The sequence below is a fragment of the Bacillus sp. VA15 genome (assembly GCF_055721145.1).
The window spans coordinates 1-230,686 of the sequence record NZ_JBVQPQ010000004.1; the positions used below are offsets into that span (position 1 = coordinate 1).

218 protein-coding genes, 8 pseudogenes, 4 riboswitches and 3 other annotated features (1 of these 233 cut by a window edge) are annotated in these 230,686 nt (G+C 45.0%); of the genes and pseudogenes, 64 read left to right on the plus strand and 162 right to left on the minus strand.

Annotation, left to right across the window (positions count from 1 at the left end):
• Positions 1-144: 144 nt before the first annotated feature.
• Together speB and speE are read right to left on the minus strand one after the other, a co-directional pair.
• A complete protein-coding gene (gene speB, locus AC0DBE_RS11790) occupies positions 145-1,017 on the minus strand; it encodes an agmatinase (RefSeq protein ID WP_014115562.1) in 873 nt (290 codons plus the stop codon).
• A 60-nt stretch (positions 1,018-1,077) separates the two neighbouring features.
• Entirely contained in the window at positions 1,078-1,908 is an 831-nt protein-coding gene (speE, locus tag AC0DBE_RS11795; protein ID WP_003222027.1) for a spermidine synthase, read from the minus strand.
• A 201-nt stretch (positions 1,909-2,109) separates the two neighbouring features.
• On the opposite strand from speE, the gene AC0DBE_RS11800 reads away from it, so the two are divergent.
• Positions 2,110-4,185 carry a transglycosylase domain-containing protein gene (locus AC0DBE_RS11800; protein ID WP_072182347.1) on the plus strand — a complete coding sequence of 692 codons (2,076 nt, stop codon included), beginning with the start codon at positions 2,110-2,112 and terminating at the stop codon, positions 4,183-4,185.
• A 320-nt stretch (positions 4,186-4,505) separates the two neighbouring features.
• Here the strand turns inward: AC0DBE_RS11800 and AC0DBE_RS11805 are convergent, their stop codons facing one another.
• A complete protein-coding gene (locus tag AC0DBE_RS11805) occupies positions 4,506-5,024 on the minus strand; it encodes a YwhD family protein (RefSeq protein WP_003222033.1) in 519 nt (172 codons plus the stop codon).
• A 12-nt stretch (positions 5,025-5,036) separates the two neighbouring features.
• Positions 5,037-5,696, minus strand: a complete 660-nt coding sequence (locus AC0DBE_RS11810) for a site-2 protease family protein (RefSeq protein WP_061186518.1) — start codon at positions 5,694-5,696, stop codon at positions 5,037-5,039.
• 108 nt (positions 5,697-5,804) lie between these two features.
• On the opposite strand from AC0DBE_RS11810, the gene AC0DBE_RS11815 reads away from it, so the two are divergent.
• Positions 5,805-5,993, plus strand: coding sequence for a 2-hydroxymuconate tautomerase (locus AC0DBE_RS11815; protein WP_003222038.1), 189 nt, complete (start codon positions 5,805-5,807; stop codon positions 5,991-5,993).
• A gap of 42 nt (positions 5,994-6,035) precedes the next feature.
• On the opposite strand, the gene AC0DBE_RS11820 is transcribed toward AC0DBE_RS11815, so the two are convergent.
• The 6 genes from AC0DBE_RS11820 to AC0DBE_RS11845 form a co-directional block, all read right to left on the minus strand.
• Entirely contained in the window at positions 6,036-6,455 is a 420-nt protein-coding gene (locus AC0DBE_RS11820; RefSeq protein WP_014115567.1) for a MarR family transcriptional regulator, read from the minus strand.
• A 119-nt stretch (positions 6,456-6,574) separates the two neighbouring features.
• On the minus strand, positions 6,575-8,491 hold the full coding sequence (gene thrS / locus AC0DBE_RS11825; protein WP_472962249.1) for a threonine--tRNA ligase: 1,917 nt from the start codon (positions 8,489-8,491) through the stop codon (positions 6,575-6,577).
• Positions 8,492-8,544: 53 nt separating this feature from the next.
• Positions 8,545-8,766, minus strand: a binding site (T-box leader).
• A 31-nt stretch (positions 8,767-8,797) separates the two neighbouring features.
• Positions 8,798-9,020 (minus strand) — a binding site (T-box leader).
• A gap of 79 nt (positions 9,021-9,099) precedes the next feature.
• Complete coding sequence (locus AC0DBE_RS11830) at positions 9,100-9,255, minus strand: hypothetical protein (RefSeq protein ID WP_133063232.1); 156 nt, start codon at positions 9,253-9,255, stop codon at positions 9,100-9,102.
• Positions 9,256-9,391: 136 nt separating this feature from the next.
• Positions 9,392-9,892, minus strand: coding sequence for a YwgA family protein (locus AC0DBE_RS11835; protein WP_003222046.1), 501 nt, complete (start codon positions 9,890-9,892; stop codon positions 9,392-9,394).
• Positions 9,893-9,927: 35 nt separating this feature from the next.
• Positions 9,928-11,229, minus strand: a complete 1,302-nt coding sequence (locus tag AC0DBE_RS11840) for an HD domain-containing protein (protein WP_014115571.1) — start codon at positions 11,227-11,229, stop codon at positions 9,928-9,930.
• A gap of 160 nt (positions 11,230-11,389) precedes the next feature.
• A complete protein-coding gene (locus tag AC0DBE_RS11845; RefSeq protein WP_003222050.1) occupies positions 11,390-11,614 on the minus strand; it encodes a YuzB family protein in 225 nt (74 codons plus the stop codon).
• Between the two features lie 214 nt (positions 11,615-11,828).
• Here AC0DBE_RS11845 and rsfA point away from each other — a divergent pair, with 214 nt between their 5' ends.
• Positions 11,829-12,608, plus strand: coding sequence for a prespore-specific transcription regulator RsfA (gene rsfA / locus AC0DBE_RS11850; RefSeq protein ID WP_014115572.1), 780 nt, complete (start codon positions 11,829-11,831; stop codon positions 12,606-12,608).
• 143 nt (positions 12,609-12,751) lie between these two features.
• Here the strand turns inward: rsfA and AC0DBE_RS11855 are convergent, their stop codons facing one another.
• The 4 genes from AC0DBE_RS11855 to pta all read right to left on the minus strand — a co-directional run bounded on the left by AC0DBE_RS11855 (position 12,752) and on the right by pta (position 16,722).
• The gene (locus AC0DBE_RS11855; RefSeq protein WP_114151111.1) at positions 12,752-13,642 is read right to left on the minus strand and encodes a carboxylate/amino acid/amine transporter; all 891 of its coding nucleotides are present in this window, start codon (positions 13,640-13,642) and stop codon (positions 12,752-12,754) included.
• Positions 13,643-13,811: 169 nt separating this feature from the next.
• On the minus strand, positions 13,812-14,657 hold the full coding sequence (ywfL, locus tag AC0DBE_RS11860) for an octanoyl-[GcvH]:protein N-octanoyltransferase (protein WP_114151110.1): 846 nt from the start codon (positions 14,655-14,657) through the stop codon (positions 13,812-13,814).
• 47 nt (positions 14,658-14,704) lie between these two features.
• Complete coding sequence (cysL, locus tag AC0DBE_RS11865) at positions 14,705-15,604, minus strand: cysJI operon transcriptional regulator CysL (protein WP_114151109.1); 900 nt, start codon at positions 15,602-15,604, stop codon at positions 14,705-14,707.
• Positions 15,605-15,750: 146 nt separating this feature from the next.
• Complete coding sequence (gene pta, locus AC0DBE_RS11870; RefSeq protein WP_014115576.1) at positions 15,751-16,722, minus strand: phosphate acetyltransferase; 972 nt, start codon at positions 16,720-16,722, stop codon at positions 15,751-15,753.
• A 269-nt stretch (positions 16,723-16,991) separates the two neighbouring features.
• Here pta and hemQ point away from each other — a divergent pair, with 269 nt between their 5' ends.
• Together hemQ and bacG are read left to right on the plus strand one after the other, a co-directional pair.
• Entirely contained in the window at positions 16,992-17,756 is a 765-nt protein-coding gene (gene hemQ, locus AC0DBE_RS11875) for a hydrogen peroxide-dependent heme synthase (RefSeq protein WP_014115577.1), read from the plus strand.
• A gap of 131 nt (positions 17,757-17,887) precedes the next feature.
• On the plus strand, positions 17,888-18,667 hold the full coding sequence (gene bacG, locus AC0DBE_RS11880; RefSeq protein WP_014115578.1) for an NADPH-dependent reductase BacG: 780 nt from the start codon (positions 17,888-17,890) through the stop codon (positions 18,665-18,667).
• 14 nt (positions 18,668-18,681) lie between these two features.
• Here bacG and bacF read toward each other — a convergent pair whose 3' ends face one another.
• The 23 genes from bacF to spsA all read right to left on the minus strand — a co-directional run bounded on the left by bacF (position 18,682) and on the right by spsA (position 43,536).
• Positions 18,682-19,881 (minus strand): transaminase BacF, encoded by a 1,200-nt coding sequence (gene bacF, locus AC0DBE_RS11885; RefSeq protein ID WP_061186524.1) that lies wholly within the window; start codon positions 19,879-19,881, stop codon positions 18,682-18,684.
• Positions 19,882-21,066, minus strand: coding sequence for a bacilysin exporter BacE (gene bacE / locus AC0DBE_RS11890; protein WP_061186525.1), 1,185 nt, complete (start codon positions 21,064-21,066; stop codon positions 19,882-19,884).
• A complete protein-coding gene (bacD, locus tag AC0DBE_RS11895; protein WP_061186526.1) occupies positions 21,063-22,481 on the minus strand; it encodes an alanine--anticapsin ligase in 1,419 nt (472 codons plus the stop codon). Before bacD ends, bacE begins: the two co-directional genes overlap by 4 nt.
• 18 nt (positions 22,482-22,499) lie before the next feature.
• Positions 22,500-23,261 (minus strand): dihydroanticapsin 7-dehydrogenase, encoded by a 762-nt coding sequence (gene bacC, locus AC0DBE_RS11900; protein WP_072565444.1) that lies wholly within the window; start codon positions 23,259-23,261, stop codon positions 22,500-22,502.
• 2 nt (positions 23,262-23,263) lie between these two features.
• A complete protein-coding gene (gene bacB, locus AC0DBE_RS11905; protein WP_003222084.1) occupies positions 23,264-23,971 on the minus strand; it encodes a 3-((4R)-4-hydroxycyclohexa-1,5-dien-1-yl)-2-oxopropanoate isomerase in 708 nt (235 codons plus the stop codon).
• Complete coding sequence (gene bacA, locus AC0DBE_RS11910; RefSeq protein WP_072182885.1) at positions 23,961-24,575, minus strand: prephenate decarboxylase; 615 nt, start codon at positions 24,573-24,575, stop codon at positions 23,961-23,963. The genes bacB and bacA overlap by 11 nt, the downstream gene beginning before the upstream one ends.
• A gap of 151 nt (positions 24,576-24,726) precedes the next feature.
• Positions 24,727-25,965 carry an MFS transporter gene (locus AC0DBE_RS11915; protein ID WP_090556963.1) on the minus strand — a complete coding sequence of 413 codons (1,239 nt, stop codon included), beginning with the start codon at positions 25,963-25,965 and terminating at the stop codon, positions 24,727-24,729.
• 214 nt (positions 25,966-26,179) lie between these two features.
• Positions 26,180-27,592 carry an amino acid permease gene (locus AC0DBE_RS11920; RefSeq protein WP_372402811.1) on the minus strand — a complete coding sequence of 471 codons (1,413 nt, stop codon included), beginning with the start codon at positions 27,590-27,592 and terminating at the stop codon, positions 26,180-26,182.
• Entirely contained in the window at positions 27,592-29,292 is a 1,701-nt protein-coding gene (locus tag AC0DBE_RS11925) for a M20 family metallopeptidase (protein ID WP_472962261.1), read from the minus strand. The genes AC0DBE_RS11920 and AC0DBE_RS11925 overlap by 1 nt, the downstream gene beginning before the upstream one ends.
• Positions 29,293-29,364: 72 nt before the next feature.
• Positions 29,365-30,912 carry an L-glutamate gamma-semialdehyde dehydrogenase gene (gene pruA, locus AC0DBE_RS11930; protein WP_472962263.1) on the minus strand — a complete coding sequence of 516 codons (1,548 nt, stop codon included), beginning with the start codon at positions 30,910-30,912 and terminating at the stop codon, positions 29,365-29,367.
• Positions 30,913-31,151: 239 nt separating this feature from the next.
• Positions 31,152-32,426, minus strand: a complete 1,275-nt coding sequence (gene rocG, locus AC0DBE_RS11935; protein ID WP_014115588.1) for a glutamate dehydrogenase — start codon at positions 32,424-32,426, stop codon at positions 31,152-31,154.
• 177 nt (positions 32,427-32,603) lie between these two features.
• Positions 32,604-33,068, minus strand: a complete 465-nt coding sequence (gene bslB, locus AC0DBE_RS11940) for a biofilm surface layer hydrophobin BslB (RefSeq protein ID WP_061186532.1) — start codon at positions 33,066-33,068, stop codon at positions 32,604-32,606.
• A 323-nt stretch (positions 33,069-33,391) separates the two neighbouring features.
• A complete protein-coding gene (locus tag AC0DBE_RS11945; protein WP_003222100.1) occupies positions 33,392-33,847 on the minus strand; it encodes a dTDP-4-dehydrorhamnose 3,5-epimerase family protein in 456 nt (151 codons plus the stop codon).
• Positions 33,840-34,691 (minus strand): dTDP-4-dehydrorhamnose reductase, encoded by an 852-nt coding sequence (gene rfbD / locus AC0DBE_RS11950; RefSeq protein WP_041521097.1) that lies wholly within the window; start codon positions 34,689-34,691, stop codon positions 33,840-33,842. The genes AC0DBE_RS11945 and rfbD overlap by 8 nt, the downstream gene beginning before the upstream one ends.
• Before the next feature lie 13 nt (positions 34,692-34,704).
• Positions 34,705-35,652 (minus strand): dTDP-glucose 4,6-dehydratase, encoded by a 948-nt coding sequence (rfbB, locus tag AC0DBE_RS11955; protein ID WP_041906295.1) that lies wholly within the window; start codon positions 35,650-35,652, stop codon positions 34,705-34,707.
• Entirely contained in the window at positions 35,652-36,392 is a 741-nt protein-coding gene (locus AC0DBE_RS11960) for a sugar phosphate nucleotidyltransferase (RefSeq protein WP_014115590.1), read from the minus strand. The genes rfbB and AC0DBE_RS11960 overlap by 1 nt, the downstream gene beginning before the upstream one ends.
• A gap of 24 nt (positions 36,393-36,416) precedes the next feature.
• Complete coding sequence (locus AC0DBE_RS11965) at positions 36,417-37,436, minus strand: PseG/SpsG family protein (protein WP_472962266.1); 1,020 nt, start codon at positions 37,434-37,436, stop codon at positions 36,417-36,419.
• Between the two features lie 2 nt (positions 37,437-37,438).
• Positions 37,439-38,161 carry a glycosyltransferase family protein gene (locus AC0DBE_RS11970; RefSeq protein WP_472962268.1) on the minus strand — a complete coding sequence of 241 codons (723 nt, stop codon included), beginning with the start codon at positions 38,159-38,161 and terminating at the stop codon, positions 37,439-37,441.
• Entirely contained in the window at positions 38,154-39,275 is a 1,122-nt protein-coding gene (locus AC0DBE_RS11975; protein ID WP_014115592.1) for an N-acetylneuraminate synthase family protein, read from the minus strand. Before AC0DBE_RS11975 ends, AC0DBE_RS11970 begins: the two co-directional genes overlap by 8 nt.
• Positions 39,275-40,144, minus strand: a complete 870-nt coding sequence (locus AC0DBE_RS11980) for a GNAT family N-acetyltransferase (RefSeq protein WP_061186535.1) — start codon at positions 40,142-40,144, stop codon at positions 39,275-39,277. Before AC0DBE_RS11980 ends, AC0DBE_RS11975 begins: the two co-directional genes overlap by 1 nt.
• A 1-nt stretch (position 40,145) precedes the next feature.
• Positions 40,146-41,315, minus strand: coding sequence for a DegT/DnrJ/EryC1/StrS family aminotransferase (locus AC0DBE_RS11985; protein WP_326197750.1), 1,170 nt, complete (start codon positions 41,313-41,315; stop codon positions 40,146-40,148).
• Positions 41,316-41,336: 21 nt separating this feature from the next.
• Complete coding sequence (locus AC0DBE_RS11990) at positions 41,337-42,761, minus strand: CDP-glycerol glycerophosphotransferase family protein (RefSeq protein ID WP_087987334.1); 1,425 nt, start codon at positions 42,759-42,761, stop codon at positions 41,337-41,339.
• 4 nt (positions 42,762-42,765) lie between these two features.
• A complete protein-coding gene (gene spsA / locus AC0DBE_RS11995; RefSeq protein ID WP_014115596.1) occupies positions 42,766-43,536 on the minus strand; it encodes a spore coat dTDP-glycosyltransferase SpsA in 771 nt (256 codons plus the stop codon).
• 319 nt (positions 43,537-43,855) lie between these two features.
• Here spsA and gerQ point away from each other — a divergent pair, with 319 nt between their 5' ends.
• Positions 43,856-44,392 carry a spore coat protein GerQ gene (gerQ, locus tag AC0DBE_RS12000; protein WP_014115597.1) on the plus strand — a complete coding sequence of 179 codons (537 nt, stop codon included), beginning with the start codon at positions 43,856-43,858 and terminating at the stop codon, positions 44,390-44,392.
• Between the two features lie 43 nt (positions 44,393-44,435).
• On the opposite strand, the gene AC0DBE_RS12005 is transcribed toward gerQ, so the two are convergent.
• From AC0DBE_RS12005 to AC0DBE_RS12015, 3 genes are all read right to left on the minus strand, one after another.
• Entirely contained in the window at positions 44,436-44,807 is a 372-nt protein-coding gene (locus tag AC0DBE_RS12005) for a DUF423 domain-containing protein (RefSeq protein ID WP_003222123.1), read from the minus strand.
• Positions 44,808-44,868: 61 nt separating this feature from the next.
• Positions 44,869-46,191: a purine/pyrimidine permease gene (locus tag AC0DBE_RS12010; RefSeq protein WP_472962273.1), complete on the minus strand. Its 1,323-nt coding sequence runs from the start codon at positions 46,189-46,191 to the stop codon at positions 44,869-44,871.
• 18 nt (positions 46,192-46,209) lie between these two features.
• Complete coding sequence (locus AC0DBE_RS12015; protein ID WP_072183239.1) at positions 46,210-46,527, minus strand: YwdI family protein; 318 nt, start codon at positions 46,525-46,527, stop codon at positions 46,210-46,212.
• A 167-nt stretch (positions 46,528-46,694) separates the two neighbouring features.
• On the opposite strand from AC0DBE_RS12015, the gene AC0DBE_RS12020 reads away from it, so the two are divergent.
• Positions 46,695-48,065, plus strand: coding sequence for an aldehyde dehydrogenase (locus tag AC0DBE_RS12020; protein ID WP_472962274.1), 1,371 nt, complete (start codon positions 46,695-46,697; stop codon positions 48,063-48,065).
• A 27-nt stretch (positions 48,066-48,092) separates the two neighbouring features.
• Here AC0DBE_RS12020 and AC0DBE_RS12025 read toward each other — a convergent pair whose 3' ends face one another.
• The 5 genes from AC0DBE_RS12025 to AC0DBE_RS12045 all read right to left on the minus strand — a co-directional run bounded on the left by AC0DBE_RS12025 (position 48,093) and on the right by AC0DBE_RS12045 (position 51,228).
• Positions 48,093-48,770 (minus strand): uracil-DNA glycosylase, encoded by a 678-nt coding sequence (locus tag AC0DBE_RS12025; RefSeq protein ID WP_014115602.1) that lies wholly within the window; start codon positions 48,768-48,770, stop codon positions 48,093-48,095.
• Positions 48,771-48,784: 14 nt separating this feature from the next.
• Positions 48,785-49,591, minus strand: coding sequence for a glycosyltransferase family 2 protein (locus AC0DBE_RS12030; protein ID WP_014115603.1), 807 nt, complete (start codon positions 49,589-49,591; stop codon positions 48,785-48,787).
• Between the two features lie 89 nt (positions 49,592-49,680).
• On the minus strand, positions 49,681-50,214 hold the full coding sequence (locus AC0DBE_RS12035) for a hypothetical protein (RefSeq protein WP_041521100.1): 534 nt from the start codon (positions 50,212-50,214) through the stop codon (positions 49,681-49,683).
• A 47-nt stretch (positions 50,215-50,261) separates the two neighbouring features.
• Positions 50,262-50,897 (minus strand): permease prefix domain 1-containing protein, encoded by a 636-nt coding sequence (locus AC0DBE_RS12040; RefSeq protein WP_472962277.1) that lies wholly within the window; start codon positions 50,895-50,897, stop codon positions 50,262-50,264.
• On the minus strand, positions 50,890-51,228 hold the full coding sequence (locus AC0DBE_RS12045) for a PadR family transcriptional regulator (protein ID WP_014115606.1): 339 nt from the start codon (positions 51,226-51,228) through the stop codon (positions 50,890-50,892). The genes AC0DBE_RS12040 and AC0DBE_RS12045 overlap by 8 nt, the downstream gene beginning before the upstream one ends.
• Positions 51,229-51,371: 143 nt before the next feature.
• Here AC0DBE_RS12045 and AC0DBE_RS12050 point away from each other — a divergent pair, with 143 nt between their 5' ends.
• The gene (locus AC0DBE_RS12050; RefSeq protein WP_472962279.1) at positions 51,372-52,187 is read left to right on the plus strand and encodes a bifunctional hydroxymethylpyrimidine kinase/phosphomethylpyrimidine kinase; all 816 of its coding nucleotides are present in this window, start codon (positions 51,372-51,374) and stop codon (positions 52,185-52,187) included.
• Between the two features lie 90 nt (positions 52,188-52,277).
• On the opposite strand, the gene AC0DBE_RS12055 is transcribed toward AC0DBE_RS12050, so the two are convergent.
• The 3 genes from AC0DBE_RS12055 to scrA all read right to left on the minus strand — a co-directional run bounded on the left by AC0DBE_RS12055 (position 52,278) and on the right by scrA (position 55,441).
• Positions 52,278-52,526 carry a hypothetical protein gene (locus AC0DBE_RS12055; RefSeq protein ID WP_003243437.1) on the minus strand — a complete coding sequence of 83 codons (249 nt, stop codon included), beginning with the start codon at positions 52,524-52,526 and terminating at the stop codon, positions 52,278-52,280.
• Between the two features lie 93 nt (positions 52,527-52,619).
• Entirely contained in the window at positions 52,620-54,059 is a 1,440-nt protein-coding gene (gene sacA, locus AC0DBE_RS12060; RefSeq protein WP_472962281.1) for a sucrose-6-phosphate hydrolase, read from the minus strand.
• Entirely contained in the window at positions 54,056-55,441 is a 1,386-nt protein-coding gene (gene scrA / locus AC0DBE_RS12065; RefSeq protein WP_014115610.1) for a PTS system sucrose transporter subunit IIBC, read from the minus strand. The genes sacA and scrA overlap by 4 nt, the downstream gene beginning before the upstream one ends.
• A 302-nt stretch (positions 55,442-55,743) precedes the next feature.
• On the opposite strand from scrA, the gene AC0DBE_RS12070 reads away from it, so the two are divergent.
• The gene (locus tag AC0DBE_RS12070) at positions 55,744-56,514 is read left to right on the plus strand and encodes a formate/nitrite transporter family protein (protein ID WP_087987339.1); all 771 of its coding nucleotides are present in this window, start codon (positions 55,744-55,746) and stop codon (positions 56,512-56,514) included.
• A gap of 38 nt (positions 56,515-56,552) precedes the next feature.
• Here the strand turns inward: AC0DBE_RS12070 and sacT are convergent, their stop codons facing one another.
• Complete coding sequence (sacT, locus tag AC0DBE_RS12075; RefSeq protein WP_014115612.1) at positions 56,553-57,383, minus strand: sac operon transcriptional antiterminator SacT; 831 nt, start codon at positions 57,381-57,383, stop codon at positions 56,553-56,555.
• Positions 57,384-57,422: 39 nt separating this feature from the next.
• Positions 57,423-57,725, minus strand: a complete 303-nt coding sequence (locus AC0DBE_RS12080; RefSeq protein ID WP_003222155.1) for a hypothetical protein — start codon at positions 57,723-57,725, stop codon at positions 57,423-57,425.
• Between the two features lie 528 nt (positions 57,726-58,253).
• On the opposite strand from AC0DBE_RS12080, the gene vpr reads away from it, so the two are divergent.
• Positions 58,254-60,674, plus strand: coding sequence for a serine protease Vpr (gene vpr / locus AC0DBE_RS12085; protein WP_072183247.1), 2,421 nt, complete (start codon positions 58,254-58,256; stop codon positions 60,672-60,674).
• A 57-nt stretch (positions 60,675-60,731) separates the two neighbouring features.
• Here vpr and AC0DBE_RS12090 read toward each other — a convergent pair whose 3' ends face one another.
• The 6 genes from AC0DBE_RS12090 to AC0DBE_RS12115 form a co-directional block, all read right to left on the minus strand.
• On the minus strand, positions 60,732-61,619 hold the full coding sequence (locus AC0DBE_RS12090) for an IS3 family transposase (protein WP_472962285.1): 888 nt from the start codon (positions 61,617-61,619) through the stop codon (positions 60,732-60,734).
• On the minus strand, positions 61,616-61,912 hold the full coding sequence (locus AC0DBE_RS12095) for a transposase (protein ID WP_472962287.1): 297 nt from the start codon (positions 61,910-61,912) through the stop codon (positions 61,616-61,618). The genes AC0DBE_RS12090 and AC0DBE_RS12095 overlap by 4 nt, the downstream gene beginning before the upstream one ends.
• 94 nt (positions 61,913-62,006) lie before the next feature.
• A complete protein-coding gene (locus AC0DBE_RS12100; protein WP_061186546.1) occupies positions 62,007-63,008 on the minus strand; it encodes an LLM class flavin-dependent oxidoreductase in 1,002 nt (333 codons plus the stop codon).
• A gap of 175 nt (positions 63,009-63,183) precedes the next feature.
• Complete coding sequence (gene nfsA, locus AC0DBE_RS12105) at positions 63,184-63,933, minus strand: oxygen-insensitive NADPH nitroreductase (RefSeq protein WP_472962290.1); 750 nt, start codon at positions 63,931-63,933, stop codon at positions 63,184-63,186.
• A gap of 105 nt (positions 63,934-64,038) precedes the next feature.
• The gene (gene rodA / locus AC0DBE_RS12110) at positions 64,039-65,220 is read right to left on the minus strand and encodes a cell shape-determining peptidoglycan glycosyltransferase RodA (RefSeq protein ID WP_061186547.1); all 1,182 of its coding nucleotides are present in this window, start codon (positions 65,218-65,220) and stop codon (positions 64,039-64,041) included.
• 210 nt (positions 65,221-65,430) lie between these two features.
• The gene (locus tag AC0DBE_RS12115; protein ID WP_472962292.1) at positions 65,431-66,576 is read right to left on the minus strand and encodes a GNAT family N-acetyltransferase; all 1,146 of its coding nucleotides are present in this window, start codon (positions 66,574-66,576) and stop codon (positions 65,431-65,433) included.
• A 228-nt stretch (positions 66,577-66,804) separates the two neighbouring features.
• Between AC0DBE_RS12115 and ywcE the strand changes: the two genes are divergently transcribed.
• Positions 66,805-67,068 carry a spore morphogenesis/germination protein YwcE gene (ywcE, locus tag AC0DBE_RS12120; protein ID WP_472962294.1) on the plus strand — a complete coding sequence of 88 codons (264 nt, stop codon included), beginning with the start codon at positions 66,805-66,807 and terminating at the stop codon, positions 67,066-67,068.
• Positions 67,069-67,109: 41 nt separating this feature from the next.
• Here ywcE and qoxD read toward each other — a convergent pair whose 3' ends face one another.
• The 4 genes from qoxD to qoxA are packed head-to-tail and all read right to left on the minus strand — an operon-like array spanning position 67,110 to position 71,056.
• The gene (qoxD, locus tag AC0DBE_RS12125; protein WP_003222169.1) at positions 67,110-67,484 is read right to left on the minus strand and encodes a cytochrome aa3 quinol oxidase subunit IV; all 375 of its coding nucleotides are present in this window, start codon (positions 67,482-67,484) and stop codon (positions 67,110-67,112) included.
• A 1-nt stretch (position 67,485) separates the two neighbouring features.
• The gene (qoxC, locus tag AC0DBE_RS12130; protein WP_003236031.1) at positions 67,486-68,100 is read right to left on the minus strand and encodes a cytochrome aa3 quinol oxidase subunit III; all 615 of its coding nucleotides are present in this window, start codon (positions 68,098-68,100) and stop codon (positions 67,486-67,488) included.
• A gap of 13 nt (positions 68,101-68,113) precedes the next feature.
• Positions 68,114-70,063, minus strand: a complete 1,950-nt coding sequence (qoxB, locus tag AC0DBE_RS12135; protein WP_061186549.1) for a cytochrome aa3 quinol oxidase subunit I — start codon at positions 70,061-70,063, stop codon at positions 68,114-68,116.
• Between the two features lie 27 nt (positions 70,064-70,090).
• Positions 70,091-71,056 (minus strand): cytochrome aa3 quinol oxidase subunit II, encoded by a 966-nt coding sequence (gene qoxA, locus AC0DBE_RS12140; RefSeq protein ID WP_079287695.1) that lies wholly within the window; start codon positions 71,054-71,056, stop codon positions 70,091-70,093.
• A gap of 513 nt (positions 71,057-71,569) precedes the next feature.
• Here qoxA and AC0DBE_RS12145 point away from each other — a divergent pair.
• Complete coding sequence (locus tag AC0DBE_RS12145; protein WP_003222176.1) at positions 71,570-71,815, plus strand: GlsB/YeaQ/YmgE family stress response membrane protein; 246 nt, start codon at positions 71,570-71,572, stop codon at positions 71,813-71,815.
• A gap of 69 nt (positions 71,816-71,884) precedes the next feature.
• Here the strand turns inward: AC0DBE_RS12145 and galT are convergent, their stop codons facing one another.
• The 4 genes from galT to AC0DBE_RS12165 form a co-directional block, all read right to left on the minus strand.
• Positions 71,885-73,426, minus strand: coding sequence for a UDP-glucose--hexose-1-phosphate uridylyltransferase (gene galT, locus AC0DBE_RS12150; protein ID WP_472962298.1), 1,542 nt, complete (start codon positions 73,424-73,426; stop codon positions 71,885-71,887).
• A gap of 3 nt (positions 73,427-73,429) precedes the next feature.
• The gene (locus AC0DBE_RS12155; protein WP_472962300.1) at positions 73,430-74,602 is read right to left on the minus strand and encodes a galactokinase; all 1,173 of its coding nucleotides are present in this window, start codon (positions 74,600-74,602) and stop codon (positions 73,430-73,432) included.
• An 84-nt stretch (positions 74,603-74,686) separates the two neighbouring features.
• Positions 74,687-75,070: a GtrA family protein gene (locus AC0DBE_RS12160; RefSeq protein WP_014115623.1), complete on the minus strand. Its 384-nt coding sequence runs from the start codon at positions 75,068-75,070 to the stop codon at positions 74,687-74,689.
• 17 nt (positions 75,071-75,087) lie between these two features.
• Positions 75,088-75,759: a TetR/AcrR family transcriptional regulator gene (locus AC0DBE_RS12165; protein ID WP_072565468.1), complete on the minus strand. Its 672-nt coding sequence runs from the start codon at positions 75,757-75,759 to the stop codon at positions 75,088-75,090.
• Positions 75,760-76,111: 352 nt separating this feature from the next.
• On the opposite strand from AC0DBE_RS12165, the gene slrA reads away from it, so the two are divergent.
• The 3 genes from slrA to AC0DBE_RS12180 all read left to right on the plus strand — a co-directional run bounded on the left by slrA (position 76,112) and on the right by AC0DBE_RS12180 (position 78,559).
• Positions 76,112-76,270, plus strand: coding sequence for a transcriptional regulator SlrA (gene slrA / locus AC0DBE_RS12170; RefSeq protein WP_014115625.1), 159 nt, complete (start codon positions 76,112-76,114; stop codon positions 76,268-76,270).
• 442 nt (positions 76,271-76,712) lie between these two features.
• The gene (locus AC0DBE_RS12175) at positions 76,713-77,021 is read left to right on the plus strand and encodes a DUF485 domain-containing protein (RefSeq protein ID WP_003222190.1); all 309 of its coding nucleotides are present in this window, start codon (positions 76,713-76,715) and stop codon (positions 77,019-77,021) included.
• A complete protein-coding gene (locus tag AC0DBE_RS12180) occupies positions 77,018-78,559 on the plus strand; it encodes a solute symporter family protein (protein WP_079287567.1) in 1,542 nt (513 codons plus the stop codon). The genes AC0DBE_RS12175 and AC0DBE_RS12180 overlap by 4 nt, the downstream gene beginning before the upstream one ends.
• A gap of 34 nt (positions 78,560-78,593) precedes the next feature.
• Here AC0DBE_RS12180 and AC0DBE_RS12185 read toward each other — a convergent pair whose 3' ends face one another.
• From AC0DBE_RS12185 to cidR, 7 genes are all read right to left on the minus strand, one after another.
• Positions 78,594-79,196: a DsbA family oxidoreductase gene (locus tag AC0DBE_RS12185; protein ID WP_088680045.1), complete on the minus strand. Its 603-nt coding sequence runs from the start codon at positions 79,194-79,196 to the stop codon at positions 78,594-78,596.
• Positions 79,197-79,284: 88 nt separating this feature from the next.
• Entirely contained in the window at positions 79,285-80,535 is a 1,251-nt protein-coding gene (gene efeB / locus AC0DBE_RS12190) for an iron uptake transporter deferrochelatase/peroxidase subunit (RefSeq protein WP_472962304.1), read from the minus strand.
• Between the two features lie 18 nt (positions 80,536-80,553).
• Positions 80,554-81,711, minus strand: a complete 1,158-nt coding sequence (efeM, locus tag AC0DBE_RS12195) for an iron uptake system lipoprotein EfeM (protein WP_088680046.1) — start codon at positions 81,709-81,711, stop codon at positions 80,554-80,556.
• On the minus strand, positions 81,708-83,153 hold the full coding sequence (gene efeU, locus AC0DBE_RS12200; protein WP_472962306.1) for a ferrous ion permease EfeU: 1,446 nt from the start codon (positions 83,151-83,153) through the stop codon (positions 81,708-81,710). The genes efeM and efeU overlap by 4 nt, the downstream gene beginning before the upstream one ends.
• Positions 83,154-83,308: 155 nt before the next feature.
• The gene (gene thiE, locus AC0DBE_RS12205; protein WP_472962308.1) at positions 83,309-83,977 is read right to left on the minus strand and encodes a thiamine phosphate synthase; all 669 of its coding nucleotides are present in this window, start codon (positions 83,975-83,977) and stop codon (positions 83,309-83,311) included.
• Entirely contained in the window at positions 83,974-84,792 is an 819-nt protein-coding gene (thiM, locus tag AC0DBE_RS12210) for a hydroxyethylthiazole kinase (RefSeq protein ID WP_087987346.1), read from the minus strand. The genes thiE and thiM overlap by 4 nt, the downstream gene beginning before the upstream one ends.
• A gap of 7 nt (positions 84,793-84,799) precedes the next feature.
• Positions 84,800-85,705 (minus strand): cidABC operon transcriptional activator CidR, encoded by a 906-nt coding sequence (gene cidR / locus AC0DBE_RS12215; RefSeq protein WP_003222204.1) that lies wholly within the window; start codon positions 85,703-85,705, stop codon positions 84,800-84,802.
• Positions 85,706-85,810: 105 nt separating this feature from the next.
• Here cidR and AC0DBE_RS12220 point away from each other — a divergent pair, with 105 nt between their 5' ends.
• The 4 genes from AC0DBE_RS12220 (at position 85,811) to AC0DBE_RS12235 (ending at position 88,395) form a co-directional block, all read left to right on the plus strand.
• Positions 85,811-86,197 (plus strand): CidA/LrgA family holin-like protein, encoded by a 387-nt coding sequence (locus tag AC0DBE_RS12220; protein ID WP_003222205.1) that lies wholly within the window; start codon positions 85,811-85,813, stop codon positions 86,195-86,197.
• Positions 86,179-86,856, plus strand: coding sequence for a CidB/LrgB family autolysis modulator (locus AC0DBE_RS12225; RefSeq protein ID WP_014478359.1), 678 nt, complete (start codon positions 86,179-86,181; stop codon positions 86,854-86,856). Before AC0DBE_RS12220 ends, AC0DBE_RS12225 begins: the two co-directional genes overlap by 19 nt.
• Positions 86,857-86,962: 106 nt before the next feature.
• Positions 86,963-88,165 (plus strand): MFS transporter, encoded by a 1,203-nt coding sequence (locus tag AC0DBE_RS12230; RefSeq protein WP_061186558.1) that lies wholly within the window; start codon positions 86,963-86,965, stop codon positions 88,163-88,165.
• Between the two features lie 32 nt (positions 88,166-88,197).
• Positions 88,198-88,395: a YwbE family protein gene (locus tag AC0DBE_RS12235; protein ID WP_003222222.1), complete on the plus strand. Its 198-nt coding sequence runs from the start codon at positions 88,198-88,200 to the stop codon at positions 88,393-88,395.
• A gap of 28 nt (positions 88,396-88,423) precedes the next feature.
• Here the strand turns inward: AC0DBE_RS12235 and AC0DBE_RS12240 are convergent, their stop codons facing one another.
• The gene (locus AC0DBE_RS12240; protein ID WP_014115636.1) at positions 88,424-89,611 is read right to left on the minus strand and encodes a class I SAM-dependent rRNA methyltransferase; all 1,188 of its coding nucleotides are present in this window, start codon (positions 89,609-89,611) and stop codon (positions 88,424-88,426) included.
• Positions 89,612-89,733: 122 nt separating this feature from the next.
• On the opposite strand from AC0DBE_RS12240, the gene glxA reads away from it, so the two are divergent.
• Entirely contained in the window at positions 89,734-90,114 is a 381-nt protein-coding gene (gene glxA, locus AC0DBE_RS12245) for a glyoxalase GlxA (RefSeq protein WP_003236077.1), read from the plus strand.
• A gap of 37 nt (positions 90,115-90,151) precedes the next feature.
• Here the strand turns inward: glxA and AC0DBE_RS12250 are convergent, their stop codons facing one another.
• Together AC0DBE_RS12250 and celB are read right to left on the minus strand one after the other, a co-directional pair.
• Positions 90,152-90,829: a DUF2711 family protein gene (locus AC0DBE_RS12250; RefSeq protein ID WP_072565477.1), complete on the minus strand. Its 678-nt coding sequence runs from the start codon at positions 90,827-90,829 to the stop codon at positions 90,152-90,154.
• Positions 90,830-90,927: 98 nt separating this feature from the next.
• Positions 90,928-92,244, minus strand: coding sequence for a PTS cellobiose transporter subunit IIC (celB, locus tag AC0DBE_RS12255; RefSeq protein ID WP_072565478.1), 1,317 nt, complete (start codon positions 92,242-92,244; stop codon positions 90,928-90,930).
• 227 nt (positions 92,245-92,471) lie between these two features.
• Between celB and epr the strand changes: the two genes are divergently transcribed.
• The 3 genes from epr to sacY all read left to right on the plus strand — a co-directional run bounded on the left by epr (position 92,472) and on the right by sacY (position 97,132).
• Positions 92,472-94,409 carry a minor protease Epr gene (gene epr / locus AC0DBE_RS12260; protein ID WP_472962315.1) on the plus strand — a complete coding sequence of 646 codons (1,938 nt, stop codon included), beginning with the start codon at positions 92,472-92,474 and terminating at the stop codon, positions 94,407-94,409.
• A 447-nt stretch (positions 94,410-94,856) separates the two neighbouring features.
• Positions 94,857-96,236, plus strand: coding sequence for a SacY negative regulator SacX (gene sacX / locus AC0DBE_RS12265; RefSeq protein WP_061186565.1), 1,380 nt, complete (start codon positions 94,857-94,859; stop codon positions 96,234-96,236).
• A 53-nt stretch (positions 96,237-96,289) separates the two neighbouring features.
• A complete protein-coding gene (gene sacY / locus AC0DBE_RS12270) occupies positions 96,290-97,132 on the plus strand; it encodes a transcription antiterminator SacY (RefSeq protein WP_014115642.1) in 843 nt (280 codons plus the stop codon).
• Positions 97,133-97,184: 52 nt separating this feature from the next.
• On the opposite strand, the gene AC0DBE_RS12275 is transcribed toward sacY, so the two are convergent.
• From AC0DBE_RS12275 to AC0DBE_RS12285, 3 genes are all read right to left on the minus strand, one after another.
• Positions 97,185-98,045, minus strand: coding sequence for a glycosyltransferase family 8 protein (locus AC0DBE_RS12275; RefSeq protein ID WP_014115643.1), 861 nt, complete (start codon positions 98,043-98,045; stop codon positions 97,185-97,187).
• 110 nt (positions 98,046-98,155) lie between these two features.
• The gene (locus tag AC0DBE_RS12280; RefSeq protein WP_472962319.1) at positions 98,156-98,869 is read right to left on the minus strand and encodes a YwaF family protein; all 714 of its coding nucleotides are present in this window, start codon (positions 98,867-98,869) and stop codon (positions 98,156-98,158) included.
• 103 nt (positions 98,870-98,972) lie between these two features.
• Positions 98,973-100,724, minus strand: coding sequence for a sigma-54-dependent Fis family transcriptional regulator (locus AC0DBE_RS12285; RefSeq protein WP_472962321.1), 1,752 nt, complete (start codon positions 100,722-100,724; stop codon positions 98,973-98,975).
• Positions 100,725-100,940: 216 nt separating this feature from the next.
• On the opposite strand from AC0DBE_RS12285, the gene AC0DBE_RS12290 reads away from it, so the two are divergent.
• The 3 genes from AC0DBE_RS12290 (at position 100,941) to AC0DBE_RS12300 (ending at position 105,242) form a co-directional block, all read left to right on the plus strand.
• A complete protein-coding gene (locus AC0DBE_RS12290; protein ID WP_072182109.1) occupies positions 100,941-102,416 on the plus strand; it encodes an aldehyde dehydrogenase family protein in 1,476 nt (491 codons plus the stop codon).
• 23 nt (positions 102,417-102,439) lie between these two features.
• Entirely contained in the window at positions 102,440-103,819 is a 1,380-nt protein-coding gene (locus AC0DBE_RS12295; RefSeq protein ID WP_472962323.1) for an aminotransferase family protein, read from the plus strand.
• Positions 103,820-103,883: 64 nt separating this feature from the next.
• Complete coding sequence (locus AC0DBE_RS12300; protein ID WP_072182107.1) at positions 103,884-105,242, plus strand: APC family permease; 1,359 nt, start codon at positions 103,884-103,886, stop codon at positions 105,240-105,242.
• Between the two features lie 117 nt (positions 105,243-105,359).
• On the opposite strand, the gene AC0DBE_RS12305 is transcribed toward AC0DBE_RS12300, so the two are convergent.
• The 10 genes from AC0DBE_RS12305 to hpaI all read right to left on the minus strand — a co-directional run bounded on the left by AC0DBE_RS12305 (position 105,360) and on the right by hpaI (position 115,430).
• Positions 105,360-105,998, minus strand: a complete 639-nt coding sequence (locus AC0DBE_RS12305; protein ID WP_072182106.1) for a nitroreductase family protein — start codon at positions 105,996-105,998, stop codon at positions 105,360-105,362.
• Between the two features lie 82 nt (positions 105,999-106,080).
• Entirely contained in the window at positions 106,081-106,473 is a 393-nt protein-coding gene (locus AC0DBE_RS12310) for a 5-carboxymethyl-2-hydroxymuconate Delta-isomerase (protein WP_072182105.1), read from the minus strand.
• 14 nt (positions 106,474-106,487) lie between these two features.
• Positions 106,488-107,282 (minus strand): fumarylacetoacetate hydrolase family protein, encoded by a 795-nt coding sequence (locus AC0DBE_RS12315; protein ID WP_072182104.1) that lies wholly within the window; start codon positions 107,280-107,282, stop codon positions 106,488-106,490.
• Complete coding sequence (locus tag AC0DBE_RS12320) at positions 107,279-108,058, minus strand: fumarylacetoacetate hydrolase family protein (RefSeq protein ID WP_077670917.1); 780 nt, start codon at positions 108,056-108,058, stop codon at positions 107,279-107,281. Before AC0DBE_RS12320 ends, AC0DBE_RS12315 begins: the two co-directional genes overlap by 4 nt.
• Positions 108,055-108,912, minus strand: coding sequence for a hypothetical protein (locus AC0DBE_RS12325; protein ID WP_472962328.1), 858 nt, complete (start codon positions 108,910-108,912; stop codon positions 108,055-108,057). The genes AC0DBE_RS12320 and AC0DBE_RS12325 overlap by 4 nt, the downstream gene beginning before the upstream one ends.
• Positions 108,913-108,971: 59 nt before the next feature.
• Entirely contained in the window at positions 108,972-110,411 is a 1,440-nt protein-coding gene (locus tag AC0DBE_RS12330) for an aldehyde dehydrogenase family protein (RefSeq protein WP_472962330.1), read from the minus strand.
• A 59-nt stretch (positions 110,412-110,470) separates the two neighbouring features.
• Complete coding sequence (hpaD, locus tag AC0DBE_RS12335; protein WP_072182100.1) at positions 110,471-111,454, minus strand: 3,4-dihydroxyphenylacetate 2,3-dioxygenase; 984 nt, start codon at positions 111,452-111,454, stop codon at positions 110,471-110,473.
• Positions 111,455-111,465: 11 nt separating this feature from the next.
• Positions 111,466-112,941, minus strand: coding sequence for a 4-hydroxyphenylacetate 3-monooxygenase, oxygenase component (gene hpaB, locus AC0DBE_RS12340; protein ID WP_472962332.1), 1,476 nt, complete (start codon positions 112,939-112,941; stop codon positions 111,466-111,468).
• Positions 112,942-112,954: 13 nt separating this feature from the next.
• Complete coding sequence (hpaE, locus tag AC0DBE_RS12345) at positions 112,955-114,481, minus strand: 5-carboxymethyl-2-hydroxymuconate semialdehyde dehydrogenase (RefSeq protein WP_472962334.1); 1,527 nt, start codon at positions 114,479-114,481, stop codon at positions 112,955-112,957.
• Between the two features lie 22 nt (positions 114,482-114,503).
• Positions 114,504-115,430, minus strand: a complete 927-nt coding sequence (hpaI, locus tag AC0DBE_RS12350; protein WP_063093909.1) for a 2,4-dihydroxyhept-2-ene-1,7-dioic acid aldolase — start codon at positions 115,428-115,430, stop codon at positions 114,504-114,506.
• Positions 115,431-115,600: 170 nt separating this feature from the next.
• Here hpaI and AC0DBE_RS12355 point away from each other — a divergent pair, with 170 nt between their 5' ends.
• A complete protein-coding gene (locus AC0DBE_RS12355; protein WP_072182097.1) occupies positions 115,601-116,497 on the plus strand; it encodes a LysR family transcriptional regulator in 897 nt (298 codons plus the stop codon).
• Here AC0DBE_RS12355 and AC0DBE_RS12360 read toward each other — a convergent pair.
• The 3 genes from AC0DBE_RS12360 to AC0DBE_RS12370 are packed head-to-tail and all read right to left on the minus strand — an operon-like array spanning position 116,494 to position 119,490.
• A complete protein-coding gene (locus AC0DBE_RS12360) occupies positions 116,494-117,642 on the minus strand; it encodes an iron-containing alcohol dehydrogenase (protein WP_472962336.1) in 1,149 nt (382 codons plus the stop codon). The two genes, AC0DBE_RS12355 and AC0DBE_RS12360, sit on opposite strands and share 4 nt — an antisense overlap.
• Positions 117,629-119,203: a solute symporter family protein gene (locus tag AC0DBE_RS12365; protein WP_472962337.1), complete on the minus strand. Its 1,575-nt coding sequence runs from the start codon at positions 119,201-119,203 to the stop codon at positions 117,629-117,631. Before AC0DBE_RS12365 ends, AC0DBE_RS12360 begins: the two co-directional genes overlap by 14 nt.
• Positions 119,200-119,490: a DUF485 domain-containing protein gene (locus AC0DBE_RS12370; RefSeq protein WP_077670910.1), complete on the minus strand. Its 291-nt coding sequence runs from the start codon at positions 119,488-119,490 to the stop codon at positions 119,200-119,202. The genes AC0DBE_RS12365 and AC0DBE_RS12370 overlap by 4 nt, the downstream gene beginning before the upstream one ends.
• Before the next feature lie 274 nt (positions 119,491-119,764).
• Here AC0DBE_RS12370 and AC0DBE_RS12375 point away from each other — a divergent pair, with 274 nt between their 5' ends.
• The 5 genes from AC0DBE_RS12375 to AC0DBE_RS12395 all read left to right on the plus strand — a co-directional run bounded on the left by AC0DBE_RS12375 (position 119,765) and on the right by AC0DBE_RS12395 (position 125,253).
• Positions 119,765-120,148: a cupin domain-containing protein gene (locus AC0DBE_RS12375; RefSeq protein WP_072182093.1), complete on the plus strand. Its 384-nt coding sequence runs from the start codon at positions 119,765-119,767 to the stop codon at positions 120,146-120,148.
• Positions 120,149-120,180: 32 nt separating this feature from the next.
• Positions 120,181-121,515, plus strand: a complete 1,335-nt coding sequence (locus AC0DBE_RS12380) for a flavin monoamine oxidase family protein (RefSeq protein ID WP_472962339.1) — start codon at positions 120,181-120,183, stop codon at positions 121,513-121,515.
• A 209-nt stretch (positions 121,516-121,724) separates the two neighbouring features.
• Positions 121,725-122,240 carry a MarR family transcriptional regulator gene (locus tag AC0DBE_RS12385; protein ID WP_072182091.1) on the plus strand — a complete coding sequence of 172 codons (516 nt, stop codon included), beginning with the start codon at positions 121,725-121,727 and terminating at the stop codon, positions 122,238-122,240.
• Positions 122,235-122,447: a binding site (T-box leader), on the plus strand. It overlaps the preceding gene by 6 nt.
• 44 nt (positions 122,448-122,491) lie before the next feature.
• On the plus strand, positions 122,492-123,730 hold the full coding sequence (gene tyrS / locus AC0DBE_RS12390) for a tyrosine--tRNA ligase (RefSeq protein ID WP_472962341.1): 1,239 nt from the start codon (positions 122,492-122,494) through the stop codon (positions 123,728-123,730).
• Between the two features lie 155 nt (positions 123,731-123,885).
• Entirely contained in the window at positions 123,886-125,253 is a 1,368-nt protein-coding gene (locus AC0DBE_RS12395; protein ID WP_472962342.1) for a M28 family metallopeptidase, read from the plus strand.
• 29 nt (positions 125,254-125,282) lie between these two features.
• Here AC0DBE_RS12395 and ywaC read toward each other — a convergent pair whose 3' ends face one another.
• Together ywaC and AC0DBE_RS12405 are read right to left on the minus strand one after the other, a co-directional pair.
• On the minus strand, positions 125,283-125,915 hold the full coding sequence (gene ywaC, locus AC0DBE_RS12400) for a GTP pyrophosphokinase YwaC (RefSeq protein ID WP_003222250.1): 633 nt from the start codon (positions 125,913-125,915) through the stop codon (positions 125,283-125,285).
• 141 nt (positions 125,916-126,056) lie between these two features.
• Positions 126,057-126,992 (minus strand): 1,4-dihydroxy-2-naphthoate polyprenyltransferase, encoded by a 936-nt coding sequence (locus AC0DBE_RS12405; protein WP_061186572.1) that lies wholly within the window; start codon positions 126,990-126,992, stop codon positions 126,057-126,059.
• A 432-nt stretch (positions 126,993-127,424) separates the two neighbouring features.
• Here AC0DBE_RS12405 and AC0DBE_RS12410 point away from each other — a divergent pair, with 432 nt between their 5' ends.
• The 7 genes from AC0DBE_RS12410 (at position 127,425) to AC0DBE_RS12440 (ending at position 133,797) form a co-directional block, all read left to right on the plus strand.
• Positions 127,425-127,574, plus strand: a complete 150-nt coding sequence (locus tag AC0DBE_RS12410; RefSeq protein ID WP_003227330.1) for a teichoic acid D-Ala incorporation-associated protein DltX — start codon at positions 127,425-127,427, stop codon at positions 127,572-127,574.
• A gap of 17 nt (positions 127,575-127,591) precedes the next feature.
• Positions 127,592-129,103, plus strand: a complete 1,512-nt coding sequence (dltA, locus tag AC0DBE_RS12415) for a D-alanine--poly(phosphoribitol) ligase subunit DltA (protein ID WP_472962518.1) — start codon at positions 127,592-127,594, stop codon at positions 129,101-129,103.
• Complete coding sequence (gene dltB, locus AC0DBE_RS12420; protein ID WP_061186573.1) at positions 129,100-130,287, plus strand: D-alanyl-lipoteichoic acid biosynthesis protein DltB; 1,188 nt, start codon at positions 129,100-129,102, stop codon at positions 130,285-130,287. Before dltA ends, dltB begins: the two co-directional genes overlap by 4 nt.
• Before the next feature lie 16 nt (positions 130,288-130,303).
• Positions 130,304-130,540 (plus strand): D-alanine--poly(phosphoribitol) ligase subunit DltC, encoded by a 237-nt coding sequence (gene dltC, locus AC0DBE_RS12425; protein WP_003227325.1) that lies wholly within the window; start codon positions 130,304-130,306, stop codon positions 130,538-130,540.
• On the plus strand, positions 130,540-131,718 hold the full coding sequence (gene dltD / locus AC0DBE_RS12430) for a D-alanyl-lipoteichoic acid biosynthesis protein DltD (protein WP_326246863.1): 1,179 nt from the start codon (positions 130,540-130,542) through the stop codon (positions 131,716-131,718). The genes dltC and dltD overlap by 1 nt, the downstream gene beginning before the upstream one ends.
• Before the next feature lie 87 nt (positions 131,719-131,805).
• A complete protein-coding gene (locus tag AC0DBE_RS12435; protein ID WP_072182085.1) occupies positions 131,806-132,564 on the plus strand; it encodes an SDR family oxidoreductase in 759 nt (252 codons plus the stop codon).
• A 141-nt stretch (positions 132,565-132,705) separates the two neighbouring features.
• Complete coding sequence (locus tag AC0DBE_RS12440; protein WP_014115655.1) at positions 132,706-133,797, plus strand: branched-chain amino acid aminotransferase; 1,092 nt, start codon at positions 132,706-132,708, stop codon at positions 133,795-133,797.
• A 36-nt stretch (positions 133,798-133,833) separates the two neighbouring features.
• On the opposite strand, the gene licH is transcribed toward AC0DBE_RS12440, so the two are convergent.
• The 7 genes from licH to AC0DBE_RS12475 all read right to left on the minus strand — a co-directional run bounded on the left by licH (position 133,834) and on the right by AC0DBE_RS12475 (position 140,184).
• Positions 133,834-135,162, minus strand: a complete 1,329-nt coding sequence (gene licH / locus AC0DBE_RS12445; RefSeq protein WP_014115656.1) for a 6-phospho-beta-glucosidase LicH — start codon at positions 135,160-135,162, stop codon at positions 133,834-133,836.
• Complete coding sequence (gene licA / locus AC0DBE_RS12450) at positions 135,159-135,491, minus strand: PTS lichenan transporter subunit IIA (protein ID WP_003218748.1); 333 nt, start codon at positions 135,489-135,491, stop codon at positions 135,159-135,161. The genes licH and licA overlap by 4 nt, the downstream gene beginning before the upstream one ends.
• A gap of 18 nt (positions 135,492-135,509) precedes the next feature.
• Complete coding sequence (gene licC, locus AC0DBE_RS12455; RefSeq protein WP_014115657.1) at positions 135,510-136,868, minus strand: PTS lichenan transporter subunit IIC; 1,359 nt, start codon at positions 136,866-136,868, stop codon at positions 135,510-135,512.
• A 15-nt stretch (positions 136,869-136,883) separates the two neighbouring features.
• Positions 136,884-137,192, minus strand: coding sequence for a PTS lichenan transporter subunit IIB (gene licB, locus AC0DBE_RS12460; RefSeq protein ID WP_014115658.1), 309 nt, complete (start codon positions 137,190-137,192; stop codon positions 136,884-136,886).
• A gap of 128 nt (positions 137,193-137,320) precedes the next feature.
• Positions 137,321-139,246: a transcriptional regulator LicR gene (gene licR, locus AC0DBE_RS12465; protein WP_472962351.1), complete on the minus strand. Its 1,926-nt coding sequence runs from the start codon at positions 139,244-139,246 to the stop codon at positions 137,321-137,323.
• Between the two features lie 160 nt (positions 139,247-139,406).
• Positions 139,407-139,565 carry a hypothetical protein gene (locus AC0DBE_RS12470; RefSeq protein ID WP_061186616.1) on the minus strand — a complete coding sequence of 53 codons (159 nt, stop codon included), beginning with the start codon at positions 139,563-139,565 and terminating at the stop codon, positions 139,407-139,409.
• Between the two features lie 28 nt (positions 139,566-139,593).
• Positions 139,594-140,184, minus strand: a complete 591-nt coding sequence (locus AC0DBE_RS12475) for a DNA-3-methyladenine glycosylase (protein ID WP_072182082.1) — start codon at positions 140,182-140,184, stop codon at positions 139,594-139,596.
• Between the two features lie 128 nt (positions 140,185-140,312).
• Between AC0DBE_RS12475 and katX the strand changes: the two genes are divergently transcribed.
• Together katX and AC0DBE_RS12485 are read left to right on the plus strand one after the other, a co-directional pair.
• Entirely contained in the window at positions 140,313-141,956 is a 1,644-nt protein-coding gene (katX, locus tag AC0DBE_RS12480; protein ID WP_072182081.1) for a catalase KatX, read from the plus strand.
• A gap of 101 nt (positions 141,957-142,057) precedes the next feature.
• Entirely contained in the window at positions 142,058-143,260 is a 1,203-nt protein-coding gene (locus AC0DBE_RS12485; protein WP_072565488.1) for an MFS transporter, read from the plus strand.
• Here AC0DBE_RS12485 and AC0DBE_RS12490 read toward each other — a convergent pair.
• From AC0DBE_RS12490 to sigY, 6 genes are read right to left on the minus strand one after another with little or no spacing between them, the layout of a single operon-like run.
• The gene (locus AC0DBE_RS12490) at positions 143,257-144,033 is read right to left on the minus strand and encodes an ABC transporter permease (RefSeq protein ID WP_014115664.1); all 777 of its coding nucleotides are present in this window, start codon (positions 144,031-144,033) and stop codon (positions 143,257-143,259) included. The two genes, AC0DBE_RS12485 and AC0DBE_RS12490, sit on opposite strands and share 4 nt — an antisense overlap.
• Entirely contained in the window at positions 144,030-144,917 is an 888-nt protein-coding gene (locus AC0DBE_RS12495) for an ABC transporter ATP-binding protein (RefSeq protein WP_061186579.1), read from the minus strand. The genes AC0DBE_RS12490 and AC0DBE_RS12495 overlap by 4 nt, the downstream gene beginning before the upstream one ends.
• 6 nt (positions 144,918-144,923) lie before the next feature.
• Entirely contained in the window at positions 144,924-145,112 is a 189-nt protein-coding gene (gene yxlE / locus AC0DBE_RS12500) for a sigma Y negative regulator YxlE (RefSeq protein WP_003218770.1), read from the minus strand.
• Positions 145,109-145,315: a sigma Y negative regulator YxlD gene (gene yxlD / locus AC0DBE_RS12505; protein WP_072565489.1), complete on the minus strand. Its 207-nt coding sequence runs from the start codon at positions 145,313-145,315 to the stop codon at positions 145,109-145,111. Before yxlD ends, yxlE begins: the two co-directional genes overlap by 4 nt.
• On the minus strand, positions 145,312-145,632 hold the full coding sequence (locus AC0DBE_RS12510) for a YxlC family protein (protein ID WP_072565490.1): 321 nt from the start codon (positions 145,630-145,632) through the stop codon (positions 145,312-145,314). Before AC0DBE_RS12510 ends, yxlD begins: the two co-directional genes overlap by 4 nt.
• Positions 145,625-146,161: an RNA polymerase sigma factor SigY gene (gene sigY / locus AC0DBE_RS12515; protein WP_472962356.1), complete on the minus strand. Its 537-nt coding sequence runs from the start codon at positions 146,159-146,161 to the stop codon at positions 145,625-145,627. Before sigY ends, AC0DBE_RS12510 begins: the two co-directional genes overlap by 8 nt.
• A gap of 211 nt (positions 146,162-146,372) precedes the next feature.
• Here sigY and AC0DBE_RS12520 point away from each other — a divergent pair, with 211 nt between their 5' ends.
• Positions 146,373-147,743 (plus strand): cytosine permease, encoded by a 1,371-nt coding sequence (locus AC0DBE_RS12520; RefSeq protein WP_061186580.1) that lies wholly within the window; start codon positions 146,373-146,375, stop codon positions 147,741-147,743.
• Between the two features lie 13 nt (positions 147,744-147,756).
• Here AC0DBE_RS12520 and AC0DBE_RS12525 read toward each other — a convergent pair whose 3' ends face one another.
• The 5 genes from AC0DBE_RS12525 to cydA form a co-directional block, all read right to left on the minus strand.
• Complete coding sequence (locus tag AC0DBE_RS12525; protein WP_072565493.1) at positions 147,757-148,587, minus strand: NAD(P)H-hydrate dehydratase; 831 nt, start codon at positions 148,585-148,587, stop codon at positions 147,757-147,759.
• Between the two features lie 85 nt (positions 148,588-148,672).
• Positions 148,673-150,400, minus strand: a complete 1,728-nt coding sequence (gene cydC / locus AC0DBE_RS12530) for a thiol reductant ABC exporter subunit CydC (protein ID WP_472962358.1) — start codon at positions 150,398-150,400, stop codon at positions 148,673-148,675.
• A complete protein-coding gene (cydD, locus tag AC0DBE_RS12535) occupies positions 150,397-152,100 on the minus strand; it encodes a thiol reductant ABC exporter subunit CydD (RefSeq protein ID WP_472962360.1) in 1,704 nt (567 codons plus the stop codon). Before cydD ends, cydC begins: the two co-directional genes overlap by 4 nt.
• The gene (gene cydB, locus AC0DBE_RS12540) at positions 152,100-153,116 is read right to left on the minus strand and encodes a cytochrome d ubiquinol oxidase subunit II (protein WP_014115673.1); all 1,017 of its coding nucleotides are present in this window, start codon (positions 153,114-153,116) and stop codon (positions 152,100-152,102) included. The genes cydD and cydB overlap by 1 nt, the downstream gene beginning before the upstream one ends.
• Complete coding sequence (gene cydA, locus AC0DBE_RS12545; protein WP_014115674.1) at positions 153,100-154,506, minus strand: cytochrome ubiquinol oxidase subunit I; 1,407 nt, start codon at positions 154,504-154,506, stop codon at positions 153,100-153,102. Before cydA ends, cydB begins: the two co-directional genes overlap by 17 nt.
• Before the next feature lie 556 nt (positions 154,507-155,062).
• On the opposite strand from cydA, the gene cimH reads away from it, so the two are divergent.
• From cimH to AC0DBE_RS12560, 3 genes are all read left to right on the plus strand, one after another.
• On the plus strand, positions 155,063-156,415 hold the full coding sequence (gene cimH / locus AC0DBE_RS12550) for a citrate/malate transporter CimH (RefSeq protein WP_472962363.1): 1,353 nt from the start codon (positions 155,063-155,065) through the stop codon (positions 156,413-156,415).
• Positions 156,416-156,537: 122 nt separating this feature from the next.
• Positions 156,538-158,226, plus strand: a complete 1,689-nt coding sequence (locus AC0DBE_RS12555; RefSeq protein WP_472962364.1) for a M56 family metallopeptidase — start codon at positions 156,538-156,540, stop codon at positions 158,224-158,226.
• 57 nt (positions 158,227-158,283) lie between these two features.
• Positions 158,284-158,484, plus strand: a complete 201-nt coding sequence (locus AC0DBE_RS12560) for a hypothetical protein (protein WP_061186585.1) — start codon at positions 158,284-158,286, stop codon at positions 158,482-158,484.
• Positions 158,485-158,497: 13 nt separating this feature from the next.
• On the opposite strand, the gene AC0DBE_RS12565 is transcribed toward AC0DBE_RS12560, so the two are convergent.
• A complete protein-coding gene (locus tag AC0DBE_RS12565; protein WP_041521103.1) occupies positions 158,498-159,337 on the minus strand; it encodes a polysaccharide deacetylase family protein in 840 nt (279 codons plus the stop codon).
• Between the two features lie 179 nt (positions 159,338-159,516).
• On the opposite strand from AC0DBE_RS12565, the gene AC0DBE_RS12570 reads away from it, so the two are divergent.
• Positions 159,517-159,882, plus strand: coding sequence for a hypothetical protein (locus tag AC0DBE_RS12570; protein ID WP_014115680.1), 366 nt, complete (start codon positions 159,517-159,519; stop codon positions 159,880-159,882).
• A 59-nt stretch (positions 159,883-159,941) separates the two neighbouring features.
• On the opposite strand, the gene AC0DBE_RS12575 is transcribed toward AC0DBE_RS12570, so the two are convergent.
• The 3 genes from AC0DBE_RS12575 to AC0DBE_RS12585 form a co-directional block, all read right to left on the minus strand.
• Entirely contained in the window at positions 159,942-160,670 is a 729-nt protein-coding gene (locus AC0DBE_RS12575) for a ZIP family metal transporter (RefSeq protein ID WP_072565499.1), read from the minus strand.
• Between the two features lie 105 nt (positions 160,671-160,775).
• A complete protein-coding gene (gene msmX, locus AC0DBE_RS12580; protein WP_014115682.1) occupies positions 160,776-161,873 on the minus strand; it encodes a maltodextrin ABC transporter ATP-binding protein MsmX in 1,098 nt (365 codons plus the stop codon).
• Positions 161,874-161,992: 119 nt separating this feature from the next.
• Entirely contained in the window at positions 161,993-162,886 is an 894-nt protein-coding gene (locus AC0DBE_RS12585; protein WP_061186586.1) for a PucR family transcriptional regulator, read from the minus strand.
• 185 nt (positions 162,887-163,071) lie between these two features.
• Between AC0DBE_RS12585 and AC0DBE_RS12590 the strand changes: the two genes are divergently transcribed.
• Entirely contained in the window at positions 163,072-164,529 is a 1,458-nt protein-coding gene (locus tag AC0DBE_RS12590; protein WP_472962367.1) for an aldehyde dehydrogenase family protein, read from the plus strand.
• A 40-nt stretch (positions 164,530-164,569) separates the two neighbouring features.
• Here the strand turns inward: AC0DBE_RS12590 and AC0DBE_RS12595 are convergent, their stop codons facing one another.
• Positions 164,570-165,406 (minus strand): YitT family protein, encoded by an 837-nt coding sequence (locus AC0DBE_RS12595; RefSeq protein WP_072565500.1) that lies wholly within the window; start codon positions 165,404-165,406, stop codon positions 164,570-164,572.
• Positions 165,407-165,475: 69 nt separating this feature from the next.
• Positions 165,476-165,578: riboswitch (guanidine-I (ykkC/yxkD leader) on the minus strand.
• Between the two features lie 277 nt (positions 165,579-165,855).
• Between AC0DBE_RS12595 and AC0DBE_RS12600 the strand changes: the two genes are divergently transcribed.
• On the plus strand, positions 165,856-166,785 hold the full coding sequence (locus AC0DBE_RS12600) for a zinc ribbon domain-containing protein (protein ID WP_061186589.1): 930 nt from the start codon (positions 165,856-165,858) through the stop codon (positions 166,783-166,785).
• A 35-nt stretch (positions 166,786-166,820) separates the two neighbouring features.
• Here the strand turns inward: AC0DBE_RS12600 and galE are convergent, their stop codons facing one another.
• A complete protein-coding gene (gene galE, locus AC0DBE_RS12605) occupies positions 166,821-167,843 on the minus strand; it encodes a UDP-glucose 4-epimerase GalE (protein ID WP_061186590.1) in 1,023 nt (340 codons plus the stop codon).
• Between the two features lie 262 nt (positions 167,844-168,105).
• Between galE and AC0DBE_RS12610 the strand changes: the two genes are divergently transcribed.
• The 9 genes from AC0DBE_RS12610 to AC0DBE_RS12650 all read left to right on the plus strand — a co-directional run bounded on the left by AC0DBE_RS12610 (position 168,106) and on the right by AC0DBE_RS12650 (position 175,975).
• On the plus strand, positions 168,106-168,579 hold the full coding sequence (locus AC0DBE_RS12610) for a DUF1453 family protein (RefSeq protein WP_090556898.1): 474 nt from the start codon (positions 168,106-168,108) through the stop codon (positions 168,577-168,579).
• Between the two features lie 17 nt (positions 168,580-168,596).
• Positions 168,597-169,817 (plus strand): sensor histidine kinase, encoded by a 1,221-nt coding sequence (locus AC0DBE_RS12615; protein ID WP_079287593.1) that lies wholly within the window; start codon positions 168,597-168,599, stop codon positions 169,815-169,817.
• Positions 169,804-170,460: a two-component system response regulator YxJL gene (yxjL, locus tag AC0DBE_RS12620; protein ID WP_072565504.1), complete on the plus strand. Its 657-nt coding sequence runs from the start codon at positions 169,804-169,806 to the stop codon at positions 170,458-170,460. Before AC0DBE_RS12615 ends, yxjL begins: the two co-directional genes overlap by 14 nt.
• Before the next feature lie 49 nt (positions 170,461-170,509).
• On the plus strand, positions 170,510-171,742 hold the full coding sequence (pepT, locus tag AC0DBE_RS12625; RefSeq protein WP_014115692.1) for a peptidase T: 1,233 nt from the start codon (positions 170,510-170,512) through the stop codon (positions 171,740-171,742).
• 105 nt (positions 171,743-171,847) lie between these two features.
• Positions 171,848-171,976 carry a hypothetical protein gene (locus AC0DBE_RS12630; protein WP_014115693.1) on the plus strand — a complete coding sequence of 43 codons (129 nt, stop codon included), beginning with the start codon at positions 171,848-171,850 and terminating at the stop codon, positions 171,974-171,976.
• A gap of 299 nt (positions 171,977-172,275) precedes the next feature.
• Positions 172,276-172,530 carry a hypothetical protein gene (locus AC0DBE_RS12635; protein WP_072181679.1) on the plus strand — a complete coding sequence of 85 codons (255 nt, stop codon included), beginning with the start codon at positions 172,276-172,278 and terminating at the stop codon, positions 172,528-172,530.
• 176 nt (positions 172,531-172,706) lie between these two features.
• Positions 172,707-173,195, plus strand: coding sequence for an LURP-one-related/scramblase family protein (locus tag AC0DBE_RS12640; protein ID WP_079287594.1), 489 nt, complete (start codon positions 172,707-172,709; stop codon positions 173,193-173,195).
• A gap of 66 nt (positions 173,196-173,261) precedes the next feature.
• Positions 173,262-173,368, plus strand: a riboswitch (SAM riboswitch).
• 84 nt (positions 173,369-173,452) lie between these two features.
• Complete coding sequence (locus tag AC0DBE_RS12645) at positions 173,453-174,586, plus strand: 5-methyltetrahydropteroyltriglutamate--homocysteine S-methyltransferase (RefSeq protein ID WP_326229426.1); 1,134 nt, start codon at positions 173,453-173,455, stop codon at positions 174,584-174,586.
• Between the two features lie 68 nt (positions 174,587-174,654).
• Positions 174,655-174,761, plus strand: a riboswitch (SAM riboswitch).
• Between the two features lie 77 nt (positions 174,762-174,838).
• Positions 174,839-175,975, plus strand: coding sequence for a 5-methyltetrahydropteroyltriglutamate--homocysteine S-methyltransferase (locus AC0DBE_RS12650; protein WP_472962372.1), 1,137 nt, complete (start codon positions 174,839-174,841; stop codon positions 175,973-175,975).
• 51 nt (positions 175,976-176,026) lie between these two features.
• On the opposite strand, the gene AC0DBE_RS12655 is transcribed toward AC0DBE_RS12650, so the two are convergent.
• The 5 genes and pseudogenes from AC0DBE_RS12655 to AC0DBE_RS12675 all read right to left on the minus strand — a co-directional run bounded on the left by AC0DBE_RS12655 (position 176,027) and on the right by AC0DBE_RS12675 (position 180,639).
• Positions 176,027-176,800, minus strand: a complete 774-nt coding sequence (locus tag AC0DBE_RS12655; RefSeq protein WP_472962374.1) for a 3-hydroxybutyrate dehydrogenase — start codon at positions 176,798-176,800, stop codon at positions 176,027-176,029.
• A gap of 16 nt (positions 176,801-176,816) precedes the next feature.
• Positions 176,817-177,473, minus strand: a complete 657-nt coding sequence (locus AC0DBE_RS12660; protein ID WP_372402291.1) for a CoA transferase subunit B — start codon at positions 177,471-177,473, stop codon at positions 176,817-176,819.
• Positions 177,470-178,186: a CoA transferase subunit A gene (locus AC0DBE_RS12665; protein WP_014115701.1), complete on the minus strand. Its 717-nt coding sequence runs from the start codon at positions 178,184-178,186 to the stop codon at positions 177,470-177,472. The genes AC0DBE_RS12660 and AC0DBE_RS12665 overlap by 4 nt, the downstream gene beginning before the upstream one ends.
• A gap of 23 nt (positions 178,187-178,209) precedes the next feature.
• Positions 178,210-179,628, minus strand: a pseudogene (locus tag AC0DBE_RS12670) (GntP family permease).
• Between the two features lie 150 nt (positions 179,629-179,778).
• Positions 179,779-180,639 (minus strand): putative RNA methyltransferase, encoded by an 861-nt coding sequence (locus AC0DBE_RS12675; RefSeq protein WP_472962377.1) that lies wholly within the window; start codon positions 180,637-180,639, stop codon positions 179,779-179,781.
• Between the two features lie 389 nt (positions 180,640-181,028).
• Positions 181,029-181,130, plus strand: a riboswitch (purine riboswitch).
• 127 nt (positions 181,131-181,257) lie between these two features.
• Between AC0DBE_RS12675 and AC0DBE_RS12680 the strand changes: the two genes are divergently transcribed.
• Positions 181,258-182,451: a NupC/NupG family nucleoside CNT transporter gene (locus AC0DBE_RS12680; RefSeq protein ID WP_014115704.1), complete on the plus strand. Its 1,194-nt coding sequence runs from the start codon at positions 181,258-181,260 to the stop codon at positions 182,449-182,451.
• 41 nt (positions 182,452-182,492) lie between these two features.
• Here AC0DBE_RS12680 and AC0DBE_RS12685 read toward each other — a convergent pair whose 3' ends face one another.
• The 3 genes from AC0DBE_RS12685 to AC0DBE_RS12695 form a co-directional block, all read right to left on the minus strand.
• Positions 182,493-183,164 (minus strand): DUF3298 and DUF4163 domain-containing protein, encoded by a 672-nt coding sequence (locus AC0DBE_RS12685; protein WP_014115705.1) that lies wholly within the window; start codon positions 183,162-183,164, stop codon positions 182,493-182,495.
• A gap of 143 nt (positions 183,165-183,307) precedes the next feature.
• Positions 183,308-183,598, minus strand: coding sequence for a hypothetical protein (locus tag AC0DBE_RS12690; RefSeq protein WP_079287598.1), 291 nt, complete (start codon positions 183,596-183,598; stop codon positions 183,308-183,310).
• A gap of 49 nt (positions 183,599-183,647) precedes the next feature.
• Positions 183,648-185,708 (minus strand): catalase, encoded by a 2,061-nt coding sequence (locus AC0DBE_RS12695; RefSeq protein WP_472962380.1) that lies wholly within the window; start codon positions 185,706-185,708, stop codon positions 183,648-183,650.
• A 202-nt stretch (positions 185,709-185,910) separates the two neighbouring features.
• Between AC0DBE_RS12695 and citH the strand changes: the two genes are divergently transcribed.
• Together citH and AC0DBE_RS12705 are read left to right on the plus strand one after the other, a co-directional pair.
• Positions 185,911-187,191, plus strand: coding sequence for a citrate transporter CitH (gene citH / locus AC0DBE_RS12700; RefSeq protein WP_087987369.1), 1,281 nt, complete (start codon positions 185,911-185,913; stop codon positions 187,189-187,191).
• Between the two features lie 96 nt (positions 187,192-187,287).
• Positions 187,288-187,866, plus strand: coding sequence for a DUF421 domain-containing protein (locus AC0DBE_RS12705; protein ID WP_472962382.1), 579 nt, complete (start codon positions 187,288-187,290; stop codon positions 187,864-187,866).
• Positions 187,867-187,902: 36 nt separating this feature from the next.
• Here AC0DBE_RS12705 and AC0DBE_RS12710 read toward each other — a convergent pair whose 3' ends face one another.
• The 5 genes from AC0DBE_RS12710 to AC0DBE_RS12730 all read right to left on the minus strand — a co-directional run bounded on the left by AC0DBE_RS12710 (position 187,903) and on the right by AC0DBE_RS12730 (position 194,303).
• Positions 187,903-189,009 (minus strand): hypothetical protein, encoded by a 1,107-nt coding sequence (locus AC0DBE_RS12710; RefSeq protein ID WP_061186601.1) that lies wholly within the window; start codon positions 189,007-189,009, stop codon positions 187,903-187,905.
• A gap of 97 nt (positions 189,010-189,106) precedes the next feature.
• Positions 189,107-190,528 (minus strand): glycoside hydrolase family 1 protein, encoded by a 1,422-nt coding sequence (locus AC0DBE_RS12715; protein WP_072181671.1) that lies wholly within the window; start codon positions 190,526-190,528, stop codon positions 189,107-189,109.
• 20 nt (positions 190,529-190,548) lie between these two features.
• Entirely contained in the window at positions 190,549-192,381 is a 1,833-nt protein-coding gene (locus tag AC0DBE_RS12720; RefSeq protein WP_472962385.1) for a beta-glucoside-specific PTS transporter subunit IIABC, read from the minus strand.
• A gap of 313 nt (positions 192,382-192,694) precedes the next feature.
• A complete protein-coding gene (gene licT / locus AC0DBE_RS12725; protein ID WP_014115714.1) occupies positions 192,695-193,528 on the minus strand; it encodes a transcriptional antiterminator LicT in 834 nt (277 codons plus the stop codon).
• A gap of 94 nt (positions 193,529-193,622) precedes the next feature.
• A complete protein-coding gene (locus AC0DBE_RS12730; protein WP_072565516.1) occupies positions 193,623-194,303 on the minus strand; it encodes a hypothetical protein in 681 nt (226 codons plus the stop codon).
• Positions 194,304-194,509: 206 nt separating this feature from the next.
• On the opposite strand from AC0DBE_RS12730, the gene AC0DBE_RS12735 reads away from it, so the two are divergent.
• Complete coding sequence (locus AC0DBE_RS12735; protein ID WP_472962388.1) at positions 194,510-195,796, plus strand: MFS transporter; 1,287 nt, start codon at positions 194,510-194,512, stop codon at positions 195,794-195,796.
• A 17-nt stretch (positions 195,797-195,813) separates the two neighbouring features.
• Here the strand turns inward: AC0DBE_RS12735 and dbpA are convergent, their stop codons facing one another.
• The 33 genes and pseudogenes from dbpA to AC0DBE_RS12900 all read right to left on the minus strand — a co-directional run bounded on the left by dbpA (position 195,814) and on the right by AC0DBE_RS12900 (position 227,844).
• Positions 195,814-197,253 (minus strand): ATP-dependent RNA helicase DbpA, encoded by a 1,440-nt coding sequence (gene dbpA, locus AC0DBE_RS12740; protein WP_326200088.1) that lies wholly within the window; start codon positions 197,251-197,253, stop codon positions 195,814-195,816.
• Between the two features lie 81 nt (positions 197,254-197,334).
• Complete coding sequence (locus tag AC0DBE_RS12745; protein ID WP_472962390.1) at positions 197,335-198,483, minus strand: rhamnogalacturonan acetylesterase; 1,149 nt, start codon at positions 198,481-198,483, stop codon at positions 197,335-197,337.
• A 370-nt stretch (positions 198,484-198,853) separates the two neighbouring features.
• Positions 198,854-198,982 (minus strand): annotated as a pseudogene (locus AC0DBE_RS12750) (hypothetical protein); the annotation flags it as partial.
• Positions 198,983-198,999: 17 nt separating this feature from the next.
• Positions 199,000-199,455, minus strand: coding sequence for a hypothetical protein (locus AC0DBE_RS12755; protein ID WP_072181665.1), 456 nt, complete (start codon positions 199,453-199,455; stop codon positions 199,000-199,002).
• Positions 199,437-199,766, minus strand: coding sequence for a YxiJ family protein (locus AC0DBE_RS12760; RefSeq protein ID WP_072181664.1), 330 nt, complete (start codon positions 199,764-199,766; stop codon positions 199,437-199,439). The genes AC0DBE_RS12755 and AC0DBE_RS12760 overlap by 19 nt, the downstream gene beginning before the upstream one ends.
• Before the next feature lie 18 nt (positions 199,767-199,784).
• Positions 199,785-200,069: a hypothetical protein gene (locus AC0DBE_RS12765; protein WP_072181663.1), complete on the minus strand. Its 285-nt coding sequence runs from the start codon at positions 200,067-200,069 to the stop codon at positions 199,785-199,787.
• A 115-nt stretch (positions 200,070-200,184) separates the two neighbouring features.
• A pseudogene (locus tag AC0DBE_RS12770) lies at positions 200,185-200,661 on the minus strand (DUF2716 domain-containing protein); the annotation flags it as partial.
• 27 nt (positions 200,662-200,688) lie between these two features.
• Positions 200,689-201,174, minus strand: a complete 486-nt coding sequence (locus tag AC0DBE_RS12775) for a hypothetical protein (RefSeq protein WP_242733835.1) — start codon at positions 201,172-201,174, stop codon at positions 200,689-200,691.
• Between the two features lie 39 nt (positions 201,175-201,213).
• A pseudogene (locus AC0DBE_RS12780) lies at positions 201,214-201,540 on the minus strand (DNA-binding protein); the annotation flags it as partial.
• Positions 201,541-201,604: 64 nt separating this feature from the next.
• Positions 201,605-202,477 carry a hypothetical protein gene (locus AC0DBE_RS12785; protein ID WP_242733560.1) on the minus strand — a complete coding sequence of 291 codons (873 nt, stop codon included), beginning with the start codon at positions 202,475-202,477 and terminating at the stop codon, positions 201,605-201,607.
• Positions 202,478-202,600: 123 nt separating this feature from the next.
• On the minus strand, positions 202,601-202,978 hold the full coding sequence (locus tag AC0DBE_RS12790; RefSeq protein WP_242733559.1) for a DUF2750 domain-containing protein: 378 nt from the start codon (positions 202,976-202,978) through the stop codon (positions 202,601-202,603).
• 57 nt (positions 202,979-203,035) lie between these two features.
• The gene (locus AC0DBE_RS12795; protein ID WP_390894820.1) at positions 203,036-203,506 is read right to left on the minus strand and encodes a WapI family immunity protein; all 471 of its coding nucleotides are present in this window, start codon (positions 203,504-203,506) and stop codon (positions 203,036-203,038) included.
• 122 nt (positions 203,507-203,628) lie between these two features.
• Positions 203,629-204,057, minus strand: a pseudogene (locus AC0DBE_RS12800) (YxiG family protein).
• A gap of 52 nt (positions 204,058-204,109) precedes the next feature.
• Entirely contained in the window at positions 204,110-204,478 is a 369-nt protein-coding gene (locus AC0DBE_RS12805) for a hypothetical protein (protein WP_072565522.1), read from the minus strand.
• Positions 204,472-204,942, minus strand: a complete 471-nt coding sequence (locus AC0DBE_RS12810) for a YxiF family protein (RefSeq protein ID WP_242733558.1) — start codon at positions 204,940-204,942, stop codon at positions 204,472-204,474. The genes AC0DBE_RS12805 and AC0DBE_RS12810 overlap by 7 nt, the downstream gene beginning before the upstream one ends.
• Positions 204,943-205,082: 140 nt before the next feature.
• The gene (locus tag AC0DBE_RS12815) at positions 205,083-205,625 is read right to left on the minus strand and encodes a DUF4240 domain-containing protein (RefSeq protein WP_242733557.1); all 543 of its coding nucleotides are present in this window, start codon (positions 205,623-205,625) and stop codon (positions 205,083-205,085) included.
• Between the two features lie 512 nt (positions 205,626-206,137).
• Positions 206,138-206,464: pseudogene (locus AC0DBE_RS12820) on the minus strand (DNA-binding protein); the annotation flags it as partial.
• Positions 206,465-206,504: 40 nt separating this feature from the next.
• Positions 206,505-206,912, minus strand: coding sequence for a YxiG family protein (locus AC0DBE_RS12825; RefSeq protein ID WP_088884222.1), 408 nt, complete (start codon positions 206,910-206,912; stop codon positions 206,505-206,507).
• Positions 206,913-206,945: 33 nt separating this feature from the next.
• Positions 206,946-207,776 (minus strand): hypothetical protein, encoded by an 831-nt coding sequence (locus AC0DBE_RS12830; RefSeq protein ID WP_472962396.1) that lies wholly within the window; start codon positions 207,774-207,776, stop codon positions 206,946-206,948.
• Positions 207,777-207,810: 34 nt separating this feature from the next.
• On the minus strand, positions 207,811-214,845 hold the full coding sequence (gene wapA / locus AC0DBE_RS12835) for a tRNA nuclease WapA (RefSeq protein ID WP_472962398.1): 7,035 nt from the start codon (positions 214,843-214,845) through the stop codon (positions 207,811-207,813).
• Positions 214,846-215,013: 168 nt separating this feature from the next.
• Positions 215,014-215,949: a DMT family transporter gene (locus AC0DBE_RS12840; RefSeq protein WP_072566794.1), complete on the minus strand. Its 936-nt coding sequence runs from the start codon at positions 215,947-215,949 to the stop codon at positions 215,014-215,016.
• A 145-nt stretch (positions 215,950-216,094) separates the two neighbouring features.
• Positions 216,095-216,541 carry a universal stress protein gene (locus tag AC0DBE_RS12845; protein WP_472962400.1) on the minus strand — a complete coding sequence of 149 codons (447 nt, stop codon included), beginning with the start codon at positions 216,539-216,541 and terminating at the stop codon, positions 216,095-216,097.
• A 102-nt stretch (positions 216,542-216,643) separates the two neighbouring features.
• Positions 216,644-218,053: an aryl-phospho-beta-d-glucosidase gene (gene bglH / locus AC0DBE_RS12850; RefSeq protein ID WP_472962402.1), complete on the minus strand. Its 1,410-nt coding sequence runs from the start codon at positions 218,051-218,053 to the stop codon at positions 216,644-216,646.
• Positions 218,054-218,074: 21 nt separating this feature from the next.
• Complete coding sequence (gene bglP / locus AC0DBE_RS12855) at positions 218,075-219,913, minus strand: PTS beta-glucoside transporter subunit IIABC (protein ID WP_109491768.1); 1,839 nt, start codon at positions 219,911-219,913, stop codon at positions 218,075-218,077.
• 302 nt (positions 219,914-220,215) lie between these two features.
• Positions 220,216-220,665, minus strand: a pseudogene (locus AC0DBE_RS12860) (DUF2247 family protein); the annotation flags it as partial.
• 517 nt (positions 220,666-221,182) lie between these two features.
• Positions 221,183-221,686 (minus strand): hypothetical protein, encoded by a 504-nt coding sequence (locus tag AC0DBE_RS12865; RefSeq protein WP_165762153.1) that lies wholly within the window; start codon positions 221,684-221,686, stop codon positions 221,183-221,185.
• Positions 221,687-222,107: 421 nt separating this feature from the next.
• Positions 222,108-222,373: pseudogene (locus AC0DBE_RS12870) on the minus strand (hypothetical protein).
• Between the two features lie 83 nt (positions 222,374-222,456).
• Positions 222,457-222,708, minus strand: coding sequence for a hypothetical protein (locus AC0DBE_RS12875; RefSeq protein ID WP_060399853.1), 252 nt, complete (start codon positions 222,706-222,708; stop codon positions 222,457-222,459).
• A gap of 3 nt (positions 222,709-222,711) precedes the next feature.
• The gene (locus tag AC0DBE_RS12880) at positions 222,712-224,391 is read right to left on the minus strand and encodes a ribonuclease YeeF family protein (protein WP_240508162.1); all 1,680 of its coding nucleotides are present in this window, start codon (positions 224,389-224,391) and stop codon (positions 222,712-222,714) included.
• 19 nt (positions 224,392-224,410) lie between these two features.
• The gene (locus AC0DBE_RS12885; protein WP_014115733.1) at positions 224,411-224,680 is read right to left on the minus strand and encodes a YwqI/YxiC family protein; all 270 of its coding nucleotides are present in this window, start codon (positions 224,678-224,680) and stop codon (positions 224,411-224,413) included.
• Between the two features lie 11 nt (positions 224,681-224,691).
• Positions 224,692-225,057 (minus strand): YwqH-like family protein, encoded by a 366-nt coding sequence (locus AC0DBE_RS12890; RefSeq protein WP_014115734.1) that lies wholly within the window; start codon positions 225,055-225,057, stop codon positions 224,692-224,694.
• Positions 225,058-225,363: 306 nt separating this feature from the next.
• Positions 225,364-226,782 (minus strand): arabinan endo-1,5-alpha-L-arabinosidase AbnB, encoded by a 1,419-nt coding sequence (gene abnB, locus AC0DBE_RS12895; protein WP_087987381.1) that lies wholly within the window; start codon positions 226,780-226,782, stop codon positions 225,364-225,366.
• Positions 226,783-226,854: 72 nt separating this feature from the next.
• Complete coding sequence (locus AC0DBE_RS12900; protein ID WP_014115736.1) at positions 226,855-227,844, minus strand: Gfo/Idh/MocA family protein; 990 nt, start codon at positions 227,842-227,844, stop codon at positions 226,855-226,857.
• 243 nt (positions 227,845-228,087) lie between these two features.
• Between AC0DBE_RS12900 and hutP the strand changes: the two genes are divergently transcribed.
• The 3 genes from hutP to hutU all read left to right on the plus strand — a co-directional run.
• On the plus strand, positions 228,088-228,534 hold the full coding sequence (gene hutP / locus AC0DBE_RS12905) for a hut operon transcriptional regulator HutP (protein WP_003243875.1): 447 nt from the start codon (positions 228,088-228,090) through the stop codon (positions 228,532-228,534).
• A 112-nt stretch (positions 228,535-228,646) separates the two neighbouring features.
• A complete protein-coding gene (hutH, locus tag AC0DBE_RS12910) occupies positions 228,647-230,173 on the plus strand; it encodes a histidine ammonia-lyase (RefSeq protein WP_014115737.1) in 1,527 nt (508 codons plus the stop codon).
• Positions 230,170-230,686, plus strand: partial view of a urocanate hydratase gene (hutU, locus tag AC0DBE_RS12915; RefSeq protein WP_087987382.1) — the start only. 1,142 nt of this gene lie beyond the right edge of the window; 517 of the gene's 1,659 nt are visible here — the first part of the coding sequence; it begins with the start codon at positions 230,170-230,172; the stop codon falls past the right edge of the window. Before hutH ends, hutU begins: the two co-directional genes overlap by 4 nt.

The window sequence follows — 230,686 nt, forward strand, 5'->3', positions numbered from 1 at the left end:
CACTTCAACCGGATAACTCACTCTTGTCCCCATAGAAAAAACACCTCCAAGTCTAATTTCGGATAACAATCATCCGTTTTCAAACTTGAAGGTGTTTTTATTTGTCTCATCTTATGGGGTCAGTCCCAAGGTCTGGATGTTTTCTTATTTCACAAACCCAAGCAGCATTTCACGAATGATTTTGCTGGCTGTGTTTGCCGTTTGTTCTGAGTGGTCATATACCGGTGCGACTTCCACTAAATCAGCGCCCTTCACGTTTACCTCTGAACGCGCGATTTCATGAACGGACGCAAGCAGTTCTTTAGACGTGATGCCCCCGGCGTCAACGGTGCCCGTTCCCGGTGCGTGTGCAGGGTCTAATACGTCAATGTCGATTGTGACATATACCGGACGGCCCGCAAGCTTCGGAAGCACTTCTTTCAGCGGTTCAAGCACTTCAAATTTTGAGATGTGCATGCCGTTTTCCTTCGCCCATTCAAACTCTTCTTTCATGCCGGAACGGATTCCGAATGAATACACATTTTGCGGTCCGATCAATTCTGCCGCTTTGCGGATCGGCGTGGAGTGAGAAAGCGGTTCTCCCTCATAGTCAACGCGAAGATCTGTATGTGCATCAAAATGGATAATCGCAAGGTCTGGGTATTTCTTGTGCATTGCTTTAATGACAGGCCATGACACAAGGTGCTCCCCGCCCATGCCCATTGGGAACTTCCCTTTTTCTAAAATACTGTCCACATATTCCTCAATCATATCAAGGCTTCGCTGCGGATTTCCGAACGGCAGCGGAATGTCGCCGGCATCAAAGAAGTTCAGATCGGCCAGATCACGGTCTAAATACGGGCTGTACTCTTCAAGGCCGATTGACACCTCGCGGATTCTGCTTGGGCCAAAGCGTGAGCCCGGGCGATAGCTGACCGTCCAGTCCATCGGCATGCCGTAAAGGATGGCGTCCGCCTCCTCCCACTCGGGACGGCTCGCAATAAATACTTTTCCTGAATAAGCTTCATCAAATCTCATCTATAATACCCTCGCTTTCCTATAAAAAAGCGCAAGATTCGCTCCTGCGCCATACCAACATTATTTAATCAGGTCACTCACAAATTTCGGCAGAACAAAGGCCGCTTTATGAATATCTTTTGTGTAATATTTCGTATCAATTTCAAAGAAACGGCTATCTTCTACTGCAAGTGGATCATATTTTTTCGAACCGATCGTAAATGTCCACAAACCGCTTGGGTATGTCGGAATGTTCGCCGTATACAGCTTCGTAATCGGGAAGATTTCCTTCACGTCTCGCTGTACATTTGTGATTAATTCCGGTGTAAACCATGGGTTGTCCGTCTGAGCGACGAAAATACCGTCTTCTTTCAGCGCCTTCGCGATTCCCGCGTAGAATCCTTTTGTAAACAGATTTACAGCTGGTCCGACAGGTTCAGTTGAATCTACCATGATCACGTCATATTGATTTTCAGATTTCGCAATGTGCATAAATCCGTCATCCACCTGCACGTCAACGCGCGGATCATCCAGTTTTCCTGCGATAGAAGGAAGGAACTTTTTAGAGTATTCGATGACCTTGCCGTCAATATCAACTAGTGTCGCTTTTTTCACGCTCGGATGCTTCAGGATTTCTCTGATGACGCCGCCGTCACCGCCGCCGACTACAAGAACGTGCTCCGGATTAGGATGCGTAAATAATGGGACATGCGCCACCATTTCGTGATAAACGAATTCGTCTTTTTCAGATGTCATCACCATGCCGTCCAAAAACAGCATGTTGCCGAACTCTTCTGTTTCCACCATTTCTAAATGCTGAAACTCCGTTTGTTCTGTATGTAACGTTTTGTTAACCTTCATTGTAATGCCAAAGTTTTTCGTCTGCTTTTCTGTGTACCAAAGTTCGCTCAATTGTCATCTCCCTTTCAAGGCTGTATTTATTTATTGTAAGCGTCTTATCAGCTTTTATTCTCGGTTGAAATCTCATTTTCACCTAAGGAAAAAGTATAGAGGATGGCGGGGAAAAAGTAAAGATACGTCCTGTTCTGCGATGTTTAAAAATGATCTTTTTTTCTCATAATAGTAGAAACATAAAAAAAGGGGGAACCCGTTGTGGATGCAATGACAAATAAACGGCTGAGACTGACGCTGAAAACCGTTCGCGCCTTTATCTTTTTAGGGGCTTTGGCGGCCTTAGCGGCAGCTGCTGTGTTTATGACTGTCATTTTGATAGCCAAATACCAGGGTGCTCCCTCCGTGCAAGTGCCGCAATCCACGATTTTGTATGCGAGTGACGGCTCAAAGCTCGGGGAAACGAATTACGGTGAAAAGCGCTATTGGGTCCCCTTAAAGGACATGAATCCGACGATTGTAAAAGCGACAGTGGCGGTTGAAGACCAGAATTTCTACGATCATCACGGCTTTGATTATAAACGCATGGCCGGTGCGGCGCTTGCTGACCTGAAAGCATTTGCCAAGGTTCAAGGCGCAAGCACCATCACCCAGCAATATGCGAGAAACTTATATCTTGAACACGATAAAACGTGGAAACGAAAATGGAATGAAGCGTTCTACACGATCCGTCTGGAACAAAACTATTCTAAGGACGAGATATTGGAAGGCTATTTAAATACGATTTACTACGGCCATGGCGCCTACGGCATTGAAGCCGCTTCCCGCCTGTATTTCGGCAAGCATGCGAAAAACCTGACAGATGCGGAGGCGGCGCTTTTGGCGGGTATCCCAAAAGGCCCTTCCGGCTATTCGCCGTATGTCAATGAAACAAAGGCCAAGGAGCGCCAGAAAACGATTGTGCGGATGATGGAAAAGCAGCGGATGATCAGCCATAGGAAAGCGGATGAACTGATGAAAGAACCTCTTTCCTATCAGCCTTTGAATAAACAAGTTTCCAAGAGAAAGGCCCCTTATTTCTATGACAATGCGATGAGAGAGCTGGAGAAAAAGCTCGGCCTGACGCGGGAGCAAATTGAAACAAGCGGGTTAAACGTCTATACAACAGTAGATAAACGGATGCAGCGCATCGCCGAGGAGACCATTACCGAAACGGTTAACGCCGGCTCTGACATTCAAGTCGGATTTTCAGCTATTGATCCCCGCACAGGAAACGTTCTCGCTCTTGTCGGCGGCAGGGATTATCAAAAAAGCCCGTTTGACCGGACGACACAGGCGAAGCGCCAGCCTGCTTCGACGATCAAGCCGTTACTGTACTATAAAGCGATCCAGAGCGGATTTACGCCAGTCACCTTGATGAAAAGCGAAGAAACCGAGTTTCAAATTGATGCAAAGGGAGAAACCTATTCTCCAAGCAACTATAACGGATACTACGCCAACAAGCCGATTACGCTTCTGCAGGCGCTGGCGCTTTCCGACAACATTTACGCTGTGAAAACACATCTCTTTCTTGGCATGAACAAGCTCGTACAGGCGGCAAAGGAATTCGGCATCACTGCGCAGCTTCAAGCACTGCCGTCCCTGGCGCTCGGCACCGAACCCGTGCGCCCGATTGAGATGGTCAATGCCTATGCCATGCTCGCAAATGGCGGGAAGCAAATCGAACCGACCTTTATTTCGAGGGTCACGGACGCAGCGGGACATGTGCTGTATGAAAGCCCTAATCAGCATAAACAAGTGCTCGATGAAAAAGCCGCTTTTGTCACGGCGAGTATGATGACAGGCATGTTTGATACGGATTTAAACGGCTATACGTCGGTAACCGGACGGACGATCGCCAACCGCCTGACAAGAACGTATGCGGGAAAATCAGGAACCACAAGCGCAGACAGCTGGATGATCGGCTTCAATCCAAAGCTGGCCGCAGGTGTTTGGACGGGCTATGACAAAAACAGCACCATCGACTCGGTCGAAGAAAAAAGCTATGCCAAAACGATTTGGGCTGACTTCATGGAGAATGCGCTCAAAGGAGAACCGGAAACTGCATTCAAACCGCCAAAAGGCGTAACTGGCGTGTACATTGATCCGGCAACGGGCTACACGTCCGGCCCCGGCTGCACAGCCAAGCACTACACGTATTTTGTGAAAGGCACTGAGCCATCAAACGTATGCTATGGGGCCGAACCAGCAAAACAAACAAAAGACCTGCATCCAGTCAAAGAGAAGCCTGCTTCACCGAAAAAGTGGTGGGACAAATGGCTGGGGCGAAATCATTGAAAATAACCCGTCTCCTCGGAGGCGGGTTATTCGTATGGTTCCTTCATAATGGATGGAAGCAATGTTACGCAATCGAGCTAAACAATCAGTTCCGGGAATCCTTCGAGGATAAGTGGTAATTTCTCATTTCTTTGGCGTCGGCTTTAATCTCCCAGTCACCGACTCGAATGGTTTCGTACATCATCTTACACTTGAAAATGAAAAACCCCGAGTCTTGTTTCGGCTCGGGATTTTCCATGTCCTATTTCTGTATCACCAGTTTACTCAATGTTTACGAAAAATAGTTCAAATTTTCTAAAAGTTCACAGAAAGTTCACAAATTAATTGTCTTCCGGAAGCAGGCCTGTTTTTAATTCATCTGAGGACCGGTCCCATAGGCCCTGATCATGATTTTTCAGAAACTCGCCGAGCACACGCTTCGAGCTGTCGTCCATTTTATCAATGATAATTTTCCGTTTCATTGATTTATCCATTAGATTCACATGCTCAGGCAGCGATTTGTAGCCTCTTCTGATGCTTCTGTCGACCGTCAGTTCACAAGCTGTCACCCCTGCGTAATAAGGCCCCTCTTCTCTTCTGTCAATCGTCACCCACACAAGCCAGTATGGTTTGCCGTTTGGAACTTCTTCTTTATTCGGCAGAAATTTAATTCCTTTTTCAACGGTGCTGCGGGCGTGCATGGCACCGATGTCAACGAACGCTTCTTTTTCCTCTACATCGACGAATACAGGGGAAATGTTATCGAGGCTGAGTGCCCCTACACCGAAACCGCCGTGTCCGTCTGTCGGATCACTTTTGATAATATTAAACCCGATTGATTTTTTCTTTTTTTCTTCCATGAGTTCTACCTCCTACAAAAGCGGTTGAAATATCGCTGAAAACAGCTCTAAAATCGAATCTCTTCCGGCATTGAGCATCGGCCAAAGCACGTAAGATCCGAGCGGTGTCACAAACAGAACCAAAAAGACGATAAAGCCGTAGCTCTCCGCCTGCGTCATCTTGGCACGCACCCCCGGCGGAACGAGATCTTCAATAATCCGATAGCCATCGAGCGGAGGAAGCGGCAGCAGATTAAATAAAAACAAAACAAGATTCAGCTGTATCCAAATGGAAAAGAACTGATCAAGTCCAGTGCTAAATGCCGCAAGCATTTCCATTCCGTACGCATGCATCAACACTAACAAAAAGAAACCGATAAACGCAAGAATCAGGTTACTGACGGGTCCGGCGATAGATACGAGCACACCGGCAAGCCGCGGTTTCTTAAAGAAGCGGCGATTAACGGGAATAGGGCGCGCCCACCCGAAGCCGGCCACCAAAATCAAAATGGTTCCGAACGGATCAAGATGTTTAATCGGATTCAGCGTCAGTCTTCCTTGTCTTTTCGCCGTATCGTCACCGAATTTGTATGCAACATAAGCATGGGCAAGCTCATGTATCGTAAACGACACAATTAACGTGATGACGAGGTATGGCATTAAAGATAACGGATAATATAAAAAACGGTCCAAGTGAGATATCCCTCTTTCTAAAAATGCAAGAATTTACTTTATTCAGTATACTATAAGAAGCCTCTTTTTCTAAAGAGAGGAAACGAGATAAAGGAGGATTCAGCACCCATGCCATACGTAACCGTCAAAATGCTCGAAGGCCGTACAGACGAGCAAAAACGCAATCTTGTCGAGAAAGTAACAGAAGCCGTAAAGGAAACAACCGGTGCTTCTGAAGAAAAAATTGTTGTATTTATAGAAGAAATGAGAAAAGACCATTATGCCGTCGCAGGCAAACGCCTGAGCGATATGGAATAATCTCTATAAAGCCGGCGCTTCGCGCACCGGCTCTTTCTATCCTTATTGGGCCAGCTTCCCAATAATCGCTAGGAACGTCTTTTTCTCTTCGATTGTTAAACGTTCAAACATGCTGTCAATCAGCTGCTGGCGGTTTTCGATCATTTGCTCAGCTGTTCCCCGGCCCGATTCAGAAAGCGTAATCCATACAGTACGGCGATCATTGTTATTTCTGGATCTCTTAATAAACCCCTCCTGTTCTAAATGATTCAGGGCGGTGGTTGTAGCAGAGGGAGACAGTGTGACCTCCTTCAGAATATCCTTTATGGTGCAGCTCCCATGTCTGTATATAATCCGCAGAATAAATCCTCTTACATTATTCACGTGTTTCGGAACAGTGGCTTCATCTAATTGCTTCGTGCTTTTCAAGTATTTTGTAAGTGCGTGATCCAGCAAATTTGCTTCCAGTTTGTCATGGTCCATGTAGATTTCCCCATTTCGAGATGCATTCATAACATACGAACGATATGATTTACTTATTATTTTACTGATTCCGGATAGGGAAAGTCAAAAAAGCAAAATGAGAATTCACAGCTTTTCTCCTAGATACTGCGATTTTTCACCTGTTTGACCAGTTTATCTTTAAACGACTGAAAAGGAACGTGTTCATTCTGCTGATCTCCGAATTGGCGGACGTTTACCGCACCTTCCTGCTCTTCATGATCCCCAAGCACCAGCACGTACGGGATTTTCTGCACCTGCGACTCTCTGATTTTGTAGCCCAGCTTCTCATTGCGCTCATCTATGCGGGCTCTTATCCCCAGCTGCTTCAGCTCTGCCTGCACCTTTCTGCAATAGTCCAAATGAACGTGCGAAACCGGTATGATTTGAACCTGGATCGGTGCAAGCCAGACTGGGAATGCCCCGCCGAAATGCTCGATCAAAATGCCGAAGAACCGGTCGATCGAGCCGAATATCGCTCTGTGTATGACAACAGGACGAACTTTTTCATTGTGTTCATTGATATATGATAAATCAAATTTTTCCGGCATTTGAAAATCAAGCTGTATTGTCGCGCATTGGTGGCTTCGTTTCAGGGCATCTTTTATGTGAAAATCAATTTTCGGCCCGTAAAACGCCCCGTCGCCTTCATTAACCTCATAAGACAGGCCAAGCTCCTCAAGGACGTATGCTAAGGCACGTTCCGACGCTTCCCAAAGGCTGTCATCGCCTAATGAATCCTCCGGGCGAGTCGAGAGTTCGACCGAATACTCGAAGCCAAAAGTACGATATACCTCATCAATCAGCCGAATCGCTTCTTTGATCTCACTCTCAATCTGATCCTCTCGAACGAAGATATGGGCATCATCCTGGCAGAACGTCCGGACGCGAAGCATTCCGTTTAAAGCACCGCTGTATTCATGGCGATGCACCTGGCCGAATTCCGCCATTCGAATCGGCAGATCCCGATACGAATACAGGCTGTTTTTAAAGATGAGCATATGGCCGGGACAATTCATCGGCTTCATTGCGAATCTTGTATCATCCACTTCTGAAAAATACATATTGTCGCGATAATGATCCCAGTGGCCTGACTGCTCCCATAACCGCTGATTCATCATAAACGGCGTACGGACCTCCTCGTAGCCAGCCTTTGTTTGCAGCTCACGCGAGAAGCATTCCAGCTCATTGCGGATAATCTGCCCTTTCGGCAAATAAAACGGCATTCCCGGCGCTTCTGCAGAAAACATAAACAGCTCTAATTGTTTGCCCAGCTTGCGATGGTCTCGTTTTGCCGCTTCTTCCAGCATATGAAGATGTGCATCGAGATCTTTTTTCTTATGAAACGCAACCCCGTACACCCGCTGCAGGACTTCATTTTCGCTGTCTCCGCGCCAATAAGCGCCCGATACTCTTGTCAGTTTGAACGCCTTGATCATTCCTGTAGAAGGAAGATGCGGCCCGCGGCACAGGTCAACGAATTCTCCCTGCTGATACAGCGTGATATCCTCTCCGCGCGGAATATCCTTCAAAATCTCCAGCTTAAACGGCTCGCCTTTTTTGGCAAACAGCTCTTCAGCCTCTTCGTAAGAAACCTCAATTCGTTTGATTTCAAGGTTCTCATTTATAATATTCTTCATTTCTTTTTCGATGGCCTCTAAGTCTCCTGATGTCAAGCTTTGCTCCAGCTTCATGTCATAGTAGAAGCCGTCTTCAATCACTGGACCTATCCCCAATGACACTTCTCCGTACAGACGTTTCACTGCTTGAGCCAGTACGTGCGCTGATGTGTGGCGAAGCACCTGCAAGCCTTCTTGGGAATCAAGTGTGACAATCGAAAGCTCAGCATCCTCCTCCAGCTTAAAGCTGAGATCAACGAGCTTGCCGTTGACCCGGCCCGCAGCCGCCTTCTTTTGCAGACTGGAACTGATAGAACCAGCCGCTTCTTTGATTGTGATGCCTTTCCGATATTCCTTGATCTGTCCGTCCGGAAGCTGAATGTGCACTTGTTTACTCATTTTTAAACACTCCTTCATAATTGTTGGATATAAAAAAACACACCCGTCCCGCTGTAAGGGACGAGTGTGTGATGTACCCGTGGTTCCACCCAAATTCCCGACAAACGCTATGTTGTCGGCTTGGTGCTGTAACGCAGCATAGACGGCATTGGATACTTCAGTTCCCCAATGCTGCTCCAAGGCGGTAAATGATCATCCTAAGCTGGGAAGCTCCCACCTTTCCTTCCCTCTCTGAAAACCGTAACGATCATTCATGTCCTTTTCATCGCATGTATTCAATTCATAAAAAAACACACCCATCCCTCTAAAAGGGACGAGTGTGTGATGTACCCGTGGTTCCACCCAAATTCCCGACAAACGCTATGTTTATCGGCTCGGTGCTGTAACGCAGCATAGACGGCATTGGATACTTCAGTTCCCCAATGCTGCTCCAAGGCGGTAAATGATCATCCTAAGCTGGGAAGCTCCCACCTTTCCTTCCCTCTCTGAAAACCGTAATGATCATTCATGTCCTTTTCATCGCATGTATTTAGTTCATAAAAAAACACACCCATCCCTCTAAAAGGGACGAATGTGTTTATCATCCGTGGTTCCACCCAAATTCCCGATCAACACACATGGTGTATCGGCTTTAAGGTGCTGTAACGCAGCATGACGGTATCAGATACTGGATTTCCCCGATACGGCTCAAAGGCGGTAAGCTGCTTCCCCTGCGTTAGGAAGATCTCAGCTGTCCTTCCCTCTCTGGAAACCGTAAAAAGCATCTCATGTCCTTATCAGTGCCTGTATACATTACTGATTGTTTATGATTTCATATATTTTACAATACATTTTCTGAAACCGCAATCTGTTTTGTAAAAAAAAGCAAAAGAAACGGGTCATTTCTTTTGCTTGGTATGGTTAACAAATCTGCTTCAGTTCTTCTATGTATTGAAGCGCTTCGTCATATTCTTCATTTGTATATTTTTGCTTGCTTTTGATTGTAAAGACTTTTTCTTTCTTTTCCTCAGCCTCAAGCCCGTCAAAGTAAAGGATCGTGGAAACCAGCTCTAAAAACCGTGATGAACGGCTGTTTACACTGTCGATATAGCCTTTGATATCCGGCATATCCAGATCAGCATGGTCTAAAAATGCAGAGCCTGTCTCAGTCAGCGAATAACGGTATTGAAAGTAGCCGCCCTTTTTTTCCTTCACCTCATGCAGAAATCCAAGGTTGCACAGCTCTTCAATCTGGAGCGTCAGTTCCTCTGAATACGGTCCATAAAAGTGAAAATCATATTTCTCATAGAAAGGAAACTGCATTTTCTTTGCGATATAAATCATTTTCTGCAGCTTCTTCCGCCCGATGATTTCTCCAGAATCCGAGAACACCTTCATCAGTTTTGCATGTTCTTTCAACAAATTCCCGACATCTCCTTTTTCCTTCTTTCCAATTTCTATGTCAGTCCCAGCAGCTGCCGGATTTTCATTTTCGTTTCCGGATGTTCAGAGCCGTCACAAATCAGGTCCTTCGGATAGTACAGCTTGTGGTCCGTCCGACGTTTCCCGGAGATGGATTCCACAATAGCCGACTGTCTGGACAGCTCTTTAATTTGGCCGTTTTGCGTCAAGAGATGGATCGGCAGACGCTCCTCTTCCTCTCCAGGACGGTAAAAATCGTATGGCAGATCTGAAGAAGAATCGACGACCAAATAGTAACTCGGATCGATTCCCGCCTCTTTGAACAATGAAGTCAGCTCAAAATAAGCCGACATTTCTTCATTCGGATTGAATTCAACGTATTGGAACAGCTGGCGGTTAATGAATCTTCGGCACAAATCAGATAAAATCGCGTCTTCTTCATCCTCCCAGGCCTGGAAGTAATACAAAATAATAGATTCATCAAGCTTCAAATAATCCTCCAGCGTCAATTTCCCTTCAAAAATAGAATAGAAATGAACCGGAGCGTGAGTGAAGACATAGCCTTCATCGTGCAGCTGCTTCGCCCTGTGAAGAATCTTCGTTAAAATAACCTCTGCGCTTCTTGTCACAGGATGGAAATACACCTGCCAGTACATTTGGTAGCGGCTCATGATATAGTCTTCGACAGCGTGCATCCCGCTTTCTTTAATGACGATCTGATCCTCGCGCGGTCGCATCACCCGAAGAATCCGCTCCATATCAAAATGGCCGTAGCTGACGCCCGTATAATATGCGTCGCGCTGCAGGTAATCCATGCGGTCTGCGTCTATCTGACTTGAAATCAGGCTGACCACTTGCTTGTTTTTATATGTTTTGGCAATGACTTCAGCAACATCCTGCGGGAAACGCGGGCTCACCTTTCTGAGCACCTGATTGACCTCTGTGTCCCCCAAAATGATATCTCTTGTAAAATCTTCGTGGTCAAGGTGAAAGACTTTTTCAAATGAATGCGAGAACGGCCCGTGCCCGAGATCATGAAGCAGCGCCGCGGCCAAACAGAGTTCGCGCTCACTGTCATCCCATTCAGGGCGGCCTTTAAAGACGTCATCAACCATTCTCCTGACAATTTCATAGACACCGAGAGAATGGTTGAACCGGCTATGCTCAGCGCCGTGGAACGTCAAATACGTCGTGCCGAGCTGCTTAATTCTGCGGAGACGCTGAAATTCGCGGGTTCCGATCAAATCCCATATCAGCTTGTCCCGAACATGAACATAGCGGTGCACCGGATCTTTAAACACTTTTTCTTCTGATAATTTTCCATTTGGATACGCCATCGTCATTCCCTCTTTTTTTTAGCCGTGTTTCTATTATATCGACTCTATTCTTTGAAAACATCCTTGAATTTGCCCGGCGATTTGTTCCATCTTTACGAAAAACACGTTATGTGAAGCAAAAAAGCCTGACCTGAGGGCCGAGGCTATAAAAAATATGTTTTTACTTTTTTATTTTCTTTTTTACTTTGTCAATCAGCTCATCCTCTGTCGGAGCTGACAGCGGGCGATTGTTCACAAAAGCAAATGATTTTTTCCGTCCGGGTCCGCAATAAGATTGGCATCCTACCTCAACTTTTGCGTCCGGGTCCACTTCTTTTAAACGCGGCAGCAATGTTTTGATATTAGTGGCTTGGCAATCATCACACACTCGAAATTCATTAGCCATGACGTACGCTTCCCTTCATTTCTATGTTCATCTATGTGAATAACCTAAAATCGCTTTTCAAAAAAAATCACATCACTCTTCATTTTACAAGGATTCGACTGTTCCTGCAAGCCGCTCCATCCTTCGTATCTCCTATTCTTTCAGCCAACTTGTATAAATATTTTCCAAACTGGACATTCTAATACCATGAAAAGAAAAATGGGAGTTGAGATAAATGACAAAACAGCGACAAGACGCTTGGTCAGAAGAAAATGATCTGCTTTTAGCCGAAACAGTGCTTCGGCATGTGAGGGAGGGCAGCACTCAGCTGAACGCCTTTGAAGAAGTCGGTGATAAATTAAACCGGACATCTGCAGCCTGCGGATTCAGATGGAACGCGGTAGTCCGCCATCAATATGAAAAAGCGCTTCAGCTTGCGAAAAAACAGCGAAAACAGCGGATGAGAGCGCTCGGAAACGGGCAGCCTGCGAAAAAAAGGCTATTATATCAGCCTCCTGCGGTTGATCCTGAAATCGTTCAAGAAACCGCTGCAGAGGAGCCGGTTAAAACAGACGCCCCATCAGCTGAAAATGAGCAGCAGCCTTTCATGTCAGGCGAACACATGCCTTTTGTGGATGAAAGCTTTAAGGAAGAGTTAGCTAGTCTATCACACTTATTGTCTCCCCAAACACCTGCAGCCGCGCCAGAGATGACGATGAATGATGTGATCCGCTTCCTGCAGAATTACGAAGGCAATAACGAGCAATCATCGGCATTAAAAATGGAAAATGAGCGTTTAAAGAAAGAAAATCAGGAATTGCAAAGCAAAACGGAACAGCTTGAGGCAGAAGTACAAAAGCTTGAAAAAGACCAAAAAACGATCCAAGAAGATTATGAAACCTTGGTGAAAATTATGAATAGAGCCAGAAAGCTAGTTTTATTTGAAGAAGATGAACATGCCTCTCCGTCCTTCAAAATGGACCGAAACGGCAATTTAGAAAAAATGGCAGAGTAAGTTAGAAAAATCCCAAAACAGCTGTTGGTTTTGGGATTTTCACCATGTACAAAATCCCCTTTTCCATTGAGAAAAGAGGATTTTATTATTTTGCAGCCGGCTCCGCTATTCTTGTAAAATGAGGCCAAGCTTATGTGAATCTATCAAGACATGTGAGCTGCCCCGGCCGTTTTTTGTTTCCGAGGCGCAGCGGAAATGACCAGAAGCCCTAGCATCATCAGTGCAATGCCGAGCCACGAGGAAAGTGAAAGCATTTCCCCTATGAAAAACACGCCCAGCAATGAGGCCGTCAGCGGTTCAGCTAAAGACAGCGTGACCGCCGCCGAGGCCGGAACCCCGGTAAGCCCTTTCGCAAACAAAAAGTATGCGGCGCATGTTGCAATTAACCCGATGTAAAGGCTCGTTCCCAATCCTCTCGGTGTCAATATCCACGAGATATCTGACTGCCATAAAAGCGGCGTCAGCAGGATGGCACTGATCATAAAGACAACGGCTGAAGTCGCTCGCGGAGGCTGGGTTTTCATCATCGCTTTACTGATGAGCGTATAGCCTGCAAAAGAAGCACCCGCTCCGAGCGCCATAAGAACGCCAGCCACATCAATCCGAACATTCGAACTGTCGGAAAACAGGAGCCAGCAACCGGCTAAAGCCAGTACAGTCGCGATCCACCAAGAGTTTCGCGGACGTTTTTTCAATACGGCCCACTCCATGCTTCCGGCAATGATAGGTGCACTGCCGATCGCAATCACTGTCCCCACTGCGATTCCGGTTTCTTTAACGGCTGTGAAAAACAGCGGCTGGTAACACGCCATACAAACTGCAGCTGATAATACGAGCGGCCATGACCAATTTTTCACGTGAAGCTCCCGGCTGATCCAAACCGCAAGCAGCATGGCGCTTCCTCCTATTAATAATCTGAACGCTCCGAATGCCAGCGGTGTGGAGCTTTCTGGAGCCATCGCCTGAACGGTTCCCGTGGTTCCCCAGAAGAAAGCCGCGATCAGCACAAACAGGCTGTAAAAATTCCCTTTCATCTGCCTCTCCCCTTTGTATATGGATGCTGATGTCATTTTATCGTTTTTCTTTTTGTCAGGGTTATCTGAATGTAAGAAGGATTTATCTGAAAATAAGATTGTTGGGGATAAAATACCGCTTGAAATAAAAATTGCATGCCGGCCGATACAGCTGGCATGCGAAGAACGTTCATCCAAATACCTTTGCATTCCGCTCAGCCATCCGGACGAGGTTTTTCTCAAATTCCATTTCCTCATCAATGGACAGTCCGGCTGAGTATAGATGGGTGCTTAACGCTTTTAATTCTGTCAGTAAAGCGAACATTAAGTCTTGTACGGAGATGTCTGTTTGCAGTAGCTCGCTTAAGGACGCCATCGTTTCGGGACGTATCTCAGGATAGACACCTTTTTTATCGTTTCGTTTGTCCTTCAGCGCCGCTTGGTAGAATCGTCTGATCAAATCGGCTCTTTCACTGCCGCTTTTATCCGCGCAGAGATAAATTTGAACAGCAACTCCGCCGCGAACGCGTCTTTGAGAAATGCCGGCGAATTTTTTTCCATTTATGCTAAGGTCATAGCTGCCGGGACAATAAGATCCTTCAATTTCATAGGCTTCGATCTTTGCATTGTACGGTTTTAGCATCCGTCTCATCAGCTCAACCATCGCTTCATATCCTTTGTCTATATCGATGCCTTTCTTTTCGTCTTCGAATATGAGAGAAATATTTAAAACGCCTTCATCCAAAACGACGGCAAGACCGCCGGAATTGCGTACAATCACACGGTATCCTTCGTTTTCCAGCAAGGAGATTCCATCCTGCAAAAACGGGAGACGCGTATCCTGTATTCCAAGGACAATTGTATTGTGATGAACCCATGAGCGCGCTGTCGCCGGCGACACGCCTTTTCCGACGGACATGCACAGCGTATCATCCATTGCGAAGGATTGCTTCGCATCAAATAAAGGGCCGAGACTGGATTGGTCAATGACTCTCCATGTCGGCTGCATCAGTAAATCAATCGGTTGGTTTGCCATCTATGTAAAACCCTTTCATGTTAGGCTTATAAACGAATACTATTATATCATTTCAGCCGCTGTGATTGATAATTGCTTTTCAGCATCGTAATGAAAATTTCTTTGTTTTTTGTATTCTCCATGAGAGGAGAATGAATGTAAGACAGCTTGCGCTTTAACGAGAAATCTTTTATATGGAGAATTGAAATTTCACGGTGGATCAAATCCTTATGCAGCACGCTTCTGGATAAAACCGACAGTCCCATGCCGTTGATCACCGCTTCTTTTACACCTTGATTGCTGCTGATGGTGAACATCGACTTTGGCCGCAGCCCGTTTGAGCTGAGAACATGATCGAGATATTCTCTCGTCCCGGAGCCTTTCTCTCTTGTCACCCATGCTTCGTTTTGCAAATGGCTTATCGAGATATCTCTCCGTCCGGCCAGCGGATGCTGATTCGGCGCGGCAATGCACATTTCATCTTCCATGAACGGTTCAATTTCCAGTTCATTCTCGTTTGTATGTCCTTCAATCAGTCCGATATCAGCCTGAAGCATCCGCACACGCTCGCTAACCTCCTCCGTATTTCCAATCATGACATCGAGATTCAACTCTGGATACAGCTTTTGCAGCTGGGCCAAGAGCGGCGGAAGAATATACTCTCCGATCGTAAAGCTGGCAGCAATTTTCAATTCGCCTTTCACATAGTGATGATGCGCATAGATTTCAGCCTTTGCTTGCTCGTAGAGAAATACCATTTGCTTTGCTCTTTGATACAAAATGTCTCCTGTCGGCGTTGTCGTAAAGTGTTTTGGCGACCGGTTCAGGAGAGCCGTTTGAAATTCTTTCTCAAGATTTTTGATATGCAGACTGACGCTGGGCTGGGAGATCATCAGCTTTTCCGCCGCTTTTGTGAAGTTTTTTTCTTCTACTACCGCTATAAACGTTTTCAGCACGTCGTAATACAAAAACCCCACCCCTGTCATTAATGAAATATATGGTTATGATCAGTTTTCTTTATTGTACTCATATCATCTGTCTTGGTAAAGAAGGCTATACGGAGACGCAAAAAAGACAGCCCTCCGGAAGAGAGCTGCCATCGTCTTCATTTTTCTTACAGTGCTTGCGCCGCTGTAATTAATGCGAGATTGTAAACATCTTCAGCGTTACATCCTCTTGAAAGGTCGTTTACAGGCATATTTAAACCTTGCAGGATTGGTCCTACCGCTTCAAAGTTGCCCAAACGCTGAGCGATTTTATAGCCGATGTTTCCTGCTTCAAGGCTTGGGAATACGAATACGTTAGCATCCCCTTTGATCTCGGAATCCGGCGCTTTTTTCTCAGCTACAGATGGAACAAATGCAGCATCGAATTGGAATTCGCCGTCAAGTGTCAGTTCAGGCGCTTTTTCTTTCGCGATTTTCACCGCATCCGCTACTTTTTCTGTTTCATCAGATTTTGCTGAGCCTTTTGTAGAGAAGCTGAGCATTGCCACGCGAGGCTCAATGTCGAACATTTTTGCCGTATTGGCACTTTCGATCGCAATCTCGGCAAGATCTTGGCTGTCAGGCGCAATGTTGATCGCGCAATCTGCGAATACGTATTGCTCTTCTCCGCGAGCCATGATGAAGACGCCGGAAGTCTTTTTCACGCCTTCTTTTGTTTTGATGATTTGAAGAGCCGGGCGGACAGTGTCGGCTGTTGAATGAGCCGCTCCGCTTACAAGTCCTTGTGCAAGGCCTTTGTACACCAGCATTGTACCGAAGTAGTTCTCATCTAATAATGCTTTACGAGCCTGTTCTTCTGTTGCTTTGCCTTTACGGCGTTCTACGAATGCTTGTACAAGGTCTTCCATGCCTTCATATGTATGAGGATCATAAATCTCAACGCCATCTAGCGTCAGGTTCAGTTCTTTTGCTTTTGTTTGGATCTCATTTTCATTGCCGATCACAATCGGATTCAGCACTTTGTTTCCTGCAAGCTTGCTGACCGCTTCTAAAATACGCTCGTCTAAGCCTTCAGGAAATACAATTTTAACGTCTTTTCCAGCTACTTTTTCTTGCACTGTTGAAAATAAATCTGCCACAATAAAACCTCCTCAAAAAGTTACAAAAACGCTTTCTTTTACTAGCATACTCTTCTTCCAATCAAATTCAAACAGCCAACTTTCATTATAGCGCTTTCATAAAAAAATCTTATTTTTCTAATTAATTTAAGTGACTCATTCTTTCCTTATAGCTTCTCTTATTTTTATGGAGTTATACGAAAGGGATGTTCAAGGTTTCTCCACAGTAGAATCGGATAAACTATGGTATAGTGAAGGCAACAATGAAAAGATAATAGGAGTGAAGATAAATGAGTGAACAGCAAATGACCAATGAAGCGGCGAAAACGCTTGACGGCTGGTATGCGCTTCATGATTTCCGCACAATGGACTGGACTTCCTGGAAGCTGCTGTCCAGTGATGAGCGCCAATCTATCATACATGAATTCACAGGATTGCTTGAAAAATGGGGCGTTGCCCAAAAAGAAGGAAAAGGATCGCAGACCCTTTACAGCATCGTCGGCCAAAAAGCTGATTTTATGCTGATGATTCTTCGCCCTACAATGGAAGAATTAAATCAAATTGAGCTCGAATTCAACAAATCAAGACTTGCTGAGTTCACCATTCCGGCTTACTCCTACGTATCAGTGGTAGAGCTGAGCAACTACTTGGCAAGCGGCGACGGCGACCCTTACGAAAATCCGCATGTGCGTGCGCGCCTTTACCCTGAATTGCCTGAGTCAAAATATGTATGCTTCTATCCAATGGATAAAAGAAGATCCGGCAATGACAACTGGTACATGCTTTCAATGGAAGAACGCAGAAACTTGATGAGAAGCCACGGCTTAATCGGCCGCAGCTATGCGGGCAAAGTCAAACAGATCATCACCGGCTCCGTCGGTTTTGACGATTACGAGTGGGGCGTTACATTGTTCAGTGATGATGTGCTCCAATTCAAAAAGCTTGTGTATGAAATGCGTTTTGACGAAGTCAGCGCTCGCTACGGCGAATTCGGTTCATTCTTTGTCGGCAACCGCCTTTCTCTTGATACACTTCCTCAATTCCTATATGTATAATATCTCTCCCGCCCAAGCCGGCGGGAGTTTTTCGATCCTCCTTTATCAGAATTTAAATAAAATTTGCTATTTTCTCTGTTTTTTCTTACGATGTAGTTAATAATCCATTTTTTTCAAAGGGGTGCTGTTATTTGTCAAAACGAACCGCATTTATTATGGGAGCCAGTCAAGGGATTGGAAAAGCAATTGCTCTGAAGCTAGCAGACCAGCATTTTTCCGTCGTCATTAATTCGCGAAACTTGGACAATATTGAATCTGTCAAAAAAGACATTTTGGCCAAGCATCCTGAAGCGAGTGTCATTGTCCTTGAGGGTGATATGTCTGACCAGCATACGAGAGCCGATATTTTTCAAAAAATCGAATCTCAATGCGGACGGCTTGATGTTCTGATTAATAATATCCCGGGCGGCGCGCCTGACACATTTGATAATTGTAATATAGAGGATATGACGGCCACGTTTACACAGAAAACCGTCGCCTATATTGACGCTATCAAGCGTGCCGCTTCACTGATGAAACAAAACGAGTTTGGCAGAATCATCAACATTGTCGGAAACCTGTGGAAAGAACCCGGCGCCAATATGTTCACAAACAGTATGATGAATGCTGCTTTAATTAACGCCAGTAAAAATATTTCCATCCAGCTTGCTCCTCACAACATTACTGTCAACTGCCTGAATCCTGGTTTTATCGCTACAGACCGTTACCATCAATTTGTGGAAAATGTGATGAAAAAGAACAGCATATCCAAACGGGAAGCAGAAGAACAGATTGCTTCCGGGATTCCGATGAAGCGTGTCGGATCAGCTGAAGAAACCGCAGCGCTCGCCGCGTTTCTCGCCTCTGAGGAGGCCTCCTATATCACCGGACAGCAAATTTCCGCTGATGGCGGCAGCATGAAAAGCATATAAAAACATCCCGCTTTTTAGCGGGATGCTTCTTGTAATGATGCAAACGGCAGGTTCAGCTTTTGAATCCGCATGACAAACTCCCGCAAATCCTCCTGCTTCGACACCATCGATATTCTGACATGCCTTTTTCCGTTGCTTCCGAATATTTCGCCAGGTGTGACAACGACATGGGCATGCTCCAGCAAGTAATCGGAGAATTGGTGAGATGTCTCAAACGTTGTCGGAATTTCAGCCCATACGTAAAACGTTCCTTTTGGCTTTTCCATCTTCCAGCCCAGTTCCTTTTCACACAGCTCCGTAAAAAAGTCAATTCGTTCCTCGTAGATTCGTTTTAAGGATTCCGTTTGCTCCGGATCTCCTGAAAGCGCGGCACTTGCCGCCTGCTGCAATCCGCCGAACATGCCGACAAATACATGATCCTGAAATTCATTGACGGCCTGAATGATCTTCTCATTCCCGACGGCAAACGCCATTCTCCAGCCGGCCATGTTAAATGTTTTTGAAAATGAATAAAGTTCTGCCCCGACAGCTTTGGCATCCTCTGCCACAAGAAAGCTGGCCGGCTTTTTATCGAATTCAAACGCGCCGTACGCAAAATCATGAATCAAGTGGATGTTGTGCTCTTTCGCAAAAGCAGCCGCTTTTGCATAAAAAGCCGCATCGGCCACAGCTCCCGTCGGGTTATTCGGATAATTCAAAAACATGAGCTTTGCTTTTTCCAGCACAGCGGGATCGATCTTTTCAAAATCCGGCAGATAGCCATTTTCTTCATACAGTGGCATTTCGTGCAGCTCAGCTCGCGCCATCGTAATTCCTGACAGGTATTCAGGGTAGCCTGGATTCGGGACCAAAGCGATGTCTCCCGGATTAAGCAGGCATTGTGTCAGCACATATAAGCCGGCTTTTCCGCCGCCGAAGAGCGCAACTTCCGTTTCAGGATTGATTGACACCCCGTATTCTCTTTTATAGAAAGCAGCGATCGCTTCCTTCAAAAAAGGATAGCCTCTGAATGGGCCGTATCCATGAAATGAAGGATTCAGGGACGCCTCCCGCAAAGCCTCCACAATATGCGGCGGAGTCGGAAGGTCAGGGTTTCCCTGTCCGAGATTAATGATATGGGCCCCCGTTTTTTCCAATTCCTTCACCTTTTGAAAAACGAGAGAAAACTCTTGCTTTGGAAGTGTCTTGATGACGTCGGACGGTGTTATTTCCATCTAAAAGACTCCTTTTTGCTCCGTTTTGTTATCCCGTTCCAAAAACGATTTGTTGACGAGCTTCGTATGCAGAAACAATCCGCTTACGATCACAACAATCAGCCCCATAATGACTGGAGCGTTAAAGACGTTGATTAACATCGAACCAACAGAAATGCATAATCCGATCGACGCTTCCGCCACCGAAAAAATGCGCCCTTGAATCTGGTTCGCCGCGTTCTCCTGAACCTTCACCTTTGCAAGCACTTCCCCGTATTCCATCGCGATGAAAAAGAGGATTGCGGCGATGACAGAGACAGCGAAGATCGGCGTGAATAAAAACAGTGCCAGCGAGACAATGGATAAAACGGTAAAGTACGTCAGGCCTCTATTGTTGTTAAAGCCCCATTTGCTGACAAGCGCTGCCCCAATGAAGCCGCCGAAGCCGATGCAGAATGTGAGAATAAAGTTGCCGATTTCCCCGTCACCCAAAAAGCGGCTGACAATCGGAAAATAGCTGTACACAATTCCCCACAGCAAAGCCATCGTAATCATCGTAAACATGGCGTTTAATACGAAAGCATTGGTTTTGATTTCCTTGAGTCCTTCTTTAAAAGACTGAAAGGCCTCTTTTATGTTTTCAGATTGAATCGGCACGAATTGCAGCTTAATGCGGCTGATAAAAATGGCCGAAATCAAGTATGTCACACCGTTAAAAGCAACAGCCAGCTCTACAGAACCGCCTAACAGAAAAAGCCCTCCGGCAGCTGCCCCGACGATGATGGAGATGGTCGTCGCTTTTGCAAATAACGTGTTGATGCTTTTAATATCTGATTCCAATGATGACATGACAGCGAGACGGGCCGGGTTAAAAAACACGCCGCTTCCATAAGAAATAAACAGCAAGGCCAGAAAAATCAGCGGATACTCGCCTTTTGGAAGAAATGTGAGCCCCAAAAAGATGATGCCCCTGATGATATCCGTCCACAGCATGATCTTAATTCTGTCTAACCGGTCGACCAGAACCCCCAAAAATGGCTGGAACACCATCGGAATGCTTCTGACCACGATGACCCCCGACGTCACCCAATAATCGTGATAATATGTAGACAAAATGAGCAGGGCAGGGAGAACACAATAGTCTCCCATAAACGATAGCGCCTGCCCGTAAAGCAAGTATTTAGAGTTGGGTTTTAACTGTTTCATACTGGCAGCACATACTTTGCCGTCAGCTTCGCATGCTGCTGAATTTGTCTGATTGATTCAGCCACATCCTGTGAATTGCTGCCTTTCAGTTCAAATGCAGCAATGGAGTTGAAGGCTTCAAACAGCGTCAAATCAACTGATGTGCCTGGTGCCGCAGCCGAAAAAGAAACGATTTCTGTATCACCCTTCAATAGCCCGTCCGGAATATCGATCGCTTCGATCACCAAATCCTCAGCAGTTTCAGGGATCTGGCCATTTTGTTTGAAATGCTGAGGGTACAGATGGCAGTCAGCGACATAGTAAGGCTCTTGATCCAATAACCCGTCCGGCAGATCAGCATCTTTTCCGAAACAGAGAACATCTAATAATAATTGCGCCATATCAAGGCCGAAAACCTTTTTAATGTTAGGAATCATATTCCAGCCGGCGAATCTGGCTGCCGACTCTATTAAACCCGGTTCTCTGTTTTTCATTAGCTTGATTTCTGTATGTGTTGCGCAATTTTGCAGTCCAAGCCCTTCATTTGCCTTTTTAGCCGCTTCGACAATTTTCTTTTTCGCCTTTTCATCCAAAATGGACGGCGTAATATGTGATGTTTCTGTAAATCCAATTTGCGGCGTTTTGTCATGAATGGCGATCGGAAAATACTCACCATCAGCCATAATGCCTTCTATGCTGATATAGTCGGAGTACCCTTCTGTTTGATACCAGTCTCCGTACTCACCCTGTAAAAATTCTTCAGCAATAAACGGCGCTTCAAATGTGACCGCCTTCGGCACGTTAATCGATTTGAGATAGTCATTGACTCTGTTAAATTCATCTTCTGCCGTCTCCGTGTCGGTTATCAGCGTTACGCCGATTGAACTCGCTAAGTATGTAGGCTTCAAAATAAGAGGTGTGCCGATCTCTTCAAGTGCAGCACGAAAATCCTCAAGAGTTGTGACTCGTTTGTTTTTGATCGATTTGACTCCGGCCTTATTAAAAGCGTCCCTCATTTTATTTTTATCTCTGGCATTTTCGGCTGCCTGCACGCCGGCGCCCCTCAGGCCCAGGCGTTCACAGGCTTTCGCCATCGGAGCAATGAATAATTCATTGTTTGTTGTGATGGCGTCCGCCTCAAACATTTCGGCAACCTTGACGATTTGCTCGACAACCTCTTCTTCAGGCTTGTCATGATCCTCATGTGCCCAATAAATTGAATCGGGATGCTCAAAATCAGCTAAGCTCTGAAAATAGTCTTTATCTTTTATGACCGCGACCGAGTATTTTTCAATCAGTGCTGCATGGGAGGCTGTAATTGCAAAAGGTCTTGGAATAAAGCTAACCAGGTTATATTTTTCAGCAGCGCTTTTATAAAACATGTGTGGCGGGCAGCCTCCAAGATCAGCGATGACCAATACTGTTTTTCTCTCCATATGTAAAACACTCCTTCTTTATTGTGCGGTGTATCCTCCGTCTGCGGTGATGGCGCTTCCGGTCATATAGCTTGATAAATCTGAGGCTAAAAACAGCATCACGTTTGCAATTTCTTCGGGTTTCCCGAGCCTCAGCAGCGGATTTACCTTTGCCTTTTCTTTTTTGATCTCTTCAAGTGTGCCTTCATTATTTTCAAGGAATGATTTTTCATTTAGCGGTGTGTCGATAATTCCCGGGCATACGCAGTTGACACGAATTTGATGTTTCGCATAATCAACGGCCATTGACCGCGTCAGCTGCAAAACGCCTCCTTTGCTGGCGTTATAAGCAGGAATATCAGGCCATGCCACGAGTCCGCCGACTGAGCACGTATTAATGATGTTGCCCTTGCCGGCAGCGAGCATATGCTTGAGTGCGTGCTTGCTCATTAAAAACATGCCGGTCAAATTGACTTGCAGCACCTTGTTCCAATCGCTGAGCTCCATCTCGTGAATGGGAGCCACGATTTCAATGCCCGCATTATTAATCAATACATCCAGCCCTCCAAATGTATCGACCGCCGATTGAACAGCGTGCTGACAGGCAGCTTCGTCTGTGATGTCTGTTTGCACAAAGTGCAGCCTGTCATTATTTTCTTTCCGGATCATTGCTTCTCCCTGCGCCTCGTCAATATCCGCCACAACCACGTTGGCCTGCTGGTTCAAAAAAGCTTGAACCGCCGCATAACCAATTCCTGATGCGCCTCCTGTTATGAGGACAGTTTTATCGATAAGGTTCATGATCACTCATCCGCCTTTATTTTTTTTGCTTTTGCTCTGTTGTAGCGCGGCGGGAAGAAGATGTTAATTGATTTTGATTCTTTTTCGGAACGGTTGATGGCGCCGTGATCCTCCCGAGGCTCGCAGAAATAGGCTGTTCCGAATTTCATTTCCACCGTGCAGCCTTCGACCGTCATGTCGTAACCTCCGCCGATGCAGATGCCGATTTGTTCATTCCGATGTTTATGGAAAGGCATCTCTCCGCCGTTTCCAGGGATTTTGGCCAGCATGATTTCCACCCAGTCCTCAACAAAGAACGTGACTTCCATGCCAGGCAATAGGTCTCTTGTTTTAAAAATATTCAAAAAATAGTCCTCAGGACTTGTATATGTTTCATCAGCTTTCAGCCGCTTGATATCGATCGCAATGACTTCTTGGTCTGTATCGTTTCTTGCCCCGTGAGGCACATGAGGCGGCGCAATATAGGCAGATTCCAAGGCCGTCATTTTTCTCGTCACATCTCCGACAGTCATCATCAGCTCGCCAGAAATGACCATGCCGATTTGGACTTCTTTATGCTGATGGGGCTCAACGTTGGTATGCGGCGGAACGTAAGACATTAATACCTCAGTGTCGCCGCGCACGGTTGAATACTGTCTCACTCCATTTTCCCATTCTATTAATTTCGGTGTCGGGAAATAAAGCTCCTGCATATCTTCTTTAGTTTTCATCATCAACGTCTCCTTTTCCGAATAATGACCAGCTCATAGGAATGCTTTTAAATGTTTTCACAAATGTAAGCCCGTACTTTTGCCGTGCAAGTTCATTGGTTAAGGCAATGTCATATAAGCCTTCTTTTACTTTTCTTGCAGCTTGACTGGTCGAATTGACCAGTTTGAAACGTACATCTTTGCGGGTAAAATATTTGATTAAATTAATGGGTGAAGGATGTGAAACGATAACAGATGAATCAAGCATATCGTCGCTGAATTCAAAATCAGGACGAACAGCCAGGCCGTACATCGGTGTATCGCACCTGAAGATCTGCAAAAGCTGCAAATCCGGCCTCATGTAGAAATGCTTAATGCCGTCATAAGCGTGTGGGACGATGGTATATTCCAGCGGGCTTTGAAGCGTCCTTTCGATACATGATTCAAAAGTATCATGCAAGGACAATTTACTGTTCAGCCCCTGAAGAAGAGTAAAATTGGAAATGAAATGTTTTGCTGCGTACTCACTGCTTGTCCCCTCAGGGCCGAGCGTGTTGACTGTAATGAGTTTGGATATTGAATCAGTTCTTTTTTTTGTCTGAATGCTATTATCCAATATAATCATGAGCACCAACCAATCTTTTAAATTTTAAGTAAATTTTATCCAGCGACAATTGAACTGTCAACATTTTTTGAAAATATTGATAATTATTCCTATACAAACAAAAAAAACCCTCAAGGAAGGGTTTTTTATTATAGGAATTTAGAAACTTTGTTTATTGGGATAAGGAATGATCAGCTTTCTGCTCATACTTGCCGTACTTTTTATATGCGAATACACTGAGCACAAATCCGAGCACTGTGATGGCGGCGCAAATCAATCCGACGGCTGCATACCCGTACCCTACATATACAGGCCCCATCAAAGCAGATCCTAATGTCACAGCCAGATTCGAGGCGAGGCTGTAAAACACCATGATTTTCCCACGATGATGCTCTGAGCAGTCACTCAAAATGGTGCTAAGCAGTGTCACCGTCAAGCTTTGCATTAATCCCCAAATAAACAGGCTGACAATTAATAGAATCATTGAAGCCGGCGCATAGGCTAAACATGCCAGCAGCACGCTGATGACCCCCAGTGCAATCAAAAGGGAGCGCATTTTTCCGATGCGGTCGGCAATCTTTCCTGTAATGACACTCATGGAAAATCCGATGCCATAAATCATGATAAATAAGCCCGCAGCTGTATTTCCTCCGGTAAAAACGTCCTGAAGATAGGAGCCTAAAAATGAATACATACCGTAAAAACCAATCATATTACAAAAGGTTATCGTGATATAAACGGGTACGCGCGGGACTTTCAGCGCATCCCGGAATGTTCCAGCCGGCTCTTCTTTTTCTTCCTTGCCGCTGTTTTTATGTTCGGCATGACGACGCATTTCAAACAGGATCAGCAGAACAACCAAAACGCCCATAAAGGCGAAGATCCAAAATGTCCATCTCCAATGCAGGACGCCGCCGATAAATGATCCGATCGGCACACCGAAGATCAGTGCCAGCGACCAGCTTGAAACAATCAGTCCCATCACCTTACCCCGGTATGTATAAGGAACACGGTCTCCTACAACTGCATAAGCGGTCGGCACAAACGCTCCCGCAGCCAACCCCGACAGCGCACGGCCTAAAAAGAAGAAAAAGATATTTTGAGCCAAAGCGCATATCACTGTTCCTATGATAAAGATCATAAGCCCCGCCATTAAACTTAGTTCTCTGGAGTATTTATCACCTAAAGGAACCAGTAGCGGCGCACCGATAAAAATCATAACGCCGTAAATACTGATAGATAACGCAAGGACACTGACATCTGAATTGAAGGCTTTTGCCAAATCCGGCAGCAGCGGTGAGATGACAAGTTCTTCAGATCCGGCAGCAAATACCCCCATCGTTAAAGCCAGTGCTAACAATAGCGGAAAATGATGTTTTGTTTTGATGTCATTGTTTTGTTTGCTGTTCATTCTTTATCAAACACCTCTTCCATAATCTTCTTATCATAAAGTTGAATTATAGTTTAGCATTGTTTTTTCACAATTCACAATACGAACGAAATCTTTATCATTTTTATTATTTTCATTTAAATATCAATATAGATTTATATATTTCATTTTAAAAAACTGTTTTCTTGTCAGACGCAACACGTAAAAAAGCTCTCCAGTTTTCCGGAGAGCTTTTTTATTGGACCTCTGCATGCTCTTTTTCAATCGGTTCATGATTTATGCGTTTTTTGATGCTCAGATGGTAGTACGCATAGCAAAAAATAATGATCGGCACGCCGCAGTACAAGCCGATTCTTTGATCCGGAATGAAAATGAGGCTAATCAACACGCATCCGTATAAACAAAATCCGAGAATCGGGACTAGCGGATAAAGCGGCGTTCTGAACTCCAGGTCATTCACATTTCCGCCTTCAGCGAGGAAACGTCTGCGAAAGAAAAATTGCGACGCACAAATGGACATCCATGCGACAACTGTCACCATACCGGAGATTGAGATACACCATAAATACACCGTTTCTGCAGCCATGACACTTGTCAGCAGCGAACATCCGGAAATGCCAAGTGTAATCAGCAAGGCATTCATCGGCACGCCTTTTTTTGTCAGCCTGGTAAGAAAGGAAGGGCCCATTTTATTTGATGAAAGTGACCACATCATGCGCGACGCCGCATACAATCCTGAATTGGCAACAGACAAAATCGCCGTTAAGATAACAAAGTTCATAATATCAGCTGCAAATGGGATGCCGATTTGATCGAGCACCACTACAAACGGGCTTTCAATAACCCCCGCCGTTTTGTAGGGAAGAATGGCAACCAGGACGAACATCGCGAGCACAAAGAAAAACAGTGTGCGCCAAATGACATTTCGAATGGACTTTGGCAGTGTTTTTTCCGGATTTTCACTTTCCCCTGCCGCAATGCCGACAAGCTCCGTCCCCTGAAAGGAGAAATTCACCATGACCAGCGTAAACATAACGGCCAGCACCCCATTAGGGAAAAGCCCTCTATCAGTCATAAAGTTAGACAAAAATGGCGTTTCCTGTCCGCCTTTAAAGTCAATCAAGCCAAACACAGCGGCTCCGCCGATCACGATAAATAATACGATCGCTGCCACTTTGATGCTTGAAAACCAAAACTCCATTTCGGCAAAGCTTCTGACAGACAGCGCATTAATCATAAAGATGACGATGCCAAACAAAAGACACCATATCCAAATAGGAACGGAGGGCAGCCACCTTTGCATCAAAATGCCTGCTGACGTCAGCTCCAAGCCTACTGTATTCGCCCAGCTGAACCAATACAGCCACCCGATCATAAAGCCTGTCGACGGTCCCAGAAATTTAGTGGCGTAGGCCTGAAACGATCCGGCCACAGGCATGGCAACAGCCAGTTCTCCTAAACAAAGCATGACAAGATACATTAAAAATCCGCCGATGATATACGCGGCAATGGCACCGAGCGGTCCCGCCTGGCTGATGGTAAAGCCGGAGCCTAAAAACAGCCCGGTTCCAATCACCCCTCCTAATGCAATCATAAACAAATGCCTGCTTTTCATGCTGCGCTGCAATTCATTATGATGATCCTGCATCATCCTTCCCCCTTTGGTTCTTTTGCCGTGATGGTCATCCGGTAGCTCTGCAAAAGATGAACAGTGGTCTGCTGTATGAGGTGAGGCAAAACGTGAAATGTGTACGGTTTATAGACTCGTTCCGTCCACTTATGGCCGTCTTTTCCGTAGACGCCCATGTTAATGGATGGAATATTCAGCTTGCGTATGTCTTTGAACGGAATGGTTCCAATCATATTCCACCCAGGGAAGTTTCTGATAAAGGAATCAATTTCGCCATCGGTTTCGTGCAGCGATAAGAAACTGCCGTCTGCCAAGTAGGGGAAAAACTTTTTGAAGACAAATGTTTCGCCTGTCGATTCAGCGGTTTTGTCAGCCGCTTCTTTAATCACATGCTCCAAAAGCTGATCTCTTGTGCTATCTTCTTTTAAATAGTTATGCGGCAGGTAAGGAGGTGCGTAAAATAGAATGACTTTTGCGCCTTGATCGGGGTCAAGCTTTTGAAGCTCTTCGATTGCCTGAAAGCATCTCATACGAAGTTCGAGGTGCTCATTGGCTTTGAATGCCTGCTCGATACACTGCTCGGGATCTACGCCGCGGCTTCTCAGCTTTTCTAAGTATTGCTCCAGACTGTACACTTGAATGTCCCATGTTAAGTGTTTCTTCGGCAGATTGGTTCTCTTTACATATTCTTCATAATAATCTGATAATTTTTGTTCTGTGTCCCGGCATGCTTCCTCAGTAACTTCGATAAGCAAATCCATAATTTCCTTTGCTGTTCTTTCATAAATAAAATAATTGAAATACAAGCAGCTGCTGACAGCCGTTTGCACATTATAGGATTCCTTATTATCGCGCTGATACAAACAGGATGGGGGCAGTACCAACTCTCCTTCGATCTTTTCTGCCAGCTGAATGTTATTGTGGAGACGGCGTGTGATTTCTGATGAAATCAAATTTGGATCAATGCCTGCCAGCGTATCGCCAACATGTACTTCTCGCCCGTAGATGTAAAAGCAAGGCAGCAGTTTCCCCGCGGCTCCGGTGTAGATATACCTTGTCTTATCACCATCGTAAAGCGGCGTAATAAAATCCGTATTAATGGCAGCCAGATAATGAAGCTGTTTTTCTTTTTTTAGCCGGTTCAGCTCTGAAATGCTGGCGAGAACGCCGGAATGCTGACTCTCCTCATCCGGATTTGCCATAAACAATAGGTTTCCCGACAGTGTATGGAGGTTCTCTGAAAAATGCAGAAGGTTGGCTAAATGAACAGCGATGCCGCTTTGCATATCGACAGATCCTCTTCCAAACATCCACTCACCTGATTCGGCATCCCGCTGAACATCTTGATCGAATTCATAACGGCTGAAGTACTCGGCCAATTTCTCGCAATCAAAAGCAATATCCTTTAAAGGGCCGAAATCTTCTATTCCGACTGTATCCAGATGGGCATGGTAAATGACAGTATTTCGGCTTTCTCCATGTCCTTCAATAAATGCAAAAATATTTTTACGATTGTATGGGTCGTTAGGAATAGCCTGTTCCCACACATGTTCAGGATTTTCCTGAAAATAAGGATAGCTCATGATCACTTCTTTGATAAAATTTGCCTTTGTCCCCTCTCCGACAGTGCCGTTCACACTGCTGAGACTGACCAGAGACGTTGTCAGCGCCTCCACTCTTTCAGCCGGCTTCATGTGACTGATTTTTGTATATAGCATAAATTGTCCTCCTGATCAAAAGTTGAAATCGTGCGATCCGCTCAAGAATCGCACGATTTTATTTCTCTCAAATCAAAAAGCTTCTGACGTTGTTTTGGCCTGCATGTGAAGAATTAAATAATCCGGGCCGCCTGCTTTTGAGTCTGTTCCAGACATATTAAAACCGCCGAACGGCTGATAGCCGACAATCGCCCCGGTACAGCCTCTGTTGAAGTATAGGTTTCCGACATGGAAATCCTCACGCGCCCGTTCAATGTGTGCGCGATTTTTCGTCAGCAGAGCGCCTGTTAATCCGTATTCCGTGTTATTTGCAATCTCCAGCATATGATCGAAATCACGCGCTTTGCAGATCGCAACAACCGGGCCAAAAATTTCTTCTTGCATCAGGCGCGCGTTTTCATCAACATCTGCAAAGATCGTCGGCTGAATAAAGTAGCCTTTTGAATCATTGCCTTCACCGCCGGTCAACAGCTTGCCTTCAGATTTGCCGATTTCAATATATGACATGACTTTATTGTAGGACGCTTCATGGATCACGGGACCCATATACGTATCAGGATCTTCCGGATTGCCTACAGCCAGCGTTTTCGTCAGCGCTACAGCTTTTTCCACCACTTCATCATAAACATCCTGATGGATGACCGCGCGGGAGCCTGCTGAACACTTCTGTCCTGAATATCCGAATGCTGAATACACGATAGAAGAGGCAGCAAGGTCAAGATCAGCGTCCTTGTCGACAAGCACCGTGTCTTTTCCGCCCATCTCAGCAATCACCCGCTTCAGCCATTTTTGGCCAGGCTGCACTTTGGCGGCACGCTCATAAATCCGGCAGCCGACTGCACGGGAACCTGTAAATGAGACAAACCGCGTTTTCGGATGCTCCACTAAGAAATCACCGATCTCCGCTCCATCTCCCGGGATGTAATTCAGAACGCCGTTTGGCAAGCCCGCTTCCTCCATGACCTCGACAAATTTTGCAGCTACTACTGGGGCTGCGTCAGCCGGTTTTAAGAGAATCGTATTCCCTGTCACAATTGCAGCCGCCGCTGTACCTGCCATAATCGCAAGCGGGAAATTAAATGGAGAAATGACGATGCCGACGCCAAGCGCTTCGTAATGGTATTGATTGAACTCGCCTGCACGGCTCTTCACCGGAGACCCTTCCTTGAGGCTTAACATTTGCCGCGCGTAGAACTCTAAAAAGTCTATCGCTTCAGCCGTATCCGCATCAGCTTCCTTCCACGGTTTTCCTGCTTCCTTTACAAGATAGCTTGAAAATTCATGCTTTCTTTTGCGCAAAATAGCCGCTGCTTTAAAGAGGATATTCGCGCGGTGCTCCGGTCTTTGTTTTTTCCAAGATTCAAATGCCTGCAGTGCAGCTTGCATCGCTTTTTCAGCAAGCTCTTGATCCGCTGTAGACGCGTACCCAATGATCTCTTCTTTATTTGCCGGATTAATGGAAACAATTTTGCGGTCCGTTTCTATTTTTTCTCCATTTATGACAAGCGGATAATGCTTGCCGAGCTGAGTGTTTACAAATGCCAATGACTCTTGAAATGATGTTTTATTCTTTGCTTCCGTAAAATCAGTAAATGGTTCGTGTGCGTATGAAACTGTCATATGTAGTCCCCCTCATGTCATGAAATATGTTTTCGTATGAATAAAAATCCAAGAACCATGCCATTTTTTTGTCTTTTGCTGAAAAAACTTGTTGAATCAAACGGAAATTTGTCTATTAGCCGACACCTTTCTCTTTCTCCGACCATGAAACGCAAATTTTATTTGCAGGTCTCACTCTTCCTGCAAAGGATAAACGCAAAATTTCTTTGCATCAGAAGAGGATATCTCCCCTTCCGAATTTATACCCACCCGCGGAATCGCGATGCCTCTGCCGATTTTCTGATGCCTGTCATGTAAGCCGCCAAGCGCATATCGACTTTATGTGTTGCCGCTGTCTGATAAATTGTTTCGAACGAATTGACCATGACGTTTCTCAGTTTTTCTGCGACCTCTTCTTCTGGCCAATAATATCCTTGGTTGTTTTGCACCCATTCAAAATAAGAAACCGTGACGCCGCCGGCACTCGCCAGGATATCAGGCACGAGGAGCACGCCTCTTTCATTCAGGATCTTCGTGGCATCAATGGTTGTCGGACCATTTGCCGCTTCGACGACGATTGACGCCTGAATGTTATGTGCGTTTTTGGCTGTGATTTGATTGGCGATTGCCGCAGGCACTAAGATATCGCAATCCTTTTCAAGCAGTTCCTCATTTGTGATGACGTCTGTAAATAAGTTGGTGACCATGCCGAAGCTGTCCCGCTTATCGAGCAAATAAGGGATATCAAGACCATCTGGGTTGTAGAGACCGCCATGGGCATCCGAGATCCCGATCACCTTCGCGCCCGCATCATGCATGAATTTGGCCAGAAAGCTTCCCGCATTTCCAAAGCCCTGTATGATGATCCGCGCGTTTTGCAGCTTAATCCCTTTTTTCTTCACCGCCTCTTCAATACAAATCGTGACCCCCTGTGCCGTTGCTGTTTCCCGGCCTTGCGATCCGCCTAAAACGAGCGGTTTTCCTGTGATAAAGCCCGGAGAATCGAATTCCCGCAGCCGGCTGTACTCATCCATCATCCACGCCATAATTTGCGAGTTGGTGTACACATCGGGAGCCGGAATATCCTTTGTCGGGCCGACGATCTGGCTGATGGCACGGACATATCCTCTGCTCAGCCTTTCCAATTCTCCAAAAGACATTGTCCGCGGATCACAAATAATACCGCCCTTTCCGCCGCCGTAAGGAAGATTAGCAATCCCGCACTTGAGCGTCATCCATATGGATAATGCCTTGACTTCCTCTTCATTGACTTCAGGATGGAAACGCACGCCTCCCTTTGTCGGACCGACCGCATCATTGTGCTGCGACCGGTAGCCTGTGAACACTTTGACGCTGCCGTTATCCATTTTTACCGGGATGCGGACAGTGAGCATTCTCTGCGGCTCTTTCATAAGTTCATACATATCGCCCGGATAGCCCAGCTTTCGAAGGGCTTCCTTAATGATCGTTTGGGTAGACAGAAATAAATTAAGAGCTTCTTTTTCCTTATCTTTCGAGACTTGCTTTGCTGACATCTTTTTTCACCTCATTGTTTTTTGACCAGCCAGAAATGTAAGCGCTTTAAAAATTCAACCGGCCAATTCCTTTCTACATTGGATTCACCCTTATTATCATGCAAGATCCGTACCAGTTTTTTTAATCAACAAAAAAAAGAGACTGAAAACATCTCAGTCTCTGATCACATCTATTTATTAACGAGGGTCAATCACCAGCTGCGTTTCAGCATTAAAACTGCCGATTCCCAAACCGTTTACAACATCGCCTTTAATTGTATAAGTGCCTGCGCGCGGAAGGGTTTTACGCACCATGACGAGGTCAAATTCAGTTGCGCCTAACAAATCAAGCGTAAGCGGGAGTCTGACTGTTTTTCCATCGTTTAATATCTGTGTTTCTTTCAGTGTTCTTCCATTCACTGAATCTCTTGTCGTTGCATGAAACCCGTCAGGAAAACGAAATTCTACCGCTCCGAGAGAAAGCACCGCATTTGGTTTATATGTTACCTCAATATCAGAAGTGGTCCACTCTTTTGTGCTGTTGATCGTTTTAGCCTCAATTGATGCAGACTGCGCATGAGCTTGGCCTGAAGGAAGCAAGATTGATAGTAAGACAGCTGAACTGATGAATAATGAAGATACAAATGAAGTTCTTTTTAACATGACATTTCCCCCTCAATTAGTTGTCGGAATTGGCCAGAGCGTCCTCTGCAGAAAAAGTGTTTTGCCATAATTCGCGAATTATCTTACTTTTTCTTAAAAATTAATCTATCATCATTTTCCATGGAAGTAAATGCTTTTTTAGGAATATTAACACTTAGGATTCTTTGAGAATTTCATCCTGGATATACAAGGTTCGAATGGACGATTTACTCTCTTTTTCTAGTCACATCCACCTGTTGATTTCTACCTTTTATCCTATTTTGAAAAAAGGACAAAAAAAAGGCGAAGATACCTCCGCTCTTCGATTGATCACGTTCCTATCTTTATCTAAATTCGGTATTCCAGTTAAAACCGATCGTCTCATCATTCCACGGAATTCTTTTTTCATCAGGCTGATCCGGATTATACGACATGGTGGTGAAGTAGATAATCGTCAGCGGCGTTTCTCCCAGCACTCTGTACCCGTGAGCGACCCCTTTTGGGATCAATAACAGCATCGGGTTGTCTTCGCCCATATAATAGACGTCAGTTTCTCCTTTTGTCTTTGAGTCCTCGCGCAGATCGTAAAGGACAACCTGAGCGTGGCCGGTTGGGAAGAACCAGAGATCATCCTGCTTCTCATGATAATGAAATGCTTTAATCACACCCGGATAGCTTTTCGACCAAGAGGCCTGCCCGAAATGCTCAAGAAGGTTCTCATCATCCCGAACCAGCTCAGCAAAAAAGCCCCTGTCGTCACTATGCTTCGTCAATTTTTTCACCTTGACTCCATCAATCACGCGCACTGCTCCTCTCCTGCAAATACTCCCGTAGCGCTTCCCGCCAATGGCGAGGGCGAATACCGGCTTCTTCAATGGCCCGATGGCTCAGCACAGAGTAAGCCGGACGGGGCGTTTTGTTTCCATATTCTTCAGTCGTGACAGGCAAAATGACTGTGGCCAGTCCGCTTTCTTCCATAATGGCCTTCGCGAATTCATACCAGCTGCATATGCCTGAATTGCTGACATGATAGATGCCCGGCGGATGGCTGAACAGCTTGATAACCGCTTCTGCTAAATCCTTCGTATAGGTCGGCGAACCCATTTGATCGCTTACAACCCGCAGCTCTTGTTTCGTTTCAGCAAGCCTCAGCATGGTATGAACGAAATTGCTGCCGCCATGTCCGTACACCCACGACGTTCTGATAATCGTGCTGTCTTTTGTTGCTAATCGAATCAGTTCTTCTCCGAGCTTTTTGCTTTTGCCGTAGATGGTGTTCGGATCGAGGGGATCGTCTTCCCTGTATGGCTGGGTTCCTTTCCCGTCAAATACATAGTCCGTGCTGATATGAATATATTGAGCGCCGATGCGGGTTGCCTCCAGCGCTGTATAATAAGCGCCGATTCCGTTAATCGAGTACGCTTTATCAAGTTCTGTCTCGCATTTATCAACCGATGTAAACGCGGCCGTATTGACCACGATATCCGGCTGATAATGGCCAAACGAATGCCGTACTGAGCGCTGGTCAGCAATGTTCATCATCTTCTTTGTTAACGCAATGACCTCATACCCGGCTTGCTTCAGCTGGCGGCACAGTTCCAGGCCAAGCTGTCCTCCCGCACCAGTCACCAATACCTTTGTCAATCGGATCACCTTCTCATCGGTCATTGTCTGTATACCAGCGAATCGTACGCGCAATGCCTTCTTCAAACGGCACTTCCTGCCGCCAGCCCAGTTCGTTTTTCAGCTTTGAAGCATTGATCGCATAGCGCCGGTCATGCCCTTTTCGGTCTTCCACGTGGGCGAACAATTCCTCACAGCCCAGATGCTTCATGATGATGCTCGCCAGCTCTTTATTTGTGCGTTCATTTCCGCCGCCGATGTTATACACCTCGCCGTCGGTTCCTTTTTCTAAAATCAGCTTGATGGCGCGGCAATGGTCCTCCGCAAACAGCCAGTCTCGGATCTGGAGCCCATCGCCGTACAGCGGAACCGGTAGGCCTTGCTTCGCATGTCGGATAATCGTCGGAATCATTTTTTCGCTGTGCTGGTAGGGGCCGTAATTGTTGCTGCATCGTGTAATAATGGCTGGTAGCTTGTGGGTTTTTACGTACGATAACACGAGCAAATCAGAGCTTGCTTTGCTGGCTGAGTATGGGTTATTAGGGGAAAGCGGCGTCGTTTCAGTAAATGCGGGATCATCCGCTTCTAAATCCCCGTACACCTCATCTGTTGAAATATGAATCAGCTTCTTGGCTTTTCCCTGCAAGACCGCTTCCGCCAATCGGTATGTCCCCATGACATTCGTGGTGATAAACGGCTCCGCTTGGGAAATGCTTCTGTCCACATGCGATTCCGCAGCAAAATGAATCACACCGTCATAGGTCTCATCAAACGCCCGGTCGATATCCTCCTGAACGCTGATATCCCCTTTTACAAAGCGAAAACGGCTGTTTTCCTTTAGTTTTTCCATTTCCTCCGGGTGGCTGGCGTACGTTAGTTTATCTAAAACGGTAATGCGTGCATCCGTTTCCTTCAGCATGAGCTTTGTAAACGTGAGCCCGATGAAGCCGGCTCCGCCCGTAATTAAATATGATTTTGCCATCACTTTTCGTCCTGTCCTTTCTGTAAAGCCTGATGTACAAGCTGAGAGGCGAGATGAAGCGATTCGTGAGTTCCGGCATCGACCCACCAGCCTGATAACACATCATACGTAAGCTGGCTGTTTTCGATGTATAGATTATTCACATCGGTAATTTCCAGCTCGCCGCGCTTCGACGGTGATATTTGTTCAATATACGAAAACACCTCCGCATCATACATATAAATGCCGGTTACACAAAGGTTGGTCGGCGGATGTGCGGGCTTCTCGATAATGGAACGAATCCGCTTGTTTTTCTCATCAATCTCAGCAATCCCGAAGCGTTCCGGATCATCAACTTCTTTCAGCAGCACCTTTGCTCCTTTTCCCTGCTGTTCAAAACGCTCCGTAAAAGGCTTTAATGAATCTTCGAATATATTATCACCTAATAATAAAATGAAAGGCTCTTTTTTCGTAAAGCGTTTTGCATAAGACAGACCATCCGAAATGCCCGATGCGGCAGGCTGGACCTGATAAGTGATTGTGACGCCAAGCTCTTCCCCGTTCCCAAGCAGTTTGAAAAATTGCGGCATATGCTCTTTTTGGCTGATGAGTAAAATGTCTTTTATTCCGGCTTCCTCCAGCTTCATAATCGACCAGTAAATCATCGGATACGGGCCTACAGGAAGCAAATGCTTGTTGACGGCTTTCGTTAAGGGCATAAGGCGTGAGCCGTTTCCTCCGGCTAAAATAACACCTTTCACATTAACACTTCCTTACATGCATTTTTATACCTTTTGTTCATACAAATCTAAAAGAATAGCTGATACCCGTTTGATGCCTTTGCCATCTACGAGCAGCCTTCCTCCTTTGTGCAATGAAAGGCGAAGAGGATAGCTGCTGATGATTCGTGACATCTGATAGATAAGCGTTTCATCCGATACAAGCTCTCCCAAGCCAAGATCAAGAGCGGCGCCTAGCTCAGCGAATGTTTTGGCTGTTGCCGTTTGGTGCTCAACCTGAGAAAGGACGAGGCACGGCACGCCGATGCAAATGGCTTCGTACAGGGAGATGCCGCCGGCGACAATGGCTGCATCCGCTTGTTTCATCATACCCGCCATATCATTTGTTTGCCCGATCACCGTGTACTGCGGCTTCTTTTGAATCTGCCTTCGGACCGCCTCTTGGTGCGGTGAAGCGCTCCCCATCACAAACATCATGTTTTTGTCTTTCATGGCGGGGACTTCGTCGGCTGCAGCCAGCACTTTAAAAACAAGCTGCTTCGGATCACTTCCTCCTAATGCAACAACGATATTGCGGCATTTTTTCTTAAGTGTGTAATCATTTCTTGCGGCTCGGAAGGCGGGGTGAAGAATAAGATAATCCGGCCCTTCATAGATGCGGGTGTTTCCCTGATCGTACACCCTGCTTTTGATATCGCCGTAAATTCCGTTGATGACTGCGTCACTTTGATGAATCGCTTTGGCGTTTTTCTCTTCAAAAAGTACAATTTTTGCATCTGTTTCCGCCTTTATTTTCTTTAACAGCTCAACAGGTGCGCCGAGAATATCAAACAAAACCAGATCAAGTTTCTTGCTTTTTATTTCCCGGAGAATAAATTCGTGCTGCTGCAGCTCCGGCTTTACGATGACATGCCAATGCTCTTCATGAAGAAATGGTTCAGACTCCTGATTCGTATAAAACGTAATCAAGCAGCACTGTTTGAGTTCATCCGCAAGTCTCTTCATCCGGACAACATGGCCCATTCCCTTTTCATAACCCCCGTCTGCGACAATCCCAATATGCATGGCTATTCAGCCTCTCGTTCGTTTGCCGCACCAAGGTTCCGGTTCAGCAGGCTTATGAGCTCTGAGGCGGATATATCTGGGCGCTCGCCTGCTTTTTGATAAAGAGCCTTTATCGATTCATAGTCTTCCTTTGTGTCAATGGTCAGCCGGTATTGAGGGCCGCGAAATTGTTCCGGCGCCTCTAAAAATTGAACGTGATAAAGATCTGGATGATCCCTTACATATAACGTGACATGCTCCTGATATTGATCCCCCAACGCCTGAATGCGGCTGATGTCTGTTAACAGCTTGGCGCTGACCGCTTCGCCGCAAATCCCTAACGGGGTATTCAGGATATACGTATAATCCGCTCCTTGATCAAGATGCGCCTTAATCATCATATCGAGCAGCTCTGGATCAACAAACGGATTTTCACCTGTTAACCGGATGACAACTGTCGGTTTGACAGCCTCAATGACCTTCACAAACCTGTCGAGAACACGTTCCTCACTGCCGCGAAAAACGCGAAAGCTATGTTTAACACAGTGCGCCTCTAATATGTCGTCAGTTTCTTTATCAGACGTGGCGATGACAAGATTATCCCGATCCTTTTGATAAAAGGCGCTTTGCCGGACGCGGTGAACGATCATATCGAGTAAGCGATTGGATCCGAGCCGACGCAGCACTTTTCCCGGAAGCCGTGTTGACCCCATTCTGGCTTGAATGATAAAGAGAATGTCATTCATGAAACGGGCTGTCCTTCACTAAAATGTCATCCCAGACAATGCCTGTGTCGGCCGGAATGTCTCTTACAGCCCGAACGCCGCAAGTCAGCAGCTCAAAAAATCTCGGGTGCATCCCCTGCGGCTTTTGCCCGGGGCGAAGCACTGCGATATTGTCTTCACTAAAAGCTTCACCTTTTTGAATCGGAGCCGTTGTAAAAATCCCTCTGTATGCAAAATTTCGGATTTCTCCTTCGATGGCGGTCGTTGTTTTGTATGAACTGCCAAGCAGTTTTTCAGAGACCGGCTTCCTGATTCCTTGTTTCATCTCAGCCTCGGTTTTCCTGATGCTTTCGACCATTTCTTTCAATTCGTCCGGATTTAACGCAAACGAGTGGTCGGCGCCCGGCAGGTTTTTATCGATCGTAAAATGTTTTTCTATCAGTCTTGCTCCGAGCTGAACCGCGGCACACGGCGCTTCTGTCGGATGCTCGCTATGATCGGAGAAGCCGATCACCGCATCAGGAAAAGCGGCGGCAAGCATCGGAATGACGCTGAGGTTGCTGTACTCCGGCGGCGCAGGGTATTTCGCCACACAATGCATAATGGCAATTTGATCGTTGCCTTCTGTCCTGATGGTGCTCCAAGCTTCGTGAATATCAGAAATTTCCGCTCCGGCTGTTGAAAATATCATCGGCCTGTTCATACGGGCGACATATTTGAGCAGCGGAAGATGGTTAATTTCATAGGATGCGATTTTAAAAGCGCTCGGCGAGGTGGAATGAAGCAGGTCGGCTGACCCTTCGTCACATACTGTGCTTAAAAAGATCACCTGCTTTTCTCGGCAGTAATCCAATAGCGGAGAAATCCAATCAGCTGGCATTTCCATTGATTGAACCAAAGAAAAAATAGAGACGTCCTTACCCGCCGCTGTTTTGTACAAACCAGGATCTTTCTGGTACATCTTATCAGCCTGGAACATTTGAAATTTCACGGCATCCGCTCCAGCTTCCGCCGCTGCATCAATCAGCGCAAAGGCCTGATCAAGCTTTCCATCATGATTAATTCCTGCCTCGGCGATAATAAATACAGGCGCGTCTTTGCCTACAGTTTTATTCGCGATCTGAAACTCTGCCATTATTTCGCCTCCTTGCCCGGCCAAATATGATAATAATAGTATGATTGTTCAGCGGTGAAGCCCATTCTTTCATAAAGGCGAATCGCCCTTACATTGTGAAGCTGCGTCCCCGCTGTTACCGTTTTATGCTTCTGTGTCTCCGGTTGTTCTATGAGATTCGCCAATAAATGAAACGCGATACGTTTTCCTTCAAACCCCGGCTTTACAGCCATCAAATCGAGAATACATTCATCGTCTCTTGATAAGCCCTGAAGATAGCCGATGACCTCGCCATTATGCTTAGCGGCAATATTTATAGCCGCCCTTCCATTCAGATTGTTTCGTGTCCACTCCTGAAAAATTTTGTTTGCTGCTTCACGGCTGAGATGAGGATCTTGAAAATATCTGCTTTTTGTAAACGAGTCTCGGGCCAGCTCACATATCGCTTCTGTGTCTCCAGGCTCAGGCGGGCCCAGTTCAAAAAACGGCGCTGTTTTGTCATAAAAAGACGGGGGCTTCGCCAGCTTCAGCAAACTGCCGACAAAGTAAGAGGATGGCTGCTGCTGTATCACATGCGCCGCTCCGATATCTTCAGCCGGAACACGAACAAAGATAAAATCCGTTTCATCCATTTGGCGTACAGAATAAAAAGCTTCAAACAGCCTCTTCAACTGCCCGGCGCTGTTTGCCGCAAGAAGTTTGACGTTCATGACTTTCTTCTGAAGCATCTGGCTTTCCCACAGAGAATCTTCGTAAAGCAAGACGCCTTGGAGCCTGCTGTTTTCAAAAAGGCCGAGGGAGAATTGATACGGAACGTCCAATGTAAGCTGCCTGCTTTGGAGAAAACTCTCAATCGCTTCTTTGGAGACATTTTCTTTTACCGTGTACACTTTAACCAGCCCCTTTTACGATATCCCGCACAGCGTCAATGACATCATGTACATCCTCGTCAGACATTGATGGATAGAGCGGGAGTGACAGGGTTCGTTTATAGTAATTCATGGCGATCGGGAAGTCCGCTTCCTTAAACCCGAATTGCTTTTGATAATACGGATGGGTGTGTACCGGGATAAAATGAACGCTTGTGCCGATATTGTATTCATCCTTTAAAGCCGTAATCATTTCGCCGCGCGTGACACCGGCCTGTTTTTCATCAACTTGCAAAACATATAAATGCCAGGCGTGCCTTCCGTCATCATGAACAAACGGCGTGATCAGCCCCGGAATCTGCTGAAAAGCGGCTTGATAGCGGCCGGCAATCTCTTCTCTCCGTTTCTGCATATCATCTAACCGTTTCAGCTGATGAAGACCGAGAGCCGCCTGCAAATCAAACATGTTCATCTTATAGCCGGGCGATTCGACTTCATAATACCAGCTGCCATTTGAAGAATAACGGTTCCATGCGGCTTTGCTCATGCCGTGAAGGCTCAGCACCCGGATGTTATCGGCAAGCTCCTCATCGTCTGTCGTCAGCATGCCGCCTTCGCCTGTCGCCAGGTTTTTAGTGGCATAAAAGCTGAATGCCGTCGCGTCCCCGATAGAACCGATCATTCTTTGCTTATAAGTCGTATACACCGCATGTGCTGCATCCTCCAGCACGAATAAGCCATGCTTTTGGGCAATTGCCAATATCGCATCCATATCACAGGACTGCCCGCCGAAGTGGACGGGTACAACTGCTTTCGTTTGCGGTGTGACGGCCGCCTCAAGCTTTGCCGGGTCAATATTGAGCGTGTTTTCGTCAATGTCCGCAAACACAGGGGTCGCTCCTGTATGAATAATCGTATTGGCGGTCGAGCTGAACGTAAGCGGAGAGGTAATGACCTCGTCACCCGGCCCGATCCCTTTTGCTTTCAAAGCCAAAAATAAAGCAGCGGTACATGAATTCAGCGCCACGGCGTGCTTTGCCCCGACAAACGCAGCAAACTCTTTTTCAAACTGCTGAACCTTCGGGCCTTTGGAGAGCCATCCCGATTCAAGCGTATCTGTAACCTCCTGAATTTCTTCCTTGCCGATTAACGGCAATGAGTAAGGAAGAAAATGATTTCTCTTTTGCACCATTTTCTTTGCGCTCCTATCATTTTATTCAGTATCTTCCCGCCTGTAATCAACCCCTGTTTTGGCTTTCAGTACCGAAAATAAAGCGTTTGTTGATTCTGCCACCGGATAATTAGCAGCTGTGAATGCCATACGCGCCTCTTCTGCTTTTTGATGCACGGCGGGACTTCGAAGAACCTCAATCAAGGTGCGCGCCAGTTCATCCGGCTGATCAAACATAAAATCGCCAAGAGACTCATAATACGGATACGAGCGGTTTCCGGATGATTTCCCGATCAGCACAGGCTTTTGAAACAGCATGGCTTCAAGTCCGACTGTTGAGGTTTGCGTCACTGCCGCGTCAGCATACGGCAGCAAATCATACAGATCCAGCTCCTTTTTGATGACTCTGCATGCGTTATGTTTTTTCGCCGCAGCGTGATATAGATCCAGCTTGTTTTTTCCGATTTCCCAAGGATGAGGTTTAATGATAATTTGCAGCTGTTTCTGATCAGAAAGCCCTTCTAGCACACCTGAATAAAAATCTTCTGAAAAGGGCTGGGTCGCAATGAGCACGATTTTTTTAGATGGATGAAAAGCAAGTTTTCGATAGAATGTGGACATGTCCATAGGGGTTCTGTTAAAAATCTGATCGAAGCGGGGATGTCCCGTTACGAGAATCTGCTCAGGTTTACAGCCTTTTCGTTTGAACCACTCCGCTTCATACGCACCAAAAACAGCTTGATAGGTTGTAAAAACAGGAATGAAGGCTTCATCTCCCATCAATGCGCCATGCTGAAGGCAAATGCTGACGGCCCCTCTCCTTTGACACATGAGAGCGAGCACCCTGCTGTAAATATCTTCTGCCGTTCCGACGACAACGGCCGAAATCTTCTCCTGCTCAAACAGCGTATCAACCGTATCAATGGCTTCCATAAATAAAGGAATATCTTTATAAAGCCGGTCGCGAAATGCTTGATCACCGAATGCCGGGTGGTCTTCAAAAGGGGCGAGAATCGAACAGGCTGTTTCGAGATACGGCTTCGGATCGCCTTTTTGGCATGATTCGGCAATCTCACGCTTGCTAATCACAGGCAGATCACAATAATGCGGCAAACTCCATCTGGCCAAAACAGCCGTTTTTTCAGGGTCAAATTGATAGTAATTTTCGTTTGAAAAACGCAGGTAATCAAAGTGCAAAATGACTTTCCCCTTAACAGGTTCATCGTTTGTTTTGACTATATTTTGAATTTTTTCTTCAAAAAACGGCTGAATCTGCCCTTCATCGATATGCTGATCCGCCGGTCCGAATAACTCCGGTTCTTCTTCCATCATCACCCTTAGCTCAGGGCTGATATATTGATAAAAATTACTGATAAGCCCAAGCGGAATCCCCTTGTAGCGAAGTCTGTCAAAAAGCTCCACATACTTCCGGTACAGCACCCAATAGTTGCTTAAATAGGCCGACAAGCTCTCACCCCATTCCAAGCTTTTTTAATGATTCCCGCAGCTCGCGGCAATTGCGTTGCGGAGGAAGGTTCCTGACAAATTCATTTTTTTCTGATTCAAACAGCTGAAAGTGAATCGATTGGTCGGTAATATAATTCAGATCCAGCTCCTCAGCCAGCGGGTAAAACGGATAAAAATGATTGACTCTCCAAAAGAACCGGGCATCCCCGATCCGGTAAAACGCCGGGCTTTCATCCCAATAGGAGCCAAACTCCTCCTTTACCTTCTCAAGCACTGAATACCTGTGCATCACCGAACAATGGTCGATGGCGCACGGCGCGTTCCACGTCACTTGGGCGGCAGGCCTGACAGTTTCTTTTATGATGTCGCGATGCTCGTTTAAATGATAGGTTTTGGATGCTGAGTAAATCACAGCCTTTTCAGGATGAGCATCGAGCTCCTGCACCATTTTCAGGAGCCGGTCCGGCATATAGATGTTATCATCCGTTGCATAGGTGATATATTCACCCTCCGCCATCTCTATCGCCTGATTGATCAGCGCCGCGTACCTCGTTTTTTCCGTTCTTTCCTTTACTCCAGATACATCACTTTGATAAAAACGCACTCGGTTATCATTCAAAAAAGGACGGATTACATTCAGCGTCTCTTCATTGGAGTTGTCATCCATAATAAACAATTCAAAATCTGAAAACGTTTGTGAGAGTATGCTAGAAATGGACTTTGCCACATAATCGCTTTTGTTATAGCTCGTCATAATGACTGATACTTTCGGCAAATCCTACACCTCCTTCTTGAAACTTCACACCTGAAACTAACGTTATCTTATGTTGCTTATGCGCAAGTTGCGCTAGGGATACAAACCAATATGCGAAAAGTTTGTGTATGTCTACGAAAAACAGCAGCTGCCCAGATCAAAATCTGTGCCGTCTGCTGCTCTTTTTCCGCATATTCCAAGCATCAGCCTCATAAGGTGAAAGAGATAAAAATCGCACCAGCGACTAAGATCGTTTTCCATCGGAGGTGAGTCATCGCGGAGCGTTCATCTATACATCCGGAACATGTTTTGATTGGTTTTCATAAAAAGGAGGAACGATATGAAACCGAAAAAAAATCAATATCAGCAAATGCAGGGATTTGATAATATGCAGGGGTATCAGCCTCAGTACGGTGCCAATCCGTACCCGCAGCAAGGCCAAGGCGGACAAATGCAGATGATGGGGATGCAGCCAATGATGCCAATGCAGCAGGGGCAGCAAGGACAGCAAGGCTTCGGCTTCCCGGGCCAGCAGCAGGGCGGCGGGTTTCAAATCCCATCGGGGCCGACACCGTCAGCGCCGGGCCAAAGCGTTCCCGGCATGCTGCCTGTTGAGGAATCTTACATTGAGAATATTTTGCGCCTGAACCGGGGAAAAACGGCTACCATTTATATGACATTTGAAAACAGCAAGGAATGGGGCTCGAAGATCTTTCGCGGCGTCATCGAGGCTGCGGGCCGGGATCACATTATCCTCAGCGACCCGAAATCAGGAACACGCTACCTGCTCCTGACAATCTACCTCGATTACATTACATTTGATGAAGAAATTGCGTATACGTATCCATACTCCATGTCGTCCTATTCGCCAAGATAAAGAAAAAGCCAATCACTCATATCATGAGGATTGGCTTTTTTGTTTATAGATATTTGACGGCTGCGACAACGATCATAATCCAAGAAATAATAAACGCCACACCGCCGAGCGGGGTAATCGCCCCAAGAATGGAGACTTGCGTCACACTGAGAATATATAAGCTTCCGGAAAACAGCACAATTCCCGCGAACATCAGCCAGCCGGCTGTCGTGACACTGCCGATGCCGGATAATTTATCGGCGAGAAACGCGACAACGAAAAGCCCAAGGGCGTGATACATATGATACTGGACGCCTGTGTGCCACACCTGAAGATATTTATCAGGAATTTTCCCTTCTAATCCGTGAGCGCCAAATGCCCCAAGTCCCACGGCAAGCAGAGCGTTAATAGCCCCTAATATGATAAAAACTTTCATCTATCTCTCCCGCCTTTTCGTTAAACTCATATCATTTATCTTATCGCACCTGAACCAAAATTCAACGTTTGTTCTCCGATGACACGAGATTGTCGGATTTTCTCCTGCGCCAAAGCTGAAACTGGTCTGCCGCTATTGCAGCAAGTGTCCCTAATACGAGCCCGTTGCTTAACAGAGAAATCAATACCGGATGCAATCCCTTTAATGCAGTTTCAGGAACAAACATGATACCGACCCCTGTCAGCAGCGAGATGCCGATGACAGACCGCACCCTTTTTAATTCTGCTTTCTCATATGAATCAAATTCTGCAAAGGCCAGACCTCCCATTGCGGAGAACACAACAAAGTTTACCGCAAATCCAACGGGTGATGGCAGGCTCGCAAACGCATTCATAAAAAACGGGATCACGCTGATCACGACAACCAAAATACTGCCGATCATAAACGGTTTTTTAGAAGACATTTTCGTCGTCTCAATAAAACCTGCGGCTCCCGAAATCGGAACCGGAGCAATGGCTCCTGTCAAACCGCTCAGCAGATGGCTGAATGAGGCGGCAAAACCGGCATGTCGTTCATGATGCTGTTCATCCGGCTGTTTGCCGAATTTCTTCACAGCGATGTCCACAACCTTCATGCTCGCCAGCATATTTACGATCAGCAAGATGGTAATAAAAATTGAGGTGATGATCAGGCCGCTGTTAAATAACGGGGCGCCAAAAGGAAACAAGGAAGGCAGCTGAAACAGCCGATCCGGCATTTCAATCGGCTTTGCCGCTCCAGCAGCCGCAAACAGCACCCACCCGCCGAACAGGGCCAATAAAATAGAATATTGCTTGAAAAACATGCTGTTCGAATTTGTCATCATAAAGGCGGCAGCGATCACAACAAGTGCCAGGCCAAATACAAGACCGTCCACCCCGTCCTTACGATAGCCGATTCCGAGAATTCCTTTTATAATGGGCTGACTCAGCTGCATCACCAGCAGCAATAAATAGACACCCGTGACAACCGGAGTAAACAATTTTGCAAGCCGGTCAATGACCTTGAAAACACTTAACAAAAAGAAACATACAGCGCTTACAAGAAGAGCTCCCTGCAAACCGCGCAGTGTGTCCCCATATGTCGCAAACACAGTTCCCGTCAGCCCGGCGTAGATTGTATACACTCCCCACCACAAGCCCGCGGGGCTTTCATTGATCGGCAGTCTGTGGCCTTTCAAACACTGAATGACGGCGGCAATTCCCAGCACAAAAAAGGTGCTTTGGATCAATCTCGCAGAATCTGAGTGATCCAAATGAAACGACTGGGCAACCGCCACCGGAACAACAATCGCCGCAGCAATGATAAACGCTGTCCATTGCAGCGCACCAAGAACCAATTTCACGTAGCTCAACCTTTCTCATTAAAAATCAAATAAAGACTCTCCGTTTCCGTCCTCTTCCTGCTTCTCTTTTTCCTGCTTTCGATATTTGTTTAATCCCGTGCTTCCCATCATTTTTTCCATCATCAGCTGGTCTGTCGATGGCGGTGCGGCAGGAATCGGCGTGCTGCTCGGCTGTATGCGGGGCGCGCTCGCGGTCTCCGGCTGATCCAGCACGACGTCACACAACGAACGGACAACTGCTACGTAACGCTTCAGCTCCTCATCCCGTTCAGCTGTCTTTGCCTTTTTCAGCTCCTCTTCCATCTTTTGAATCAAAGCAGATATATGAATGTTCATCAAGAACCCTCCAAAAAATAAATGTCGTCTTCCTGCATTTTATCAAATTCCTGCCGCGAACGCAGATATGAGTTTGTTATTTTTTCTGACAAACCTTGCGCATTTGACAAGCAGAAGAGATTTTTCACATAATAAATCACCATACCTTACAAAAAAGGAGCGACGGAATGAACAGCATCCCCTCTATCGTCAGCAAGCATAAAGCCTATTTTGCGGCGGGGCATACGAGACCGCTAGAATCGAGACTGGACATTTTGCAGAAGCTGAAACAAGCCATCAAAATACATGAAGCCGATTTAACAGCCGCTCTCTATCAGGATCTCCACAAATCTGAACAGGAGGCGTACACGACAGAAATCGGAATTGTGTTGGAGGAAATCAGCTTTGTGATGAAACGGCTGAGGAGATGGATCAAGCCAAAACGAGTCAAAACGCCGCTGACTCATCTAGGCTCCAAGAGCATCATCATCCCTGAGCCGTATGGAACCGTTTTGGTGATTGCGCCTTGGAATTATCCCCTGCAACTGGCGCTTTCTCCCTTGATTGGAGCTATTGCCGCCGGAAACACGGTCGTTCTCAAACCGTCAGAATATACGCCGGCTGTTTCCGCTGTTCTTTCCAAACTCATCAGCAGCGTTTTTCCGAATGATTATGTCGCTATGGCGGAAGGCGGGCCCGATGTCAGCACAGCATTATTACAGCAGCCCTTTGACTACATTTTCTTTACCGGCAGCGTTGCCGTGGGAAAAATCGTCATGGAGGCTGCCGCCAAACAATTAATTCCCGTTACCTTGGAGCTCGGTGGCAAAAGCCCTTGCATTGTCCATAAGGATGCTGACATACAGCTTGCCGCCAAACGCATTGTCTTCGGGAAATTTACAAATGCGGGACAAACCTGCATCGCACCAGATTATTTATTTGTCCACGAAGACGTCAAAATGAAGCTCATAGAAGAAATGAAGCGTGCAATCATTAAATTTTACGGCCCTCAGCCCGAACGTAATCCGCAGTACGGCAAAATCGTCAGCGAACGCCACTATCAGCGGCTGCTCAGCTTTCTGAATGATGGCGTTCCGCTCACAGGCGGACAGTCTGATCCTGATCACCACAAAATAGCCCCGACGATTCTTGAGCAAGTGAAAGATGACTCTCCAGTGATGCAGGAGGAGATTTTCGGGCCGATTCTTCCACTCTTTACATACGGCGATATCGGCGAAGTCATTGAGAAAGTCCAATCGCGCCCAAAGCCGCTCGCTCTGTATGTCTTCACCATAAATAAAGAAATCGAGCGGGCAGTTTTAGAAAACCTGTCGTTTGGCGGAGGCTGTGTCAATGATACATTAATGCACGTCGCGACACCGTATTTGCCATTCGGCGGCGTCGGAGAAAGCGGCATCGGCAGCTATCACGGATTTGACAGCTTCAACACATTTACGCACAAAAAAAGCGTCGTCAAACAAACGAACCGCTTCGACTTCGCATTTCGTTATCCTTCCTCCAAAAACGGACTGCAAATAATTCGGAAAATACTTAAATAAAAAGCGCAGAATATCTGCGCTTCTTTTTTACAAATCCGGTATACACCAATCAATCGGGGCCTCTCCCATTTTCTCCAAGCACGCATTCGCCCGGGAAAACGGCCTGCTCCCGAAAAATCCGTTTCTTGCAGAGAACGGGCTGGGATGCGTGGATTCAATGATAAAATGCTTGGACGTGTCGATCCGTTCTTTTTTCATTTGAGCATGCCGCCCCCACAAAATAAAGACAATCGGCCGCTCTCTTTCATTCAGCACGTCAATAACCCGATCCGTCAGACGCTCCCAGCCTTTTCCCTTATGAGAATTCGCCTGTCCGCGCCTTACTGTCAGCACAGTATTCAGCAAAAGAACCCCTTGCTTTGCCCAACTCACAAGCGACCCGTGATTCGGGATGCTGCACCCGATGTCCTGCTGCAGCTCAAGAAAGATATTTTTTAATGAAGGCGGCTGCTTCACACCTGGCTTTACGGAGAAGCTTAAGCCTTGGGCCTGTCCTGGCCCGTGATACGGATCTTGGCCGAGTATGACGACCTTGACATCATCGTATGGGGTATAATGCAGCGCATTAAAAATATCCCGGCTGTCCGGATAAACCGTTTGCTCCGCGTATTCACGCTTCAGCATTTCTCTGAGCTCTTGATAATATGGTTTCTCAAACTCTTCCTTCAGCTGATTCCACCAGCTGTCTTGTAAAAGCTGTTTCAAGATTCAGGCCTCCCTTACGAACGATGAAGTCTGGAATAGACAGGTTTGCCATCCCAAACGATCTCACTTTGTGCTTCCCGTCTTTTCATCTCAGGCTCTTCAAGCAGGACGGCAAAGTTCTTCGTCGGCAGTTCCCCGAGTCCGTGCTTTTCACTTAAACGATCCAAATATTGTTTCCGCTTGGCGCCAAGGTCCGCGGACTGATTGTCTCCCGCGTCACTGAAGGCATAAATCACACTCGCACAAGGGACACGCTTCACCCGGTACTCCTTCGCCGCACGCAAATAAAAATCCCAGTCCCAATAATTGTGCACATCAGCATCGAAATACCCGATTTCATCATGCAGAAAACGTCTGTACATGCTGCCCGACGGCACGTATGTAGAGAACACTCTCATATCCTCGTAGTCAGCGGTATAAGCAAATAGCTTCCGCGAAACTGGATATCTTGTTCCGTTTTTCTCTTCAAACGAGACGATTTCCGCATCAGCATGAACAAAATCTGCCGTTTCTATTTCCTTCGCCATTCTCTCCACATGACCCGGCGTAAAGAAATCATCGTCATCACAAAGCATAATGCAATCGCCGGACGCCTCTTTTACACCGGCATTTCTCGCAGCCACATGCCCCGAGTTCTTTTCTAAATTGATGACAGCAATCGGCAGCTCCGGATACAGTGCTTTGACCGGCACGACCGATTCCCCGGCATCATTCACAATAATAATTTCATACGGCTTCAAGGTCTGCTGCGAAATCGACTCCAGAAGCTCACACAAAGCCGGAATCCGATTATAGGTCACAATTACGATAGAAATCTTCATGATGCTCTCCTTCTCATTTTCATAGTCATGTACTATTAAAACATATATTGGACAGGAGATCAGTGGGAATATCCTACTGAAACGGGATACTAGAATGATAGAAACAGTAATGTGGCTCCGATCAGAAGCACCATGATCAGTATCAGATCTCCAAAGACAGGAAAAAGATCTTTCAGGCGGACGCCATTCGGAAGGATGAGATGCCACAGCTTAGATTGATAGACCGGAAGCAGCACCAGCGCATAAGAAAGACACAAAAAAGTAAAAGCCGGCGGAACAAAAGCACAGCCTGCATCGTCCCAATTCATCACGATGTCTTTCATACTAGATCCATCCAATAAAAACAAAGATATCATGAAGGCAAGCAACACAAAGGACCCCAATTGAACCTCGAACAGGCGCATTTTCTGGTTATATGCAAATCGGACCGCCCAAAACCAGACATAAGCATATGAACATAACAGCATAAGAATGGCACCGGCTGTAAAGACGACATCAGGCAGCCAATCAAGCAGAAAAACAAAAGGCAAGCTGGCTAACATAGCCAAGAGCATGCAGCCACCAGTAAACAAAAATACTGCCCCATGAGCGACAAAGCCATATAAACAAGAGCTAATCCTCACGACATACACCTCCCTTACATAGAAATTCTATGTATATACCTAAAAAATCAGGCAAGCTGACGCCTGCCAATATAACAGCCCATTCGGCCGAATAACGGAAATAACAGCGTTGCACAAGCACAAGTTCCGACAAACCAAGGTGTCAGCAAGGATTGAAACAGCGTAGCAGGAATTACATTGAACAGAAAAACAAGCATAAAAATGACGTTTGGCACCATTGAGATCAGAATCGTATGTAAAACAAGCTTTTCTCCGCGTTTTCCAAACTCCCTCACCCCTTGATACCCAATCAGGACCCAGTAGATCATATATGCAGCTAAGATCAGCCACACAGAAACAGAAATGCCTTTCCATATAGCATGAACAATGGGTGATTCAAGCCAGGCATACATCATCGTAATGGCGATGCCGACAGCGAATAGTGAGCTGTTACAGAAAAGATGGAACATCAAAAACGCACGGAACGTTACAGGCTGTTCTTTTTTAAACGAAGAAACAATGTCAGCAGGCGTCCCGAATGCCAGTAATAAAGTCTGCATAGCTTCCGCCTCACTCTTCCCTTCTTGAAGAGAGTGAAGCAGATGATGTTCAATATGGCTCTCAATCTCTTCTATCACTGCCTCGCCTTCAGGAAGCTCCTTAAGCCCGTTTTTGATTTCAGATAAATACGTTTCTTTATCCATTCTGCCCGCTCCGTTTCAGCAATCGGTCCATCATAGCGGAAAATACGCTCCATTCCTTCGTACGTTCCGCCAGCACCTCTTTTCCTTCATCTGTAATCCGGTAATATTTGCGGTCCGGCCCTTTCTCCTGCTTTTCCCAATATGAAGAAATAAACCCTTGGCGTTCAAGCTTGTGAAGAGAAGGATACAAGGTCCCTTCTTTCATCTGCAGTTCATTTCCGCTGCGGCTTCCCATTTCTTTTACAAGCTCATAACCGTACATCGGCCGCTCGTTCAGAAGCGTCAATACCAATATAACAGTGCTGCCCTTCACCAGCTCACGATTTAACATCACAAAACCCCTACCTAGTATTCTTATGTAGCATTTTACGAAAGCCTCTTGATATTGTCAAATGATTCCTATCGTTCTTCTATATTGTGATACAGAGAAAATCTAACTATAATGAAAGACAAAACATGATGGAGGTTCAAGACATGTCTATGCATAAAGCACTCACCATTGCCGGCTCAGATTCCAGCGGCGGTGCTGGGATTCAAGCTGATTTAAAAACATTTCAAGAAAAAAACGTATACGGGATGACCGCCTTAACGGTGATCGTTGCGATGGACCCGAATAACAGCTGGGACCATCAAGTGTTTCCGATCGATACTGATACAATTCGTGCCCAGCTTGCAACGATTACGGACGGCATCGGTGTGGACGCCATGAAAACAGGAATGCTGCCAACCGTTGACATTATCGAGCTTGCAGCAAAAACGATCAAAGAAAAACAATTAAAAAATGTGGTGATTGACCCGGTCATGGTTTGCAAAGGAGCTAATGAAGTCCTTTATCCGGAGCACGCCCAAGCCCTGCGTGAACAATTAGCGCCGCTAGCCACTGTCATTACGCCGAATCTGTTTGAAGCCAGCCAGCTCAGCGGCATGGATGAATTAAAAACAGTTGACGATATGATCGAAGCCGCGAAAAAAATACACGCACTCGGCGCCCAATATGTTGTCATTACAGGCGGAGGCAAACTCAAACACGAAAAAGCCGTTGATGTTCTCTACGACGGAGAAACAGCGGAAGTCCTTGAAAGCGAAATGATCAATACGCCTTATACACACGGCGCAGGCTGTACCTTCTCAGCAGCCGTGACAGCGGAGCTCGCCAAAGGTGCAGAAGTCAAAGAAGCCATTTACGCAGCGAAAGAATTCATTACCGCTGCTATTAAAGAATCCTTCCCGCTCAACCAATATGTTGGTCCTACGAAGCATTCTGCACTTCGCCTGAATCAACAATCATAAACAAAAAGGGCTGCCTTACAGAGAGGCAGCCCTTTTTAAATCACCGAAGACTTTTCACAGAAAAAACTGCCGATCCCATCGGCAGCCTGTTTATTTGATTTTTAAATTGTTTGCAGATTTCCTCAAAAATGTTTCTATCGACTGAACAAAAAGTGCATATTCCTTCATTTGTTCATATGCCCGCGTAAGAATTTCCGCCGTTTCACTGTGCGGCGTTGTTCCGCCAAGCATTTTTTTCAGCTGAAGCAGCACATCCTTATATTCTTCCCGCTTATCTTCAACTTGGTTAGCAGCCTTTTCCAAACATTCCGGTGTTATCTTCTGTTCATGTATATTCAAGAAAACAACTCCTTTTACAGAAAAAAATAGTAGGTTATCGTTGAAGAATAGCACAGATGGCTCAGATTTCACATAAGAAAATAGAAGGATTTTCTACATAAGTATCCAAATTCCGACGTTCATTTTAGATTTTCCGGTCGAGCTGGCTGTGACTTCATGATTTCCCGGGAAAGGAAAATATCTTGCACTAAAGACCTCTTCTCCATTATTGATAAAGATTTCTATAGATGACGCGTCGATAAACATATGCACGGTATGCAAATCCTTGATGCGGCAATGTCTCGCTTCTGTTCGTTTTCCGTCGAAGCTCGTTCGCTCCAGCGTAACAATTCCCTCCTCCTTTTTAAAGGAAAACGCAGCCGTACCACGGATACTGATTGAAAATCCGAACTGTGTATCAATGTCTTCGATCAAGATCTCAGTTCTTTCAGGGTTTTCAACTGGAAGCGTACCAGATGATCCATGCATGTTGATTTGTATGTTCTTCTCATTCCTGCGCATGGCTTTCAGCTCAGGCAGCGGCTGCTGAATCAGCTTCTGCCCTGATAGCGTCAGCTGTCTCGGCAGCGTCATACAGTGGATCCAGTGATAGTCAATCGTCGGATGAGACCTTTCATCCTGATCAGGCACAGCCATCCATGCAAACAAAATCCGCCTTCCCTGATCATCTTCAAGTGTTTGCGGCGCGTAAAAATCAAAGCCTTGATCAAGCTCCGTAAAATCACCATGCTTCAGTTCAGGCTTGTTATAATCGAGACGTCCGACAAAATAACCTGATTGATACACGTTCTGATAACGAAAACCATCAGCCTCAAGCCCTTGAGGCGAGACTATCAGCACGTCGGACCCCTGAAGGGAAAACAAGTCAGGGCATTCCCACATGTACCCAAAATGTTCCAACCCGTTGAAGCCCGCGCCGGTTATCGAGCCGAGAAATCTCCACTCTGCCAGGTTATCAGAAGCAAACAACACAGCGTGTCCTTGCATATTCTCCGTTTGCGCACCGATCACCATATACCATGTGCCTTCATGCTCCCATACCTTCGGATCGCGAAAATGCGCCGTGTATCCCTCTGGGAGGCGGGCGACGACACCTTTTTTCTCAAAGGACAATCCGTCGTCAGATACAGCAAGGCACTGATACGTTTCCCGATTCCCATCCTGATCCCTGACATTGCCTGTGTAAAACAGATAGAGCTGATCGTCTTTCGTGACAGCGCTGCCCGAGTAGCAGCCGTTTTTATCGAACCAATCACTCGGAGCGAGCGCAATCTCTTCCCGCTTCCAATTCACAACATCCTGACTCGTATAATGTCCCCAGAATTTCGCGCCGTGCCCCGTCTGAAACGGCTGCCACTGGAAAAACACATGATAGCTGCCCTTCCAATATATCACGCCATTCGGGTCATTCAGCAGACCAACCGGCGGCATAATGTGAAAATGCTGGCGGTGCGGATCGCTATTAGCAATAGGTTCATTTTTCTCCACTTCTTCATAAGCCCGGCGACGAAGCTCCTGATCATGTGCTGTCATTTTTTTCTCCCCTCATCCTCATTAATTTTCATGATAAACGCTGCAATGAACGCTGACACTGCCGCAATCGCCATTCCAATCAGATAGTTGATCAAGTTGCCAAAGCCAAACGGCGCCGCAATAGCGATCATCGGAATACCCGTTAACCCGTAAGCGTTTGCAGCAACATGTGTAAAGACGACATATGCACCGCCCAATGCGCCTCCGATCATCGCGGCGATAAATGGTTTTCGGTAGCGAAGATTGACTCCGAATATAACTGGCTCAGTAATGCCGAGAAAAGCGGAAAATGCAGCCGGAAGCGCGATTTCTTTTGTCTTTGCCTTTTTCGCCATAAAGAAAACGGCAAGGCCCGCCCCGCCCTGTGCGACATTCGCCATTGACCAGATCGGCAGCAAGTAGTTTTTGCCTATATCTGCAATAAGCCCTGCCTCAATCGCATGGAAGCTGTGATGAACACCTGTCAAAACGATGAGTGAATACGTGCCCCCGAAAATCAGACCCGCAACAAAACCGGCATGGTCATATACATAAGTTAAAGCAACCGTAATGCCGGAGCCAAGTGCTCTGCCCAAAGGACCAATCGCGATAAAAGCGACAAACCCGGTGACAATCACTGTAACAAAAGGTGTAACAAGCAAATCTACCGCATGCGGAACCACTTTTCTTGTCCATTTCTCTACCTTGCTCATCACATAAACCGCCAACAGGACAGGGATAACAGTTCCCTGGTAGCCGAGAAGCGCGATATCAAATCCGAAAAGATGCATATAATCAGGTGTTGCTTCCGCCAAACCCCATGGATTCAAAAGCGTCGGATGAATCATGATACCCCCGATGACCGCTCCCAAGTAAGGGTTGCTGCCAAACTCTTTTGAAGCACTGACCCCGATTAAAATCGGCAAGAAAATAAATGCCGCACTTGAGAACATATCGAGCAGCTGCAGCAGTGCAGAATCCTTGCTCATCCAATGAAACGCATTGATCATACCCAGTAATCCCATTAATAGGCCGCTGGCCACAATAGCCGGGATGATTGGAACGAAAATATTAGAAAGCGTTTTCGCAAATCTCGCAGCGGGATTCAGTTTTTCTTTTGCTGCATCCTGATGATTTACGTGTTCTTCACGCTCAGTATCGGCTTCCTTAGAAAAAGCATCGTACACCTTATTGACAAGGCCTGTTCCGAAAATGATCTGGTACTGGCCAGAGCTGCTGAAAGCGCCTTTTACGCCATCAAGCTCTTCTACTTGTGCTTGATCTATCTTTGATTCATCTTTCATCACTAAACGCAGTCTTGTTGCACAATGAGCCGCGCTGATAATGTTATCTTTCCCCCCGAGAAGTTCAATGAGGCGTTTGGCAGTCTCTTTGTAATCCATCTGTTTCTCCCCCTTTTATTTAAACAAAAAAGACCTAAAATTCGCCAACGAATAAAGGACACAGCGATCCTTTTTCATTTACGCAAATTTTAGGTCTTGCCTGCTTTACCAGTCACAATCCCGCTTATTTAGATTGAGAATACGCTTTCATCATAAATCATGACAGCGTTTTCGTCAACTATTTTTTTAGTTAAAAAGTTTGATAAAACATTTAGACAAAAATTCGTAAAAAATATTTGTGAAACATTTCACAATATCGTGTTATACTATGCTCAACCATCAGAGAAAGCAGGAAAAAGACAATGGAAACTCAAGCATTGCAAAAGGTTGAACAGTACGCTTTGAACAAACAAAACATATTTGTTTCTAGCAAAATCCGTTATGTGCTCAGATCCATTTTGGCCAGCATGTTTATCGGATTCGGCATTACAGCCGCAAGCAAAACAGGCAGCTATTTCTTTATGGCGGATTCTCCGTTTGCTTTTCCGGCAGCCGCCGTCACATTCGGGGCCGCTATTCTGCTGATTGCTTACGGGGGCGGAGATTTATTTACCGGCAACACCTTTTATTTCACATATACCGCGCTCCGAAAAAAAATCCGCTGGCGCGACACTCTGTACCTATGGATGTCAAGCTATGCCGGCAATTTGATCGGCGCCATTCTATTTGCCATTCTGATCAGCGCGACAGGACTTTTTGAGGAGGCTTCTGTTCATTCCTTTTTGATTCATCTGGCAGAGCACAAAATGGAGCCGCCCGCTTCCGAACTGTTTTTCAGAGGAATGCTGTGCAATTGGCTTGTGTGCCTCGCCTTTTTCATTCCGATGTCTCTCAAAGGGGAAGGAGCAAAGCTGTTTGCCATGATGCTTTTCGTTTTCTGCTTCTTTATTTCCGGCTTTGAACACAGCATTGCCAATATGTGCACATTCGCCATCTCACTTTTGATCGAGCACCCTGATACAGTGACAGTAATGGGAGCAGTCAGAAACTTAATTCCCGTTACGCTCGGCAATCTGACCGCGGGAATGGTAATGATGGGCTGGATGTACTACACGCTCAATCCCGATAAATAAAAAAACTTCCAGAGATCACTCCCTGCAAGTCAAAGCGGTTATTCCGAGAGATCTTGAAGACGCTGGACATGCAGCGTGATATAACCGGCCTCGGAGTCCGGCAAATGTAATTGATATTCACTTTTCAAAAACTCCGCCAGCTCCAGCGCACATTGATAGGCAAATGAATACTTTTTTTGGATGAAATAAAGCATCTCCTCGTCCATACGATGGAGCGCTTCATTTGATTCCAACCGGCTGACCGCGTATCGCAAATGCGTGACAAGGCGTTGATAGGAAATGCTGTTTTCATCCACCTTTCGATTAAAGTATTGTTCTATTTTCTCTATCATTTCTTTGATCATGGTCGTATGCTTCAGCGCTGAATACATGCTCTCCGCATCCATTTTCGCCGTATGGATGTGAAGGGCAATATAACCCGCTTCATCTTCAGGAAGAGACACGCCCAATGTCTCTTTTACATGTCCGATCGCCCACAGGCCGATCTCGTATTCTTTTTTATAGAGCGCTTTTATCTCATGCAGCAATTTATTCTGCACAAGCAGCCCATTTTGAATCCTTTCGATCGCAAAGGACAAATGGTCAGAAAGCGCGATATGAATGTGGTCGCTCAGCGGCGCCACGAGCTCTCCTTCCGCATGGCTGATGATATCCTCAGCTATTTCAATATGCTCCTCCGGCAGCGTTTGCAGAATTTGTTTAAACTTTTCATTCTCGTCGTGCACGACAAAGATCTTTTCCACTTTATTCATAGGGATGAGGTCATTTTTCTTTTTTTGAAAAGCGATCCCTGGCCCCATCACGATTTTTTCCTGATCATCCTCTTTTATCAAAGCCGCATTGTTGTTTAGTACTTTATAGATTTTCAAGAGGCTATCTCTCCCGCCAATTAGCTTTTGACTGGGATTTTACCTCCTTTTGACCGCCATGTAAAGATGCGGGCCAGCTCTCTCCTGCTTTGGCGATTCCTTGAAGGCTTGCAAACATCTTCTTTTATAAAGCGCGGCGGCTTTCGCTTTCTGCTTTTCTTCCTCATTCACAGCCATCCGCCACTCATAAAACGAAACAAGTCCCGCGGCCTGCACCGCCGCTTTTCTTTGGTATGTACGCTGAGCCGAATAGACTGCGGCAGCCGCAGTTTTTCTGTCCGGCGTCACCCAGTTCATCAAAAAGACCATCCACACCCGTAAAGATACAAGCAAACGTTTCATAGAAAAACATCCCTCCGCTTCTTTTTGGCAGGCAGCCTTTTAGCAGCCCGTTTTCTCAGCCGCAGCCCACGGGAAAAGACGGCCGATTTCTTTTCTCGCAAACTAGCGGCTCTAGCAAAACTCATGACTCTATAATAGACTGCGGAAAGAGAATTCTTTGTCACAATATGAGTGAAAAAACCAACTAGTTTTTAGAAGTTTTGTTGAAAGCTGAAAGAAATGAAATGAAAATTGGAGAACTGCTTTAAAAACTTTATACACAAGTTATCCCAAAGATAAGAACAACTTAATCACAATAGATATCCACATGTCCACAAACCCTATCTATATTTTGTATAAGAACATATATTCCCAACTATATATATACACAGGTTTATTCACTTATACACAGGGTTCTGTGTATAACTCCTTCCTTATACACAAACAAAATCCAATAAATGGTCCAAATGACACAAGGATTTTTTTGAATTTTCAAGAAATATATACTAGATCTATAACATTTTTTCTAAACACAAAGGGGGAAACACATTGAAAAAGGGGATCATTCGCTTTCTGCTTCTAAGTTTTGTTGTATTTTTTGCGTTATCCACAGGTATGACAGGAGTACAGGCAGCTCCGGCTTCTTCAAAAACGTCGGCTGACCTGGAAAAAGCCGAGGTATTCGGTGATATCGACACGACAACAAGCAAAAAAACAACCGTTATCGTGGAATTAAAAGAAAAATCCTTGGCAGAGGCGAAGGAAGCGGGAGAAAGCCAAACGAAAAGCAAGCTAAAAACCGCTCGCACCACAGCAAAAAACAAAGCCCTCAAAGCGGTGAAAAACGGGAAAGTTAACCGGGAATATGAGCAGGTATTCTCAGGCTTTTCTATGAAGCTCCCAGCTAATGAGATTCCAAAACTTCTCGCGGTAAAAGACGTTAAGGCAGTATACCCGAACGTCACATACAAAACAGACAATATAAAGGATAAAGACGTCACGATCTCCGAGGACGCCGTATCTCCGCAAATGGATGACAGCGCGCCGTATATCGGAGCAAACGATGCATGGGATTTAGGCTACACAGGAAAAGGCGTCAAGGTGGCCATTATTGATACCGGGGTTGAATACAATCACCCTGATCTGAAGAAAAACTTCGGACAATATAAAGGATACGATTTTGTAGACAATGATTACGATCCAAAAGAAACACCAACAGGTGATCCGAGAGGCGGAGCAACTGACCACGGAACACACGTAGCCGGAACTGTGGCCGCAAACGGAACGATTAAAGGGGTTGCGCCTGATGCCACACTTCTCGCTTACCGCGTGTTAGGTCCTGGCGGAAGCGGCACAACAGAAAACGTCATTGCCGGCGTGGAACGTGCTGTACAGGACGGAGCAGATGTGATGAACCTGTCTCTCGGAAACTCATTAAACAACCCGGACTGGGCGACAAGCACAGCGCTTGACTGGGCCATGTCAGAAGGCGTTGTCGCTGTTACGTCAAACGGCAACAGCGGACCGAACGGCTGGACAGTCGGATCACCTGGCACATCAAGAGAAGCGATTTCTGTCGGTGCGACCCAGCTGCCGCTCAACGAATATGCCGTCACTTTCGGCTCCTACTCTTCAGCAAAAGTGATGGGCTATAACAAAGAGGACGATGTCAAGGCGCTCAATAACAAAGAAATTGAGCTTGTTGAAGCGGGAATCGGCGAAGCAAAGGACTTTGAAGGAAAAGATCTGACAGGAAAAGTCGCCGTTGTCAAACGAGGCAGCATTGCATTTGTGGATAAAGCGGATCATGCTAAAAAAGCCGGCGCCATCGGCATGGTTGTGTATAACAACCTCACTGGAGAAATTGAATCCAATGTGCCAGGCATGTCTGTGCCAACGATTAAGCTTTCATTAGAAGACGGTGAGAAACTCGTCAGCGCCATAAAAGCTGGTGAGACAAAAACAACATTCAAGTTGACGGTCTCAAAATCGCTCGGTGAGCAAGTGGCTGATTTCTCATCACGCGGCCCTGTTATGGATACGTGGATGATTAAACCTGATATTTCCGCACCAGGCGTCAATATCGTCAGCACCATCCCGACACACGATCCTAACAACCCATACGGGTACGGATCAAAACAAGGAACCAGCATGGCATCGCCTCATATTGCCGGAGCGGTTGCCGTTATCAAACAAGCCAAACCAAAGTGGAGCGTTGAACAGATCAAAGCCGCCATCATGAATACCGCTGTCACCTTAAAGGATGGCGACGGAGAAGTGTATCCTCATAACGCCCAAGGTGCAGGCAGCGCGAGAATCATGAACGCGATCAAAGCCGACTCGCTCGTCTCACCTGGAAGCTATTCATACGGTACATTCTTGAAGGAAAGCGGAAACGAAACGAAAAAAGAAACGTTTACGATTGAAAACCAATCTTCCATTAGAAAGTCATACACACTTGAATACTCATTTAACGGCAGCGGCATCTCCACATCCGGCACAAGCCGTGTTGTGATTCCGGCACATAAAACCGGAAAAGCCACTGCAAAAGTAAAAGTCAATACTAAGAAAACAAAAGCTGGCACCTATGAAGGAACGGTTATCGTCAGAGAAGGCGGAAAAACCGTCGCTAAGGTACCTACATTGCTAATTGTTAAAGAGCCGGATTATCCGAGAGTAACATCTGTCTCCGTCAGCGAAGGGTCTGTACAAGGCACCTATCAAATTGAAACCTACCTTCCTTCAGGAGCAGAAGAGCTGGCATTCCTCGTCTATGACAGCAACCTTGATTTTGCAGGCCAAGCCGGCATTTATAAAAATCAAGATAAGGGCTATCAATACTTTGACTGGGACGGCACGATCAATGGCGGAACCAAGCTTCCTGCCGGAGAATATTACTTGCTCGCCTATGCCGCAAACAAAGGCAAATCAAGCCAGGTTCTGACTGAAGAGCCTTTTACAGTTGAATAATAAGAAGCCCTGCCGAATTGAAGTGACCCCTGTCAAGTAGACAGTTTTAAAAAGGCACTAAGCAGCCTGAGTCCTGTATTGATATGGGCTCAGGTTGTTTAACTTCTTTTGGAACCGTTGATGGTTGTAAAAACGAATATATTTACATACTGCGTCTTGAACTGCTTCAACTGTTTTGAATGAATATAAGTACATACATTCCGTTTTAAAATGGCTAAAGAAACTTTCCATGCAAGCATTATCCCAACAGTTTCCTTTTCTCGACATACTGGCTTTCATCTGATATTTTTTGAGTAGGTTGTGGTAGAGGCGGGATGTATATTGGAAACCCTGGTCGCTATGCAGGAGTACTCCTTTTACATTCCGTTTTTTCTTTGCTTTTTTAAGAGTGTCTACTACAAGTTTCAGGTCATTCCTGCGACTGATCTGGTAAGCAACGATTTCATTATTATACAAGTCTTTCATCACAGACATGTACAGTTTTTGGCCGTTGAACATTAAATAGGTAATATCCGTTACCCATTTTTCATTAGGTTTAGAAGCTGTAAAATCTCTGTTTAGATGGTTGTCAGAAGTGACGTAAGTTTCTTTCTTGCCATAATAGGGTTTCTTTTTTCGGATGACTGCCCGGATCCCCAATTCATTCATAAGGCGTTGAACACGCTTGTGGTTGATATGTAATCGATATATTTTTTTCAACCATACCTGTATTCTCCGATAACCATAAATTCCTCTAAGTTTTTGATGACAATCCATGATTTTTTTCTTTACACTCTCATCCGCCTTCTGTTTTTCAGAAGGCGATTTTTGTTTTCTCAGCCATTTATAATAACCACTTTTCGAGACTCCGGCTACCTGACATAACAATTGGAGAGAATAGGTCCCTGCGGACATTTCTTTGACCACTTCAAACTTCCTTTGTGTTGGTACAATTCCTCCTTTCACATGTCCAAAAACTTTTTTAGCATTTTATTTTCAGCTTCCAGCCGTTTCATTTTAGATTCAGGATCTTCAGGCCGAATTCTTGGCCTGCCTATACCAGTGCCTTTTGCCTTGCCTCGTTTCTCTTCGAGTCCTTTCATTCCCTCTTCCTGAAAATGGTTAACCCATCTCCTTACTTGGTTTTTATCAATGTCCATTTCTCTGGCTATTGTCTGATAACCCATCCCATCATTGAGATGAAGATCAACAACTTTTTTCTTAAAGTGAATGTCATAAGTTTTACGTGTTTTCCCCATAAAAAAATCCCCTCCATAGTAGCCAGATTAGTATGCTTTCTTTTTTCTGTCTACTATGAGGGGATCATATCAAATCGGCAGGGCTTTTTTCAGATTAATTCGCAAATGCTTCCTGCAACAAGCGGTAAGAACGGAGCTTATCTTCAAAATGATGCGTAATGGTCACCGCCATGATTTCCTCAGTTCCATACGCCTTACTCAAAGCTAACAGCTGCTCCTTAACCTGTTCTTTCGTGCCGACAATCATTCGATTTCGGTTATCCGCAATTCGTCTCTGTTCATAAGGGGAGTACGTATTTTCCCGAACAGCTTCATACGAAGGAACTCCTTCTAAAGGAATGCCCTGCTCCCCTGCCAAAAGCGTAAAATCAAGCACTGCTGCAAGCTCCTCTGCCTTCTCCTCCGTGTCAGCACAAAGAACAAAAACAGCGACTGCCGCTCGGGCTGTGTCTCCTAACACAGACGGTTTAAATCGTCTCTTATACTGTCTAACCGTATCCTCTCCGCCCTCTCCATTGATAAAGTGGGCAAACATATAGCCAGCGCCTGAATCAGCGGCGAGCAGTGCGCTTTCTCCAGATGAGCCGAGCAGCCACACATCCGGCGCGGTGGAAATATGCGGCGCAGCCGTCAGATTCGGAAAACGGTGTTTGTCATCCGCCAAATCATGTAAATACATAGTCAGTTCCTTGATTTGCTGCGGATACTGATCAGCATTGCGTTTTCCTCCGTCATTCAGCGCCCATGATGCAATCGGCATTCCCCCCGGTGCTCTGCCAACCCCAAGATCAATTCTTCCCGGTGTCAGCCCCTCCAGCACACGGAAATTCTCAGCTACTTTATAAGCGCTGTAATGCGGCAGCATGACTCCGCCTGATCCAACACGGATTCGCTTCGTTTTCGCTGCTATATGACTGATTAGCACCTCAGGGCTTGACCCTGCCAGCCGCCTTGAAAAGTGATGCTCAGAAACCCAAAATCTCTTATATCCAAGGTCCTCAGCAGCCTGTGCAAGTGCAACGGTTTGCTGTAAGGCTGTTTCTGCACTGCTGCCCTCTGATACTGGAGATTGATCTAATATACTCAATGAAATCATCCCTACCACCTCATCCTCATCGTATCACTGATCCCTTATTTTTTCTCCAAAGCCGCTCACACTGCTTATCAGTGTTTCCCGATCATTCGCCATTTATTTGTGATAACATGTCTCTATTTGTCGGAATATGTTACACGTGAAACATAAAAACCCCTCCGAAGCGGAGAGGTTTGCTTTAGTTTTTATTAAAGCCTTTTTCTTTCACATAGTCATTTAAATAAGTACGCGGCTTCTGCTTCATAAAGTTCAGAATCTGATCAGACCACGTTTCTTTACGCTTTCCGTTTGTTCTTTCTCTATAATAATCAGAAATGGTTTGGTCATACGCATTCATGGTTTCGCGGAAATCATCTGTGTTTACATTATACGTATTCTCATGATAGACAGCCTGCTTTGGCAATCTCGGTTTTTTGCCGGATAGGTTTGCAGGATGGCCTACTGCCAGACCGAAAAGCGGAAGCACATGGTCAGGCGTTTGCAACACCTCTGTCACCTTGTCCAGTTCATTCCGAATGCCGCCGATATAGCAAATGCCAAGCCCCATAGATTCAGCGGCAATGCTCATATTTTGCGCTGCCAGCGCTGCATCAATCAAGCTGACCATAAACATTTCCGTATTCTCGAGCAGCTCAGAAATATTTTCGCCTTTTTCCTCAGCCAGTTTTTGGTGGCGGTGTAAGTCCGCGCAAAATACAAAAAAGTGCCCGTTGTTCTCAACGTAAGGCTGATTTCCGGCAAGCACAGACAGCTCACGTTTTTTCTCAGGATCGGAAACCCCGATAATCGAATACGCCTGGACATAGCTGGACGTAGACGCAGCCTGCGCACTTTTCACTAATATATCAATTTCTTCAGCAGTCAAAAGCTGATCAGTAAAAGACCGGATCGACCGATGATTTAAAATGGTTTCGATTGTGTTATTCATCACAAGAACCTCCTTATCTCTATTTATCATATCCGAAAAAAAGTGATCTCAAAAGTGAAATGCTCTGCACAAAAAAAGACAGCCTCTGTAAAGGCTGTCTTCATCTTAAGAATTAAAGAGATAACTTCTGTATTTCGTCAGCTGCACACTTGCGTTATACACAATCCCGAAGCCGATTAGCGTGGAAAGCGTCGAGCTTCCCCCGTAGCTGACAAACAGCAGCGGAATCCCGGTAACAGGCATAATACCGATGTTCATTCCGATATTCTGGAATGTATGGATCACTATTAACGCCGTAAAACCAACGCAAAAGAAAGATGCGAAACGGTTATACGGATGTATTTTGTCAATCAGAACGACAAGCCTGTAGATTAAGAAGAAGAACATAATGACGACAATCGCACAGCCTAAAAAGCCAAATGACTCACCTATTATAGAAAAGATAAAGTCAGTTGTACTTTCTGGAACATAAACCTTTAAATTAGAAATACCATTTCCTATAATGCCGCCAGATCCTATTGCCATAATGGCTTGATCAACTTGCCAGCTGTCATTTGAATCTTCCTGCGTCTCATTAGAAGCTGAAACCCAAGAAGTGACCCGCTTAATTTGATAATCCTGTATCCCAACTGATTTAGCAACGTCAGGAAAGTTTATTATGACTAATAAAATAAGTGAAATGAATAAGATACCTGAACCAGCAATGATCGTTATCAGTTTCCAATTTATACCCGACATGAAAATCATGACAAGAACGATAAACATACATATTCCTGCTGTCCCCGCATCTTGCATCAGGATAAGGCCAACAGGGATAACTGCGACACCCGCAATCTTTAATAAGAGATGAATATCATCCCTAAGCGTCCGAACTCCTTTAGGATTGGCTTTTCCGATGACTGAAGCAAGCATCATAATCAAACCGACCTTCATGAACTCTGAGGGCTGTATTGTTATTCTCCCAATCCTAAACCAACTTTTTGCTCCTTTAATGACCGGTGCAATGGACTCAGGACTGATCTTAAGAATAATCAAAGATAAAATACCTATGATAAAAATATATAAACTTAACTTTTCAAGTTGCTCTAAATCAAAGTACAACAGAACTGTAATCGCAATAGCTCCCAAAAGATAAAAGACAATTTGCTGTATCCAATCCGTGTTCCCATACTGCCCAAATTGACCGGCAGCATAAATTGATACTACGCTTATAATAAAAAACACACCAAATATAAAAATCAAATCCCCCTGATAAAAGGGGTTTTGCTGCTTCTTATATCGACTCATTCTATCCCGCCTTACATTTTCATCGGAAAATCACTAATGTTTATTATACATGAACCAAGTTCAAGATGACACGTGAAGCTCGCTTCCTTTTCTGTTTTTTGCGCATTTGCGGCGCTTTTTCAGCTACACGAAATATGACGTATCATAAACCGAAATGTTTCGATTGACACAAAACTTTTCAAATGAAAAAAACCCCTTTTAAATAAGGGGTTAAAAGAAATCCATAAGAAATGGAGGTTTTGACTGAAAAACATCATCAAGCCGTTTGATTTCCGATACCGGCCCATTTATCATGCCTGTTTCATAAAGGAAACGGGCATTTCTGGCGCCTAGAAAGAAAGCGGTTAAAGAAGATATGCTGCATTCTATTAGATGGTCTGATGACTCTTCTGGAATGATCTGCACTTGCTCCGAGTCGACGCGGAAAGTCTGTTGATTCCATGGGGCCCATTGATCCGTAACCTTAAAGTCAAAGGGTGCTGTCATGCGAGATTTTGGATATTCCCGAAAAAAACCTTCAACGTCAACAATGCGCGCCATACTATAAGGATATATGTCTTGTTTGACTCGGGGTTCGACAGTTAAAAAATCAAGATCTTCCTCCATCCGTACAGTCAGTTCCACTTCATTCAGCATCGAATCATGCTGGCAAATAAAATTCCACAAGCCTCTCTGTGCCTCTCTGTTCAAATAAACAAATTCCTTAACTCGCATCGTTTTATTTTTGATGTCATACACAAGATATCCACAGGGCACCCCATCTTCAGAGATATACATCGCTTTCATCCCATGGACCTTCTCTGTCCAATGCTCCTTTGAACGTTTCATCAGCCCATTATGCTTCGTTCTGTACTGATTATAGATAGCATTCACTGCATCTGTTTCATCTTTTTGAAGCCTCTTCACGTACCCAGAGACATCGCCTAGCTTTTGAAACTGTTCTTTAAGGTAGCTCAGGCGTTTTTGATAGAAACAGAGCTCCCAGCCAAATTTACGGTAAAAGGAGATCAGGAACGGATGCAAAAAGCTGATGATTTGGTTTTCTTTCTTCATGACCGTTAAAGCGTTTCGAATAAGCTCCTTTACTGTACCTTTTCTTCTGTATTCAGGCCAGGTTGCCACCCCGGCAATACCGCCCATCTTCATCTCCTGTTCCTCCAACATCACAGAAAAGGGAATGATGTGAAGCTTAGAGAGGAGTTTCTCTTGTTCTTTGATTCCGATGATGTAATGGTTCTCTAAAGCATTTACTTTCTCTTCTCGTTCCTCATCACTGAGTTCTTTCTGAAAAGCATATTCAGACATGCGGATCACTTCTCGCCAGTCTTCTTTTTCAAGCTTGACTACCTGATACATCAGCATCCCCCCTGTTTTTTTAAAAAAGCTCCGTACATTCTCCTAGCGAATTGAACTTAAAAATAAGACGATAGGTCCAGACCAATTCCACAAAAACCTGTATCAATTTCTGGAAAACATGGTATAATAATTGTAACAGAATGTTCAAAAAACAATCACAAAAAAGACACAACTCAGTTCCTCTATTTCATTTTTGTAAACGTTATCACAAAATGAAAGGAGACGGGTATGATGGACATGTTTTTTGCTTATTTATTGGTTGCCAGCGCAACACCTCTCTTTATATGGCTTGATAACAAAAAAGTCGCACTCTCAGCTATTCCGCCAATCATCTTAATGTGGGTATTCTTCTTCTTTTACGCAACAGAAAGCCTTTCTCCACTCGGACACACTCTCATGATTATCTTGTTTGCCGTCAACGTCATTGTCGCTCATATCGCCGCGTTTCTCATTTACGGTCTTCCGTATCTTCGCAGAAAGCGAAGCAGCTGAGGACAGCAAAAAACCCTCTTCTAACGAAGAGGGTTTTTGTATTATTCGTTGTGGCCTGAATGCTCTGAGTGTTCAGCGCCTCCAGGAGGATTTCCGTCCATATGGTCACCATGGTGATAGTGAGCTGCGAAAATCCAGATGGAACCAAGTACGATAACGATCGCGCCGAAGAATCCGAACAGCGTGTTTCCGACTTGGATACCGCCGTTTTCGCTCTCTGTCATGTGCATGAACATGAGAAGCTGCAGCGCCGCCTGGATGAAGGCGAAGCCGAAAATGATCCAAAGTTTTGCTGATGAGCTCAGGTCAGTATACACTGCAACCCATAGAGCCAGCAGGGTCAAAACGATAGACAGTGCAAAACCTACAATGTGCTTCCATGGAAAGTGACTGTGTTCAGCAGATTTGTTTGCCATTTTACAGACCCCCCAATCCCATGAGATAGACACCTGTAAAGATGAAAATCCATACAACATCTAAGAAGTGCCAGTACAAGCTTGAGATAAAGATTTTAGATGAAGTTTGCGGAGTTAAGCCGCGTTTCTTCAACTGAATCAGAATTCCTGTAATCCAGAAAATACCGATTGTTACGTGAGTTCCGTGAGTTCCAAGTAAAACAAAGAATCCAGACCAGAACGCACTTGTACCGAGAGATGCTCCTTCATGTACATAGTGGACAAACTCGTTGATCTCGCATCCGACGAAGCCGGCGCCGAGAAGAAGAGTGATAATTGTCCAAATGACTACGCCTTTTAAACTTCCGCGGCGCATTTCATGAACAGCGATCCCGCAGGTAAAGCTGCTGATAAGCAGCAAGAACGTCATAATCATTACCAGATTCACTTCAAACAGTTCGTCCGGTAAGACACCTCCTGCTGTTCTGTTTTGAAGAACGAAGAAGGTTGCAAATAGTGTTGAGAACAACACAATTTCTGCCCCTAAAAAGATCCAAAACCCGAGAATATTAAGTCTGCCGGTTTCAGATTGATATTCCATAGGCGCGTTAGAATTGCCGTGTTCTGCATGTTCCATAACTCACGCCTCCTTATTCGGAAATCTTTCTTTCCGTCTCTTTTATTTCATCAACACTAATGTAGTAGCCGTTGTCGTATTCGAATGAACGCAGAACCATGCAGAGCAGGACTCCGATCAATCCGACTACGCCCATCCAGTACCATTCAAAGACAAGTCCAAAGCCGGCGATACCGAAGGCAACAGACATAAAGAACGGTCTGCCTGAGTTGCTTGGCATATGGATTTTCTTGAATTTGCTTTCAGGGTATAACTCGGTTTTTTCTTCTTTCATATGATGGAATGCATCCTTAGATTTGACTTCAGGAAGCACCGCAAAGTTGTAATGCGGCGGAATCGCAGAAGAAGTCGCCCAATCAAGACTGCGTCCCACACCCCATGAATCTCCGCTGATTTCACGAGTTGAGTAGCGGAAGCTGTAGTAGATGTTATAGCAAAGGATTAAGAATCCTACACCCATCATGAAAGCTCCGACAGTTGAAATAAAGTTCAATGTTGTCCAGCCGTCATTCGGTCCGTATGTGTAAATACGGCGAGGCATGCCTTGAAGCCCCAAGAAATATTGCGGGAAGAAACAAATATTGAACCCGATCATAAAGATCCAGAAGAACCATTTTCCGATTCTTTCGTTCAGCTTGTGGCCGAACATTTTTGGATACCAGAAAATAAATCCGGCGAAACAAGCAAATACAGTACCTGCGATCAGCACATAGTGGAAGTGAGATACAAGGAAGTACGTATTATGGTATTGATAATCCGCTGCTGCCATCGCAAGCATAACCCCTGTAACTCCGCCGATTACGAAGTTAGGAATGAACGCAAGCGCCCACAGCATAGGCGTTGTAAAGCTGATTCGGCCTTTATACATGGTAAAGAGCCAGTTAAAGATTTTAACCCCGGTCGGAATCGAGATAGCCATTGTCGTAATTGAGAAGAAAGAGTTAACGGACGCACTGTTCCCCATTGTGAAAAAGTGGTGAGTCCAAACTAGGAAACTCAATACGGAGATGGCGATAATAGAACCAACCATCGCTGTGTAACCAAACAATTGTTTTCTTGCAAAGCTAGAGATAATCTCAGAGAAAATACCGAATGCCGGAAGAATAACGATATATACTTCAGGATGTCCCCAAATCCAGAACAAGTTTGCCCAAAGCATCGGCATACCGCCTGCTTCCAATGTGAAAAAGTGAGCACCGAACAAACGATCAAATGATAAAAGTGCTAAAGCTACTGTAAGTACAGGGAACGCAAACACGATAATAACCATTGTGATCAGTGTTGTCCATGTAAACATCGGCATACGCATCAGTGTCATGCCTTTTGTTCTCATTTTTAAGATTGTTACCATAAAGTTGATCCCTGTCATCAGCGTACCGATACCGGCAATCTGAAGTCCGAGGAGATAGTAGTTCTCACCCGGTCCAGGGCTCATGTCATTACTTGCAAGCGGCATGTAACTTGTCCAGCCTGCGTTCGGAGAACCTCCGATTACGAAAGAAATATTGAAAAGCATCGCCCCTACGAAGAACGTCCAGAAGCTCAGGTTGTTCAAGTAAGGAAATGCAACGTCGCGAGCACCGATTTGAAGAGGTACAACAACGTTAATAAGACCGATCAAAAACGGCATCGCCATGAAGATGATCATGATCGTACCGTGAGTCGTAAAAATTTCATTATAGTGGTTTGAGTCTAAAAAACTGTTATTCGGAAGCGCTAGCTGGGCACGCATCATCAGACCGTCGACACCGCCGCGGAATAGCATAATTACAGCAGATATAATATACATGATTCCGAGTTTTTTATGGTCAACAGTTGTTATCCATTCAGACCAGAGCCATTTCCATTTCTTGAAGTAGGTAAGAACAACAATGATGGCAATGGTAGATAGTGCAATGGAAACTTGTGCGCCCAGAATTAATGGGTCACCAGTTACAAAAAATTCATCCCATTTAAATTTCATGCGGGCTTCCTCCTTTCCTGATCAATATCATTCTTCTGTATCATCAGACTTCTTAAATTCATTTTCTTTTACGTTTTCAAACGGATCTGTTTTAGAGTGAGGTGAAACGGCTTGGTAGCCAAGGCGTTTGCGGGCCTCCATCGCGTATTCTGCATCTTGTCCGTGATCAACGTATTTTAAGTGGGTAGAAGAGAACGTTAATTCGTCCACATTTTCAGGAAGCATTAATTGATCATACTTCTCTTTTGTCAGCTTAGGAGCCTCATTTTGAGTCTTTTTCACCCAGCTGTTAAAGTCTTTTTCTGTTACAGCATTCACATCAAACTCTTGGTCGGCAAAATGTTCGCCTGTGAAGTTCGCGTTGCGGCCTTCATAAGTTCCCACTTCATCAGCCTGTAAGTATTGATCCATCAGCATTCCTGCCATCGCGTATTTTTGTCCTCCAAGCTGAGGAATCCAAAGCGAAGCCATTGAATCTGCAGATGAAATTTTGAACAAGATCGGGCGGTCGACAGGAATGTTTAAGTAGTTGACCGTTTCAATATCCTGTTCAGGGTAGCTGAATACCCATTTCCAGTCTACCGAAGTAGCATAAACAACAAGAGGTTCTTTGTCTTTTGTTGCTTCAGGAGCTTTTTCTAACGAATATATCGTCTGTACGGTTGGCACAGAAAGTGCAATGACGATTAAAATTGGGATCACTGTCCAGACTACTTCTAAGAACGTGTTTCCGTGAATTTTTGGGTTATAAGATCCATTATCTTTGCCTTTACGGTCGCGGTATTTTACTAAAATAATGGTAAATAGAACAAAGACAACCCCGACGATAAACAGCATAAATCCGATAGATAACAGGATTAAATCACTTTGCTGTTCAGCTACAGGCCCTTTCGGATCTAGTACTGAAGCATTGCTGCATCCCCCAAGGACGAAAACCACAGTTAACAGCGCTAATACAAGTAACGGTTTTAATGCTCTGAACAAGAAGATCACCATCCTTCCTATTGATGTAATAAATCTGAAGTGCATACTTCCTCAAAATCTTTTCTCTACTTTGTTATGCTATCAAAAACTTCACTTATTAGCTTTATTTTTTTATAAACTTCATCCCATTTTCGCTTAAATGTCATAAAATCGACAAAAATTGCTCCAACTTTATTCACATCTATCGCTTAAGATGAAAAGTTTCTAGTTATTTCCGCATATAAGTAAAGAAAGATGATGAAGAACTAATTCTGACAAATAAAGGTTTACCACAATAAAAAACTTAGGTCAATCAAAAGTTTCATTTTGTTAAACTTTCTAGAAAGGAATTATTTTTTCCTTGTCTAGCATCTTTTCACACGGCTACCATTTTAACGCAACCAATTTTGAAAGAAAAGGCTTATTAAAGCGGCGATATGTTCTGAACTGTTCCCATTTTTTATGAGAGCATCCAATTGTTTATCTTATACAAAAAAGAGGAATGATATAAGCAAATAAATATAAAATAGGATGTGTTGTATGATGAGTTTTATTATTTCCCTTATCGTCGCAATTATTATCGGATGGCTTGGCAGCCTGTTTGTTAAAGGAGATATGCCGGGCGGAATTATCGGGTCTATGATCGCGGGTCTTATCGGTGCGTGGATCGGACACGGGCTGCTGGGTACATGGGGCCCGAACCTAGCCGGATTTGCCATTATTCCAGCGGTGATCGGCGCAGCCATTGTTGTATTTCTAGTAAGCCTGTTAGCCAGAAAAAGAGGATAAAAGTAACAGTGCCCAAAGCATCAGCGCTTTGGGCATTTGTTTTGCGAAAAAATCGGAAAAGCCTCAACCCTAACGGTTGAGGCTTTTGACTGGTTTGACGCCTAAATGATCGATAAACCTTCTGAAGGCCTGTTTTCCTTCCGTTGTCTGTTTAAATACACCGGCGTGTTCAAGAATGCGCGCGAATACATGTCCAAGCTCTTCCTTTATGACTAGATCCACATTCTCTTTTGTTATCGTTCTTTTTTCCATCATCCGAAGAGCCCACTCCTTATGCTTTGCTGTGAGCGGATTTTGTTCTAAAGCGGATTTCGGATCAGCAGAGCATAGCGCCGCTGCCGTTTCTTTCATTTCTTTCTGTAAACGGCCCGGCAATATCGCCAATCCCATGACCTCAATCAGGCCGATATTTTCTTTTTTGATATGGTGAACTTCCTGATGAGGATGAAATATTCCTAATGGATGCTCCTCATCCGTCCGATTGTTTCTCAGCACGATATCGAGTTCATACAAGTCTCCCCTGCGTCGCGCAATCGGAGTGACCGTATTATGGGGCGTATCGCCTGTATAGGCGGCTATGCCGGCTTTTTCATCGGAATACGTTTGCCACGTGCGGAATAGATGATCAGCAGCTTCGGCGACATGATCCGGTTTGTCTCCTTGGAGCCTGAGCACGGACATTGGCCACTTCACTAAGCCCAGCGACACGCCGGGATAATCATTTAATTCATAAACGTCTTCCGCTTCTGCACGCGCCATCGGAAAATCGTGTGCCCCGCCTTGGAAATGATCATGGCTTAGGATGCTGCCGCCGACAATCGGCAGGTCCGCGTTTGAACCAATAAAGTAATGCGGATATTGTCCGAGAAATGACAGCAGCCTTTCAAATGTTTTTCTGCTGATCTCCATCGGTTCATGCTCACCCTTTAAGACAATGCAATGCTCCGGATAATAGACGTATGGCGAAAACTGCAAGTACCATTGTTCGTCTTTAAGGATGACCGGAATGATTCTGTGGTTTTGGCGGGCTGGATGATTCACGCTTCCCTCAAACCCAACATTTTCTTTACAAAGCAAACACATTGGGTAATTTGTCTGCGCCTGTTCTTTTGCAGCTGCAATCGCTTTCGGGTCTTTTTCGGGCTTTGATAGATTAATAGTCATTTCCAACTCGCCATATTCGGTCGGCACCGTCCAATGAACATTTTTGGCGATCCTGTCAGACCGGATATAATAGACATCCTCTGAATATTGATAGAATTCCTTTGTGGCCTGTTTTGGGCCGTATAATGCTTTTGTCTCTTCAAACTTGCGTATGACCTCAGACGGAGCAGGTACGAAACATCCCATCAGCTTTGCGCTGAGCAAGTCACGGTATGTGTCTGTATCCGCTTCCATCCGACCGGTTTCCGCAGCCCATTTGTAAATAGGAGCAAGCAAATCCGGCAGGCTTTGTGCCTGCTTGATGCAAGTGTGGGAGACCGGCTCGGGGTGTTTGATGTCCAACACTTCATAAAGGCGGTTTCTCGTATATTCCCGATCCCAGATCGAAATGAGTTTTCGTTCCAGTCCATACTCCAGCAGCTGTTCCAGGTGTTCAATGATACTCATTTGTCATTCCCCCTTTAGCTCTCTCGCTCCCTCTCCGATATCAGCGACATAAAAATCCGCTTTGAGCCCTGTTTTTTCTTGATATCTGTCTCCTACCTTTTGGATAAAATCATCAACAAACGCATCTTTTACAATGCTGATGGTGCAGCCGCCGAAGCCCGCTCCCGTCATTCTTGAGCCAATCACACCTTCGTGTTCCCACGCCGCAAACACAAGCTCATCAAGTTCAAGGCATGTCACTTCATAATCATCCTTCAGTGAAAGGTGGGATTCCTTCATTAACCGCCCGATTTCATCTACATTATTTTCCTTGAACATATGAGCCGTCTTGATAGCACGGTGATTTTCGTATACGGCGTGCTTTGCCCGGCGTCTGTTCGTTTCATTTTGGATCAAGCTGGAATGCGCGTCGAAATCAGAGGGCTTGATGTCGCCCAGCGAGGCAATATCAAGTGCTTTTTGCAGATCAAGCAAGGCGTCATGGCACTCTTGGCGTCTCGTATTATAGCTTGAGTCTGCCAATGTCCTTTTTTTGTTCGTGTTCGCGATGACCAGCGCGAGGCCTGAGACATCGAGTTTGCTATATTCATAGTCCAGCGTGTCGCAGTTCAGCAGCATCGCATGGTGTTTTTTCCCCATTCCGATTGCAAATTGGTCCATAATCCCGCAATTAACACCGATAAATGTGTTTTCCGCATGCTGCGCCATTTTCACAAGCTCAAGCGCATCCACTTCAGGATGAAAATAGCTTTGGAGCACAACTCCCATCAGCAATTCAATAGAAGCGGAGGACGACAGTCCCGCTCCGTTTGGAATATTCCCTGAAAACACAATGTCAAAGCCATGAGGAATTGAATAGCCCCTTTGCTGAAATTCATAAATGACGCCTTTCGGATAGTTCGCCCAGTCGTCTTCTTTTTGATAGCGGATGTCGTCAAGGCAGCATTCCTTGATCCCTGCGTCTTTAAAGTTGTCTGAATACATCCGGACAACCCCGTCGTTTCTTTCTGCAACAGCAGCATATGTACCCATTGTCAGCGCGCACGGAAACACATGCCCGCCGTTATAATCTGTATGTTCCCCAATCAGATTCACTCTTCCAGGTGCGAAAAAAAACCGTAACCCCTCTTTTTCTCCGAATACACTTGCAAATATCCCCTTTAGCTCTTCCCGCATGTGCAATCACCTTTCATTGTTTTATTTTTTTATTTCCCCTTATTTCTTCAGTGAAAACTGTAGATCATACGCTGCTGTCCCCTGTTATACCCCTTCCTCTTTTGTCTTTTTAAAGACGAGCCATTTGCTTGCGGCATAGTTAACGACAACAATCACCGCGTTGTCGAGTATTTTGGCAAGAGTTTCATTTGTATTGAACTGGCCGACAAGAATGATCATCATGCCTAAATCTATGCCAAGAGACAGGACCCGAACGCTGAAAAAGGCAGTGATCTCTTTTATCAGGCTCTGCAGGTCATGTGTTTTTTGCTGAAATACATATAATTTATTTGTTATGTAAGCAAACAGCACGGACAAAATCCAAGCGGCTATAGTAGCGGCTTTGTAATCCATATTCATGATCTCTACCAATATATAAAAGCTGGCGATATTCACAATGGTTGTGAAAACCCCCATAATGATATACATAATCATTTCTCTATACTTCACTGATGTTCCTCGCTTCCTGAATAACTTTTCAAAATTCTTGGGCTCACTTGCTCTCTGTCCAGAGTAAAAAAAACAGAGAGTGCGTCTAAAAAGCTGCGGAATGTGGCCGGCTGACCCAATACATACGATTGTTTGATGATTCCGTCGAGCACTGCACATATTATTTTAGCCGTATATTCCGGATCAATACAGGCGTCAATCAGCTTTCTCTCCTTCAGCCACTTAATATATAACGCGTTTTCTTCCACCCACAATTCGTACAGCCGGACATAGGCCTTGCATTTCTGAAGGACTTTGTATGTCGGCATATTCATGGCAAATGAGGTAATCTCCCACGACGGCTTATTTATGTAATAGGAATAAAGCAGCTCTGCGGCATGTTTTGCAGCCTCGTCCAATGTCAGCGGTTTCACTGAGACCTGCTCCATTTGATCAAGATACCCTATGATGATCTCTTTTTTCATCTGTCGTTTTTCGAGAAGATGCTGCAGAAAATCCTCCTTGCTGACAAAATGAACATAAAACGCTCCTTTGCTGTACCCGGCTGCTCTGCTGATATCCTCTACAGAAACCGGATCATACGCTCGGTCAATCAACAAATTCAAGCCAGCGTCTATAAAACTTTGAAATGTTGCTTCTCTTTTCATTTGAAATTTGTTTTTTTTCATATTTTTCTCCAGGCGGTATGATTACCCTTATCTTACAACGGATCAATCTTTAGCGGTATTTATTTCTTTGGACGCTTATGCTATTCGGTTTTCCCGGGGTCATTTTTAATAGGCTGAATGATTTATTTTCATTTACATACTATCCAGTCAGTATTTAATTGTTTATTATTATAAATAAGATTCATTGGTTATATTAGTCATTTTTTTAGGGAATAGGTAGGTGGTTTTTCCTTCAGTTTGTGAACACCGAGCAACTATGTGTGAAATTTGTTGTACTCGCCTCATCATCGCGCCGGCTCATCTTTATTGCCCGCATGTTGCAGGAAAACATTTTATACAATTGGAGGTTACTATGAAAACTCATGTTAAAAAAGATTTGGACAAAGATTGGCATATGTTAATGCAAGAAGCTAGATCCATTGGGTTAGGCATTCGTGATGTGAGGCAGTTTTTAGAATCTGAGACAGCATTGAGAAAGAATAATCACAAAAAAACCGTCCGCCAAGACTAATCCGAACAGGCGGATCTATTACCTCTGGCTTTTCTATCATCTGATCTGAGTTTTCACCATTTCCTCTATTCGAAAGCGATTGCTGCGCCGAGCTTGAGGACAAACGATGTGTCAGCTAACGTACGACAGACAGCCGGTGATGCGATCACCTCTTGGCACATGCATTGTCATAAAGAGGTGATGCGAACATCTATTAACCGGGCTCTGGTAAACAGCAGCTTTGCTGAGAACAAGCTGCATTCGGTGAGGTTTTGAAAGCAAACGCGTTTTATACGCTGCCGAGCTGGAAAACCTTCGCCTGTCTTTATACCTCTATGTTCACCTCTTCACGACTTCCTTCTTTTTTCATCCTCCAGATGTTATTCAGCATAAATCAGACTTTCAGTACATACCTATTGGTGTACCTTTTTGCTTACGTTTAGCGAATAAAAGGAGGAAAGCCATGTACAAAGCTGATTACAAACAGATTGCTGCAACGCCGTCTTTTCAAGCTTTTTTAAAGCAGAAACGCGCTTTTATTGTTCCTTCAGCGATTTTCTTTTTTGTCTTTTATTTTTCACTTCCTGTTTTGACGTCTTATTTCACCTTTTTGAATGCACCGGCCATTGGAGCTGTTTCATGGGCTTGGCTGTTTGCCATCGCCCAATTCGCCATGACTTGGATACTGAGTACAGTGTATTCCCGAAGGGCGGCGCATTTCGATCGGTATGTAAGCGCTTTAAAGGAAGATCTGAAGGGTGAACAGACATGAATATGACTGCTTTTCTATTATTTTTAGCGATTGTCGGCCTGACGCTTATCATCACGTATTTTGCCGCGAAGAAGACGAAAACGACGAGTGAGTTTTATACGGCGGGCGGCGGGCTCACCGGTGTTCAGAATGGACTGGCAATTGCCGGCGACTACATGTCCGCGGCCTCGTTTCTCGGGATTGCCGGAATGATTGCTTTATATGGATTTGATGGATTCTTTTACAGCATCGGTTTTCTGGTGGCTTATCTCGTTGTCTTGTACATCGTGGCGGAACCGCTTCGGAATCTTGGGAAGTACACGATGGCGGACATGATTGCGGCTCGATTTAAAGAAAAGAAAATCCGCGGCGTCGCGGCTCTTAATACCATTGCCATCTCTACTTTTTATATGATCGCCCAACTCGTGGGGGCGGGCGCGCTGATCAAACTGCTGCTGGGGCTGGATTATACAGCGGCGGTCCTCATTGTCGGAGTATTGATGACCATTTATGTGGTGTTTGGCGGCATGATCGCGACAAGCTGGGTTCAAATTATTAAAGCCGTTTTGCTGATGGCCGGAACACTCGTCATTTCAATCATCGTGTTTTCGAAATTCGGCTTTAACCTCAATACCATGTTTGAGCAGATGAAAACGGCAACTCCGCTTGGCGCTGATTTCTTAAACCCCGGAAATAAGTACAAGGTGCCGCTGGAGACCTTGTCGTTAAACCTGGCACTCGTGCTTGGAACTGCCGGGCTCCCGCATATTTTGATCCGGTTTTATACTGTTAAGGATGCCAAGACTGCCCGGACATCCGTTGTGTCAGCGACATGGATTATCGGTGTGTTTTACATTATGACGGTGTTTCTCGGCTTTGGCGCCGCTGCGTTTGTCGGTTTTGACGCGATTACGGCGGCTGATCAAGCGGGAAATATGGCGGCTCCGCTTTTAGCGAAAGCGCTCGGGGGAGATTTTCTGTTTGCTTTTGTATCAGCCATCGCCTTTGCTACCATTTTAGCTGTCGTGACAGGATTGGTGCTGTCTGCCGCCTCAGCATTTGCCCATGATATTTACAGCCAGATTATCAGAAAGGGAGAAGCAACTGAAAAAGAACAGATGAAAGCGGCCAGATGGGCTTCTGTCGCCGTGTCAGTTCTCTCGATTCTCCTCGCGATTTTTGCACAGTCCTTAAATGTGGCGTTCCTTGTCGCACTTGCGTTTGCGGTGGCGGCCAGCGCAAACCTCCCGCTGATTGTGTTTACGGTCTTCTGGAAGAGATTCAATGCTACAGGCGCTTTGTGGGGCAGCCTGACAGGCCTGATCAGCGCGCTTGTGCTTGTATCGATGAGCCCTAGTGTGTGGGACCCGTCCGGAGGAGCTATATTTACCGGCGATCCGCTTATTCCGCTTTCTAATCCGGGCATTATTTCCATCCCGCTCGGCTTCCTCGGTGCATGGCTCGGAACGGTGCTGTCGTCAAATAAAACAGTTGATGAAGAGACGTTTGCGGAAATACAGGTGAAGGCACATACTGGCATTCATATGGAACAGGAGTAGGAGTAAAAAAGCTCTCTTGTATAGAGAGCTTTCCTTACTTTTTCTGCTGTTCGTCAGAAATCGCTTTTTCAAATACATCCTTGCCGGCAGCACCCGGTATCACAGTGTCGCCAATGATAAAGGTTGGAACTGCAGTGATGTCGGCCTCTTCATAGGCGTGCTTCAAGGCTTGCCGCTGCACGTCCTGATATGTTCTTGTTTCAAGTGCGGATTTGAATGAGGCTCCGTCTAACCCCACTTCCTCGGCAAGCTTCGTCAAGATGTCAATATCACCGATATTTTGGCCCTCTTGGAAAAATGCCTGAAAGACACGGGTGTTGTATTCATGTCCTTTATTGTATTCCTTTGCAAAGTGGAAGCCTTCAAACGCCAGATCTGTATATGGATGAGGCGAGACGTTTGGAAAATTGATCTCGACTCCTAATTTGTCCGCCATTGGCTGAATCGACGTCTGCCACATGTACTGTTTGGAAGGATCATTGACCGGGTCAAGCTGTGGAGATGGGCTTGGGCGCAGTTCAAACGGCATCCACTCGACTTCAACATCCTTTCCTTTTATCGCTTCTTCAAAAGCGGCTTTTCCAATGAAACAAAATGGGCAGACGTAATCTGAATAAACTTTGATGTGTACTGTCATGATAATCTCCTTTCGTATAGGTTGATTTTAAACTGTAACAATAAAAGTTACAACTATTTTTTTAAAAAGAAGCCGATAAAGGCTTCTTTTATGATTCCAGCAAACGCTGGGCAATATATTCTCCTTTTTTGCAGCCTCCTGGGCATGCATATAAAGCAGAACCGATTGTTTGCGTATATTCGTTTAATGCATCCTTTGCCGAAAGGGCCTTAAGCATGGGGATGAACTGATTGTCGGGATTTTTTTGAAAGCTGATAAACAGGAGACCCGCATCCATATAGCCGGTTTTCGGATCAAGTCCTTCTGTGTAAGAGAAAGCTCTTCGCAAAATTTGTTTTCCCGTAGATTTCGCAAGGCTGACGTGTGAATTTGCTGGGATTTGATTCAGCTTCACGGGGTCTGTTTCCTTTTTCTGACCGAAAGGCGCCCCCGAGCTTTTTCTGCGGCCGAAGGTATCTTCTTGGTCCTTGAGGGAAGAACGGTCCCATATCTCAAGGAACATTTTGATTTTCCGAAAAGCCATATAGGTGCCGCCCGTCATCCAGTCAGGCTCACCGGACTGAATCCACACAATGGAGTTCATCAAGGTGACATCCTTCGTGCTCTGGTTGCCTGTTCCATCTTTAAACCCGAAGAGGTTGCGCGGCGTTTCGCCATTTTTTCCTCCGCTTAAAAAGCCTTTGTTCACAAAGCGGACCTCACAGGTGCCGGTCGCTTGATTCAGCAGATTTCTCAGCGCGTGAAACGCCACTTGTTCATCGTCTGCGCATACTTGAATGCAGATGTCTCCGCCTCCCTGTTTTTCATCCAGGTTGTCATTCGGCATTGCTGGAAGAGCAGCGAGGTGCTTCGGTTTTTTGTTTTTCAGCCCAAAGCGGTCCTTTCCGTCTTTTTCAAAAAAGCCAGGCCCGAATCCGAATGTAACCGTTAAGTTCGAAGGGGATAAATCAGCAGATTCACCTGTATCCTGCGGCGGCAAATATTGATTTTTTTGCTCAGCCGACATTTTCTTTCCAGACGTCAGTATCTGTGTCAGACTTGTCCAGTTTCTGAATAATGTAATGATGTCGCTTTTCTCTTTTGCTGTTACATCCAGCGCGGCAAAATAGACATACGTTTGATGGGCAGTTGTGATGCCAGCCTGATGCTTTCCGTAAAACGGAACGACCTGCTCATCCTCTTTTTCATCCTTATTTGATGACTTAGCCGCAGTCTGCACAAGCGGAGCCAGACCGCCGAGTCCGCTGGCGCCGATCGCAACAGCTGCACCTGCCATCGCCCCCCATTTTAGGATGTCCCGTCTATGAATTTGTTCTGGCTTTTTTTGTTCATCGCTCATGCTGTTACAAAACTCCTTTTATAGCACATTCGCAATCTTCGACATGGTTTCAGAAAGAGTCGTCAGCTTTGTGCTCAGCTCTCTGATTTGATCTTCACTTAATTTATCATAAGACGTATAGGACTGATCATTTGTTTTGTATTTTGCCATTAAAACTTCAAATTCGCTGAACTCCGTATCCAGTTTTTCCGTCAGGTCAGAGTGATCTTTAACAAGCGCGCTTTTTACTGTTTGATAAACAGCTTCGGAGCCTTCTACATTCGCCATGAGGTCGACTAAATCGATTCGTGAGTAGCGCTCTTCTTCTCCCGTGATTTTCGAAATGCCGGCTTCGTTCAGAAGCTCCATCGCGCCTGCTACAATTTGTTCAGGTGTTAATTTCAGTGATTCAATTGAACCGTCAAGCTCTTTTACATCCTTGAGAAGCTGGTCAGCTGTTGCCTTTTCCCCGGAAATATCTTGATCCTTCCAAATGGCTTTCTCAAGCTTATGGAAACCTGTCCATTTGTCCCCTTCTTCTACGTCGTTTTCACGGGCATCAATTTTTGGATCAAGATCTCCGAGGCTTTCAGCGATCGGTTCGATTCGCTCGTAATAAACACGTGCTTTTCCATATAATGTTTTAGATTTTTCGATATCGCCGGATTTGACGGCGCTTGTAAATGCTTCAGTCGCTTTGACAAGCTGATCGCTCTGCTCTTTGACATAGTCTTTATATTCGTCCGCTGCTTTTGCCAGCTGATCGCTTGCCTTTTTGCTGCTCTTCTTCGCTTCTGTCAAGTCCTCTAAGGACGCTTTCAGCGACTCGGATTCTGTCTTGATTTTGTCTGTATCCGGTTTGTCTTTCTGCGCTTCTGTATAGATGGGCTGAAGGTGCTTTTCGATCTCTGTATATTCGAACGGATAGTCGCCGCGAATATCATTTTCAAAGGAAAGCCAGTAGCTGTTTAACTCTTTCCCCTTCTTTTCAATCTCTTTTTGGTCGCCTTTTTCCGCTGAATCATTCAGCTTGGAAATGATGGTCTCCATTTTATCTACGGATGCGGTGATCTCTTTAGTGACCCCGCTTTTTTCAGATGAAGCTTTTTCTTTGGATGAAGATGTGTCATTGGCTCCGCAACCTGCACACAGCGCAAGGATGCATCCGGCTGATACAGCGATTTTTGTGAAATTCATTTTGTCAGTTCCTTTCCGTTTGTAAAATGTTTTGCCGCTTCTGAGACAAGTGCAATCAGTAAAAAGAGTAAAATCAGCAATTGTGGAATCGTACTGTACACGGACGGATAAATTCCAAGCACCGATACAGACGGCAGCCAGCTCTCCGCATCAGACGGGAGAATGCCCGCCAGCTGAAGGCTGTGAACGCCTGTTCCGAGAAATTTCACGCACATATACAGGACGACCGACATGGACAGCAGGAAAAACGGCTTTAATGGAATACGCATTCCGAGCTTGATCATTAAAACACCGACGATGACGAGAACAATAAGCCCCGCGGCAGTTCCGCCGATCAGTTCAGTGAGCGGAAGCTTCCCGACAAGCCCGATGAAAAAAATGACTGTTTCGAGCCCTTCTCTTACAACTGCCAGAAATGCAATGAGCGCAAAGGAAAGCAGGCTTCGTTTTTTCAGTGCCTGTGACTTCTGGATATTGATTTTTTCTCTCCATTTATCCATTGAGGCGTTTCTGTGCAGCCACACCCCGACATATAAAAGCATGACAGCCGACAGTACGCCGGTAATTCCGCCAAGCAAGAAGTTGTTTTCTCCGAATACGCTGGAAGAGAATAAAAGCGTGACACCGATGCCGGCTGCCAGGGACACAACCATTCCGGCGGACGCCCCGCCCCAGATCCATGCCGAGGAACGCGTGACACGGGCTTTCTTTGTCATGGTTAAAAGCGCCCCGATGACTAGCAGGGCCTCCATCCCTTCACGAATCGGGATCAGCGCAGCATCCCACCAGCTGTAGCTGCTTGAAGCGATCGGCTCGAGCAATTGAATCATTTCGTCAATTTGCTTTGATACCTTTTCGGGATGGCTGCCGATCTCAGCTTTCATCAGCGCCAGGTTTTCCTCTGATCTCGTATAGGCTTCTTTCGATTGGGAAACGACGTCTCCCTCAACAGCGAGCCAGGATGTAATTAAATTGTCGATTGCAGATGACGCTTCATCCAATTGTTTTTTTTCTATTAACTGTTTTGTGTCTTTCAGGCTTTGTATATAGGCTGTTAAGGACGCCCTTGATTGACCCGAGGATGCCTTTTCCAGCACGACAGCCTGCTGATAGGTTTCTAAATGGGAAGAAAGCTCTTCAAGCTGTGTTTTGAGCTTGTCTGCGTCTTGATTAATAAAAGAAAGAGAAATTATCGCGATATTTGAGTCCATTTTGCTGTGGGAAGATAGATTTTCTTTCTTAATAGAAGGTTCTTCTTTTTTCCACTTTGCCTTGAATGTTTCAAACGTTTGTTGTGCCGAGTCCATATCTCCGCCTTTTACGGCTTCGATCATTTGCTTGTTTAATTGAATCAGCGCAGCAATCGGATCGTCTTCCGCATGTGCCGCAGAACCGAAAACCATCAACAAGCTAAATAAAATAAGCGCCAGCCCCCGAGTCATCATGCTCCTCCTATAATTGAAAATGATTATCATTGTATAACATAATCATAGCCAGTTCCTGTTCTTTGTCAATTAAAATTTGAAGGTCTGAAAACCTTGATATAAAGCAAAAAGGCTGTCCTTTATAGAACAGCCTTTTGAAGGAAAAAGAACGTTTATCTTCTTGTTTTATACGTTTGAATTTCTTCATGAAACTTGCGTGCGGCACCCTCTGGATCCTCCGCCTGACTGATGGCGCTGATCATACTGACACCGTCGGCTCCCGCTTGGATAACAGGTGCGGCATTTTCAATTGTGATGCCGCCGATGCCCACAATTGGAATGTCGATACCTTGACGGCGGACCGATTCGATGAGAGATACACCTTGTACAGCCCTCGTATCCTTTTTCGTTTCTGTCGGGTAGATTGGCCCGAGTCCGACATAATCTGCGCCATCTTCTTCGGCTTGCTTCACCTCAGACATTGTATGGGTGGAAACGCCAAGAATCATATCCCCTATAGCGTCTCTTACTTCTTTTGCGTTGGCGTCTTCCTGGCCGATATGGATACCGTCAGCCTCCAGTTTCAGAGCCAACTCCACATCATCATTGACAATGAAAGGAGCACCGGCTTCACGGCAGGCTTCTTGCACTTTTTTAGCAAATTCAATCCGTGCCTCTCCTGTCAGCGCATCCCCGCCCTTTTCACGAAACTGGTACAGAGTGGCGCCGCCTTTTAACGCTTTTTGTACGACCGTGACAGGATCGGCTTTCGTATTGTTTGACCCCATAATGAAGTAAACAGATAATAACTCTTTCATCATTTCCCGAGAAATACGTGTCATGAGACAGTCACCCTTTCTATTGTCGCCAGTTCTTGGACGTCTTGTTCAGTAACAGATGAAAGCTTGTTCAGCAATTCAATCTGAAAGCTTCCCGGACCTTTGTCAGCTGTCTGCTGTGCGGCAAGCTGAGCTGCGACCCCATACGAAGAAATGGCAGCGATAGCAGCAAACATTGGATTTTCTTCCACAGCGCAAAACGCACCGACAATAGAAGTCAGCAGGCATCCGGCGCCTGTCACTTTCGTCAGCAGCTTGTGGCCGTTATGAAGGGTATATACGTTTGACGTGTCGGCAATCACATCCACTTCACCGGTAATCGCAATGACTGTGTTTAGCTTATGTGCCGCCTGCTGGGCGAGCCGGATGATGTCTCCTCCGTCTCCTCCCGCATCAACACCTTTGATCAGCCAATCGGTCACACCAACGGTATGGGCAATTTCCGCAGCATTTCCTCTGATCGCAGAGAGGCGCACCTCACGAATGATGTCACGCGCCGATTGAGTACGGAACGGTGTTGCTCCGGCGCCGACAGGGTCAAGAATGACAGGAACACCATGTTCATTAGCTGATTTTCCCGCGATGATCATCGCTTCGACAGACTCCTTGCTCAGCGTTCCGATATTTAAAACAAGTGCACCCGCAATCTTCGCCATGTCCGCGACCTCTTCTTTCGCGTACGCCATAACAGGCGATGCGCCGAGGGCGAGCAGGCCGTTTGCTGTAAAATTCGTTACGACATTATTGGTTATGCTGTGCACCAGAGGGCTATGCTGGCGGACAGCAGTAAGGCATTTTGCTGCTGATTGTGCATCCATGTTTGCATCATCCTTTACTCTCTTTTTTCGGGTCCCATAAATACGATTTCGTATGTTCGAGCCAAGCTCTGGCCGCAAAGGACAAGTAGCGGTCTTTTCTCCAAATAATGGCGAGGTGCCAAGGGATGACCGGATCGACAAGCGGAATGACTTTCACTTTTTCCGGGTCAAGTCCGCGGCAGATTCGTTCCGGCAAAAGCCCGATTCCAAGGTTGGCTGACACCATCTCACTGATAAAATCCCATTGTGAGGTTTCATAAATGATATGAGGCCGGAATCCAGCTTTGATACATTCCGTCATAATTCGATTGTGCAGGACAAAATCCTCCCTGAAGAAAATAAAAGGCTCGTCCTTCAACTCACGCAGCCTGCATTCTTTTTCGTCTGCCAGCCGGTGGGAAGGGTGAACGACAAGCATTAAGGTTTCTTTTACGATTGTAAACGAATGAAAGATGTCTTCGTTTGCAGGAAGAACGACAACGCCGATATCAAGTGAACCGTCCCCGACACCTTCTTGGACTTTTATAGAACCGTCTTCGACTAGCTGAAAGGTGATATTCGGATAGTTTTCACGGAAATCGCCGAGCACTCTCGGGAAAAATCCCGATCCAATCATCGGCGGCAGTCCAATCCGTACATGCCCTTTCTTGACCTCCATAATATCATTTAATTCTGACGTCAGGTTTTGAAATGATTTAATAATTTCCTGCGCCTGCACATACATGCTCTGGCCGGCGTCAGTCAGATCCACCTGCCTGCCGTTTCGGTAAAACAGTTCAATCCCGAGTTCTTCTTCTAAATTTTTGATCATTTTTGATATCGTCGGCTGAGAAACATAAAGGGATTGGGAAGCCTTCGTAAAGCTTTTTAAACGGGCAACTTCCAAGAAATATGTTAAATGGCGGATATCCATGGGTTTCACCCTTTCTATAGACAAAAGGAATACTTATTATTCTTTATATATATTTTACCTATAGAGAGACCTTATGTACAATATGAATATAAGGGAGGCATCAATATGAAAAAACTGTTGCTAACCGTTATTCAAATCGCTCTGTTATTTATATTTGCTCGGCTGATTAATTGGGTGACAGCCCTTCTTCATATAAATATTCCCGGCAGTATAATTGGGATTGTGATACTCTTCACATTATTACACTTTAAAATCATCAAGCTTGAATGGATAGAGCTTGGCGCGGCGTGGCTTCTCGGGGAGCTGCTTTTATTTTTTATCCCGTCTGCCGTCGGAGTGATTGAATACGGAGACATTATGTCGAAATTTGGTGTCAGCATTCTGCTTGTTGTCATCATCAGCACATTTGTCGTGATGGTGTCTACAGGAACGCTTACACAAATCATTGCAAAAAGAAAGGAGAAAAAACATACGTGTTCATCGGAATTGTAAGTTTGTTTTTAACGGTTTTGGTGTATTTAGGAGCAAAAAAGGTATATCAACGCTTTCCGCGTGTCTATACGTCGCCGCTATTGGTGACGCCCGCTGTGTTAGTCGGTCTGCTGCTGCTGGTGAATGTCCCGTACGAGTCATATAATCTCGGCGGCGGATTGCTGACCGATATGCTTCAGCCGGCCACCGTGGCATTCGCGATCCCGCTTTATAAATATTTCCCTGTTTTAAAGAAATACGCAGTGGAAATTATTTTGAATGTGGCCGTCGGTTCATGTATCGCGATTATTTCAACCGCTCTTATTGCGAAATGGCTTCACCTCGGCACCGGCTTAATTGACAGCCTCGTCCCGAGATCAGTGACAACGCCGATCGCAATGAACGTATCTGAAATGATCGGCGGAATGCCTGCCGTTACAGCCGTGTTTGTGATTTTAACCGCTCTGTTCGGCACAGTGATCGGCCCGATGGTCATCCGCTATTTCCGCATTGATAATGAAATTGCGCGGGGCGTGCTGCTCGGCACAAGCGCACACGGCGCGGGAACGTCAAAAGCATTTGAACTCAGCTCTGTGTCCGGTACGATTTCCAGCGTGTCAATGATCTTAGCTGCGATTATGACGCTTTGCGCAGCGCCGTTTTTACTTTCATTTATGTAAGAAAAAACTGTCCTCTCAAGGGCAGTTTTTTTTATGTGTTTCCCCTTATTGAAAAGCTGGCGGATTCCAATATAATGTAATTTGTGGATACCAAAGGAGGCACCCCATGCACAACTTGCAGGTGAGACGGCATTACGCCGCGTTAAAAGGTTTTTATTTGTTTGCTTTTCTTGGCACGGGCAGCATTATTCCCTTACTCAGTATGTATTTAACGAAAGAACAGCATGTAAGCGGATCACAGGTCGGCTTGATCATGTCACTCGGCCCGATTGTGATGATTTTCTTTCAGCCGTTTTGGGGCATGCTGAGCGACTATACGCAAAAAACGAAAAGCCTGCTGGCGGTTTGCACATCAATCACAGGCATCATGGGATTAGGCTATATTGCATTTGACGGCTTTCCTATGTTTATTTTGATTGCAGCCTGTTTTGCAGCCTTTCAAAGCACGATTATTCCATTATCGGACAGCATTTCACTAAGGTACACACAAGAAACAAACGGCAACTACGGCGGAATCCGCCTGTTTGGTTCTCTCGGCTTCGGCGTCGCAGTGTTTGTCATGGGACAAGTGACGAATCAGCTGTATCCCATTCACGTGATCTTTATCTTTGGCTGTGCCTTTCTGTGCATTGCCGCCATATTGGCCTCACAAATGCCCGGCCAGCAGAAAACAAAAACAAAGGTCAATATCCGCAAAGGATTCCGGGAGCTTATCAGCAACAAAACGTTCCTCATCTTTATGATCATCACCTTTACAACATTTGCTCCAAACTTAGCGAACAATACGTATTTCAGTCTTTTTCTGGACAAAAGCGGCGCGTCACTTTCCGCTATCGGCATTTTATTTTTCATCGGCGTGATTTCGGAAATTCCATTTATGCGATTTGCCCAAACATTTATAGATAAAATGGGGCTTTTAAACGTCATTATGCTGTCAGGCGGGGTCTCATTATTCAGGTGGGCGCTCTATTTCACAGCGCCTTCATTATGGCTCATTTATGCGACGGTCTTTCTTCAGGGAGTGGCCATCGGTTTATTTATCCCCGCGGCGCTTCAATACGTAAAAAAGATTACTCCTAGCCACGTTGAAGCGACGGCGCTGACCATGTACGCGGCCATCGGCAATGGATTCGGCAACTGGTTCTGTACATTTGCAGGCGGCTACATTTTTGACTACGTGTCCATCTTCGCAGTCTACTTGCTTTTTGGCATGCTGAGCATAGCAGGCTTTGGGCTGACATTATATTTAATGAAGGCAGAAAAAAACAAAAATACACTTCATCAGCCGGCTGTTACTTTTAAACCATAATGACTATAATGAAAAAAGAAAGGATGTGCGCTATGAACGGGCAAGAGCGAAGCAGCATTTCAAAAGGATTACAGGTGGATATTGTATTGAAAGCAGATCAAAAAACAGGAAAACTGACGCGAGGGACAGTGAAGGATATTTTGACGAAATCGAGCTTTCATCCGCACGGCATTAAAGTCCGGCTTGAAGATGGCCGCATCGGCCGCGTCCAGAAAATCATTTCTACATAGAAAAAAGCTGCTCCTGAACAGGGCAGCTTTATTTTTTCTGCAGAAAGACCACTTTTAGGTAGTTGCCTTCCGGAAACGCTGAAATTGTTTTAAAATCCTCCGGCAGCGTAAATTCCTCAATGATTGTGTAGCGTTCATTTGTTTCTTTAAAGGCGGCATCAATAAAGCCTTTGAATTTCTTCATGCTGAAGGCGCTGCTGTTTGTGGAAGCAACGATGATGCCCTTGTCAGCTGTGATGGCGATCGTTTCTTTCAGCAGGTTTTTATAATCCTTGGCCGCGCTGAAGGTGCGTTTTTTTGTGCGGGCAAAGGAAGGCGGATCGAGAATAATCAGATCAAAGAGCAGGTCCTTTTTCGCCGCATACGAAAAATACTTAAACACGTCCATCACTTTAATGTCGTGTGCCTCGTAATCCAGCTTGTTCACGCTGAATTGTTCGATCGTTTTGGCCAGGCTTCGGTTTGCCACGTCCACGCTTGTTGTTTTCTCCGCTCCGCCAAGCGCCGCTGCCACGGAAAATGCACCCGTATAAGAAAACGTATTTAACACTGTTTTTCCTTTTGCATAGCGGTCTCTAATGGCCTTGCGCACATGTCTTTGATCCAAAAAGATGCCCGTCATAGCGCCTTCATTCAGGTCCACCGCGTATTGAATGCCATTCTCCTGGATAATGATCGGGAACTCGCCTCTTTTCCCTTTCACGAAGTCATCATCTTCAACGTATTGTCCAGCCGTGTCGAAGCGTTTTTTCTCGTAAATCGCTTTATAATCAAGATCCAGCTCATCCAAAGCGGAAAGCAGCATGTCTTTAAAGGTGTAAATGCCTTTGCTGTACCATTGAACCAGCAGGTAGCCGTCATAATAGTCGATCGTGACGCCGCCGACGCCGTCTCCCTCACCGTTGAACAGGCGGAAAGCCGTTGTATCTTGGGCAGCGAATAGTTTGGCGCGTGCTTGGACCGCTTTTGATAATTTGCTGAGAAAAAATGCTTGGTCAATCTGTTCTTGTTTATTGCGGGTAAGCGTCCAGCCGACCCCTTTGTTTTGCAGGCCATAATAACCTCGCGCGAGAAACTCGCCGCTCTCTGACACGATATCAACAAGGTCTCCTTCTTTCACGTGCCCCGCACTCCCTGCGAGAGCTTCCTTATCGATGAGCGGATAGCCTTTTTTGATTTTTGCAGTATGCGCTTTTTTTAGGGTGAGTAGCTTCATATCTATTCGTCCTCTTTCTGTATGCTTTCTCTTATCGTACCACAAAACGCCAAGTTGTCTGCATTGACAGAAAGGAAAGGTTTTTCTACGATAGACAAATAAGAGTTACGAGGAGGAGCAGCATGGCAAAACGAATTGATCATACAGGCATTATGGTAAGGGATATCAACGCGTCCATCACATTTTATGAAGAGGTTCTCGGCATGAAATTGAAGGATCGCATCACACACACGAACGGTGTGATTGAGCTTGCTTTTCTCGGTTTTGAAGACGGTCCGGAAACGGAAATCGAACTGATTCAAGGTTACAGCAGCGAGCTTCCTGTCGAAGGAAAAGTGCACCACATTGCCCTGCTGACGGATGACATCGCGGCTGAATATACAAAAGCGGAAAGAATGAACGCGAAATTTATCGACGAGGAGATCACAACACTTCCAAACGGGTACCGTTACTTCTATATCGAAGGTCCTGACGGTGAGTGGATTGAGTTCTTTCAGAGATAAAAATAAAGAACGTACATTATGTAATGTACGTTCTTTTTTATCTATACCAACTGATATACGTTGACTCATCGCAGATCATGGCTTCCCAGCCCATACGCTGAACCAACTCATTGATATTTTCACCTTTCGATAAAAAGACATTAATAAATGAGTCATATACACTCATAAACACAAAGTCCATTTTCTTATCAGTTAAAATGAGCTCTGCGGCGGCATCATCAAGAACCGTCCGCAAGTTAGCCTCAGTTATGTCCAGAAAGCCGCTGTTTTCCCAAATCGGTTCTGAGTAATAAAACTGATTGGACCCGTTCGAACGAAACACTTCTACCAAACTGGGAATATGAAAATTTGAAATATGGTCCTCACTGGGATAAAAGAGGCCTTCATTTATATTTGCATGTAAAACTTCAGCCAAATCCTCTCTCCCGCACTCATCCCTTAAGGCGCCTATCGACGTCATTAAAGCCAGCGCCAGCTCGGCATTTGTTTGAAAGCCGCAAGAGGACTTGATCTTCTTCCATGAAACGGCTTTGCCTTTTTCCCTTACTTCCTCATCATTTGGATAGATATGTTCATACTCATTTTTTCTCTTTTCTTTCTCCCATCCTTCAGGCATTTGAATAAAAGGAGAAAATAAAATAGCTGCTGATGTGTATTCTGCTGGTATTTGTTTTAAGATTGGTGATTCGTCATCAAACCATATGTATTCTAGCATCACGCACCCCCTTTACATATTCTAACATCCGCTTTTAATTGAAAGAAGCTAATCATCCCTACGGCCCAGGCTGATTAGCTTTAACAACACACTTTATCTCAAGATCCATCCGCACTCTCTTCCCGCCATTTTTGATGGTCCCATATTCTGAAAAACGGATAGTAGATGGCGCAGGTGATCAGCAGATTCACCAGCTGCATAACGGCGCCCGATACCTTTCCGCCTGTCGCCAGGTAGCCTGATATGAGCGGCGGCATCGTCCATGGCACGGCGATTCCGGCCGGCCTTGCTACCAGTCCAGTGCTCATGCCGATATAAGTTGCTGTAATCGTGAGGAGTGGTGCGATGATGAATGGAACAATGAGGAGCGGGTTCATGACAATCGGCATGCCGAAAATGATCGGCTCGTTGATATTAAATAGCGCAGGCCCAATCCCTAATCGGCCAAGCTGCTTCATTTGTTTGCTCCGGGAACGCACAAGCATCGTCAGGACAAGCGCCAGCGTCGCTCCGCTTCCGCCGACATTAATCCAAATTTGAAAAAACTGGGTTGTGAAAATACTTGGCAGCGCCTCTCCCGCTTGGAACGCGAGACGGTTGGCATCCATCGCGCCATACCAAATCGGCGCCATGATTCCGCCAATGATTGAAGCTCCGTGAATTCCGCACGACCATAGCAGCATCTGCACAAATTCAGCAATCAGGCTCCCGCCGAGACTGCCGCCAAGAATGGAAAGCGGTGTGCCAAGCAGGTCTCCTACGACATTGTGCAGGCTCTGAAAAGGCGTCATTTCAATCAGAAGACGTGCCAGCCACACGAGAAACACAATGATAAAGCCGGGAATCAGCGCGACAAATGATTTACTTACCGCCGGCGGCACGCCGTCTGGCATTTTGAAGACGATATTTTTTTGAATAATGCACCGATACATTTCAGTTGAAAACAAAGCGATCAGCATGGCGACAAATAAACCCTTGCTGCCAAGCAGTGTAATCGGGATTCCGCCACCGACCAAGATGGATTCCGTTGAGCCATCCGGCGTAAACGGCACCTCGAACGGCGTTGCCAATAGAAATGCAGCAATTGATATCGCTCCGGCAGAAAGGGCATCGACACCATAGCTTTCCGCAAGACGATAGGCGATTCCAAAAGCGGCGATCATCGCCATAATATCAAATGAAGCATTAACGGGATAACCGAGCTTATCCGCCCACTCTTTCCCAAACACACTCGTCATGAAATCCGCATAACCGGGAATCGGCAGGCTTGTTAAAATCAAAAAGACAGACCCGATAATAATCAGCGGCATGGTCAGGATAATTCCGTCACGCAAAGCGCTGAGATGCCGCTGCCCGGCAATTTTCCCAGCGACAGGCATTATTTTTTCTTCCATCACCCGAGTGAATGCGCTCATCTGAAAAGCCCCCTTTTTTCATTGCTTTGTGAACAACCTTCGCAATGTTTTCTTTATCTTATTTTGAAAACGCTTACAAATTCATTTGGAAAATTTCCTCTTCCTGCGGAAAAAATCCACATGCTGCTGAACAATCCAGTCCATGAAAATATTTTTCCTCCTTACTGTCAAACTCTCTTTTTTCCTCCGATATATATATCAAACATCATAGAAAAAGGAGATGAATCATGAAAAACATGTCATGCAAGCTTGTTGTATCAGTCACTCTGTTTGTCAGTTTTCTCGCCATAGGCCCTCTCGCGCATGCGCAAAACAGCAGCGAAAAAGAGGTTATTGTGGTTTATAAAAACAAGACCGGAAAGGAAACCGTCCTGGACAGCGATGCTGAGGTTGAACAGCAGTATACGCATCTTCCGGCGGTAGCGGTCACAGCAGATCAGGAGACAGTGAAAGAATTAAAACAGGATCCTGATATTTTGTATGTCGAAAACAATGTCTCATTCACCGCAGCAGGCAGTACGGATTTCAAAGTGCTGTCAGACGGCACTGACACCTCTGGCAACTTCGAGCAATGGAACCTTGAGCCCATTCAGGCAAAACAGGCTTGGAAGGCAGGACTGACAGGCAAAAATGTCAAAATTGCAGTCATTGACAGTGGGATCTCCCCCCACGATGACCTGTCGATTGCCGGCGGGTATTCAGCTGTCAGTTATACCTCTTCTTACAAAGATGATAACGGCCACGGAACACATGTCGCAGGGATTATCGGAGCCAAGCATAACGGCTACGGAATTGACGGCATCGCACCGGAAGCACAAGTATACGCGGTTAAAGCGCTTGATCAGAACGGCTCGGGGGATCTTCAAAGCCTTCTCCAAGGAATCGACTGGTCAATCACCCACGGGATTGACATCATCAATATGAGCCTTGGCACGACGTCAGACAGCAAAATCCTTCATGACGCCGTAGACAAAGCATATGAACAAGGCATTCTGCTCGTTGCCGCAAGCGGTAACGACGGGAACGGCAAGCCTGTGAACTATCCGGCAGCATACAACAGTGTCGTTGCGGTTTCAGCGACAAACGAAAAGAATCAGCTTGCCTCCTTCTCAACAACTGGAGATGAAGTTGAATTTTCAGCGCCGGGAACAAACATCACGAGCACATATTTAAACCAATATTATGCAACTGGAAGCGGAACATCCCAAGCGACACCGCACGCCGCTGCCATGTTTGCTTTGTTAAAACAGCGGGATCCTGCCGAGACAAACGTGCAGCTTCGCGCAGATATGCAGAAACATATCGTTGATCTTGGAACCGCAGGCCGCGATCAGCAATTTGGCTACGGCTTAATCCAATATAAAGCGCAGGCAACAGATTCAGCGTACGCGACAGCAGAGCAAGCAGTGAAAAAAGCAGAACAAACAAAAGCACAAACCGATATCGACAAAGCGAGAGAACTCGTCAGCCAGCTGCCGAATTCTGACGCCAAAACAGCCCTGAAAAAAAGACTGGATAAAGTACAGTCATACAGAAATGTAAAGGATGCGAAAGACAAAGTCGCAAAGGCAGAAAAGTATAAAACACAGCAAACTGTTGATACAGCACAAGCTGCCATTAACAAGCTGCCGAACGGAACAGACAAAAAGAACCTGCAAAAACGCTTAGACCAAGTAAAACGCTACATCGCATCAAAGCAGGCGAAAGAGAAAGTAGCGAAGGCGGAAAAAAGCAAAAGGAAAACAGATGTCGACAGCGCACAATCAGCAGTCAGCAAGCTGCCAGCAAGTTCAGAAAAAACGTCCCTGCAAAAACGCCTAAACAAAGTGAAAAGCACCAATTTGAAAACGGCGCAGCAATCCGTATCTGCAGCTGAAAAGAAATCAACTGATGCAAATGCGGCAAAAGCACAATCAGCAGTCAACCAGCTTCAATCAGGCAAGGACAAAACGGCATTGCAAAAACGGTTAGATAAAGTGAAGAAAAAAGTGGCGGCAGCCGAAGCAAAAAAAGTCGAAACTGCCAAAGCAAAAGTGAAAAAAGCGGAAAAAGACAAAACAAAAAAATCAAAGACATCCGCTCAGTCTGCAGTGAATCAATTAAAAGCATCCAATGAAAAAACAAAGCTGCAAAAACGGCTGAATGCCGTCAAACCGAAAAAGTAACCAAAAAACCTGTAAGACTTGTATTCTGGGTCTCACAGGCTTTTTCCATTCCAAAAAACACCACATACAACCTTTTTCCCATTCAACGCACAGGCTTTTCCTACTATTGCTATCCGGCCATGAACAGCATAAAATGAACGTTATTACAGTTATCACCACATATGGAGGGATTGTGACTGGCAGGCAGGCAAGACCCAATGATGCAAAGGGAGTATTAGTGCCTAAAAAACAGGGCATTTTAACTCTTCTTTTCGTGTTGGGCTCATAACGGCGCCATGGACAACCCCCTATTCTAATGCTCCGTCACCGACGCGGGCATTTTTTGTTGTCCTTGCACGTTTTGTCATTTTCAGCCGGTATTTCTCACTTTTTTCATTTTGATTGTCAACTTTTCATTTGATACGATGAACAAGCCGACTTTTCTTCAGCAAAGGAGGTTTTGATTGCTTGCAAAAAGAGATTGCAAAAGAACTATTGCTCCTCGCAGGAGGAAAAAGCAATATTATCAGCATCAGCCATTGTACAACCCGTCTTCGTTTTGAGGTAAAGGACGAGACGAAAATCGATATACATGCTATTGAAAATCTGCAAGGTGTGCAGGGTACCTTTTTCCGATATGGGTTATTCCAGATTATCTTCGGAGCAGGCGTCGTCAACAAAATATATAAAGAAGTCGTTCACGTGTGGGAGGCCGCGCCTTCTGAAAAGCCTGTTCAGCAGAAAAAGGCCAGCCGGAAGCTGAGCCCTGTCGCCGTATTTGCGAAAACACTGTCCGATATTTTTGTGCCGATTATCCCGGCGATAACAGCAAGCGGCCTGCTTATGGGGCTGATCGGAATGATTAAGGTGTTTCACTGGTTCGCAGCCGACAGCCCATGGATCAAAGTGCTCGACCTCGTGTCCAGCACAGCCTTTATTTTGCTGCCGATTTTGGTCGGTTTCAGTGCCGCACGGCAATTTGGCAGCAACCCATATTTAGGGGCAGTCATAGCAGGGCTCCTGACGCATCCTGATCTGCTGGACCCGTCTATGCTTGGCAGCAAAACCCCCGCTTCCTTAGACATCTGGGGGCTGCATATTCCAATGATGGGCTATCAGGGCTCCATTATACCAATTCTTCTCTCCGTGTATGTCATGAGCCAAATCGAGAAGCTATTAAAATCAATTGTGCCGAAGTCGCTTGATGTCGTCATCATTCCTTTTATTACGGTCATGGTGACAGGGTGCCTCGCGCTGATTGTGATGAATCCCGCCGCGTCCATCATCGGCCAAATCATGACACAGTCGATTGTCTATATTTATGATCACGCCGGCATTGCTGCCGGAGCCCTGTTCGGCGGCATCTACTCCACTATCGTTCTATCCGGCTTGCATCATAGCTTTTATGCGATTGAAGCAACGCTGCTTGCAGATCCGCATGTCGGCGTGAACTTTTTAGTGCCGATATGGTCGATGGCGAATGTGGCCCAAGGCGGAGCGGGGCTTGCGGTTTTCTTCAAAACAAAACAATCAAGCCTGAAGAAAATTGCGCTCCCCGCTTCCCTGACCGCGTTTTTAGGCATTGTAGAGCCGATTGTATTCGGGGTTAATGTCAAACTGATCCGTCCCTTTATCGGAGCTGCCATCGGCGGCGCTATTGGCGGAGCATACGTGGTTGCGGTACATGTCGTGTCGAATTCCTACGGGCTGACAGGCATTCCGATGATTTCAATCGTACTGCCGTTCGGCGCCGCCAATTTTGTTCATTATATGATCGGTTTTTTGATCGCGGCCGTCTCTGCTTTTATAGCTACATTGTTTCTCGGGTTTAAAGAAGAGACAGAATAAATGGATTTATTCGTTTTCATTCATAAAACGGGGGATGAAAGGACAAAAAAGCTATGAAAATTAAAAGAATCTTAAATCATAATGCTATCGTCGTAAAGGATCAAAATGAAGAGAAGATTCTCTTAGGTGCAGGAATTGCGTTCGACAAAAAGAAGAATGATATTGTCGATCCATCAAAAATAGAAAAAACCTTTGTCAGAAAAGATACAGCTGACTATAAGCAATTCGAAGAGATTTTAGAAACATTGCCGGAAGACCATATTCAGATTTCTGAGCAAATTATCTCCCATGCCGAAAAAGAGCTGAACATTAAAATCAACGAGCGCATTCACGTCGCTTTTTCAGACCATCTTTCTTTTGCGATTGAACGCCTGAGCAATGGGATGGTCATCAAAAATCCGCTGCTGAATGAGATCAAAGTCCTTTATCCGAAGGAATTCCAGATCGGCTTGTGGGCCAGAGCGCTGATTAAAGAGAAACTGGGGATTCACATTCCTGATGATGAAATCGGCAATATCGCCATGCACATCCACACAGCAAGAAACAATGCCGGTGATATGACACAGACGCTTGATATTACAACAATGATCCGTGATATTATCGAGATTATTGAAATTCAGCTGGCGATCAATATTGTTGAAGATACCATCTCTTATGAACGGCTTGTGACCCATCTCCGCTTTGCCATTCAGCATATCAAAGCGGGCGAATCCATTTACGAGCTGGATGCAGAAATGATCGACATTATTAAAGAGAAGTTTAAGGATGCCTTCCTGTGTGCCCTAAGCATCGGCACATTTGTGAAGAAGGAATACGGCTTTGAGTTTCCTGATAAAGAATTGTGCTACATTGCCATGCATATTCAGCGGTTTTACCAGCGGTCAGTCGCACGCTGAGGCAAACAAAAAAACGCTTTTGAGATGATCAAAAGCGTTTTTTATATTCAATTTATTGGTTGATGGCCGGGTTCCCGATCGTATTCCACTTCGTATAGGACATGTAATGGAAATACTCATCGCGATACGGATGTTTTGTATTGGAGTTCCAAGGCTTTTCTCCGCCGCAGAAGTGCACGATTGCCGGGTTTTCTCTCGTTTCATTATATTGCTTCCGTCCTAACAGTGTCGGAGGTGTTTTCAGTTTTAACATGATATATGTTTGAGCGTTCCAGCGCGGATGAAGCTCATACCACTTATCATATAAGATCGCATTCAGTGCATCTTGGTCGTGCAGCACAAGAAAGTCTTCAGACGGGTTTTCATTGATAAAGTTGATGACTTTTTCTGTGATGTTTTGCTTTCTCCAAGGTTCAAAATCAATAATCATGATACCTGAGTTAAAATACTTCCCTGTATCAGTGACGTTCATTTCTTTCAGGCGTTCATGCTGCCCAGCATCCTCAACAGCAGCAACCGTATATGGAGCAATATCCAAGTCCCACAGTTTCGAAATATCCTCAAGAATAATCGCATCACAATCGATATAAATCATTCGTTTGATGCTCTCATCCTTAATTAAGTCAGGAATCGAAATGCGGTAATACGCCGCTTTTGTAATATGGCTGCTCTCTACCGCATGTTCATACATATTGGTATCCACTTCTAAAAACTCAATCGGCACGCCGAATTTCAATGTGGTTTCTTCCAGTCTTTTTTTGTTATCAGGCTTAATTCCGCCATCAATGACGTATAATTTTATCTCTCTCTCCTGATCCATATTTGTCAATAAAGAAACGAACATCCCACCTAAATGACGAGCATAATTATCATCTGCGCATGATACGATATGCATAACTTCATCTTTCTTCAATGATATTCATCTCCCTTTGTGTTGTACAAATTACATTCCCGATTTCAGAAAATTAAACACTATTCTTCAATATTTTTTTAGACAGAATGTGCTATACAACAAAAAAGGTGTCATTTTTTGAACATGCGATAAAGCCAATAAAGGATGTAAAAGCTGGCGATCGTTATGGCTTCAGCCGAAGCGATGTACCACGGCCAAGGCCCGAGAACATCTAAAAGAGAAGAGCCGCCCGGTTTTTTCGTCAAATACATATAATTCGCGCCAAGCCACCGATCAAGCAGATAAATGCAGATGCCGTACACATTGACAATCAGGACTGTCACCCATAAAGAGCGCTGGCCCATTCTGTAAGTGCCGACCACCGCCATCAGCAGGCAGGATAAAAACACAGACCCATGCGAAATAAAAAAGAGGATATATCGCACATGCGGAAATGAAAACATACCGAGATCAGGAGTGGCAAGCGCCTGAATCGAACTGCCGATGCCGACAAAATATAAAAATACAAACAGCTTCCTGCTTTTGGTCACCAGCATGATGGCCGACAAATACACCGACAGGTCACTAAGCTGGAGAGGCAATGAAGTACGCACCGACCATCTGCCCGTGGCAATCATCCATATTTGATAGCCGATTTGCGAACCAAGCAACAGAAACACAAACAAATAACGCAAAAACTGGCTGACCTTAGGCCGCTTGACCGCCTCGCGGAACAGAAACAACAGAATGGCCAAAAGAGCAATGATTGCTAACGTCACCACATGCTCTGCTGAAAAAAGGTGAAACGGATCATGTTTATAGACGGATTGAACATATTTTTGCAAGATGACACCCCCGTTTGCGGCTTTTTGTTTATTGTGGTGTTGTATGGGCTTTTTTTATTCAAAAAAAGCGGATCGCTAGTTGTACGCGAACCGCATCGTAAACTCAATTCTCTTTTTTTATGTCATATAACTCAATTTTTCTGTATAGCCTGTTTCTTGTGATTCCGAGCAGCTTGGCAGATCTCTGTATATTCCAATTACAATAGTTTAATACATCTGCAATTGTTCTCTTTTCAGATTCCTCAAGTGAAAGGGGCAAGCGTTTTTCCAGTTTATTCATGACGTCTATTTGAATGTCTTTACCGCCGATAACATTGCCGTCAGATAAAACAACAGCTTGAGCCAAAACACTATGCAATTCTCTAATATTCCCCGGCCAATGATACTGTTCAATTTTCCTCTTCGCCTCTGCGGAAAGAACTTTTTTAGAAATACTGGCAGTTTGTAAATATTCTTCTGCAAGTTCTAATACATCACTTCTTTCTGAAAGGGACGGTAATCTTAGTGTTATACCTTTTATCCGATAGTATAAATCCGCACGAAACTTTCCCTTCTCTATCTCTTCTATGAGGTTTTTGTGTGTTGCTGCGATAATTCTGATGTCAATGTGAATAGGCTTTGTGCCTCCAATCGGTGTAACCATTTTTTCTTGCAAAACCCGTAGAAGCACACTTTGGGCGCTTAAAGTCATATCACCAATCTCATCTAAAAAGATCGTACCTCCGTTTGCAGCCAAAAACTTCCCTTCACTCCCTTTTTGGTCTGCTCCTGTAAAAGCACCCTTTTTATATCCAAACATCTCACTCTCCACAAGATTTTCAGGTATCGCCGCGCAATTTACCGCAATAAAAGGTTTATCTGATCGACTGCTTATGGAGTGAATGGATTGTGAAACCAATTCTTTTCCGGTTCCGCTTTCTCCCAAAATTAAAACGGGCAAATCAAATTCGGCCGCTTTCTTTGCTAGAGAGATCTGTTCTTTCAGTTTTGGACAGCTGCCTTTGATATCGGAGAATGTATATTGATGATTGCTTCGCTGTGTCTGATAAAGGATTTTGGTTTTCCAATTCGGATTAGAACGACTGCTGATTGTCTCAGTTTTTAATGACTGATCAGGAAAAAAATCTTCCCCCACACAGTCATGACCGAGGATATGCTTAGCCGCCCGATTTGCTTTCAAAATGCGGTGAGAAGGACTTGTAGACACAATGGGAGCTTGATATTTATCGAATATTTTTTCCAGTTCTTGTTCTAGATACGAGTATTGTTGCTGCTGAAATTGTTCATCTAATTTGTTTTGAATCAATTTGGCAGCCATTGTTGCCATTGAAAATGATACAGGATCAAAAGCTCCCGAATGCCTGTAAACATTAACTACTCCTCTAAAGCCCTCCTTTTTTGTAAAAATGGGGCTGGCTGCGCAATTAAGTGTTGAATGTTCCGGGTAAAAATGCTCGGATCCTTTTACTATGATTGGTGTTTTTTCCATTAATACGATGCCGACAGCGTTCGTCCCCCTGTAGGACTCACTCCAATTCACACCGATTTCTGATACAGTATTATTTCGAATACAGCCTGGTTCCTGATACACATATAAAACCCGCCCATTTGCATCCATAAGAGAGACCGAATGCCCTGTATTCTGAAGATAAAAACTCAGGTGCTCCTCAAATACTTTAATGGAGTAATCTAAAAACAATTGATTTTCTTGATACAGCTTATTTTTATCATAAGGCTTTTGATCAATCGGCCTGGTCCTTTTTAAATTTGCTTTTTCACAACGGAAATAAGACTCACTGATTAAACTGTTTCTATTCGGCATGACCGAATATGTCAAAATAATCGCCTCCTCCATTCGTATTCATCTGACTATTATACTAAATTATCTGAATAAAAATAACATTCAGCCTTATATTGTTCTATTTTGACGCACTTTGCTATAAAACGGAACACCCCTTCCTTTACAAAAACCGTTTATGACGCTGTTTTCCGCTTGGCATAGTTCTTGCATTTACTAGTGATGAAGACATAAATCTCTTCTAAAGGCGATCATGATGAAAGGGGCGGAATGATGAAAAAAACGTACCAGCTATACATTGGCGGGCGGTGGGTAAATGCTGTTGGAGGACAGACCTTTGAATCCCTGAACCCCAGTACAGGCGAAGTAAATGCGATTGTGCAAAAAGCAGAGAAAGAGGATGTCAATCGCGCAGTACAGGCTGCTAAACATGCATTTGAGGGCGGAAGCTGGCGTCAGATGAGTCCAAGCGACAGAGGGCGTTTATTATATAAGCTCGCTCAAAAAATGGCAGAACATGCAGACTCCCTCGCGGAAATAGAATCCAATGATAATGGATTGCTGATCACTGAAACAAAACATATTGCAATACCTGCCACGATTGATGTTCTAGAGTTTTATGCGGGGCTTGCGAATAAAGTGCAGGGAGACACGTTATCTTCACCGGAGAACCGGCTTAATTTTACTTTAAGAGAGCCTATAGGAGTCGTCGGAGCCATTGTTCCTTGGAATTTTCCATTAATGCTTACCATGTGGAAGCTGGCTCCCGCTCTCGCAGCCGGTAATACCATTGTTATTAAACCAGCAGAGCAGACACCTGTCAGCATTCTCGAACTAATGTCGCTATGTGAAGAAGTCGGCATTCCAGACGGTGTGGTGAACGTTGTGACAGGTTTCGGCGATGCCGGCGAAGCCCTCGTTTCAAATCCAGATGTAGCAAAAATTGCTTTTACAGGGTCAACTTCTACAGGACAGCTGATTCTCCAGGGTGCCAGTAAAACGTTAAAGCCGGTCACTGTAGAGCTTGGCGGAAAATCACCGAACATCGTGTTCGAAGATGCAGAAATTGAAGCGGCTGTTAATGGCTCAATGTTCGGAATTTATTTTGCTCAAGGTCAAGTTTGCGCTTCTGGTTCCCGATTGTTTGTTCAAGATTCTGTGTATGACGAATTTATGGATCATTTTGTGAGAAAAGTGCAATCCATTCAAGTCGGCCAAGCATTGGATCCAGCCTCACAAATGGGCCCTCAAATTTCGCAGGAGCATCTGGAAACGATAGAACATTATGTAGCAGCTGGTTTAGAAGAAGGAGCCCGTATTGTCACTGGCGGGGAACGATTCACCGCCGCAGGAAACGGAAATTTTTATACGCCGACTGTTTTTGAGAATGTAACGAACCAAATGAAAATTGCAAGAGAGGAAATTTTCGGCCCTGTCGTTTCAGTTATTCGCTTTAAAGATGAGGAAGACGCTCTGCAAAAGGCGAATGACACTGTTTACGGCCTTGCGTCAGGTGTATGGACAAATGATATTAAACGTGCAATGAGGATGGCAAAGGGCATAAAAGCAGGCACTGTGTATGTTAACACATACAACATGCTGGACAGCACAGCACCGTTCGGGGGCGTAAAACAAAGCGGATTCGGCAGAGAACTTGGGATTCAAGCAATTGACATGTATACCAATTTGAAACACGTTTGGGTTGATCTCAATAAAAAAGGCGAAGGTCTTAACTGGTTTCAGCTTTAACTATATATAGGGAGGAATAAAATATGAACCCGATCTTTAACCAACAAACAGCTGGCATTAAAGAATTAGCAGAAATGGATAAGAGACATTATCTGCATCCGACAACACCGCCAAAACATCATTTTCAAAACGGTCCCTCTGTCATTTTCTCTGAAGCAAAAGGCATCTATTTAAAAGATATAGAAGGAAAGGAACGAATTGATGGCGTTTCCATGCTATGGAATGTCAACCTTGGCTATGGAAATGAAGAACTGGCAGAGGCCGCAAAGCAACAAATGCTTACTCTTTCATATGCCTCTTCATTTTCAGGCCAATCCAATAAACCTGCTATTTATTTAGCAGAAAAAGTAGCTTCTCTTACACCTGGCGATTTAAACGTTACTTTTTTTACCTCTGGCGGATCAGAATCAAATGATACAGCCTTTAAGCTTGCACGGTTCTATTGGAAGCTCCAAGGCAAACCGGAACGCACTAAAATTATCGGGCTCGAACAAGGATTTCATGGCGTAACAATGGGAGCAACGAGTGCCACAGGCATTGAGGGCTTCCAAAAATTCACGACGTCCAATTCGCAAAACTTCCTCACAGCTGCTGCCCATCAGCTTAATTGTGAACTCGGGGATCGAAAAGATCCTCACTTCGGCCGTTCAATCCGCGGCCTTATCGAATCAGAAGGTGCAGATACAATCGCTGCCGTCATTTTAGAGCCAATCCAGGGGGCCGGCGGCGTGATCTTCCCGCCGGATGGTTATTTGCAGGCTGTTCGCAAGCTATGTGACGAGTATGGCATCTTGCTGATCGCAGATGAAGTCATTTGCGGATTCGGGCGGACAGGAAAGATGTTTGGTGTTGACCATTCTAATATTGTTCCAGATTTCCTTTGTATAGCCAAAGGGATCTCAAGCGGCTATGCTCATCTCGGGGGAGTTGTCATGCGAGAGCATGTCCGCGAAGCGTTTGTCAATTCAGATGAAATGATGTTTCATGGCTTTACTTACAGTGGACACCCTTCAGCTTGCGCAGTCGGATTGAAAACATTAGAAATTATGGAACGAGACCAGCTTGTTGAAAACAGCAGACTTCGCGGAGAAGAAATGCTAAAAGGTCTCCAGCACCTGGAACGCACACACAAACACGTAACAAAAGTAAGAGGACTAGGATTACTCGGCGGTTTTGAATTGTTCCAGGACCCGGATAAAGGCACACCATTTGATGTGTCTACACATGCGGCGGCAAAATATGTTGATATCTGCTTTGAAAAAGGGCTTCAGCTTCGCTACTTTGACTGGAGAGGCACCAATACCGTGGCTATTGCCCCGCCTCTGATCATTACGAAAGAACAAGTGGAAGACATCATCAACATCATGTCTGATGCTTTGACTACTTTTGAAAAAACATGTTAAAGACTGACTAAGTATGGAGCCATGAGCCTCAAAAGCCATGGCTTCTTTTCAAAGGAGGCATTCTATGGGAATGAGAACCAAAAATATACCGGACAACAGCGGATTAAGAAAAGTAATGAAAACGAGAGATCTAGTTATCTTCGGAATGGTGTTTATGGCTCCAGTTTCTGCTCAAACCTTATTCAGCGAACTGTCAAGGGTATCAACCAATCATGCGGTGCTCTCGTATTTGGTCGCACTAGCTGCGATGCTTTTTACGGCATTGAGCTATGGTAAGATGGCGGGTACATTCCCTTCATCAGGGTCTACTTACAGTTATACGTCAAAAGCCATTCATCCGGTTGCGGGCTTCATTGCCGGATGGGGCATATTGCTTGATTATCTGCTAATGCCAATCTTGCTCTGTAAGTTGAGCGCTGTTTACGCATTAGAGCTGTTTCCTGGTGTTCCATTTTGGTTCATGCTGCTAGTTTTTTTCCTCCCAGTTACCATCAGCAATTTTCTGGGTGCCGCTGTTTCGTCTATTGTAAACATCTTCATGACAGCTATTATGTTAATCAGTCTGTTCCTGTTCGTGGGCTTCGCTATCAAACATATATCTGCAACAGACGGAATGCAGGGCCTTTTTACCTTCAAAGGTTTATATCAAGCTGATACTTTCTCCTTTCAGACGATGATGTCGGGTGCTTCTATTGCAGTACTATCTTACTTAGGGTTTGATGCAGTGACAACAATGGCAGAAGATTCCGCTGTAAAGGGTAAGATGGTCGGGAGGGCAGCAGTTATTGCTTTATTTATGAGCGCGTTTTTGTATTGTATCCAAGCTTACTTTGCAACACTGATTACGCAAACAATCGGCACTTTAAAATCTCCTGACACCGCTTTTTTCGAAATCGCACAAACAGTCGGAGGGAACAGTCTGGCACTCTTGATCACACTCGTTATTTCTGTTTCTGGAATTTCTACAGCATTGGCCGGGCAAGCTTCATCATCACGGATTATCTTCAGTATGGCTCGAGACAAACGCCTTCCTGCTAGCTTCGCCAAATTGCATCCAAGATTTAAAACACCATATATCAGCATTTTAACATTAGCCGTTCTCGGTTACTTGGGTGCTGTGTGTATTCCGTTAAGCATAGTCTATACGATTATGGTATTTGGCGGATTAATTGGATTCATATGCGTAAATTTATCTGTTATTTCTGAATTCTCAATAAAGAGGAGAAAAATGAAGGGTCTTGGCTTTTTTAGTTACTTTTTATTTCCTGCCATCGGGTTTCTGATTAGCACGTTTATTCTTTTCAGTATGGACGTAATCGGAAAAACAGTTGGGGTTTTATGGCTCATTTTCGGTTTGGTGATACTTGGAATGACTAAAAATGGTATTAAAGTGAAAGAGATCCACATCGATGAATTTCAATAGAACACACCAAATAACTGCTTGATTCGGCTCCGCTATCTTCTGGGCATTCAGATTTCCCGCGTATATCTCACGCAAACGAAACAAAAAGCCTAAGAAACGATTTCTTAGGCTTTTGTGTTACTTCCACTGTGCAATTTTTTCAACTGGGAGACGGTACGAAGCAAATCCCTCTTCAGCTGCTTTGCCGATGGAAAGAAGCATAACCGGTACATAGCGTTCTTTTTCAAGTCCGAATGCTTCAGCGATATTTTCTTTATCGTATCCCCCGATTGGGTTTGTATCATACCCGTGTGCACGTGCTGTCAGCATTATTTGCATGGAAACAAGACCTGCGTCAATCAAGATGGTTTCCCGATTCTCCTGTGTTGGAAGTTTTTCGAAATGCGCTGTCAATCCTTTCAATTGTCTGTCCTTTACCTCTTGCGGCATATAACCCATCTCTACGGCTTTTGAATAAATTTCTTCTAAATAGTCGGCATTATTCATATCTGCAAATATTGCTATGACAGCAGAAGACGAGTTAACTTGTGTTTGATTGAATTTGGCAAGAGCTGAAAGCCTTTCTTTGCCCTTTTGGCTTTCAATGACAAGGAATCGCCAAGGCTGTGCGTTAACTGACGATGGTGCAGTAGTCGCTTCCTCTAATATAAGAGTCATCTCTTCTTTGCTGATTTTGACGGTTGGATCATAGCTGCGGATGGAACGACGGCCTTTCATAATCTCGATAAAATCGTTTGTTTTTAAAGCAGTCCCCATGTCAAAACGCTCCTCTATGGTTAATTTTGTATCGCAATCGCATGAGCAAGATTGCCGGCAAAGTTAGACACAGCTAAGTTGATCAATTCTTGTTTTTATATCTCTGATGAATATTATTTTTTTTATATGTCCCTGCTTCACTGAATTCTATTATCTCCAGTGATAAAGCTAAATAACGTGTGTAAAAAAGTTCTGAAAAATGTTCTGTCATCGCAGAAAAGATAGCATCCCCCACCGCTCTCTTCTCCTCTATCGTACGGCCGGCCCCTATCTTCAGCGCCGCGTGAACAAAAGCATCATCCTCTGTCCCATCGGCAACAACATAGTCTGTCAGCTCAATAGCCCTTGCTCTGATTCCACCGATAGGAAACACTCCGCCTTGGGCTATGATCGCCTGATTGATATCACGCAAAAGCTCAGTGATATTCGCTTCTTTTTTTATATTATCTGTGTATTCAACAGTAATATGAGGCAACTGTTCCTCACTCCTTACAGATTCGAAGATGATTTTACTTCCATGCTCTTTGTTGTTTCAAATGCCTCATCCCCGACAATGTAATTGACAAGCTTTCCGATGCCCTCTATTTCAGTCACAACCTCATCCCCAACCTTTGTGTCTACTGTTCCCTTTGGCGTTCCTGTCAGGATGATATCGCCTTCTCCAAGGGTCATAAAGGATGAGATATACTCTATTAAGAATGGAATACCAAAGACCATGTCTTTGGTTGTGCCTTCTTGGGTTTTCACGCCATTAACATAGGTTCTCATTGCCAGATTCATAGGGTCGGCAATGTCTTCCTTATCGACTAGCCAAGGGCCGATCGGTGTGCATGTATCTCTGTTTTTCACTCTTAGATTCGGGCGGTAATAGTTTTCAAGGTAGTCGCGAAGCGCGTAATCATTTGCGATGGTATACCCTTGTACATAGTCATAGGCTTCTTCTTTTTTAATGTGCTTTCCTGATTTACCGATCACAACCGCCAATTCGCACTCATAATGCATGTAAGTCACATCAGCGGGTCTCCGAGTTTCAGCTCGATGTCCCACGAGTGTGTTTGGCCCTTTTAAAAAAATGAGCGGTTCTTTCGGCGCTTTAAACGCCAATTCGTTTGCATGATCAGCAAAATTCAGTCCTAAGGCAAAAACCGTTCTGGGGGCGACTGGTGGCAGCCAAACAGCCTCATTTTCTTTTATTGTACGGCCATCAGTCAGAGTCATTATTCCCTCACCTGACACACTCGCTTCATGAATTGCTCCTTTATAAGCAATGCGCGCTTTTTTCACGGCTGTTCCTCTCCTTCCTCTATGATAGTGTGGTGCAACGAACCAATGTCGGGGATTTGTATTGTAATGCTGTCCCCTCTTTTGGCAGAAGGCGACCGTAATGGTACACATGCAATCAGCACATCGCCAGGTGAGAGTGTCATAAATTCAGTCACATCAGCAATTAGCTTAGGAACCGACCTTATTACCCCGGATGTATTGTACTCCTGCTCAAGTGTTCCATTGATAAACAGCGAAACCGTCAGTTGATTAGGATCTTGAATAGCGGATTTGCTCGTAATCCAAGGGCCAATCGGGCAAAACGAATCCCGGCATTTTTGGCTGACTGCCGGCCTGAATACACTATCATTCGGAATGCTGATATCATTGACAATTGTATAGCCTGATACATAATCAAGCGCGTCTTCTTGCTGAACCCTGCACGCCGTTTTTCCAATTACAACACCGAGTCCGGGTCCCATGCTAAGGGAATCTGTGTCTGGCGGCATTGGAACGAAAGCATTTGGCCCTGTCACTGTATTTTGGGGTTTCATATACAACACCGGGGCTTTCGGCGGCTTTTGATAAGGTTTTTCATATAAAGCGTCACCAAGCTCACTAAGATCCTGCTCCATATTTAACGCAACTCCGTAAACTGTACCGACCTCAGGGACGTCAATGGCAGTGTTCTTCAAGTCATATTTCTTGCTGTCCCTTATGATTGTCTGGCCATTTTCCTGTAAAGCCGCTGCTGTCATGAAGCTGTTATCTCGAAACTTCACAAAAATCTCCGTCATAGGTATGCTCCTTTCAAACCGACAGTTTCCTCACGTATTTGTTCAATCCATTGAAGTGACGCTGATTGTCCCAGAGAGCATGTATGATTGCCGCATCCGTTAACACGAAGAACGCTGCTGCCTTTTTCCACCCTGCACCATCCCTCTATCGACGTGTTCTCTTGAGAAATCCTGACTCGGTACATTCCCTCCTGAGGCAGAAAATAGCTTGAATATCTGAGCATCAATATAAGCTGATTGCCCTTCCCGAATTTTTGGGAAGCTAGAACCGTGCAGTTGACTTGATAAAAGTCTCCTAAATACTCCGGGATATGACTGACACAGCCTGACATCAGAAGCTCCCGGATTTTCGACGAACTGATTTTATTCATTTGGAAGGCCAGCTTGGGGACAATCGTGAGGTCATATCTCCCTTTGGAAGCCTCTCTTAATGTATCTGTATTTCCAGTTCCTCCTTTTCCAAAAGAGAAATCAAATCCAGCAACCACCTGTTTGCAGTTTAGTCCATAAATAAATTGTTCAATAAATTGATCTGGGGCGATGTCTGCGAAGGCTTGATCAAAACGAATGACATACGTTGCATCTGCCCCTTCAGCCTCAAAGGTCTCTAATTTTTCCGGAAGCGGCGTTAAATAATGTCTGATGGCTTTATGCGGTGTAATGATTTGGCTCGGATGCCTGTCAAATGTCATCACCTTAAAAGCCAACCCTTTTTGGCGGGCCAATGCTCTCGCTTGGCGCAGCAACTGTTTATGCCCAAGGTGGACGCCATCGAAAAAACCGAGAGCCATGACACAGGGCTGATGGACGTTTTGTCCGGGTGAGGAAGGGATGCCCAATTCAATGACTTCCATTACGTCAGTCTCCTTTCAGCATAATTGATATCGTCATGATCGAACTCCAGTCCGTAAGCTTATTGCCGGTTTATCACCACTAACTTTGATTCTGTCATTTCTTCGATCGCATATTTGATTCCCTCGCGTCCGGTTCCGCTTTCTTTCACACCGCCGTAAGGCATTTGATCTACTCGGAATGTCGGAAAATCATTAATGATCACACCACCGACTTCCAATTGGTCTGCCGCATCCAAAGCGTCATTTATGCGATTCGTATAAATTCCCGCCTGCAAGCCATAGCGTGAATCGTTCACTCGTTCGATGGCTTCTTTTAAATCAGTAAAAGAGGATGCCGTCACAATCGGCGCAAACGCTTCCTGGCAGCTTACTTTCATTTCTTGATGCGCTTGCTCAATGACAGTCGGAGCAAGTATTTGCCCTTGCACATTTCCGCCATGCACAGAAGCCCCCATTTGCCTGGCTTCATCAACCCATTCCTTCGCACGCTTCACATCCTCGGCTGAAATCATAGCTGATAGATCGGTGTCCGGATCAAGTGGATCACCCATTTTCAAATTTTTTGCCCCCTCTACAAACAGCTTCATAAATGGCTGATACAAGCTTTCATGAATAAACATTCTTTGAAGGGAAATACAGACCTGTCCTTGGTAGGAAAATGCCCCGCTCACACAACGTTCAGCAATTTTTTCGATATCAGTCTCTTTGTCTATGATAACGGCCGAATTTGACCCCAGCTCAAGTGTGACTTTTTTCAGCCCCGCTTTACTCCGAATTTGCACTCCCACTTCCGGGCTTCCTGTGAAGGTAATCATTTTAACTCTTTCATCGGTGACAAGCTGATCTCCTACAATTTTACCGCTGCCTGTCACAACATTCAGGGCGCCTTTCGGCAAATCGGTTTCAGCGAGCAGTTCAGCTAAAAATAACGCTGACAACGGCGTTTGACTGGCAGGCTTTAACACAATTGGGTTTCCCGCCGCAATCGCTGGCCCGACTTTGTGTGCCACCAGATTCATAGGAAAATTAAACGGGGTAATCGCTCCGACAACGCCTAAAGGCTCTCGATTCGTAAATGCCATACGCCCTTCCCCGCCAGGTGCAGCATCAATCGGGATGATTTCACCTTGCAGACGTTTCGCTTCTTCCGCGGCAAATTGATACGTTTGAATGGTCCGTTCCACTTCCGCTTCCGCCACTTTCAGCGGTTTAGCCGCTTCTAGCGCGATCAAACGCGCCGCTTCATCCCTACGCTCTTGCAATAAACGTACGAGATCCGCTAAAATGTTTGAGCGTCTGTACCGTGAGAGCTTTTTCATTACCGGGATTGCCCGATGCGCGGCATCTATGGCTTCTTTTGTTTCTTCTGTTGTTGCTTGAGGTATTTCAGCTAGAATGCTTTGATCAAACGGAGCCTTTAAGGTTTGATAATGACTGGCCGTTCTCCATTCCCCGTTTATATATAGCTTCTTTTGTAGTTCATCCTTAACGAGCGCCATGTTTTTTCCTCCCTTACATCAGAAATGCCGGCTGAGAGACCGGCAAGTTCTGACATTTATCAAATGACAAACGTAGGTTTTCTCTTTTTCAATGTAGGCTCTCCTGTTTTTAGGGGCTTCCGTGTCTCTATATCCAGCACGCTGGAAGCTTCGTTAAACCAGCTGTCCGGCGCTTCATGCCCCCAGAATGTTTGCCGCTGCGGGTCATCCAAATCCCAGCACACCGGGTTAAAGTCAGGGTCACTGGTGAGATAATCCCCGTTATACAATTCAATACGGTGTCCGTCTGGGTCTCTTAAATAAAGGAAAAACGCATTTGATAATCCATGTCTGCCCGGCCCTCTTTCTATGCTCTTGCCGAAGCCTGAAGCAGCTAAAACATCACACGCATGGATGAGTGCCAACGGATCTGGCAGCCAGAATCCGATATGGTGAACCCTAGGCCCCTCCCCATTCATAAACGCTTGATCATGAACCGTATGCTTACGGTGTAGCCAAGCTGCCCAAATTTTCTTCTGTTCGTCTTCGGTATATTCCGAACAAGCAAATCCCAACTCTTTCATATAGAAGTCATACGCTGTTTCCACATCTTTCACCATGCAGTTAAAGTGGTCGATCCGCTGGACTCTTGAACCCGTGTACAAATCATAGCGCTGAAGCATGCGGTCGACCTGATCCATAGAAGCAAAATACTCGATCGGGAGTCCGGAAATATCCTGAACGCGTAGCGCCCTGCCGACTCCCTTTTGAGTCCCTTTTTCCATCCAAATGGTTTTCATTCCTTTTAAAGTGAAAAACTGTTCTAAGCGATCAAGATCTTCTTCTGAAGAGACTTTATAGCTGATGGCTTCCACGTGAGCTTCATCTGACTTTTTCAGTAAAAGGCTGTGATGTCCGCACTCCTCCAGCCCGCGCAAATAAATGTGCTGGTCATCTGCGTCTGTTTCAATAAAACCCAGTGCTTTCACGTAAAATTCCCTTGATTTATCTAGATCGGTCACATGCAGAACCGCTCTCGCACAGCGAATAATATTAAAATCCATACCGTTTCCCCCTATACTTCTGTGTAATGTACTGCGTCAGCTTTGGCTTTCTTTAGAAACTCATCAACGTAACCTGTATACGTTTCCTTATCGTATTGATCGAAATAAGACATCCCCATCCTGACCGGATCTCCGAAGAAATAATATTCATAATGCATCTGCCTGCTGCCAAAAGCACTCATCGTCATATCCCATGCAAGCCTGAAAAGCTGAACACGTTCATACCCCTCGATGTTTTTCCCTTGAAGGCCCCGATGAATGAGTTCTCCAATTTCTTCGTTTTGGAAATCAGCCTCAGTCGGGATTCCCATCAGTCCAGAAGCCCCTAGTACGCGTAAAATTTCTACAAGCCGAGGATAAATACGCGGGTACCATGTTCTTGCCGCATCAAGAGCATCGTAATCAGGTGTCATTGTTCCCCATTTATCCAGTTTCGCGTTTTGTTCCGCCCGGAAAAGGTGTGAGCGCATTGTTTCCAGCACAAGCATAATCTCAGTGCCTTTGTCTTTGACATGTTGAAATCCATCAATACCGATGGCATCCATCATACGGAGCGCGACACCAAGTAAAAATTCTGTTTTTACAATGTTTTTAGAAACCACCTGATGCGACATATGGATGACGGCATTTGTTTCTCTGAACGTTCGGTTGCAGAACGAAGAGTTTCCACAGACGAAGACACGCTCCCACGGAACAAATACGTTTTCGAACGAAACAATGGCATCACCTTCTTCAAACCTTGAGGACAGCGGATGATCCCAACTGTTTTTGCCGTAATCGAAAGACTCACGGCTAATGAACTTTAAGCCCTCTGTATTGTTCGGAATCGCGAATGCAAGAGAATACGGATCATCCTCCTCACCCGCTTTTTTAACCGTCGAAGGAAACACTAGTATTTCGTCCGTAATTCCCCCTTGTGTCGCTAACAGACGGATACCATCCACAATGATTCCATCTTCTCGTTTCTCGACAAGGTGAAGCGCAACGTTTGCGTCTTTTTGTTCATGCTGCGCTTTGGAGCGGTTCACTTGAGGGTGAATCAGAGTATGCGTGAGGCTAATGTCATGTTCACGCGCGAATTCATAGTAGTTGTATGCATTTTCAGCAAACCGTTTGTCTCCCTCGGCAAATAAGTCATTCGCTATCCCCATTGCCATCACTTCGGCATTTAAGTAATCCGGCGATCGTCCCATCATTCCGCCTGTCATCCGGGCCCATTCCTGAATCGCTCCTCGCCTCTTTTGTAAATCCTCTATCGTTTTTGGCTGAAGAAAAGTCATTCCGACTTTTTTTCCGGTGCTTGGTGATGTATAAAGCATTTTCTCTGGCTTTTCGTATTGGAGATCGTATAAAGAAGCCATTGACTTGACGACTCCTTTTAAGCCGGGATGCTCAGTGACATCCTCGACTTTTTCTCCGTGCAGATAGATGTTGTTTTTCGCTTTTTTTAAGCGTTCAATATACTCTTTTCCTGTTTTTGCGGGCATGCAGGTTTCCTCCTTATGATTGTTTCTTTCCGAATTGCGGAATGTGATGATCACTTATGGAGACATGGATGACTTTAGGCTCTGTATAAAATTCAAAGATGGCATAATGTCCGCCCTCTCTGCCGATTCCGCTTGCTTTTGTGCCGCCGAAAGGAATTCTAAGATCGCGGACGTTTTGGGCATTCACCCATAACATGCCCGCATCAACAGCTTGAGCGACCCGGTGGCCTTTTTTGATATCATTGGTCCATACATAGCCTGCGAGTCCGTATTTGATATCATTGGCCATTTCAATTACTTCTTCTTCCGTTTCAAATTCAATCACAGTCATGACAGGCCCGAAAATTTCTTCCTGTGCAATTTGCATGTTATTATTCGCATTCAGGAGCAGAGTCGGCGGGATAAAATAGCCTGATTGACAATCAACAGGAATCTCTCCTTGCACAACTTCACATCCTTCTTCCTGTGCCAGTTTGATATATGATGCGACTTTCTCATAATGTTCTTTGCCAATCAGCGGGCCAAGCTGTGTAGCCGCATCCATCGGATCCCCGATGACAATGTTGTTCACGCGTTCTTTCAATGCTTGAATGAAGTCATCTTTTATGGCCTTATGAAGAAAAACACGGGAATTCGCGGTGCAGCGCTCTCCATTGAATGAAAAGATTCCCCATACAGCGGCGTCCAGCGCCCGTTCCACATCAGCGTCGTCAAACACAATCAGCGGTGACTTCCCGCCCAGCTCCATTGATGTTTTCTTTAACGTATCAGCGGCATTTTTGATAATGATTGATCCTGTTGTTGTTTCACCCGTAAAGGAAACTGCTTCGACATCAGGATGCGCTACAAGAGATGCGCCCGCCGTTTCACCGAACCCATGAACAATATTGAATACACCTTTTGGCAAGCCTGCTTTATGAATGACCTGAGCTAATTTATTGGCGGTCAGCGGTGATAGTTCAGCCGGTTTTAAGACGACTGTATTGCCAGTAGCCAGTGCCGGGGCCACCTTCCATGTTTCCAGCATGAAAGGCGCGTTCCACGGCGTAATCAGACCCACTACTCCGAGAGGTTGATATACTGTGTAGTTAAGGAACTCTCCATCAACCGGGTAAGCCTCTCCGTGCAGCTTTGTCTGCACCATCCGTGCATAAAAGCGGAAATTCTCAGCAGCTCGTGCCGTCATTTTTTTGGTCTGGCTGATTGGCAGCCCGGTATCAAGCGCTTCCAGCACAGCTATTTCTTCAATTTCTTCGTCGATGACATCCGCAATGCGGTTGATATACGCCATACGTTCCGCAAGTTTCATTGATCCCCATGGACCGGAAACAAATGCTTCCCTTGCAGCCGCAACCGCATTTTGAATATCCGCTTCTTTTCCGGAAGCGACTCTGTTTATCACTTCATTTGTAAAGGGATTGATATTTTCAAATGTCTCTCCATCATTTGCTTCTGCAAATTCCCCATTGATGTATAGTTTGATATCATCTGCTGTTTGATGTCCTTTCCTAGCTTGCGCTGTGTATTGATATTGTTTCATCTTATCCCACCTTTCAACATTTTCACTTTACGGCTGTGACATCAGATAGATTGACATACTTTTGCAATACAGACTTAATTTCCGCTTGCAGTTCTTCTGAAGGGAGATCCATTGGGAGACGCAGGACTGGCTCTATTTTGTTCATCATGCCGAGCGCCGCTTTTAAAGGAGCCGGGTTTGTATCTTTAAAGAGCACATCGTTTAGCTCCATCAGATCATAGTGAAGATCTTGCGCCCGTTTGACATCACCTTCAGCCCAAGCATTGTAGACATCAGCGACCTGTTTTGGCGCGACATTTGCGGTGGCCGATATGTGGCCGGCTCCGCCAATCGCAAGCATTGGATAACAAAGCAACTCAATTCCGGAATATAAGAGAAAATCTCGCCCGCATTCTTTAAGCACGCGGTTAATATGTTCAAAATCTTTATTAGATTCCTTAGCGCCGATAATATTCGGACAATCGCGATGTAATTTTGCCAGCGTTCCTACTTCAAGGTTCACGGCTGTTCTGCCAGGGATGTTATAAACGATAATTGGAATTTGCACAGAATCTGCAATAGCCTTGAAGTGTTTATACAAAGCGTGCTGAGACGGTTTATTGTAATAAGGGACAATAACAAGGGCAGCATCAGCACCCATCTCTTCTGCCTTTTTCGTTAAATAAAGGGCTTCTTTATGATTCGTTGAACCCGTTCCAGGAACAAAAGGAACCCTTCCGTTTACTGCTTGGCATGCATGTTCCATTACCTTCACTCGTTCTTCAATTGTCAGCGAGCTTGGCTCACCTGTCGTTCCGGTGACTGAAATACCGTGGCTTCCGCTTTCAATATGCCAATGAATTAATTCTTCCAGTTTGTTGAAGTCAACAGAACCATCCGTTTGAAAAGGTGTTACAATTGGTGCAATAGAACCTCTTAATTTTTGTTTGCTTTCTTCATAGTTCTTCATTGTGATAATCTCCTTTACTTTACAAATGTAAGTGTTTACAATTCAGAATATATAAATAATTCTGAAGTGAATGCCTTGTCATCAATGTATCATGTAGATTCCCATATGAAAAATATTGAAAAAGTTGCTTTTCTATATGAAAAACATATATATGTGAAAGGGTGATGTTGATGGACGTAAGACAGCTCCGATATTTTTCTGTCATTGCAGAGGAAAAACAGATCACAAAAGCGGCTAAAAAACTGCACATGGCTCAGCCGCCGCTCAGCCAGCAGCTGAAATTACTGGAGGAAGAACTCGGCGTTAAGCTGATCGACAGAAACGGCCGATCTTTGGAACTGACCCAAGCAGGCGAGGTGCTGTATCAAAAAGCGAAGGATTTATTAATCTATCTCGAAGAAACTAAAAAAGAAGTTAAAGAGATTGGTAACGGCTTGAAAGGCAACCTTGCAATTGGCTCAGTCAAGACCAGCTTTTCTCTTATTCCTGAACGAATCAGCTATTTTCGAAAGTATTATCCCCGTGTTAGTTTTACGATTAAAGAAGGTGATACTTTTACTTTGGCAGAGGAGTTGAAAAACAGAACAATTGAATTAGCGATTATAAGGCTGCCCTTCAATCTCGACCTTTTCTCCCATTTACCTCTTCACTCAGACTGTTTTGTTGCTGTGATACCTGATCGATGGCACTATGAACATGGCATTTCCATGGAAGAAGCCGCGCGGCTGCCGCTCATTATGCTGAGTACGATGAAGGGAGCGGGTCTTTACAGTTTAGTCATGAATGAGTTTAAGCAGAAAGGCCTTATACCTGAAGTCGTGTGCCGGACACCTGACGCCGCTATGGTTCTGTCTCTTGTGCGGGCGGGGGTAGGTGCGGCATTGCTTCCCCAATCCGCTCTGACAGCATTGCCGCTTACCGGTGTGAAAGCTGTTCCCATTTCCGATGCCGATATTTATACAGAAACAGTCGTCATTTGGCTGAAAGATCGCTATCTTTCCAAAAACGCCCGTCATTTTTTACATACGTTTACCGAGGAAGATGTCATGCTTCCTCGGTCTCTCTAATATGCCTGCTTCAAAATAGCCATCACATCTTGAACATTCGCTTTTCTTGGATTGAATTGAATGCTGTGTTCATTTAACGCATCTATCGCAATCGTTTCAAAGTCCTCCTTTGCTACGCCAGTCTCACGCAAAGGCGGGATTTTTACTTTCTTGCAAAGCTCAGCCACAGCTTTAATCACTCTGCATGCTGCTTCTTCATCTGAATCTTGTGCTGTTTCTATACCCATTGAAGCGGCGATTTGCCGATATTTCTTTCGAACCGATGCGTCGCCTGCGTTATAGCTCATGACATAGGGAAGCACTGCCGCATTTGCCAAACCATGAGGCAGGCCGCAATGCGCGCTCAAAGGGTGTGCGATCGCATGGACTAAACCGAGAACTGCCGAATTAAAAGCAAACCCGGCAAACAAGCTTCCCAACAGCATGTTGCTCCTCACTTCCACTTCGTTTCCGTTTTTCACTGCCTGCTCAAGATTCTGATAAATGAGACTGATCCCTTTTAAAGCATTGTGGTCAGAAATCGGAGATGAGGCCTTAGACAAAAAAGCCTCTATTGCATGAGTAAGAGCATCCATACCTGTAAATGCTGTCACATTAGGCGGAAGCTTTTTAGTCAGCACTGGGTCTAATAAGGCAATATCCGCACTGCAGTTTTTTCCATGTATGACCATTTTTTTCTTGCGCGCAAGATCGGTCACAACAGTGAAGTCTGTGGCTTCACTTGCTGTGCCGGCCGTTGTTGGAATAGCAATCAAGGGCTTTGTGTTATGAAAAACGAGATCAGAGCCTTCATATTGACGAATCGGCGAAGGGTTTGTCAGCAATATATTAACGGCCTTTGCCGTATCTATACTGCTTCCCCCTCCTACAGCAACAATTCCGTCAACCTGTGTGCTTCTTGCCGCCTCAGCAGCTTCTTCAATTGATGCTTCATCTGGATTGGGAATGACACCGCCGTACTCCGAGCATGTCAGGCCGGAAGCTTCTAGGCTTGACATAATATCATCCGCAATTCCTGCCGCTTTGATCCCAGGGTCATATACACATAATACCTTTTCCATTCCTAGATCAGCCGCAATCCGTCCCGTATCTTTTGATACTCCGCTGCCAAAATAAATCTTGCTCGAGATGTTAAATGTAAACATCGTCCTTCACTCCTTCGGTTTTCGTCTGAAGATGGCTTTCTCCAATCATGGATTTCACAACAATATCATCAAAATTTCCCTTAACTCCTCTAGTGCGGCTCAAGACGGTCCCCACATAGCAACCTAAAAATCCAAGCGGTATGGAGATAATTCCCGGGGATGTCAGCGGGAACAGCGCCTCTCCCGTAAAAATAGCCGCGCCAGGCACAGGATCCCACACACTTGGGCTCAGCATTACCAGAACAATCGTCGAGAGCAGTCCCGTCAGCATTCCAGTAATAGCGCCAATATGGTTAAATGTTTTCCAAAAAAGGGTAAACAAAATGACAGGGAAGTTAGAGCTGGCAGCAACGGTTAACGCCAACGAGGAAAGAAATGCGACGTTCATAGACTGAACAAATAACGCAATCAAAATGGCCATAACCGTAATTCCGACAGACGCAGCCCGCGCCATTCTTACCTGCTGTTGCTCTGTCGCTTTTCCGTCTTTTACAATTTCATTATAAAAGTCATGTGAAAACGCGGTTGCGCCTGACATTACAATACCTGCCACCACCGCCAAGATAGTCGCAAAGGCCACAGCGGCGATAAAAGAAAATAAAAGATCTCCGCCTAAAAAGTCAGCCAGCAGCGGAGCCGCCATGTTGCCGGCGCCGTTAGCAGCTTTAATGGCTTTTTCCCCTACAAATTTAGCTGCTCCAAAGCCGAGTATAATGGTCATGAGATAAAACAATCCGATAATCCAGGCCGAATATACCACCGATTTTCGTGCCGTTTGTGCATCAGGAACAGTTAAAAAGCGAATAAGCAAATGCGGTAATCCAGCCGTTCCCAGTACAAGCCCCAAAGTAAGTGAAATAGCATCAAGTCCATTCCCATATTTTACACCTGGATGTAAATACGCCTCTTTTAATGATGTGGCGCTCTTCATCTCCTCAAAAATCGCCATCACATTAAAATCAAATTTTCCCAATACAAGCAAAAAGATAATAAATGTTCCTGTAAAAAGCAGTACGGCTTTTATCATTTGAACCATACTCGTTGCAGTCATTCCTCCAAAGATGACAAACATCAGCATAATAACCCCGACCGCCCCTACCGACAGTTCGTAGGGAACATTCAGCAGCAATCTAAATAAAGTGCCTGCCGCCACCAGTTGAGCGATCATATAAAATATAGAAATTGAAAGCGTATTAAAGGCTGTCACCCCTCGCACTTGTTTCCTCTTAAAACGAACATCTATCATGTCAGCAAGTGTATAGGTGCCTAAGTTGCGGAGAGGTTCCGCCACAAGGAGCATCACAATCACATAAGAGACAAGTGCCCCATACACCAAAAATATTCCGTCAAACCCGATAAGGGAAACCGCTCCAATTAACCCTAAAAATGACGAGGCTGACATAAAATCTCCAGAAATGGCTAAGCCATTTTGCCATCCGCTGAGCCCGCCCCCAGCCGTATAAAAGCTTTTTGCGCCACTCGTTCGTTTTGAAGCAAAATAAGTCACCCATAATGATAACAACAGTATTGCTGTAAACATTAAAATAACCGACACATTCATAAATGTTCACCCCTACTTCTTATCGCTTCCGCCATACTGTCAAACTGCCTTGCCTTTCTGATGTACATGAAACAGATCAGCCAAGTCAGGACAAACTGGCCATAAAAGAAGACCCATCCAAGTGAAATGGCTCCAAATACCTGAATAGTTAAAACATCAGTATAAAAAGCAAGCAATGGAAGCAACAGCGCAAAGGCCAGAGCAAACAATGCAACTGAAATGTTAAAACGCATTCTGGCACGCATCAATGTTTTGTAATCCTCAGTCAACAGTCTCCTTTGGTTCACAACATAGCCCTCCTCTATTTTTTGAAAGCGTTTACAAAAATGAATTTATCATATACGATTCGCTTTGAATAATACAAATAACATAGGTTTTAGATCTTAAAAAAATATACAATGGGCTCGACACTTGGCGGATGATTATTAATCGCGCAAATGGCAAAGTTTTTATATATTTATTTTGTATAAAAAGACAAGAAAATGCATATGCATTCTTTTCTACGATACATGATATATTTTAATAAAGATAAAATTACAGACCTAAATAAGGAGGAAAAAAATGTCTATCTCATACCAGAAGACCATGAACTCAAAACAAGTCGAAGTATTTATTTCAAATATGGAAGAAACGAAATGGGAGCCTTTTGTGGTGGAAGGAATGGAACTTGGACAAGCTCACGTACTAAGAACTGATATCGAAACAGGGACAGTGTCCGGCTTATGGAAGCATTCACCTGAAGAACATCCAGACGGCATGCCATTTTTGATACATGGCAATGAAACATTCTATGTCTTACAAGGTAGCGCTGAATTGTATACGCCTGATGGTGAAGTCATTCAATTGAAAAAAGGCGATATGTTTTCTGGTTCAGATGGATTTTCCGCTACTTGGAAGACAACCGCACCATTTATAAAGTTTTATACTATCAGCTCCGCAAATTGAACAATTTATCATGAAGAGGAGGCAAAAACACATTGAGTAAAAGACAAGAACAGTATGACGTTATCATTATCGGAGCAGGGTTTACAGGGGTAACAGCTGCTAGAGAACTTAGCCATAAGGGTTTTCGCACGCTTATCTTGGAAGCAAGAGATCGTTTAGGTGGACGCACATGGCATGATAGACGTTTAGGAATTGATTTAGAAATGGGCGGAACCTGGGTCCATTGGTTTCAACCATACGTTTGGGCTGAAATTGGAAGATACGGTTTAGACGTTGTTCCATCACCTGTTCCTAATACGCTGTATTGGATTGCGGACGGCAAACGACATGAAGGGAAACCAGACGAATTTTTTTTAAAAATAGATGGGCCCAACCAGAGACTTTTAGAGCCCGCGCGCCGTTGCTTTCCGCTTCCATACATCCCTTTATCCTCAGAAGAGATTCACGACATTGATCAGAGTACATTGAAAGAAAAACTTGCTGAGTTACAACTATCAGACGAAGAGCATGATATGATGGACAGCATGTGGTCCTTGAATTTCAACAGCCCTCTGGATGAAGCGGGATTTTCACAAGCGCTCCACTGGGCAGCGTTGTCAGATTATAATTGGAAACTGATGATGGACATCTGTTCCAGCTATAAACTGACAAAAGGGACAAAAACACTGATTGAATGTATTTTCAACGATGCCAAAACAGATATCCTATTTTCCTCCCCAGTAAAACGAGTCAATAAAATTGATAGCGGTTACAAAGCTATAACATATGCAGGTGATGAATATACTGCAAAAGCCGTAATTAATACGCTCCCGGTTAACATTTTAAACAGCATTACGTTCTCACCTCCGCTTTCCGCAGAAAAAACGATGGCTTGTACTGAAAAACAAAGCAGCAAAGGAGTTAAGTTTTGGGCGAAAATAAAAGGAGTTACCGAACCTTTTGCAGCTTTTGCCCCTTCACGGTATCCTATTCATTATGCCCAATTTGAATATGTTCAAGGAGCTGACGGGATTATTGTCGGTTTTGGGGCTGATGCTGAAAAGCTTGATCCGAATAATCGAACTGAGGTTGAATCTGCACTTCGACACCTTTTGCCTGACATTAAAGTGCTTGAGTCCTGCGGACATAATTGGGTTAACGACCCATTTTCTGGAGAGACGTGGACCATGAAGAAGAAAGGACAGCTAACATCTTATTTGTCTGCTCTTCAGGAGCCTGAGGAAGGTATATTTATTGGAGGTTCAAGTTATGCCAACGGCTGGGCAGGATTTATTGACGGCGCTATAGAAAGTGCTTACGCAGTTAGCCGGCTTGTATGTTCTTACCTAAATAATGAATTTGCCACGGGATCCGCAGTTAAAAAATAAAGTCAAAGAAAGGGCTTGCCCCCTTTCAAATATTTAAAAGAGCCACTCCAGCATTTTATAGATGCTAAAAGATATACTTACAATAAATCCTTTTTTTCCACTTTTTTGTTTGCTAAATATCTAATTAAAATGACTTGAACTTAATATCAGACTCTGTTACAATTCATTTCATAGCTAATGATTCTGATAATTTAAGGCAGGCATAAATAGTGAAACGTTCCTATCAACATCAACAGCTTCGGAAAGAAGAACACGACACACTTTCTAAGCTTAAACAAATGCCCATCGAGTCACTCAACCTCGAAGCCATATCGATTGCGACGAATCTGTATCGATCTGCGCAAAAGCTCCGTATCAAAATGGAGACTAAGGTTCTTTCTTCCTATGGCCTTTCTTGGACAGCTTTCTCCATCCTTTATGATCTATGGGTATGGGGAGCACTCGAAACGAGAAAAGCTGCTGAGCTGTCAGACATTTCAACAGCTACAGCAAGCAACGTAATCAAAACGCTCGAAAAAAAGAATTTTTGCCGTAAAAGCATCGATACAAGAGATCGGCGACTCGTTTTTGTCTCCATCACTGATTCCGGCAAACAAGCTATTGAAGAACTCTACCCGGAGTTTCACAAAGGGGAAACTGAGCTTATTACGGGCATGACGATAGACGAACAAAAAACATTGACAGAGCTGCTTAGAAAGGTAGCTGACAATCTTCATACAACATAAGCTTTGACGGGAATCCAGTAGCGGTTTGTCTCCCTGTTTCAGAGAGCCGGCGGCAGGTGCGAGCCGGCGCACAGGCAAACGTGAATTACCTCCCCAAGCTTTCTTTGTGAACCTTAGTAGCAAAGAACGGGAAACCGTTATTCGAATGAGCGGAAGACGATGTCTTCAACCAGGGTGGTACCGCGTGCATTGAGCCACGTCCCTTATCGGGATGGGCTCTTTTTTGTGTTTTTAAAAAAGGAGGAAGAAAGATGAAAACATTTGAACAGCTCACAGCAGCACAGCAAAAAGAAGTCGAAAGACAGCTACAGCTATACATGACAGGCGCCCAAGAAGTCATACCGCCGGAGGAATTAAGGGCGAAGCTCGTTAAATCGATTTCGACAGGCACACCGCTTAAAATTAAGCTCGGATTAGATCCGTCTGCACCGGATGTACATTTGGGCCATACGGTTGTGTTAAACAAGCTTCGCCAATTTCAAGAAAACGGCCACATAGTCCAGCTGTTAATTGGGGATTTCACAGGAAAAATCGGTGATCCGACCGGAAAGTCAGCAGCCAGAAAGCAGCTGACTGATGAAGAAGTTCAGCACAACGCCAAAACATATTTTCAGCAATTCGGAAAAGTGCTGGATCCTGAAAAAGTCGAGCTACACTACAACTCGAAATGGCTGAAAACATTGAATCTGGAGGATGTCATTGAATTGGCAGGCAAAATAACCGTAGCCCGCCTGATGGAGCGCGACGACTTTGAAGAACGCATCGCTATGCAAAAACCGATCTCGCTTCATGAATTCTTTTACCCATTGATGCAGGGATACGATTCCGTCATTCTGGAAAGCGATATTGAACTTGGCGGAACAGACCAGCATTTCAATGTACTGATGGGACGGCACTTCCAAGAACGGTACAACAAAGAAAAACAAATCGTCATCCTGATGCCGCTATTAGAAGGCTTGGACGGTGTTGAGAAAATGTCGAAATCGAAACATAACTACATCGGCATTGACGAACATCCAAACGACATGTACGGGAAAACGATGTCACTGCCCGACAGCCTTATGAAAAAATACATCCACTTGGCAACAGACTTAGAGCTTGAAGAGAAAAAACAACTCGTGAAAGACTTAGAAACCGGCGCCGTTCATCCAAGGGATGCCAAAATGCTTTTAGCCAAAACACTCGTCCGAATGTATCACGGAGCGGATGCCGCTGAAGCCGCCGAACACTCATTTAAAACAGTCTTTCAGGAAAACAGCCTGCCAGAGGATATTCCGGCTGTGAACTGGAAAGGCGAGAAAACGATAGCGATTATTGATCTGCTCGTCAAGCTAGAGCTCCTCTCTTCGAAGAGCGAGGCGCGCCGCATGATTCAAAACGGAGGTGTCCGAATTAACGGAGAGAAAATAACAGATATCCACGCTGATGCAGTGATAAAGGAAAATATGATCATCCAAGTCGGCAAACGCAAGTTTTTAAAACTCCAATAGTCTGATATCCCGACGCGCTTATGACCTGTCTTTCATAAGCGTTTTTTTGCAGGTATAAAGCACTGTCTTTTCAAAAACGCTCTCCCTTTTGCAGGAAATTCCTTTAGCATCCCGAAATATTCCCCATCCATACATTTAGGGGAGGTTTAATTCTGATGAAAAAGCTTTTGACTGTAATGACGATGGCCGTTTTAACTGCTGGCACGATCATCATGCCGGCACAGAGCGTCACCCCTGCCGCGCGCGCTGTTCAAATATCAGATAGCGAGCGAGAGCTCCCATTCAAAGCAAAGCGTGCGTATTCAACCATTTCTCAGCTTAGTGAAACAATCGGTCCCAGAATAGCCGGAACTGCCGCTGAAAAAAAGAGTGCCCTGTTAATCGCTTCATCCTTGAAAAAATTAAAACTTGATGTGAAGGTTCAACGTTTCGGTATCCCTGACCGGCTTGAGGGAACGCTGTCTTCAGCAGGACGCGATATTCTTCTCCGAGCGGCATCCGGCTCTGCCCCGACTGAAGAACAAGGGCTGACGGCTCCGCTTTACAATGCCGGCTTGGGCTATCCAGAGGACTTCACCGCTGACGTTAAGGGCAAAATTGCCTTGATTTCCAGAGGAGATCTTACATTTTACGAGAAAGCCAAAAATGCCGAAGCCGCCGGAGCCAAGGCTGTCATCATTTATAACAACAAAGAAAGCCTCGTGCCTGTGACGCCAAACCTGTCGGGAAATAAAGTCGGCGTTCCTGTCGTCGGAATTAAGAAAGAAGACGGTGAAACCCTTACTCAGCAAAAAGAAGCAACTTTAAAACTAAACGCAATCACAAACCAAACCTCCCAGAACATCATCGGAATCAAAAAACCAAAGAACATCAAACATCCAGACATTGTGTACGTGACGGCCCATTACGACAGTGTTCCTTTTTCGCCCGGAGCAAATGACAACGGCTCAGGAACCTCTGTCATGCTGGAAATGGCGCGCGTCTTAAAAAGCATTCCTTCTGACAAAGAAATCCGCTTTATCGCTTTCGGCGCTGAAGAGCTCGGCCTGCTCGGCTCCTCTCATTATGTAGATCACCTATCGGATAAAGAGCTGAAACGAAGTGAAGTGAACTTTAACTTAGACATGGTAGGCACAAGCTGGGAGAATGCGTCTGAGCTGTATGTCAACACATTGGACGGCCAATCTAACTATGTTTGGGAATCCAGCCATACGGCCGCTGAAAAAATTGGGTTTGACAGCCTGTCTCTCACACAGGGAGGATCATCTGATCATGTGCCGTTCCACGAAGCCGGCATTGATTCCGCCAACTTTATTTGGGGAGACCCAGAAACAGAAGAAGTTGAGCCGTGGTACCACACCCCTGAAGACTCGATCGAACATATCAGCAAAGAACGCCTTCAGCAAGCCGGTGATCTTATAACCGCCGCTGTCTATCAAGCTGTGAAAAAAGAGAAGAAACCAAAAGCCATTAAGAAACAAATGAAGGTCAAGGCCTCCGACATTTATGAAGATATCAAATAAAAAAGACGGCGCATTGCTGCCGTCTTTTTTTAATCCACTTCTTTCTTAATCCCCAGCATTTTCTCATCTAGATAATGGGCAATCTCCGCCGCTTCCTTCAGCTCATCTGTTAATTGCTTAGGAACGTCATTGTTCAATTTATAGTAAATTTTATGTTCAAGGCTCGCCCAGAAATCCATCGCGATCGTCCGGATTTGAATTTCTGCTTTGACGTATTCCACACGGTTCGTTAAATTCACAGGCATCTCAATGATTAAATGCAGACTTCGGTAGCCGTTCGGTTTTGGCGTCTGGATATAATCCTTCACTTTTACAATTCTCAAATCTTCATGCTGCTTTAGCACGTTAACGACATTATAAATATCAGAAATAAAGGAACAAATGATACGCACACCGGCAATGTCATTGATGTGCTCCTTCATTTCCTTCGTCGTAATCTCGCAGCCCTTTCTCATTAACTTATTCACGATGCTTTCAAAGCTTTTGACACGGGATTTCGTATGTTCAATCGGGTTGTGTCCGTGAATGAGGTTATATTCCTGGCTGATAATTGAGAACTTTGTATCCAAGGCATCGAGCGCAAATTTATAAACTAATAATTCATTTTTCCAATCTTCCATTACTGTTTTTAAATCGTCCATATGTGTTACAGATAAATCCATTTTCGTCATCTCCTTTAACGGATCTTTATCCGCTGTCCATGTACTAGACGTGCCTGCCTGCAGCATGGTTTTATGAATTTTTTTATAAAATGCGGTCGAATGTAACAAAAAAAGACCGCAAGAAATAAGCGGTCTTTCTTTTTATCGGAAATAGCTGATCAATAATCCGATCGAGAGCAGGAATCCGAAAAATGTATTCGTTTGGGCTGTTGATTTCATTGCGACAATCATATTCATCGGCATTTCTTTTTGGACGAAGCCCTTCACTGCCTGAACCGGCTTAGGCACGCTCAAAAAGACGACAAACAGCCACGGGCTTACAGCACCGGTAATAACCAGGCCGACAACCCAGATATAAGCGACGGCAAATGACGCAGCTAACAGAGTGACAGCACCCTTATGCCCCATCAAAATCGCCAATGTTTTGCGTCCGCCTTTTTTGTCCTCTTCAATATCACGAATGTTGTTCGACAGGTTAATTGCGCCGACAAGAATCGCAATCGGGATCGAAATCAAAATGCTTTGCATATTGATCTTATCTGTCTGAATAAAAAACGAAATCAGCACAAACACCGAACCCATGCAAATGCCTGAGAATAACTCACCGAACGGCGTGTACGCAATCGGCAGCGGCCCGCCTGTATACAGGTATCCGATCGCCATGCCGACAAGGCCGATTAGAGCGAGCCACCAGCTGCTGCTTGCGCAAATATAGACGCCGAGCAAAATGGCAATCCCGTATGATGCGAGAGCTAATTGCAAAATCGTCTTAGGCTTCATTCCGTGGCGTACAATCGCACCTCCGATTCCGACAGATTCTGCTGTATCTAACCCGCGTTTAAAATCATAGTATTCATTAAATAAGTTCGTCGCGATCTGGATCCATAGGCAAGAAAACAGCATAGCCAGAAACAGCAGCAGATCAACCTTCACATAAAACATCGCCAAAACCGTTCCGAGCAGCACAGGCACAAACGATGCGGTTAACGTATGAGGACGGGTTAACTGCCAAAGGATCTGCCCCATGCTTTCTTTTTCCGGCGCTGTCTGACCCTCACCCTTATTTGTTTGGTTCATCTTCCCTCTTCCTTTCTATTAAAAGGCTTACTTTTTTTCAGCCGGCAGCTTGATAAAAACTCCTTTTGCTTCCTTATCTATCATAATGACTTCTCCCTCATTTCACAAGATACCGCAAGAAGGCGTTTTCTTTCTTATTATACGCTTTCTGCCCCGATTTCATGAGGTTTCTGCTTTTACCTGAACAAACAGCTACAGAAAAATTTTTTTAAGTGCAATACGCTTTTTAAAAGTTAAGAAAGATCTTTTGTCTCCATTGATCTTTACCTTTTTATGAATCAGCCCAAGCTCTTGCAGGTATAAAGATTCATTTTCAAAAGAAGACGCCGATATATTAATCTGAGGGAGATTAGGGAAAAAATGAAACTTTTTGAGCATCTAATCGTCAAATACTCATGTGATTGTCGAAAAAACGGGAAGGGAATTTTTGATATGCTGCAATTGATGAAACAGCTGTATGAAAAGCCCGCTGTCAAGTGGACATGTCATACAGGATTTTATTTGATGATACTGCTTGTTTTGTTTTTTATGTATGGTTTTCACACCGCGAATACCGGTTCATATATTTATAACGATTTCTAATTGGAGAGAGAATAATGATGAAACTTTTACATGCTATTCAAACACATGCGGAATCTTATCCGCAAACCGATGCCTTCCGCTCTCAAGGCCAGTCGCTCACGTATCAGGAATTATGGGAGCAGTCTGACCGCGCGGCTGCCGCGATTCAAAAACGCATTTCCGGAGAAAAGAAATCTCCTATCCTTGTGTACGGCCATATGGAGCCGCACATGATCGTTTCCTTCTTAGGGAGCGTCAAAGCGGGTCATCCTTATATTCCGGTTGATCTGTCCATTCCGTCCGAGCGGATTGCGAAAATTATCGAAAGCTCTGGAGCAGAATTGCTGATCCATACAGCCGGACATCCAATTGACGCAGTCAGCCAGCAGATTCAGACGGTATCAGCAGAAGAACTGCTGGAAAACGCAGACGGCTCTGTCAGCCAAGATCAATGGGTCAAGGAACACGAGACGTTTTATATCATTTACACTTCCGGAAGCACAGGAAATCCGAAAGGCGTGCAGATTTCCGCTGCGAATCTTCAAAGCTTTACAGACTGGATTTGTGTAGACTTTCCAGTCAACGGAGGAAAAACATTTTTAAATCAAGCGCCGTTTTCATTTGATTTATCAGTCATGGATCTTTATCCGTGCCTTCAATCAGGCGGGACTTTACACTGCGTGACAAAGGATGCGGTGAATAAGCCGAAAATCTTATTCGAAGAGCTGAAAAAGTCCGGGCTGAATGTGTGGACATCAACACCTTCCTTTGTGCAGATGTGCCTGATGGACCCGGGTTTTTCACAGGACCTGCTGCCTGAAGCGGACACATTTATGTTTTGCGGAGAAGTTCTTCCGGTTTCTGTTGCAAAAGCGCTGCTTGAGCGTTTTCCGAAAGCAAAAATCTTTAATACGTACGGTCCGACTGAAGCGACAGTGGCTGTCACATCCGTTGAAATTACAAGTGACGTCATCAGCCGCAGCGAATCGCTTCCAGTGGGCTTCGCCAAACCTGATATGAACATTTTCATTATGGATGAACAGGGACAGCCACTTCCTGAAGGAGAAAAAGGAGAAATCGTCATCGCAGGGCCGAGCGTAAGCCGAGGCTACCTTGGTGAACCTGAGCTGACGGAAAAAGCGTTTTTCTCTTATGAAGGCCAGTGGGCATACCGGACGGGTGATGCTGGTTATATGCAAGATGGTCAGATTTTCTGCCAAGGGCGTTTGGATTTCCAAATTAAACTTCACGGCTACCGAATGGAGCTGGAGGAAATTGAGGTCCATGTCAGACAGTCTCAGTACGTTCGCTCTGCTGTCGTGATCCCGTATCAGCCAAACGGAACAGTTGAGTACCTGATCGCTGCTATTGTGCCTGAGGAGCATGAGTTCCAGAAGGAATTCCAGCTGACAAGCGCCATTAAAAAAGAGCTTGCCGCTTCCCTTCCGGCGTATATGATCCCGAGAAAATTCATTTATCAGGATCACATCCAAATGACGGCTAACGGCAAAATCGACCGGAAACGCATCGGCGAAGAGGTTCTTGTATGACGCCTTACAGCTCGTTTTTATTCTTTATACTGCTTGGCATTCTTCTTCTGCCGACGATCATTCTCGGCCTGAACGGAAAAAGATTTCAAGCATACAACATGTTCATATCTATCATTATATTGGCTTTAATTTTTTCGCACGACTTACACGGGGTCATCGCACTGTGTCTGTTTACGATATGGCAGGTGCTTTTGATCAGCGGCTATCTGGCGTACCGGCAGAAAGCGAACAGCGGCTTTGTCTTTTGCGGAGCTGTTATCGCTTCGATTCTGCCTTTATTTTTGTCAAAAATATGGCCGTTCCTTTCACACCCGCAGCCGCATCATCCGCCAGAAAACCTGATCAGCTTTTTAGGGATTTCGTATCTAACCTTTAAAGGCGTTCAGCTGATTATGGAAGCAAGAGACGGCCTGCTGAAAGAACAGCTGCCGCTGCACCGCCTGCTGTATTTCATCCTGTTTTTCCCGACGATTTCCTCCGGTCCGATCGACAGATACCGCCGATTCGTCAAGGATGAACAGAAGGCTTGGACGAAAGAAGAATACGCCGACCTATTGTATACAGGGATTCATAAGATCTTTATCGGTTTCCTGTACAAGTTTATTATCGGCTATGCAATCAATACGTACTTCATCATGAATCTTCCCGCGATCACGCACAATAAGATTCTTGGGAACCTGCTGTACATGTACGGCTACAGCATGTATTTATTCTTTGATTTCGCCGGCTACACGATGTTTGCCGTCGGGGTCAGCTATATTATGGGCATTAAATCACCGGAAAACTTTAATAAACCGTTTATCAGTAAAAATATTAAAGATTTCTGGAATCGCTGGCATATGTCTCTGTCATTCTGGTTCAGAGATTATGTGTTCATGAGATTCGTATTTTGGATGACAAAGAAAAAGTGGATCAAAAACCGTATGGCCGTTTCAAACATCGGGTATTTCCTGCTGTTTATGCTGATGGGGGTTTGGCACGGGCTCGCGCCGCAATATATCATCTACGGCCTCTATCACGCCGTGCTGATGACGTGTTACAACTTTTTCGAGAAGTGGAATAAGAAATACAAATGGCTTCCGTCCAATCGCTGGACAACCATTCTTGCGATTGTGATCACGTTCCACTTCGTTTGCTTCGGGTTTTATATTTTCTCAGGAAAACTATTTCATCACCACCATTAAAGGAGATTAGAAAGCTATGGATTTTAAACAAGAGGTATTAGACGTTTTAGCAGAGGTTTGCCAGGATGACATCGTAAAGGAAAATCCTGATATTGAAATTTTTGAAGAAGGTTTGCTTGATTCTTTTGGAACAGTAGAATTGCTGCTTGCGATTGAAAACCGTTTTGATATTTTAGTGCCGATCACTGAGTTTGATCGGGATGTTTGGAATACGCCTAACAACATTGTAAATCAGCTGTCTGAGTTGAAATAATGAAAAAGCGTTTTTTCGGTCCAATTATTTTGGCGTTTATTCTATTCGCAGGCGCCATCGCAATTCCATCTTCATGGCTGACAGGCTTCATCACTGATAAGCAGGTGAAAGAGTCAGCAACCGCCTTGAACCCGAGTATGTTTCAAGGGCTATATTTACAAGATCAAATGCTCAAAGATCCGGCATATCTTCCGATTTACGGGTCTTCTGAGCTTTCCCGGCTGGACGAGTTCCACCCATCTAATTATTTTCAGGTAAACAATGAGGGGTTCACGCCATACCTTGTCGGCAAAGGCGGGTCCCAGTCATTGATTCATTCCTTAAACTTCGCTGCCCATATGGATCAGCTGAAGGGCAAAAAAATCGTATTCATCGTGTCTCCGCAATGGTTTATTAAACGCGGGTCTGATGAACAGCATTTCGCGCCGAACTATTCTGCGCTGCAAGGGCTTGATTTGGCATTTAACGAGCAGATCGACCCTGATGTGAAAAAGAAAATGATGAAACGCATGCTGCGCTTTAAGGCCGTACAAAATGATGCGATTCTTTGCGAGCTGTATAAAGCAATGGTAAACGGCCAGACGTGGAAAGTGAACGCGCTGAAGCCGGCCGCAAAAGTATATTACAGCATGCTCGAAAAGAAAGACCTGTATTATTCAACGACGGAATCATCCGGGCCAAAGCGTTATATCTCTCAGTCTGTAAAAGATAAGTCATGGTCTGAATTGAATAAACTCGCAGATCAATCAGGCAAACGCCACTCAGGATCTAACGATTTTCATATTGACAATCCAGTTTATAAAAAGCTGAAGCCGAAAGTGCCTAAGCTGAAAGGGAAAAACAAAGGAAGATCGTATGCGGTGTCACCGGAATACGGCGATTTTGAAATGATGCTTGATATCCTGAAGGATGCGGGTGCAGAGCCTATGTTTGTCACCATCCCTGTCAATGGAAAATGGTACGACTACACTGGCTTCCCGAAAAAAGGCCGCACTGATTATTACAAAAAAGTAAATAAGCAGATTAGAGCGAAGGGCTTCCAGGTTGCTGATTTTTCAGGACATGAATATGACCCATATTTCATGAAAGATACCATCCACATCGGCTGGAAAGGCTGGGTGTATGTCGATAAAGCAATTGACGAGTTTTATAAAACCGGAAAAGTCACGTCATCCTGAGCATCTCATAGGACGCGGCTGCATATTTCCTGCTAAGATTTGAAATAGTAAAGGAATCACAGCCAACTAGTAAGAGGTGGTACATCAATGAAGATGACAGGCAATACGATTTTAATCACAGGGGGGTCCGCTGGCATCGGGCTTGAGCTTGCCAAGCGCCTGCTGGAACTTGGCAATGAAGTTATCATTTGCGGACGCAGCGAAGCGCGGCTTACAGAAGCGAAGCAGCAGCTCCCAAACATCCATACAAAGCAATGTGATGTTGCAGACCGTTCGCAGCGGGAAGCATTGTATGAATGGGCTTTAAAGGAATTTCCGAACCTGAATGTTCTCGTCAACAACGCTGGCATTCAAAAGGAAATTGACTTCAAAAAAGGGACGGAAGAGCTTTTTGTGGACGGAGATGAAATTGAACTTAATTTTCAAGCGCCTGTCCATTTATCAGCCCTTTTCACGCCTCATTTGATGAAGCAGCCCGAGGCAGCAATCGTTCAGGTCACATCCGGGCTTGCATTTAACCCGTTAGCTGTTTATCCGGTGTACTGCGCAACGAAAGCGGCGCTTCACTCGTTCTCGCTTACACTGAGACACCAGCTCCGCGACACGAGCGTGGAAGTGATTGAAATGGCACCGCCTATGGTTGACACGGGCTTAAACCAAAAATCACGCGATAAACAAGGCCTGACGTACCGCGGCATTTCAGCTGAAGAATATGTTCAGTATTTCTTGGACGGCTTGAAGGAAGGCAAACAAGAGATTACAAATGAACGTGTTGAAGGTCTTCGAAATGCCACTCGGGCCGATTATGACAGAGTGTTCGAGCAAATGAACACGCAGGAGAATTAATTTCTCCTGCTTTTTTCTTATGAATTTCTTACAAATTTGAGCAAACCTATTGCGAATATTTGTTGAAGGTATACAATAGAATATAAATTATTTTCAAATAAGTTTGATAATATAAACAATTTAACAGCAGGGAGATTGACCATGACTAAACAAACGATTCGCGTTGAATTGACATCAACAAAAAAACCAAAACCAGATCCAAATCAGCTTTCGTTCGGGAGAGTGTTTACAGACCACATGTTTGTAATGGACTATGCGGCGGATAAAGGATGGTACGATCCAAGAATCATTCCTTACCAACCCATTCCAATGGACCCGGCCGCAATGGTCTATCACTACGGCCAAACCGTGTTTGAAGGGTTAAAGGCCTACGTGTCAGAGGATGACCATGTCCTGCTTTTTAGACCGGAAAAAAATATGGAGCGTCTGAATCAATCAAACGACCGCCTCTGCATCCCGCAAATTGATGAAGAACAGGTTCTGGAAGGCTTAAAACAACTTGTCGCGATCGATAAAGACTGGATTCCGAATGCGGAGGGCACGTCCCTTTATATCCGTCCGTTCATCATCGCAACCGAGCCTTTCCTCGGTGTTGCGGCATCTCATACGTATAAGCTCTTTATCATTCTTTCTCCGGTCGGCTCTTATTACAAAGAAGGCATCAAGCCGGTCAAAATCGCTGTTGAAAGTGAATTTGTCCGTGCGGTAAAAGGCGGAACGGGAAATGCCAAAACCGCAGGGAACTATGCTTCAAGCTTAAAAGCGCAGCAGGTAGCCGAAGAGAAAGGATTTTCTCAAGTACTCTGGCTGGACGGCATTGAGAAGAAATACATCGAAGAAGTCGGAAGCATGAACATCTTCTTCAAAATCAACGGTGAAATCGTAACGCCGATGCTGAACGGAAGCATACTGGAAGGCATTACGCGCAATTCAGTCATCGCCTTGCTTAAGCATTGGGGCCTTCAAGTTTCAGAACGGAAAATTGCGATCGATGAGGTCATCCAAGCCCATAAAGACGGCATCCTGGAAGAAGCCTTCGGAACTGGTACAGCAGCTGTTATTTCCCCAGTCGGCGAGCTGATCTGGCAGGATGAAACACTTTCGATCAACAACGGTGAAACAGGTGAAATCGCCAAAAAACTATATGACACGATTACAGGCATTCAAAAAGGCGCTGTCGCAGACGAATTCGGATGGACGACCGAAGTTGCAGCGCTGACTGAAAGCAAATAAGTAAGAAAAAAGCCGGCCTTCAATGGCCGGCTTTTTTTACGCTTCAATTTTGTTAAAGAACTGCGGCAGATACGCTTTGTGCGCCTCCAGCATTTCGTCTAAAATCTGTTTAGCCACAGTGTCGGACGGAACGAGCGGGTTAATCGTCATGGCGAGGAGCGCTGTTTGGTAGTCGCCTGTGACCGCCGCTTCTGCCGCGACACGTTCAAAGGATTTGATTTGCTGAACGAGGCCCCGGACAGACACCGGCAAGTCGCCGACAGCAATTGGCTGAGGGCCGTTTTTCGTCATCACGCAGTTCACTTCAACCGCGGAATCGTCTGGAATGCTGGCGATTGCCCCGTTATTCATCGTGTTCACCGGCTGAATGTCGTGTTTATCATTGTAAATAGAGCTGATTAAATTACACGCTGCATCGCTGTAATACGCACCGCCCCGTTTTTCCAGCTGCGGCGGTTTGATCGCAAGGTTCGGATCTTTATAGAGCTCGAACAGTTCTTTTTCAACCTTCTGCACAACTTCAGCACGGGTGCCCTCCGTTTGTGATGCTTCCAGTTCGTGCTCCAGCATCTCTTTTGTTTTGAAATAGTAACGGTGGTAGCCGCAAGGGATGATATCGAGTGCTTTTAAAAATTCTGGCTCCCACTCTGCGCCTGAGATGTTTTTCATCGTCATCGCGTTTTTCGGGTCACCCATCGCTTCGATGACTTGATCCTTCACACTTACGCCATCCAAGAAAACATCCAGCCCGAACACCATATGATTCAGTCCGGCGAATTGGACTTCTACGCGGTCCACATCTACATCAAGCGCTTTGGCTACACCCATTTTGATGCCGATTGGAACGTTACAGAGACCGACGACTTTCTTCAGGTTGGAGTAGCGAAGCAAAGCTTCTGTCACCATGCCGGCAGGGTTTGTGAAGTTAACGAGCCACGCGTTCGGGCAGAGTTCTTCAATGTCCTTTGCGATCTCCAGGATAACTGGAATCGTGCGCAATCCTTTAAACAGGCCTCCCGGGCCGTTCGTTTCTTGGCCGATGACGCCGTATTTTAATGGGATGCGCTCATCCTTGGCTCTTGCCTGCAGAAGTCCGACACGGAACTGAGTCGTGACAAAGTCTGCGTCTTTCAGCGCTTTTCTCCGGTCGAGCGTAAGGTGAATATCGATCGGGACGCCGGCTTTTTCAACCATCCGTTTGGCGAGCGTGCCGACAATATTCAGCTTTTCTTCGCCCTCAGGGATATCGACGAGCCATAATTCACGGACAGGCAGCTCATCATACCGTTTAATCAACCCTTCCACTAACTCGGGCGTATAACTTGAACCTCCGCCAATCGTTACAATCTTTAATCCTTTTGTCATATGCTTGCTCCCCTTTGCTCGGTGATTTTTTCATATAACTCAATGATCTCCGCCGCCAGATCCTTCACTGTCATTGCATTCATTAAATGATCCTGTGCATGCACCATCAGAAGCGTCATTTCTGTTTTTTCTCCGCCCGCTTCATTTTGGATCAGCTCTGTCTGATAATGATGGGCTTTTGATAATTCTTCTGCCGCGTCTTGAAGCTTTTTCCGCGCTTCTTCTGCGTCACCGCTTTTGGCAGCGGCAATGGCCTCCATTGCGGAGCTCCTTCCGTTTCCTCCGTGAAGGATAATTTGAAAAATGATTTGCTCCATTTTTTCATTCACGCGATTCACTTCCTTTCTCTACAGAGCCGCTTCTTTGTCATCTGATGCTGCAGGCGTTTGGACCAGTTCCAAATCGTTTTCTTCTTTCAGCTTCTGTTTATCCCACATTCTGAAGAACGGATAGTAGACAACAAAGGATACGGCGATATTAATGGCTTGCATGACCGCGCCTGAAACTTTCCCCCCTGTCGCCAAATAGCCTGAAAAGATTGGCGGCATGGTCCACGGCACTGCGATCCCCGCCGGTTTGGCGACAAGGCCGGTACTCATTCCGATGTAAGTGAGTGTCAGTGTGATAAGCGGCGTGATGATAAACGGAAGTAAAAGCATCGGGTTCATGACGATCGGCATTCCGAAAATAATCGGTTCGTTAATATTGAAGATGGCCGGGCCGATCGCAAGCTTCCCGAGCTGCTTCATTTGTTTGCTTCGGGCGCGCAGGAACATCGTGACAACCAGCGCCAATGTGGCGCCGCTTCCGCCGATATTGACCCAGATATCGAAAAATTGCTGGGTGAAAATCTTAGGAAGCTCCTCACCGGCTTGGAATGCGATCCGGTTGGCATCCATTGCGCCATACCAAATCGGTGCCATGACGCCGCCGACAATGTTGGCGCCGTGAAGGCCGCAGGCCCATAAAAGCATTTTCACGGCTTCTGCGACAAGGCTTCCCCCGAGGCTTCCTCCCAGAATGGAAAGCGGGGTTCCCAGTAAAACGCTTACAATATTATGAAGGCTTTCAAACGGCGTCGCTTCAACAATCAGCCGGGCTGCCCAAATCAGAAAGATGACGGCAAAGCCGGGGATTAACGCGACAAATGACTTGCTGACTGCCGGCGGAACACCATCCGGCATTTTGAAGACCAAGTTGCGCTGGATAATGAGACGGTAAATCTCTGTCGACACCATGGCAATAATCATGGCGACAAACAGGCCTTTGCTTCCCATCAGCGAGAGCGGAATTCCGCCCCCGACCATAATCTCTTTCGTCGAACCATCCGGCGTAAACGGCACTTGATACGGTGTCGCTAGCAAAAATGCCGCTAGTGAAATGGCTCCGGCCGACAAGGCATCAACGCCGTATTTCTCGGCGAGCCGGTAGGCGATGCCGAACGCGGCGACAAGACCCATAATTTCAAAGGTGGCGTCAACTGGATAGGCCAGCTTTTCAGACCAGGAGCTGCCAAACGTTTTTGCCATAAACTCAGCGTATCCCGGGATCGGGAGGTTGCCGATGATGAGGAAAAAGGAACCGATGATAATCAGCGGCATCGTGAGGATGATACCGTCACGCAACGCCTGCAAATGACGCTGCCCCGCAATTCTTCCCGCTATAGGCATGACCTTTTCTTCTAAGATCTGATTGACTTTATTCACATAGCCCGCCCCTCTCTATGACACATGTCCAAGCTGTTCAGCTGATTTCAGCACTTCCGCCCCGTTGCATGTGCCATAATGGACGGTATTAATGACGTCTACTGGTACCCCCTTTGACTCTCCTAATTTTTTCAGCTGCGGAAGCATATAACGGACTTGCGGGCCGAGAAGCAATACATCCGCTTTATCAATATGACTTTGTACAGAATCGCCTGAAACTGCCCAAATGGTATAGTCTTTTCCTTGTTCCTGCGCACTTTTTTCCATCTTGCTCACCAATAAGCTAGTAGACATGCCTGCTGCACATACGAGTAATATATTCATGTAAAAGACCCCCTAGAGTTTGATCAATTTTGTAATGTCCTGCTGTTGATATCATCATATTATGAAATCGCTTTCATAAACACTCAAGGTTTTTCCGCAGGAAACGGAAAAAAGGTATATACAGGCTGTCAGCTCAGCATTTTTTGGTCAAACACGTCCGAAAGCTCTTGATATGAACGGCATTTGATCAGCTGGTTCACCGCTGCCGGGTCATCCAAAATGCTGCCAAGCAGTTTATACATGCTTTGCAAATCCGCTTTGTTCTCCTTTTCGACACAAAGCAAACAGACAAATTGAACACGCTGGTCCTCCCAATCTATCGGTTTTTTGAGCGTACAGACGGCCCAAAACGTTGTTTTTGTCTGCGGAACGAGCGGATGCGGGATGGCAACCAGATTGCCAAAGCACGTTGGCGACATGTCTTCTCTTTCAAAAATGGAATCTATGATTTCTTTGTCGGCATAGCCGCAATCAACCGCTTTCTGCCCTAAAAATTGAATCACTTCTTCTTTTGAGCGCAGATCCTCCTGGAAAAAAACGAGTTCTTTTTTCAGATAGCGGGCGGCTTTTTCTTTTTCATCACTCAGAATGGATTCGATTTTTGTAAAGTCAGTCCCGCCTAAGAGTGTGTTGACCTTTAGCACTGGTACAGGGAGCTCTTTTTTGATCGGGATGGTGCTGATGACAAAATCAATGGATTCATAGGACATTTGGTCAAGACTGTAATACTCAGCCGTTCCAAGAATATCGAGCCGCTTGCCGAAATGGGAGCGGAGTTTTTCACGCAGTAGCTGGGCGCTTCCGGCACCTGATGCGCACACAATGATACAGCGTTTCGGCGGGCTTTCTGTTTTTTTCCGTTCAATCGCAGCGCCAAAGTGGAGAGCCAGATACCCAATTTCGTTTTCATGAATATCGATGCCCGTCTGTTCCTTTATGACCATCCCCGCAATGATCCCGGCTTCAAAAGCGAGAGGATAATGTTCCTTGATCGCTGCCAGCATCGGATTTCGAAGGTTCATGCCGTATCGGTTGCGGCTGACCGCCGGCTTCACATGTAGCGCCAAGCCGATTTTCAGCTCTTTGTCATGCAGGATGCCGAGCTTCATTTCGCGATCAACGGCTTCAATCATCGCAAATGTCAGCTGATCAGTTTCCTCGTCTATTGAAAATGTGTCCTCCCCGCATTGTGGTTGTGTCATTCGTTTTGTGCCAAGGAGATGCATGGCAATATAGGCCGTCTCGTCTTTCGGAAATGTAACGGCAAGTGCTGATTCCAGCTCTTTTACAATGGCTTCGGCAGCCTGATATTCTTTTTGATGCAGGATGTGATCCATATCTTCCGGGAAAAGAGATACATAGTTTTCCGTTCTGATCCGTTTACAGGCAATGGCGATATGGATGATGAGGTTATTCAGTCCCAAGTTGGACAGAGGGATGCGGTCGTTTTTCATTTTTTTCAGGATGGCGGAACGGATGATCTCGATTTCTTCATTTGGCAAAATATCAGCCTTTTCATTCAGAATATCAATCTCCATTTCTCTTTCATCGACAATGTACTCCGCCATACAGTACCTCATCTGCACCTCGTCCCCGCGCAGCTTGAAGCCGTAATTTGGGCGTGTTTCCATGACGATGCGGTACGGCAGCAACCGTTTCTTTACTTCTTTTAAATCCGTTTGGAGTGTAGATTTTGAGATAAATAGTTCTTCAGCCAGTTCATCGAGCTTGAGGTAATGCTCCGCCAGCAGCAGCCGTTTCGTGAGATAGGCCATTCTCTCCTCCGGCAATACCGGCAGGCTTTTTTTTTGCTGAAACACATCTTGCAGCAGCGTTCTGAATGTCTGCTCGTCATGAATGCGGAGTTTGTAACCTGAGCCTCTTACCGATTGGACATAGGCGCCATAGCCGCTTAGCGCACCTTGCAGTTCCTTTATATCATTGCGGACCGTCCGCGTCGTCACATTTAATTGCGCGGCAAAAAACGAGCTTGTCACCGGGGCTTCAGCCGCCATCAGCAAGCGCAGAATATCACGAAGTCGCCCATGAAGCATGAGAAAAACCTCCTATCAAGTAGATGCAGGGATAAGTGAATAGGCAGAAAGGATGATGAAGGAATGCGAAATGTATATAAATTCTATAATGGCGGGAATGGCAAGTCAATGAACATCGGGAGGCCTGGAGGGAAAACTGACCTATAAAAAACAGCCGGGGTCAGCCGGCTGTTCGGGATGCGGACATATTCTTTCGTTTAGACGCCTTGCGATCCTTCATGATTTTTCGCACAATCGGGTAAATGACCGGCGCCCATTTGATAACGGTTTTGATCATCTTTTTCAAAGCTCCGATTCTCCCTTCTTTTTTCTCAACCATTCCCCTGATTGCCTTTTGCTTAAACATGCTACCGCGACACGTACCTGTTTCCCGTCACCCAGAAACGCCACGGATAATCGCGCGCCTCTCCGCTGTTGTCGATGCCGATACGCGGGCCGGTTGAAATTTCTTCCGGTGTATACCCGCCTTCGATGTAAAGCGGCTGTTCCGTGATCCAGCGTCCGTAGTCATTCATCGTGACGCCAAGCGCTTTCGTCAGCTTTCCGGGCCCGTTTGTCCATTCCCTCGGATGCCGGCCCGTCCTCCTCTCCTCCATTAACAGCTGGCCTTCATGAGGCTCAATGGCCCTGATTAAGACCGCTTGCGGGACATCTGCTTCTGCGGCAACGACATTCAGCAATGTATGGGTGTGCATCACGTATGTATACACCCGCCCAGCTTCTGCAAACATAATCTCAGTCCGTTTCGTCCGGCGGTTATTAAAGCTGTGGGCCGCTCTGTCTCCGGCGCCCATATAGGCTTCTGTTTCCACAATATAGCCTGACGCTGTGCCTTCGTCTGTTTCTTTTACCAGAAGGCAGCCGAGAAGCGCCGGGGCAAGCTCAAGGGCGGTTCTTTGGTAAAACGTGATGGGCAGCGGATTTGTTTCTCTCGTCACGAATCGACCTCTCCTTTTACCGATTTTTGTACATTGTACCATTCCCGACCCCGATAAAAAAAAACGGCTGTTTTAAAATCTTTCCATTAAGGGAATATTATTACCGTTCTAAAAAGGAGGGTCAACCAATGAAAGATAATCATCAAAACAAACATCACGGAACAAATGCCCAAAGCAGCGAGGATGCGCTTTCTCATAAGACATCCGGGGAAAACGAATCAGAGGATACCTTAACGAATAGACAGGGGCACCCTGTCACTGACAACCAAAATGTGAGAACTGTCGGGAACAGAGGACCTACAACACTTGAGAACTACGATTTTCTCGAAAAAATCAGCCACTTTGACCGTGAACGCATCCCTGAGCGGGTTGTTCATGCCAGAGGAGCGGGTGCACACGGGTATTTTGAAGCTTACGGAAGCTTTGGAGACGAGCCGATTTCAAAGTACACCCGGGCCAAGCTTTTTCAGGAAAAAGGCAAGAAAACGCCGGCATTTGTCCGTTTTTCTACGGTAAATCATGGAAAACATTCACCAGAAACATTGAGAGACCCGCGCGGTTTTGCCCTTAAGCTTTATACCGAAGACGGAAACTGGGATTTAGTCGGGAACAATCTGAAAATCTTTTTTATCCGCGACCCGCTTAAATTTCCGGATCTTGTGCACGCGTTTCAGCCTGACCCAGTGACCAACATCCAAGATGGTGAACGTATTTTCGACTTCATTTCTCAGTCTCCTGAAGCGACACATATGATCACCTTCTTGTTTTCGCCTTGGGGCATCCCAGCCAACTACCGGCAAATGCAGGGTTCGGGCGTACACGCCTATAAATGGGTGAATGAGGAAGGCAAAGCCGTTCTCGTGAAATATCATTTCGAACCGAAGCAGGGCATCCGCAACCTGACACAGAAGGAAGCGGAAGAGATTCAAGGGAAAAACTTTAACCATGCTACACAGGATTTGTATGAAGCGATTGAAAATGGAGATTATCCGGAATGGGAAGTGTATGCTCAAATCATGAGCGATGATGAGCATCCTGAACTGGACTTTGATCCACTCGATCCGACAAAGCTGTGGTATAAAGACGATTTCCCATGGAAACCGATCGGCAAATTGGTGCTTAACAAAAACCCGGAAAACTACCATGCAGAAGTGGAACAAGCTTCATTCGGAACGGGAGTGCTTGTTGACGGACTTGATTTCTCAGATGACAAGCTGCTTCAGGGACGGACGTTTGCCTACTCAGATACGCAGCGCTACCGTGTAGGTGCAAATTACCTGCAGCTTCCGATCAACTCGCCGAAAAAGCATGTTGCCACCAACCAGGAAGGCGGGCAAATGCAATATCGGGTCGATAGAGCAGAAGGCCAAAATCCGCACGTCAACTATGAGCCATCGATTATGGGCGGGCTAAAGGAAGCGAAGCAGGATGGAAAAGATCATACGCCGCATGTCGAAGGTGATGTAAAACGTGAAGCGATCGACAGAACGAACAACTTCGGACAGGCCGGAGAAACGTACCGGAGATTTACCGAATTTGAACGGAACGAATTGATCACGAATCTAGTTAATACGCTTTCTACATGCCGAAAAGAAATCCAGGATCAGATGATTGAAAATTTCACAAAAGCTGATCCGGACTACGGAAAACGCGTGGCGGAAGGCCTGAAAAAAGTCTCAGAAAACAACAGCAACGGACCGATCGGCACAACAGAGACTGAACAGGCTGCAAAGCAGGCTGAACAGGAAAGCCATCCGTCTGATCCGTATTAAAAACAACAAACAGGGCTTTTTTGAAGTCCTGTTTTTTATTTTTCTATTGAAACGCTTTCAGCAATTGTGTTGTACTGGAAGGAAAGGGGTGGAGAGAAACGATGGAATTACAGCAGGACATGATTCCTCAGAAAAAAACAATCGGCGCTTTAGATCACGCCGTTTTTTTATGCATGGTATTTTGTTTTTGGTTCTCAGGTTATATTTATGTTCCTGTATTCAGCCTGTATTTGGAGGATCTGCACTTTTCATACGGCGCAATCGGCATCATTCTCGGCAGCTACGGCGTTACGCAAATCCTTCTGCGATTCCCGCTCGGCCTTCTGTCAGACATTCTGTTTTCTCTGCGCAAGCAATTGTTAATTGCCGGGTTTGGGTTTTCTGTCCTCAGCAGCCTGCTTTTTCTGATGTTTGATTCTTTCTTCTTCGTGCTGGCCGCCCGGCTGTTTGCAGGGATAACCGCTTCCATGTGGGTAATGGCGACCATTTTATACGCGCATTATTTCAACAATGACAATGCATCAAAAGCAATGGGCATCATGCAGTTTTTCACCGTCATGCCTCAGTTTGTCAGTATTGTGTTCTGCGGGCTTGCGGCAGCCCACTTAGGCAGGCAGGTTCCATTTTGGATGGCGCTCGCAGCCTCTGCCGCCGGTCTGGTGATCTGCTGTTTTATTAAAGATCCGTCGGCTCCTCCCGCGAACCGTGATACAATCCGTGTGCCGCAATACATCAAAGACACATTCCAGCTGCCGAAGCTGAAGCTTTTCACCATTCTATCCATGACGGCCCATGCGGTATTATTTATGACAGTGTTTGGATTTACGCCGCTTTTCATTAATCAGCTCGGAATGGGCGACGCGGAGCTGCTTTGGGTGATGAGCGCCTTTTTCCTCCCTCACGCAGCCGCCACATTAAGCTTCGTGTTTCTGCGTTTCACAAGCCGAATCGCTTACTCGGTGATGCTCATCAGTTTTGCTGTCACAGGAGTCTGTTTGCTATTCGTTCCTTTTTCAGCTACATTGTTCACAGTTTGCATCACACACGCCTGCATCGGGCTGGCGCTCGGTTTCGTATTTCCTCTGCTGCTAAGCCTTGTCGTCGATATCAGTTCTGCCCGTTTGAAAATGTCGGTTATGGGGTTTTATCAATCGTTTTATGCGCTGGGTATCTTCCTCGGTCCCCTTCTTGCAGGAAAAACCGCACAGCTTTTCGGGCTGGCCGAGGTTTTTTATGGAGCCGGGTCGCTGGCATTTGCCGCCTTTCTTGTAATGCTTGTGCAAAAGCGTAACATGATCAATTAATAGCTTTCATACCGCCGGAAGCGCCATACTGAAAACATGGCCAGAAGCACGATGCACAAAATGGAGAATGTGAGCGACCATCCGAAAAAATCCGCCCGCTCTCCATGAAGAAGGATATGCTCCGCCTGCTTGCAAAGCGCAGCCGGAAGCCATTTCGCACCATCAGGAAATAGCGAAACAGCAAAGGAAACTGCAGCTGTCAGCCCGATCCCGACAGCCGCGGCTGCTCCGAGAGACCGAAACATCGTGCTTCCGGCAAGGCCGGCAGTCACAATAAACATGATCCAAAGAGCGTAGAGGCCAAGGCTTACGGCAAAACGGCTGAATGATGTGTCCTCAAACAGCAGCCGGACGTAATAATAAGCAAGCCCGTATCCAGCTGCAAATGACGCAATGCCGATCACGCTTTGGGTCAGCCATTTGCTCACGATATAATGGGCTGCCGTCACAGGCCGTGACATGATCAGCGACGTTACGCCTTGATTTCTTTCATTCGCCACGCTGCCCATGACGCTGAAGATGACCAGAGCCATGCCAAGCGTGTTGAATTGAGAAAGCGTGCTGACCATCACTTCAGACCCTGAAGGCATCGTAAAACTGATTTTCATGCCGTCAGGAAGGTTTCCTCCGTGTTCAATGATTTCCGGCATATAATAAATGGTCAGCGGCTGTGTCAACCCGACAATCATCATTGCGATCGGCAGCCAGATCAGCTTGCCGCTTTTCCACCCATCGAGCCATTCTTTCTGCAATAGCGTTATCATCACCTTCATGCGTGCACCACCTTTAGATAGACGTCTTCAAGCGACTCCGTTTTCTGTTCAAAATGAGTGACAGTCAAGCCCGTTCGGATACAATCACTCAGCAATGTCCGGCCAGCCTGTATATCAGGCAGCTCGAAAACAGCTTGAGACGGATTCATATAGACAATAGCTGAGACGTAAGGCTTCTCTTCAAGCCAGCCCTTCAGCTTCTCTTTCACTGTAAGGGTGAAAACGTTCGTTTGATGCTGTTTCTTCAGCTGCTGTAATTCGCCTTTCCATGAAATCTCCCCGTTTTTCATGATCACCACCTGATCACACACCTGCTCCGCATCGTGCAAAACATGTGTAGAAAACAGAACAGCCATATGCTTCTTCAGCTCCCGCATCATGTCCAGCACCTCAAACCGTCCTGATGGATCAAGAGCAGACACCGGTTCATCCAATATCAACAGCTTCGGTTTATGGAGCAGCGCCTGTGCCAGCCCGAGTCTTTGCTTCATGCCGCCTGAATAGCCGCCGATTCTTTTGTGCGCCGATTCCTGCAAGCCGACAAATTCCAGCATCCCGCCGATCTCCTCTTGGCATTTTTTCTTCGAAAGCCCGGACAGTCTCCCGGCAAAGGTTAAAAATTCATTTGCGGTCATCCACGAATAAAAAGCAGGATACTGCGGGAGGTACCCAATCAAACGCCGGTCGGTTTTTTTCTCCCCTAACAGCTTGATGGTTCCAGAGGTTGGCGAAAGCAGCCCGGCCAGCATTTGCAGCGTTGTGGTTTTACCGGCTCCATTGGGACCTAATAGTGCCACACACTCGTTTTCATTCACGTGAAAACTGACATTCTTTACAGCTTGATGATGCCGATACGACTTGCATAATGACTCAATAGACAGCATGCCCTCTCACCTTTGCTTTCTGCCGACGGTAAAAAATAAAATCGGCCCGATAATATTGATACATACAATAATTGCAGCCCACATCCACTTTGGCCCGTTTGTCCGCTCTTCCTTTATACAGCTGATGAGAGCGAACACCGCCAGCACAAGCTGCAATACAATTAGCGGCAAAATCATTTCCCAAGAAATATTCATTGCTTGATCCCCCTTTTCTTCCGGTCCGGCCTAATAACAAAAAAGTAATAGCAAACCAGAGGCATCGGTGCTGTGATTAGTCCGACAATCCCCCAAACCCATGCCATGCGATTTCGTTTTTTCGCATCAATAAATAAAAAGATTCCCTGCGCCAATACGATGAGATAAGCCGCAGCCGTTATGATCATTTCTGTTTGTGTCATCGGCGCTCCACCTCGCATTCCCCGAGCTGTCTTTTTTTCTCGGTCACAATCAAAATCGGCAGCACCGCAAACACACAAACCTGAATTACGATAAATACAGCGGGAGCTTGAGTGAATGTCAGGATTGCCGCACTCACAACCATCAGCGCGCAGAATACAAATAAGATGATCTCTTTCAGCAGTTTTTTTCTACGTTCAGCTTTCATTTGTAATAGCTGGTAAAGCAGTTCTTTTTGATCTGGTATAGAGGGATTGGCTGTTTGATCAATTTTCTGCAATTCTGATTTTAAATGAATAGAAAGCTTTTCTTTATTCATCGTCCCACTCCTTTCTGATTTGCTGGAGCCCTTTATGGACTCTAGACTTTACCGTGCCTTCTCTGATCTGCAGCATCAGCCCGATTTCTGCATAGGTATAGCCGTAGTAATGCCTTAATAAAACTGGCGTGCGCAGTTTAGGGTCCAGCTTTGAAAACAGATCAAGCGCTTCGCTCCATTCTTCCCCTTTCGCTGACACGTCCCACTTGATCTTGCGGATTGCTTCCTCCGTAACCGCCTGATTCCGTTTCCATTCTCTCTTTCTCTTTTTCTGGTGATCGAGATAGAGCCTCGAAGCAATAGAAATCAGCCACGTGGAGAATTTGGAACGGCCTTGGAAGCTTCTTAAATGAATGTATCCTTTGAGAAAGGTTTCCTGAACAAGTTCCTCGCTGAGATCAGGGTGAAGGGAGAGCTTCAACAAATATTTATATAAAAAAGAATAATGATAATGGAAAAGGGCTGTAAACGCCGCGTCGTCTCCCTCTTTTGCCTGTTGAATCAGCTGGTGTTCTTCATGTGTATCCAATAGCCGCGATCCCCCCTTTTTTGTTTTTCTGCCTTATGAGACGACACCGGATTCAAAAGCGTTCATTTTTTTTATAATTCTTTTGATCTATTGACTTCACTGGCTTCTCATCGGTTTTCGTGAACATCTAAATTTGTAAAGCAAGGTACAGTCTGTTAAGCTATGTTTTTATGTCAATTTCAAAATTTCATTATATATGGAGGACGATGCATTGAAAGTAGAAAGGCGAACGATTGAATATATTCCGAATGAAGAAAGACATGGTAAAGCGAAAGATTTATTTCCCGTATGGTTCGGGGCTAATATGCATATCACCACGTTAGTGACTGGCACGATTCCCGTTGCAATGGGACTTAATCTGTTTTGGAGTGTTGCCGCTATTATTTGCGGAACCTTAATCGGTGCCATATTTATGGCGTCTCATTCCGCGCAAGGCCCTCAGCTTGGCATCCCGCAAATGATTCAAAGCCGTGCCCAATTCGGCGTAATTGGAGCGATTCTTCCCCTCTTCTTAGTTATGTTTATCTACCTTGGTTTCTTCGCAAGCAGCACGATTCTGGCGGCTGGAACCCTAAGCAGCTTTGTTCCCATCCCGGGATCATGGAGCATTATAGGCTTAAGCGCCGTATGTTTTTTACTCACCATTTTCGGCCATGATTTGATTCACAAAATGCAAAAAATCCTTTCTTGGACCTCTTTTGCTGTATTTTTTGCTGCAACGATACTCATTTTCCAATTGCCGATTCCGGCAGGCAGCTGGATTCCCGGAGCGGTTGATCTGCCAATTTTCTTGGTGGCGGTCAGCGCAGTCGCGACGTGGCAGCTTGCATACGCACCGTATGTTGCCGATTATTCTAGATATCTGCCAGTTAAAACACCGGCTTCTCAAACATTTTGGTACAGCTATGCAGGTACATCTGTCAGCTCCATCTGGATGATGCTGCTCGGCGCTTTGCTGACGACAGCACTTCCTGACTTTACGGCAAACTCAGGCAGCCAGATTGTCCAATTGTTTGGCCCCTTCTCGTTTATTATGCTAATCATTGTGTTATTTGGGCAAATGGCGATCAATGTCTTTAACCTGTATGGAGCTTTCATGTCTACAACAACAACGCTTGAGCCTTTTCTGAAGTTAAAAGTCACGCCCAAAGTCAGAATCATCATGATCCTCGGCGTCACGATTGTCGGCACAGTCTTAAGCCTTCTCGGGCAAAGCAATTTTATGGAGCTGTTTTTGAATTTTATCTTTTTCATCAGTTATTTCTTAATACCTTGGACGGCAATCAATTTAGTCGATTACTACTTCGTCCGCCACGGTAACTATCAAGTCAAAGCCATGTTTGATGTGAACGGGCCGTATGGAAAAGTCAATTGGATTACCACGATTGCGTTCGTCCTGTCCATCTTGCTTGAAATCCCGTTTATCAATACGTCCTTTTACATTGGACCGCTTGCCAAAATGTTTGGAGGCGGAGATATCGCATGGATTGTCGGCTTGGCCGTGCCTTCTGTTCTTTATTATGTATTGATGAAACCGCGTCTGAAAAAACGGAGTTATCAAGAAAAGCTGTCTTCTCTATGAAGACAGCTTTTTATCATTCAAATCGCTTCCACACACGAGGCAGCACATCAGAAAGCTCGTGAGCGAGCAGCGTATGAGCGGAGTGCTCGTCCGTCCAGAGCTCAGCGCACGCACCGTGCAGATAGACTGCGTTTAATATGGCATGCTTCGGGTCTTCGTGGCAGCAAAGCATGCCCAATATCATGCCCGTCAGCGTGTCACCGGTTCCGCCTTTGGCGAGTGCCCCGTTTCCGGTTGGGTTGCGCCAGCAGTCACCATCGGGAAATGCGATAACGGTTTGATTCCCTTTTAACACAATGACAGCCTGCAGCTGAGCCGCCCATTCCTTTGCATATTCCGCTCTTTTGTTTTGCAATTCCTTCACCGGTACCCCTGTCATGCGGGAAAACTCGCCCGGGTGCGGCGTGAGGATGACGGGCGCCTCCCGTTTCGGATATGTACGCTTCGCCAGCGCTCCGGCATCCAAAATAACGGGGCAATCCGCCGCAAGCACATGATCAACTGCCTGCTGAACACTTTCGGTTTGCGGAAGCCCCGGTCCGATGGCAATGGCCCGGTACGTCTCTTCAAGCTGAGCGTCAGCCGCTTTTTGCCAGCCGTCACGCCAATAGGTCGCCTCCGGCAGAACAGGAACAATCAGCGGGATCACGCTTTCAGACGTACCGATGACAAGCTTTCCGAGCCCGCTCCGCATGGCCCCAAGCCCCGCAAGAAGCGCTGCGCCCGGCATGTCGTCGCTTCCCGCCAGCAGCAATGCAGTACCGTACGTGCCTTTATGGCTTTCCGTCTCTCTTTCAGGGAGCGAGGCCCTCACATGCTCCTCCGTCCAAATTGGAATATTCATCTCTATCCCTCCTCTGCTTTCTCTTCCTATTTTTCCTGCACCTTTTCTATTTCAAACAAAAAAAGACAGCCTTAGGGGCTGTCTTCTATTTTACAGGAACGTCGAGATGATACAGTCGGCGATATCGTTCGTTTGCCGCCAGCAGTTCTTCATGCGTTCCTTCCATTTCTGTTTTGCCATTTTCGAGAAACACGATTTTATCGGCCGCTTCCACTCCCGCGAGGTGGTGCGTAATCCATAGAATCGTTTTTCCTTTCAGCACCTCAAACACCGTTTCCATCAATTCACGTTCGGTAATAGGATCGAGTCCGACCGTTGGCTCATCAAGGATGATGATCGGCGTATCCTGCAGCAAAATCCGCGCAAGTGCGATCCGCTGGCGCTCTCCTCCGGAAAACCTAATTCCGGTTTCCTGAACAGAAGTATGATATCCGTCAGGCAGTGACTCAATGTAGTCATGCAGCTTTACCTGTTTTGCGGCGCGGCGCACATCCTCGTCGCTTGCCTCTCCGTTTCCAAGCCTGATGTTGTTCAGAATGCTTGTATCGAACAGGTGCGGTTTTTGGTTTAACACGGCCACCGCATCAGCAATCTGATCCTTTAACAGCGATGTCTCCACACCGTTTAACGTCACAGATCCTGAGCCCGGTTTCAAAGCGCCCTCGATTAATGCGAGCGATGTAGATTTCCCGGACCCACTCCGGCCGAGCAGCGCCATCTTTTCTCCTTGGCGCAACGTAAAGGAAAAGTTGTGCAGCACTTGGCTGCTGTTGTCATAAGAAAACGCCACATCACGAAATGACAGTGTGACATCATGGAGATCGAGCGTTTCAGCCGCTGATTCTGTTTGTGACGCCTCCGGTTGAGGAGCCACCTTGTTCATGCGTCTGATGGAATCCTGATAGCCAGGCACTTCGCCCAAAGCATCTGAAAGCGGCAGAAAGGCTTCCGTCAGCGGGAACACCACAAGGACAAAAGCCGCAATCATCGTTTTGGCGAGTTCGCCATCTGCATGCTGCCCCGCCGTCCAAAACAGCATCAACAAAATTAGGCCGGCGACAAGGCATTGCGCAGCAAAGTCCCTCCATCTTGTAAAGCGTTGTTTTTTCCGTTCAAGCTCAAACCAATCATGTTCCTCTTTTTCATAGGAATCAATAAACGCATGCCGGCGTCCGCTGAACATCCAGTCGCTGACACCCATCACAGCATCTGTCAGACGACTGTACAGCACATTCCGTCTGCTTTTCAGCTTCGCATTCTTCGCTCTCGTCACGAGCAAAGACACAACCGGAAACAGTACAACAAGAACAAACAAATAAAGCGCAAGCAATATGGCAAACGGCCAAGAGAAGAAGCCGAGCGCAATCACTGAAACAGCATACAGGAGCAAGGCCGAGATGGCAGGAAAAATTGTTTTTAAGAAGGCATCCTGCAAATGCTCAATATCCTCAGACAAAATGCCGAGCATATCCCCCGTGCGAAAACGGGAACGCAGCAGCAAGGCACCCGGCTCAAGCATGTTGTAGAGGCGGACGCGCATGTCGGACACGATTTTCAAAATGATGTGATGGCCTACGAGGCGTTCCACATACCGTGACACAGACCGTGCAATCCCAAAGGTGCGCACAGCGACAATCGGCACATAAATAAGCAGGATGTTTTCCGGTCTTGTCGCCGCCTTAGAGATCAAAAACCCTGAGGTGAACATGAGAAAAGCAGCAGAAAAAATTGTCACCGCGCCCAAAAAGATAACCAGAACGAACAGGCGGGCATTTTGCTTGATATACGGCAGAATCCATTCTTCTTTCTTCATGCTCTTTCCCCCAGTTGTGCCTCCACGAGTTTGGTGTACACACCGTTTTTCTCCAGCAATTCATCGTGAGTCCCGATTTCCGCAATCCTACCCCCGTCCAGCACGATAATTTCATCCATATCGAGCATCCAGTGAAGGCGGTGAGTCGCGAGAAAGACGAGCTTATCCTCAAATAAATCCAACATCGTTTCTTTTATTTCATATTCTGTTTCGATATCTAGATGGGCGGTCGGCTCATCCAGCAGCAGGATCGGGCGGTTTCCCAAGAAGGCGCGGGCCAACGCGACACGCTGGGCTTGGCCGCCGCTGAGCGCCCGGCCGCCTTCCCCGATCCGTCCCTCTAATCCGTCCGGAAGGTTGTCCACCAGCTCCGCCAGTCCCGCCGCGGCAGCTGCGCGGGCAGTATCCTCAGCCGAAGCGCTTGGATGATAGAAGCGAATGTTGTTCGCCAGTGTATCATCAAAAATGTACGGATGCTGCGGGATATAAAGGAGGTTTTTCTGCCAGCTGCCGTCCTGCAAGTGGGACCGTTCTGAACCATTGACCTCTATCGTACCGCCATTCGGCTCCAAAAAACCGCCGAGGATATCAATTAAAGTTGATTTTCCCGCACCGCTTGCACCAATGATGCCGATTTTTTTCTTGCCTTTGAATGACAGATCAATATCGGACACCGACCGGCCGACTGACACACCTGACAGCTTCAGCTCATCCTGATCGGACCAAGCCTCAAGCTGAAGCGGCGCCTCTTCTTTAAAACCAGGCTGCGACAAAATCTCTTGAATGGTTTTGCCTGCTTCCTGTCCGTTCAGCGTTGCATGATAATCATTCCCCACTTCCCGCACCGGCAGAAAATATTCAGGTGCGAGAATAAGCGCCGTTAAAGCCGGGCCAAGCAAAATATCGCCGTCAATGAGGCGCAGGCCCAGAAACACTGCGACTGTCGCCACCGACAGCATCGTGAAAAAATCAAGGGCGAATGAAGATAAAAATGCCACCCGAAGCGTGCTCATCGTTGCTTTCCGATACCGCTCACTAACGTAGAAAATATTTTTGCTGTGTGACTTGCTCAAACCTAAGAAACGCAATGTCTCCAGCCCGCGAAGAGAATCAACAAAATGATTGGAAAGTCTCTGATAGGACTTCCACTGACGATCCGCTTTTCTCTGTGCAACAAGACCGAGGAGAACCATAAAGATGATCAGAATCGGCATAGCAGCAACTAAAATGACGGCTGATGTGCGATCCTGAAAAAACACATAAATGACAACCGCCGCAGGCACAATCGCCATGCTGACCATTTTCGGCAAAAACAGCTCAAGGTAACGGCGGAACTGGCTGATGCCTTCCATCGCCAACGTCACCATTTGCCCCGTCCCCTCTTTCTTTGCAAAGCGGGGGCCTAATCGGAACAGCTGATCAAGAAAACTTTTTCTCAAATCTGCTCCCGTCCGGGCGGCATATTGATAGACGATTTTCTGGCGCGCCACCGTCACCCCGTGCCGGGCGGCAAAAGCGATGAGGAAAAAGCCGATCACCGGAAACAGGGAGGCAATGCTCTTCCCGTTGAACAGTCCGGTTACGGCTTCACTCAGCCACTCTGCCTGCATAATAATAGCGGCTGTCTGAATCAGCGTTAAACAAGTAATCACGGTGAGAATCCGCTTCATTCCTTTATATCGAAACAGGTCTTTTCCCATTAATAAGTCATAGGCTCCTTATGGCTGACGCGCTTCCGGAAGACATAATAGCTCCAGATCTGACTGCCGATGACAAACGGCAATAGCGTTAATGCTGCAATTGACATGACTTTAAGCGAATAATCACCGGAAGAAGCGTTAGCTACTGTTAAATCGTACGCGCTTTGAAGCGAGCTGACCATCACCCGAGGGAATAATGAAATAAAGATCATTCCTACAGTCAGCGCCAGCCCCGCGCCTGTCATCCCAAATGTCCAGCCGTCTTTTTTCTTACGGATAAATACAGCCGCGAGCATAAAGCAGATGACAATCAAAACAACGAGCGGAATGGTAATCTCGCCGCGGCGAGTAAACATGTCTGTCTGATAGGCAGAAAGGGCCGCGAAGGCAAGAACCGCTACAAAAACAACACCCATTATCTTTTGCGCCATTTTCCGGGCGCGATTTTGCAAATCACCAATCGTACGCAGCGTGATAAACATTAATCCATGCTGGAAGCAAAGAAGTGTTACAGTCACACCGCCAAGTACAGAGTATACATTGATATAATCGGATAGATGTGCGTGAATGTTCATATCGGCATCAATCGGCATCCCGCGGAATAATGTCGTGAACAGCACACCAAGCACAAATGGAGGAATCAGACTGCCGAAGAAAACGACCCAGTCCCAAACCTTTACCCATTTTAAATGATCAACCTTGCCGCGAAACTCAAACGCAACCCCGCGGCCCATTAACGCAAGCAGCACAATGACAAACGGAATGTAATAACCGCTCAGCATCGTTGCATACCAGTTCGGAAACGCCGCGAAAATGGCGCCTGCACCAGTCAAAAGCCATACTTCATTCGCGTCCCAAAACGGCCCGATCGTGTTGATCAGCACTCTGCGTTCTAACTCATTATGGCCAAGAAAACGGGTCGCCATGCCGACCCCGAAATCAAAGCCTTCCAAAAAGAAAAATCCTACAAACAATACAGCAACGAGTATAAACCAAAGATCATGAAGAGATGCCATGGTATACCTCCTGACTAAATGGATCTGTTGTTACAGGAACATCGTGATGATCACTATGCTCCGCACCTTTTTTAATCTCACGGATGAACAAGAAGACAAGCAGTGCACCAAGAATCAAGTACATCACACCGAATGCGATGATTGAGAATAACAGGGAGCCCGCCGTTACGTTAGGCGACACGGATTGAGCGGTTGTCATCAAGCCCATGACCGTCCACGGCTGACGCCCGATTTCTGTCATAATCCAGCCCGCGGAGTTCGCAAGAAACGGGAAGGAAATCAATGCGATCATAATGCGCAAATACCATTTGCTGTTTTCAAGCTTTTTGCGCCGGTTTAACCAAAGGCCGCCTAACGCAGCAAGAATCATGACAACACCTGCGCCAACCATGATGCGGAAGCTCCAGAAAGTCGTTTTGACAGGCGGAATGTAGTCGCCTTTTCCGTATATTTTTTCGTACTCAGCCTGAAGTGTTTTCATCCCTTTGACACTTCCGCTGAATTTCTGATAAGCCAAGTAGCTCAATGCATAAGGAACTTTGATTTCGTTTGAGCTTTTTTCATTTTTTGTATCAATCGTAGCAAAAGCCGTCCAAGCAGCAGGGTCGCCGCTGTCTTCCCAAAGTCCTTCACTGGCAGCCATTTTCATCGGCTGTGATTCCATCAAGTGCTCAGCCTGCATGTGTCCGCTTAGGCCGACGCCAAGACCGGCACAAAGGCCGACGATCATTGCGAGTTTAAAAGATTGTTTAAAGAACGGCACTTCTTTTTTCTTCAATAGTTTAAAAGCACTCACTCCAGCAATAAAGAAAGCCCCGGTGGCAAGCGCACCAAAAATGACGTGCGGGAATTCAACCCAAAGCTGAGGATTTGTAATCAGCGCGGCAAAGTCGTTCATTTCCGCGCGGCCGTTTTTGATCGTAAAGCCGACCGGCTCCTGCATAAAGGAGTTCGCTGTTAAAATCCAGAAAGATGACATAATCGTTCCGAATGACACGAGCCAAATGCAGAGAGCGTGAATTTTTTTCGGCAGGCGGTCCCAGCCGAAAATCCATAATCCGATAAAGATAGATTCCATGAAAAACGCCAATAATGCTTCAATCGCAAGCGGAGCGCCAAATACATCTCCGACAAAACGGGAGTAATCAGACCAGTTCAACCCAAACTGGAATTCTTGCAAAATCCCCGTTACAACACCGACTGCGAAATTTATTAAGAATAAGTGCCCCCAAAACTTTGCCATTTTGAGGTACAGCTCATTTTTCTTCACAAGATAAAGAGTCTCCATCAACGCAACCATAAACACAAGCCCGATAGACATCGGCACAAACAAGAAGTGAAACAACGTTGTTGATGCAAATTGTATGCGGGCTAATACCAATTCACTCATGCTTTCTCCTCCATTTCCGGTTAAAACTGTTAATTTGCTCACTACTTCACAAATAGAACCGAGACTTTGATCAGTAATTCACAAAATAGACGAAAAAAATATTGTTCAATATTTCACAAATGTGTCAATAAGTCGTTCAATATGATGCTAGATTGCCAGACTGACCAAATGACACATTCTCTGACTGGTTCATATTAAGTACTTTACAACGATTCATTTTAAAAATAAAGCCTAAAATACCTAAAAAGCCCCACACTATGTGACGAATTATTGTCTATTTTGTTGCTGATTTATGACGGCCTCCTAGGATAAATGACCCTTTATTATCGTACATCAACACATCGTTCCTTGCGAATAAAATGCTTGTCCGGCACCAACACCCGTTTCTCGGCACTCCGTCATAGACCGTTTTTAGTCAGAATGCCTCTTTCCATTTGAACCGGGAAAATTCGAAAAGCCGAATAGTAAATTTTTAATATATTAATAATTTCAATTTTTTAGTATACTTAACGTAGTGAACAATTTCACTGCATCAAGAATAGGGGGAGGTTTTTCAATGGAAGAGCTTCAAACACAAATGCAATTGCAAACGGATACAATTCACGAAGGGGTTCGAAAAGAGAATTGGTTTGCGAAAGCCATGAATATAAAAGTAGGCATCATACCGCTTCCTGTGTATGTCTTGCTGTTTATATTAATCACTGTTTTTGTTATGCATCACGATGTAAAAAGTGACATCTTGACATCCATTGCCGTCATGGCGTTTTTCGGGTTCACCTTTGCCCAAATCGGCAAATCGGTACCGATTGTTCGTTCTATCGGCGGCCCGGCCATCCTAGCTACTTTTATTCCGTCCGCTGTCGTCTACTATCACCTGCTGCCTAATGATATCGTCAAATCCACCACAGAATTTACAGAAAACTCAAACTTTCTATACTTATTTATCGCTGGGATTGTCGTCGGAAGCATCCTTGGCATGAAAAGAGAAACACTCATAAAAGCATTCATGAAAATCTTTATTCCGCTTATTGCCGGTTCTGTCGCAGCCGCTATTGTCGGACTGGCTGTCGGCACTTTGCTCGGGCTCGGATTTCAGCATACATTGCTGTACATTGTCATCCCGATCATGGCAGGGGGAGTCGGAGAAGGCGCTATTCCGCTGTCCATCGGTTATTCTGACATCATGCCCATGTCTCAAGGGGAAGCGTTTGCACTTGTTCTGCCGTCTATCATGCTGGGCAGCCTGTGCGCGATCATTCTAGCGGGATTGCTGAACAGAATCGGAAAGAAAAAACCGGAATGGACAGGCAACGGCAAAGTGGACCGCTCTGAAGAGGAGTCCCCTGCGCTGGAGGAATCGCAAAGCGGACAGCAAATGTTCAACCTTTCCTTATTTGCTTCAGGCGGTATCCTTGCTGTTTCTTTATATTTAGTCGGCATGCTCGCTCACGACTTTTTTGGATTTCCGGCACCCGTTGCCATGCTGTTACTGGCTGTTCTGATTAAGCTGTTCAAATTGGCGCCTGCCTCAATTGAAAATGGCGCGTTTGGGGTGTCCCGCTTCTTTTCAACCGCTGTGACTTACCCGCTGCTCTTTGCGATCGGGGTGTCCATGACCCCGTGGGACAAGCTTATCGCTGCCTTTAACCTCAGCAATATCATTACGATCCTGTCTGTCGTTGTGACCATGATGGCCGTCGGCTTCTTCACTGGAAAGTGGCTGAACATGTATCCGATTGAGACCGCCATTATCAATGCGTGCCACTCAGGACAAGGCGGCACCGGAGACGTCGCCATTTTAAGCGCCGCAGAAAGGCTTGAGTTAATGCCATTCGCCCAGGTGTCTACCCGAATCGGGGGAGCGATTACAGTGTCCTTAACCTTATTGCTGCTTCACCAGTTTTATTGATACACCGCAAGCAAGTTCTTCGTAAAACGAAAGGGCTTGCTTTTTTGCATGTCCGTGTTTTTGCAAGTTCCCGCAACATGCTATAGTAATAGTTGGAAATACCAGATAGAAAGGACTCTAGCATGCCTATGGGAACAGATCTATTTCTCTTTATGATTCTCGGGCTGGGACTTTATTTTATATCAGCCCTGACAGCAAAACTCATTCCAATCATAGACTTCTGGATTGATATCGTTCTTTGGGTTGGCGCTGCTGTTTATATCTTCTCTCATCAATCATTTATGGACGGCATTGTCTCGATCGCGACAATGTTCTACTGCTACTGGACAGCAATGGATCTCACTGTCTCCGAACGTGTGGCAAAACCTTCGGGAGACTGGCAGGAAATCGAGCTTGCCAGAAACAAAACACGCCTCCTGTCAGACATCACGCTGACCGCCGTTGTGTTTGCGGGCGCCGTCATCTTTTTGATCTATGGACCTGACCCAAGCCCCCTCAAATATGTGATCCTTTTCGGCATGATCTCCGGCGGAGGGGCAATGGTGAAACGAATATTGAATGTTTTCAGCGTGAACGTTTTGTATTCAGCATCCTTAGAAAAATTGCACATCAGCTCACGTTATGAAACCCGTACATACCCACTTTCTGATTTGAAAGATATTCAGCTTGAATCAACGGCTGATCTCTTAAAGCTTCATCCGCTTCTGGCGATGTATTCGTCCCGTTTAGATCTGACAACAAGCTTTCAGCAAGTCATCAAACTGTCTCTTCCCGGTGAAACGCTGTTTCTGACGGTGAAGGAACCGCAAAGATGGAAAGCGATCCTCCGTGAATACACAGAATCGGAAAACAACGATGACACTGTGATTTCTGTTTTACCGTTTTATCATAGAAAAAATCTGAAGCGGCTGCTTGGGAAGCTATATTTTGCCGCCAGCGTAAAGGGCGTATCAGCTTACGCCTTATTGGTGCTCGCGTTATACGCATTACATGCCTCTCCATGGGCCATGGCCGTTGCCGTGATGCTGTACTGGATACTCAACATGTATCTGTCAGACCGTGTTTTGCGGGCGGCAATGGATGCCAAGCCTTGTCATCATCCGCATGTACAGGCAGCGGCCGACAAGATTTTCCGCAAGGCCGGCATTTCCCATGTCCGCATATACGAAACGGAAAGTGATGATTACAACGGAATGGCAGTCGGCATGAATGTCGGAAGGTCGATGGTCATTCTGACAAGTGCCACACTAACCCTTCCGCTGCGTGTCATCGAAGGCATTCTGGCTCATGAGGCGATTCACATTAAAAAACGTGATGTTCTGTCATCACAGTTTTTACGTTTTCTATATCTTGGAGCCGTCGTTGGGATCATCCTCTTATTTGAACAGCATATCGTCCATTCCGGGGCCCACAAAATTGTGCTTTGGGTCTTCATCATGGCGATCATCATCCTGTTTCAGCTCTATCAATCCTTTTGTTCACAATGGATGGAGGTGCGCGCTGACAACCTTGGCGCATCACTGCTGGAAGGCGGGTACAAACAAATGGCCGAAGCTTTGAGGATCTTGGCGGTTCGGCAGGATGAGGACATACAGAAACAAAGTGCCTACAGTTCCGAAGCAGATGAAGACGAGCTTCAAATTGACTCTCTCACCCGCGATAAAAGCTGGCTTTTCAGATTGATTGATTTTCAGTTCGCTCCTCATCCCCCTATGTATTGGCGTGTTAGCACTCTATTGTCAAACAAAGGACACGGGGTACTGAAACGCTGGCTCAGAGACCGTCTGAAAGAATCGATCTCTTTGAAGTGAAACCGATCTGCGTTTCACCCGTATAACAGATATGGTGAAAAAAGGGAGTGATCAGAAGTGATTGTGATCATCTTATTGATTATAGCTATTATTGTTTTTCTTTCAGTCATTCAGCCGCAGCCGTCGGAAAACAAAAGCCGCCAGCATGCGGACAGCGGTTTTTTCGGTTACTCAGATCATGGCTCGCACCATGATGGATGCGGCAGTGACGGAGGTTTCAGCGATTCCGGCTGTGGCGGCGGAGGGGGCGGCGATTGAGCGCCGCCTTTTTTTATTTCATTGATTCGATGTACGCGCCAAAAGCCGATCCTGACATGCCCGGGGACACGCGCACGCGATGGAGGGCGTACATTCCCTGGTCTCTCGATGCCGCGCCCAGTTCTGTCGTCACGCCCATTTGATAGCCCGTTTCTTTGGCAGCCTTCAGCGTCTCCTCATTGTAGCGTCCTACCGGATAGCTGATGATAGAGGTTTGCTGATGAAACATGCCGTCAAACAGCTTTTTCGAATCAGCCATCTCACTGTGCTGCTGTTCAGGCGTTAACCCGTTCAGCTCAAGGTGGTCAATCGTATGGCTTTCAATGGATATGCCATGCTTCGCCATTTCTTTCATTTGGTCCTCTGTCAGATGGTGTTTATGTCCGATCGATTTGCCGATCATAAAAATCGTCGCCTTCATCCCGTACTTTTTTAGCACTGGATACGCGTCTTGATAATTGTCGGTGTATCCGTCATCAAACGTAATCAGCACGCATTTCTCACTCGGCTTTTTATCCTGCGTCAGCATGAGATGCGCCTCTTTCGGCGTTAATGTCTGATAGCCGTTTTCGTGCAGCCACTTCATATGCGCTTCGAATTCTTCCTTCGGGACACGGAGGCTGTTTCCAGAGGAAATGCTGTGGTACATCAAAATCGGCAGCTTTGCCGGTTTCTCTGTTTTGATCCATGCGGATGTATCGTTTTCTTTTTTCTGAACATGTACTGTCTTTTCTTCCGGTTTCTTTTGTTCGGCTTTCGGCATCTGCTGCTCCGCGTTCGCCTCTTTATCAGCGCAAGCCGCGAGAGCCAAGCAGCTTCCCAAAAGAAAAATGCTTAGGATAAAACGTTTCATCAGTTCCCTGCTTTCTGTCTATTTCTTCCTCCTTTTTCATCGGTTGATTTGTAGGTTTTTCAAGTACAAAAAAACCACTTCCAAAAGTTCACAAATAGTTTACATATATTTACAAGGGTAATTAATTATGTAAATCGAATAGTTTACTTGCAATAAAAAATGAATTAGGAGGAATTGATATGAAAATGAAGAAAACGATTGTTTCTTTACTTTCTGTTTCAGCTGTTGTTTTATCAATCGGAGGTCAAGCTTCTGCTAAAGAGGCAACTCAGAATTCTGTAATGGTTCCAGAAAGTCAAACTGCTCCTGCATCACTCGCTCCTATTGAGGCGAAATTAGCCGACTTTAACATACAGGTGGGTCATGCAAAACCACTACCAAGCCATTTATTGGGGTCAGGATTTTCATATCACAGTGACAACAAAGCTGTTTTTACTGTAGATGCTTATGGGATCGTAACAGGTCAAAGTGTTGGTCAGGGAAAACTTACTGTTTTTAAAAATGGTTCACTTTATGGACAATTAAGTGTTTCAGTTTATCGATAATGCGAACAAAAAGAGAGTGGATAAGCCACTCTCTTTTCAATACATTTAATAAAAATAACTTAAGAAAACTGATTCAAAACCAGCGAGGTTAACAGGCCAAGTGCAGCGATCAAACCTGTCATTGGACCGCTGTCGTCGTACGCCTCAGGCATCATCGTCGAAGCAACCATCGCAATGATCCCCCCGCCTGCAAATGCTGCAATCGCTGACATCACTTCTTCTGAAGCACCGTCGAGAAGGAAGTATCCTGACCATGATGCGAGAATTGATATCACGAGTACCGCAGCCCAAAGCAGTACAATTTTCGTTCTCGAATATCCGCTGTTTTTCATTCCTGCTGTACTGGACAGCCCTTCAGGTATGTTGCTGATAAAAATGGCGATCACCAAAAGGAAGCTGACCGATTGTTCTTCGAGAAGGCTTGCGCCAACCATAATCGATTCCGGAACAGCATCCATAATGGTGCCGATAAAAATGGCTATTCCTCCGCCGCCGGCAGCTGCTTGTCCCGATCTTTTTCTTTGCGACGCGCCTCTTTTGGAAACAGCATAATCAAAAACCGTAAACACGACAGCTCCCGCAATAAATCCGGCGCCTGTCGCTACAATTCCGCCTTCTGACACTGCATCCCCGAGAAGTTCGTAAGCAGCCGCGCCAATTAATACCCCTGTGCCAAAAGCCATAATATAGCCGATGATCTGTTTGCGAATCGAAAAAAACATGGACGCCAGCGCGCCCAGCAATACAGCAGAGCCTGAGATCCCGCCCCACATTGCCGCATGCCACATCTCTATCTCCCCTTCCTTACCAACCACTACCCGCTGCGTTTTTTTCTGTAAACCTTAAAAAGAACACAAAAAAACCGGACATGTCTCCATGTCCGGCTTTTGTGCTTAACGAATTCTCACTTCTGTCTCACTGTCAAAGAAATGGCCTTTATTCATATCAAACGCAACCGTCAGCTCATCACCTGATTGAATATCGAGACGGGCGTCGATCCGCGCAATAAAGTCTTGATTATCAATCTGCGAATAAATCATGATTTCAGAACCGAGCAGCTCTGCGACATTGATTTTCGCTTTAATCGAAGAATTCTTATATGACTCCACGACAATCAATTCATCATGAATATCCTCAGGACGGATGCCGAAGATGACCTCTTTGCCGATGTAGCCCTTTTCACGCAGCACCTTCATTTTTCCTTCCGGCACGGTTAATGCCGCAGAACCAATTTTGATGAGACCGTCCGTCAGCTTTCCTTTGAAAAAATTCATCGCCGGTGAGCCGATAAAACCGCCGACAAAGACGTTTTCAGGGAATTCGTATACGTCCTTCGGCGTCCCGATCTGCTGGATTTTTCCGTCTTTCATGACCACGATCCGTGTCGCCATCGTCAGCGCTTCTGTCTGGTCATGCGTCACGTAAATTGTTGTGGTTTGCAGTCTCTGGTGGAGCTTAATGATTTCCGCCCGCATTTGCACCCTCAGCTTCGCGTCTAGGTTTGACAAAGGCTCATCCATCAGGAACACCTTTGCATCCCGCACGATTGCCCGTCCAAGCGCGACCCGCTGTCTCTGCCCGCCTGACAGCGCTTTCGGTTTGCGGTGCAAATATTCCTCCAGCCCGAGAATTTTAGCGGCTTCCTCTACCCTTTTTTTGATTTCAGGCTTCGGCATTTTCCGAAGCTTCAGCCCGAATGCAATATTATCGTAGACAGTCATATGCGGATAGAGCGCGTAGTTTTGAAATACCATCGCGATATCCCTGTCCTTTGGCGCTACATCATTTACACGTTTTCCCTCAATATAAAAATCGCCTTTCGAAATTTCCTCAAGCCCTGCGACCATCCGCAGCGTCGTTGATTTCCCGCAGCCAGACGGGCCTACGAATACGATAAATTCCTTATCGTCAATATGAAGGTTAAAGTCATCAACAGCCGCTTCCTTCTGATCATAATATTTATAAATGTGCTCCATCCGCAATTCAGCCATGTAATTTCCCCCTTTGTCATTGTAAACGCTTTCCTAAATTGAGTGTAACAGCATTTCCCTATCGCTAAAATGGGCAGCGTTCATAAAATCAGCAACCATTTTTCGTGCATATTTCCAATTTATTCTGAAACTTCGCTTTGCAGGCAGATAAAATAGGCGAGCAGCGCGCCTTTATACGTTTTAATGTCTATCCCTGACCGCTCAATAAATTTATCAATTCGATATTGCAGGCTGTTGCGGTGCAGATGCAGCGTTTTCGCCGTTAACGTCACGTTTGAGTTGTTTTCAATAAAGAGCTTGATTGTCTTCCTCAGCTCAGATTCATCTCCGAATAAAAGCTCAGCTTCTTCAGAGAGCAGCGTTTCAAGCTTTTCTTTTTCTGCTTCTAATAATAAAAAAGGAAAGATCATCTCAAAGGTCACACTCTGCATCTGAGGCAGCCGTTTTTCAGCAAAGAGGAAATACGTCTGTTCACGGGCATAATGTGTTCGCAGACTCTCATCGGGCTCGTAAAATCTCCCGGCGTAAAAACGGACACTGAAGTAGAAATCACTTTCAAGAACCTTGGCGAGTGATTCCAGTTCGTCCTTCCCCGCCGCCGCTTCACTTTCCTGCTCGACAATCACGCCTCTGTCTTCATGCATCCACACAATCACAAAAGGCACCGGCCAGAAATGGCGAACCGCTTCCGCAAAAGACGCACGCTCTATTTTACCGAGCAAATGAAAATGAACAAATCTCGTTCGCTTCTTTATGCTCGCCGGCACTTCCCCTCTCGAAAAAAGAAACGCAAACCACTTGTTCTCCTCCGGCGACTTCAAAGACATTTGATTGGCCTCATCTGCAGGTGTCAAAAATGACCGCAGCAGCAACGTCTCTTTTTCGCTAATCTCCGTTTTCGGAATGGTGATATATCTCTGACTGTTCTCATCAAAAAAACATAGACAGCCTTCCTTTACGCAAAGCTCCTCAGACACAATCGAACCGGGATAAATAGCCAGCAGCGATTTCATAGGGTCTCCTCTCTCATGTAAGGATCTGTATATTCAGTATAAGGCGAAATGCACATGTTCTCCAATAAAAAAGAGTATATCCGGCATAGATAGACGGGAAACTGAAAGGGAAACCTCGTTCGTTTACATATTGGCTTCAGCGGAAATAGAAGAGGATATGCACGACCAAAGGAGGACGATCATTAATGGGTTTAGAAGCGTTAAACAAAAGTTTTATCAACGGAAAATGGACAGAAGGGGAAAGCGGACGTACGGAGGACATTTTGAATCCGTATGACCAGTCTGTGATGACAACAGCATCTTTGGCAACAAACAAACAACTGGAGGATGCATTTGACATTGCACAGCAGGCGCAAAAAGAGTGGGCCAAGAGCACAGCAGAAGAACGAAAAGCAGTCCTGCAAAAAGCACGCGACTACCTACAGGAAAACCGTGATGACATCATCATGATGATCTCCCGCGAAACCGGCGGAACCATCATTAAAGCAACGATCGAGCTTGAACAAACAATTGCGATTTTAGATGAAGCCATGACATATACCGGAGAATTAGGCGGCGTCAAAGAGGTTCCATCCGACATTGAAGGGAAAATCAATAAGATTTACCGCCTTCCGCTCGGTGTTATTTCATCGATTTCTCCATTTAATTTTCCGATGAACTTATCAATGAGAACGATTGCACCTGCTATTGCGCTGGGAAACAGTGTTGTTCACAAGCCTGATATTCAAACCGCTCTTTCCGGCGGAACCATCATTGCAAAAGCATTTGAACACGCCGGTCTTCCTGCGGGTGTCCTCAACGTCATGTTGACGGACCTAAAGGAAATCGGGGACGGCATGCTGACCAATCCAATTCCGAAATTAATCAGCTTTACGGGATCAACCGCAGTCGGGCGCCATATTGGTGAAATCGCCGGGCGTGACTTTAAGCGAATGGCCCTTGAGCTCGGCGGCAACAACCCCTTTGCCGTCCTTTCAGACGCGGATGTCGATCGTGCTGTAGACGCCGCGATTTTCGGGAAATTTATTCACCAGGGACAAATCTGCATGATTATCAACAGAATCATCGTTCATCAAGATGTGTACGATGCGTTTGTTGAAAAATTCACCTCACGTGTCAAACAGCTTCCGTACGGCGATCAAACTGATCCGAAAACCGTTGTCGGCCCGCTGATCAACGAGCGCCAAATCGAAAAAGCGCTGGAGATCATTGAGCAGGCAAAGGCAGACGGCATTGAGCTTGCGGTTGAAGGAAAACGCGTCGGAAACGTGCTCACACCTTATGTCTTTGTAGGTGCAGACAACAACAGCAAAATTGCCCAAACGGAGCTGTTTGCCCCGATTGCCACCATTATCAAAGCCTCCAGTGATCAGGAAGCGATCGACATGGCTAATGATACCGAATACGGCCTCAGCTCAGCGGTTTTCACTTCTGATTTAGAAAAAGGCGAAACGTTTGCCCTGCAAATTGACAGCGGCATGACCCATGTCAACGACCAGTCCGTTAATGACTCGCCAAATATCGCCTTTGGCGGAAACAAAGCAAGCGGTGTCGGCCGCTTCGGAAATCCATGGGTGGTCGAGGAATTTACTGTGACGAAATGGATATCAATCCAGAAACAATACCGCAAATATCCGTTCTAAACGAACAAATCCCTCTGCTTCAAGTGCAGAGGGATTTTCATTATTTAGATATATCAACAAAGCCTTCGCCAAACACATCGCGTACGTCATGAACGATCACAAACGCTTTTTTGTCACAGCTTCTGATGATTTTCTTCAGCATGGACAGTTCCTGTTTGTTAATGACGATATACAAAATCTCTTTTGACTGGCCCGTATAGTTTCCCTTCCCTGATAAAATCGTCACGCCCCGATCCATCAAGGTATTTACCTGCTCTGCAATCTCACTCTTATTTTCTGAAATGACGGTAATCGCTTTTTTCGTGTTCAAGCCTTCAATAATGAAGTCCATCACCTTCGTTCCGATATACAGCATCACGATCGTAAACATCATTTTTTCCGCACCAATAATAAAATAAGAGCTAAATACCACGATTAAATCAAAAAACAAGAGCGCGTAGCTGATATTCCAGTCTAAATATTTATTAGCAATTCTGGCCAGAATCGCAGAACCGGCTGTCGTTCCGCCGACACGAATAATCATGCCAATACCGACTCCCGCAAATACACCCGCGAAAATCGTATTAATGATCAATTCATCAGACGGAGTGCTCCACCCGTGTGTCAGGTGGAGGAAAAGCGAATTCGCCGCTACGGCAATGATTGTATAGACAGTGGTCTTACCGTCTAGAAACTTGTAGCCGATTAAAAGCAGAAATGCATTTAAGATAAAGTTCGTTACCCCGGGAGACCATTGAAACACATAATACAAAATCAGCGTAATCCCAGTGACCCCGCCTTCCCCAAGGTCATTGGGAATCGCAAACAAATTCACTGCAAGCGCAAAGAAAAAAGCGCCAATCACAAGCATCAGCACATCAAGCATTTTCTTTTTCATCACAAAACACTCCTTCTCCAAATAGTATCAACAAAAAAACCCAGGAGTACGCTCTCGCAAAAGAGCAGAAACTCCTGGGCTTTTATCCCACCGTGTCATAACAGCCGGGCTGCTATGTGTTTTCTCTCGGTCACAGTCCAATTTGCATTGCGGAACCCTAGAAAACCACTGTTTTTATCATATCATTTTTACTTTCCAATATTAGCATTATAAGGGACGGTTTGAATTGGTTCAAGAGGTATTTGCGGAGATTTAATCAGTAAATAAAGAGAAACAAAAAAAGAGCATCAGCTGTTAATAAATGAAAGATTTGACCGATATGATACAAAGTACCTTTTAAAAGAAAATATAAATTAAATATTAGTATCAATTTATCATTGACTACGCGAAAATATATAGGCAAAATAGAACATATATTTCAAACATTTAATTACATAGGAGGAAATATAATGTCAGGAAAGATGCAACACTGTAAAACTTGCGGTCAAGAGATTGCAAAAGGTGTTAAAAAATGCCCGAATTGCGGTAAAGACCAACGTAACTTTTTTATGAGACATAAAATCATTACGTTTATTCTAGCGATAGTCGTCATTATCATTATTGCGAACATCGGAAACAGCGGAGATTCTCAAGCTTCTACAGCAACAACCAGCTCCGACTCTAAAAAGTCGACAAAAACAGTACAAAAGGCTGATATAGAAAAACTATATACCAATGCCAATCAATTTAAAAATTATAAAGTTGATCTGTATGTAAAAGTTTTTGACGTTGAACAAGACGATGATGGTACATATCTTCAGGGCTATAATAATCCAGAAAAGTTAAGCAAGAATACACTTATTATGAGCGACGACTCTGATTTAGATATTAAAGATGACGATATTATTCATGTAGTCGGTACGGTGAAAGACAAATATGATGGTGAAAACGCATTGGGCGGATCTGTTTCAGCGCCGAGAATCATTGCCGATTCTATTGAAAAAAGCGACTATGCAACAGCTTTTGCCCCAGCTCAAAAAACAATTAACGTGGATAAAACACAGAACCAGCACGGATTTGCACTCACGCTTCAAAAAGTTGAACTTGCTGAAAAAGAAACTCGCCTATATGTAAAGATAGAAAACAAATCACAAGATGAAATCAATTTTTATGACTTCAATGCCAAAATCATCGCTGATAATAAACAGCTTGAGCGTAAAGACGACCTATCAAGTTATCCTAAAATCCAAAGTGAAATCTTACCAGGAGTTAACACTGAAGGGGTTATTGTTTTCCCTAAAATCGAAAGCAAAACAGCAAAAATTATTTTAGAAGGATCTTCCGAAAACTACGATATAACAATCAATCCATTTACATTTGAAGTGAACTTAGATCAATAGAAAGAAGGGCTGGGGAAAACCACCAGCCCTTTTGTTTATAATTTTACACTCTTATACCCATTCACATTAGAAGACTGCCATCTCCAGGAATCAGCACACATTTCCTCGAGGCCTCGTTTTGCTTCCCAGCCTAGTTCCCGCTTGGCTTTTGCAGGATCTGCAAAGCATGTGGCGATGTCTCCCGGGCGGCGGTCCGCAAAACGGTACGGAACCTCTTTCCCTGACACTTTTTCAAAGGCTTTGACCATTTCAAGCACGCTGTAGCCTGTGCCTGTTCCGAGGTTGTATGCATCTGCTCCTGTGGAGTTCAATACTTTTTCCAGCGCCTTGACGTGGCCTTCTGCGAGATCAACAACGTGAATATAATCGCGTACGCCTGTCCCGTCTTTTGTCGGATAGTCATTGCCGAATACGCTTAACTGTTCCAGCTTGCCGACGGCGACTTGCGCCACATATGGCATAAGGTTATTCGGAATGCCATTCGGGTCTTCACCGATCCGTCCGCTTGGATGCGCGCCGAATGGATTAAAGTAGCGCAGTAGGGCAACGCTCCACTCATTATCGGCCGTATGCAAGTCACGCAATATTTGTTCAAGCATGAGTTTCGTCTGCCCATAAGGGTTAGTCGCACCTAATGGAAAGTCCTCCGTGATCGGTGACGTTTCCGGAACGCCGTATACCGTCGCAGAAGAACTGAATACGATTTTTTTGACGCCGTATTTCTCCATGACCTCACATAAAATAAACGTTCCTGTGAGATTATTATGATAATATTTGAGCGGAATCGCAACAGACTCACCGACTGCTTTTAACCCCGCAAAATGAATCACAGCTTCAATCTCGTTTTCTGCAAAAACCGAATCTACCGCTTCCCGATCCAATAGATCCGCTTCATAGAACGTTAAATCTTTTCCCGTAATCTCCTTGACGCGGTTCAGTGCCTCAGCTGAACTGTTGGACAAATTATCAAGAACGACAATCTCATAGCCGCTGTTCAATAATTCAACACATGTGTGGCTTCCGATGTACCCGGCACCGCCAGTAACAAGTATTGCCATGATGTAAACCCTCCTAAAAAATGACCTGCTATTATTATATAGTGTTTGGAACCGGGCTACATCCATTTTTAAGAAGTTTAATAGTTTATTAATGGTTTTTTCATATTTTTGCGGGCTATCCGATACAGGTTTTCAGCATTTTCACGCCATATTACATGACTTTATGCAGCGCAAACAAGTATGGCAGCTGAAAAATCAATCTGCCGGTTGACGTTTTCTTTTCCAATTTTCGCTATGCTTAATGCTGAAAGGATTTGATGACATGGCGATGAGCCCCTACATTTTTATTGTATTTATTCTTATTATTTTATCGATGTATCGAGAAAGAACGGTAAAGCCCGCGAAATTGCTGATCATTCCGCTGCTGCTCTTATGGGGTGTATCAGCATCATTTCAGCCGGTGTATTTTCATTCTGTTTTACATGTGGCGATCAGCGGCATTTTATTACTGATCGGGCTGGCCTGCGGGTTTGGCATTGGGAAGATGGTAAACGTACGGATTCACCCGGAAACCGGAAAGGTCACTTCACGCGGCTCCCTTGGAAGTGTTATCCTCATTCTAGTGATACTTTCTTTGCGCATGGCTGCGAGAACATGGCTGCCTGAGAGCAACGAGATTTTTATTGCCATTATACATTCTATGTTCTTCATTCCCCTCGGCACTATCACAGCCCGTAACATCATGCTTTACAAAGCATACAGACGGCTGGCCTCTGGCAAAGTATCCATTCAATAACTGAAAGAAGGACCAGCATGAACCAACAATCTCCGGCTCGGCACTACAAGAAGCTTGTGCCGAGCCTTATTCTCATTTTGAATTGCATACAATTTTTATCTCACCCAGCCAAAGCTGACCCCATTTTGTTAGCGTTTGTATTTGCGGTGTATCTAGCATTCATTTGGATCATTCCCTTTGTGGCATCCGCTGCTGTCAATTTGGGCATATTCATCGGGCTTTGGCTCCTGACCGTTTTCCTTTGGGCTATTTCCGGCCAAGAGCAGGGAGCCGCCTTTTTCTTAATCGTATTTTTAATGGTTTTCGCAGCCATAAAGCTTCCTGCACGGCTGTCCTTGATTTTTACAATATGCCTAATTGGGGGCAACGTTTTCTTTCTATACACCCTTTTTGACAGCAGCTTGGATGATATCATTAGTAACATCTCTATCATGATCGGACTGTACGTCTTCTTCTCCTCCATGCGTTTCAGGCGAGAAGCGAGAAGAGAGGCTGAACGAAATCATGCTGAATTGGCAAAAATGCACTTGCAGCTGGAGCAAGCCCACGAAGAACTCCAGAAAGCACATGCAGAGCTGCAGGAGGCTTCTGTTCTTTCTTTAAGGTACGCGGTCCTTGAGGAGCGTACAAGAATTGCCCGAGACATTCATGACAGTATCGGCCACGAGCTGACTTCTGTGATTGTTCAGCTTCAATCTCTTCCCTATATCCTGAAAAGCAGCAAGGATGATTCAGAAAAAGTCATTCAAAATGTACTGACTGTCGCCAGAGAATGTCTTCAGGAAGTACGGTCTGTCGTTCACCAAATGGGCCGAAGTGAATCGATGGTTGGCCTTACCGCTTTGCGGGGGCTTATCCACCAAGTGGAGGAACGAAGCGGCTTGCACGTTTCTTTAGACACTGCCGGCCTTTCAGAAGAGTCTTGGCCTCAAAACGTAAGTGAAACGATCTACCGCACCTTGCAAGAAGCGCTGACCAATATCATCCGTCACGCTCACGCTACCCATGCGGCTGCCGTCATTTCTAACGACGAGACCCACCTCTATGTCACAATCACCGACAACGGACATTTCACCGGCAATCTTACTTGCGGATTTGGGCTGACAGGAATGAAAGACCGCGCTGAAAAAGCAGGCGGTTCCCTTTCTTTCAGCGCCGTGCAGCCGAGCGGCCTGCAAATTGAGCTGGCATTGCCGCTCACGACAACGAATAAGGAGCAAAAAGATGAACAAAGATAAAATACGCGTCGCACTTGCCGATGATCAGCCGCTTGTGCGTGAAGGCTTCCGCTATGTCATCAACGCACAGCCGGATATGGCCGTATCTGGTGAGGCAGGCGACGGGCACGGCATTATTGCACTGGCAAAGCAAACAAAACCCCACGTCATCCTGATGGATGTCCAAATGCCACATTGCTCAGGTATCGAAGCGGCAAAAGACATTATGTCCGCACTGCCAGATACAAAGATTGTCATTTTAACTACCTTTGATACCGAGGAATATGTATTTGAAGGCATTCGCGCGGGCGCAGTCGGCTATCTGCTGAAAGATACGCTTCCTGAAGAATTGATTGACGCCATTCGCGCCGCGGCCAGAGGCGAAGCGATTTTCCGTACAGCCACAGCTGCTAAAATTATCAGCGAGACATTTCGCTCAAAGCAACAAACTCAAGCCGAAGAACTGGCAGATCCGTTTACAAAAAGAGAGCTCGAAGTTCTTCAGCAAATGGCCTATGGGTTGAGAAATGAAGACATTGCTGAAAAGCTTTTCGTCAGCGAAAGCACTGTGAAAACTCACGTGCACCGCATTCTGCAAAAATGCAATGCCCAAGACCGGACACAAGCAGTCGTTTTTGCTATTCGAAACGGTATTGTGCAATAGAAAACTCTCATCCCGTCATGATAAAATAAGACAAAGGAGATGATTGGAAATGAAAGAAGAAATCATTGAACGGTTTACTACATATGTAAAAGTGGACACACAGTCCGATGAATCCGTCGACACCTGCCCTTCCACACCCGGCCAATTGACGTTAGGAAACATGCTCGTTGATGAATTGAAATCCATTGGCATGCAGGATGTAGCCATTGATGAAAACGGCTATGTCATGGCGACTCTTCCCTCCAATACTGAAAAAGACGTGCCGACTATCGGCTTTCTCGCTCATGTCGATACTGCCACAGACTTTACCGGCAAAAACGTGAATCCGCAAATCATTGAAAGCTACGATGGAAAAGACATTGTTCTTAATGAACAGCTGCAGGTCATCCTGTCACCTGATCAATTCCCTGAACTGCCCGGCTATAAGGGCCATACACTCATCACCACAGACGGCACAACCCTTCTCGGCGCAGACAATAAGGCCGGTATCGCCGAAATCATGACAGCCATGGATTACCTCATCAAACACCCTGAAATCAAGCATGGCACAATCAGAGTCGCCTTTACGCCAGATGAAGAAATCGGAAGAGGGCCGCACAAATTTGATGTAAAACGGTTTAATGCGTCTTTTGCCTACACAGTTGACGGCGGCCCGCTCGGCGAGCTTGAATACGAAAGCTTCAATGCCGCTGCCGCAAAAATCACGATCAAAGGCAACAACGTACATCCCGGAACGGCAAAAGGGAAAATGATCAACTCTGCGAAAATCGCAATGAAGCTGAACAGCCTGCTACCGGCAGACGAAGCGCCTGAATATACAGAAGGGTACGAAGGCTTCTACCACCTGCTGTCGATTCAAGGAGATGTAGAGGAAACAAAACTCCACTACATTATCAGAGACTTTGACAAAGGCAACTTCCAAAGCAGAAAAGAAACAATGAAGCGTGTCGTTGAAGAACTTCAAAACGAATACGGGCAAGACCGGATTCAGATTGATATGAACGATCAATACTACAACATGAGAGAGAAAATTGAACCTGTCATCGAAATTGTCAACATTGCCAAGCAAGCGATGGAAAACCTCGGCATCGAACCGAAGATTTCTCCAATCCGCGGCGGCACGGACGGATCCCAGTTGTCCTACATGGGACTCCCAACGCCAAACATCTTTACCGGCGGGGAAAACTTCCACGGCAAGTTTGAATACATCTCAGCCGATAACATGGTGAAAGCCGTAAATGTCATCGTTGAGATTGCAAAACTGTTTGAAGAACAGGCATAATACCAAAAGCCAGTCTTAAAAAAAGACTGGTTTTTTTTTGTGAAAACGAAACATTTTGAATACGTCCTCCGTAAAACAAGTATCAACAGTTGAGGAGGAAAAACAATGACAAAACATGCAATAGCTGCAAAGAGTCTATTGAAAAAATGGATGATGACAAGGCCGCTTAACATGCAAAAGAAATCCAGCCCCTTTCAAAAAATCAGAAAAATGTTCAAACGCTTCTTCAAATAAAACATTCAAATCCCCAAAACATAATCCGCATTCACTCGTACCGCCCAAATGCTCCGTAATTTGGGTTTTTTGTGTTTGATTCCGCAAAATAGGGTATAAACCAAACAAGCAAGAAAACAGCAACCAAAAACAGGTAATTTGAATTATTAATTTTTAGGTTAAAAGTTATATAAAGGAATTTATTTTATCGTCGATAGTAACTATAGAACCAATCACCAACCAGAACAATCATCATGTTGTAAGACTATTTTCAGGTCATCAGGTTAGACTGTTTTTGAGGGGCAGTTATTTATTTTTAAATGGATTTAGAATTTTTTGAATACTTTTTGACATTTTATCCGTACAATAGAGAATACCAAAACTTTTTTTGGGAGGTATGTAAAATGATCCTATTTATTATCATCGCATTATGCGGCTATCTTCTTTTTTCTTTCAGCAAGGACAATCGCCGCAAACCGCAAAAGACAAGCCCTCTGCCAGCAGCCGCACCTCATCACAACAACCTAATCGACCTTGACGCCATCCGCCAAAAACGCCGGATGCCTCTTTCCTAATCCTATATTTCAAACGAAAAGGCTGCTGAATCATGCAGCCTTTTTCAATTTTAGAAACATTTATTACTCGGGAAAAACAATCAGCAGGGTTTCTGATCACTAGATTTGGAACTTGAAACCTTTTTGCCGCCTGTCCGTAATCTCTTACAAGGCAAATCCAAAAGGAGACTTCAGCAATGATCGAATTATTTATGAAACAAAAAATGTTCTCGTTTAAAGATGCATTTCACATTTATGACCGAGATGAACAAGAGACATTCAAGGTCGAGGGCCGGTTCTTTTCGTTAGGAGACTCGCTACAAATGACAGATTCATCCGGAAAAACACTCGTTTCCATAGAACAAAAAGTAATGTCTGTATTGCCGCGATACGAGATTTCAATTGGCGGGAAAACAGTTTGTGAGGTGGCAAAGAAATTAACGTTTTTTAAACCAAAATTTGAAATTTCCAAGCTCAACTGGGAAATTGACGGTGACTTGTGGAAGGATGAATTTCAACTGACGGACGGGGAAAATGTCCGGATGTCAGTGAGCAAAAAGTGGCTTAGCTGGGGTGATTCCTATCATTTGCAAATTGCAAACGAGGAAGATGTGCTGATCTGCACAGCCATTGCTATCGTGCTGGATATGGTATTATATGACGACGAAGATGAAAGTATTTTCTAAAAAGGTGTTGACAATTGATCCAAAAGTAATAATATTAAGATAATTAAAATCTGAATATGAAGATGTACCTTATCAAGAGAGGTGGAGGGACTGGCCCTATGATACCCGGCAACCGCTGTTTCAAACAGAATGGTGCTAAATCCTTTAGAACATTGCGTTCTTGCAGATGAGGCGGAGATTTGATCATTCAAGCTCTTCCTTACTCAAAGGAAGAGCTTTTTTCATGCACAACACATTTCAGAAAAGAGGCGAATGACATGGCTCAACAAACAAATGTTGCAGGACAAAAAACAGAAAAACAAATCAAAGCTCCTTTTCGTGCCGATCATGTTGGCAGTTTACTGCGATCTGCTCCGGTGAAAGAAGCCCGGCAAAAAAAAGCGGCTGGCGAGATCACTGCGGAACAGCTTCGTGATATCGAAAATCAAGAGATCACCCGCATTGTGGAAAAACAAAAAGAAATCGGTCTCGATGTGGTAACAGACGGGGAATTCCGACGTTCCTGGTGGCATTATGATTTCCTGGAAGGGCTTGACGGTGTGGAACCGTTCATCCCGGCTGAAGGGATTCAGTTCCATCATGCGAAAACAAAAGCACGCAGCATCAAAGTGACGGGAAAACTCGATTTTACGAGCCACCCCGCGCTTGCCGATTATCAATTTTTACATGAGATTGCCGGTGACGCGACACCAAAGCTGACGATTCCGAGCCCGAATATGCTGTTTTTCGGTGAAAAAGCCGATAAAGGGATTTATGACGACCAAGAGGAATACTTTCATGATCTGGCCCAAGCGTACAAAAAAGCAATCAAAGCCTTCTATGACGCTGGATGCCGCTATCTTCAGCTTGATGATACGTCATGGTCTCTCTTCTTTGAGGAAAAAGGCAGAGAGGTCGTCCGAGCGCTTGGCGGCGATCCAGAAACATTGCCTGCCTTATTCGCCAAAACGATTAACGATGCAGTGGCAGACCGACCTGATGATTTAGCAATCACGATGCACATTTGCCGCGGCAACTTCCGTTCAACTTGGGCGGCATCAGGAGGCTATGACGCTGTAGCGGAAACGATTTTGGATGGCTTACATTTGGACGGCCTGTTCTTGGAATACGATGATGACCGCTCCGGTAACTTTGATCCGCTCCGTTTCGTGAAACGCAAGGATCTGCAAATTGTACTCGGTTTGATTACATCGAAATACGGCGAGCTTGAAAATCCTGAGGATGTGAAGCGCCGAATCAATGAAGCGGCGCGCTTTGTCAGCCTGGATCAGCTGTGCCTCAGCCCGCAGTGCGGTTTCGCCTCTACAGAAGAAGGCAATCTTTTGACAGAGGAGCAGCAATGGGCGAAGCTGCGCCATGTGATCGACATCGCCAACGATGTGTGGAGATAATCTATCATTGACAGAAACATAAAATGTGTGAATAATATATACTATCAGAAAATTTCATAAAAAGGTTTTCCTTATCAAGAGAGGTGGAGGGACTGGCCCTGCGATACCCGGCAACCGCTGTTTAACAGAATGGTGCTAAATCCTTTAGAGCAATGATTGCTCTTGAAGATAAGGTTGAGATTGTCACACAAGCTCTTCCTTATCCAAAGGAAGAGCTTTTTTATATTCGAATGGAAAGAAGGAATGGACAACATGCCACAACAAACAACACCCGCAGAACAAAAATCACTTCAAAGAAAAAAACCGCCGTTTCGCGCGGATCAAGTCGGAAGCCTGCTGAGATCTGAGCCCGTTAAAAAAGCGCGGCTGCAAAAAGCGGCCGGCGAGATTACGGCTGAGCAGCTTCGCCAAATCGAAAACGATGAAATCACCCGCATTGTGGAAAAACAGAAGGACACCGGCCTGAACGTCGTGACAGACGGTGAATTCCGCAGAGCGTGGTGGCACTTTGATTTCCTTGAAAACTTAGATGGCGTTGAGCCGTTTACTCCTGAGCAGGGCATTCAATTCCATAACGTACAGACAAAAGCACGCGGCATAAAAGTGACCGGCGATATCGACTTTTCGACTCACCCTATGCTTGAAGATTACTCCTTTCTCCATAGCATTGCCGGTGACGCGACACCAAAGATGACGATCCCAAGCCCGAATATGTTGTTTTTCCGCGGAAAGCTGGAAAAGGATGCATACAAAAACGACTATCACCTTTTCCAGCACGATGTATCCAAAGCATATAAAAAAGCGATTCAAGCGTTTTATGACAGAGGCTGCCGCTACCTCCAGCTTGATGATACAGCATGGGCTGTTTTCTTATCTGAAAAAGGCTTAAAACAAATCGAAGCGTTCGGAACAACGCCTGATGAGCTTCGCCAGCTGTTTGCGAAATCCATTAACGACGCGATTGCAGACCGTCCGGATGACTTGACCGTAACAATGCACATTTGCCGCGGCAACTTCCAGTCCACTTGGACAGCGGAAGGCGGCTATGACGCAGCAGCCGAAACCATTTTTGACGGCTTGAACCTGGACGGGCTTTTCCTAGAGTATGATGATTCACGCTCAGGCGGATTTGAACCACTCCGTTATGTGAAGCGCTCTGATCTTCAGCTTGTCCTTGGCTTAGTGACATCTAAATTCGGTGAGCTTGAACATCCAGACGATGTAAAACGCCGTATCGAAGAAGCGTCCCGCTATGTGAGCTTAGACCAGCTTTGCCTCAGCCCTCAATGCGGATTCGCTTCAACTGAGGAAGGCAACAAGCTGACTGAAGAACAGCAATGGGCGAAGCTGCGCCATGTGGTTGAGATCGCTAACGATGTTTGGAAATAAGCAAAGAAAAAACACACTTGATTCCCTGGCGGAGCAAGTGTGTTTTTTATGTTATTGAGCGGTATAGCCTCCATCAAGGACGACAGCCTGCCCGGTGACACCCTTCGCTTTCTCGCTTGCCAAAAACGCCGCATAATCCGCGATTTCCTTGACGGAAAGCAATCGTTTTTGCGGCACAAGCGGAAAAATGACCTGTTCAAGCACGGAGTCGTAAGGGACATTTCTCGTTTTCGAAAGATCGCTCAGCTGATTGCGGACAAGCTGTGTATCGACATAACCCGGACAAAGCGCGTTGACTGTAATGCCGTGGGGCGCGCCTTCCAGCGCCCCGACCTTTGTCAGTCCAATGACGCCGTGCTTGGCGCTATTATAAGCGGATTTCCCCGCAAAGCCGACTAAACCATTAACAGATGCGATATTAATAATTCTGCCAAACCGCTGTTTTTTCATGATCGGAAAAACATGCTTCATCGCGATGAAGGGCGCCGTCAGCATAACCTTGATCAGCTGTTCAAAGGTTTCTGTCGGAAACTCTTCAATCGGGGCGACGTGCTGAATACCGGCATTGTTCACCAAAATATCCAAGCTGCCGTATCGTTTTTGGATGGCGTTTACCGTATCAGCGACTTGCGCTTCCTTTGTCACATCACACGGAATGGCTGCTGCGTCAAAACCTTCTTCTGCAAGCTTGGAAGCGGCCTTTTCGCACGCTTCCTGATGAAGGTCCGAAACGATGACACTAGCTCCTTCACGGGCGAATTCCCTCGCGATTTCGAATCCGATTCCGCCGGCTGCCCCAGTCACCAAGGCGACTTGTTTTTTCATGTCAAACACCTTCCCATTAAGAATTTTGTTTGATCACAGACTGGCTTACAGCGAAATCGGCTTCTGTTTTTTCATAAACCTCTTCAATTGTGACACCTTCCTGAAGCTCCGTCAGTGTCATGCGGCCGTTATCAAAATCAAAAACAGCCAAATCCGTAATCAGCCTGTGTACGACTTTCTGGCCTGTCAGCGGAAGCGAGCATGTTTTTTTCACCTTTGACTCGCCATGTTTATTGACATGTTCCATGATGACAACGATCCGTTTCGCCCCGTTGACGAGATCCATGGCGCCGCCCATCCCTTTTACCATTTTCCCTGGGATCATCCAATTGGCCAAATCGCCCTGCTCAGAAACTTCCATGCCGCCGAGGATAGCCAAATCGATATGCCCGCCTCTTATCATTGCGAATGACTCAGCGCTGTCAAAATAGGAAGCCCCCGTCACTTCAGTGATTGTTTCCTTTCCTGCATTGATCAAATCCGCATCTTCCGTTCCTTCCACAGGATACGGACCGATCCCGAGCAAGCCGTTTTCTGACTGAAGCATGACGTGAACGCCATCGGGTATCTCATTTGCGACAAGCGTTGGCATTCCAATCCCAAGATTGACGTTCATGCCATCCTTGATTTCTTGTACAGCCCGTTTGACCATTCGTTTTCTCGCTTCTTTCATTTCGCCTCACCCTTTCCCGCCGCTTGTCGGACTGTTCGCTTTTCAATCCGTTTTTCATGGCTCGCGCCAAGCACCACATGCTGTACGTAAATTCCCGGCGTATGGATATGATCTGGATCGAGCTCTCCCGCTTCCACGATTTCTTCTGCCTCGGCAATCGTAATCTTCCCTGCCATGGCGGCAACGGGATTGAAATTTCTCGCCGTTTTCCGAAAAACCAAATTCCCCATGGTGTCCGCTTTCCACGCTTTGACAATCGCCACGTCGCCGGTGATGCCTCGCTCCAGTACATATGTCCGGCCGCCGAACGTTTTATGTTCTTTTCCCTCTGCTATTGAAGTACCAACGCCTGTCGCCGTGTAAAATCCCGGTATGCCCGCGCCGCCTGCACGAATTCTCTCAGCGAGCGTTCCTTGGGGAACAAGTTCAACCTCAAGCTCTCCGCTTAAAAACTGCCGCTCAAAAATTTTATTTTCACCGACATAGGATGCGATCATTTTCTTGATTTGCCTGTTAGCCAAAAGCAAACCAAGCCCCCAGTCATCAACTCCGCAATTGTTGCTGACAACGGTTAAATCCTTTACTCCCTGATCTCTTATCGCCAAAATGAGCTGTTCAGGAATACCGCACAGCCCGAATCCTCCTGCGATCAGTGTATCTCCATCATGAATCAGTTCCGCAGCTTCCTTACTTGATGACAGTACTTTTCCCATATTGATGCCCCTTTCGTTTTCTCTTACACTAGACCGGTCAGGCTGTAAATCGCGATCACAGCAAATACGGCAGCCGTTTTGATGAGCGTGATCGCAAAAATATCCCGATACGATTGCCGGTGAGTCAGTCCTGTCACGGCCAGAAGCGTGATGACAGCGCCATTATGCGGCAGCGTATCCATGCCGCCTGATGCCATCGATATGACTCGATGCATCACTTCCGGCGGAATGTTGTAAGCCTGAATCGCCTGCAAGTATTGATCCGACATCGCGCTTAGTGCAATGCCCATACCTCCTGAAGCCGACCCGGTGATCCCCGCCAGTGCAGTTGTCGTGACGGCCCCGTTCACAAGCGGATCGGTAAAGGTGTGCTAGATTCCGCTGCTCAGCTTGTGAAACCCCGGCAGCGCGGCGATAACGCCGCCGAAACCATACTCGGCACCAGTATTCATAGATGCCAGCAAGGCACCGCCGATCCCTTCATTCAGCCCTTCCTTCATTTGGGCAAACACCCTTCTCCAATCAAATAAAATCGTTGTAATGATGCCAATCACCAGAGCGAGCTCCACCGACCAAATGGCAGCCGCTGAAGAAATATCAAGCTTGCCGAACTCCTTTAATCCGATCGATGAAAAATCAAATCCATTCGGATACCACTTTGGAAGGTATATGGTGAAACATTTATTCACTGCACCTACGAGTATAAGCGGGACAAAGGCAAGCGCATGCTGCACCGGGCTTTTGTCCGGTTCGGCCGTGAACTCAGGCGATTCAAGAGCAGCAGTATTCTCCGAATCAAAACCGCCGTAGCCTTCGCCGGATGTCTGCGCTTTTTTTCGCCTCGATTCCAAATACATCATGCCCGCTGCCAGCACAATCACTGCGCCGAACAAGCCAAGCCAAGGAGCGGCATAAATGTCTGTTTTGAAAAACGTCGTCGGGATGACATTTTGAATTTGCGGCGTCCCCGGAAGTGCGTCCATTGTAAACGTAAAAGCCCCTAAAGCAATCGTTCCCGGGATGAGGCGTTTCGGTATGTTAGCTTCTCGGAACAGATTTTTCGCAAACGGATATACGGCAAACACGACAACAAATAGGCTGACGCCGCTGTACGTCAAGATAGCGCCCATCAGCACAATGGCAAGTATCGCTCTTTTTGCCCCGACAAGCCTGACAATCGTTTTCGCAATCGATGCCGCAAGCCCGGACATTTCAACGACTTTTCCAAAAATCGCACCGAGTAAAAATACCGGGAAATACAGCTTAATAAAACCCGCCATCTTCTCCATAAAAATCGATGAGAAAAAAGGAAGCACATGGCTTGGATCTGTCAGCAGCACCGCAAATAACGCGCAAATCGGCGCAAACAAAATGACAGAAAATCCCCGATACGCCGTAAACATCAGCAAGCCTAACGCCAATAGAATGATGATCAGTTCCACACACATCCCCCATTTCCACTGATAGGAAAGCGTTTACAAAGACTCTCCGCATCGGCCTTTCCCGTCCCCTTTCCATATGTACGGGAAGCGGGGGCCAACTATTCCGATTAAAAAAGGAAAGCTCCTTTTTTCGGAGCTTTCCTCTGCCATTCATTTCATTCCTATTAAGATATCAACATCAACCGTAATATCGGCTGATTTCATCTCTTTCAGCAGCCTGACTCTGTCTTCCGGCGCAGACCAGACGAGCGGCGTCATCTGGAGCAGCCAATGTATCGCTTGGCGGTCAAGCGTTTTGACATAACGCAGCCTCACATGATGGCTGTGTTCAACATTCGCTGTAAAACGCTCAACAGCTGCCATATTGGAATACGTACGCCTTGGTGAATCAGTATATAAAAATTGCCTTAATTCTATTAAATAATCTTTTCGCGGCACTACTTTTATGAGCATGCCATCATCCTTCAGCAGCCTATGAAACTCTGCATAATTGGATGGTGAAAAAATCGACAGGACAACATCGAATTGGCGGTCATGAAAGGGGGCACAAGCCACATCGGCAACCGCCCACATTTGATCTTTGAATGTCTTAGAAGCTTTTACAATCCCATCCTTTGAAAGATCGATGCCTGCTCCCATCGCTGTTTTCCCTGCATAATCAAAGCCGCAAAGCGAATTCAAATGAGATCCCTCACCGCATCCGCTGTCCAAGATGGTGAAAGCTTCTTCACCAGATTTGAGGTGACTGATGAGATCTGCCATTGCATGATGGAGCGGTTCAAAAAACCGGCATTCCCCAATCAGCCTGCTCCTCGCCTCAAAAAGCCCGGCATCGTAACCGGTTTTGACCGGCTTCGTCAGGAAGTTCACATATCCGTGCCGAGATCTATCAAATGTGTGCCCTCGTTCTGTACAAATCAAACTTTTTCCTGAAGCCGCATCCATGGAAGAGCCGCAGAGCGGGCATCGAAACATGGGTGCGAATTGGCTGACATCAGCTGTTCGTTTCATGAAAAAAACACCTCATTCATTCATTTTTAGATAAATGAAAAAGGCATAGACAAATAAACCTGGGCCTTTCACAAAAATTGGCCAGGTCTGGCAGATTGTCTATACCTCTCATTATCTATAACGAATGAATTGGATAATCATGAAAAAAACTCCCTTTTTTGCTGTATGGGTTTCCCCATGTACATCATACAACAAACCTCTAGGAGCTGAAAGCATAGGTTGAAGAAAAATCAATGCCGTACTGCTGTTGTCCTCATCAACATCATATCAACATAGCAATCCAACATGTTTTACCTTTATTTTCTCAAATTCAAAATATAAATTTTATTATTGTGAAAATAGTTAAAAAGGTTGATTTTCAAAAATTGAAAGGATAAAATACTGCTATCAACTTAGAAAATAGACATTCTTGTATATGATCAGTAATATGGTCTGATTGTTTCTACCTAGTAACCGTAAAAAACTAGACTACAAGAAAGTTTGAATAAATTTGAACGAGTTGAAAAGGACAAGTTCTTTTCTGTTTGCTCTTATTTTTCACACTTTCTGCACTTCCAGAATTTGTGAAGGATAGGGGCTTTTTTTGTTTCCATAATAAACCTCATAGGAGTTGCTATCATGTACTTTTTATTAAACCTTGTCGGTCTCATTGTGATTATGGCAGTTGTATTCCTATGTTCTCCGCAGAAAAAGAAAATCAAGTGGCGCCCGATCATTACGTTAATTGTTCTGGAATTGCTGATTACTTGGTTTATGCTGGGAACAAAAGTCGGGAGCTGGGCCATCGGTAAAATTGGTGATTTCTTCACTTGGCTGATTGCTTGCGCCAGTGACGGTATCGCGTTTGCCTTCCCGTCAGTCATGGCGAATGAAACAGTAGACTTTTTCTTTAGTGCACTTCTTCCAATTATCTTTATCGTCACATTCTTTGATATTTTAACATATTTCGGCATTTTGCCTTGGCTGATTGATAAAATCGGATGGGTGATTTCAAAGGCTTCCCGCTTGCCGAAATTAGAAAGCTTTTTCTCTATTCAAATGATGTTCTTGGGAAATACTGAAGCACTTGCGGTCATCCGCCAGCAGCTTACGGTATTAAATAACAACCGCCTGCTTACATTCGGCTTAATGAGCATGAGCAGCATCAGCGGCTCCATTATTGGATCTTACCTGTCAATGGTGCCGGCGACATACGTGTTTACAGCGATTCCGTTGAACTGCTTAAACGCGCTGATTATCGCAAACCTGCTGAACCCTGTTCATGTGCCGGAGGATGAAGATATCATCTATACACCGCCTAAAGAAGAGAAGAAAGACTTTTTCTCTACGATTTCTAACAGTATGCTTGTCGGCATGAACATGGTTATCGTTATTTTGGCAATGGTGATCGGATATGTCGCATTAACGTCTGCAGTCAATGGCATTCTTGGCGTTTTCGTACACGGCCTGACCATCCAGACGATTTTCGCTTATCTCTTCAGTCCTTTCGCTTTCCTGCTTGGGCTGCCAGTACATGATGCAATGTATGTTGCTCAACTGATGGGCATGAAATTGGCAACGAACGAGTTTGTTGCGATGCTTGACTTGAAAAACAATCTCAAATCACTTCCGCCTCACACAGTTGCGGTGGCGACGACATTCCTGACGTCATTTGCCAACTTCAGTACAGTCGGCATGATTTACGGAACGTACAACTCGATCCTTGACGGCGAAAAGTCAACGGTCATCGGGAAAAACGTGTGGAAATTGCTTGTCAGCGGAATTGCGGTATCTTTACTGAGTGCTGCGATTGTCGGCCTGTTTGTATGGTAGAAACATTGAGCCATATCCCTTTGCGGATATGGCTCTTTTGATTATTGATAAATAGAGGAAGGCACCTGCACATCCCGGATTCCGGCTGCATATGGTCCTAAGTCATACTGGCCGAAGACGATGGCGATTCCGTTTTTCGTAAAGTAAAACGTTGTGTCTTGATTAAGGGTAATATCCTCCTTCTTTACATCAGGGAAAAACAGCTCATCATGTTTTTTGATATAGCTATACAGATAATCTTGCGTTTTGCTGACTTTTGTTTTGGTATTCAGAATCTGGTTCAGTGTCACCCGCTTTTGTGTTTTCAAGTCATAGTTGAAGGACTGAACAGACGTTAAACCATGGGCGCCGCCTGAATATATATAATTGAGTGTTTGAATGCTGAGCTTGCCCGCCGCATTGTATTTGACGCTGAAGGATGTTTGGTATTCCGCTTTGAATCCCTGCTGTTCGCCTGCTTTTTTGTTTTTCAGGTATTCCTGATATGATTGTTCAATGTAGGCTTTCAGCTCTTGATTGATTTTCTTTTCAAACGCGGCATTCCCGATGTGATGCACCTGAGGATACTTTAGCTCCTTGATCTTTTTGTACGTATGGCTGCTGACAGTCGGTGTTTTCGCTTGAACCGCTTTTAAAGATGGGGCCGCATATGCCAATACAGAAAAAAGCAAAACAGCAATCCCCGCGGCTTTCAGCATGTGATTCCATTTCATACGATCTCCTCCTTTGATGTCGTTGTTTATCATTCCCTCTTTTAAGCAATACACACTTTTATAGACTGATAAAATCAAAAGAAGTTTCTAGGTCTAACAGCTCGATTTCCCCAATAAAAAAAGAATCAACACATGTCTCCTTTTTATTGTTTACGATCAGCAATGGCTTCGTGAACCGCTTGTGCTAAATCTATATTTCCAAACATTTCTAATACTGCAATGACGGTCTGGTCCGGAATGTGCTCTGATTCGTGTTTCGCCACGACCAGTTCGTCCATGGTTTTTTTCAAGCTTTCATTGAGCTTTTGCTGCGGATACGCTTTGGCGTACAGCTCCAGCGGATCAAGATCATGGTTCACGCACCATTGGGCAAACACCAAAATCATCATATTTTCATCGCGTTCGTAAGCTTCAGCGAGCTGTTTTTCGTTCATCTGTCATGCTCCTTATGAAAAGTATCTTCCTTTAAGATACAGGAGCGGATCAAATTCGTCTATCCCAATGGCGGTGAGCGGCGACCGCCTCAATAAACGCCTTGCTGAAGGCGGTGTAGTCAGCTTCATCTTTAGCAGTCACGATGCCCGGTCCTTCTGTTGTCCCGACAGAGGATTGAAGAAGATCAATTCCTTTATTTGCCGCACCGATCGCCTTATAGTGATTATAGGCTTCTCTGATAAATGATATCGCTTGTTTGTTGTCTTTTAACTCTGATCCTCCCGCGACATAGACGGAATCATACAGAACTGAATCAGCCGTCAGGAACGTGCCGCTGGCCTCAAGCTGCTGTCCGGTGCCGCTTGTGATGTACCCCAGCGTTTGGCTGATGATATCTGCTGTGATCCCTTCATGCTTTAAGGCGTTCAGCACTGTTTGCAGCTCTTCTTCATGAAATCCGTTTCCGGCGAGAACGGCGACTTTTCTCGTTGACGCTGTTTTCACAGTGCGGGCCTGGCTTAACGCAGGTGAGGTAAGAATTTCTTTTGATGCTTTTCGTTTCGCCGGCGGCGCCACACCTACTCCATTGGCGATTTCTTCCGCTAAGCCTGTATCGACATTGCTGAAGACGTCAACAACCTGCCGCTGCACGTCCTTGCTTTTGACCTTTCCGACCTCGAAGCAGAAAGCAGAGATGATATGCTGTTTTTCGACAGGAGACATGCTGTTCCAGAAAAGCTTCGCCTGTGAGTAATAATCGTTGAAGCTGTCGCTCCGCTGGCGGATTTTTTTGCCCTCGACTTTCTCCTGATAGTGGACGTAGCCGCCTTCTTCAGCTGTCGCAGGCGACGGGTCATTGTTTTGCAGAGAGTTTTTATGATAAGCGACCGGCCCTTTATTAATTGTCATCCGGTGATAGCCGTCGTATTGGTTGTTATGGAATGGACATACCGGCCGGTTAATCGGAATCTCATGGAAGTTCGGGCCGCCAAGACGGATGAGCTGTGTGTCGGTATAAGAGAAAAGCCGTCCCTGCAATAGCGGATCATTTGTAAAATCGATGCCTGGCACAACATTTCCCGGGTGGAATGCGACTTGCTCTGTTTCCGCAAATACATTATCCTGGTTGCGGTTCAGCGTCATTTTCCCAATGACTTTCACCGGTACAAGCTCTTCCGGCCATAGCTTGGTTGGGTCAAGAATATCAAAATCAAATTTGAATTCGTCTTCTTCATCAATCATCTGCACGCCGAGCTCATATTCAACCGTGCCGCCGTTTTCAATCGTTTCCCACAAGTCGCGGCGGTGGAAATCGGGATCTTTCCCGGCAATTTTCTGCGCTTCATCCCATACAAGAGAATGCACGCCGAGCACAGGCTTCCAGTGGAATTTCACGAAACGTGCCTTTCCTTGTTCATTGACAAAACGGAACGTGTGAACGCCGAAACCTTCCATCATTCTGTAGCTGCGAGGGATGCCTCTGTCAGACATCGTCCACATCACCATATGTGCCGACTCAGGGTTATTGGCGACAAAATCCCAAAACGTATCATGAGCAGTCGCGGCTTGGGGCATTTCATTATGAGGTTCAGGCTTAAACGCGTGAACCAGATCCGGAAATTTGATCGCATCCTGAATGAAAAACACTGGGATATTATTTCCCACAAGATCATAGTTTCCTTCTTCAGTATAAAATTTCGTCGCAAAGCCTCTGGCATCCCGCACCGTGTCTGCGGAGCCTTTAGAACCCGCGACTGTAGAAAACCGGACAAATACCGGCGTCTTCACCGAAGGATTCTGAAGAAATTTGGCCCGTGTATACTCGGTCATCGGTTCGTAAACCTGAAAAAAACCATGCACGCCATACCCACGCGCATGCACAACACGCTCCGGAATCCTCTCATGGTCAAAGTGCGTCATTTTCTCCCGGAAGTGAAAATCCTCCATCAGCGTCGGGCCCCGGACCCCGGCCTTTAACGAGTGCTCATCCTCTGACACCCGCACGCCTTGGTTTGTCGTCATTTTCTTCCCGCTGTTATCGGCCCTGTACTGCTCAAGCTGCTCGTGCTTTGCGTGTTCATTTACACGTTTGTTTTGATCATCATTCATGTCTGCTCCCCCTTTTCAAACGAAACATTCTACAGCACATTTACCCGTGGCATCCTTCATATAAACTGCTAATCCGCTCAATAGGATTTTAGGTCTACATATACATATGTGGTCATACATATTTGAAATAAGCCTTCTTTTCAGAAAGAAAAAGTGGAAGCGCTTACTGAAAAATATGCTATTGAATGGGGGAGGTCATATCGTGCTTGCCATACTCGGTTTTGTGATGATTATTGTCTTCATGTACCTTATTATGTCTAACCGGCTTTCCGCTCTTATTGCTTTAATTGTCGTTCCTGTTGTGTTTGCCCTGATCAGCGGATTTGGCAAAGATCTCGGCGAGATGATGATTCAGGGCGTTACAGACCTCGCTCCTACCGGTATCATGCTGTTATTCGCCATCCTGTATTTCGGCATTATGATTGACTCAGGTTTGTTTGATCCTCTCATCGCAAAAATTTTATCACTTGTCAAAGGAGATCCGTTAAAAATCGCCGTCGGCACAGCGGTTCTGACGATGACCATTTCGCTGGACGGAGATGGGACAACAACCTATATGATTACCATTGCGGCGATGCTGCCTCTTTACAAACGGCTCGGCATGAACCGTTTGGTGCTAGCGGGAATTGCGATGCTCGGTTCCGGGGTCATGAACATTATACCGTGGGGCGGACCGACGGCGAGGGTTTTGGCTTCCTTAAAATTGGACACGTCGGAGGTCTTCACGCCGCTGATTCCCGCTATGGTCGCCGGCATTCTCTGGGTGATCGCCGTTGCTTATTTCCTTGGAAAAAAAGAGCGGAAGCGTCTCGGCGTCATTTCGATTGAACACGCACCGTCCTCTGATCCGGAGGCAGCGCCGCTCAAGCGTCCCGCCCTCCAATGGTTTAATCTGCTGCTGACTGTTGCTCTGATGGCCGCTCTGATCACCAGCCTGCTGCCGCTCCCTGTTCTTTTTATGACCGCATTCGCCATTGCCTTGATGGTCAACTATCCAAATGTCAAAGAGCAGCAGAAACGGATCTCGGCGCATGCAGGAAATGCGTTAAACGTTGTCTCAATGGTGTTTGCTGCAGGCATATTCACAGGCATTCTCTCCGGCACAAAAATGGTGGATGCGATGGCGCATTCTCTCGTTTCACTTATCCCTGATGCCATGGGCCCGCACCTGCCATTGATCACCGCCATCGTCAGCATGCCATTCACCTTTTTCATGTCAAATGACGCCTTTTACTTCGGTGTCCTTCCCATCATCGCCGAAGCCGCATCCGCTTACGGAATAGATGCCGCTGAAATCGGAAGGGCCTCCCTGCTGGGACAGCCAGTGCATCTTCTAAGTCCGCTTGTGCCTTCCACCTATCTTTTGGTCGGAATGGCAGGCGTCAGCTTTGGCGATCATCAAAAATTCACCATCAAATGGGCAGTGGGGACAACGATTGTGATGACGATTGCGGCGCTTTTGATTGGGATTATTTCGTTTTAATGAGAAGAGGATTTCCGCTGGCGGAAATCCTTTTGTTCTGTATAATCCGAAAACCCAAGATCATACTATGGAAAACCAACACAAAAAGGTGATTGCATGAATTTTGCTTGGGAAGCACTCATTTTAATTATATCCGGTATTATATTGCTCAGAATTTCTGGCAGAAAATCGATCTCTCAGATGACGTTAGCACAAACTGTGGTGATGATTTCAATTGGAACAATTATTGTCCAGCCGATTATAGAGACAAGTTTATGGAAAACCCTTGTGGCAGCCAGTATTTTTACTCTGGCGCTAATACTCATGGAATGGTTCCAGATAAAAGCCAATTGGATGGAAAAGTTCATAACAGGCAAAGCAAAGTTAGTCATTGAAGATGGCAAACTCAATATAGAAAATATGAAAAAATTGAGGCTGACAGTTGATCAGCTTGAAATGCGAATGAGGCTTCACGGAATCTCCAGCATAAAGGACGTTAAGAATGCAACGATTGAGGCAAACGGCCAATTAGGATATGAATTACATGATGACAAGAAGCCGCTAAACATGGGTGATTTTAAGAAAATGATGAATGTTCCTGATGCAAATACAATGAATCGGCCTGAACCTGATAAGCAAGATAACATTTTTGAAGAGTTAAAAAACTCTAGTCATTCCGCTAGCCAATTAAAATAGGCTATTTCATTGTAATGAAATAGCCTAAGTGAATTCTTATTGAATATACGAAATGACTGGCAAGCTCTCAACGCCTGATGCATAGTAGTAATTTAAAACACTGAAAAAGTCGATTGCTTTGCCGGTTTTTACATCAACAATTAAAATGTGATCACCATAGTTTTGATCATCTGCATCAAGTCTTCTAGGTGTTTTTTTGCCTAATGTATCAAGAAAAGAGTCATCGTAACCTACCCCTGATTGATACGCTGATACATGATGCATAAACAGCGTCCCTGTATCTAAGTAAACCATCACTGCCGCATTTGAGCTCGCATAACTTGAACGATAAGTAACAGGATCAGAAACATTTTTCACCTTCACATCGGAAATAGAATGGGTGCGCTGATTATACCCGCCGCCATACGAAAAATAATATTCTCTTTCCCAGCTTAATGAAGATGTTTTTGTGCTGGTATTGTACAACAATGTTCCGTTTGCATAGACAGAACCGTCTGCGTACTCAGCAACAAAGGCTTGCAAATTAGAGGTGATCGACTTCACACTTGTGTAATTTGAAGGGTTTTTTGCATTTAACTGAATGTTGTATGAATCTCCCAGCGTTCCTTCAGAATAGACCCGAATCATATAATCGCCGGCCGGAAGCTCTTTTAAAAGCACTAAGTTCCCCGCATCCATTGTAATATTAGTCGGCTGTGCTTCACCCGTATCCCAATTGACAACATACAGTTTTAAATAGTACTGACTGTTGCCAGACAAAATCCGTGTGATCAGAGTTCGATCTGACGCAGTGCTGAAGAAATACATATCGTCAGGGTTATTATCGTTAAGTACAGATGAAGTATCGAATACTTGGTCTTCGGAGTTGTACATGGAAGTTGTTTTAAAAACATTCTCATTGGCAGGCTTCTTCACTTTTATTGTTTCTGCTTTTTTATCCTTTTTAAGGCTCCCTGCATCTGCTTGCTTTAAAGAAACATCCTCCATTTCCTTATGGTTTTTCAATGTTTCCTGCTGTTTCGTGATTGCTTTCTCTTTTGGCACATTTTGCGCTGCAGCAGCATTTGAATTCAGACAAAAGCTAAAGGCCACAATCAAGACAACACACAATAGGGGTAATGAAAATATTTTTTTGTTCTTCATATACAAACTCCTTCCAGGTTTTATACTGTACATATCGGCAGGAAACTCCAACCAGTTTACATTTATGACTCAATGTTCATAATTTGTATATATTTAACTACTCATTCGAAATTTCACCATTTGAAGCAATCAGCTCTTTATACCAATAAAAGCTTTTCTTCCGGATACGGCGCAGATCCTTCAGATCAAATTCATCACGATTGACGTAAATGAAGCCGTAGCGTTTCGAGCAGCCTTGGTGTGTAGAAATCAAGTCAATGGCTGACCATGGGGAGTAGCCGAACACATCGACGCCGTCTGTGATGGCCCACTGAATTTGTTCGATGTGCTGTTTTACATAATCAATGCGGTAATCGTCATTGACCGTATCGTTTTCTTCTAGTTGATCGAAGGCACCAAGCCCGTTTTCTGTGATGATCAGTGGCAGCTGGTAACGGTCATAGATTTCTCTTAGCGTGGAGCGGAAACCGACCGGATCAATCTCCCAGCCGAAGTCATTTTTCTTCAAATGCGGGTTGCTGCTTCCGCGGTAGACGCCAGCTTCTCCCGTTTTCAAATGCTGGTCACCTCCGCGCGCCACTTCGTCCGATCCGTCGCCTTGGCTCGCTGCCGCTGTTTGAGAGGTATAGTAGTTAAAGGCGATAAAATCAGGTTTCGCGGATTGCAGAATCTCCATGTCACCATCTTCAATAACTGGCGTATAGCCTTTTTCTTTCATATAAGCCCACGCCGTCGTATTGTAGCGCCCATGAACTGCCATGTCTAAATAGAGCCAGTTCCGAATCGCATTATAGTTAAAAGCCGCCACAATATCCTCCGGTTTAGAAGACGACGGGTAGATGAGCGCGATATTCGGAGCAGGGCCGATTTTTGCGCCCGGCAGTATGTCGTGGCAGAGGTTCATGGCTTTTGCCTGCGCCACCAGCATGTGGTGGTTTTGCTGATACAGCTCTTTTTTCGGATTTTTAAGATTCGGATCAAGTGTACCTAAAGCGCTTCCGTGAAGGATCATCATGTTTTGTTCGTTGATGGTCAGCCAGTACTTCACACGGTCGCCGAAGTGCTCAAACAACACTTTGGAATACCGTTCAAACGCATCTATTGTGGCTCTTTGCGACCAGCCGCCTTTTTTCTGCAGAGCATTCGGCAGATCAAAGTGATACATCGTGACGATCGGCTCAATCTTATATTTGAGCAACTCATCAATCAGATTGCTGTAAAACTCAATTCCCTTTTGATTGATGTCTCCGTCGCCATCAGGAATAATCCGCGTCCATGCGATAGAAAACCGGTACGCTTTAAAGCCCATTTCAGCAAACAAGGCAACGTCTTCTTTATAGCGATGGTAATGGTCGCTGGCGACTTTAAAATCAGTCGTTCCCTCAGGATAGCTGTCACGTGCGTCAATCACTGACGGGCCTTTTCCATCTTCGTTCCACGCGCCTTCAACTTGATAGGCAGAAGTCGATGCCCCCCACAAAAAATTCTCCGGAAATGCTGCAAGTGTTTTATAGTTCATCGTCTGTTCCTCCAATGGTTTTAGATTAAAGAAAAGATTCTTTCTTCTATTTTGACTTGCTTTTGATCTGTTTGAATGACGTCGGTATATTGATCTGCGTTTGTGATGACGATCGGTGTGTTCATATCAAACCCCGCCTTTAGTAAGTCATCCAGGTCAAATTCAGCAAGCAAATCACCTTGTTTGACTGCTTGTCCTTGCACTACTTTAGGATAAAAGTGTTTTCCTTCCAGCTTCACCGTATCAAATCCGAGGTGAATGAGGATTTCCGTTTCCTGATCGGTGACCATGCCGAATGCATGGCCCGTCGGAAAAACGGTTGATATCACGCCATCAGCTGGTGCGACGAGTCTGCCTTTCTCCGGAAAAATCGCTATTCCCTTTCCAAGTGTCTCAGATGCAAACACTTTATCCTTCACTTCTGTTAGCGGAACCACTTTTCCTTCTAACGGACTGCTGATCTCTTCACGCCGGACTGAGGGTACAGGTGGTTCTGCTTTTATTTCTATTTGTTCCGCGGGATCTTCAAACCCGACAATGTACGTTAAGATGATTGATAGAATAAAAGATACCGAGATTCCCAAGATAAAACCGGCAAAGCCCTGTCCGTAGAAAATCGGGATCGTCAATAGACCGGGTGCGCCAGAAGCGATGGCCACGCTGTGAGCCTGTCCGATAATCGCCCCGCCAACAGCAGCACTAATGACACCGCATACAAAAGGTTTTTTCAGCCTGAGCGTCACGCCGTAAACGGCTGGTTCTGTAATGCCAAAAATCCCTGTGACAGCGGCGGAACCGGCAAGCGCCTTTAATTTTTTGTTTTTCGTTTTCAGCATGACACCCACAGCAGCTCCTGTTTGTGCAAACACGGCTGCCGCTGTAGCCGGTTTGATCGAATCCTGCCCATTGACCGCAATGTTATTTAAAATGACCGGCACAATCCCCCAGTGGATGCCGAAGATGACAAGAATCTGCCAGAGTGCCGCGATCACGGCGCCGGCCAGCATCGGGTTAAAGCTGAAGATTGCCAGAATCGCAGACGCAATGGCATTTCCCGCGTTTACACCAAGCGGGCCGAATACAATTAATGTGAGCGGCACAATGGTTACCAGACAAATTAGCGGAGTGATGAAGGTTTTCACACTGTCATGAATCACCCGGTTCAAATACTTCTCAACGTAACTCATCACAAAAATCGCCAGAATGATCGGGATCACAGTTGACGTATAGTTCATTAACACGACTGGAATGCCGAAAAAGTCCGTTTCTGCATTACCATTCTTCAACTCAATGATCGTTGGATAGATAAGCGCACCCGCAACTGTGACAGAAACAAATAGATTCGCGCCAAATTTCCGGGCAGCAGTAATGGCCAGCAAGAGCGGAAGAAAGTAAAACAGGCTGTCCGCAGCGGCATACAGTATCGTATAAGTGGTTTCCTCTGTTTTGAGCCAGCCGGCATTTGTACATATCATCAGCAGGCCCTTTAAAATTCCCGCTCCCGCCATCACGCCAAGTAAAGGTGTAAAAATGCTCGATACGATATCAACAAGCCGTCCGAACAGATTCCCTTTTTGGGCAGACCGTTCAGCTTGGTCATCATTCAGCAGATTAGACATTCTCCCAATCTCTTGATATACCTCTGAAACGTGATTGCCGATCACGACTTGAAACTGCCCGCCGCTTTCCACTACAGTTACGACATCATCCAAAGCTTCGATTTTATCTTTATCCGATTTCGACCGATCGTTCAGCGTAAAACGCAGGCGTGTCGCACAATGTACTAGAGAACGCACATTTTCTTCCCCGCCGACCAGCTGTAAAATCTCTTTTGCCGCTGCTTGAACCCCCATTTTCCTCTCATCCCTTCTGTTAAAAAATAAAAAACCTAAACTACCCCTATCGCAATAGGAACAAGTAGTTTAGGTTTTGCCTGCCTGACCAGTAACAATCCTATGAAACGCCATCATTCGGTTTTTTCTGCGAAACGCCATCATCACCATCCCTCTGAAAAAATAAAAACCTAAATTACCATCAGCACAGACAGAGATCATCCGCACTCATTGTAATTTAGGTTTTGCCTGCTTATCAGTAACAATCCTAACATCATCATATATGAATGTAAGAAAAAATTAACACAAGGAAATGAATATGTCAACGCTTTCATTATGTTTGTTTGACGACCCTTTCTATGTGAATCGTTAAATACAGCAGCTCGTCACTGGTGAGCTTGTGTTCATACTCCTGCTCAATATAAGTTTGGATTTTCTTCGTGCATACATACGCGCGATGATACTTTTCTTTCACCGTCTCCAGCAAAAAATCGTCCTGGCTTTCCATATGTGTGCCGTTAAATAGACGCTGCGCGAAAAACTTTAAGTGGGTGACGAACCGATAATAGTGAAGCGATTCTTCGTTGAATTCAATTTTAAAATGGTATTTTACAATACTCAAAATCTCTTGCATGACTTTTGTAATGTTGATGATATTAGGCATCTCTTCGTTGAGCTCGGCATTTACGATATGCAGGGCAATAAAGCCTGCTTCATCCTCCGGCAGAGACACGCCAGTCTTGTTTTTCACCATCTCCAACGCTTCTTTGCCGATCGCAAACTCATCTTTGTACAGCCGCTTTGTTTCCCACAGCAAGGCGTTTTTGATATCAAGCCCCTTCTGATTGCGCTGGATGGCAAAGTTAATATGGTCGGTCAGCGATACATAGATGCTGTCGTTGAGCTTTTTGCCGAGCTGTAATTTCGCATAGCTGATAATCTCTTCGGATACTTCCATACACTCGATCGGTATATCATACAAAAGGGTTTTGAATTTTTCTGATACATCCTTGTTATCGAGCGTGAACACCTTCTCAATGCGGTCTTCATCGACATCATCGCCGGTCTTTTTCTGGAACGCGAGCCCCCTGCCCATGATGACCAATTCTTTTCCCTGTTCATTGACCACGCTGATCACATTATTGTTGATCACCTTCGCAATTTTCATGACATGTCCCTCCAATCAACTAAGAACAGACTACACCTTGATTGTACATTCTTTTTGTACTAGGTCAATATCATCAGGGAAAGACGGGAACAGGTTAATACAATTCACTCAGCATCGGCTGCCCGGGCTGTTTTTGAAGCATTGTCTCCAGATGGCGTTCAAATGATGCCTTGTCAGCCCCCTGCTTCTTGACAATGCTGTTCATGATTTTGACGCTTTCGGCGCTGTATTGCGTATATTGTTTTTTCAGCTGATCCAGCTGCTGTCTTGTCTTCTTCGCGTTTTTCGATGTGACTTGGCTGATAAGTTTGATCATGCTTTCTGTGACCTCAAAAAAAGCGGTTCTATTCTCTTTCAGCTGTTGCATTTCGTTGTGGCTCATTTCTTGATTGTGGGTTTTTTGGAGCAAAGCAACTGCCTCGTTGTTTTGCTTTTTGAGCTGTTTATTTTCAAATTGAATCGATTCAAGGTTCTCCTTCGCAATGTCTGCTTCTCCTTCAGTCATGCTGCTCCGGACGAAGTATTCAGGATTGCCGATTCCATAATCAAATGCTTCGCTTACACGTATCATGGAACTGAATACAATGGCCAGCTGCATATCGTTTGGGAGTGTCTGGAAGTCCTGCTTATTCTTATTGCTCATCGGTTTGACTGTGGTTTGTTTTACTGTCTCTTGATCACGATCTGCAAACGTCTGAGCCTCATCTTCACTTTCGCATGCGCTCATCACAAAAACTGTGACCAGCAGGCTTATACACAAGCCTATTCGCCTCATGCTCAGTCTCCTCTCCGCTGCACCTCTTCTGGAAAATACGGCAAAATATAGATAAATGGTACCAGATACACCTATGCCCATCAATAAACCAAAAGTATGATTTGAAGCACAAAAACATAAATATTTTGTAAAAATTGACGTTCATTCCATTCTTTTCAGGCCCATTTCTCGTACAATAGAAGTATCGTTACCGGAGGAGGGCGCTGATGATGAAACGTTTTACGAAACAAGAAAACAGCTGGGTTTTATATGACTGGGCAAATTCTGCTTACTCGATTGTCGTAACCACCGCGGTATTTCCGTTATTTTATAAATCAGCGGTTGCGGAAAGCGGTATCGGCGCCGCTCAATCGACTGCCTATTTAGGCTATACCATTGCGATTTCAACGTTTATCCTTGCCATGCTCGGGCCGATTTTAGGCACGATCGCCGACTATGAAGGGTGCAAAAAACGGTTCTTTGGTTTCTTTGTGTCAGCCGGTGTCGCCAGCACCGCGATGCTTGCCTTTATCCCGAGTGAACATTGGCTGCTTTTATTGCTGTTTTATACCATATCGGCTATCGGTTTTTCCGGCGCCAACGTGTTTTATGATGCCTTTCTCGTTGACGTCACTTCAGAAAAACGGATGAATATCGTCTCTGCACGGGGTTTTGGCTTAGGGTACATTGGAAGCACGATTCCATTTATCATCAGCATTGCAGCCATCCTGCTTGCACAAGCTGAAACGATTCCGATGTCTGTATCGGCCGCAAGCCAGCTGTCCTTTTTCATAACGGCTGCCTGGTGGGGGCTGTTTACCATCCCGATGCTGAAACATGTCCATCAGCGCTATTACATCAAAAGAGAACCTCATATCGTCATCAACAGCTTCAAACGGCTCGGCCAAACGGTGAAACGGATTAGGCAGTACCGGGCGCTGTTCCTCTTTTTGCTTGCTTATTTCTTTTATATCGACGGAGTCGGCACTATTATTACGATGTCGACATCCTATGGATCTGATTTAGGGATCAGCCCCACAAGCCTCCTGATCATCCTGTTTGTCACCCAGGTCGTCGCCGCGCCGTTTTCCATTGTATACGGAAAACTGGCAGAACGCTTTACGGGGAAGACAATGCTGTACGTCGGGATCGTTATTTATATGATTGTCTGTGTATACGCCTATTTTCTGGAGACAACGCTTGATTTCTGGATACTGGCTATGCTTGTCGCTACCTCGCAGGGCGGCATTCAAGCCCTCAGCCGTTCTTATTTCGCCAAGCTCGTGCCAAAGCGCCACGCCAATGAATTCTTCGGCTTCTACAACATTTTTGGGAAATTCGCTTCGATTATGGGACCGCTGCTCATCGCCGTTACCGCCCAGCTGACCGGGAAATCCTCGACTGCAGTGTTCAGCCTGATTGTTCTTTTTATAATCGGCATTGTGATTCTCGCGTTCGTTCCGGAGGAAAACCGTGCCGATGTCAGTAAACACCAAAATGACCTGCCCCTTTAATTGGAGCAGGTCATTCATCATTTATTCGCTTTATTCACCTTCAGCTTTTTCCCTTTGACGGTTGTATTCTTCATCACTTTGAGAACATGAGGGCCCTTTCCGTTTAAAATCTCCACGTAAGAGGCGTTATCCATGATCGTGATAATGCCGATGTCATCAGCTGACACACCGTCAATTTTGGCAATCGTTCCTACAAAATCAATGGCTCTGATTTTCTTTTTCTTTCCGCCGTTAAAATACAGCTTCATAATGTCTTTATTCAGCTCTTCGCTTTTGTCCTTTTTGAATTCCGGACGGTCATTCAATTTAGATAGAAAATCAGGTTTCTTCTTGGCCACTTCTTCTTGAGAAGGGGCTTCTATTTTTTGAATCTCAAACCCGATATATTCTTCAATGTCGGCTAAAAACCGTTTTTCGAAGGCCGTGACAAACGAAATGGCCTTTCCTTTCTTACCTGCGCGCCCGGTCCGGCCCGTGCGGTGGACGTAGCTTTCCTTTTCAAGCGGCAGATCATAGTTAATGACGAGGGATATATTTTCAATATCAATCCCGCGCGCGGCGACATCTGTCGCGACGAGGTACCGATACTCGCCCCGTTTAAATTCATTCATAACGTCGAAACGGTCTTCCTGAATCATTCCGCCGTGAATTTTATCGCATGGATATCCTAAGTCATCCAATTCATCGGTCAGCTGATTGACATGCTCTTTCGTCCGGCAGAAAATGATGGAGCTGTCGGGATTCTCCGTCATCAGTACATCTTTCAGCAAAGAAAACTTATTCTCTTCTCTTACTTGAATCACCGCATGATCAATATTCCTTGTGGTTAGGCCGGCCGCTTTGATTTCGATATGCTCCGGGTTTTGCATATATTGACGGCTCAATTTCTCAATATCCTCCGGCAGCGTCGCCGAAAACAGCATCGTCGTGCGCTCAGTCGGCAGATGCTTGATAATCGCCTCCACTTGCTCGATAAAACCCATATTCAGCATCTCATCGGCTTCATCAATGACCAAATAGGAGAGACGGTCTAACGGCAGCGTGCCCTTTTCGATATGATCCAGTACACGTCCCGGCGTGCCGACAACAATGTGGCTTTTTTGTTTAAGCTCAGCCTTTTGTTTGTCAAAGGATGATTTTCCAAACACAGCTGTCGCTTTGATTCGTTTAAATCGTCCGATGTTCGTGATATCCTCTTTTACTTGTACGGCAAGCTCACGGGTCGGTGTTAAAATAAGCGCCTGCGGCTTGTTTTCATCCCAATCCGCCAGCTCACAGAGAGGAATCCCAAACGAAGCCGTTTTCCCGCTTCCCGTCTGTGATTTGACGACAAGATCTTTTCGTTCAAGGGCGGCGGGGATCACGCTCTGCTGCACCTTGGTCGGTTCTGTATATCCTAGCCCTTCTAATGCTCGTAAAATGTCATGACTGATTTGATAGTTTTTAAAATGACTCATGTATAAACTCCTGTCTCTTGCAGATGTTCTCATTATACTCTAATTGGCGAAGGCATATGTGTTTTGTCGAAAAATGACGTATTAAAAGCCATCGATTCCCAGGCGTTTTAACTCCTGAACAGCTAGTCGCGCCAGTGCGTCGGCTCCCGCGCGGTTTGGATGCAGCGTATCTCCGTCCATATATAATGCGAGTGTTTTTTCCGGGCCGATTGATGTAAAGTAAGCCGAGCTGAGAACATTTAAGTCAATGAGGTGTGTTTTTTCCTCTTCGGCCAAAGCCAAAATAGAAGCCCTGTACCATCGGTTTACAGACGAATGGATGCCTTCAGAAGTAAAATCTGTCGCCCGTCCCTGGGGTGTTGAAAGAATGACTTCCGCACCCTTTGCTTTCACCTGGCGGATCATATCACGCATAATCTCCTTAAACTCCGCTTCCGATTCATTATGCTTCGGATTTGTGTCATTAATGCCAAGCTGCAACATAAAATAATCCCCCGGCTTAATATACTTCAAGATCGCCTCCAGCTGTCCATCATTTCGAAACCCTCTCGCAATCTGCCCGCCGGACGCCATGTTTCTCACTTGGAAGGTGTGTTTGTCGATATAATGAGGCAGCATCTGCCCCCAGCCCGCCTGCTTGCTGCTGTTGAGCGGATAATAATTGCACACCGTCGAATCGCCGCCGACATAAATGGTTCGATTCGTCACAGGCTGATCAGACAATTTCTTGATTTTCAAGGCGCTGAGCGTAAAAGAGGTGCCTGCCTTCCCCTCTGTCACCAGCAGATTCAGCTGCCCGTCGGTGACAGGAATTTGGAACGTATCCTCCGCACCGTCCCCCGTCATATTGATGACCTGAAACACACCCTCCGCCGCCACACTGGCCCTTGCCGTATTGCCAAGTGTCACCTTTACCTCATAAAGGCCGTTCGGAAGATCCACATGAAACGTGTTGTCGCTTTTCGTCCCATACGCCAAAAACTGAACCGCATCACTCTTCACACCAGTCCCGGATGCCGCCACATCCTTCATATTCTCCGGCGTCTGAAAACCGTAGCCCTTTGACGGGTCATAACGCTCAGACGCCCTGACACCAATGTAACCAGGCTCAACCGAACCGCTCCCAAAGTCAAACTGATACACCTTCGGCTCCGCCGCCTTCACACTCTCAATCCCGCCGAAACACAGCATCAGCATCATCACAAAACCCGCAGCCATCCATTTTTTCATTAAGATTCCCCCTCTATGAAAACGTATACAATAATGCATACTCGGTGATTGTTTCTTTATGATGACTGAATGCAGAAAAAAATGGCGTTGAAAATAAAATTGATGTGCCATATTTAAAAAGGGGGGTCTCAAGCAAAAAAGGGGAAAATCAGTGTGACTTCTTGTCACACTTGATCACATCCCATCCTCCGCAATAGAAACTCATTTGGTTTTCTTGATCATACACATAATAACGGAGTCTTTCCCATTGATCGTCAGTCGGTAAAATGTCCAATTCAATCCCATCGATGGATTCAAGATCATCCAGCTTCGATGCACTGATGTCTTCAAACTGCAGATGAATGTCACAGGTTTGAGTTGATAGTTTTAATTCAAACACAGGAATTTGAATATAACGTTCATCTGCTTTCATATAGAAAGTAAATTCGTTTAATGTAAATGGGCCTGTATCCGAATGAGAAAGATGCTTTTTCACTTTCTCATATTGTGTGATATTCAAATGGATTCCCCCTATTTTTATGAGTGATGGCTAACCATATAAATGTCCACAGCATCGAAATCAAACCACATGATCCGTTCGCCTGAGTCCGTTAGGCATTGGAGTTTGCCTTCGGAAAAATAGTTTTTATCCGGTTGAGGATCAGTGATCAGAAAAACATCATCATTGATGGAAGCTAACAGAAAGAGAAAATCTGCAATGTCCCGGTCTGCTTCATGTACTACGCATTGGAAATGAAATTGCCTTTTCGCCAGCTTCGTCACCTTGTAAGCATAGCCTTTGAAAAACTCTGACAGGTCTTCTATAAATGAACCAGTCGTTATCACCTGTATCATGATTCGCTCATAGGTAAGCCCTTGCCAAAAACGATAAAACGACTCTGCATCTTTAAGTTCGCATGACGTAACGATTTGGTCAGGTTTAAGATCAACCATGTCCAAATTGCCGATACTGCTTATAGAGGTTTTTTCCATAAAACCTTCCCCCTTATCTTGGATAGCGCAACGTAAATCTCTTGTCTGATTTGTTCATACAAGAAAATGTGATGATACAGTTCGTTATCGTTTTCGATCATGTCCGGTGGTATTTCAGGATACAACTCAAAAAAACTTTTCTCCAACGAACGCCGCTGATGCCGGGGCATCCTTTTATTCGCCAGCACATAATCCAAACTGCCGGCAACAAGCATAAAAAACTCATGTATTTCCGCTTCAAAGCCGTACATTTCATCAGGGTACGGCTTGTCCTCAAGCTCTCGCTGCCTCTTTCTCAGCTTTTGAAGCACGCTGATCCTCCCCTTTCCCTACTCATCTTCCACCACCTTATATTGCCGGCAATAAAAGCGGAATGTCTGCTCTTCCCATTCTTCCACAAGGTACGTGCCTTGTGGTTGCGTTTCAATATGGAGAAGTCCATCTGATAGATCCGATAGGGTTTCGATTTCTCGTATCGTAATGGCTGAAACGTCTTTGAATATGACAACAATCGTACGTGAATGATAAACAGCTGCTAACTCAATCGTATAAATGGCACCAAGAACGTTATCTGTTTCCCGATAAAAACGCCATTTCTTGATATGCTGAAACAAAATAGGAGTAGCTCCTGAAATACTCACTCATCTGCCAATTTCGATTCCTCCGTTGATGGCTTCCCTATGCTTCATACTCACTTACATTATGAAAGACACATGTTCAATGACAAACTCATCTATCTTGAAACAGGATAGGCGGATAGTTATCTATCGCCTCCAACAGCTCTTCACCAAATACAGTGATTGTACGTTTCCACGGGTCTCCCAAAAGTCCCCAAGAGATGTCCTGATGAAAGAAGAAATAATAGTCTCCGTTTGGAAATACCGGAACAGGCCATTCGCCAAATTCATCCTTAGGCATTGTTAGATGAGGACTAAAGATATATCCATCATGCTGCCAATCTAATGCGTATATCACATCGTGCTTTCCCGTACACGATTGAAATGCTTTTAAAATAGAAGTCTCTAAATCACTCAGCACTTCGCTCACATCATTATGACCAGCTTTACTGCTCATCCCGCTTGAGATATCAAACACTCGATATGGATCAGGCGGGATGATGTGATGACATCTGCTTCCGGGCTTCCATTTTATGAGCTGATTCACTTCTGACCAGATGCGGTCTAGTTTTGTCTGACTTAAAGCGCGTCAATTCATCATAATCTCATCAACACCTTATTGGATATCCTTCTTATAAATACCAGAAGAGTTCACTGCGTAAACAGCGTTACTTGTCAGTTTCAGCTGTTGAACGTCTAGAGCTTCACCGTTCAAGTCACAGCATGTTATCTCTTCCATCTCTTGACTCACATCGGTAGAAATCAAATAAAGAGACGACTTAAGGTTTGCACTGTAACAATTGAATGTCCCAACCAAAAAACCTTCTTCAGATATCGCGAGCTGATCAAATGCTTCTGAGTCCGGCTCTTTATCCGACAGAATCCACACCCGTCTCACATCCGTTTCATCAAATGCGGAAATGACTGCATCTCCGTAATACAGCAGATAAATCAATCCGTCTTTTTCTGCAAGTCCATAACAATCAACTACACCCGGCGCTTCCTTTTCTTCAAGCTTTCTATCTATGTGTATTTCCTTCTGCTTACCATCCAAAGTAAAACACCAAACACTATGGCCGTCAGGATTTTCATCATCATAAATCCCTTCATCATTTAAACCGACCCAAAGGTTTTGTTTCTCATCCAAAAGACAGCAGGAAACCCCTGAAGGCAAGTGAAAAGCACTTTTCACTCTTCCCTCTTCTGAAAAAACCTTTACCTTCGGCACGTACGATTCATAATAAACGAAGACATAGCCATCTGCACATTGTTGAAAGAGCAGAATATCACTGTATGAAATCTGCTCTTTCACTTTAAAAACCCGAACATCACCGGAAGGATCATAGATTGTAATGGTGATATCACCTTTCAACCCTTTTCCAATGTAGACACGCCCCTGTGGATCAGCATGGAAAAAACAATCTTGGGTGTCCGTGTTGATGATTTTATTCATTTTTAATTTTTTCATTGGTTATGCTCCCAGGTTTTCAAAAATCTGAATATCGAATGAATAGAAATTTAAAGGGGCACATTTATAAGCTGTTTGTATTTAACAGAAAAAGATTATGATGATGATCAATTCCTACACACTTATCTTTATATACAGCTACTTGGGCAAAACATAGATCTTCTCCAGCACTTTCATTCAACATCTTATGTTCTACAAAGCTTTGCATATCATCTGTCTTAACTGCTTTTTTTATATGATATGAGTCATCCCAAATGAATAGGTAAAGATACGAGCCGTTTTGGATACAGGAATGAAACTCTATTTCAGCCTTATACCGCCCTAACGTTTCTCCCGATAATTTCAGTTTTTGTAAATAGTCTTCTCCCATCGAACTGTAATGCAAATAGATGGCATCTTCACTTACAAAAGTAGAATAATATTGGTCAATCACATATGAACTAACATCATCGGAGTCCAATTCATATTTCCCATTTTTCAAAATGAATTTATTCATTCCTCTTGAGCTTATTTCCTGATCAACGCATGAAAATATGCCTGTTTCATCATACCCGACCCATAGACACTTATTCTGGTCGATCATCATTGAATTTATATATCGCCCCGCATAAAAAGATTGATAGAATCCTTTGAGCGGACTCCACACATATATGTTAGGTTCAACGTTACTTATTTCATCCTCGTACTCTTTATCAATTAAAAACAAAAATGAATCATCAACTTTTTGTATATTTATAACTTGCTTTTTGGTTTGTACGCTATAGCTGTTTAAGAATCGGCCATCAGTGTTTGAATAAAGAGAAAGATGATTGATGATGTATCCATGATCATTACGTTCCTGCTGGGTCAGCACAATGAATTCTGAATCATTCATTGATAATAAAATTTGGCCTTTTTCTGTTACTGTGTGTAATCCTTTAAAAAATAAATCAGACATATATGCCACCTTTCAAGAAGCTATCTACAAAATCTCATAAATATTCCCTTTTGCAAGTCGACTTTTTAAAAAAGGAAACTCCTTTCCGAGTGCCTCTGAATATGGAGAAAGAAGATTATCTCTTTAATAGTTTTCTAATTCATCCTCGATGTCAGAGAGAACTTGAGAAATTGGTATCGAAACTGAATCTATATTATTAAAAAAAATGGATATACCAACTTTATCTTCAAGCATACCGGGAAGCCAGTTCTCTACAAAATCCTCTAAACTTATTGACTCTGGATATGTACTCTTCCATTTCTCAATTGAACATTGTTTTGCATGCCCTTCAGTCGGCCAAAAATGAAATTGTATTGTTCCATTATCGTCTTCAGATGTAACCCACCCTTTATCATTACTTAATGACCAGACTTCTTCATAGTCAACAACTTTCTTAATAAAATAACGATATCTTTTATCAGGATCTAACTTTAATGTCATCTCAAGTTCTTTTTCATTCATTTTTCACTCTTCCTTGTAAGCAGCATAAGAGGGAAATCGGCTAGTCCTTGACCTTATCTAATACCCCTCTGGATATAACATCAGATTATTATTTCGATAAGTCCGCGTAATAGTTAGGGAAGTTTTGAAGGCATTTTCCAGATTTGATTTTAATGTCTCTGCAAAGCATTCTAGCTTCTCTTTATTACAGGTAATCTCAAACAAATTAGAATTAAACTTACTATCATCTTCAAGTATAATTTTAATCTTAAAGCTGTAGTTTCCGTTTTCTTCATTAATACTGAGAATTAAAAGTGGATCAATGGTTTCTAAATTTATCATATCTTGATTTCCCATTATCAACGTTTCAATTCCAGATATCAGCAATTTATATTCACTCTCTAATAAAACAGCGGAAAAATCGCGAACGATCGCTTTTTTATTTTCCAACAACTCAAATATGGATAAAATAAATGGATCATCATCCATTTCTTGATACCTTCTCGGTGTTAGTTCAAGTTCAAGACAATCGTCTCTAATTTTGGCCATGCTGCCTCCTTGTTTTATATGAGAATTATTTAATAAAATTTCCTTTCCAGTACTGCTGTCTGAAATCGTAATACCATCGCTGTTTACAAATCGTATGGCTCCTGTTAGGCTTATAACCTTTCTTATGTGATGATATATTTATGATTTGAATGGTATGCATAAAACGATTGATCGTCAAAGCAAACAGTTTCAGCTTCTATAGCAATCAGCATGCTGTTCATATTTATAAGAAAATTAGCGTTTGAATAGTAGTGTTCAATTTTAGAATTCGAAAGGTTTCCGATCCCTTCTGGGTGATAACTGAACTCAAATATTTGCCAATTATATTCTTCTGGAACAATTTTTTCTAATCTCATGTCGCCAATATCTGCACTAAAATAAACAGAAGCAACATTTTGAAATAAAATTTTATGCGTATATTCTCCTTCACCTTCAAAAACCTTAATATAAGTGAGAGTTCTTTTTTAAACACATTAAAATCTAAAAAGAAGGACACTGCATCCCCCATCTATGTAATCTACCCATTCATTAATTGTTTTGTACATTGTCATCTCCTACCTCTTTTTAATCAATAACGCCTTACCACCAAGCAGAATAAACAAATTACCCCATATATTGTTTGATCCAATCATTTAAATCATCTGTTGAATGCAAATAAGTTTCAGGAGAATCTTTCAAGTCGATCCCACAAAGAAGGATTAACATATCCCAGACTCTATCATCTTCTACTTCGGAGTCATCCGCATAAACATAAGTGCCCGCCCAATCCGACACTTCTTCTCTTGTTGTTTGTCCATTTAAGACACTTTTGATTTTATTTATACATTCTATTAGCTTTGGCTCGCTCAATTTGATCACCACGGATTCAAGTACTAAATGATTTGTTATTAGTATGCAAAGCACCGTACTGATATTTAGATATTGAAGCTTTTTCAGTAAAAGATATGTTCCAAAAGGTTTCCAATCTACCAATAAACAAGCTCACAGCCATATTCCGTGTGCAATACACATAATCCAAACTGGCACTCAGGCTCAACCAAAATAAAACTATGATGGAGAAGCCCTTCGTCGAACTCAATACATTCCAATAAGCCGTCAAGGTGCTCGAGACATTTTCCAAAAGAACAAACTAACGCACCAATTTCGCTGCTGTATTGATGATACAGAAGAACGTCCCGGTCATCATAAGCAACATAGGACTGAGATGTTTTCAAGATCAGCTGTTTCGCTTCCGTTTTTTCGGGAGCATCAACCTCACGGATGTTGGCTGATATTGAAATTGATAAAACCAGCTCAAGCAACTGCTTGCTTTGCGCCAGATCAGCAAAGCGATAAGTGAAGCCCCTTTCTGCACAAGGGATTAGTTTTTCTTTGATTTCGCTCTTCAACAAACGTCTTTTATTCTCGGCGAGTTTTTCGATTAATCTTTTTTGCATGAGCCGCATTCCCTCCGCCGTCAATTTCCCAAGTTCTTTTAAATTGATTCATCATTCTATTGTTTCTTTGTCATTTATCATTCAGATTTGTTCTAAAAAAAGCTTGTATCGCTTATTGATACAAGCTTCATTTCTACAATTTAAAAAATCGGATTATCCTCAAAACGCTCCCACAGTTTTGGAAACCTTTGAGGCAAATCTTCCTCTTCCCAATCCAATTCAATACCGTCCGATTCGGCAAGTCCCTTTTGTTCAAGCGCATCTAAAAGCTCGTCGTGTACTTCATCATCCCATTCATCGTCGCCAGTCTTCATCAACGCCTCAATTGCCACTGACAGCAAGTCTTCATTTTGTGGATAGCCTTCCTCGTCAAGCGTTTCCTCCGTGATGTATGCTGCCAAATACTCGTGATCATCCAGCACTTTTTCGAATGTCTCTTTGCCCTGGGCAATCAGCCATCCGCGGAAATAATCAAATGTATCGTCCGAACAACCGTCCATTAGGATGTATGCTGCCGCCCATAGTGAGGACAGATAGCTTTTTTGCATGAATGTCTGAAGCATAAATTCAAAATCAACGATCTCATTGATTTCTTTTTTCAATAATGCATCACGCAGCCACTCATTAGGTTCTTCCTGGCTGCCAGCTTGGTCAATAAGCTGCCAAAAAGATGTTTCATTCATTTGTTTTTCCCCCCTCTGATATCCCTCTTATAGATCCCTGAGTCTGATAGTGCATAAATAGCATTACTTGTTAGTTTCAGCTGTTGTATGGAGAGCTCCCGCCCGTCTTGATCACAGCATTTCATCTCTTGCACCGGCATACTCACATCAGCCGGAAGGAGGGACAGTGAATGTTCATCTTTGCATATCCAAAACCCGTCATCTGAAATCGCTAGCTGGTCATATACCCCCGAACATTCTTTATCAGAAACAATCCACACTCGTTTCACGTCGGTCTCATCAAATGCGGCAATGACTGTATAAGAGTAATACAGCATGTATATCAGTCCATCTTTTTCTGCAAGTGCATAGCAGTCATCTACCACGGGCGCATATATTTCTGAAAGCTGTTGATCAATGTGAGTTTCCTTTAGTTGTCCGTCTAAAGTGAAGCACAGCACACTTTGTCCACTGGGGTTTTCATCATCATAAATACCTTCATCACTTAAACCGACCCATAGGTTTTGTTTCTCATCCAGAAGGCTGCATGAAGTCCCTGAAGGCAAGTAATAATCACTTTTCACTCTTCCCTCTTCTGAAAAAACCTTTACCTTTGGCTCGTACGATTCGTAATAAACAAAGACATAGCCATCTGCACATTGTTGGAAGAGCTGAATATCGCTATATGCAATCTGCTCTTTCACTTTAAAATCCCGAACATCACCGGAAGGATCATAGATTGAAACAGTGATATCACCTTTCTCACCTTTTCCAATGTAGACACGCCCCTGTGTATCAGCATGGAAAAAACAACCTTGGGTGTCCGTGTTGATGATTTTATTCATTTTTAATTTTTTCATTGGTTATGCTCCCAGATTAGAAAGGGTGAGATATGTTTTCTTACTCGTTAACCTTATACGCATAAAATTGTTTTGAATCAAAAGAAACAGACTCAGCCTCTACAGCTATCAATCTTCTGTTTATGTCAATGAGAAAATTTGCATTTGATTGATACTCTGGAATTACAGGATTTGATAGGTTTCCGATTCCTTCCGGATGATAACTAATCTCGAAAATTTGCCAATTGAACTCCTCCGGAATAGCCCTTTCCAATCGAATATCCCCATCACCTCCATTAAAATAAACAGAAGCTACATTTTGAAATATAATATTATGTGTATATTCAGCTTTATTTTGAACAACCTGAATCTCAAGTAAGAGTTCTTTTTTAAAGAACTGATAATCGACCTTTAAAACATTGCAACCCCCGTCAATATAATCTATCCATTGTTCAATTGTTTTGTACATTGTCATTTCCTGATCAATTGATCCCAGCAGCATTTAATTTTGCAAATATTCTTCGAGATTCCCTATATACCTCCCCGAACTAAAATCATCAAACTTTCTGAGTTTAAAACAAGGAAAGTGATGTTCAGCGATATTTGCGACTGTAACTTCTTTTTTAGTTTCTTCTACGAAAATCCAATTGTCTATAGATTCTTCTTTCCACTGCCTAGGCAGCTTCATAGAAAGTGCTGCTCCAATATTCAAATGGCAATACGTTTTCAGGACTTCCGTAAACCGATCAGTATCAATAATAAGGGAATTTTTGGTACTTTGATTGATTTCATCGTTTACATAAAAAGTGAATTCGTAGTCGCATTCATACGATTCTAATTCAATATACACTGATTGGTTAAGGTTAATAGATGAGAAATCAGCTCCTTCTTCATTGCCGTCTACTTGACTTAATACTTCATCAATTTTCCCAATATCATGCTCACTGAAAATCATCCGAAATTGTGATGGAAACTCTTCTAGGAAATACAGAAATTGCTTAATATCTGCCTGTTTTATCTTCATCACACCATAAAATTCACAAGTATTGATAGATTGAAACTTATGTTCTCTTCCTTTTTCACCCGTCATACATTCAAACTCACTCTGCACCACTCTCCATAATTTACGGTATTGCTGTACTCTAGAAATGGGCGACTCATAACTGACGATGCAGAGAAAGTAGCAGTGATAATGAGAAGGAACTAAATTTTCAATTAAACGCTCGGCTTCCCCCATATATTTCTCTTTGTCATTGTTATCAAAAATTCTCGTCCCATGTAAACAGATTAAATTGTTTTTGCGTTCATGGAGCCTGCTAGTCCAAATCGGCAATGCATTTCCTCCTTCAAGGAATTCCTCCCATTAGTTAATAATTATAATGATTTTTTCTATCGTCATTATAATGTCTACCTCTATTTTGTGGTGAGCCTTTACCATAATAGTGTCCTGCCGGGTGCCAAAGTATTTTTCTAGCATACTTTCCTTTCCCATATATATAAGTCTTTCCAGGTATAATTTTACCTCTCTTATCTCTTGCCCTTGTCACTTTAGTTGGCTGTGCACTCACTGGAATACCCATTCTTCTTTTCGCTTCACGAAAAGCGCCTCTTCTCCCTGCCCCCTTAGGAGAAAGATTATGACTTTTTGTTTGTTTATAGTAACCTTTGGTTCCTTTAACTTTTTTAGCAAATCTATAAACTCTCTTAGCACCCTTAAATATCTTCCCAGGCCCAAAGTTAGAAGCAGCCGCCCAAGCAGCACCTTTCCATCCTTTACCTGATTTATATGCCTTGTACCCATCATAGGCTGCAAACCCGGCATTTACCACAAGCCAAACCCAATGACCATCCGGATCAACATTCATCACCGGGTTATTATTTCCATAAGCATAGCCATTCTGATCCAATGAGTCTCCGTCGCTGCCCGGGTCTGGGTCGAGCGATAGGAACACGCCGTTTCTTGGCTCGTAGTAGCGGGCCATGAGATAGTACAGGCCGGTTTCTTCGTCGTATTGGTAGCCTGCGTATCGGTAGCGGTTATCTTTTACTTCATCGCTTGCTTCGGTTTTTGTTGGATTTCCCCATGCGTCATATTGATACTTGGCAACGGTTTTTCCAGTGCTGTCTGAGATCGCGATGACGTCGCCGTGTGCGTTGTAGTGATAGAAATATTTCTTGCCATTTTCTGTGTAGGATAACAGCTGGCCGCTGTCCCCGTACGTGTACGATTTTGTGACATTGTTGTCCGCGTCTGTTTCATACAAGACGTTCAAACTGTCTCCGTCATAGAAGTAGTTCGTGACGTTTCCGTTGACGGTTTTTTGGATTCTGTTTCCTTTTTCGTCATACTTATATGTTGCGAATGGCTTGTCTTCGCCCTTTTTTGTAACGGCGGTCAGGTTATCTTCTGCATCCCACGTATATGTGAATTTGCCGTCGGATGTACGGTTGCCGTTTTTATCGTAAGAGATGCTTTCATCATTGACTTTTGTCAGCTGATTCATGATGTTGAAGGAAGCATTCACCGTTTTGCTTGAACCGTTTTTTACAGTTGTAACGGTTTTCCGGTTTCCGAATCCATCGTATGTGTATTCAATGACAGTGCCGTCTTCGTGGGTTTCTTTGACAAGCTGATTCAGCTTTCCATACTCATACTTCACCTTACCGCTTGCTGAGCTGTTAATCGTTGTGCGGTTTCCGTTGGCGTCGTATTCATAGCTTTCCGTCAGAATGCTTCCGCCGTTTTTGTCGCCGATATGCAGCGAGCTTACAAGGTTTCTTTCGTCATAAGAAAAACTTGTTCCGCCGCCGTTGCCCGTAATAAAGGTTTGGACGTTGCCATTTTCATCATAATCAAATGAATAAGAAGATGTAGTGTCTTTCATCTCAATCATTTGATCCAGCTTGTTATACGTAAATTGATTCGTTCCTTTTTGATCCCCATGGCTCCACGAGAAGGTTTTCAGCTTATCGGAGTCACTAGGATATGTCCAAGTTTGGCTGCCGCCGCGGTCGGTCAATTCGGTTAAACGGTTTTTGTTGTCAAATGTCCGTTTCTTTGTGGTGTTCTGCTCTTTATTGACGACCGATGTTTCATTTCCATTTTTGTCATACGTGAAATTGTACTTTTCTGTACCGTTATACGACTTTGATTTCACCCGGTCTGTTCCATCATAGGAAAGAGACACTTCGTTGCCATTTGGTGAAATGGTTTTGGTCAGGTTGCTGTTGGCATCATATTCGCTTGCTAACACATTGCCCAGAGGGTCAGTTGTTTTGACAAGCTTGCCCATGACATCATATTCGTATTTATAGGTTTGATCTGCTCCCGCCCGGATGGTTTTGCTTACCTCATTGCCTTCCTTATCATAGCTGTGAAGGATAGAAGTGCCGTTGGAGAGCGTCATGTTTGTCAATTGGTCTGCCTGATCATACGTATAGGTTGTTTTTTCACCTTTTGCATCCGTTTCAGCTGTTTTCTTACCAGTTTCATCGTAATCAGTTGAAGTGGCGTAACCTAGTTCGTCCTCTTCCTTGGTCACATAGTTACCATTACTGTCATACGTGCTTTTTGTCAGAAGGCTTCCTTCAATCAGGCGGATATCATCAAACCAGACTGTTCCTGTCGCACTCTTTTGGAACAGAATGCTGATATCGACTTTATTGATCGGCTTTGTTTTTGGTATAACGACAGCTGCCCGGTTCCATTCCTGTGTTCCAGAAGGGAATTTGGCATTGTATACACCTGTGCTGCCGTCCGCGTAAGTGACATTAGCCTGCAGAGAATAGTCTTTTTCATCTGTAAATTTGACGCTGCTGGCTTTCGACATTCCTGTCAGTGTGAGATAAACTGGTTTGTCGTTTGCGCTTTGCCCTAAGACAACGGTTTGTTTTGTTACTGATCCGGCTTGGGACGCACTGGTCCGGGCAGCTTTTAATGATATGTCATCATTAAAGCCTTCCTCAGAATCAACGGAGGCCCCGCTTACATTCCAGTTTTCCGTTGCTGCTGTGAAACTGCTGTTTTGAACTGGGTTATAGCTTGACGAAACTTCGCCTTTTTCCAGCTGGACTTCATCAAACCATGCTTTTCCTTTGCCATCTTTATCTCTATGATCGACTTCCATGTACACAACAGCTTTTCCTGCATTTGCCGGAGTCGTAAAAGTGATTTGCCGTTTTGTCCAGTCATTTTTTCCGGCTAATGCACTGTATTCATTGTGAATCCATTGAATTCGTTTTTGATCTTTGTCTCGCAAATCAATGTTAAAGTAAGCTCTTGATTTCGCTAGATCTGTTTTGATTTTCCCACTTAATGTATAGGTTGTATTCGGCTCCAGCTCAACTGTTTGTGTCGCTGAGGAATATCCGTGATCTGTTCCGGCAGACGTTGATTGGCTCAAGACTTCCAATGCCTTTGATCCGGAAAGAACCCCGCTTTTATCGGCAATCACTGAGATTTTGCCGCTGTCTTTAGATGCAGTCAGATTCCAGCCGGATTTTTGCGCTTCAAAGCTTCCGTCTTTCAAAATATTAGTTGAAGCTGATAAATCTTTACTGGATTGAATCTGGTTTCCATATTTATCATAAACAGCTGCTGAAGATGATTTTCCGCTCTGATCGGTTTCGGATACAGCATCCAGTCCGTCATAAGCAATATCCGTGACATTGCCCTCGGTATCCTTCATCTTTGTGACGTCGTTGTTTTTGTTGTATTCGTATGTCTCAGTTCCATACGCGTCTTTAACGGATGTAACGTTGCCATCTTTGTCATATTGATAGCTTTCCGTTGCTTTTCCGGTTCCGACGTCGTTTGGATCTACATCTTCTACGACATTATTGCCTTCATATTTTGTATTTGTTGTAATTTTTAGCCCTTCCGCATCATCAATAACCTGAATGGGATTTCCCGCTTCATTATAGCCATACTGTACTTTCCGGCCATTTGGCTGTGTCATAAGAAGCGTCTTTTTATCAGCATCATAGCTATAGACATATGTTTCTTTTTTAGCGTTGATCGCTTTTTCGAGACGGTGTCCGCTATACTGATATTCGGTAAAGACAGGCTTTGCTTCGTTGCTGTTGGCTGAATATTGTTTGACAAGACGCCCTTCCGCATCATAGTCAAAGCTTGTGACAGTCCCATCTGTATCCGTGACTTTCTTCAGCAAATCACTCTCATATGAGTAGGTTACTTTCTTATTCTTAGGTCCGGTGATGGAGGTCACATGGCCATTTTCGTCATATGTGAATGTGAGCTTGCGGCCTGATGCGTCTGTAATGGCTGTCAGTTGATTTTTGTCATTGTAAGTATAGACAGTTGCATTGTTGTGGCCATCCACTACCTTTTGGAGTTTGCCGCCTTTTTTATTGAAATAAGCGTTGGTTTGATCCTTTGTTTTTAATATGAACTGATCAGCTGTTTCTGTTAATTCAAGATATACACCGGTCGGCGGCTGATATGTGCCATCGGCTTTTTTCGTAAATCGATGGGTCGTAGCGTCTTCATCGATGTACATTGCCCCGCCATCCGTCGAGATGACAGATGTTTCTGCATCAGCATACCAGCCTTGCCCAAATAAATGATCAGAGGTGTCAAGACTGTTGTAGGTTCTCGATAAGCCAAGTCCCGGTCCGCGTCCGTCAATTGACAGGTCTTCTTCATTCACAATAACATTGCCTGTCGCACCATTTAACTGGCCGCTTGGGATATCAATGATAGACCAGTATTCTTCTGTTCCAAGGAATTCTGCGCCTTCATGGAACGTTGGGTTAAAGGGTGCCGTCGGAATCGTTTCACCATTTGCATTATAGGCGGAAAGCGTGAAAGAATAATTCTTCTTCCCTTTGTAATTCCCATTTGCATTGTTATAGACAGGTGATGGATCGAGTGCCAATTCACGGCCCTTTCCGTCTGTATGCAGCTTATAGCTTCCGGCTTTTATTTCCTCAGGCGTCGGCCAGATGTTTTTATTTTGGGTTGTCCAATGATCCACGTCACCAACATCATAGGACTGATATTCTTTCCCGTTATAGATGTTAACTTTATAGCCTTTCGCATTTTGAACCTTTTCCCATATCAAATTCACATAGCCCGTTTGACTCGATTTTGTGTTTGTATACAAATAGCCAGTTAAATTCTTTGGCTTAGCGATATCAGGAAGTGTCGGATTAGCAGCCGGTGATGCAATGGCTTCGCCGTCTTTGTTATAGGCGATTATTTTAAATGAGTAATTTTTTTTGGCTCCGTCTCCTCCGGCGTTTTTATAAGTTGGGCCAGGATTGATCGGCAGCTCTGCTCCGTTTCCGTCCTTTAGATGAAGAGCATATTTTCCCGCTTTGATTTCTGCACTTGTCGGCCAGATCTTTTTCCCCTTGGTGGTCCAAGATGTCTGATTTCCCAGATCAAGTGTCTCAAAGCCTTTCCCATTGAATACCTGAATTTTATAGCCGGTGGCTCCTGATACAGCTTTCCAAGAAAGATCAAAATATCCTGTGGCATTTCCATTATTATAGCCCTTGGTTGACGGTGCTTGTGCTTTTCCTACATTAGGGATAACGGGCTTTGCCGGTGCGGACATCGCTCCTTCACCTTGGTCAAATATCGCACTGACGCCGATCCAATAGTTTTTGCTTGTGGCATAGCTTCCGCCGGAATTCTTATAGACCGGGGATGGGTCTAGTGCCAATTCGGCTCCGTCCTTGCCGTCCACATGCAGTTTATATCGCTTGGAAGCAATTTCTGCGCTCGTAGGCCAGATCTTTTTTCCTTTAGTGCTCCACGATGTGACGTTGCCTGCAGAGATCGCTTGATACTCTTTACCATTGTAAATCCATACTTTATATCCTTTCGCACCTTCAACCTTTTTCCAGCTGATATCAAAATAACCAGTGGAGTCTCCGTTGTGATACGCTTTAATGGAAGGGGTGTTTCCCTTTGGTATGGTATACGTCACTTCAATATACGGTTTATTGGCGGAGTTCGCTGAAGAAATTAGTTTTTTCCAGTATTCCTTACCGTTTCCGTTTGTATGAAGCTTAAACCCATAGTTGGCCCCGCCGGAGTTCCATGACTTTACAGCAGCGGTCACATCATAACTCGCCCACTGTCCTTTATGGACGTCGGCTTTTCCGATATTTTTAGATGCCGGTTTGGTGTTCCATGTCACTTTTGCATTATCATAATTGCTGTTGACCGTATCCAGCCAAAGACCGGTTGCCTTTGTTCCATAATAGGAATGGGCAACATAAGTTTTTAATGTAGCCTTGGTGACAGTCATATTTTGAATCGGTTTTAGGTTATTAAATTTCATGAACGCATAGTTTGTGCCTGTTGTTTTGTCATAGTATCCCGTTTTCAGCACATAAGACTTTAAATTAGCATCCCATTTTTGTGAGGAGGCCGAATAGTTCGTCGTCGGGTAGGCACTCATGACAAACGTGTCCGATGAAACAGATAAAGATGTTGATGGGTCGATAGATACTGGATATACGCGTTCCGGGTCTTTCAGCCAGTTCTCGTCTGCTGTGAGGTGAAGCAAATACCCTTCTTCATTCTTTTCCAGCTTATAGCTGACTTTGTCTGACCGTTCAACCTCGCCAGAAAGCTCATCTAACTTTGAATCCGTCATAAAAGGTTTAGGCACAGAAAAAACAACTTTTCCTTTTTCATCAGAAAAATCAATGGATCCATCCTCTTGTTCTTTAGCCTGCAAATCGGTTTTTACCTGAAATGTAAATGTATTGTATCCATCATACTGATGAAGGACTAAATCTTCTTTTATGTTTTCGTTGAATGTGAAAGTCTGAAGATCAATATTCGGAAACACATCCGGATATACAATCTCATTACTGTCAGTCTTATAATCTGCTGAGGTATCTTTCGGAGTAAGTGAAGTTTTATTTGGGCCTTTCGCTTCTACAAGTGAATATGTAACCTTGTGGTCATTGTGCTCAAAAGTCGCATAAAGCCCGTTCTTCATTTGCTTTTGAAAATCTGAATTCAAAATAGCATTCTCTGTCTCGACTTGTTTGCTGGTCGACTCTTTTAACTCAGGAGAAATGTCTTCCCAGTCAGCATTCGGTGTTTCCTTTGTATGAATAGGGTCAAGATATACTTCCTGTTTATAGACACCGTCTCCTTTATAATAAAGCTTTGTATTTTCTGTTCTTTCTGAGGTGATCTCTCCCTCTTTGTTTATATCTTTCGGATCAAAAGGTACGGCTTCCTCAGTTTGTTCATTCCGAGGAGTTTCTTCTGGATCATCAGAAACGATACGATTTCCAGCCTCTTCTTCTGTGGTTTTTGCCAGTACATCTGCCGGCAATAATGAAATCATTAAAGACAACACTAAAAATGCTGCAATGAACCTTTTAAAGGTCCGCCTCTTTCTTTTTTTCATTCCCTCTCTCCTTTTGTAATAAAAGTAATATTTACTCAATAATCTTAACTAGACTGAAATATTATTACAATATTTTTCTAGAAAGTTTATCTTATTTTAAGGATTAGCGAGAGTAAATTGACCTAAAACAAAAAAGGCCAATTAGGCCTTTTTACATTCTTTCTATCATTATTGAATTTGTTCCATATCCTTACCCTCAGCAACCACATCCGCTTTTCTCTGCCTCCTGACAAGCGTCAAAGCCATGCCCGCAAAGATCATCACGATACCTAGTGTTTGATAGAGGTCTGGGCGGAAACCTGTGAAGACGGTATCGAGTACGATCGCAACAGCCGGGTCGAGGAAGACAATGATTGAAATGAATTTCGTTGATAAAAATCGTAAACTGTCAAAAAACAGTAAATATACAATACCCGTATGGATGATACCGGTAGATACCACCATAATCCAGTTTCCTTGTGACAGGTCAGCAAAAGCGCCGAAGTGAATAAATGGAATCAGGATGATAACCCCTAAACCCGTTTGCAAGAAGGTTGTCGTGTAAGGACTGAGGTTTTGAATGCCTTTTCCCAATAAAGTGGTGAACGCATAAAACAGTGCGGCGAGAACGGCCCATATGATCCCTGATCCCATCAGCTGTGTCAATGAAGTGCTGCCGTTAATTCCGGAAATCAGCGCAGTTCCCAGAAAGCAGATGATAATGGAGCTGACGGAGATCACATTTAATTTCTCTCTGTAGATGATGCTCCCCAGAAGAAGAACAAGCACCGGTGCAAGGTGATAAACGGAGATGGCGATCGTGACAGATGTTTCTTCAAAAGACTTAAATAAGAACACCCAGTTGAATACAAGAAAGAAACCGCACGCTAATGTTTGCAGCACTTCTCTCTTGCTCCACTTTTCAGTTTTATACTGGCCGGACGCCAGCCAGCAAAAGCTTAAAAATAGCGTCGCGCAAAGGCAGCGGACAAAGACCAATTCAAATGACGGCAGATTGGCATGCTCTGAGAAAAAGCCGATGGAACCGAAAATCACCATGGAGATGACCATTTTCAGCACGGCTGTTGATTTTTGTTTTGACGATATGGAAAGATCCTGTTGCATCAAGCGTATTCTACCTCCAGTACCCATAGCATTTTTTTATAAATTCAGAAATCTACACATGGAATTCCTCTTTTTTACATGTAGATATTATAACACTTCTATTCTAAATAGAAAAAAGCGCCCGAGAGGCGCTTTTTTAACAAATCTATCGAACAATTAAAACCGGGCAAGTTGATAATTGAGACACTTTATGGCTGACGCTTCCCAGCATCATTTCTTTCAGGCCGCTGATGCCCCGGCTGCCGACTACGATCAGGCCGACGCCTCTCTCTTTTGCGGTATTTAGTATCTCATGAGCCGGCTCGCCCTGCGCGTAAAATATTTCAGCTTGAACACCGTTCTCGGCTGCTTTTTCTTTTGCATTCTCAAGGATTTTGAGACCCTCTTTTTTAACCTCGTTCCTGATTTCATCAATAAAATGTTCAGGCACATAGACAATTCCCGTCAGAGAAGAAGTCGTGACGACGGCTTCTCTCCCCACATGAAGAATGCTTAGTTCCGCCTGCTGCTCTTTGGCCAAATGCACTGCGGCATCAAGCGCTTTTTCACTCATGTCTGATCCGTCAATCGCAACTAACATTTTGTTAAACATGCTCTTCCCGCCTTTCGGACTGTGGGTGGTTCATCTTTCTCTTTTATTGTCCGCCTGCTTTTAGTTATTGTCAATTGAAGCGCATAAGTTTTCAAAAATTTGTCAGAGACTCTCCCCGTTTGTGGCGATGACCTGCTGATACCAGTTGAAGCTTTTTTTCTTGATGCGGTTTAATGTTCCGTTTCCTTCATTGTCCCGGTCCACATAAATGAAGCCGTAGCGTTTTTTCATTTCCGCAGTAGATGCGCTGACAAGGTCAATTGGCCCCCATGATGTGTATCCGATTAATTCAACGCCGTCCGCAATCGCTTCGCGCGCTTCAATTAAATGATCACGCAGATAGTTGATTCTGTAATCGTCCTGGATCGTGCCGTCCTCCTCAACTTTGTCGACAGCGCCCAGGCCGTTTTCCACGATAAACAGCGGCTTCTGATAGCGGTCGTATAGGGTATTGAGCGTGATGCGCAAGCCTTTCGGATCAATCTGCCAGCCCCATTCTGATGATTTCAAATAAGGATTTTTGACTCCGCCCAGCAGGTTGCCCCCTGATTTTGCAAGCTCTTCCGGATCAGTGCTCGCCGCCATCGACATGTAGTAGCTGAATCCAATGTAATCTACCGTATGTTCTTTCAAGATCTCTTCATCGCCTTCAGCCATTTCAATTTCAATATTGTTTTCTGCCAGATAGCGTTTCATATATCCCGGGTACGCACCTCTTGCCTGCACATCTGAGAAGAAAAGTGTTTTGCGCTCATTCTCCATTGCCGCGAAGACATCCTCCGGCTTAGAGGTCATCGGATAGGTTGTCGTTGCCGCTATCATACAGCCGATTTTCGAATCAGGGATGATCTCGTGACCCGCTTTGACGGCAAGAGCACTGGCCACAAACTGGTGGTGTGCCGCCTGATACATTGCGTTTCGTTTGTTTTCTCCTTCTTCAAAGACAAGGCCGCCTCCGGTAAACGGCGCATGGAGCACCACGTTAATTTCATTGAACGTCATCCAATACTTCACTTTGTGTTGATAGCGTTGGAATACAGTTTTGGCATAGCGTTCATAGAACTCTATGACTTTGCGGTTCTTCCAGCCGCCATAATGTTTCACTAAACCGAGCGGCATTTCATAATGAGAGATGGTTACGACAGGCTCAATCTGATGCTTTAACAGTTCATCAAACAGATCATCATAAAATTTGAGGCCTTCTTCATTTGGTTCCTCTTCATCGCCATTTGGAAAAATTCTTGTCCACGCAATCGATGTACGGAACGCTTTAAAACCCATTTCCGCAAACAAGGCGATGTCCTCTTTATAACGGTGGTAAAAATCAATTCCGGTGTGATACAGATTCAAGGAAGTCATTGATTCATCAAATGGAGACATGATGCCATTCGGCGATACATCAGCTGTCGAAAGCCCCTTACCGCCCTCATTATAAGCACCCTCAACTTGGTTGGCAGCAACTGCGCCGCCCCATAAAAATCCTTCTGGAAATCGTTTTGCATTTGAACTCATATTGATCACCCCATCAGTTTTTTAAGATAAAGCAAGCAGCGCTTCTTTTGTCTGCACTTTGCCGATTTCTTTCACCGGTGAAAACGAATATTGGTCTGTGTTGGTCACGATCACCGGGGTAATGACGTCATATCCCGCGGCTTTGATTTGTTCCAGATCAAAGGACACGAGCGGATCTCCCGGCGCGACCTTGTCGCCTTCTTTGACGTGAGCTGTGAACCATTGTCCCTCGAGTTTCACCGTGTCCAATCCAATGTGTATGAGGATTTCAGCCCCCTGATCACTCGTAATGCCAATTGCATGTTTTGTTTTAAAAATGGTGGCAACGCTTCCATGAACAGGTGAAACAACTTCTCCTTCTTCAGGCTCAATGGCAAATCCTTTTCCCATGATCCCGGCAGAAAACACCCCGTCATTGACTTCGCTTAATGCTTTCACTTCCCCTTTAATAGGGCTGTGAATGATTTCTCCGCTGCTCTCATAGCTTTTTCCTGCAGCCGGCTGCTGGCTGCCGTCAGACGGTACATCCTCGAATCCAAGCAAATACGCAGCTGCTGTTCCTGCTGCGAAAGCAATCACAAGACCGATCATCGCGTAAATAAACGTTGGGCCGATAAAGACAGGGATACTCGGCAGACCCGCATTCCCCCCGACAATATAGGAAGCAACACCCGTCATCCCGTAAAAAGCGCCACCGGCCGCACCGCCAATCAAAGCGGCCGCAAACGGTTTCTTCAAACGCATATTCACGCCGTACATCGCAGGTTCTGTAATTCCCATCAGCGCCGTTATGCTTGTGGTAAGCGCGAGTGATTTAAACTTTTTGTTTCTGGAGCGAAGGAAGACGGCAAATGATGCCCCGGCCTGCCCCATATTCGCCAAAAACATAGCCGGCAGTAAATAATCGTGGCCGTTTTGAGCGATGTTGTTGATCATAATCGGCACAAAGGCATAATGCATGCCTGTCATAATGATTAAAGAGAACGTTCCCGCCAGCAAAATCATCGCTACCAGCCCTGCATGATCAAATAAATAATTGACCCCAGCAGACAAGTATTCTCCTAAAATAGCGCCAAGCGGACCGACAGTAATCAATGTTAGCGGCACGACAATCAATAATGTGAATGTCGGAACCACAATCAATTTGAGAGACGAGTGAGTAAAACGGTCAATCCACTTTTCCACGTATGAAGCAATCCAAATCGCCAGCAAAATCGGAATGACTGTTGACGAATAAGTGGCAGCGGTTACAGGAAGCCCGATAAAGGAAATCGGTTTCCCCGCACCAAGCAGTGCCGTCAAATCCGGGTGCAAAATCGCCGCCGCAATGGCTGCCGCTACATACGGATTGCTTCCGAATTTTCTCGCCGCACTCATCGCAAGCAGAAGCGGCAGGAAGTAGAACGCGCCGTCACCGACAGCCGTTAAAATGACATGAACCTGACTGTTCTCAGCCATCCAGCCAAACGTGACCGCTAGCGCAACAAGCCCTTTGATCATCCCCGCTCCCGCAATCGCAGGCAGAATCGGGGTAAACACACCAGAAATCACATCAAAGACCGCACTCAGCACATTCTTTTTCTGAGAGGATGAACCAGCGCTCTTCTCATCACTGAGATTGCTATGCTGCAGCATCGCCTGATACACCTTTGGCACATCGTTTCCGATAATGATTTGAAACTGCTCGCCGCTGATGTTGGTGCCCATCACACCCGGCAGCTGCTCCAACTGACTGCGATCCGCCTTTGAGTTGTCATGAAGATTAAAACGCAGCCTCGTCATACAGTGAATCACGCGCTGAACGTTGTCTTCACCGCCTACGAGTTGTAATATGTCTTTCGATAATTTATCATAATCCATGTGTATACCTCCTTTTTATGGGGGGGACTGCTGGATGAAAGGTGGCCGCCTTTCACCAGCTTTTTTTGTATCAAAAAACGCATCACCTCCTAAATGAGAATAAAAAAAACCTAAATGACGCAGATTGCCAGAGTCTCCTCCTGCACCTGCACCATTTAGGTTTTGCCTGCTTTCGCAGTAACAATCCTGACGGGTCGCTGTATTTGTTTGTAGATATACTTTAGCACTAGATTTAGAGGATGTCAACGCTTTCATTTTTGGTTTTTGACTAAGGGAAATTACTTTTTAAGTACTATTTTTGTTTATAGCGATAAGCCATTTTGTATATTTTGTTTTTCTTTTACTAAAAAGTCTTGAAACAAATTGCATAATCTATTTATATTTTGTTCATAGGAATATAAGCGCAGGTTGCATCCGTTATAAGACGGCTGATAATGAATGAAATCCTCCATATCCTCAGAGGAATTCATAACTGCGTAAACTTCTGCAAGCTTGCTCAAAAGCTCTACATGTTCTGTGTACTTTAATTTTATTTCAAGAAGAATAACATATCTCCATTTTCTTTTTTCGATAGCATAAAATCTATTTTCTTCTACTCGTATTATATTCAAAATGGCTTCTTCAATATTATTCTTGTCTCTCCAAGCCAGTTCTAGAATTTCTTCTTGTTGTACACCCGGATGGTTCATCACATATTCAACAGCATTATTCATTACTTCAATTTTGTTTATCCATCCCTGCTTCAAACCAACGTAAAGAGTGCATAATTTATATGATGCACTTTAAAGGTTTTAAAGGTGATTTTCAATTTTTAACATCCTTGAATTTTTTATTTTATCCCCATATATTTCTCTATTAAATAAAAATAACCCCAAGTTGCTTGTTAAATTTAACTTTTACCTTTGGAACGTTATGAATATAAATGAATAGATCAGAATAACACCTCTTTAATTGAGTTACATTTACAAACTTAGATTCCAAAACGAGCAACTCATTGAAAGTTAGACTTAAATTGCATTCCAAAGCGTATACATCCATTGATAGAATCAATTTAAAGCCTCTCTTATCATTGATAGAGTATATGAATACTTCTGCAAAGAGATCGTTCGACACACTTATTGGCTCACTATCAAACAGTTCTAATAAATCATATTCATTGTAAATAGTGAACATTATAAACCAGGACTTTACTTTATTTGTTTTTGATAGAAAAATATTACAATTGTAAAAACCTTGAAAAGTTCGCCCTTCAAGGTTTTTTCATTATGATTATTTTAATGCCTCTTCTAATATATTGACTTCATTATCTCCTACATCGTTTATAATAATGCCACAAAAGTTGTCATCACTATCTAAACAAAATAACACGTGATTATTTTCTATAAGAGATTCTATCTCATGAGCTGAAAATTGAATATAAACTATCTTATCTGTTATATATACGTTTAATATTCCTTTTTCATCAATATACGTTTCATTCTGTTGCAGGTCTACGTTAAAAACAGGAGCTCCTTTAATTGGTTCAATGTTTTCTATATTCCATTCTTTAGATTTATAAACACTTTCACACAGCGTTAATGTAATAGAACGAATTTCTCCTGTTTTTTGTGCAAATCCTATTTCGATTAATGATTTTTTAAAATCACCGGTTCTCCAGTATACCGTTTTATCTTCTGATATATTCCAGTTTCCAAATTCTATATTAATGGGTGTATAGACATCAAATTCTATTTTCATAGGCTTTTTATCTCTATATTCTAATGTTTTTAACATGATTTCAAATTATCTTCTAATTATAGTTCCTTTCCCAAACACTTTCTTGAATGGATTTCTTTCAACCAATACTCTTATAGCTGCACGTTCACCTTTAGCAACTCTATTTATAGCCGCCAATATATTTGATTTTTATATCAGTATTCTTTTCCTGAATATATAAATACCTAGAGGGATTGCAAAGAAAAATATGCCAAATGAAAAACCAGAAATCACATACAACTCTAAATCGTTTACTTATAGACATTTGCTAACCAGATTGTCATGATAGTTAGAAATATTCCTGCTAAAGAGAAAACAGTCTGAATGATTAATAGTGATTGATTTATTTTTCTTAATAAAAAATTCTTCACCTATCTTCTTCACTCTCTATTAAAAGAATTTAAGTTTCTAACTTTTATAATCATTTTACTTTTTATATTTAAACAGACTCTCTTAAAAATTCTATGCTTATCCTGTCAACCTTCATCTCAACATTTTCCCCAATTAAATGAGGATATTCAGAAAAATACTCATCTTCATCAGTAAGAACGATTCCTGCATCAATTGAATCCTCTTGCAAAATTCCCCTAATATAATATTGGGACAGACAGAAGAAAAACCTGTGAATTCAATACCATCAATTTCGAGTATCACTTCCTCTTCTATATGTGGATCAAGTCCTTTAACAAGTGCTTTATATATCATAGGAGAACCTCTTTGTTTTTTATTATATTGAATGCAGATTAAAACCTTGAAAGACGTTTTGCCAATCAAGGTTTTATTATATGCTAAGACTCAAAAGCTGTTTTTTCTGGAAATACACCTCCTTCTCTTACTAAACAAACAGCTAATCTTTGTGCAGCTCGATCAAAATAAAATGTTGACGGGAGATCTTTATCAGGAATTTCTTCTAACTCTGAAAACTTCCTAGTTATTTTATTTAATTTAATTTTGCCCATAGTATTTTCATTAGGTCCAAATTTGTAAACCACAGTTTCATCATCTTCATATTCTTTTAGTAATAAAACGTATGAAGCCAATTTTTACTCCTCCTCTGGTGGATACCAAGGTCGTCCGGACTTTACTGTTTTATCGTGTGCCGTCCTATAATCCGTCTTGAATATCCCTTCAAATTTCGATTCAAAAAGTTCATGATTTAATAAATCAATATCATTTTTATGGTAAGTCCCTCTTTGAAGTCTATCCCATGCTTTTGCGATTTCATAATCTGGATCGAATCGACCTATTCCGTGTTCCTTCTTGTGCTCTCTGATAAACAAATGCTCTTTAATTCTCTGTACTCTCTGTTTAGTCATTCCTGTATTATTAGCGATAGACTGAACATCAGTTTTTGATTTTCTAAATACTTTGTACATCTCATCTGCTTTGTCTAATTGTTTAAGATATTCATCAATTGAAAGTTCTCGGCCACCAGTCTGGATATTACCTGTAACCTTAGAAGCAACCTTATTAACCTCACCCTTAATTTCCTTCTCCGCAACATGTTTAGCCACATCTGTGACAACACGCTTCCCGCCTCGAACCGCCAATTTTTTAACAGCGCCCTGAGGACTTACCCACTCAATAAATTCATATTGCGTTCCAGCCAGAAATGAATCAAGTGACTCGGCTCCGCCTACTTTATCCTCTGGTATGTAAGAAACTTCTTCTAGCCGCTTTTTCCCTCCAGCGTAGAATTCTCTCACAATTTGGCCGTTTTCATATACAAAATATTTGCCGCCGACGTAGTCGATGCTTGCAGTATCACGAGTTAGTTCGTCAATCACTTCTATCGTATCTATCTTTTTTAATCCTTTATGATTATATAGTTTATCATTTATCACCCGTATGTCTCCATAGACTTTCGGATGGGCTGCTGCTTCTTTCTGTAATACAGTTAAGTTACTATCATCAGCATGAATCTCACGCTCGATCTTCTGTTGTTTGCCATCCTTCATCACGGTATCAACGTTGGGCTGCTTATGTTTCTCCAGCTTCTTCAACATCAACTCCATCGGTGAATCATCCGCCTGCTTCATTTGCGAGTTTATGCCGCCGAAGGTTTGGTTGATGTTTTCTTCTTCCTGTGATTTCAAGATGGAGCCGCTTTTGTACCCTGTAATTTCAATTTTCGGCCCTGTGTACATCGTTTCGAGCTGATCGATATACTTTTTCATCGTTTGAAAATCTGATTTTGCGGTTTCTAGTGCTTGGGTTTGCTGGCCGTCAAATTGAAAGAGCTTGTTCAGGGTGTCCGAAATCAGTCGCTCAGCCTGTTCTGTTTCCACTCGGAAAAAGGTATCATTGACTGTCGGCAGGCTGACGATGTGGTCGATGGCTGATGTCTGGCGATTGACTGCGTCAGTGAGCTGCTCTGTCACTTCTCGTGCATGCTTGACCCCGTGTCTCGCATCGTGTGAGAGAAAAGCCTCTGCGATCATGCCATGGGAGTCAGATTCTACAGAGGAAATCGCATGCTGTGTTTGTTTCAGCACTTTTTTATATTCGTCGATAAATATGCCAAAGAAAAGGAGAAAAGGCTTGTGGCACTCCTCGTAAAAAGTCCGGATCGCATCTCCGCCTTTTCCTTTTAACGCATCCTTCATGCCTGCCAGATGCTCAACGCTTTTTTCCAGCTTCTCCAGCTGCTGTTTTTGCTTGTCCAGTTTCTCAATCGTATGCTGAATGCCCTCGTGAAGAGCGTGGACATCTAATGTTTTCAATCCCTTGTCCTCCCGCGCTTTATTTCATGGAAGATGATATGTTTTTATCCGTTTCCTTCATGGCATTTACTGCACTTTCAGTTTGTGCAATATGCTTGGCCAGAACGGACGCATATGCTTCAGTGAGCTCTTTGATGTCCTCATTTAATTGCTCGATGGACTTCACAACATTCAAATGATTTCTGCCTGAGATATGGCCGGGCAAGGAGGATTTGAGTTCAGCTGAATTCTTGAGCTGAGAGAGCCCTTGCTTCACTGTGCCATAGATCATTTTAATTTCCTGTGCCATTTGTGCTCACCTCACTTTTTATGTTTGTCCTTCTCTATTTCATGCTCTATCCTCGTAATTTGGCGTCTTATGGAATAGACATCGCCCTCTAATGAGTGGATTTTCCCTTCGATGCTTTCGATAATTCCACTGACCTGTTCGCTTTTAATTTGATGATATGCTTTGTTCATTCCTTCACGAATATCTTCAAACCGCTCAGCATGTGTTCCTCTCCATGCATCCGGGGTGAGATGAGGCCGGTGAATGAGATGCTGGGCCTCAGAAAAATCGTGTTTGATTTGCCTGATTTCGTGCAGCACTCGTTTTAACTGATGGATCTGTTCCTGCTTTTCATGTAAGTCGGCTTTTACCGAATGTAACAACATTTCACTATGCATGCCGCAACACCTCATGTTTCTATCAAACTGTGTCAATTCTTTACAATACAGACTATTTTCATATTACATGATGGGTCATATTGGATAAATAGGTAAAAGGGTCTGTCTTAAGGAGAGTTATCCCGGTTCTAAATTGCTAAAAATTCGATTTATATGATTTTATAAGGGGGATGATAATCATAAAGGGGGTCTTTTTGTTTAGGCCTTCAACCTCACTACCATTTCTAGTTTTTTCTCACTCTTAACCGTTACTTATAGTCAATAAAGATCATAAAAAACGCCTTCTCTCGAAGGCGCTTCCCCATCTTATTTAGATCCCCAAACAGTCTCACCGCTGCCATTCAATACACTAAACGTCATCACGTTCTTCTCTCTCACCGAATCCCACTGCTGTAAAAACACTCCGCTATACTTCTTGCCGGCTAACGTAAGTTCAGCTGTATTTTTTCCGGTTTTCTTCCATGTTCCAGTCATTTCCCCGGAAATGGTATGGTTTTTGTTGAGCTGGATGTTAATGGTTTTTTTGATGTCGGCTGAGATGTCTTTTCCGTGCTGGATGAGTTTGTATGTTCCTGTGATGTCTTTTTGTTTAACTTCTTTCAGTGTTTCTCCTGCGTAACGATATGGCGCTGTTACCGGCCAGCCGTCTTTGTTCATGAACATTTGGTGGACTCTGACTTCGTGTTCTTCACCTCTGCCCGGGAAGCGGGTGTGGAAGATTAAATAGGAGCGTCCGGTTTTTTCGTCATAATATGCGGAATTGTGGCCTGGTGAGACGTAACCGGTTCCTTTTTCTTTTTCTGTCTCAAATGAATAGCTGCCCATGAGTTTGACGCCGTACGGTTCAATGGAACGGTCGTCGAAGAATGTTCCTTCTTTTCCGCGGACGTCAAGCATCGAGTTGCCTTCTGCGTCATAGTAAGGGCCGTCCGGTTTTTTGGAGCGGGCCACACGGAGGTTGTAGCCGCCTGTTGCGTCGAGACCGCCATATGATAGGTATAAATAGTAGTATTGGGTGTCTGGATTGTAGAGAACATATGGGCCTTCAATTCTGCTGTGGTTGCCGCCGAGCAGTTTTTTCCCGTATCCCTGCCCAGGAAGCGGGAAGCCCGTTTTCGGATTCATTTCAAGAATGAAAATGCCGCCTGAGTATGATCCATACACCATCCACAGCTTGCCGTTTTTATCAAAGAAGGTATGCGGGTCTACGACATTCGGATGTTTGGTCGCGTCATACGGTGTTCCATCATCGCTTGTTCCTTCCATGCCTGATTTCAAAAAGATGCCTTTGTTTTTGTATGGGCCTTCGATGTTATCTGCGACGGCGACACCCATGGCGGATCTAGGCGAGTCGCCGCGGCAGGCGTTGTAGTACATGTAGTATTTGCCATCCGCCAGCTGTGTGACGTCAGCCGCCCACAGGGTATCAGATTGCGCCCATTCGAAGGTATCTTTTAATTCTTCGTAGACATTCGGAATCAGAGGATTGTCGTTGCTTACACTGGTGGTCAGCTGCTGCCATTGCATGAGGTCATTTGTTTTTGCTGAAGCGAGATGAGATCCAAATACATAAAAGGTGCCGTTTGTCTCAATGATGGAAGGGTCATGGACGCTGACTTCTGTAAATACGGGTTTTTCTGCCTTTTGTGCATAGACGGGGTTTGGCAGGGTGAAGGCCATGATAAGGGCTGCAAGAAAACATACACGGAACAATCGATTCAACATCTACACAATTCGCCTCTCTTTTTCATTAAATTTTTAAACGCTTACATTTTTCTATGAAGGAACCCCGGCCCGTCACAAAAGCCGGATGTTTTCATATTCAAACGGGTAGGTAATTCCCCACTGTTCTCTTACATTGTCCATGATGCTCATGACATCCAGGGAGAGACTGATGGTCTGGCTGTCTGTTTGATGCAGGACTGCTGCTTGCATATCCTCTACTTCATAGTTCAACCCTTTTGCCGTTTCTCCTTCTTTCATCATCTCTGTTTTTCCATTTGCGTACGTAATGAACGCTTTGTCCGGCCTTGTCAAGTCGTCGACTGTGATAAAGCCATTTTCTCCGGCAACTACGCCTCTTTTTGGCATTTTCGCCCTCATTGTCAGTGATATGACAGCCATTTCGTTGTCTGCGTTTTTTAGAATCATGCCTGACTGCTCGTCTACACCTGTGTCAGTCGGCTTGGCCGTGCTGAGGATCTCATTTGGCTGGCTCGTGAGAAAGTACCTTGCGAAAGCGAGCGCATAGGCTCCCGTGTCTAGTAGTGCGCCGCCAGCCAGTTCTTTATTAAAGAACCGATTTGTGACGTCGTATGGCTTGCGCGTTCCAAAGGAGACTTGAACCATTTTAAGAGGCCCGATGCGACCCGCCTTCACAATCTCACGGAGTTTTTTGTATAGCGGCATATGGTAGATGGTCATCGCTTCAGACACAATCAGCTGTTTTTCTTGAGCCATGCTGATGATCTCCTTTAGCTGTCTCGCATTGACGGTAATGGCCTTCTCACAAAGAACATGCTTGTGATGCTGAAGGCATTTCATCATATATTCATAGTGATTGGAATGCGGAGTGGCAATGTAGACAATATCGACATTCTCATCTTGCAGCAGTTCTTCATAGCTGCCGTATGCTTTATCGACATGATGCTCCTTGGCGAACTTCTTTGCTTTGTCTAAGTTTCGTGACCCTGCGGCATAGACCGTTCCGTTTACTTCTCTCAGTGCTTTGGCGAAATCTGAAGCGATTGCGCCAAGTCCGATGATTCCCCAATTTAAGCTCTTCACTGCACTTCGCTCCTCTTTTATTGAAATTTATATCTAGAGTACGACAGCAGCCGCCCGCACTCCTGTCTGGCTACGGTGTGCAATGTGCTGAAAGAAAACCCGTCCTGCTTTCTGCGTCACGCTATTACAATAGCAATCTAACTTGTTAAAGACTGTAAAAAACCTTTTGACTTCTGCTGCTGAACCAATTAATATAATACTCAGTTAATAGTTATCAGAATTTTTAGGAATTGAGTGATTCATATGACACTGCATAAAGAGCGTCGGATCGGCCGGCTGTCTGTTCTTCTGCTGCTGAATGAGGCGGAAGAGAGTACACAGGTCGAGGAGCTGGAGCGAGATGGATGGAAGGTCTGTCTCGGCAAGGTAGGATCAATGGACGCACATAAAGTAGTAGCCGCAATTGAAACCGCTTCCAAAAAGAGCGGTGTCATTCAATCTGAGGGTTATCGCGAGTCACATGCGCTTTATCATGCGACGATGGAGGCTTTGCATGGCGTGACCAGAGGTGAAATGCTGCTTGGATCGCTGCTTCGGACGGTGGGCTTGAGGTTTGCCGTTTTGAGGGGAAATCCTTATGAAAGTGAAGCAGAAGGCGATTGGATCGCTGTCTCGCTTTACGGAACAATTGGGGCGCCGATCAAAGGACTTGAGCATGAGACATTCGGCGTTGGAATCAATCACATATGAAACAGCCCATAGATCTTAGGCGATAGGGGGCTATGCGTGAAAACAGATTTTCACAGCATAGCCCCTTTTTGTATGGGCGCTTTACCAAAGTAAAGAAAAAGGAGTTGGACTTATGGTGATTTTAGACGGTTCTTCATTGACAACAACCGACGTCGCGCGTGTGCTGTTTGATTTTGAAGAAGCAGCGGCTTCTGAAGAAAGTATGGAGCGCGTAAAAAAAAGCAGAGCGGCAGTGGAACGGATTGTTCACGAAGAAAAGACAATCTACGGCATTACCACCGGATTTGGCAAGTTCAGTGATGTCCTGATTCAGAAAGAAGACTCGGCGGCGCTGCAGCTGAATTTAATCCTTTCTCATGCCTGCGGTGTCGGCGACCCTTTTCCTGAATGTGTTTCCAGGGCAATGCTGCTTTTACGCGCCAATGCGCTGTTAAAAGGGTTTTCCGGTGTACGTGCTGAGCTGATTGAACAATTGCTTGCTTTTTTAAATAAACGCGTCCATCCTGTCATCCCCCAGCAAGGATCACTTGGCGCAAGCGGGGATCTGGCACCGCTTTCCCATCTGGCACTTGCGTTGATCGGCCAAGGAGAAGTCTTTTTTGAGGGGGAAAGAATGCCAGCAATGACGGGATTGAAAAAAGCCGGTATTCAGCCGGTAACGCTGACATCCAAGGAAGGGCTTGCCTTGATTAACGGGACTCAGGCCATGACCGCTATGGGTGTGGTCTCATACATTGAAGCTGAAAAACTAGCCTATCAAACTGAGCGCATTGCCAGCTTAACGATTGAAGGGCTGCGAGGAATTATAGATGCCTTTGACGAGGATATTCACTTAGCCCGCGGCTATCAGGAGCAGATCGATGTCGCAGAACGAATACGTTTCTATCTATCTGACAGCAGCCTGACAACCTCCCAAGGAGAACTGCGGGTACAGGATGCATATTCATTGCGCTGTATTCCGCAGGTACACGGTGCGACTTGGCAGACGTTAGGCTATGTCAAAGAAAAATTAGAGATTGAAATGAATGCAGCTACGGACAATCCTCTCATTTTCAATGATGGTGACAAAGTCATCTCTGGCGGAAACTTTCACGGACAGCCGATTGCCTTTGCCATGGATTTTCTGAAAATCGCAATTTCAGAGCTTGCGAATATCGCAGAGCGCCGGATCGAGAGACTTGTAAATCCACAGCTGAATGACCTGCCGCCGTTCCTAAGCCCTCATCCCGGTCTGCAATCCGGTGCAATGATCATGCAGTATGCCGCGGCCTCACTCGTTTCTGAAAATAAAACACTGGCCCATCCTGCAAGTGTGGATTCTATTCCGTCATCCGCAAACCAAGAGGACCATGTCAGCATGGGAACCATCGCCGCTCGGCATGCTTATCAGGTGATCGCGAATGCAAGAAGAGTCATTGCGATCGAAGCGATTTGCGCATTGCAGGCGGTTGAATACAGAGGCATAGAACATGCAGCGTCCTATACCAAACAGCTTTTTCAGGAAATGAGAAAAGTCGTGCCGTCCATTCAGCAGGACCGTGTGTTTTCCTATGACATTGAACGCTTGACGGACTGGCTGAAGAAGGAATCTTTATTACCAGATCATCAAAATGAAGAACTGAGGGGGATGAACATATGACTGATGTAAAAAAATCAATCCGTGCCAACAGGGGAACAGAGCTTGAATGCTTAGGGTGGGAGCAAGAGGCGGTGCTTCGGATGCTTCGAAACAACCTTGATCCGGAAGTCGCCGAGAAGCCGGAGGACCTCATCGTATACGGCGGGATTGGCAAAGCCGCACGGGATTGGGACGCTTTTCACGCCATTGAGCATTCCTTGAAAACACTAAAAAATGATGAAACATTGCTCGTGCAATCCGGAAAGCCCGTTGGCATGTTCCGTACACACCCGCAGGCCCCACGCGTGCTTTTAGCAAATTCTGTTCTTGTTCCGAAGTGGGCGGACTGGGAGCATTTCCACGAGCTTGAGAAAAAAGGGTTAATGATGTACGGGCAAATGACGGCAGGCAGCTGGATTTACATTGGCTCACAAGGCATATTGCAAGGAACCTATGAAACCTTCGCTGAGCTGGCGAGACAGCATTTCGGAGGAAGTTTAAAAGGAACATTGACGCTGACAGCCGGTCTCGGCG

What these genes read in the sequence shown, in the direction of transcription:
- speB (WP_014115562.1), bottom strand. Translation starts at nt 1,017, where the DNA reads ATGAGATTTGATGAAGCTTATTCAGGAAAAGTATTTATTGCGAGCCGT.
- AC0DBE_RS11805 (WP_003222033.1), bottom strand. Translation starts at nt 5,024, where the DNA reads ATGGAAGAAAAAAAGAAAAAATCAATCGGGTTTAATATTATCAAAAGT.
- AC0DBE_RS11815 (WP_003222038.1), top strand. Translation starts at nt 5,805, where the DNA reads ATGCCATACGTAACCGTCAAAATGCTCGAAGGCCGTACAGACGAGCAA.
- AC0DBE_RS11820 (WP_014115567.1), bottom strand. Translation starts at nt 6,455, where the DNA reads ATGGACCATGACAAACTGGAAGCAAATTTGCTGGATCACGCACTTACA.
- thrS (WP_472962249.1), bottom strand. Translation starts at nt 8,491, where the DNA reads ATGAGTAAACAAGTGCACATTCAGCTTCCGGACGGACAGATCAAGGAA.
- AC0DBE_RS11830 (WP_133063232.1), bottom strand. Translation starts at nt 9,255, where the DNA reads ATGCTTTTTACGGTTTCCAGAGAGGGAAGGACAGCTGAGATCTTCCTA.
- AC0DBE_RS11840 (WP_014115571.1), bottom strand. Translation starts at nt 11,229, where the DNA reads ATGGCGTATCCAAATGGAAAATTATCAGAAGAAAAAGTGTTTAAAGAT.
- AC0DBE_RS11845 (WP_003222050.1), bottom strand. Translation starts at nt 11,614, where the DNA reads ATGGCTAATGAATTTCGAGTGTGTGATGATTGCCAAGCCACTAATATC.
- rsfA (WP_014115572.1), top strand. Translation starts at nt 11,829, where the DNA reads ATGACAAAACAGCGACAAGACGCTTGGTCAGAAGAAAATGATCTGCTT.
- AC0DBE_RS11855 (WP_114151111.1), bottom strand. Translation starts at nt 13,642, where the DNA reads ATGAAAGGGAATTTTTACAGCCTGTTTGTGCTGATCGCGGCTTTCTTC.
- ywfL (WP_114151110.1), bottom strand. Translation starts at nt 14,657, where the DNA reads ATGGCAAACCAACCGATTGATTTACTGATGCAGCCGACATGGAGAGTC.
- hemQ (WP_014115577.1), top strand. Translation starts at nt 16,992, where the DNA reads ATGAGTGAACAGCAAATGACCAATGAAGCGGCGAAAACGCTTGACGGC.
- bacF (WP_061186524.1), bottom strand. Translation starts at nt 19,881, where the DNA reads ATGGAAATAACACCGTCCGACGTCATCAAGACACTTCCAAAGCAAGAG.
- bacE (WP_061186525.1), bottom strand. Translation starts at nt 21,066, where the DNA reads ATGAAACAGTTAAAACCCAACTCTAAATACTTGCTTTACGGGCAGGCG.
- bacD (WP_061186526.1), bottom strand. Translation starts at nt 22,481, where the DNA reads ATGGAGAGAAAAACAGTATTGGTCATCGCTGATCTTGGAGGCTGCCCG.
- bacC (WP_072565444.1), bottom strand. Translation starts at nt 23,261, where the DNA reads ATGAACCTTATCGATAAAACTGTCCTCATAACAGGAGGCGCATCAGGA.
- bacB (WP_003222084.1), bottom strand. Translation starts at nt 23,971, where the DNA reads ATGAAAACTAAAGAAGATATGCAGGAGCTTTATTTCCCGACACCGAAA.
- bacA (WP_072182885.1), bottom strand. Translation starts at nt 24,575, where the DNA reads ATGATTATATTGGATAATAGCATTCAGACAAAAAAAAGAACTGATTCA.
- AC0DBE_RS11915 (WP_090556963.1), bottom strand. Translation starts at nt 25,965, where the DNA reads ATGAACAGCAAACAAAACAATGACATCAAAACAAAACATCATTTTCCG.
- AC0DBE_RS11920 (WP_372402811.1), bottom strand. Translation starts at nt 27,592, where the DNA reads ATGCAGGATCATCATAATGAATTGCAGCGCAGCATGAAAAGCAGGCAT.
- AC0DBE_RS11925 (WP_472962261.1), bottom strand. Translation starts at nt 29,292, where the DNA reads ATGCTATATACAAAAATCAGTCACATGAAGCCGGCTGAAAGAGTGGAG.
- pruA (WP_472962263.1), bottom strand. Translation starts at nt 30,912, where the DNA reads ATGACAGTTTCATACGCACACGAACCATTTACTGATTTTACGGAAGCA.
- rocG (WP_014115588.1), bottom strand. Translation starts at nt 32,426, where the DNA reads ATGTCAGCAAAGCAAGTCTCGAAAGATAAGGAAAAAGAAGCTCTTAAT.
- bslB (WP_061186532.1), bottom strand. Translation starts at nt 33,068, where the DNA reads ATGTTAAAAAGAACTTCATTTGTATCTTCATTATTCATCAGTTCAGCT.
- rfbB (WP_041906295.1), bottom strand. Translation starts at nt 35,652, where the DNA reads ATGGCAAAATCATATTTAATTACGGGCGGAGCCGGCTTCATCGGGCTC.
- AC0DBE_RS11965 (WP_472962266.1), bottom strand. Translation starts at nt 37,436, where the DNA reads ATGCATATTGGGATTGTCGCAGACGGGGGTTATGAAAAGGGAATGGGC.
- AC0DBE_RS11970 (WP_472962268.1), bottom strand. Translation starts at nt 38,161, where the DNA reads ATGAATGACATTCTCTTTATCATTCAAGCCAGAATGGGGTCAACACGG.
- AC0DBE_RS11975 (WP_014115592.1), bottom strand. Translation starts at nt 39,275, where the DNA reads ATGGCAGAGTTTCAGATCGCGAATAAAACTGTAGGCAAAGACGCGCCT.
- AC0DBE_RS11985 (WP_326197750.1), bottom strand. Translation starts at nt 41,315, where the DNA reads ATGGTGCAAAAGAGAAATCATTTTCTTCCTTACTCATTGCCGTTAATC.
- gerQ (WP_014115597.1), top strand. Translation starts at nt 43,856, where the DNA reads ATGAAACCGAAAAAAAATCAATATCAGCAAATGCAGGGATTTGATAAT.
- AC0DBE_RS12005 (WP_003222123.1), bottom strand. Translation starts at nt 44,807, where the DNA reads ATGAAAGTTTTTATCATATTAGGGGCTATTAACGCTCTGCTTGCCGTG.
- AC0DBE_RS12015 (WP_072183239.1), bottom strand. Translation starts at nt 46,527, where the DNA reads ATGAACATTCATATATCTGCTTTGATTCAAAAGATGGAAGAGGAGCTG.
- AC0DBE_RS12020 (WP_472962274.1), top strand. Translation starts at nt 46,695, where the DNA reads ATGAACAGCATCCCCTCTATCGTCAGCAAGCATAAAGCCTATTTTGCG.
- AC0DBE_RS12030 (WP_014115603.1), bottom strand. Translation starts at nt 49,591, where the DNA reads ATGAAGATTTCTATCGTAATTGTGACCTATAATCGGATTCCGGCTTTG.
- AC0DBE_RS12040 (WP_472962277.1), bottom strand. Translation starts at nt 50,897, where the DNA reads ATGGATAAAGAAACGTATTTATCTGAAATCAAAAACGGGCTTAAGGAG.
- AC0DBE_RS12045 (WP_014115606.1), bottom strand. Translation starts at nt 51,228, where the DNA reads ATGTTAAATCGTGAGCTGGTGAAGGGCAGCACTGTTATATTGGTATTG.
- AC0DBE_RS12050 (WP_472962279.1), top strand. Translation starts at nt 51,372, where the DNA reads ATGTCTATGCATAAAGCACTCACCATTGCCGGCTCAGATTCCAGCGGC.
- sacA (WP_472962281.1), bottom strand. Translation starts at nt 54,059, where the DNA reads ATGACAGCACATGATCAGGAGCTTCGTCGCCGGGCTTATGAAGAAGTG.
- scrA (WP_014115610.1), bottom strand. Translation starts at nt 55,441, where the DNA reads ATGGATTACAAAGAGACTGCCAAACGCCTCATTGAACTTCTCGGGGGG.
- AC0DBE_RS12070 (WP_087987339.1), top strand. Translation starts at nt 55,744, where the DNA reads ATGGAAACTCAAGCATTGCAAAAGGTTGAACAGTACGCTTTGAACAAA.
- AC0DBE_RS12080 (WP_003222155.1), bottom strand. Translation starts at nt 57,725, where the DNA reads ATGAAACGTTTGCTTGTATCTTTACGGGTGTGGATGGTCTTTTTGATG.
- AC0DBE_RS12095 (WP_472962287.1), bottom strand. Translation starts at nt 61,912, where the DNA reads ATGGGGAAAACACGTAAAACTTATGACATTCACTTTAAGAAAAAAGTT.
- AC0DBE_RS12100 (WP_061186546.1), bottom strand. Translation starts at nt 63,008, where the DNA reads ATGATTTCATTGAGTATATTAGATCAATCTCCAGTATCAGAGGGCAGC.
- nfsA (WP_472962290.1), bottom strand. Translation starts at nt 63,933, where the DNA reads ATGAATAACACAATCGAAACCATTTTAAATCATCGGTCGATCCGGTCT.
- rodA (WP_061186547.1), bottom strand. Translation starts at nt 65,220, where the DNA reads ATGAGTCGATATAAGAAGCAGCAAAACCCCTTTTATCAGGGGGATTTG.
- AC0DBE_RS12115 (WP_472962292.1), bottom strand. Translation starts at nt 66,576, where the DNA reads ATGTATCAGGTAGTCAAGCTTGAAAAAGAAGACTGGCGAGAAGTGATC.
- ywcE (WP_472962294.1), top strand. Translation starts at nt 66,805, where the DNA reads ATGATGGACATGTTTTTTGCTTATTTATTGGTTGCCAGCGCAACACCT.
- qoxD (WP_003222169.1), bottom strand. Translation starts at nt 67,484, where the DNA reads ATGGCAAACAAATCTGCTGAACACAGTCACTTTCCATGGAAGCACATT.
- qoxC (WP_003236031.1), bottom strand. Translation starts at nt 68,100, where the DNA reads ATGGAACATGCAGAACACGGCAATTCTAACGCGCCTATGGAATATCAA.
- qoxB (WP_061186549.1), bottom strand. Translation starts at nt 70,063, where the DNA reads ATGAAATTTAAATGGGATGAATTTTTTGTAACTGGTGACCCATTAATT.
- AC0DBE_RS12145 (WP_003222176.1), top strand. Translation starts at nt 71,570, where the DNA reads ATGAGTTTTATTATTTCCCTTATCGTCGCAATTATTATCGGATGGCTT.
- galT (WP_472962298.1), bottom strand. Translation starts at nt 73,426, where the DNA reads ATGAGTATCATTGAACACCTGGAACAGCTGCTGGAGTATGGACTGGAA.
- AC0DBE_RS12155 (WP_472962300.1), bottom strand. Translation starts at nt 74,602, where the DNA reads ATGCGGGAAGAGCTAAAGGGGATATTTGCAAGTGTATTCGGAGAAAAA.
- AC0DBE_RS12160 (WP_014115623.1), bottom strand. Translation starts at nt 75,070, where the DNA reads ATGTATATCATTATGGGGGTTTTCACAACCATTGTGAATATCGCCAGC.
- AC0DBE_RS12165 (WP_072565468.1), bottom strand. Translation starts at nt 75,759, where the DNA reads ATGAAAAAAAACAAATTTCAAATGAAAAGAGAAGCAACATTTCAAAGT.
- slrA (WP_014115625.1), top strand. Translation starts at nt 76,112, where the DNA reads ATGAAAACTCATGTTAAAAAAGATTTGGACAAAGATTGGCATATGTTA.
- AC0DBE_RS12175 (WP_003222190.1), top strand. Translation starts at nt 76,713, where the DNA reads ATGTACAAAGCTGATTACAAACAGATTGCTGCAACGCCGTCTTTTCAA.
- AC0DBE_RS12180 (WP_079287567.1), top strand. Translation starts at nt 77,018, where the DNA reads ATGAATATGACTGCTTTTCTATTATTTTTAGCGATTGTCGGCCTGACG.
- AC0DBE_RS12185 (WP_088680045.1), bottom strand. Translation starts at nt 79,196, where the DNA reads ATGACAGTACACATCAAAGTTTATTCAGATTACGTCTGCCCATTTTGT.
- efeB (WP_472962304.1), bottom strand. Translation starts at nt 80,535, where the DNA reads ATGAGCGATGAACAAAAAAAGCCAGAACAAATTCATAGACGGGACATC.
- efeM (WP_088680046.1), bottom strand. Translation starts at nt 81,711, where the DNA reads ATGAATTTCACAAAAATCGCTGTATCAGCCGGATGCATCCTTGCGCTG.
- efeU (WP_472962306.1), bottom strand. Translation starts at nt 83,153, where the DNA reads ATGACTCGGGGGCTGGCGCTTATTTTATTTAGCTTGTTGATGGTTTTC.
- thiE (WP_472962308.1), bottom strand. Translation starts at nt 83,977, where the DNA reads ATGACACGTATTTCTCGGGAAATGATGAAAGAGTTATTATCTGTTTAC.
- thiM (WP_087987346.1), bottom strand. Translation starts at nt 84,792, where the DNA reads ATGGATGCACAATCAGCAGCAAAATGCCTTACTGCTGTCCGCCAGCAT.
- cidR (WP_003222204.1), bottom strand. Translation starts at nt 85,705, where the DNA reads ATGGATATCCGCCATTTAACATATTTCTTGGAAGTTGCCCGTTTAAAA.
- AC0DBE_RS12220 (WP_003222205.1), top strand. Translation starts at nt 85,811, where the DNA reads ATGAAAAAACTGTTGCTAACCGTTATTCAAATCGCTCTGTTATTTATA.
- AC0DBE_RS12230 (WP_061186558.1), top strand. Translation starts at nt 86,963, where the DNA reads ATGCACAACTTGCAGGTGAGACGGCATTACGCCGCGTTAAAAGGTTTT.
- AC0DBE_RS12235 (WP_003222222.1), top strand. Translation starts at nt 88,198, where the DNA reads ATGAACGGGCAAGAGCGAAGCAGCATTTCAAAAGGATTACAGGTGGAT.
- AC0DBE_RS12240 (WP_014115636.1), bottom strand. Translation starts at nt 89,611, where the DNA reads ATGAAGCTACTCACCCTAAAAAAAGCGCATACTGCAAAAATCAAAAAA.
- glxA (WP_003236077.1), top strand. Translation starts at nt 89,734, where the DNA reads ATGGCAAAACGAATTGATCATACAGGCATTATGGTAAGGGATATCAAC.
- AC0DBE_RS12250 (WP_072565477.1), bottom strand. Translation starts at nt 90,829, where the DNA reads ATGCTAGAATACATATGGTTTGATGACGAATCACCAATCTTAAAACAA.
- celB (WP_072565478.1), bottom strand. Translation starts at nt 92,244, where the DNA reads ATGAGCGCATTCACTCGGGTGATGGAAGAAAAAATAATGCCTGTCGCT.
- epr (WP_472962315.1), top strand. Translation starts at nt 92,472, where the DNA reads ATGAAAAACATGTCATGCAAGCTTGTTGTATCAGTCACTCTGTTTGTC.
- sacY (WP_014115642.1), top strand. Translation starts at nt 96,290, where the DNA reads ATGAAAATTAAAAGAATCTTAAATCATAATGCTATCGTCGTAAAGGAT.
- AC0DBE_RS12285 (WP_472962321.1), bottom strand. Translation starts at nt 100,724, where the DNA reads ATGGAGGAGGCGATTATTTTGACATATTCGGTCATGCCGAATAGAAAC.
- AC0DBE_RS12290 (WP_072182109.1), top strand. Translation starts at nt 100,941, where the DNA reads ATGAAAAAAACGTACCAGCTATACATTGGCGGGCGGTGGGTAAATGCT.
- AC0DBE_RS12295 (WP_472962323.1), top strand. Translation starts at nt 102,440, where the DNA reads ATGAACCCGATCTTTAACCAACAAACAGCTGGCATTAAAGAATTAGCA.
- AC0DBE_RS12300 (WP_072182107.1), top strand. Translation starts at nt 103,884, where the DNA reads ATGGGAATGAGAACCAAAAATATACCGGACAACAGCGGATTAAGAAAA.
- AC0DBE_RS12305 (WP_072182106.1), bottom strand. Translation starts at nt 105,998, where the DNA reads ATGGGGACTGCTTTAAAAACAAACGATTTTATCGAGATTATGAAAGGC.
- AC0DBE_RS12320 (WP_077670917.1), bottom strand. Translation starts at nt 108,058, where the DNA reads ATGACGGAGATTTTTGTGAAGTTTCGAGATAACAGCTTCATGACAGCA.
- AC0DBE_RS12325 (WP_472962328.1), bottom strand. Translation starts at nt 108,912, where the DNA reads ATGGAAGTCATTGAATTGGGCATCCCTTCCTCACCCGGACAAAACGTC.
- AC0DBE_RS12330 (WP_472962330.1), bottom strand. Translation starts at nt 110,411, where the DNA reads ATGGCGCTCGTTAAGGATGAACTACAAAAGAAGCTATATATAAACGGG.
- hpaD (WP_072182100.1), bottom strand. Translation starts at nt 111,454, where the DNA reads ATGGATTTTAATATTATTCGCTGTGCGAGAGCGGTTCTGCATGTGACC.
- hpaB (WP_472962332.1), bottom strand. Translation starts at nt 112,941, where the DNA reads ATGCCCGCAAAAACAGGAAAAGAGTATATTGAACGCTTAAAAAAAGCG.
- hpaE (WP_472962334.1), bottom strand. Translation starts at nt 114,481, where the DNA reads ATGAAACAATATCAATACACAGCGCAAGCTAGGAAAGGACATCAAACA.
- hpaI (WP_063093909.1), bottom strand. Translation starts at nt 115,430, where the DNA reads ATGAAGAACTATGAAGAAAGCAAACAAAAATTAAGAGGTTCTATTGCA.
- AC0DBE_RS12355 (WP_072182097.1), top strand. Translation starts at nt 115,601, where the DNA reads ATGGACGTAAGACAGCTCCGATATTTTTCTGTCATTGCAGAGGAAAAA.
- AC0DBE_RS12360 (WP_472962336.1), bottom strand. Translation starts at nt 117,642, where the DNA reads ATGTTTACATTTAACATCTCGAGCAAGATTTATTTTGGCAGCGGAGTA.
- AC0DBE_RS12365 (WP_472962337.1), bottom strand. Translation starts at nt 119,203, where the DNA reads ATGAATGTGTCGGTTATTTTAATGTTTACAGCAATACTGTTGTTATCA.
- AC0DBE_RS12375 (WP_072182093.1), top strand. Translation starts at nt 119,765, where the DNA reads ATGTCTATCTCATACCAGAAGACCATGAACTCAAAACAAGTCGAAGTA.
- tyrS (WP_472962341.1), top strand. Translation starts at nt 122,492, where the DNA reads ATGAAAACATTTGAACAGCTCACAGCAGCACAGCAAAAAGAAGTCGAA.
- AC0DBE_RS12395 (WP_472962342.1), top strand. Translation starts at nt 123,886, where the DNA reads ATGAAAAAGCTTTTGACTGTAATGACGATGGCCGTTTTAACTGCTGGC.
- ywaC (WP_003222250.1), bottom strand. Translation starts at nt 125,915, where the DNA reads ATGGATTTATCTGTAACACATATGGACGATTTAAAAACAGTAATGGAA.
- AC0DBE_RS12405 (WP_061186572.1), bottom strand. Translation starts at nt 126,992, where the DNA reads ATGAACCAAACAAATAAGGGTGAGGGTCAGACAGCGCCGGAAAAAGAA.
- AC0DBE_RS12410 (WP_003227330.1), top strand. Translation starts at nt 127,425, where the DNA reads ATGCTGCAATTGATGAAACAGCTGTATGAAAAGCCCGCTGTCAAGTGG.
- dltA (WP_472962518.1), top strand. Translation starts at nt 127,592, where the DNA reads ATGAAACTTTTACATGCTATTCAAACACATGCGGAATCTTATCCGCAA.
- dltB (WP_061186573.1), top strand. Translation starts at nt 129,100, where the DNA reads ATGACGCCTTACAGCTCGTTTTTATTCTTTATACTGCTTGGCATTCTT.
- dltC (WP_003227325.1), top strand. Translation starts at nt 130,304, where the DNA reads ATGGATTTTAAACAAGAGGTATTAGACGTTTTAGCAGAGGTTTGCCAG.
- dltD (WP_326246863.1), top strand. Translation starts at nt 130,540, where the DNA reads ATGAAAAAGCGTTTTTTCGGTCCAATTATTTTGGCGTTTATTCTATTC.
- AC0DBE_RS12435 (WP_072182085.1), top strand. Translation starts at nt 131,806, where the DNA reads ATGAAGATGACAGGCAATACGATTTTAATCACAGGGGGGTCCGCTGGC.
- AC0DBE_RS12440 (WP_014115655.1), top strand. Translation starts at nt 132,706, where the DNA reads ATGACTAAACAAACGATTCGCGTTGAATTGACATCAACAAAAAAACCA.
- licH (WP_014115656.1), bottom strand. Translation starts at nt 135,162, where the DNA reads ATGACAAAAGGATTAAAGATTGTAACGATTGGCGGAGGTTCAAGTTAT.
- licB (WP_014115658.1), bottom strand. Translation starts at nt 137,192, where the DNA reads ATGAATATATTACTCGTATGTGCAGCAGGCATGTCTACTAGCTTATTG.
- licR (WP_472962351.1), bottom strand. Translation starts at nt 139,246, where the DNA reads ATGCTTCATGGGCGACTTCGTGATATTCTGCGCTTGCTGATGGCGGCT.
- AC0DBE_RS12470 (WP_061186616.1), bottom strand. Translation starts at nt 139,565, where the DNA reads ATGGTTGAGAAAAAAGAAGGGAGAATCGGAGCTTTGAAAAAGATGATC.
- katX (WP_072182081.1), top strand. Translation starts at nt 140,313, where the DNA reads ATGAAAGATAATCATCAAAACAAACATCACGGAACAAATGCCCAAAGC.
- AC0DBE_RS12485 (WP_072565488.1), top strand. Translation starts at nt 142,058, where the DNA reads ATGGAATTACAGCAGGACATGATTCCTCAGAAAAAAACAATCGGCGCT.
- AC0DBE_RS12490 (WP_014115664.1), bottom strand. Translation starts at nt 144,033, where the DNA reads ATGAAGGTGATGATAACGCTATTGCAGAAAGAATGGCTCGATGGGTGG.
- AC0DBE_RS12495 (WP_061186579.1), bottom strand. Translation starts at nt 144,917, where the DNA reads ATGCTGTCTATTGAGTCATTATGCAAGTCGTATCGGCATCATCAAGCT.
- yxlE (WP_003218770.1), bottom strand. Translation starts at nt 145,112, where the DNA reads ATGAATATTTCTTGGGAAATGATTTTGCCGCTAATTGTATTGCAGCTT.
- yxlD (WP_072565489.1), bottom strand. Translation starts at nt 145,315, where the DNA reads ATGACACAAACAGAAATGATCATAACGGCTGCGGCTTATCTCATCGTA.
- AC0DBE_RS12510 (WP_072565490.1), bottom strand. Translation starts at nt 145,632, where the DNA reads ATGAATAAAGAAAAGCTTTCTATTCATTTAAAATCAGAATTGCAGAAA.
- AC0DBE_RS12525 (WP_072565493.1), bottom strand. Translation starts at nt 148,587, where the DNA reads ATGAATATTCCAATTTGGACGGAGGAGCATGTGAGGGCCTCGCTCCCT.
- cydC (WP_472962358.1), bottom strand. Translation starts at nt 150,400, where the DNA reads ATGAAGAAAGAAGAATGGATTCTGCCGTATATCAAGCAAAATGCCCGC.
- cydD (WP_472962360.1), bottom strand. Translation starts at nt 152,100, where the DNA reads ATGGGAAAAGACCTGTTTCGATATAAAGGAATGAAGCGGATTCTCACC.
- cydB (WP_014115673.1), bottom strand. Translation starts at nt 153,116, where the DNA reads ATGGCATCTCTTCATGATCTTTGGTTTATACTCGTTGCTGTATTGTTT.
- cydA (WP_014115674.1), bottom strand. Translation starts at nt 154,506, where the DNA reads ATGAGTGAATTGGTATTAGCCCGCATACAATTTGCATCAACAACGTTG.
- cimH (WP_472962363.1), top strand. Translation starts at nt 155,063, where the DNA reads ATGGAAGAGCTTCAAACACAAATGCAATTGCAAACGGATACAATTCAC.
- AC0DBE_RS12555 (WP_472962364.1), top strand. Translation starts at nt 156,538, where the DNA reads ATGCCTATGGGAACAGATCTATTTCTCTTTATGATTCTCGGGCTGGGA.
- AC0DBE_RS12565 (WP_041521103.1), bottom strand. Translation starts at nt 159,337, where the DNA reads ATGAAACGTTTTATCCTAAGCATTTTTCTTTTGGGAAGCTGCTTGGCT.
- AC0DBE_RS12570 (WP_014115680.1), top strand. Translation starts at nt 159,517, where the DNA reads ATGAAAATGAAGAAAACGATTGTTTCTTTACTTTCTGTTTCAGCTGTT.
- AC0DBE_RS12575 (WP_072565499.1), bottom strand. Translation starts at nt 160,670, where the DNA reads ATGTGGCATGCGGCAATGTGGGGCGGGATCTCAGGCTCTGCTGTATTG.
- msmX (WP_014115682.1), bottom strand. Translation starts at nt 161,873, where the DNA reads ATGGCTGAATTGCGGATGGAGCACATTTATAAATATTATGATCAGAAG.
- AC0DBE_RS12585 (WP_061186586.1), bottom strand. Translation starts at nt 162,886, where the DNA reads ATGAAATCGCTGCTGGCTATTTATCCCGGTTCGATTGTGTCTGAGGAG.
- AC0DBE_RS12590 (WP_472962367.1), top strand. Translation starts at nt 163,072, where the DNA reads ATGGGTTTAGAAGCGTTAAACAAAAGTTTTATCAACGGAAAATGGACA.
- AC0DBE_RS12595 (WP_072565500.1), bottom strand. Translation starts at nt 165,406, where the DNA reads ATGAAAAAGAAAATGCTTGATGTGCTGATGCTTGTGATTGGCGCTTTT.
- AC0DBE_RS12600 (WP_061186589.1), top strand. Translation starts at nt 165,856, where the DNA reads ATGTCAGGAAAGATGCAACACTGTAAAACTTGCGGTCAAGAGATTGCA.
- galE (WP_061186590.1), bottom strand. Translation starts at nt 167,843, where the DNA reads ATGGCAATACTTGTTACTGGCGGTGCCGGGTACATCGGAAGCCACACA.
- AC0DBE_RS12610 (WP_090556898.1), top strand. Translation starts at nt 168,106, where the DNA reads ATGGCGATGAGCCCCTACATTTTTATTGTATTTATTCTTATTATTTTA.
- AC0DBE_RS12615 (WP_079287593.1), top strand. Translation starts at nt 168,597, where the DNA reads ATGAACCAACAATCTCCGGCTCGGCACTACAAGAAGCTTGTGCCGAGC.
- yxjL (WP_072565504.1), top strand. Translation starts at nt 169,804, where the DNA reads ATGAACAAAGATAAAATACGCGTCGCACTTGCCGATGATCAGCCGCTT.
- pepT (WP_014115692.1), top strand. Translation starts at nt 170,510, where the DNA reads ATGAAAGAAGAAATCATTGAACGGTTTACTACATATGTAAAAGTGGAC.
- AC0DBE_RS12630 (WP_014115693.1), top strand. Translation starts at nt 171,848, where the DNA reads ATGACAAAACATGCAATAGCTGCAAAGAGTCTATTGAAAAAATGGATG.
- AC0DBE_RS12635 (WP_072181679.1), top strand. Translation starts at nt 172,276, where the DNA reads ATGGATTTAGAATTTTTTGAATACTTTTTGACATTTTATCCGTACAAT.
- AC0DBE_RS12640 (WP_079287594.1), top strand. Translation starts at nt 172,707, where the DNA reads ATGATCGAATTATTTATGAAACAAAAAATGTTCTCGTTTAAAGATGCA.
- AC0DBE_RS12645 (WP_326229426.1), top strand. Translation starts at nt 173,453, where the DNA reads ATGGCTCAACAAACAAATGTTGCAGGACAAAAAACAGAAAAACAAATC.
- AC0DBE_RS12650 (WP_472962372.1), top strand. Translation starts at nt 174,839, where the DNA reads ATGCCACAACAAACAACACCCGCAGAACAAAAATCACTTCAAAGAAAA.
- AC0DBE_RS12655 (WP_472962374.1), bottom strand. Translation starts at nt 176,800, where the DNA reads ATGAAAAAACAAGTCGCCTTGGTGACTGGGGCAGCCGGCGGAATCGGA.
- AC0DBE_RS12660 (WP_372402291.1), bottom strand. Translation starts at nt 177,473, where the DNA reads ATGAAAGAAGCGAGAAAACGAATGGTCAAACGGGCTGTACAAGAAATC.
- AC0DBE_RS12665 (WP_014115701.1), bottom strand. Translation starts at nt 178,186, where the DNA reads ATGGGAAAAGTACTGTCATCAAGTAAGGAAGCTGCGGAACTGATTCAT.
- AC0DBE_RS12675 (WP_472962377.1), bottom strand. Translation starts at nt 180,639, where the DNA reads ATGAAACGAACAGCTGATGTCAGCCAATTCGCACCCATGTTTCGATGC.
- AC0DBE_RS12680 (WP_014115704.1), top strand. Translation starts at nt 181,258, where the DNA reads ATGTACTTTTTATTAAACCTTGTCGGTCTCATTGTGATTATGGCAGTT.
- AC0DBE_RS12685 (WP_014115705.1), bottom strand. Translation starts at nt 183,164, where the DNA reads ATGAAATGGAATCACATGCTGAAAGCCGCGGGGATTGCTGTTTTGCTT.
- AC0DBE_RS12690 (WP_079287598.1), bottom strand. Translation starts at nt 183,598, where the DNA reads ATGAACGAAAAACAGCTCGCTGAAGCTTACGAACGCGATGAAAATATG.
- AC0DBE_RS12695 (WP_472962380.1), bottom strand. Translation starts at nt 185,708, where the DNA reads ATGAATGATGATCAAAACAAACGTGTAAATGAACACGCAAAGCACGAG.
- AC0DBE_RS12705 (WP_472962382.1), top strand. Translation starts at nt 187,288, where the DNA reads ATGAATTTTGCTTGGGAAGCACTCATTTTAATTATATCCGGTATTATA.
- AC0DBE_RS12710 (WP_061186601.1), bottom strand. Translation starts at nt 189,009, where the DNA reads ATGAAGAACAAAAAAATATTTTCATTACCCCTATTGTGTGTTGTCTTG.
- AC0DBE_RS12715 (WP_072181671.1), bottom strand. Translation starts at nt 190,528, where the DNA reads ATGAACTATAAAACACTTGCAGCATTTCCGGAGAATTTTTTGTGGGGG.
- AC0DBE_RS12720 (WP_472962385.1), bottom strand. Translation starts at nt 192,381, where the DNA reads ATGGGGGTTCAAGCAGCGGCAAAAGAGATTTTACAGCTGGTCGGCGGG.
- licT (WP_014115714.1), bottom strand. Translation starts at nt 193,528, where the DNA reads ATGAAAATTGCGAAGGTGATCAACAATAATGTGATCAGCGTGGTCAAT.
- AC0DBE_RS12730 (WP_072565516.1), bottom strand. Translation starts at nt 194,303, where the DNA reads ATGAGGCGAATAGGCTTGTGTATAAGCCTGCTGGTCACAGTTTTTGTG.
- AC0DBE_RS12735 (WP_472962388.1), top strand. Translation starts at nt 194,510, where the DNA reads ATGATGAAACGTTTTACGAAACAAGAAAACAGCTGGGTTTTATATGAC.
- dbpA (WP_326200088.1), bottom strand. Translation starts at nt 197,253, where the DNA reads ATGAGTCATTTTAAAAACTATCAAATCAGTCATGACATTTTACGAGCA.
- AC0DBE_RS12745 (WP_472962390.1), bottom strand. Translation starts at nt 198,483, where the DNA reads ATGAAAAAATGGATGGCTGCGGGTTTTGTGATGATGCTGATGCTGTGT.
- AC0DBE_RS12755 (WP_072181665.1), bottom strand. Translation starts at nt 199,455, where the DNA reads ATGGAAAAAACCTCTATAAGCAGTATCGGCAATTTGGACATGGTTGAT.
- AC0DBE_RS12785 (WP_242733560.1), bottom strand. Translation starts at nt 202,477, where the DNA reads ATGTCTGATTTATTTTTTAAAGGATTACACACAGTAACAGAAAAAGGC.
- AC0DBE_RS12790 (WP_242733559.1), bottom strand. Translation starts at nt 202,978, where the DNA reads ATGAATGAAAAAGAACTTGAGATGACATTAAAGTTAGATCCTGATAAA.
- AC0DBE_RS12795 (WP_390894820.1), bottom strand. Translation starts at nt 203,506, where the DNA reads ATGGCCAAAATTAGAGACGATTGTCTTGAACTTGAACTAACACCGAGA.
- AC0DBE_RS12810 (WP_242733558.1), bottom strand. Translation starts at nt 204,942, where the DNA reads ATGCAAAAAAGATTAATCGAAAAACTCGCCGAGAATAAAAGACGTTTG.
- AC0DBE_RS12815 (WP_242733557.1), bottom strand. Translation starts at nt 205,625, where the DNA reads ATGAATGAAACATCTTTTTGGCAGCTTATTGACCAAGCTGGCAGCCAG.
- AC0DBE_RS12825 (WP_088884222.1), bottom strand. Translation starts at nt 206,912, where the DNA reads ATGTACAAAACAATTGAACAATGGATAGATTATATTGACGGGGGTTGC.
- wapA (WP_472962398.1), bottom strand. Translation starts at nt 214,845, where the DNA reads ATGAAAAAAAGAAAGAGGCGGACCTTTAAAAGGTTCATTGCAGCATTT.
- AC0DBE_RS12840 (WP_072566794.1), bottom strand. Translation starts at nt 215,949, where the DNA reads ATGCAACAGGATCTTTCCATATCGTCAAAACAAAAATCAACAGCCGTG.
- AC0DBE_RS12845 (WP_472962400.1), bottom strand. Translation starts at nt 216,541, where the DNA reads ATGTTTAACAAAATGTTAGTTGCGATTGACGGATCAGACATGAGTGAA.
- bglH (WP_472962402.1), bottom strand. Translation starts at nt 218,053, where the DNA reads ATGAGTTCAAATGCAAAACGATTTCCAGAAGGATTTTTATGGGGCGGC.
- bglP (WP_109491768.1), bottom strand. Translation starts at nt 219,913, where the DNA reads ATGGATTATGATAAATTATCGAAAGACATATTACAACTCGTAGGCGGT.
- AC0DBE_RS12865 (WP_165762153.1), bottom strand. Translation starts at nt 221,686, where the DNA reads ATGTTAAAAACATTAGAATATAGAGATAAAAAGCCTATGAAAATAGAA.
- AC0DBE_RS12885 (WP_014115733.1), bottom strand. Translation starts at nt 224,680, where the DNA reads ATGGCACAGGAAATTAAAATGATCTATGGCACAGTGAAGCAAGGGCTC.
- AC0DBE_RS12890 (WP_014115734.1), bottom strand. Translation starts at nt 225,057, where the DNA reads ATGCATAGTGAAATGTTGTTACATTCGGTAAAAGCCGACTTACATGAA.
- abnB (WP_087987381.1), bottom strand. Translation starts at nt 226,782, where the DNA reads ATGTTGAATCGATTGTTCCGTGTATGTTTTCTTGCAGCCCTTATCATG.
- hutP (WP_003243875.1), top strand. Translation starts at nt 228,088, where the DNA reads ATGACACTGCATAAAGAGCGTCGGATCGGCCGGCTGTCTGTTCTTCTG.
- hutH (WP_014115737.1), top strand. Translation starts at nt 228,647, where the DNA reads ATGGTGATTTTAGACGGTTCTTCATTGACAACAACCGACGTCGCGCGT.